Below are 230,686 nucleotides of genomic sequence, written 5' to 3' on the forward strand. Positions count from 1 at the left end.
GGTGAGCGGCCTATTGGATGGCCGTCTAAGCAGTAAGTGTGGTGTGTAGGCAAATCCGCACACCAATAAGCACAAGCTGTGATGGCGAGGGAAATATAAGTACCGAAGTCCCTGATTTCACACTGCCAAGAAAAGCGTCTAGCGAGGAACAAGGTGCCCGTACCGCAAACCGACACAGGTAGGCGAGGAGAGAATCCTAAGGTGCGCGGGATAACTCTTGCTAAGGAACTCGGCAAAATGGCCCCGTAACTTCGGGAGAAGGGGCGCCTCGGTAGGGTTTATAGCCCGAGGAGGCCGCAGTGAAAAGGCCCAAGCGACTGTTTAGCAAAAACACAGGTCTCTGCGAAGCCGCAAGGCGAAGTATAGGGGCTGACGCCTGCCCGGTGCTGGAAGGTTAAGGGGATGAGTTAGCGCAAGCGAAGCTTTGAACCGAAGCCCCAGTAAACGGCGGCCGTAACTATAACGGTCCTAAGGTAGCGAAATTCCTTGTCGGGTAAGTTCCGACCCGCACGAAAGGCGTAACGACTTGGGCGCTGTCTCGGCAAGAGACCCGGTGAAATCATAATACCTGTGAAGATGCAGGTTACCCGCGACAAGACGGAAAGACCCCATGGAGCTTTACTGTAGCCTGGTATTGAAACTTTGTGCATCATGTACAGAATAGGTGGGAAGCTGTGAAGCGAGGGCGCCAGCCTTCGTGGAGCTGTCGTTGGGATACCACCCTTGATGTACGGAGTTTCTAACTTGCCGCCCTTATCGGGTGGAAGGACCATGCCAGGTGGGCAGTTTGACTGGGGCGGTCGCCTCCTAAAGAGTAACGGAGGCGCCCAAAGGTTCCCTCAGAATGGTCGGAAATCATTCGTAGAGTGTAAAGGCACAAGGGAGCTTGACTGCGAGACCTACAAGTCGAGCAGGGACGAAAGTCGGGCTTAGTGATCCGGTGGTTCCGCATGGAAGGGCCATCGCTCAACGGATAAAAGCTACCCTGGGGATAACAGGCTTATCTCCCCCAAGAGTCCACATCGACGGGGAGGTTTGGCACCTCGATGTCGGCTCATCGCATCCTGGGGCTGAAGTAGGTCCCAAGGGTTGGGCTGTTCGCCCATTAAAGCGGTACGCGAGCTGGGTTCAGAACGTCGTGAGACAGTTCGGTCCCTATCTGTCGCGGGCGTAGGAAGTTTGAGGAGAGCTGTCCTTAGTACGAGAGGACCGGGATGGACGCACCTCTGGTGCACCAGTTGTCACGCCAGTGGCACAGCTGGGTAGCTATGTGCGGACGGGATAAGCGCTGAAAGCATCTAAGCGTGAAGCCCCCTTCAAGATGAGACTTCCCATAGCGCAAGCTAGTAAGACCCCTTATAGACGATGAGGTTGATAGGTTCGGTGTGGAAGTGCAGTAATGCATGGAGCTGACGAATACTAATCGGTCGAGGACTTATCCACATTGCCTTTATGCTGACTTCATTATCTAGTTTTGAAAGAACAATATTTTCACATTGTTCCTCAGTAGCTCAATGGTGGAGCAACCGGCTGTTAACCGGTAGGCTGGCGGTTCGAGTCCGTCCTGAGGAGCCATATGGATGGATGTCCGAGAGGCCGAAGGAGCACGATTGGAAATCGTGTAGGCGGGGACAACTCGTCTCGTGGGTTCAAATCCCACTCCATCCGCCATAATTTGGCCCGTTGGTGAAGCGGTTTAACACAGCAGCCTTTCACGCTGTCATACAGGGGTTCGAATCCCCTACGGGTCACCATTTATCTGGAGGATTAGCTCAGCTGGGAGAGCATCTGCCTTACAAGCAGAGGGTCGGCGGTTCGATCCCGTCATCCTCCACCATTTTACTTTTATATTGTCGCGGGGTGGAGCAGCTCGGTAGCTCGTCGGGCTCATAACCCGAAGGTCGCAGGTTCAAATCCTGTCCCCGCAACCAAAATATGGAGCTGTGGTGAAGTTGGAGTTCACGCCGGTCTGTCACACCGGAGGTCGCGGGTTCGAGTCCCGTCAGCTCCGCCATTTCTGATTAAGAGTATGGCAAGTATGTTTGGCTCGGTAGCTCAGTCGGTAGAGCAGAGGACTGAAAATCCTCGTGTCGGCGGTTCGATTCCGTCCCGAGCCACCTTTATTATGTAGGGGCATAGTTTAATGGTAGAACAAAAGTCTCCAAAACTTTTGGCGTGGGTTCGATTCCTACTGCCCCTGCCACTATAATATTAATATGGCGGTCGTGGCGAAGTGGTTAACGCATCGGATTGTGGCTCCGACACTCGTGGGTTCGATTCCCATCGATCGCCCCATTTTTTATGCGGACGTAGCTCAATTGGTAGAGCGTCGCCTTGCCAAGGCGAAGGTCGCGGGTTCGAGACCCGTCGTCCGCTCCATATATGGAGGTATAGCCAAGTGGTAAGGCACGGGTCTGCAAAACCCTCATCCCCGGTTCAAATCCGGGTACCTCCTCCATTTCAAACGATTTGATATTTTTCTACAAGTATTGATAATATATATTGATTTTTATAGAAAAATATGATAGATTTATAGGGCAATAAATTGAAATGGTTATTTGAAATTAAACATGCCGGTATGGCGGAATTGGCAGACGCGCGCGACTCAAAATCGTGAGGGAAACCGTGGGGGTTCAAGTCCCTCTACCGGCACCATACGTAAAGGAAATGCTTTCTTCAATAGAGAAGAAAGCATTTTTGCTTTTATTACTATATTACTGCTTACAGCGCAGGTTATTTTGGTTCGAAAATAAATTCAGAGTCATTTGATAGGAAGATGGTAAGGGGGAAGACGGTGTGAAGTACGGCTTACATAGTACACCACCTTGGAAGGTAACAATACCGGCAGCTGTGCAGTGGTTTATTGTAACTCTTTCGTGTAGCATTGCAGTACCTATTGTCATTGGCGAAGCTTATGGTTTAAGCGAAGCCCAAACAGCTTTATTTATTCAACAGACTTTGTTTTATATTGGATTAGCCTCCCTAATCCAGGGTTGGATTGGTCATAGATATCCTATGATGGAGGCACCTGCAGGGTTATGGTGGAGTATTTTTCTTATGTTAGGCCAAATAGGTGTTACAATGGGATTAGCCCCAATGGAAATAGGACAATCCTTCCAGGTAGGGATGGTCATTTCGGGTTTAATCTTTTTAATTTTAGGCTTCACCAAGTCTATAAGTAAATTGCAGAAGCTTTTTACCCCTGCTGTAACCGGGACCTATATGATTTTACTAGCAATATCACTAGCTAGTAATTTTATTAAAGGGATGCTAGGAGTAGGGTATCATGGTTCAACTACTGTACTTCCCAGTATTGCCTTAGCCTCTATTGTTATTATTATGATTGTGTTACTATGTCAAAAAATAAAAGCTGTTGCTAGCTTTGCAGTATTAATCGGAATGTTAGCAGGTTGGGGAACATATGCTTTAATGGGCTGGACAGATCCTATTAGAGAATCATCGAGTTTGATAGCTTTACCCCGGTTGTTTTTCTGGGGACCGTTTCATTGGGATCTAGGGATTGTAATAACATGTGTACTTACAACTCTAATTCTTTTAACTAATTTAATAACTAGCATTGCAGTAATTGGTGAAACAACGGAAGAAAAGGCGGAAAAGAGACACTTTGATAAAGGTGGAGTATTTACCGGTGTGTCCCATCTAATATCTGGATTGGCAGGGGTTGTAGGAATGATACCACTCACACTTGCTGCGGCGTTTATACAAACGACAAGGATTGCATCTAGATTACCCTTTATTTTAGCTATGTCTTTCATGATGATAATTGGGCTTCTTCCTTCTATTTCTAATATACTAGCAACCTTGCCAACACCAGTTGCCTATGCAGCTATGTTTGTTGCGTATGCCCAAATCCTAGGATTTGGTTTACGAGATTTTAAAAGAATTCCTTTTAATGAACGAACGATTATCGTGGTAGGTTGTTCTTTATTATTGGGATTAGGTATCATGTTTGTTGCCCCTGATGCGTGGCGAACTCTGCATCCTATGCTGAGTTTCTTATGTAGTAATGGACTCCTAGTGGGTGTGCTATTAGTTTTGTTATTAGAACATGTTATTTACCCTAATCGTGCGGTACAAACTGTAGAGACAAAAAAAGACGAATCTGCTTCCTAGGCAATTCGTCTTTTTTGATTTACTTTGTTGAAATAATTGCGGATTCAACAATGTCACCGCCATTGATCTCGATCATCATTCTAGCTGAGGAACCAATTATTTTTTCCTGTTCGTTTGGTGAAATATTTGGTGGAATAAAGATGATCTGTATGAGCTCTGTACTGTCAGTTGTTACACTGGTTCGGAGAGAATCAACAATAGGGCTACCAAATGCTCCATTCTCATCAGCTAAGATTATTTTTCCGTGCATAGTAACGTCACGTCCATTTAGAGCTGCATAAACATCATTTTCTGTACCTAATTGACAACGTATTGGAAGTTGTAGCTTGTGAACATCATATAGACCAAAAGGAAGAAAATGCGTAATTGATAAAAAGTTATTTACATCGACTGCGGAATTTACCCAATGAAAGGGGTTTCCTTGTAGAATTCGGCGCAGTAACGCCTCAGAAGAAGGGCGGTATCGACTAGGATCGATACCTAATGCTTTAAACCCTGCACGCCAGTAGCTTAGATTAGGGATATTCTTCATGCTTTCAAGAGAATGCTCTATACGCAGAGATTCAATAAAATAATTCATGCGACCCATTAGCATTTTGGGAGAGCTAGAGAGGGACATTCCTGAATAATGAATCATTCCCAAAGAAAAACCAGGAAGCTTCTCTAACAGATTAGAATCAATGTTTATGTACATGAAAAATGCTCCTTTCAAATACAAAATTATAAAATAGTATATCACTCTTTAGAAATATATAAAATTCCGTCAGCACTATAAGCTTTTTAGTACATGTTCAAACGACATACAGCATGTTTAATCAGATCATGGAAAAGCCAATAACAAACATGGGAATAAAGGGGAAATCATTTGTTTTTACGTAACAGATCACGTAACATGAGGGAAGAGATTTCAGTGAAATATTTTTGTAGAGGGCTCTGTCCTTTTATACAATAGAAATAGAAACCAAGGAGGGAACGGAACGACGATGAAGGAAGTAACAATTTATACAGACGGAGCATGCTCAGGTAATCCTGGTCCAGGTGGCTGGGGAGCGGTTCTGTTTTATGGTGAACATAAAAAAGAGATGTCCGGATCAGCTGAGCAAACGACAAATAATCGAATGGAATTGCAGGCTGTTATCGAAGCTTTAAAGGTTCTTAAGGAGCCCTGCAAGGTTACGATATATAGCGATAGTGCCTATGTTGTAAACTGTTTTCAACAGCGTTGGCATGTGGGCTGGGTGCAGCGAGGATGGAAAAATAGCAAAAACCAACCTGTGGAGAATCAGGAGCTATGGAAAGAGCTTCTGTCACTCATGGAAATTCATCAGGTTAGCTATGTAAAAGTAAAGGGCCATGCTGACAATGAATGGAATAATCGTTGCGACGAATTGGCCACAGGAGCGATTAAACACCGGTGAAGCCATCTCTAGACACAGCATATTGGCAACAAATAAAAGAAACCATTCAACGTTATGCAGCAGAAATAGGCATTGATAAAATAGGATTTACCTCAGCAGATCCCTTTTTAGAATTAAAAGACAGACTGATCGTGCATCGTGAAAAAGGATATGAGTCAGGTTTTGAAGAGAAGGACATTGATAAGCGGGTGTATCCTGAGCTTACTCTTGAGGGGGCACGTTCGATCATCGCTATTGCTATTGCCTATCCCTCCAAGATGACCAATTTTCCCAAATCAGAACCAGAGGCGTATAGAGGGATTTTAGCCCGCTCTGCATGGGGGGTAGATTATCATCACATTCTACGTGATAAATTGAACCAACTTGCCGATTTTATTCAAACACTGGAATCAGAAGCACGTTTAGAATCTATGGTAGATACAGGTGTCCTGTCTGATCGAGCTGTAGCTGAAAGAGCGGGAATAGGATGGGTAGGGAAAAATTGCTCCATTATTACCCCAGAATTCGGTTCTTATGTCTATCTAGGCGAGATGATCACGAACCTACCGTTACCATCCGATCAGCCAATAGAGGATCAGTGTGGAGACTGTACACTTTGTTTGGATACTTGCCCAACGCAGGCCTTAGTTCAAGGTGGGCAACTAAATTCACAGAGATGTGTAGCGTTTCTTACTCAAGTGAAGGACGAAATACCAGAGGAATTCCGTGAAAAAATAGGCAATAGATTATATGGTTGTGATACCTGTCAGACGGTATGCCCTAAAAATAAAGGGATGAACTTTACACATCACCCAGAAACTTTACCAGATCCAGAACTGGTTAAACCTTTGCTAAAGCCCCTACTTACAATTGGAAATAAAGAATTTAAAGTAAGGTTTGGAAAATCAGCAGCAGCTTGGCGCGGTAAAAAGCCTATACAAAGAAATGCCATTTTGGGTTTAGCACATTTTAGAGATAAGTCAGCAATTCCAGATCTAATCGAGCTTTTGAATAAAGATTTACGCCCCGTTATCCGAGGAACCTCTGCGTGGGCATTAGGACGGATTGGTGGAGAGTTAGCAGTGGAAGCATTGGAACTAGCCAATCTCAAGGAACAAGATGAGTCTGTTTTGCAAGAGATACAAAAAGCATTAAAAAAGCTAGAAGGAAAAAACGTGACAGCGAACAATAATACCTAGAAGGTTGCTTCCGTAATATCTAGCACATAACAATGCTAAATATAAAGGAGAGAGTAAGGATGAATGTATTGTATTACTCTTATATGGATGCACCTATTGGGGGATTGATTTTAGTTACGAATCAAATTGGTGTTTGTTATATCCAATTTGGACAAGATGAGGAAAGCATGCTTGCCATCCAAAGCTGGGCAAAAAAATGGCAATATACCTTAGTAGATCGTCCTACACCGGAAAAACACCATGAGCTCCACCAACAATTGCGGGATTATTTCCAAGGAAAACGTAAAACCTTTACTTTCCCTATAGACTTGCATGGAACAGTGTTTCAGAAAAAGGTTTGGAATGCATTACTTACGATTCCTTACGGTGAGACACGCTCATATAAAGAAATTGCTTGTTTTATTGGTTCAGATAAGGCAGTAAGAGCAGTAGGAGGGGCTAACAACAAAAATCCGGTCTCGTTACTTGTTCCATGCCATCGAGTAATTGGAGCGGATGGATCCTTGGTCGGCTATGGTGGAGGGCTATCCATTAAGGAACAATTACTTTCTTTAGAAGGGGTATTACCGATTGATAAATAACAGAAACAATGTTATAGGTTTACTAGCTGAATGCTGTGAGGATTGCATACTCATGGGTCAAGGCTCTTAACCATATAATTAGCAATAGATGCTAGTTGCCCGATTAAGAATGCTATACGTTGAAAATGCTTGATCGGAAGCGTACATCCCGAAATGGAAGGGAGCATACGTAATATGGTGGGAGAAGCTTGGAGAACTGAGGTAAACCAATATCTTGAAGAAATAGATAAGGCACTTCTAAGCCTGAATTTTTCTATTTTGCCCCAACAAATGAAACTTACGGAAGAAACAAAGAAAGCGATTAGGTATTGGCAGGAAGCTTGGCTTCAATGGAGGAATGGACAATACGATCCCGAAAGCTGGTCATTGCATGCGGTTCATACAAAGCTAACACCTATTTATGAGGCTACGTGCTCTTCAAATGTTATAGTATCAGGACTTCTTCATAGGAGAATTTATTACAGACCGACTCCATCTGCCCCTCTTGAGTTTTATGAAATACAGACCAACGAACAGATAAAATTAATCTCTGATGACGGAAGCCTGTGGAAATTCGAACAGGTGTGGGGGATGCCAATGCCGTTATTTCATGGCAATGATTCTGATTTGGCAAATTCCATGAACAATAATCAAGAGCAGGGTAGTTCCTCACATAATAGTTTGCCTAATGATGTAGTGAATTCAAAAATCCATCCTGTTGTTCTATCCTATCGTTATAATCGGGAAGCCGCTGTTGCTTATGCAAATACGTATTGGGAAACTCCTAACCCGGCATATCCTTATTTTCAGGATGATTGTACCAACTTTATTTCTCAATGCTTGCATGCAGGTGGAATTCCTATGATATTTACTAATAGTAGGGCCAAAGGATGGTGGTATCGTCATCGGAAAGAAGGATGGAGTTTTAGTTGGGCCATTGCAAATAGTCTAGAATCATTGCTGGCAAAAGGAGGGGCTCCTTTTTATGCTCAACAAAGGGAATCTCCGCAGGAATTGGAACTTGGTGATATCATTTGTTATGATTTTACTGGGGATGGGAGATGGGATCATAATACAATTGTCGTAGCAAAGGATGAGCAGGGATTTCCGTTAGTGAATGCGCACACGTTTAATGCGCAGTATCGCTATTGGGAGTACTTAGATTCTACAGCTTATACACCTGCTATCAAGTATCGCTTCTTTCATGTGATGGCCATCGATAATTAAAACATTACTTTGTATGTTGTTACAGCAAAGGTTCAGATAAGAAAAACCTAAAAAAGTGCTTTTTTATCCAAATAATTTGGTACTTACAAAATCACTAAGAATGGTCAAGAACCCTAAAGAGTAGTTTGCTTCTTTTGAATTGGGGGGAAGCTGTTCTTTAGGGTTTTCTTTCTAAAGCTTTTTTCAAGCATATCGGAATTATCTTTTTTACGATAAGATGATAATGAGTTTGTTAGAGGAGAGATAGCGTCTATGTCTTTACACATCGTACTACATGAACCATTAATTCCAGCCAATACAGGGAATATTGCCAGAACTTGCGCAGCTACTGGTGTTCATTTGCATCTTATACGTCCACTTGGATTTTCAACTGACGACAAGGCTCTGAAACGAGCGGGATTGGATTATTGGCATGCAGTAAATATCAGCTACTACGATAATTTTGATCATTTCGCCCAAGTTCATGAGCATAAAACAGATCGTTTTTTCTTTGTAGAGACAAATGGGACAAGGTCTTATAGCGATATCGCTTTTCAACCTGGCGATTTTATTATCTTGGGTAAAGAAACTAGTGGAATCCCACAAGAAATTATGGACAGATACGATCCTAGTCAAATTGTTCGTATTCCTATGGGAGGCGCAACCAGATCTATGAATTTATCTAATTGTGCAGCCATTGTTACTTTTGAAGGGCTACGGCAGATTGGCTTTCCAGGATTGGATTAAACTAGCTTGTTGTTTTTCTGTAGATAAATATAAGGTAGGGTATTCAAAGGGAGGAAGTTATGTCACAGGCAACTACCGTTTTTTTTGACCTAGATGGAACATTATTAGAGATGCATACTGATCAATTCGTGGAGAACTATCTAAAAGAGTTAGCTAAGTTTGTAGGAGATGCCTTTGAATCAAAGCAATTGATTAGTTGGCTATGGGATTCAACAAAAGCAATGATTATTAATAAGGAAGCAGATAAAACAAACGAACAGATATTCATTGAGAATTTCGTTAAAAAGAGTAGCACGAAGAAAGAAGATGTATGGCCTATCTTTGAAAAATTTTATGTGGAGCTATTTCCAAATTTATCACACTACACCAATCCATCACCATGGGGGAAAAAATTAGTGGAAGCAGCGAAAGAGGCAGGTTATCGTATTGCTGTTACTACAAACCCTGTTTTTCCAAAAGAAGCTATATACGGGAGATTGGCGTGGCTTGAATTAACACCCGAAGATTTTGAATGGGTAACGGTGTATGAGACATCTCATTTCACAAAACCTAATCTGGAGTATTATCGTGAAGTATGTGAGCGTCTACAAGTAGCACCAGAAGAGTGCATCATGGTAGGAAATCATATGCAGGAAGACATGGTAGCAAGTCAATTGGGTGTAAAAACATTTTTGGTGACCAATTACATGGAGGATCGTGGGGAGCCTACCTATCAGGTAGACCAACGAGGGACGATTGAGGAATTATATCAAGCAATTATAAATCGTCAGGGTGTTTTTGCTAAAGCTTAGCAATTATTAGTGGAAGTATGAATAAGACTGGGAATGAATAGACAAAGAACAAGCGATTAATAGGAAAATTAAGCTGCCTAAAAAAGGCAGTTTTTTTTATGAAAAATTCTTTCAAAGAGCTAGAACTTCATTTAATCTATTTTCTCTCTAGGAAAAAGAATGCTTATTTGCAAAATTTATTTCATTTTCGCAACCAATAAGTTAATTTAATCCTCAATTTACCAAATTTAGCCACGGGGTTACATCAAGCAATGTAAACAGTGATTATATATCACAAAAAATCCCCTTCTGGTGGATTATCTCTGTTCCCTTAACAATAAGGATATACAGCATAATTAACCACAGGGGATTTTATTAAAAATTTTATTTTTTCTAGTAGGCCTCTATTTCTTTTTTACCAAAAAACTGTTTCAGAGCCTTGTAAACCTCACCTTTTTCCCGAATAATCGAGTACATGAATTTCGGATCTTTAATATGACGATATGCGGACATGAGAGTACTGTGACGATTATACTGATTTACCTCACCATATCCAAACATATTCGATCTTTCCATTAATTCCTTTACCAATTTTACGCAGCGTTCATTATCTGAGGTGAGGTTATCCCCATCTGAAAAGTGAAACGGATAAATGTTATATTGGCTTACAGGATATCGTTCATCAATAATTTCCAAGGCTTTCCGATAGGCCGACGAGCAGATAGTTCCACCGCTTTCTCCTTTAGAAAAGAACGCATCCTCTGTCACTTCTTTCGCTTCCGTATGATGTGCAATAAAAGCAATCTCCACCTTTTCATACTTGGTTCGCAAAAAGCGAAGCATCCAAAAGAAAAAGCTACGAGCTACATATTTTTCGAAAACTCCCATAGACCCGCTCGTATCCATCATCGCTATAATTACAGCATTGGAATGAGGCTTCACAATCTCTTCCCAGGTTTTAAAGCGCAAATCTTCCATCGAAATTCCTAGTTCCAGATCAGTATACCCAGCTAATGCATTCCGACGAATGGCAGACAGTAAGGTACGTTTCTTATCAATATTCCCCATCAAACCTTTTTTCCGAACATCGTTAAATTGAATATCTTCTATGGTAATTTTCTGTTCAGCTTTTGTTTGAAGGTTGGGTAACTCTAACTCAGAAAACAGCATCTCCTGCAATTCTTCAACTGTAATCTCAGCTTCATAATAATCATCACCAGGTTGATCCCCGGCTCCTTGCCCCTGACCAGCACTAGCATCAGCCGAGTCACCGTCTTTAGCTATAACATCTCCTACCTTGGAGTCACCCCTACCTTGGCCTGTATGCTGTCCTTTATTAAAATTGTAACGAAAGCGATACTCATCCAGCGATCTGATTGGTATTTTAATAATGTCTCGACCATTCGACATTATGATATTTTCTTCGCTTACTAAATCAGACAGGTTTCTCTTGATCGCCTCCTTTACCTTTTCCTGATGTCTGCTCTGGTCCTGATGACCTTTTCTATGCAGAGACCAGTCTTCTTTGGAGACGATAAACGAGGAATCGTTCATCAAGCTCCCCCCTATCGATTCAGCAAACTACCTACGTAACGCAGCAGTTCATTTGCTGAAATTGGCGTATATCCGTGTTCTTCTACTAAGCGACGTGTTACCTCATTGATTTTTTTCAATTGGTGCTCATCTGGCGTTTTTGTGGAGGTTGTTATTTTGACCACATCTTTTAAATCTGCAAATAATTTTTTCTCAATTGCTTCACGTAGACGATCATGTGTGTTGTAGTCAAACCGCTTTCCTTTACGCGCAAAAGCTGATATCCGAATAAGAATCTCTTCACGAAATGCACGCTTGGCATTTTCAGAAATACCGATTTGCTCTTCAATAGATCTCATGAGGCGCTCATCCGCTTCCAATTCCTCACCTGTTACTGGATCACGCAATCGGTTAGAATTGCAATACGCCTCAACATTATCCAAGTAATTATCCATCATCGTTTTCGCTGATTCCTCATAGCTGTATACAAATGCCTTCTGGACTTCTTTTTTTGCAATTTCATCATACTCTTTACGCGCAATTGAGATGAAATTTAAATAACGCTCTCGTTGTTCCTTACTGATGGAAGCATGCTGATCGAGTCCTTCTTTTAACGCCCGCAAAATATCCAAAGCATTTATAGACTCCGTATCACGGCGTATGAGTGCACTGGAGATCCTATTAATGACATAACGAGGATCAATCCCAAACATTCCTTCATCTGTATACTCATTCCGTAAATCCTCGATATCTGATCCTTTGAAACCCTCAACGGATTCTCCATTGTACAAACGCAATTTTTTTAAAAGATCGGCACCTTGTTTTTTGGACTCTTTTAAACGAGTTAAAATGGAAAAAATGGCCGCTGTATATAACGCATGTGGAGCAATATGAACATGACCTAAATCAGATTGTTTAATTAATTTATCATAAATTTTCTCTTCTTCTTTCACGCGAAGATTATACGGTACTGGCATAACAATCATTCGAGACTGTAATGCTTCATTCTTTTTATTTCCGATAAAGGATTTGTATTCCGTTTCGTTTGTGTGAGCAATTATCAGCTCATCTGCTGAAATCAGAGCAAATCTACCCGCTTTGAAATTCCCTTCTTGAGTTAGCGATAATAAATGCCACAGGAATTTTTCATCGCATTTCAGCATCTCTTGGAATTCCATGATACCACGGTTCGCTTTGTTTAATTCACCATCAAACCGATAGGCACGAGGATCAGATTCAGAACCATACTTCGTAATCGTAGAAAAATCGATAGTCCCCGTTAGATCGGCAATATCCTGCGATTTTGGATCGGACGGGCTAAAGGTACCAATCCCCACTCTTTTCGACTCCGAAAAGAAAATCCGTGTTACGGGGAAATCTTCTATTCGGCCACCGTACTCTGTTTCCAATCGCATTCTGTTGAAAGGAGTTAGCTCTCCTTCAATCTTCACACCAAATTCTTGCTCAAATTCAGGACGTAGTTCATGCGGAACCATGTGGAGGGGTTCTTCTTGCATAGGGCATCCTTCTAGCGCATAAATTGCACCTTCATCTGTGCGGGAATACTCCTCCAAACCACGCTTCAGCATCGTTACGATTGTTGATTTCCCCCCGCTGACCGGGCCCATTAGCAACAGAATTCTTTTTCTTACGTCCAATCTTCTTGCTGCAGAATGGAAGTATTCCTCCACCAGTCGCTCAACACTACGATCTAAACCATAGATTTCACGTCCGAAAAATTTGTAACTCCTGCTACCATCTTCATTTTCTTCAATCCCATGGCTTTTAATCATGTTGTAGACACGTGAATGAGCCGTCTGAGCAATCTGTGGATGTTTGCGGACAAGCTCAAGATATTCAGCAAACGTGCCTTTCCACGTTAACTTTTCTTCACGGGCCCGGTGCTCTGCAATTCTTTGTAAAATATCCATGCAAGTCACTCCTCCCTAAACCAGCCAATAACTGTAGATTAATTTTTACAAATATATGTCCCGATATTTTTTAGCATTCTTGAGAAACCCCAAATATCAGGCGAAAATTAGGTTCTCTCCTATGAGTATGCAGATATGCCCATCATGTTTCACTCAAGTAGTAAGAAGTTTTCATGAAAGATGAAACAATTCTGTCAAGTTATGCAATAGGCAAAAAAGTCAGTCTACGTTATAATGGATGTACTACAGTAAAGAAAGGAGCTCTACTCTATGGGTACGTTTATTGTTGGTGGAGTATTCGTCGTCTTTCTATTCTTCATCTTGACGGCTGGATATAACGAAGATAAGACCTGGAATATGTAAAGTAGAAGTTCGTACGATTCTGTGGCTGTATTCGTTTTTAGGCATTAATACACTTCTAAATACTTAGACTTTTCAAGATATTTTAACGCATTGATAACCAGACGAGGCACATATCCTGTGAGCTTGGGCTGGTTATTTTTAATAGATAAGCAAAAGAAAGCTGAATCGACATGCTCCTCGCCAGCTCCTTTGTAGTTGGACTTATCGCTATTATAACGGTAGCCACAGCTAAATGAAAAAATACTGATCAAAACAAGGGCAATAATGGTTTGCCCAAAATACTCGGTGGTTTTGTTACACTGCGATGTCCATCTAAAATTATCGGGGGTAATGCTCTCCTAATATTGTTAAGCAAGCTAGAGAGTTCAATAAGTTCCTTCTATATATTTACTTACATCGCGTCCAGATTTCTCCCCGACTTTAGCCACGTCCGAAATCTTACTCATGTCATTCTAAAGAAAACAGCCCTTCATGTGAAAGCCATAAAAATTTATAACGGTCAAATTTATAATCAACGTATTGCTGGTCAAGAAGTAACATCCGCCCTATTACGCCAAGAAAGATTTTATCATTATTTCTTATATCACTATCATTTGGGACAAAAAAAGAGACTGTTTCATCATAGAAGGAAGGTCTCTTTTCTCTCTTTACCTATTCTATAGAAAAGTCAGTCGTGGCTTCTATGAAAATACCATTATGTGTACTACGATTGAGCATCTCTAAAGTATATTTTTTTCCCTTTTTTACATCCCATGTAATTGAGGCAGTTCCATTTTTTTTCACATTAAATACCTTACCAACCTGATTTCCAGTATCATCCCAGAGGGTATATTTAATATGAGTGGTAGAACCGTCGGATGACTGATCTACGGTAAGAGTCAAGGTATTACTGGAGGCTCTAAAAGTAGATGTCTCATATTTCTCCTCTGGCTCTAAAGTTCGGCTGTCACTAATAATAGAAGCTACTGCTACAGCGGTATTTTCAGATTGAATTTCCATTGCGATTGCAGGGGTAGCCGATACTAGTAAAGCAAGTACTGAAGCAATGCCAACTAATTTTTTCATTACCAATTCACTCCTTAATATGTATTTAATTTACAATTTTATATTATAAAAATATTCTGAATTTGTCCACGATATTTTGATTTTTTTCGTCAGTGAGAGAGCAAGTTACCTCAGCGCTATAAATAAACAATGGAACTGTTTTGCTGCTATAGTCTTCCATTGATAAATGATTTAAATCTTGCAAGGGTAAATAGGTTGATGGAGTGCAGTTCCTGCCTTTGCAGCTACAAAGATTAATACTGTTAAAGTAACAAAATCTCAAGAAGGCTTGATTGAACTTAGATTAGATATAAATAAGGATGAAATTAAACGATTATATTCTATATGGTGTAGGCCATTATAGAGTGGATGGACAGGGGCTTTGGGTGTATAAAAAAGATGGAGAATGGTACTTAGGTGCTATAAAGGATTCCGCAAATGGCGTATTACGTGAATATGATACAAATGCTACTCATGTTAGAACATATAAAGTTCTTGTACACTAGTTTAATGTCTTTAGAGTAATTGGAAAAAGTAAATTCTAAAAGCTTGAAAGGTAAAGGTTAGTCACTCTGGGATGTTAGTGGATGCCAAATAGACCTGTCTAAGTAACTGACAGGCCTATTTCTAATAAAATTATGCTTTAAATATTTAAACACTACTAATTTATGATAGAGGTGTTCAGTAAAACGTAATAAATAAGCATATGTAAAGTAAATTTTACAGTGTGGCAGTAAGTAATTTAATCGACTATCCAATAATGAATGTGAGCAACAGACATTTGAGACATGCTTCTTGCATAAACTTATAGAAATACATATGTTGGGGAGGACTCATTGGATGGCGGATGCATTTGTAATTAGATCACTTGAGGAAGTTCGTTTTTGGTCTAGGATAATGAAGGAACATTCGCTTTTTTTGAAGCTAGGTTTTAATTGTGACGATACCCAATTAATCAATGAAGCTGATTATTTTTACCATATATTTGAGGAAATAGAAGCCAAGGCCCTTTCCTTACCAGAAGATACCGACCCTCAATATATCGGTCAGTTCAATGCTCAAATTCTTCCCTGTGTTAATCAAATTTGGGCTTTCAAAAGAAGAGTATTAGGTTTGATCATTTCCTGCCAAATTGGAGGTAATAATTTTCCGTTATTAGTGGATCATGTTAGCCGGGAAGCTGCTTACTTTGCGAAACGTTTGGAACAACTAAACACTGGAACCCTAGATCCTTTGCCAGATGCTATTATTAATGAAAATGTCTTCTTTCTTAGGATTATGGCTGATCATGCTAAATTTATTAATCACTTACTTGATCCTTCTGAAAGGAAATTGGTTGAACAAGCAAATGGTTTTAGTCATGACTTCGATCAACTTCTATACCAAGCCATTGATTTAGATTCCATGAGTCCCCAATCTCAAACTGTTCCGTTACTATCGCAGTTTGTTGATCAGAATAGAGTGTCTGTCCGTCAACTCCGTGATTTTAAAAAAACTGCTCGCGATCTAATCGAAGCTTGTCGTATTAAGAGCATCATCCCTCCTCTTCTTGCCGATCATGTTTTTAGAGAGGCATCACATTTTCTTGAAATTTTAGATGCATTTGAAGTGGTATTAGAAGGGGCAACAAAACGGAGTAAACAAAAAAGAAACAGCCCAGTATCCGATTGTTAGTCAAGATAAAAAGTTGAAATTATGTATTTTAGCTCACAAATCATGTGAGCTTTTTTGCTTGTTCCCAGATGATATTCAATGTGATGTTTCGCCAAACATGTTTTCCTGTTTAAGGGATTTCATTTTCTGTTGCTCCTTTGTAATGATGGGTGTGAGGGTGTTTTCCGTTTACTGTTGTATACCCTTCAAAGTAATGAATATGTCCTCCACGCTGTAGTTCGATTGCAGGGCCGGTTGTGCCTTCAATTATATGAGAATGACCATCATTAAATGAAGTAATCGTATAATAGCGATGAACGTGGGGAACACCTGTCGGGGCTGGTTCAGTTACCCCAACGTATTGATGATCATGACCATCATTAAATGAAGTAGTTCCCGAAAACGGATGTCGGTGTACAGGCATACCATTCCAAGAAGTGATATATAATCCATGCGAATGTTCTGCGGAGGAGTCATTTGATTGAAATAGAAAACCTGCAACAGGTATTTTTGTCATTTTAAACCCCCTTCTCCTAGTTTATTACACTGTATGAATGGGGATGGAAATTGACATGGGCATAAGTACCATTTCAGGATATTTGACCTGATAGTGTTTAATTAAGGGATTAGCAATCATTTTTTACTATTCATGGGCTGATTAAGTAAGTTATAGGTTCTTGATTAATCCATGGGAGTAGATCTGAGTACTGTGTCGATTATACTGGTTTACTTCACCATATCCAGACAGATTAGATATATGCATTAATTGCTTCACCAGATTTGCGCACCACTCACGTTATTAGCCAATGGGAGGTTATTTCCATCTAGAAAGTAGAGCCAATAGATGTTATAGTGGCCTACTGGAATATGCTCATCGATAATTCCCAAAGCTTTGTGACAGGATCGTATGACCTTGCACGCTTTCTTCTTTAGAAAAAAGAAGGCAACTTCTTTCGTTTTCTTTCTAAAATAAAATCGCCTAAGACTGGGTACCTGTAAATTATGTTCATATCAGATCATCATAAGCGACTATTATGCTAGGTATTCACCCTATTTGTAGATGGACAATCAACTAAAATTTCTATAGTCAAATATAATAACAGGAAAAATGATGGATAACAGGAGTAATACACTTTGTATAACGCATGAACGGACAGTCTCCATGCGATAATCCATCTTCATGTTTCTATTCTTTTAAGAAGTTGGGGGCAGGGTGAATTGGTCAATATGGACAACATGGACAGCAAACTTCCCCTTACTCTCCGCGTATGACGTACAGCCTAACAATAACGGGCGAGGAGTGATCGACGATGGGGCTTCATTTCCGCAACAGGACTAACGTAGGCTTGCAGATTGTTTATGCCTACTCGGCTCCCAATTGTGAGGGGAGCAACAAGTGGTCAAAGAAGGGCTGGTATAAGGTGGCTCCTGGGAACACGGTGCAGGTTTGGAGCGGGTGGGCCAACGGTAGAAAATTCTTTTACTACGCTGAGGATACAAGTGGTCTCGGACGTACGTGGTCGGGCGAATTTGTTACTCCAATCCCCTCGAGAGCTTTCGAGTGGTGCTGGGATACAGGCAGTACCGACAGCAGAAACCTGGGGCTTAAGAAATTACAGGTCCCTAATCAATTTCCGCCCATTTTAGACTATACAATCAACCTACAATAAAAAGAGAGGGACAAAGTGCTGGCGGAACACCTTATAATCCTGGCGTGATTAACAATCCATTCCTGCCTTTCTCTCCAACCGTAGCACACCTTTCTATTATACGTATCACAGATTAATAAGAGAAATGTCGGTGACCTAATAAAAATGTAGTAGGCCAGAAAGGAAGTAATTCAATACGGCTCTCTTCTGGACACATCCAGAGAGAGCTTTTTTGCGTGCAACAATTGTATGTAAGCGAAGAATCGCTCTTTATCCAAGTACCTATTCTTGGGTATTTTAATATGCTACACTTCCTAGATAGGGATATTATGTTTTTGTATCCCAAATGTTTTACTATCGAAGCAACACCATTGATTGAGGTGATGTAAATTGTTAGAGCGTTCAATGGAAAATATAAGGGGATTAGAAGCAGGAAAGGGAGTGATTGAAAGGAGAGCTTGAGTTTTAATAGCTCTTCTTAACAAAAAAAGGGAGCTATTCAGATGAACCAATTTAAAAGTATAACCAGTGATGGATTCACATTAAACTATTGTATAAAAGGGTTTGGAAAGCCAGTACTGGTGATAGGGAGCAGCATATATTATCCTCGTTTATTCTCAGAAAATTTATTTGAAACATTTCAATTTATTTTTTTAGACCATAGAGGCTTTGGTAAGCCACCGCGTGCTTTAGAACCAGAAGATTATAAATTAGATAAAATTTTAGATGATACAGAAAGGGTAAGACAGGCACTCGAATTGCAGGATTTTATTATACTGGGACATTCAGGACATGCCTTTATGGCTTTAGCATATGCCCAAAAATATCCAGATGCTGTTCGGAAAGTTGTCTTACTTAATTCAGCACCTACAAATAGTCAAGAAAGACAGCAGCAAAGCACTGCATTTTTTTATCAAACTGCCAGCCTAAAGAGAAAGCGACAGTTTGAAGCAGATATCGCGTTTTTAGAAAGTGACATCCAAAAAGATCCTGAAAGACGATTTGTCCATATGTGCATTCGCATGGGAGCTCAGAGTTTTTATGATTATACATTTGATGCAGCTTATATGTGGGAGAATGTATATACCAATATGCTAATTATGGATCATCTGTGGGGAGAAGAGTTTGGAAAACGTAATTTAATCCAATCGTTGGCGGATTTCAAAAAACCAGTATTCGTTGGTTTAGGGAGATATGATTATCTGGTTTCTCCCGTTTCACTATGGGACTCACTTGATGACACATATAGGAACGTGAAGAAAGTGATTTTTGAGCATAGTGGACATAATCCTATGTTTGAAGAACCAGAGCTATTTGCTAAAACCTTAATGGAGTGGATGAATGAGGACAAGTAGGTTCCTTGGTTCTTTTTCCAAAAGGCCGTTTCTTTGCTTTCAAGGAAACGGCCCTTTTTGATAACCTTACTCCAATCAATACAATCAAACCTTATGTTTATTCCATACTCATATAGAGATTACTTATTTTTTGAAAATATGCCGTGCATAGTTATACAGGAAGGCAGCTGCTTCTTGGCGCAGTAGAGGTTCCTTAGCCTTATAGTCAATCAAGCCTTTGGAGGAAATAACCTCAGGTCCGTATAGACCATGAAATACTACATATTGAACGGCTTGAGTGGCCCAAGGATCAATGGCGCCTTTAAGGTTAACCTTAACAGGCTGAGCATTCAGTAATGATTTGGACACCTCAAATACAATAACGGCCGCTTCCTGCCTTGTAATAGGACGATTGGGTTCAAATTTAGTAGGAGAGGTTCCTTTTAACGCATCTGCTTCTACAAGAGCTTGAATTTCTTTTACGTATGGACTCTTTTTAGAGTCTATAAATGACACGGGATTAGTAGAGGCACGAACCCCAATAAGCCGTACTAAATCACCTGCAAATTCGGCTCTTGTCATGGGTGCTAAAGGATGGAAGGCATGATTCGAATCTCCTTGGAGCACTCCAAAGTCTTGAACGCCATTGATATATGCGGCATATGGGTGTGACTGAGGAACATCGGCAAAATGCCTAGAGGGAGAAATTTTTTGAGCCATACTGACCATATTACGATATTGCAAATAGCCTATGCTGCCATCAGCGGATTCCTTAAAGGCTAAAAAGGTGCCTTTTTCGTCCTTGAACAGCATTGGATCGATCTGGCGAAGAATATTTTTCCCCATTGGATCTTCTGCTAGTAGCTGTCCCTGTGAGGTTACTGTAATTTTAGTGATCCAAGGATTTATCCGCAAATCCCGATAGGTACCCTCAAAGCGTTTCAATTGTTGAGGGGAGGATGTCATATAGGTCTGTTCTTTCTTAGGTATAGGGTAATAGTGATTCATGAAAGCTTTAAATAACTCCTCGCGAAACTCCTTATCTTTATTGAAAACAATAAAACCACCAACCTTATGCTCTGGCAACAGCCACATCCAAGAATGGAACCCGGGTATATCTCCACCTTTGCCTATAACAAATTGATTATTGTGACTGGAATGGTAGTATGTTTCAAAGCCGTATGCCATATTTGGAACCTTGGGATGAACGGAATAGTGAATGGTATGCATATTTTGAGCTGTACCCTGTTTCAGGATTGTTCTACCCTCAAACGACCCCTTATTGAGATGAGCCATCATGAACTGGGCCATGTCATGCCCAGTTGAAACCATTCCTCCTTCAGGCTGTTCAATCGGATTGGATAGAAAAACAGGAAATGGTTGATTGCTAGAAGTATATCCAGTTGCTAAATTAGCTTTTAATTGCGGTGTAAGTAAGAAGCTGCTATTTTCCATTTTCAAAGGGGTAAAAATATTCTCAGTCATGTATTGGTTGAAGGATTTACCGGACAACTTCTCAAGAATGTATCCTTGAAGACTAAAGCCAAAGTTATCGTAGCGGAATGCTTCTCCGGGTTTACGGACAATACTAGGCATATTCTCTTTCACGTATTTATCCAACGAGATCCGCGGGATACTATGGTGATGGATGGATTCCAGCTTATCTGTAAAATCAAAGCCTGCTGTGTTGGTTAATAGATGCTTCATTGTTAGTTTGTCAGTGGTTTTATTGTTTAGCGTTATGTCCTCAAGATAGGTTTGTATATCCTCATCTAAATCGAGCTTTCCTTGTTCGACTAACTGCATAATTCCTGTAGATGTAAAAACTTTAGAAATAGAAGCTAGCGGGAAAATAGTATGGTTTGGATTGACAGCTATTTTTTTCTCTACATCAGAATAACCGTACCCTTTATTCAGCAATATCCTGCCATCTCGGACGATAACAAAAACAGCTCCCGCCAACTGATTTTTAATATGTGATTGATTAAAGAACTGATCTGCAAAATCTTCTACTTCTTTAGAGTCTGTTGGGCCCAAGAGAGGTTCTTTTATAGGTGAACTATAGGCATAAGACGTAGGAAAAAGAATGGCTATGCTCAGGATTACTACAAACATGAATATACTGTATTTCCTGCTTTGCTGTTTAACCATCATACATCTCTCCATTCGATCAGTTTTGTTAGATGCATATAAAATTCAACTCGCCTACAAGTGCGATACTCCCTAGTATTGGAATCATAAGGAAGTCTTGCCTGATGGGATCGCCCTTTTAGATAAAAACAGAAAATAGGAACAGTACCTACATGATTGACCAACAGCATGTGAAAGGACTTTTTCGCTAGGAAGAGAAAAAGTCCTTTCACATAAATAATTATCGTTTTACTAAAATATCAGCTTGTTTCTAGCACATGCATAAATGGCTCGTCAAACATGGATAACAGCAATTCCCGAGTAGCTGTATGGCGTAATCCACACAGAATAATGCGAATTTCTTTACGCATATTTTCTACAGACATGATTTCACTTGTGTGGTTTTTCGATAATTTATCCTTTGTGGAATACGTATTCAAATAATGAGCATTTCGTTTCGCCACGATCAGTAATCGACGTTGAATGTCTGGTATCGCATCTGTGAGGGGGGCTTCCATTTCAATATACCCGCGAATTTCAGCCAAACGAGCATATGCTTCTCGCCAACGCCATAATTGCTTTTTCTGTTCCCGCTGGTCTGAATCTGGCTCTGGTAAGTCTTTGGATATCTGTGAGGCGGTATATGTGCTTGGATGCAGAGCTTCTTGTACTTTTGCAAAATCATTCAAATCTGGTGCCATTAATTCAATGACTTCTCGATAGGCTGGAATATGATTATATGCCCCATTTCGAATTGTCCATCGACAGTGCTGTTTGTTATTTTCTATATGCGGTAGGCAAGGAGGTATCATAGAAAATGTTTTTTCTTCTGTAAGCGGATGACTAGATACTAGTAGTTGGTTAGCAGAGTTTGCGTTATTTGGTGTGTCATTATTTTCTGTTCCTACTTGCATGTAAGCCTTTGTGAACCATTTTAGAGAGCTAGCGGATATCGAAGAAATATCACCACGTATAACACTAAGGTTATATTCTCTGAATTCGGGGGAGCTCGAACCATTAAATCCATCATGAATCACATGTAGGTTATCTCTTACAGCAATTAATTCGGAAAGTACTTTTTTTTCAAGAGTAACAATCCCCTCTTCCACGTAGGAAAGATAGTTATTTCTTTCATTTTCATTAGCTAAGACGTGCGTGTAAAGGTTATAACAAAACAGAATGTGAGCCATTTCATGAAAATAACTTTGATAAGGAAAATTGACGTAGTTCATTTGGAGAAAATATTGATGATTCTGATAAATTAGATCATTCTCAGGTCGGAAAAGAGAGAGATGGGAGTTGGCTTTGTCTGCAATGTACAGAGTAAGTCCTTCGTTGTAACCGGTAATCCACATAGCCTGATAGGTAGGGCTTAGTAGCAAAGCAATCGAATGATTGGTAATACGACCAGAAAGATTAAAAAAATCACTCTGATAATGAGGATAGAAAGAGAGCCAGGTCATCCCCAAAGCGAGTGCTTTGTATAACTCAAATTCACTTTCTTTAGCACAACCAACAGTGAATTGATGTAGGGAAGTTAAACATCGCATAAAAGAATGTGAATCGTATGTATAATTTTCAACAAATTGTTTATAGGCAGACTCAAAATCAGCAGGCTCTATCGTCAAAAAAACTTGCAAGCCATCAATCCATAGGTCTCCACCAGTAGAGGAATTCATCCATGCTTCATAATCTTGAGTAAGAGAACGAATCTCTTGATATTTTTCGAATAGTTGGCGGTATTGCACGAAATGACCTCCTTTTTATTTTTCGATAGATTGGGAATCAATTCCATAATGAAGAGCACTCTAAGTAGGTATCCCTATCTAGCAGTGTACGATTTCTTGCAAACTATTTTAGGTTATAGATCAATAAAAGAAACCAGCTTTTAGTTCTTACATAGCAGGATAAAATGTTACTTTTGACTACTTTTTTGTGAGTAATTCCCCTTTCTTAGATAATATATAACAAACATTACAAATATACAGTAAATTAGTGTTTGTTTATGTAGTATATGGTAATATTTGGGTATAGTCAATAGATCATATACAAAATTTCATTGCTAATTTTTGAACGATTGGTCCTTCCTTCTCGTAGATAGGAAGGGTATTTCGCATGTCATAATTTGAAAACAATATATTATGTTTTTAGATGTTCTGCTAAACTTGTAGTAGTGTATTTTGGTAATTTTTATGAAAAAACTTTGGAAGTGTCTCCCTCGTTTTTAGGCTCGACTGCGCTTTTCTCCATCTATTCATTAGGTAATAGTCGCCGGAAAAACGCTTGTCACAGTATTTTTGCAAGGAAAGGTGATTTTAGATGTCCAATCGAGAAGAAGATTCTATCCAAAGAAATGAAACGAACAAGCAGAATACAGAAGAATTTGCAGTAGTAGGGATTGGTGCATCTGCTGGGGGACTAGAGGCGTTACAGGAATTCTTTGATCATTTACCAGAGGCTTCAAACATGGCATTTGTTATTGTCCAACATTTATCACCACATTATAAAAGCTTTATGGCTGAATTGTTGGAAAAACACACATCCCTTAGGATAAAGCAAGTGACCGATGGTATGAAAATCGAGCCCAACTTCATCTATTTAAATCCGCCTAAGAACTATATTCAACTTATCAATGGTCATTTTTCTTTAACTACGTATCCTGAAGTGTCCGGGATTCATTTACCTATAGATGCCTTTTTGGAATCCTTGGCCACTGAGAAAAAACAACGTGCTATCGCCATCATTCTTTCGGGAACCGGGACAGATGGTTCCAATGGAATAAAGGCTATCCATGAATATGGAGGAATGGTTATGGTACAGGATGGCGAATCGGCCAAGTTTGATGGTATGCCAAGAAATGCGCTCTCTACGGGAATAGTAGATTTTATCTGTGCTCCTTTTCAATTAGGAGAGTATCTAGTACAGTATGTAAAACGTTATGTCCTTGGTGAAAGAGAAGAGGAGAAAAATATTGCAAAGGATCGAGTGAAAGACATACTCACCCTGCTTACAAGGGATAGCGGAGTCGACTTTACTGGCTATAAACGTGATGGTATCATCCGGCGAATTGAACGGCGAATGAAAATAAATAACAAGCAATCCTTAGAAGAGTACCTTCAGTATTTAGAAGAAACACAAGAGGAACAGGGAGCCTTACAAAAAGATATGCTGATTAATGTCACCCATTTCTTTCGAGATCAAGAAGCGTTTAACATCGTAAAAGCAAATGTAATCCCCAAAATAATCGAAAATAAACAAGCAAATGGTGAGCAGCATGTGCGTATTTGGGTAGCGGGATGCTCCACGGGAGAAGAGGCCTATTCACTTGCTATGTTGTTTGATGAATATTTATGTAAAAAAGAAATTACACTTGATGTTCGAATCTTTGCTACCGATTTAGACAAAGAAGCAATAAACTACGCTGCTCAGGGTGTTTACCCCGCCTCCATTGAGAAGGATATTTCGAAAGATTTGTTAGATCGGTATTTTGAGAAACAGGGTGACGCCTATCACATCATTAAAAATATCCGGAGAATGATCGTTTTTGCCCCACATAATATTATAAAAGACCCACCTTTTGTCAATATGGATTTTATCACATGCCGAAACATGATGATTTATTTTCAACCAGATGTGCAAAAAAGGGTACTGAGCTTGTTTCATTTTTCTTTGCATCCTAAGGGATATTTATTTTTAGGACCAAGTGAAAGTATCGGAAAGCTAGCGAATCTATATGTTCCTCTCAATCGTAAATGGAATATTTTCACCATTCGGAAATCGAATCAAAACACTCCCAATCATACGATCCGTATTGATAAAGAAAGCGGACGTCCAGTTCTACAGTCCAGCCCTGTGAAAATAGGGGAAAGAGAAATGATTTCGGGAACGAATAAGCTAGACGATATATATGCTACGATCATAGAGGAATATTTGCCAGCATGTGTGATTGTTGATCGAAACTATGATATCGTTCATACTTCAGGTCCTGTTAATAAGTATCTAACCTTACCACGCGGCAAAATTACACTAAATATTTTTAAGCTAGTTTCGCCATCCTTATCAGTAGCAATTGGCTCAGCAATGCATAAAGTCAGGAAGGAAAATAAAGAGATTACCTTTACCAATGTAAAAGTAAAAGAGGGGGCTGACCTTTCTGAATTCATAACACTTAGCATTAACAATTTTGCTCCCCATAAATATAACGGGCAATATATGATGATTACCTTTAAAGATGAAGCAAAACCTGATAAATATCCGGAAGGTGATCAGCAGAGCTTTCATGCTCAAAGTACGACCACACAACGAATTCGCGAGCTGGAGCTAGAACTACAATATGCGCAGGAAAGTCTACAGGCAACTATCGAAGAACTAGAAACCTCGAATGAAGAGCTACAATCTACCAATGAAGAATTAATTGCTGCAAATGAGGAACTCCAATCCACTAATGAAGAACTCCAATCTATTAACGAAGAATTAATTACCGTTAACGCTGAACATCAAGCCAAAATACAAGAACTGCTTGATTTAAATAATGACATAGATAATTTTCTGCTCAGCACGAAAATCGGGACGATATTTTTGGACAGAAATATGTGCGTACGCCGATTTACACCAGCAGTAACCACCCTTATTAATCTAATGGACATGGATATCAATCGTCCGATTAGTCATATAACACATCAATTGAAGTATAACAATTTGGTAGAAGATGCTGAGCACGTCTTACATAGCGTAATGCCGTTGGAAAAAGAAATTCAAAGCTTACATGGCCAATGGTATAGCATGGAGATTTTGCCCTATCGGACACAGGATAATGTTATTAAAGGTGTAGTCATTACGTTTGTAGATATTACGGAATTAAAAATGGCCAACAAAGAGCTACAGAAGCTCTCCTATGCGATTCATCAAATCCCCAATAGCATTATTATTACAGGCCTTGACGGTGAAATTCAGTATATTAACCCATCTTTTACCGCAAAGACAGGATACACAGGAGAAGAAGTGATCGGTCAAAAGCTTAATCTTATTGAAAATCATGAGGATTATGAGGAGAACATTCAAGAAGAAATAATCCAGACCCTAACCAAGGGGAGAAATTGGTATGGTGAATTACAAAGCAAACGCAAGAATGATGAGGCCTTTTGGGAACGAACAGCATTCTTGCCCATTAAAAATGAAGAAGGGGAAATCATTCATTTCCTTAAAATTAGTGAGGATATTACCCAACAGAAAAAAGCGGAGGAGTTGTTACGTAAATCCGAAATGCTATCTGCCGTTGGCCAACTGGCTGCTGGGATTGCTCATGAGATTCGCAATCCATTGACAGCGCTAAAGGGCTTCATACAGTTAATGATGGCAGATGGGCAGGGGAATGAGAAGTATTTTCAGATTATGATGGGCGAGTTTGATCGCATTGAATTGATTATTACGGAATTGCTGTTATTATCCAAACCACATGCCCTTAGCTTTCAGACAGAGGATATTGGAATTATTCTCAATGATGTATTAATGCTAATCGAAACACATGCCTTGATGAACCAAGTAGATATTATCCCGGTAATTCCAACGCCTTTACCAAAGATTCATTGTGTGGAAAATCAGCTAAAGCAAGTATTAATTAACGTGTTAAAAAACGCCATTGAGTCCATGCCGACTGGTGGCAGTGTTGACGTGCATGTTAGTAGAAAGGCATCAGGAAAAATTGCTATAGAGATTACAGATCAAGGAAAGGGAATTCCTCAGGATAAACTAGCAAGAGTTGGCGAGCCATTCTTTACTACCAAAGAAAAAGGAACTGGACTAGGCTTAATGGTTAGCTACAAAATTATTGAAAATCATAATGGAGAAATACAGATTGAAAGCGAACTAGGTAAGGGAACGACAGTCCGAATTATTTTGCCAACCGTTTCGATATAAAAATAAAGCTCAGTGCAGCCCCTCTTTTTATTCGCCATAATCTCCAAAAAAGGGGGGATGTACATTCATCATTGACTGCATCTGTTTGATAATTTGTGAGTGGAAAGTGACTAACCGAAAAAATGTGGAAAATGTTGGTTGAAAAATCCAGAACTTAAATGTAGGATAATAAATTATGAATGTAAAGTAAAATAATGGTACAAATGAGAAAGAATGATTTTTTAAAAAAATAATAACGAAAGGAGAAAACAGCTTGCAGAAAAGAGGAACATGCACAAGGGTTTTGTTGCTTGCAGGCTACTTACTACTGGCAAGTGTTAGCCTAGGAGGAGTTACCGCAGAAGCAAGCGGATTTCAATCAAGCGTATTTGCAAACAAAGAAACAACACAATCCTCAAGCAAGCAAATATCTGATCAACAGACATCTGATGTAGAGATTCCTACCAGAGTGTCTACGCAAACCTTTCCTTTTTATGTAGCCTTGCAAAATGAACATACGGTCTTGTTGTGGGATGCATCCAAGCAGGATAGCCAACCGATCCCTATAGCGACAAATGGCAAGGTGCAGATTGTCGATTGGTCAGCTAATAAAGAGTGGATTGCATATTTACAAAGTCCCGATCCAAAAAGTTATTCAGGTCCGTGGTATTTATGGATTTCGAAGGCAGATGGCAGCAAGAAATATCAGGTAGATCAAAGAGAAATTATAGGTACTCCTAAATGGTCGCCTACAGAAAATATGCTGGCTTATCAGACAAGAGAAAATTCAAAGGAAGAAGGAATAGTTGCTCGGATTACTCCAAAGGGGGTAGAGAGGGTACAGAGCATTTTTCAGCAGAATGACGTAAATGAGGTATCTGATTACTCCTGGTATCCCGATGGAAAAAGTCTTGCCGTATCCTTTCCACCAACGAAAACTGAAAATCTACATATTAATCAGGTTTTCTTAGATGGTACTTCACGAACCCTATACAGCCAAATGACATCTACTGTTGAAGGAATCTATGCCCGTGATGCTACTGAATTAGTGTGGTCGCCGAACGGTGCCTATCTTGCCTATTTTGAAAAACCTAATTCTGCTTCGTTATCAGCAGATGGAGTCCCCATTAAAGTGTTACAAATTCACTCACAAAAAACCTTTCAAATAGGTGTGGGTTTAGCTTATCCAGAGTGGCTGACCTGGTCTAAAGATAGTACTAAGCTTGTCTTTATAAATGGAGTCGATCGTATGGCTACCTATGAGAAAAAATTAGGAATATGGGAGACGCTAAATAAACAGGTGTATAGCAAAGGTCAAACGGATAAAGTGGATTCCTTGCCCGCGTTTGGCCCAAAAGCAGATGCTCCACTTCTATTTTTACGTGGACAGGAAGCACCGTGGCCAACCCAAATGGAGAATCGTCCCTTAGTACCAGGTCAACGAATTTGGCAACTAGATCAGGCAGATCAGGCTAAAGCTATTACGGCTGGCTCATCAGCAACAGCGGACAGTTCCTATTCTTTGGCACCAACAGGTCGTCAGGTAGCATATGTTCGTTTGCAAACTCATGTTAACGGTTCGTTATTTGTAAAAGATCTCAGTACGGGAAAAGAACATGAGCTTCTTAAAGGCGTAACAGTTTCCAGTGGCTATTACGGAAGCTACCTACCAAGCTGGATACAGATTGCTTGGAAAAGGGAGGCTTAGCAAAGCAAATGATCTTGACAACCTGAGGCATTGCTTCAGGCTTTTTTATGCTTAAACCAGAGGGAACGGTACTAGTCACAAAGAAGGGGAAAAGCCTAGTAACATTTTTAAATCATAGTCACTCCGACCCTTTTATATTAAGAGAAGATGGGGTATTGTGGAAAGCAGGATGGATGGAGAAAAAATGAAGGTTACGACAGAAGGAGAAGTTGCAATGAACGACGTTTCAGAAATGATGAATTCGCTCATCCTCTCTTTTTTTGTCGGGATGGGGGTAACTCTGCTTATTGTAGGGACCGTCGTACTGTTACGCAAACAGGGGAATTTAGACATCGAGAAAAGAAGTATTTGGAAAAAAGCGAATCGTAGCCAAATGTTTTGGGAAACAAATAGTGATGCTTGCCTGCTTCTTAACACGAATAGAGAGATCTTAGAAGTGAATCCTGCCTGGAGAAATTTGATCGGTGAAGATTCTACAGGAGCTGGATGTTCAAGCAGAACATTTATGGACTATGTAGGCCAAAAAGAAATACCCGCTATACGAAAGTATTTACATCGATTGTTCCAAGGCGAAACCCTGAATGCTAATGTTACTTTAGTTGAAAATAGCCATCGTTTTTTACACGTGAATATAACATTCCTGCCGTTGATCAGAAGAAAACGTGTCCTAGGAGGCATTCTGATGATACGTGATTATACTGATCAAAAAAAGGTGGAGGAACAGCTTTACCATATGGCATATTACGATATCCTCACCGACTTACCTAATCGACGTTTGCTAGAAATTAAATTTCAAGAAGCGCTGCAAACGGCGAGAAGTCCAAAACCACTTGAGAAACTAGCTATACTGTTTTTAGATATAAATAGCCTTCAAGGAATCAATCATTCTTTAGGTCATCAATTTGGTGATTTAGCGTTGATTACGGTAGCGAACCGTCTAAAATCCTGTGTACGTGAGTGTGATACAGTATCGCGGTTAGACGGAGATGGATTTATTTTATTATTACCTAGTATTATGCAAGATGAACTTTTCCTTATCTCAGATAAAATTATTCAAGCCATTGAACAGCCTTGCTTGATTAAAGGTCATGAAGTGCATGTAACAGCGAGTATTGGGATTGCCCATTATCCAGACGATGGTCAAGATTTACAAGCTCTTATGAAACAAGCAGATACTGCAATGTTCCACGCAAAAAGCCGAAATGGCAGCCATTATAAACTTTTTTCTCCCATAATGAATGATATAGATTTTGAACGATTACATGTAGCCAGCGAATTACAACGAGCGATGAAAAATCATGAGCTACGGTTATATTATCAGCCAAAGGTTTCTATTGAGACACAACGAATTGTAGCGATGGAAGCTTTGATACGGTGGGAACATCCGATGAAAGGCTTGATTGTGCCTGATGAATTTCTACCGTTAGCAGAACAGACAGGATTGATTATCCCTATTGGTGAATGGGTATTACGTACTGCTTGTAAACAGACAGTAGAATGGCAACAGCAGGGATATCCTCCCGTACGAATTTCGATTAATCTGGCGAATAGTCAAATTTGGAAGCATGACTTTATTGATATGATTGCTGCCATTTTAAAAGAAACAGGATTACAGGCAGAATATTTAGAGCTTGAGCTGACTGAGAGTATGCTGTTAAATAACAAGCGAGGATATGAGCTTGTACATCAGGTAAAGGAGCTGGGTGTACAAGTATGCCTTGAGCAATTTGGCAGTGATTTGCATAGTTTGCAACAGTTGATTCATTTGCCAATTGACCGAATTAATATTGATCGCCGCTTTATCTATGAGCTGCCGTATGAGGATAAAAATCAGGCCGTGGTTTTATCTGTGATTGCACTAGCTCAAAACCTCAATTGGACGGTATTGGCAAAAGGAGTCGAAACTCAGGAAGAACTAGATTATTTAAGCAAGCACCGCTGTGATGAATATCAGGGCTATCTGTTTCAAGAGCCTGTTTCTTCTGACAAAGTGAAAGCCTTACTACGTCAAAATCTGGTGCTATTAAATAGAATGAATGAAAGATAACCCTCCTTGAGTTTTAAAATAGCTGAAAACAGGACAAAGACTGGGCAATAGGCAACTTGCTCGGTCTTTTTCTTTTATGCTAGTAAAGAAAATGTAGCCCTATTCTCTCAACTTTTTCATAAAACTATGAATACTCTACCCCCTTAATTCATATAGTAGTAGAGAGGCAGTACAGCTTTTGATTGGAACGAAACCATTTTGCCTAGCTTAGCAATTAGGCGAATGATGATTTCCGAACAAGGGGGAGTGTAATATGGTATGTAATAATCGACTGCGCAAACGAATAATCGTCTTACCTATCATTGCAATATTATTGGCTGGTTGCGGTAATGGTGTACAAGCTACTCCTGACTCTGAAAAATCAAGCCAAATAGTCAACTCAGGAGCGGCAGCTACTGTCTTGGAAGAAAACAAAGATCATACGAAACAGATACCTCAACCTAACAATCCAGCTAGTAGCAAGGGCCAACCGCCAGCTCAAACCAGAGAATTGACTTACACGATAGATGGTAAAAAAGTGAGTGAGCAGGCGCAGCTTTTTGAAAGTCACTTAGGATATTTCCTTTATTATTTACCTGACTTTACAGCCACTGGCGAAGAGCCGGGGAAGGATATGCTCTTCTATGAGAAGAATGACCGGTATGCTGTCCGGATTGAGCAAATGCCGGATAAGGTAGATCTAGCTGCACAAAAGAAGCTAATGGAAGTTGAATTAAGTGATTTAGGAAATGTACGGAATCTGAAAAAAGAGCAGGAAACAGATCCTTTTTTGCAAAAAACAGCCCTTCATCTCGGGGTGGATACGAAAAACGATCATAAAGAAATTATCGTTACAAAAATAGATAGCAGATGGTTCAGATTTACGGTATTTGCTCCTAACGAAACAGAAAATGCTGTTATTCTCCCAAAAATCTGGGCTATGTTGAAAACGATTATGGTAAAGGAATAATTGCAACAAACCATAGCCGGGACTAAATTTCAATACGCCAACCGATATAAGAGAGAACAAAAGATTGGATATATAACCAGTACAATTGAGACCTGTGGATTTCAATCGTATTGGTTTTTTGTTGCATGAAAATACCTCTATCCTTCATAATATAAGAACATATGATCTCATTTAATAATAGGTGATAATAAATGGAAATTCAAGAACAAATTTTTGCTTATGTTATATGGAAAGAGGCAGGAAAGTATTTAAAACGAGATACAGAGCTGCTAATCAATTCTTCTTTAAAGCTTGGGATGGCGTATGGGCATTTGCTCTCCTTCCTTTGTGAAGTAGCTTATGGGATGGAAAAGGCCGTTGCGAAAGACCTGCGAAAAATAGATGTAAGAATGCTTGCCATAGAGGAGGACCGCGGGGAGACATTTGTACTATGGAAGCATAGGGGAGAAAATCGTTTAATGAGAATTCCCTTCGCACGAATAAAAAGACAGATTCAAGAAAAAATGGAAGATATGATTGAGTCTTTACATAAACGTACGGAAAAACTCTGAATATACCCGCTTACATTACCAATTTTGCGACAAAAAGATAGGGGAAAGCAAAAAAACTTGGTATAATAGCTACGACATTATATTTATTTTTGGGAGGAGACTCAATACATGAAAAAAAGTATTACTGGATATTCCCTCTTAACAGGCTTACTAGCTTCTTCTTTATTCGCAACAAGCGCTTTTGCAGCACCTCTTCAACCAGTTACACATGCAAATTGGATGAAGGAACAGAAGATTATCTCTGATTTGTCTTTGGACAGAAATATTACATTGGCTGAAGTAGCAGTAACCATGACAAAAGTAAAAGGTGTTACCTTGGGAGCGGCGCAAGGTAAAGCACATTGGGCTACTCCTGCTTTGCAATGGTTGGAAAAACAAGGTGCATTAACGGCAGCAGAAGTAAAAACACCAGCAGTAAACGTTTCTTCTGACAAAGCGATCGCAATTGCTAAAAAACTAGGCTATGACTTGAAAGTAGACAAAAAAGCTACGCTTACTCGCGGCGATTTCCTACAAGCAATAGGTGATGCCATTACAACTCATGTAACGATTGCTCATACAAATGACGTACATGGTCACATCGACGAGAATGAAAGCGGAAAAGAGTTTGGGTATGCCAAAATGTCTACCCTAATTAAGGAATGGCGTGAAGAAAACAAAAACTTCTTATTGCTAGATGCTGGTGATACATTCCAAGGGACAATCTTTGTAAACCAGTTTAAAGGTGAGTCTGTTCTTCCGATCCTTAATCACTTAAATTATAATACGATGGCAGCAGGTAACCATGAATTTGACTTTGGCTATGAGCAACTGTTGAAATTGCGTGATCAATTGAAATACCCAGTCATTAATGCCAATGTAGTTAAAGAGGATGGCACTAATCTTTTAGTTCCGGTATACAAAACGGAAATTAATGGCAAAAAATTTGCTTTCCTTGGCTTTGTAGCTGAAGATACGCCAATCCTGACTCATCCTGACAATGTAAAGGGATTAACCTTCAAATCACCAGTAGAAGTTGCCAAGAAAATGGTACCTGAGTTGAAGAAGGAAGTAGATCATGTTGTTGTAGTTTCCCATATAGGTATTGATGTCGACCGTGAAGTAGCAAAAGCAGTTGATGGTATTGACCTTATCGTAGGTGGCCACTCTCATACACCATTACGACAACCTGAAAAAGTAAATGGCACCTACATCGTTCAGGACTGGGAATACGGTAAATCATTAGGTCGTGCTGATCTGTTCTACTACAAGAACAAGCTCGTAGGCTTCAGCGGTGGCTTAGTTGAATATGATAAAAATGTAAAACCTGATCCAGAAGTAGAGAAACTGGTAAAAGACGTAGTAAATAAAGTAGATAACGCTATGAAAGTGGTAATTGCAAAAGCTGAAGTACCTCTTGATGGCGATCGTGAATTGGTTCGTAAACAAGAAACAAACATCGGTAACTTAATTGCAGATGTAATGCGTGAAAAAACACAGTCCATCAAAGGACATGAAGCGGATATCGCCATTACAAACGGTGGAGGAATCCGTACCCAATTACCAGCGGGTGATATCACTAAGAAAGATTTGTACACATTGCTACCGTTCCCGAACACACTCGTCATTATCGAGGCAACGGGGGATGAGATCGTTAAAGCAATGGAAGTAGGTGTAAGTGAAGTAGAGAAAGGTGCAGGTCGTTTCCCACACATCAGCGGCATGTCCTTCTCCTACAATCCGACAAAACCTGCGGGTCAACGCCTTGTGGAAGTTAAGGTAGCAGGTAACCCGATCGATTTGAAGAAAACATATCGTATCGCAACAAATGATTTCATTGCAACTGGCGGCGACGGGTACTCATCACTGAAAAAACCAGCATTTGATACAGGCTTCACTCTTTACAGCATCATGGAGGATGCATTCAAAGAGCGCAAAGTGATTGCACCTAAAGTTGAAGGTCGCGTCGTTGAAGTAAAATAGTAAAGTGAAAAGATAGTAAAAGGGGCAGCTTTCCGGTCATCAGACTGGAGAGTTGCTTTTTTTGATGTTCATGAAATCTAGTAATAGTTATTTTTATCCAATGTGACTAGGTTTGCCTATTTTCGAATTATTCATCACATTTATAGATTATTATTTATACTGTTAATTTATGTCTGTTTATAAAGAACAAAATAAAAAAATGATGGAAAATGTAAAAAAATAAGTTGACAATATTTTCGAAATATTTAAAAATGAGGATGTACTTGAAAATCTTATTGGGAATGGAGGAATTATTTTGAAAAAACATCAGGTCTCATCTAGTATTATTGCTACTATTTTGTTAGGGTCAAGCTTATTGGGAGGCGGACTTCCAGCATTCGCAAAAAGTAATGTTATGTATAATAGCGACTGGGAAACTCCTTCTTACATGAGTGAGACATGGAAAGCACCTAAGAAAGTCAAAAAGCAAGAGATTGTTTGGAAATATTTATCCGACAAGAGTGATGTACTTAAAGTACAAGGCGAGGTAGAGAATCAGTTTGAATTGCTAAACGAAATAGAGGATACAGACACTGACACAACTCATTACCGTCTACGTGAGGTATATAAAGGGGTTCCAGTGTACGGCTCAGATCAGACTGTGCATCTAAATGAAGACGGGGATGTAACCTCCTTCTTTGGACAAGTAGTTCCTACAGAGTCTCTGAAAAAAGTAAAAACAAAGCCTAAATTAAAAGAAAATGATGCGATTAAAGCTATCAAAAAAGATTTGAAGAAGGAGGTAGGGGAAGTATCGGAATTTAGCGTTGACCCAGAGGCAGATTTATATATCTATCCTCAGGAGAATAAGGTTTCTTTGGCCTATATAACAGAGGTTACCTTCCTTGAACCAGAACCAGGCCGTTGGTTCTATGCAATCGATGCTCATAATGGAAAAGTCTTAGACAAATATAACATTATGGAGCATGTGACAAAGGCGCATAAGTCTAATATCAAAGTAGGAGAAGCTGTAGATTCAACTGTTGATGTTCGATCCTTGGATGGACAAGCAGATGATGCTGGTTCAGCCGATCCAAAAGAATTAGGCACAGGTAAAGGGGTTTTAGGTGATACGAAAACATTCCCAACCACATATGCTAACGGGACCTATTCTTTGAAGGACACTACTCGCGGTAAAGGAGTCGAAACGTATACAGCGCGTAATGGCACCACTTATATGTACCCAGTAACAAGTACAAATAACAAATTCGACGATCCAGCAGCAGTTGATGCACATGCTTATGCGGGCAAAGTGTACGACTACTATAAAAACACATTTAATCGTGATAGCTTTGATAATGCTGGTGCCAAGCTTAATTCTATCGTTCATTATTCTACGGACTATAACAATGCCTTCTGGGATGGCGCTGAGATGGTGTATGGCGATGGAGATGGCAAAAAATTCATCAGTTTATCGGGCGGTCTTGACGTAATTGCTCATGAATTAACCCATGCTGTAACAGAAAGAACAGCAGGCTTGATTTATAGAAATGAGTCAGGTGCATTGAATGAATCTATTTCGGACATTTTTGGTGCAATGGTAGATCGTGATGATTGGGAAATCGGTGAAGATATTTACACTCCTGATATTCCTGGGGATGCACTGCGCTCACTCTCTGACCCAGCTAAATATAATCACCCTGACCATATGAGCAAAAAATATACAGGCACTAAAGATAATGGTGGCGTTCATACCAATAGCGGTATCAATAACAAAGCAGCCTACCTGATTTCTGAAGGTGGCACTCATTATGGAGTCACGGTTGAAGGAGTAGGACGCGAAGCAACTGAAAAAATTTACTATCGTGCATTAACGGTTTATCTAACGTCAACCTCTAACTTTGCTCAAATGCGTCAAGCAGCAATCAATGCAGCAACAGATTTATACGGTGCTGATTCCGCTGAAGTACAAGCAGTAAAAGATGCTTACAAAGCGGTTGGTATCAACTAAGCTATTATTTCCATTCTTTAGAAACGACAGATTCAAAAAACCTCGACCGGAGAATATCTGGTCGAGGTTTTTTGAATGTGACGAGCTAATGAAAAGTTTTTGAGGGAACAAAGCTGTCCTTCTTCTTAACGCTTTAAACATGACATACAAATGAATGATACAACAAAAGGGAGGGAACGGTATGGCTTGCATAGAGGTAGAAGAAGGTGTGCATATTTACGCAGAGGATTTGTATCCAGAGGGCGACAAAACAGTGGTATTTATTCATGGATGGCCAGTTAATCATCAGATGTATGAGTATCAAACCACCTGGCTACCAAACTATGGATACCGTTGTGTAGGGATAGATTTGCGTGGGTTTGGCGATTCGGATCGGCCTTGGCAAGGATACTGTTACGATCGACTAGCAGATGATATTCGCGTCATAATGGATGCGCTGTGTTTGGAAAACGTTACATTGGTTGGACATTCGATGGGGGGAGCAATTTCCATTCGCTATATGGCTCGACATAAAGGGTATCAGGTGGGAAAGCTGGCTTTGTTAGCAGCAGCAGCGCCATCTTTTGTACAACGAAAAAATTATCCCTATGGAATGACCAAACGGCAAGTAGACGAATTAATTTATAAAACGTACACGGATCGGCCGGCTATGATGCGAGATTTTGGAAACATATTTTTCTACCAGCCCGTTAGTGACGAGCTTCGTTTATGGTTTTGGGGGCTGGGTATGGCAGCCTCTAACCATGCTACAGCTATGACAGCTATGTCGTTACGAGATGAGGATTTACGTTCTGACTTAGCCAAGATACATGTACCAACGGGAATTTTTCATGGAAAGCATGATCAGGTATGCCCGTATGAATTTGCTTTGATGATGCATCAAGGGATATACGGATCGCAATTGTTTCCATTTGAGCAGAGCGGACACGGGATATTTTATGAGGAATTAGCTCTTTTTCAACAAAGATTTTTGTCTTTTTTAGAGACCTAACATTTTTTATAGGTTGAGTAGCGTGAGCGAATGTATTAAGATGTATATCGTTGAATAATTATTTGTTTGTATGCAATATGACAAACTTTTGAGGAGAGCCATGCAGACAGTTAAAAAAGAGACTTATGTTCATATAACTACATGTAAGCAACTTATGCGCTTTTTACTACCGTCTATCATCGGGGTGTTATTATTTATTACCCCGATTTCTATTGATGGACAGGTTACGATTCCAATAGCATTATTGTCCCAATTATTACAGGAGCAATTTGCGTTTATTTTACCACAGCTAGTAACCATTTTTATTAGTACGACTGCGCTTTTGAGCTTGTGGGCCAAGCTATTTCGTCCAGCGGCTTTGACTACGAAAACCTCTTTTTGGACGACCTTATGCCGAGTTTCTCCATTTTGGCTCGTGATGCGAGTGGTCGGTATGCTTTTGGCTATTTGCACATTATTTCAAATAGGCCCAGAATGGATTTGGTCTGAAAGCACTGGTGGTATGCTTTTATACAAATTGTTGCCGTTACTAGTTACCGTGTTTTTATTCGCTGGCCTATTCATGCCTCTCTTAATGAATTTTGGGCTATTAGAATTTTGTGGTACGTTATGTTTAAAAGTAATGCGACCTTTATTCAAGCTACCCGGACGATCCTCTGTCAATTGCATTACTTCCTGGCTTGGGGATGGGACAATCGGAGTATTGCTGACTAGCAAGCAATATGAGCAAGGATTTTATACAAAACGTGAGGCTGCAGTTATTAGTACAACATTTTCGGCGGTATCGATTACGTTTTGCTTTGTTGTGTTATCTCAAGTAAATCTTGCGCATATGTTTGTACCGTTTTATCTGACCGTTACTTTTGCAGGACTCGTTGCGGCTATTATTATGCCTCGCATACCGCCATTGTCTCGTAAAGCCGATACGTATCATGAAGGTGTAGTACCGCATAAAGAGGATGAGGAGCAAGAACAATCGTTAGTGCGAAAGGGATTGAGACTAGCAGTAAAGCGAGCTGAACAAAATAACAGCTTCTTTGCTTTTTTAAGAGAAGGCTCACAGAATGTATTGGATTTGTGGCTCGGTGTTACACCAATCATTATGGCTGTCGGAACCATTGCGCTGATCATTGCGGATCAAACCCCTATTTTCGCATGGCTAGGCTTACCATTTACTCCTTTGCTAGAGTTATTGCAAATACCTGAAGCGCAAGCAGCTTCGCAGACATTAGTTGCTGGTTTTGCTGATATGTTCCTGCCAACGGTACTTGCCAGTGGTATTTCTAGTGAACTGACTAGATTTGTGATTGCTTGTATTTCAGTTACTCAACTGATCTATATGTCTGAGGTAGGTGGTCTGTTACTAGGTTCCAGATTGCCTGTTACGCTCAAAGATCTTCTCCTGATTTTCCTATTACGGACCTTAATTACATTACCGATTATTGCTGGTATAGCACATATGTTGTTTTAAATTATGATAAGTTCGCGATGGTTCCATAAGAATCATCGCTTTTTTACTGCTCCTTGTTGAGAATTTGATATAATACCCAATAGACTTGCTATTTAGATAGAAAGGATAAAGCATATGAACAATACGGCCAAAGGAGCCAATCATTTTATAAAGGCAGCAGCGATTCTGGCGATTGCAGGGTTAATTTCAAAGGTTTTAGGTGCTGCCTATAAAATTCCTTATCAAAATATTACAGGGGATATCGGTATGCATGTGTACGGTACCGTGTATCCGCTCTACACCACTCTAATTGCCTTGGCTACAGCGGGCTTCCCTCTAGCCATCTCCAAAATGATTGCAGATCGTTATGCAGTAGGAGATAGCAAGAGTGTGCAACAAATTTTTCGGATTTCATCACTTACTTTGGGGATTTTAGGGGTTGTTTTCTTTTTACTAACCTTTATCACCGCGCCAATGATTGCGAATTTGATCGGCGACCCTAATTTGACCAATCCGCTTCGAGCTATTTCAGTTTCATTGGTATTGGTGCCACTAATAGCTAATACACGCGGGTATTTCCAAGGTCATCAAAACATGCTACCAACGGCCGTATCTCAGGTGACAGAGCAATTCTTCCGCGTCATTATTATCATTGTGGGAGCTTATATTGTGATGAAGCTCTATGATGATCCTTATTTGGCCGGTACAATTGCCGTGTTTGCAGCAACCCCAGGCGCCATTATTGCTCTGTTGGTATTAGGCTATTTTTATCGAAAACAAAAACGTGCCATACTAGCTCTCCCAAATCAAGCAGGAGATCAGGCGGAAAGCTTATCAGACGGAGCGGTTTTTAAACGGATTATCATGTATGCGATCCCAATCTGTTTAGCTTCACTGGTATTACCGTTAATACCGCTTGCCGATAGCTTTACAATAATTAATATGCTGGTGTACACCGGAATGGATAACGAGACGGCTATCCTATTAAAAGGTGCCTTTGATCGTTCTCAGCCATTATTGCAGTTTGGAACATTCTTTGCTACGTCTCTATCACTTGCTATTGTTCCATCAATCAGTGAAGCCATTGTTCGAAAACAGGATGATCTTATCCACTATCGCACACAAACAGCAATTCGGCTGACTTTTCTCTTAGGAGCGGCTGCTACAATAGGCTTGGCTATCTTAGCAAAACCAATTAATATTATGCTTTTTGGCGATGAAAATGGAACGCTGGCACTTGCCGTCAATGCTTTTGCTATTCTTTTCTCGACGCTTGGTATCGTGTCTTCAGGTATCCTGCAAGGGATGGGAAAGGTAAATTTGCCACCTAAGTACTTATTAATTGGGGTACTTGTAAAATTTGTAGCTAACTTGATTCTATTGCCTCTTCTGGGCGTTGCAGGGGCAGCGATCGGCACGGTGCTTGCTTATTTAGTCTCAACGGTTTTAAACCTGCGCGCTATTGGAAGATTAACACAAGTGACCCAGCAGGATAAGCAGAAATATGGTCGATCGGTGCTGGCTGTGCTGATGATGGGAATCATTGTGGCTGTTGTTGCCTTTGGACTTATGGCGGTATTACCTACTGTAATTGGGAAGGGACGTTTGTTATATACGATCGTATCTCTTGCTTCTGTAGGATTAGGAGTTCTTGTCTATGGAATTTCACTGATTAAATTTGGCGGAATTACAAAAGATGATATTCAATTTTTGCCTAAGTCGGGTAAGATTTTAGCGTTGTTGCAGAAGATGAGATTGCTAGAGAAATAAGTAGGAATTAGCAAAAAACTAGATGAATAAAAAACCAGCATAGGACCCGTTCCTTGCTGGTTTTTTTGTGGGCACTTGGAGAGGAAGCTTCCCACAGCCTTCAAAAAAAGCGGAGATAGGAATCACATCCTATTTCCGCTTATACGGTTTAGTAGATGTTATAGATAGGACTATCCGCTATTTTGCTAATAGATCAGCAAATGCTTTGGCATATGCAGGTAGGTCTGGCGGACGACGAGACCCTACGATGTGTCCATCTACAACTACCTCTTCGTCAACCCAAATGGCCCCGGCATTTTCAATATCATCCTTAATCCCCGGTGTAGAAGTAGTCGTTACACCCTTGAGAATTTTGGCTGAGATTAATACCCATCCTGCATGGCAAATGTGACCTATTGGCTTTTTGGCCTGATCCATTTGCTGAATGAAGGAAATGATCTCTGGATAACGACGCAATTTATCTGGTGCCCAGCCTCCTGGCACGAGTACAGCATCGTAGTCTGATGCCTTCACCTCGGAGATTGATTTATCAGAGGTGCAAGGAACACCGTATTTACCTATATATTTTTTATTCGCTTCTGGTCCTACTAAGTGAACAGTAGCCCCTTCTTCACGTAATCGATAAACGGGATACCATAGTTCTAAGTCTTCAAATTCATCTTCCACATAACATACTACTTGTTTACCCTGTAAGCGCATGATTGCCCTCCTTGTATTTCCTAAATCATGTTCTTTTTCTATTGTAACCGTTTCTGATGGCTACGACTCGTTTTAATGTGCTCTAGCCATGCTTCTTATCAAGAATAACTCTCGTTCTAATCTGTTTAAACAAGTCGTATAAATCAAGAGAAGGGGAGCGGTAGCTTGTGACAAAAGAAAGGATGACAGGATGCTTTACACAGAATTTATTGTGGATGTGGTTTTACTTGGATGTGTGATTTTTGTAGTTGGAGCTTTTTTTATCATAACAAGTGACCAGAGAAGGGAAGTACAAAAAAAGAAACATCCTGAGCAATAAGTAAATATTTTTCACTTTTCGAATGGATTTTTCTAGGATTAAATAAAATGTGATTCGCTATTCATTTAATGGATTCTTACAATCAAACAGCACATATTCCTAACGTATTGTGAGGAGATGTGCTGTTTATGTTTGTGAATAACTGGGCATAACCTTGGGTTCAATCTAAACTATTTTCATAGAGGGGCAGTGTTTTTTAGCCTTCAAATTATAGTAGATGGTTTTTCTGAAGAAGAGGGCTTTTGGCTTAACAGAAAAACCATGATCAGAACAGATAAGGTCCCTACAGATTGGAAGAATCCAAATGGAACTTGTAAAAATAAAACGGACGTAATAATAGCTGCCAGCGGCTCTGTACACCCTAGTAAGCTGGTTTCTTTTGGAGTAATATATCTGATGCTCTCCAGATAGAGATAAAAAGCAATTAATGTACCAAAAATAACAACAAATCCTATTAATAAAAAAGCTTCTAATGTTAAATTATCAATGCGTGTTAGTACTATCATTTCTTTCGTGGAGATAAAGTGTAATAAGATTAACCCAATTCCACCGATAATCATACCCCAGCCAACTACTATAGAAGAAGCCCATTTTTGCAATAAGCCCTTTGAATAAAGGGTATAGAATGCCAAGGATAAGCCAGATAAAACGCCCCAAATAATTGCCGACATGGGCACTGTTAAATTATCGGTTGATCCATTGGTGAGCAATAAAAAGGTTCCTAATAAGGCTAAAAAAATAGCAACAGCATCAATTTTTGTTGGAATATTTTTACATTTTATAATAAGATAGAGAGTGATAAAGATAGGCGCTAAGTACTGTAATAAGGTTGCTACAGCCGCATTTCCCACGTTAATCGAGGCAAAATAGGTGTACTGAACTCCTAACATGCCTAATATCCCGAACAAAAGTATTTTGATTGATTCGCTTTTATGCTTCCATATACCAAATATTTGATCTCTATTGGGACTGCATGATGAAAGGAGCAGCAGGATAATACCTGAAATCAATAGTCGGACGGTAACGAGCCATTCTGTAGAAATGTTTAGCTGTTGGAAAAGCTGTTGAGCAACGGTACCTGATACCCCCCATAAACCAGCACCTATAATTGCCATTATCATTCCTTTCATACGATTCCCAGCTACTACTTTCAAGATGATACCTCCTTTTTACAAAATATCCATAAACTGCAAATATATAATGAAATATATCATGAGTGATGTTAAAATGAAATGGGTTAAAAAGATTATAAATATTTTAAAATTTTTATAGGTATGTTTCGTATCAATAGGTAACTGATCATTCTCATTGAGCTGTAAAGGAGGAAATAATGTGTTATCTGAGCTACGAGTAGTACCAATTAATCAAGTATTTTTACATGAAGAATACGAAGTAGAGAGGCTAAAAAAACTTTGCAGCAAAATTAAAAATGAACAAAAGGTAAAAAATCCTCCTATTGCTTTGCAACTTGAACATGACAAATATTTGATTCTGGATGGAGCTCATCGCACATTATCTTTACAAAGATTAAATTGCAAACGAATTGTGATACAAGTGGTGGATTTAGAGTTTCTTTCCATAGATGCCTGGGCTCATCATCTTGTAGATGCTGAGAATCTTATCGAGGAATTGCTACAGAACCCCGATTTATTATGGCGGAAGGAAAAATATGCTGTAGAGCCGATCGCGACACTTTTCGTTAGGAATGAGAAACACTATGTATACACTCCCGCAGATTTTTACATGGATGTAAAAAAGAGAATTATGATTTGGAAGGAGATTGTTAATTCCTATTCCAGTAAATATAACTTTGATCGTATAACAGCAGAGCAATTGCCTGTTGACCGAGGCATTGTATTTCAATATCCTGCTTTTCATATTGATCAGATTAAAAAAATAGTTGATGAAGGCCTTCTTTTACCAGCAGGTGTAACAAAATTTACCCTTACTTGCGGGCGAATTTTGAATTTGAACATCCCGCTTAGTTTTTTGATTCGAGAAGATTACGTAGAAGAGGATTGGCTTGAATTACTGGCATTATGGAGAGCTTCTATTAGGCTTTATACTGATCCGGTTTTTTTGTGTGAAATTTAGACTGGGAAAGGTAAAAAAGAGGAGGAGACTTTAGATGGAGCTGAAAAAGGCTAAAGCTCATCTGTTACTGACAGAGGGAAGTTTTCACGCTGTATATTTAATCAGAGATTGGTATGAAAGCTTTAAAGATATGACTTCATTCAAGGGCATTGTTATCAGAGATAATCAGGGTAACAGTGAACAAAAGGTGCAATTCCACCGTACCTTCTCTGGTAAAAAGCAACTTACAGAGAATGAATACAGTGAACTTCTTTCGCTATACGGAACCATCAGTGAAGCAGAAAAAAGTATGATTTCATTATATGGAATCCCCTCCTATCCTGCTGATGTCGTTGGGCATATCCATTACAGCGGACCCAATTTGAATCACCCTGACATGGAAGCATTTATCAGCAGTTTGACCAAGGAATATGATCTTACGGTATATATTTTCTTGGATCAGATTTTAAAACCCTGGTGGATTGAGTATACAGAAGGAAACATTATTAATGCTCATTCAGCAGTTCTTCCGTATGCGAGAGGAATGTATGCCATCGAAAATATGGCTGTGAAGGGTAACCAGAATGACTTTCAAAGAGCCGCTGGAGCATCCATTCATTATGTAGATAACGGAATCGATACAGGGCCAATTATCAGAGCGGTAAGAATAAAGGACCCATTTCGTTATGAATCCATTTGGGAAGTGAAAGCTACCTCCTATCGATTAGCTTTTGAGCTTTTAGTCAATCAGGCGGGGGCAGAATTTGAAAATCCTGATTTGCAATATGTAGGAGTTAAAAGCGATAAAAATAATTTGGGAGAAAATTTTTTAAGTAAAAATTTTGATGAGGATAAAAAGAAGGTAGCCCAAGAGCAATTTCTATCAATGAAAAAGTCTCAAATGTCATTTAAAAAAGCATGGGAGGCCAGAACATGATTTATGAAAATGCTTTAGAATTAATAGGTAATACGCCAGTGGTGAAGCTTAAGCATTTAGTTCAGAATGAAAATAGTGAATTATTTGTAAAATTAGAAGGCTTTAATCCCGGTGGAAGCTCAAAAGATAGGGTTGCCAAGCGCATAATTGAGTTTGCTGAAAAAAACGGGCAACTAAAGCCCAATGGAACAATTGTTGAATCCTCATCAGGCAATCTGGCTATAGGATTAGCTATGGTAGCGAAGATGAAGGGCTATAAAATGATATGTGTAGTAGACCCTAAAATTAGCAAGGTTAATTTAAACCTGATTAAAGCATTTGGGGCACAGGTTCATATGGTAGAAAAGGCAGATGAGCATGGAAACTATTTAAAAACACGGTTGGCCACGGCTCAATTATTAGAAAGAACGATAGAGGGGGCTTATTGGCCCAATCAATACAACAATCCAGAGAATCCTAGAGCGTATATGGAGTCATTAGCCCGTGAAATTCACAGTGATTTTCAGGATACACTGGATTGGATTGTTTGCCCGGTTGGCACAGCAGGATTAATTACAGGAGTGGCAGCAGAAATGAAAAAATTAAGCCCCTCTGTAAAAATTTTAGCTGTAGACGCTGTAGGATCGGTTATCTTTGGCGGGCAACCAGGCCCACGAAGGTTGCTGGGGATTGGCAATGCTATTGTTCCAGGGAATTTAGATAAAAGCTTGTATGATGATGTAAGCTATGTAAATGATGCAGATGCGTTCTATATCACAAGGCAATTGGTACTACAGGAAGGATTACTCGTAGGAGGATCATCAGGGGCAGCCGTTTGTGCAGCCCTGCGTTTACTCGATGATTTAGCTGAAGGACAAAGAGTATTAGCCATTTTGCCAGATAGGGGAGATAGATACTATAGCACCATTTTTTCAGATGAATGGATGAGTCAACATGACATTACACTGCCTACCTCTATTTATAAATCTGTTTCGATTAAATAAAGCGACAGCGATAAAGGAGTGGTTATGATGTTAGTGGAAACTAAGCCGGAATTAATTTATCTGAACAAGCAAGATATTATCGACGTAGGTGGCTATAAGTCGCAAATATACGTACAGGCTATAAAACAAGCTCTTAGCCTACACTCAGAAAAGAATTTCAGTCAGCCTCTAAAACCGTATCTCAAAACTAATAAAAAAGATGAGCATATCGCTGATAGAATCATAGCTATGCCGGCCTACTTGGGGGAGCCTGCCATCTCGGGCATCAAGTGGATCGGAAGTAAATTTTCCAATCCTACGAAAAAGAATTTGGAAAGAGCAAGCGCTTTGATTATTTTAAATGATCCTGAAACAAACTTCCCCATCGCTATTTTAGAAGGCAGTGTTATCAGTGCTATGAGAACGGCGGCAGTAACAGTAGTAGCCACTGAATACTTGGCTAAAAAAGACTTCCAGCATTTATCCGTTATAGGTTGTGGATTGATTGCTAAGATGCAAATAAATTCTTTGTTAGAGCAGTTTGACCAGATTAAGAATGTTCACTTGTTTGATTTAGATTTACAAAAGGCTAAAATGTTTGGCAAGGAGATGCAGCAGCGCTTTAGTCATGTTGTATTTCAGATTCATCACTCAGCTCAAAGTGCAGTAGAGAATGCAGAAGTTCTCGTCACGTGCACCGTCACAGACCAGCCGTATATTAAAGCGGACTGGATCAAGAAAGGAACATTTGTCAGTAACATTTCTATTATGGACGTAGAGAAGGAAGCTTTTTTACGGGCAGATAAAGTGGTGGTCGATGACTGGGATCAATCCAATCGTGAGAAAAAAATTATTAATCAGTTAGTATTAGAAGGCAAATTTTCAAAGGAAATGCTTCATGCAGAACTAGGAGATATTATCACCAATAAAAAAGCCGGCCGAGAAACCGATGATGAGATTATTATTTTAAATCCGATGGGGATGGCTATAGAAGATATCTCGTGCGCTTATGAAATTTATAGAAAAGCACGACAAGAAGGAGTAGGTACAGTATTGAGCTTGTATTAAAGGGAAGTAAATAAGCAAGCAGTAGGCTATACGATAAAAAATGATTTTGTAGCGATATAAAAGCACATGGTTTGGCACTAATAGTCAAACGAAGTGCTTTTTTTATTTACCTTATTTCTTTTCCACGTTTTACATATACATGATGTAGAGGTGAAAAGGAGGGATTGTGGATGAACCAGGAGGAACAACGTCAACTGGAATATGCAATTGATGAAATAACAGAAATTGCCAAAGGGTTTGGCTTAGATTTTTATCCTATGCGGTATGAGATATGTCCTGCGGAGATTATTTATACGTTTGGGGCCTATGGCATGCCAACTAGATATTCGCATTGGTCATTTGGTAAGAGAAAGAACCGGACGTATGAAACTTAATCAAAGACATTCCAATATACTGTTGGCTCTGCCTTTTTATTAAGAACCACTTTCTTGATTATTGATCTGATCATTGTTTTTTGTTCCTCAAAAGTAAGGTAATCCCAAGCTTCCCCAATTTGTTTGATAAGGTCTTGAACTTCTCCAGAATCTTTATAATTTGGAGAGGTGTCCTTTAAATCTTCCAAATGAGCCAAGATGGCTTCTTGTTCTTCCTCAAGCGATCTAATACGTCCTCCAACAGCCGATGCTTTAATCGCCCCTGCTTGTATTGCATCATAAAGATTTTCTAATCCCTCATGTACCTTTATTAATTTATCCTCCAACGATTTGATAGCTTCTTCATTTTCTAAATAATCCTCTTTGCTAGTAGAAAAATCTTCAAGTAACATAGGATTTAGTGCAGTTGCTTTTATTTGTTCTATAACAAATTTCTCAACATTTTTTCTATGTTGATACCCTAACGAGCACTTTTCTGTCAATCTGCGGTCTCTAGCTCTAACGTGTTGATGTTTGCAAGCGTAAAACTCGTAAATGGCCTCTCTATTATCAAGGCTTTTTTTGCGGCGAACGTGCACGATTGGACCACCACATTGAGAGCACTCGAGTAATCCTGTTAAAAGATATTCCCCTACAGGAGGTAGTCCACCTCTTCTTTTTGCATTTTCTCTGCGTGCAGCTTCCCAGGTCTCATAATCTATTATTGGTTCATGTTTTCCATCTACAACTACACCGGCATTCTGTAATTTACCAGTATAAGTAATTCTAAATAATATGTTATTTATTTTTGTATGATCGAAATATCTTGATTTGGTTCTAGTTACAGCCCAATCAGAAATGGCAGATAGGGAATCACCACGTATGTACCTTTTGAAAATTTCTTTTACAACTAATGCTTCTTCAGGAATGATTTCAAGTCGTTTCTCCTCTTTGTTCCAACTATAGCCATATGGAATTCGTCCTCCATACCAAAGCCCCTGATTAAAACGCTGTCTTCTACCAAATGTTGTACGTTCAATGATCATATCTCGCTCTAGTTGGGCGAATACAGCCAATATGCCCAGCATTGCTTTCCCTAGTGGGGTAGAAGTATCGAATGGTTCAGTTGCCGATTTAAAAGATACTCCGTTTTTTTCGAATACATCTTCAAGTAGATGTAAGACATCTAATTGTCTCCTTCCTAGACGGTCTAACTTATATACAAGCACTATATTGATCTTTTTTTCTTCTATATTCCGTATTAATCTTTTTAAAGCAGGTCTTTCAATGTTAGTCCCTGTAAATCCATCATCAATATATAAAGTGTAATCTTCCCAACCTTGGGATTTGCAAAAAGCAATTAAACGCTCTTTTTGACCATCTATGGAAAATCCGTGCTGTGATTGTTCCTCTGTACTAACCCTAATATAAATACCAATTCTCATAGTTAACCTCCATTGAAGTAGGATGTATTTTTTCTTTAACTGTAGAGGTATGAATGAACAGTAGAAATAATTAGACTACAGGAAAAACTTTCATGCCATAATATCTAGGTACAATAGAATCGGCTCCTCAAGGGAGGTTGGCTCACTCTCTTTTACCCCTACAGGGAAGGGGGTGAGAATATGGAGGTATATCAAGCGTTATCGCTGATGTTCATGTTTGGCATGTTCATCCTCGCTTTGTTAACCTACTTAAAAAAGAAATGACCTCCCTTGAGCTTGAAAGGCTGGGAGATCATTCTCACTAGTTCTTGAGCCACCCCTTTGAAGGGACAGTCTATTGTATCGACCGTAGGTGTTAGAGCACCTGCGGTCTTTTTTTATTATATGCGTACTTGTACTCTTATAATACCATATTCTAGGTATTTATAAAAAGCATTCCAACAATATAAATTCTATTATTAAGAAATGTTCAATAAAATTAATTAAGTTTGACTTTTTTTTACATTGTGGTAATATTTAGCGGGGATGAAAATTACAAATATTAGAAGGTGATATGATGTTTGCAAAAAAAGGGATTTATTACTTTTTTTTAGCTTGTTATATACTTGCATTTTCACTGATATTAATCTCATGTGACGATAAAAAAAATTCGGTAGTTCTTGATAGCAATAAATTTAACAACATGTATGAGAATATTAAAAATAATTTTAAACCAGAAGGGTATATTGAAATTACTGATGATTGGAAAATTTCAACTATGGTTCCAACACTAGTGGGAGAATCTGAAAAGCAGCATGATGTATTTCAAGAAAATAATAAAACTTTAGTATATAAAAACGAAAAAGAAGGAATTATTGTTCAAATGGGTTTAACGCCTAGTAACACCGAAGCGTTTGAGTGGAAAAACGCAATTAGATATGCACCGAATTTTTATAACTCTCAAAAAAAAGATTATGGGATCTCAGATCATTATAGTGATGTGTATCCCAATACCGAGGTTAATACCTATGTTTTCACCGGAAAAGGGCTGAATTTAAGCATAGTTTCTATTTCAGACAAAATAAAAGTACCAAATGGAATTGACCTTTCTGGTGATTTCCTCAATTCTTTCATGGAGTTTTTAAGTAAACAACCTTAACTATGGTTTTATAGCAAAATTGGCTATGAAATATATAATTTATTTTTAGGAGGATTATTTTTATGAAGAAGAGTAAGGTATTACCATTATTGGCTTTAGGGGTGGCTTTATTATCAACTAATGTAACCTCTACTGTATTTGCAGAAGACATTACTACCTATGAAAAAGATAGTAATCATCCAGATAAATATCGTGAGGTGGGCTCTTACAGTGAACCAGAGTCTACTAGAGTGAAGAGAGATACTGGTATTACATATTATGCGAACGGGTATGTTGATGGTACAGCTAAAGCAGAATATTATAAAGATGATAAAAGATTTAAATTGATTCACAAAGAATATGTAAGCTTTGTTAAAGGGGTTAAAATTAAGCATGAATATACTTCGAATGTTAAAGAAGTTGTTGAAAGTGAACATAATTTTAAAGGTGGTGTAGAATTTCCAATCAAGGTAGTAAAAGCGGATTTAGGATACGAGTATGTCTCCAAAGTAACTCATGTAATTGAAAAAGGGCAAAAACTGAATGCCGAGTTTGATGAACCAGGAGAATATGTTGTAAATATATATGCAGTAGGAAAAGTATACGATATTACTGCTGATTGGAAGGCAGTTAAATACCCTAATAATAAAACTACTGTTCGTGACAGACATATTGGTAGAATCACAGTTCCAACTGAGTTCCGTCATACTCAAGTTATTTTAGATAATTAAATGTAAAAGGGCTGGATTAACAATGATTTTCTCTAAAAAAAGAAAATGATCTCCTTTAGCTAACGAGCTAGGAGATCATCTTCAAGTAAATTTGACCCATTTTGAAACGTTGACCGTAGGTGTTGGTAGCACTTACGGTCTTTTTTATTATACCACGAACTAATTATTCCTGTTAGACAATAGAATTTGCAATCTCATAGCGCTCATATATAAAGGTCACGATGGTACTAAAGCAGAAGGTAATATTGTAATCATCGCTCGAAAATAAATTAAGGTAAAAGCCGGCTGCTTAAAGTTGCAGTCGGCTTTCTTTATGAGATTCTTTAGATTTAGACAAAATTGCAATAAACGAAAACCAGCCTTTAACAAATACAAATCCAATCACACCACCTATTACATTCAGGATGATATCGTCGATTTCAAAGAAGCCAGCTTGAGTTATTATTTTAACTGAATTCATTAAAAAGCTAAGGATCAGGGTAAACAAAAAGGTTCTAAGCATATTGTTTATAGAACTGAATAACAGAGGTATAAGAATCCCAATAGGAATGTAAAGCAAAATCTTCCCTAGTAATTCATAGCGACTAAAATATTCAAAGTTTGTAAAGAAATCTATGATTTTTTCAAACGGCATCAATCTTATTCCAAAGTAATCGCTATGCAAACGCTCAGTGCTTAGATAAATATACAGTAGATAAAGGGGCAGGAAAAAGAAAAACGTGTTATACAGGAGTGTATTCTTTTTAATCATCGTAATAGAACGCCTCCTTAACGTAATTAATTAAAAAACAAATCTTACATATAAGGAAAAGTATACCAAAAGATTAAGTGCAACTCCAATTAGAGGGAATAGTTAATTTAATATTTTAGTTAGTGTCCCATAAAAAACGTTTTTTTGAAATTCTGGGAATCTACTTGGATTTTTTTGATTAACTGTTATAATTTTCTTATTACAATAGATCGGTACTCCTCGTTGGCGGTCGGCTCATCCCCAAAAGGAAGGGGGTGGGCGAATGGTAATTACTCACGAAACTCTTTCTTTATTGTTCCAGTTTGGAGGCTTTATTGTGGCCTTGCTGGGATTAGTCGTGACAATAGTCGTTGCCTTGACCAAAAAAAAGTAAGACCGCCATCGAGCCCTCAGAAGCTTTAGCGGTCTTACTATCTTAGAATTCCATATGAGCCGCCCCATTGGGGACAGTCTATTGTATAGACTGTAGGTGCGCCAACACCTACGGTCTTTTTAATTATAAGCAAGGTGATTTAAAAATATTCAGTTGATACGTTTTTCGTATCAATACTTTTATTATAAACGTATTAGAAAAAACCGCAACAGTAAAGTTAGGTGTGATTTTCTTCTACCTGTTATTCAAACAGCTTCCAATAAAATCATGATATATTTTTATACATTTAGTTAATTGAGAATACAACATAAAATATATCACAAAAACGGCATAGTCCATTCCCTGATATATTTTAAATTAAATGGAAATTATTTATTTTTACCAAAAAATCTATCGAAACATACAAATAAATGATGAAACTCTTCGTGATATAGACACTTTCAAGAACATATGTTCTATTTTAATTAACAAAAAAAGTCAAATATGTAAGTGTTAATTTCTACTCACTTATTTGAGCTCTTTGTAACGCAAGTCTAATTACAAGTCCAGTCAAACCGACAGTATAAAAGGTAGCAAATAGAAAGATAAATACTTCTAAAAAGAAAGAGCTTAACAATAACAAATCAAATTGGAGGATTATAAAAACATATATAAAAATACAAATGACAATACTTATTGCCCATAGAACTACTGCAAACCAAAAAGGTAATAAAAACATTTGTAAGACTTTTTCTTTTAACATTAAAGGGAGTAATGATTGATGAAATAATGTTAAAGTCAGTGTTAAAGCAGCTATTACAATCCCAAAAATACCAGCTGAAGCTCCTAATAGAACTCCAGCTAAAGTATTTGCTAAATTTAAAATATCTTTGCTCAAGTTATCACTACTACAAAATAGAAGGACAAAAAGAATTAATGTAATAATTAGAGACCAAACCCAAGACCAATTTTTATAAATGTCATCCCCTACTGATTTAATAAGGCCTCGAAAAGTGGTTTCATCAAATTTTATAGAAACATCAATTTTATCCTTTGACACTTTTTCACCTTCTTACATATTCTTTTTTATTACATTAAGAATAAAAGTAACTAATTTGGAACGCAAGCGAACAGGCTCATCTTCCGTTACGTTAATTCTCCGAATTGAATTCTCGGAGGAAAAATTACGAGGTTTTTTATCTATGTAATTCTTAGTTTTACCTTTTCGTATAGTTTCGTCAAATCCTTTAATTTTTATTTCACCATAACCAGATTCGACTAGCTGGATACCATACTCTATATAAGTTGTTAGTTTTTTTCCTAAAGTAGTGTTTGATGACTCATGTTTCTCATGAGTTGAAGTATCTGAATGTTGATCAGTTGTAGATGTATCTTTTTCTGAATCATTTTTGAAATCTAATTGTTCTTCTATGATCTCTACTCCATCTTTATTAGTCATTTTTATATCTAATGATTTTAGTCTGTTTTGATGAATCATTTTTTGATAAAGGTTGAAGGATTTTCTTCTCCCGGGATTCGGATGAATAAGATGGAATTGAATTTGTGTAACTTTCTGGATAGATAGTAACTCTTTTCGAATAAATTGGTCTTCTGTGATTGACTTAATAATAACTTCACCAATTACAGGATTTTGACTTAATAAGTAGGTAAACAGATTAAGAAATTCTTTTACAGAAATAGAAGAGGTACTTTCATGAGCTAAGATTTCACTCTCAAGATCATAAATAAAAAAAGCAGTATAAGCTAATTCATGTTCAGATATTACGTTAGTCGTGACTGTATCAATTCGTACTTTTAATTGCTTGTATTTTGATTTGGTTACATTTCCAAAAATAATTTTTCTTCCTTGATGGATTATTTGATTTATGTCAGTAAAAGTCCAATTCCAAGATTTTAGCTTTATTGTTTTTGATTCCATAATAGTTTTTGGAATTTCATATTCAATAATTTTGTCTAAATCTTGACTAAAAATATTTTCATGTACATTTATTTTAGCAGCGTAAAAAGTACGTTTAGCCATTTCATATGCTCCTTTAAATTTAATTAAATTATACTGTGTCTAAAGCGATTAATAAGGTAAAAACTTTAGAAAATATAAATGACGACATAAAAATACCTACAGATTGATGAATATGTAGGTATAAACTATCAGATTTTTCTTGTTAATTTTATAGAGTAATCTGGGTCAGAAATACCCCCTTCTCCGATTACAAGTAACATTAGGTTGGTTTTGGAGAGGATTTAATGTGTAAAAGATTCAGGTTGAAACAAAACACTTTCCTAATAATACCATATTATAGGAATTTAGTAACATCATATATCATTTAATTGATATAAAATTAATGAATATTTAGGTGGATTGGAAGTATCTGGAAGGGTAAAATGTTAATTGAAGTGAAAAAATCAGCATCGGGGAAATGTTATGGATATTTTGTTATATCTGGTGTTTGGTGTGCTGGACCAAATGGCTGTCATGATTATTGCTTTTAAGATGTTCCGTTTTCCTGTTTTAAGCTATATAAGAGATTTTTTACTAATTGCAAGTGTTTTATCACTAATCTCTTATTTTAATAGGTTTATACTGGATATTCCTCAATACGATACCGGTATACAGTACATAGCACTAGTTATATTCTTTAGACGATTGTTAGAGTTTAGATTATACGAGGCTACATTGGTTACAGCTGCAGGATGCATAGCCTTTACAGGAATACAATTTATAGCACTTTCCTTGCTTTTAAAAACCAGTTTGGTATCTCTTAATGATCTAGGGCAATTTACAGAACTAGGAACGTTTATCATACAGTTTGTTGCAGATGCTTTAGTAGTGCTGGTTGCGTGGTTGCTGAAAGTTTTAAATCTAGGCTATAGTTTCATTTCTCAGCCTCCGCATAGCATGACTTACAAGCAAGAAATGAACAAGTTACCATTCTTATTAATCTTAGCAGTAGGGCTGTCAGTATTTGCTTTAACAACAGTTTTATATGTATTGATCATGAGCCAAGCTAATACATTTATTATATTGGGATATGTATTGATTCCACTTGCTATTTTATTATGGCTACTAAGGAAACGGGATTACTTATGATTGAAAAAATGTCGAAGAAAATTGCTATATTAATTAATAGAACAGATCCTGCTCAAACAAGCAGTGTTGCTGTATTAACCTATTCTATATCTGTGACCATAAATTTTATTGTGGTATTGATGTTTTCAATTTTGTTTGGTTATCTATTGGGAAAATTGGCTGATACAATGATGGCTTTATTTTCTTTTATGATACTGAGATCCTTTTCAGGAGGGTATCATTTCAAATCGTTAGATGGATGTGCAGAAGTTACAGTAGCTATCATGTCTATTATTCCGCACATTCCTATGAGACCTATAGTTACTATTGCATTAACTGCAATTTCAATGATTCTGGTACTGTTACTGGCTCCAAATAATGTGTACGACGAAGTAAGAATACCTAAGGAGAGGCATTTATTTCTAAAGGTAATGTCACTTCTGATTATTTGTTTTAATTTTATTCTTTATTCTCCAATATTATCTTTGTCGTTCTTTGTTCAATCTATTTTATTACTCCCTAAAAAGGAGGTGACATCATGATGAAAAGCAAAACGGCAATTACACTATCTGAAATTTTTTCTGCACTTGCAGGTGTATATGTAGTTAGTTTCAAGTTTACGATTGGTAGCCCTGAGGTACCAACAGAATTAAAAAATAAGTGAGTGTAATCTATGACAATGTTTTCGGGTATTCGTTTTGGAACCAATGACATTGAAGAGTTTAGCATTGAAGAGGTCAATAAGGTCGACCTCTTCAGACCCAAAAATTCGAAAAATGGTATATTGCAATACCACACCAATAATGGAAAATTTCTCGGACTATCAACCCTTGAGGATGTTTGGCAAAATTGGGGAAAGTTCGGTTTTATGCAGTTAGATCCCGTAAATGTGGTAAATCTATACGCAATAAAATATATAGTAGATGATTCATTTTCAATACGAGCATATTTTGAAGATGGGACATATGCTACAGTACCAAGGCCAAAATATAAGCAAATTGAACACTTGGGAATACCAAAAAGGGATCATCCAGATTAAATCGGATGACCCCTTTTTGGTATTTTAGGAATAGTATTATAATTTCTGTAGATTGGGATGTCAAGATAAATCGTCCCGGGTCAATTGTTGTACAAAAATCGCAAAATTCGACAAAAAATTCATTTGTTAAGTGATACCATTTTTTACAGAAATAAAATTTTAGTAAAGAAATATCTAAAACCACTTTATCACTCAAGATAGACTTTTAATACGAAGGGAGATCATTCGATGGTAGATTCTAAACAAATAAAAACCTCTAATTTAACCCAACAGGAAGTGGAGTGGGTTAAGGTGGTTCTTAAGTGTCAGGATGATGATCCCAAAGCTAAGGAATTGATTGAGAAAATAAAAAAAAGCCGTTCGCTATGGTATTATCCCCTTTGAGTAGACAGTGTAAAAAGCCCGCCCACCTGACGGTGGGTGGTACACTCTACTTGGAGGGGATTTCCTATGGCTAAAAAAGGTCAAAAATTCAAACGTTATTCCGAGGAGTTTAAGCTGAAGGCTGTAAATTTGTATCAAGAAAAAGGGATGTCTTATAAAGCGATAACTAAAGCATTAGGAATACCAAGTTCAACTCAGGTTAAGCAGTGGGTTCGAAAGTTCAATAGCGGAGAAGGGGTTATGGATAAACGAGGGAAGAGCCGTTCTGGTGACCACCCTTTTATTGGTCGTCCACGCACCAAATTTGCTACTGTGGAAGAAGAAAGAGATTATCTTAAAGCGCAGGTAGAATACCTAAAAAAGCGCAATCCGAATCTGCATCTGGGGGGAAGGTATGGAAAGTAAATCGGTTTTTAATCATAAATGAGCTACGTAAAAAATATCCCCTTACTTGGTTAGTGGAAATTGCGAGAGTGTCTCGATCCGGTTACTACAAATGGCTCAACGCAAAAGGAAAACCATCATTGAGACAAGAGCAGAATCAAAATCTGAAGGAACATCTAATAGCGATCCACCAAGCTCATCCATACTTCGGATATCCAAGAATGCAAATTGCATTAAGAAAGAAAGGATGGAATGTGAATCACAAACGAGTATACCGGTTGATGAAGGAGCTAAACCTTCGGTCTATTATCCGAAAGAAGAGACGTTATTTTGGTAAAACAGTATCTGTTATTCATCCTAATTTACTTAACCGTAAGTTTAAAACGGACAAGCCAAATCACTTGTTTGTAACAGATATCACCTTTGTATCGTTTCAAAATCGATTTTACTATCTCTCAGTCATCCAGGATCTCTATAACAACGAAGTTGTTAGTTGGAAGATTTCTCATCGAAATGACTTACAGCTCGTATTGGATACTGTGGAACAACTGAGCAAAAAAAGAGACGTGCAGGAAGCGATCCTGCATTCTGATCAGGGTTTCCAGTACACGTCTAAGCAGTACAATAAGCTAATAAAGGAACTTGGCATAAAAGGCAGCCACTCTCGCAAAGGAAACTGCCTCGATAACGCCTGCATTGAATCCTTTTTTTCGCATCTCAAAACCGAGACATTGTACTTTTCTGAGTGTAAAACAGAAGAAGAACTCTTTCAAGCCATAAAAAAATACATATGGTTTTATAACCATGAACGATTCCAGAAAAAATTAAACCAGTGTGCTCCGGTGGAATACCGAAACACACTGGCTGCTTAGGCTTTTTTAATACTGTCTACTTGACAGGGGTAAGACCACTATTTATTAGTTGAACGGTTTTTTGCTTTTAAACCCTCAGTAAAAATTCTTGCTTGGTTAATAATAATAGTTCTTTCCTCAGGTGGAAGCTGCATGAGGTCATCAAGTAATTCTTTGATTTCACCTGTTACGGTAGGGTCTTTAGTATAATCATAATTTTCTTCCTGTCTTCCTAACAAGTAATCAATCTTGACATTAAAAAAGTCAGCTAATTTTTGGAGGGTTTCATTATCTGGTTCTCGCTTATTTTGCTCATACATTGCATATGTAGTACGTGCAATACCAATTTTCAATGCGACATCTTCCTGACGCAAATTCCTTCTAATCCTTTGTTCTTTTAAGCGCTGACCTAACATATAAAGCACCTCCCATATTGTAATTATAGCTACACAAAGAGTGACATTAAATTCATGTCACGAAAAGTGTAATTAATCATTGATATGTCACGTGGTGTGTATTAAATTAGTAATTGAGATACACGATTCGTGACATTGCGGGAGGTGAACTATGAGACATTGGATGATTAAGAAACGTGTTGAACTCAATTTTACACAAGAACAAGTCGCTAACAGAGCTGATATTGCAAGAACAACTTATGCAATGATAGAACAAGAAAATCGTAGGCCAAGTGTTAATGTTGCTAAGAAAATAGCAAGAGTATTAGGAGTAGATTGGACAATTTTTTTTGAAGAGAAATATCACGATTCGCGTCATGGAACACAAAAACTAGCTTGAAAGCAGTTAAGGCTTCAAAGAAATACAAAGAGAACCGACCTATCGTAATCACATCCATTGAGACGCATTTCTCCATAAATAACAACGGATAGGACAAACTTCCCCACTCATACACATAGATACAGGGAGGGATAGAGATGATCGTTAGAAATTTTCCGCCAGAGGTTAACAAACTTGTGCACCAACTCTGCTGGAACGCCATCCAAAGGGCTAAACGAAATGGTACATATAAGCCCCCTGTAAAAGAAGAGAGCAGAGAAATTCAACAAGAAGTGACTGAAAATAATGCAGTTATTGCTTAACGCCCAGTATGGGCGTGATGGACAAGCTTTAAAAAGCCCCAGGTAAGCGCCTGAGGGAGAGCATGATGAAAGATGAACAAAATTCAATCATACATGACAAATATATCCAATAGGAGTGAGAACAAATGCCGAACATAGGATACGCCCGTCAACAGATAGGTCTTTACCTTAAACATTTTCGAATAAATAGCATGCAACCTAGTGTTCGGACTCAGGTTGCTCTGGGAATAGCCCTTGGAATCGATCAAAAAAGGGTAAGCAATATTGAATGTGGGTACGACGAACCTTCTATAAAACTAGCTGCCAAATGGTGCGAGATAACTGGATGGTATGAAGGATGGGATATGTTAACGCACATGTATCGACTTGATCCGTTTTCTCTTGCTCCAGTTGATCCAATTTTAAACCAAGACGTTTCAGATGCGATTTTAAACCTAAAAAAGCGTGATAGAGGCAGGAGAAGCAATTGGAGCTTTAGAGAAAGAGGAACCAAAGTTGAAAAGAATGGAGCTTAAAGGCGTTAGGCCTATGAGCATGTCTATGCAGAATCATCAAAAGCAGCTTATCGACTTAATACCTGCCGTTAAAACATTATTTTATTCCTTACAACGTTCTGGAAGAGCAAACATGGGAGAGGTTGGTTCTATGTGGAATAACGAGGCATTTCGGAATATGTAGCAATGCCTAAGGTAGAGGACCTTAAAACAAATATGGCGCTGTAGAGGAGGTGAGAAGATGAAAGAAATGCTGGATGGTCTGGATGAAGAGGAGTTGTATCACATCATAAATGGGATGCTGGATCTTTCTAAGATTAGTCTCAGAAATGGAGACACAGTTGATGCCAAGAAGAAGGAAATCATAGCTAAGAAGGTATCGGATATCAGGATAGCACGTCAGCATGAGCAAGCTAAACGAATCCTGGATAAGGAGGAAAAAAGGTGAGTATTGAGACTGCTAAACGAAGATTCTTGTTTTATCAGAGACTAATGGTCACAGCTAAAACAGATGGAGACACAGTTGCCTATGAAATCTATAAAGAGATTACTCGTGAGTTAGAAAAAACGATTAGAGAGCATGAAAAAACCGCCTGCGGCAAACAGACGGCATCTTAAAACATTTAACTATTTATTAGGATAGCAAAATAGCTATTTATAAACAAGGAGGAATATTCATGATCAGTTTAGATGATTTTGCAGAAGGAGCAGTGGCAGAAGCTTTTCGTATTGAGTTATCAAAAGTTCTTGCTAATATCGCTGATCCCAATACAGATGCTAATAAGGTCAGAAAGCTTTCTATCACAGTTGCTATCAAGGCTGATGAAAAACGAGATATTGCTGCTGTACAGGTACAAACCAAATCAACCTTGATTCCTGCAAGACCAATAGAAACTAAGTTAATCATGGATTATGACAACAATGGACAAGTCATTGGGCGCTGAATTGAAATCAGGCATGAAAGGTCAGACCTATATAACGCCTGATGGTGAAATTGCTGATGATAAAGGGAATGTAATTACAGATAACGTGGTTAGTTTTAAATAAAAATTGATATAGAGGAGTGTTTTGAATGTTGAAAAGTGCATTGGAATATTTAATCGGGTTAGGCAACGTAGAAATTCAGGATATTGGTGGACAAGCTTTTTCTACTCAGAAACTGCACCATGTTACGGCATCGGTTCCAGATCACATCCCAGTAAATAGCTTATCAGGGTTAATCGAATACATTAAATCAAGTTTTGACGGAGATAAAGAACTGATGGTTCATGTTGTTTCACCAACAGAAGTACAATGCTTCACTACATTTAATCGAGATTATCAAAGAAACTTCATGATTTGTGCAAAGGCAATGATTCCTCAATTTAGATTTGACAATTGGTATGATCCAGAAAATTTTAACATCAAATTACAATCTTGCTTTGTGGCTAATGAGGATAGAGACATTATGTTAAAGGTCGTTGGCAACATCAAGGAGGAAAGTGTAAACACCGTTGGTGACGATGGAGTTTCCCAAGCTGTGGTAGCTAAAACAGGTGTGGCAACTGTAGCAAATGTAAAAGTGCCTAACCCAGTATTACTTAAACCATACCGTACTTTTGTCGAAGTTGATCAACCAGAGAGTGATTTTATCTTCCGTATGAAATCTGGGCCAAGTTGCGCTTTGTTTGAAGCTGATGGAGGAGCGTGGAAGCTAGAAGCTATGAGAAATATTAAAGAATTTTTAGCAGAAAACCTACAAGAACAAGTGGAAACTCAAAAGGTAGTAATCATTGCTTAAAAAATAAAAAAATCCCCTGCTACCAACAGGGGATCCCGAAACAAAAATTTGTACCTCTACAATACCAAATAATCGGAGGTTGGACAAGCATGGAACGAAATATCAGAACCGTTCAAATGGAACTAAATGAACAAAATCGTGCTATCGAGCGCTTGTATACAGAAATTAGATCAACGGATGAAGACATGCGAGCTTTAGAAGAAAAGTTAAACAAGATCGGCAGAGAGCTTGCTGAAATGGAATCAACAAGAAGTGGTTTACAGGAAGAGTTACGGCGCCGTGAAGATTATGTAGCAGCCTTAGTACGGGAGGGAAAACATTATGCCAGCATTGCTTGATTTTCCGCAGTATGTGGAACGTACTGAACCAATAAGACAACGTTATAGAAGACGTGGAAATACGGCTTTCCACGAGCAAGCAGATTATTTGTTCAGACATTTAGACAGTCATATCGAGGAAATGTTGTACCTAAGAGACACGCTTGCAGATCGTTCTATGCATGAAAATAGACAAGCTGTTAAAGAACTTACAGAGCAACTCCTGAGTGGACTAGGGGAATGAGGCACACTTTTCCACTGCTTGAGATATATCGAGCTTTAAATGATAAACAAACATTAAAACGGTTTGCAATTGCATACATGCAACGGAATTTCCCGAATTGGAAGCCAGTCCAAATTATCAGTAATAAAGTACTTGCTGAATATATTGGACTTGGCGAGAAAGGGTGAATGAAATGTTAGCCCAACGCTTAGTAGATACAAAGAATATGGGATATGAGGAATGGCTTGAATATCGGCGTCTAGGCATCGGTGGTTCTGATGTAGCAGCTATTTGCCAGATGAGCCGTTATAGGTCACCAATGGCTGTATACGTCAAGCTCCTCCAGTAGAAGACAATCAAAAAATGAAAGCAGGACGTATGCTAGAGCCACTTATAGCTGAATGGTTTGCAGAAGATACAGGATATAAAGTATGGCGGCAAAATGCAATATTTCAGCATCCAGAATATGATTTTATGCTAGCTAATATTGACCGATGGCTACCAGGTCAAAATGCAGGATTAGAATGCAAGAACACGGCTGAGTATTGTCGGAATGATTGGTCAGGAACACAGGCTCCTACAGAATATATCCTTCAGTGCAATCACTACATGGCTGTTACAGGAGCAGATAGATGGTTTATAGCAGTGCTTATCGGTGGTTGGGATTTTCAGTGGCGAGTCATCGAACGAGATGATGAGTTAATCAAAAATCTAATTACGGTGGAACGTGAGTTCTGGAATAGCCATATAAAAGCAAAAGTACCTCCAGCATACTCTCAACAAGACACTGAGTATCTGAGTGACCAATATCTTGAATCTATCTCACGATCCATCATTGAACTTCCAGAAGACGCCTATGACAGTATACAGATGCTTTATCAAGCAAGGGCCGAAAAAAAAGATGCAATGAAACGCGAAGAAACAGCCGTGAACCAGATCAAAGGATACATGAAAAATCACGAATTAGCTTACTTTCAAAGTGAGTTAAAGTTCTCTTGGAAAACCGGAAAGAGAAGTAGAACATTCAGGGTTATCGGAGGAGACGAATAAGAATGACAACGGATAAAAAAGTAGATCAATCTAATATCTCAAAACAACTTGCTGCTAGAACGCAAACTAAAGGCGAAAATTTCAACATGATAATCAAAAAGGAGCTTGCAGATAACTTCCAAGCTATTAAATCAATCGTTCCAAAGCATATGACACCAGAGAGGCTTGCGAGAATAACACTAACAGCAATCAGTCGCACTCAAAAGTTAGCTGATTGCACGCCAGCATCAATAGTAGGAGCTGTAATGAATTGTGCAACGCTTGGACTTGAACCTAATTTAATGGGACATGCGTACCTTGTTCCATTTAAGGATAACGAAACTGGAAGATGGGAATGCCAATTCCAAATCGGTTACAAAGGGCAGATCGACTTGATACGGCGCACAGGTGATGTATCAAAAATCTATGCAGAAACAGTGTACGAAAACGATTTGTTTATCTACTTAAAAGGCGAAGATAAGAGGTTGGTTCATGTCCCGTTCGACATGTTACATCTACTAGAAAATTTTCAGCCTAATAAGGATGACTTCTTAGAAATCATGATGGATCAAGCAATTACCCGTATCAAAGAACGGAATCCTAAAGATGAAGGAAAAGCAGTCAGATATTATTCAGCTTACAAGTTAAAGGACGGCGCATTTGATTTTTTTACTCTCACAGCAGAGCAATGTCAGCAACACGCTACGAAACATTCGAAGTCAAAGAAAAACGATAAGCTCGTGGGGCCATGGGTAAATCACTTTGATGCTATGGCAAAGAAAACATGCATTAAAGAAATGGCAAAATACATGCCTATCAGTATTGAAGTACAAGAAAAATTAGCTCTTGATGAAGCAGTGTTGAAACCGCGTAGGGATAACGGAAGTGAATCAGACAATATCTTTGATGCAGATTACAAAGTGATAGAAGTAGAGGAAGAAACGAAACCAGATACACAAGAAGAATCAGCATAAGAATGGGGTTGATCACATGGGAATGTTTGATGAAGTAAGAGCCGTACCAAAGCCAGATTACAAGCGTAGAACAAAAAAACGGGTAGATCAGGGGAGAATTACTCCCCAGGTCTACAAAGAAGTAATGGTGCGAGACAAAGGGCGTTGTGTGCTGTGTGGTAAGACGACATGGTTACAAGCACACCACATCATTTTTAGAAGCGAGGGAGGCACTGGAGAGGCCCATAACCTCGCCTTAGCTTGCGGACCATCTACTCAAACAGGCACGTGCCATTGGAAGGCTCACCACACGAAAGAAGGGCGTCAAGCGTTTCGGAATTATCGAGAGAAAGTATTGCTCCCGTACTACACAAATGGAGCGTCGTAGAGGTGAGGACATGATCAAATGGCTGAGACTTTATCCAGAAATATTAGTTGACCCGAAATTACGAAGATTAAACGCAACACAGAAATGGTTATGGATTGCAGCTATGTGTGAGGCATCTAATTCAACAGATCGAGGTCGGTTGTTCATTGCCGATGGCATTGAATACACCGATCAAGATTTAGCCCATGTTGCTGGCCTAACAGCGTCAGAATTAGATCAAGCGAATGGTTTTATTGAAATGTGTGTCACGCTCAAAATGATGGAGCGTCACGTCGATGGTAGCGTGACATTGATCAACTTCATGAATCGACAATATGAAAAGCCATCTGATAAACCAGAGAACACAAGAGAGAGAAAAAGGAAACAACGCGCTAAAGAAGCAGAAGAGAAGAAAAAGCAGAAAGAGTCAGAAGAGAAAAAAGCTAATGATGACGCTGGTTCTACTGATTCTAAGCGTGACGGTCACGAAGTAAAAGAAGGCAAGTCACAAGATGTCACGCCAAGTCACGCTATATATACAGATACAGATTCATATACAGAATCAGAAATATATACAGATAATACACCACCTCCTAAATCCTCCTGCGAGGTGGTGGAGGTAGGTGGTAGAGATTTATACGTATACAACAGTACCTTTGACCAATACAAAAAATATTTCGTTTTCGAGCCAACTTTCATCATGACGGAACTCTTACATAGTTACCTCGATGACGGAATAGAAATGTCAGCTATTGCTTGGGCCATGAGAGAGGCAGCAGAGAAAGGAAAGGATTGGAACTATTGCAAGGGCATTATTAATAAATTCCCATCAAGAGGCATTAAAACAGCCGAACACGCTGAACTAAATAAGCAAGATCATGAGCGTTCCAAAGCAGAGAGGGCTAACCATTTGCAAGTTGTACAAGGCAAAAAAGGATATGGCAATAGACCAGTTCTGCAAGACAAATACCCAGCTGCTGTTCAACGCCAGATAGATCGAGAGCAACAGGAACAACCAACACGCGTTACACAAAAGCAAACGATCATGGATGATCCCGAGCTGAAAGAATTATACGAATCACTAAGACAACCAAGGAGGAATCAAGCATGAATCAACTAGTCTTTATTCAAAACAATCAGGTGTTCACAGATAGTCTAAAAATCGCAGAGGTCTTTAGAAAATCCCACGACAATGTAATGCGTGATATCCGAAATCAAATGGAAAAATTGATTGAAGCTGGTGAGAAAGAATGGGGTACCCTCAACTTTTTGAGGAGACCCATTACATACACCCTCAAAACAAGCAAATGTATCCTAAATACAATCTAACAGAAGATGCTTTTGCTCTAGTAGCCATGAGTTATGTAACACCAGAAGCAATGAAAATGAAAATTCGCTTCTTAAAACAATTCAAACAGATGAAAGAAAAATTAAATCAAAACAAAGTGGTTCCTTTGAATGATCGACAAGCTCTTATTCAATCTCTCAAACTCACAGCAGAAATGGTTGAGGAAATGGAAGAGGTTAAAAGCATTACACAAACACACGGTCAAAAACTCAGTGAACTAGAGTATAAGGTAGAAAGGCAAATTACGTTGGATAGTGGTCAACAGCGTAATTTACAAAAAGCAATTGCTCGAAAAGTGTACGAGCTGGAAATAGATCAAGAACGCAGAAGTGAATTATTTCGACAACTGCATCGAGAGATAAAAGATCGTTGGGGAGTATCGAGTTACAAGGATGTACGTCGTAAGGAGTTAGAGCAAGTTTTACGTTATGTTGATGCTTGGATGCCACGTAAGGTTTCTTAAAACTAACAATGGCGTAGACCTTTGGCAAATAAAAAAATCGGAGAGTGAGGATTGATGGATACACAGGACAATCAAATAGTTAAATAAATATTGAACAAAGAGCAACTAGATTGGCAGAAACAAGTCATTCGTGAGGAGATGGACACTGATGTTAAATGATACTGATTTTAAACCATTTAAAGAGAACAATATTGATCTGGAACCACTTTTCGAAAGGCAGCGCCTACTAAATGATTACATCATCAAGAAAAAAGGATTGGAAGATCAAGACCTATGGGATAACACAATCCTTGCTTTAAGAGTTGAGCTATCTGAGTTTGCTAATGAAGTAAGGTGCTTTAAGCACTGGTCTGATAAACCTATGAATCGAGATAGGGCGCTTGAAGAGGCAGCCGATACTCTTCATTTCTTCCTATCCTTAGGGATACATCTAGGCATACCGGATAAATGGGATTGTAACGTTCAAAGAACTTTAAGGGGATCTGATGCTACTGATTTGTTCAACCGTATCTTTGACAAGCTATCAACAAAAATGGATGAATGGGATTTCTTCGATGCTATTGCAGACTTTATAGCATTAATCTACATGCTTGGATTCACATGGTATGAAATCACCGAAGCCTATATAGATAAATGGCAAATCAATATCTAACGTTCAGGAGAGTGGGGTAGCTTCTGATTCCAATCAAACTTCAACGGTTGCCCAACAAAACGGTAATTGACGACCAAACTACGAGATCAACTCATAGAGAAGAAAAGAAGGCAAAGAGTACGAGCATAAATATGATTGGAGTACTTACGGGATGTAAAGGGCAAGCAACCAAAAGCAGAGTTTGATGTAATAACCGCGGCTCGCTCTTCGCTTATATTAGTCGGAGTCCAAGACTGAATACTTTATTGGTGAAGTTGTATCAACACTACCTACAGTCACATCCAAAAAATCCTGTGCATCCACGGTAGCATGCTTCTTTATTTGGACTTTGTGCACAGAATATCTTGCAGAAAGGCCAAACAGTCCAACAGTACAAATAATCAGACCAACCGCATTCATCAGGCGGGGGTGGAAGTGGTAGGGAGCATGGTCGTTTGAAGCAGTAGTTTCCAGTAGGATAGTGTATACAACAGTACTCTGAATATCCTGTAGGAGAACTGGGATCTGGTTCGCAATATCCACAGGTTATGGGACAGTCTCGATTTAAATACTTGCAATTACATTGCCTTATGCAATCAGACCTTGCTTGTTTATTCTCCAAACGGAAGCATTCCTGAACGCAGGATAGGTGATTTGAGAAAACTTGCGGCATCTGTATAGCTTCTATTGGTTGACTTGGAGTGATAGCCATTTGGTGGTTTTCACAAATTGGCGGTGCTGGATACCCATATTTTAAAGGATAAATTGGTTGTATCGAATTTATCTGTGGTACTTGCTGTGCTTTTGCTCCGGTCTTCCGATTATAAAAATTATAATTTTCTTGGTTCTTAATCATAAATACCTCCAATTGCCCAAGATTTAGAATAACTTATGAGCAATTAACCGAGATGGATTGGATAGGTGCCTATTTATTTAGAAATTATTAATTATTTAGCTATGCTCAGGCGTTGCGAGTTGGGAGTAACGACAACTTCAGATACGACGAAAGAAGATGTAAATATCAAGGACTCACATTTGTCATACATCGGACATTCCCTATAGGTTAGTGGTAAAAGCCTAAACAGGGCGTAGTAGGAGAAAGCGTGAAACAGGAAACGAACTTATGGCCATGCTCCGGTCGGACAATATTAGGCTGTAAATATGACCCTATGATTCTTTCGTCATCTCCCATAAACAATGTTATCAGTTGGATCGAAAATCGAAATGTCTGCAGCGATGTCAAGCGGCTGTGGCCAATCAACTAACACATAAAAATTAACTTCACCGTCGGACGGTGTAATGTTCTGCACGGTAATACTTGCGCTCCCAAAAATTCGATTAAAAGCCGCACCAAATATACCACCTAAAGGTCGTGCTTGGCTAACTGAAATGTGGATAACTGAGTCGCGTGTAATATCAGGATTTGCTAAACGAAGGTGGACACGCCCTCTTCTTTGGGGCACATGCAGGCGAACAGTATACTTATACATTTTCAATCTCTCCTTCTACTTGTGAATAACTGATATGTGTGTACCATCATATGGAAGTCAGAAGGAGTATGATACTTGCCCATCTTATGTTTGGGCGCAGGAGTGACGAGGCTCAGGCGCTGCGAGAGTATCAAATAATAAGCATATGCAAATGTGTTAGCTGAAAATATTGCATTCTCTTATTTCTAGCTCTCTCGACAGTTTAAGCAAGAAATAGCAGAGTTTCATTCGCGGAAAAAAATTTAATATTTTCAATTATATTTATACTCTTTTAACTTTACTAAATTTTATTTACCATTATAATCAATAATTACCATGGTAAAATTTATAAACGGAGGTTAAAATTATGAAAAAGATTTTTGCACTATTCTTTACTGTCGCAATGTTGTTTGGTGCTGTTTTACCTACTTTGACGCCTAATACGGCACAAGCAACTGGTCTCACTCTTTATATGTATCTATTGGAAGGATATGAAGATGCAAAAGAAGAAGGCGAGGAAACTGGCAATCATGAAGTTGTAGATGATAAAAGAGTTTTGCCGACTAAAGGAGATAGATTGTCTTCAAAAGATTTAGTTAAAAAAGGTGAGTTAGTGCAACGTAGATACTATGATCACACCGGTAAAGCCGATATGGATATTGACTATACTAATCATGGAAACGCAAAAGAGCATCCAAAAGTACCTCATAGACATGATTGGAATTGGAAGAATACTCCTCCAAGAGGAGATGGGTACTAGAAGTACCAGAACCACCAAATGGTGGTTCTTCAGCGTGTAGACAAAATACCGAAAGGTATGGAGGTCTGCACGCTTTTTTGTTGAATGTATGAATATAGCAGAAAGGAGTGAGTTACTTGTTAAAAAGACAAGATGCAGAAGGCCGTTACCAACTGTCCTTTGTTTCGTTAGATGAACTTGTCCCTTCTGATCATTTAGTTCGTAAAATTGAGAAAGCAATTGATTTTACTTTTATATATGATCTTGTAAAAGACAAATATTCGGAAGATAATGGGAGACCAAGTATCGACCCTGTTGTGCTAATAAAGATCGTATTTATTCAATATTTATTTGGTATAAAATCTATGCGTCAGACAATTAAAGAACTGGAAACGAATGTAGCTTATCGGTGGTTTATCGGTTATGACTTCACTCAACCAGTACCTCATTTCTCTACCTTCGGTAAAAATTATGCTCGCCGTTTTCAAGATACAGATCTCTTTGAAACCATTTTTGCACATATTCTTGGAGAAGCTCTTAAGCATCGATTTGTTAATTCTTCTGTTATGTTTATTGATTCTACTCACGTAAAGGCTAATGCGAATAAGAAGAAATACAGAAAGACCATAGTTGAACAAGAACCTAAAAAATATCTATCTTATTTAGAAGAAGAATTAAATCAGGATAGGATCGATCACGGAAAGAAACCCTTGCCAAAAAAGTCTGAGTCTATACAAAAGGAAGTGAAGTTGAGCACTACTGATCCTGATAGTGGTTGGTTTATTAAGGATGAAAAAGAAAGATTATTTGCATACTCCTTCCATGCCGCAAGCGATAAGAACGGATTTATATTGAGTGCAAAAGTAACAGCTGCTAACGTTCACGACAGTCAAATGTTTCAGGATGTATTAAATCAAGCTATTCATCAAGTAGGAAAACCCTATGCAGTAGCAGTAGATGCAGGCTATAAAACCCCTTATATTGCTAAAACCCTCATTACTTCTGGTATACGTCCTGCAATGCCATATACACGACCACGTACAAAGGAGGGATTCTTTAAGAAATACGAATATGCTTATGATGAATATTATGATTGCTATGTTTGCCCTGCAAATGAAGTATTGTCTTATGAGACAACAACCCGTGAGGGGTATCGAATATACAGATCGAATCCATCAATTTGCAAAGATTGTGCCTTTCGGAACCAATGTACAAATAGCAAGGATACAGTGAAAAAAATCAGTCGTCATATATGGGCAGAATATATAGAAGAAGCTGATCATCTTAGACATACACTCAAAAATAAGGAAATCTATTCAAAAAGAAAAGAAACGATTGAGCGAGTATTTGCAGATTTGAAGGAAAAGCATGGCTTGAGATGGACCACTTTACGAGGGATTAAAAAAGTGACCATGCAGGTGATGCTTGTTTTTGCTTCTATGAATTTAAAAAAGCTCGCTACGTGGCTTTGGAATCCTGAAAAGGAGAAGCGTAAGCTTCTTCAACTACTAACCTTTTACCAGCAAAAAATAAAACAAACTCCCCTTATAGCAGTAGCTTAAGAAGAGTTTGTCCACAGCCTGCAGAACCACCAAATGGTGGTTCTTTTCTTTAATTTAGTGTATAAAGGGTAATAGGCATTCACTTTATTGAGTTGATTTTAGATTGATTTATATCCCTATTTTGTGAGGAGAAATGTAATGGACTATACATACAAGCAATTTAAATCGGATTTACTAGACGGGAGAGAAGTGGAGTTTAAATATAAGGGAGACGATTATTCAATTACGAATACAAAAAACGGTTTTTGTTTTTGCAAATTTTACGAGGACAGTGTGTGTTTTACCACCCCTCAAGAACTTATTGATAAAGTTAGAATTGATGGGAAATCTTTTGAAGAAATTTTTAATTTAAATGAGTTTGCATTGGAAGTATTGTATTAAGAATCTAATTAGGCACATAAGCACCCAAGTGGTGCTTTTTCTTTTGCAAAACAAACTCAATAGGTGGTGGTGATAATGTAAATGGCTAGAGTAAGAAGTCCAAACCGCGACAAAGCCTTGGAGCTATGGCTCGAAAGTAGCGGAAATATTAGCAATCGAGAGCTTGCTGACCAACTAGGCGAAAAAGAAAAAACAATAAGCAACTGGAAAAGCCGAGACAAATGGAATGTAGTACTACAATCAGGTCAATGTAGTACTACAATGAAAAGTGAGTCAAACGCTGAGCTGTGTACTGAATCATGATGTTTTCCCACAACATATCAAGAGGGGACTTAGTTTCAATCTCTTCTATAATCTCGGCTACATCATCAGGGAAGTATCTACGAAAAAAGCCGTGGCTTACCGCGTTGCTGTTCCTCTTGGGTGCAGCTCCTCCGCGATTGCCTACGGCGTTTTTATTTCCCTCTGGTGCCCCAACCGATCCGGCAATTGCTAAACTGCGAGCTGGTTGGCGTGTGGATATCTTGGAGCGGAATGGCAAACAAACACAGTGGATTGTAACGTCTAGTAGTGCTCAAAGCAAAGGAATGGAATATATGATGGACCTTTCCTTGGAAAGTAGGTAAAGCCTATGCAACAAGCGATTAATCGATTAATTACCCAAGCGAGAAGTGGCATAAGTGATACCCAGATTGAATTTGGTGTTCTACAAAGCTATGTTCCTGTGGTCATTAAATTGGATGAGGACCCTGCGCCTCTAAAAGAGGTGGAGGATGATCTAGTATTTTTTAAGGATGAGCTATTCACAGAACTTCAATTGGGAGCAAAGTACGCTTTAATGCGATGCACCAATGGTCAATATTTGGTGCTAGGGGAGGTGCGGTAATGTTTCCAGTATTTGAAGAAGACAGGGAAGTGAAGGAGGAAAAGGAGACGACTCCATGGAGGTATAAAATGGATTGGTCTACTAGGCAGCTTGTCAAAGGAGCAGCAATTAGATGAATACCGTTTCTTGCAGTGGTTTTTACCTTGGTCTGATGGGGAATTTCTGGATGCTTGGGGAGTATTTTTAGTCTTATCCAGAAAAGAAAATGAACCAGACGATTTGTATTTACAACGATTAATGGAAAAGGCGGCCTCTGAAGAGGGGAGGGGCGCTGAATCTGACTACAAACGATGGATAAAAGAAGTCGTTAATGTAGGCGATCCGTTTATTTGGGGGGAAGCGCCAAACACTGTTCACATTGCTTTGATCAGTCAAGACGGGATGCCAGCAAGTGAGGAGCTTATTAAAAAGCCGTAGAAAAACATTTGGCTTTACCAGACAAGCATCATATGAACGATAAAATCATTGTAAAGCCTGCTCCAATAATTGAAATTACTGTCTCAGGTAAATTGCTCGAATGGGAGCATACAACCGATCTTACCGCCACTATTGCACAGATTGAAAGCAATATACGTGCTTATGTTTCTGCTCAGAAAACAAAGATATTATATTCCGAGATTTACCGTCTGTTTAAAGTACCAGGTGTCATTGATTATAGTGAGGTCCAGTTAAACGAGGGTCAAGCTAATATCCCTATATCCTTTGCTACGATTCCCATTATCAAATCGGTAACGGTGACAGCGATATGAGGATGATTCCAGAGAGATATAGAGAATGTTTGCCGCCATACTGGTATGAAAACATAGCTACTATTCAGCATTTTGATGGAGCTGGCGGGGAGATAGATTACCAGCGAGGTAAGAAAACCGATCTGGAGCAACAAATGAATATCCAAACAGCCACATGGGGCTTGGTGTTTTGGGAATACATGTTTCAGGTTGTGCCAAAGTTTGGAGATTCCTATGAGACAAGACGGGCGAGAGTAATTGCAAAGTACCGACAGGTTAATCCATTTACTCCTGCTATGGCAATAGAAATAACTCAATTATTTATCTCACCAGATGGAATAGACCGAATTGGGATAACAGAAAGCCCAGATACAGGTTATTTCTATATCTCGGTTCCCCTATGGTCAATTTATGACATTGCTTCATGGGTACATGATATTCATAAGCGAAAGCGGGTTCCCCATGTTTTTATGCCGCAGTTAGCAAGCTACGATCGAATTGAGTTCGTTGAGACTATCAAAGTAAATCAGCGGAGATATCACAAGGTTCATGAGTTTCGAGTTCGCATGACCCCTCTTACATATCAAAATGAGGTGATTATTGATGGATAAAGCCTATTTGGAAAGGGTTGTAGAGGATTTGGCAAAGAGAGCGTCTACCCTTATATTAAATAACCAAACTGTCCAATTGAGGTCTATCAAGCAGGAGGGAGGTAATGTCATTGTGATCACAGAACCAGTGATCGGAATAACCAAAGTGTCCTCTTTGAAGCTATTGGACGATTTAGGGAATCCCATAACTGAAAGGACTGCGAACATAGATGTGCTGGACGATCAATCGTTGGAATTTCGGTTCGAATTTGAAGTGAGAGGAGTGAAAGAGTAATGCCGTACCAAGCAAAGCTTGACTGGCAGGGTGATGATCCTGTCATGGAGACAGATATTAATCGATGGGAAAAAGGGATTGACGATGCGCACAAGCTACTGGAACAGCATACGGTAGCGATTGCTGCGCTCCAGATCGAGGTACAGACGATTAAAGACGCATTGTTTAATAATTTTACAGGGAATGTGTTCTTCGAGAATTTTGTGACCTTAAATGACGTGAGCCTAACAGAAGGCTGGTATGACGAGGTTAACAAAAGGTTGGTGGTATAGTGGCAACGATAAAAAAACTTGAAAAACAATTCGATGAATTATCATATAGCGCACAAACACACACTTTAACCATACCAGGCCTAAATAGTATTAAGTCTGTAACGGTTAACACGGGGACGGTATCATATAAAGTGAGCGGCAATACTGTAACGTTCACTTTCTCCGGAGGTTCCCACACTCGTTGGGCACAGTCAGGTGGCTCCTATGTACCTTCTGAAACTAAAGTGGTAACTACTTCGCAAACAAGCTCATCCAATTCCTTTCCAGGTAGTATACCGTATAACGAAGGTGGATTCAGCGGAAATCTAGGTAAGAGTGGAAGCCCAACTGAAACACTAGTAAGTGGGTCTCCTGGAACCAGTAAGTCTGTATCTAAAAGCCATACGGTATCAAGTGGAAAAATGAATTCTTGTCCTGAAGCGGAGAGAAGTGCGGAAAGATCGTTACCTAGTTCTATCCCATACAATGAGGGGGGACTTAGCGGAACTTTATACCGCACTGGTTCCGTTTCTTTTGGGGCTTGCACCCGATCTGGACGTAACCCAGATGAATATTGGAGTATGACAGCAACGGCAACATATTCAGGGATGGCAACGAGACCTTCTACAGCAGTTTATAGATACACACAAGTATATAGTGGTCCTGTAACGAAATCCGGATACGATACAAGAAGCTATACCCATTACTATCAGTATGCGGTAACTATCGAGTATTCCGATAACTCTAATCCGAATATCAAACTCACGTCTCCACCCCAAAACCAAATGCTTGCGGAAAATGCTACGTTGGGTATTAAGGGGCACGTAACCGACACCGACAAGGACAACGTAGTCACAACAAAATACCGTATCGACAACGGTACGATAAGGGCGATTGCTTCCGGAGTGTCAGACGGATCAACGCCTATTTCTTTTGTCAAGAATTTACGATACAGCAACAAACGCATTTGGGATGGCACAACAGATATAACAGGCTCTGACCTAACCGAAAACACCGATTACACTCTATCTGTTTGGGCTGAAGATGACCAAGGTGGTAAATCTACCGTGTTTGGATTTACGTTCCGAGTCGTCCACAACCGACCACCCGTTATTAGCGGTCAAAATGAAGACCTTGGCACACTTAGTTCTGTTCCTTCAAAGAAATACACTGTCACAGAGCCAGAGGGTGACACGTTTACCATCACGGAGAAAATCAATGGTAAGGCAATCCGTACATTCGCTGGAACTGACAAAATGGAAAATACGTTGACTATCCCACTGGACATGTGGCTGCGGCTCTCTTTAACAGAAGCCCACACATTAACGATCGAGGCAACCGACAGTAAAGGCTTGAAGTCGACTAGGACGTTTACTTTCCATCGATCAGCCGACAAGATAGCATTCTCTCTAAAGAAACCTTTTGATACCACTATCGCTGCTAAACGTATTCTTATAACGATTGATGCGACAGTTCCTCCTGGTGCAGATTATAAAGTCGAGGTGTGTAACAATGCGTTTGACGATTCGCCTACGTGGGAAGATGCCACTAACAACGTCAAATTCAACCGTGGCTTTATCTTCACCAACAAGGAAAAAACAGCAGAAAAATGGGGCGTTAGTGTGCGCTTTGTTTTTGTTAAAGGAGTTGCAACTGAGTCTGTGATTGTAAAAGGATTCGGAGGTGCATTCGATTGATTTTAATGAAACCTATGGATTTAGATGAATTGGAGAAAGAGCGGGAGAAGGGTAAAATCTCGCCAGAGTTAATAGAAGCCTATGAAGCTATTGCTCAGTTACAAGAGATGGTAACTAGAATGGAAGCAAAAATAAAAACACTAGAAGGAGAGAAGTAGAAATGGTTAAAGCGTATATGATTCCTGTGTACAGCCTATTGGTAAAAGTCGGTCGCAGAGAAATTGAATCTTTACCAGAAGTTTATAGGGTTCCCGTAGCAGAATATTTAGTTGAACAAACTGAATCATAAAACGCCTTTTCCGATCTGGAGAGGCGTTTTTTCGTGGGGAGCTGCGGCTCCCTATTTTATTTACCCCAAGGGGTATGATAAGGAGAGGAAAAGCATGGAAGAGAGCGTAATGAACACATTGCTTCAACAGGGCCCGTTCGCTGCTCTGTTTGTTTGGCTGTTATTCTCTACAAAAAAGGAAGGAAGAGAGCGCGAGACCCAACTAGTGAAACAGGCTCAGACACGCGAAGCCAAGCTCATGGAGCATAACGAGCGGATGGTAATTCAATTAGAACGTAATACCACTACATTGCAACAGATCGAACGCAGTCTAAACGGCTTAGAAAACGAATTACAAGAGCTAAAAGAAAAGGTGGGCTAATGATGATAGAAATTGGTTTAGTAATTGCAGTCGTAATGGCGTCAGGAGCATGGTTGAAAACACGGAGCTGGTTCCCAAACGATTACATTCCTCTTGCTATTGTTGTGATGGCGATAGCTTATAATGCGATCAATGCTTTACTCTACGGTGGCGACTTACTCGAAGCTGGCAAGATTGCGTTTCTTGAGGCAACAGCTGCTATTGGGATTCATTCGGGTACAAAAAACTCGTTCCAGAAAAGAGATGTGGAGCAATGAGACCACAGGACTTTATAGACAAATTAGCCCCTATTGCTATCCATGAAATGCAACGTACCGGTATCCCTGCATCCCTAACCATTGCACAAGGGATATTAGAATCAGGATGGGGAGCTTCCGAGCTGGCAGTTAATGCAAATAACTGGTTTGGCATTAAGGGAGTCGGACCTGCAGGTAGTTACGAAAGGGATTCTCCAGAAGAAGAACATGGAAAGAAAATAACAAGGAAATCTCCTTTTCGTAAATATCATGACTGGGAAGATTCTGTGTGTGATCATTCGGAGTTTTTGTTGAGACCACGTTACGGCAAGATTATTAACACCGATTGGCGTACTGCTTGCCATGAGATTGAGAAAGCAGGATATGCAACAGATTCACAATACGCTGAAAAGCTTATCAAACGAATCGAAGAGTACCAACTTTATAAATATGACCAGGGAGTTGATAGAGTGGCCACACCTATTTTAATTATCGATCCAGGACATGGAGGTACTGACTCAGGTGCAGTCGGGAATGGAATGAGGGAAAAAGACCTAACTCTCCAAATTAGCTTGTACCAATTTAATAGATTTAAAGAGCCAGGATTGCCAGTTGCTATTACAAGAACAGCAGATACTACCCTGATGCCCCCACAGCGCACAGGAGCGGTTAAGCAGAGTAGGGCTAAGTATTGCATTTCAAACCATATAAACGCTGGTGGTGGCGAAGGTGTGGAGGCTATCCACTCGATTCATGCTACTGACAAGCTGGCAAAAGTGCTCGTTCAATCAGTCGTGGATTGCGGCCAGAAATTCCGTAAGGTGTATAGTCGCCTGGGGAATGTTGGTACTGACTACTATTTCATGCATCGAGAGACAGGCACTGTAGACACAACGATCATGGAATATGGTTTTATCGACAATACGGGTGACGCAGCACTGTTAAAAGCTAACTGGGAGATGTATGCAGAGGCTGTTGTCAAAGCATTTTGTGGATACGTGGGACATCCGTATAAACCAAAAGGAGGAGTTGCATCTATGAGTGATCTAGATAAATCATTAGAGGTTCTTGTAAAAGCTGGCATCATTAAAACGCCTGAATATTGGCAAAATAACGCCACCAAAGGTGGAACCGTACTAGGTGATTATGCTGCCACGTTAATTATCAATATGGCTAAAAAATTAGGTTCTACTTAGTTTGAAGAGATTTTATTAGTAGGTGATACTATTGACCGATGAACTCATGAAAGAACATTGTAAAAGAATACTTAGACGAATTGCTTGGCGCTTACAATACACCTCTAAAAAACGCAGTATTAGTGAAACAACAATGATTGAACCACGATTTGGTGAAGATACGATGGAAACTGTAGCCTCTCAACTCTATGTACAACAGTTATTAAGTGAACTTCCTGAAAAAGCACGTTTTATCATCAGAAGTACCGTAATTGACGGAATGACTGAAGAGGAAGTAGCTAGAAAATTAAACATCACAAGACAAGGAGTTAATAAATGCAAAATAAAATATCTAAGGTTACTAGCAAAGAGAATAACTCGTTCTATATAATGCTAAAACGTGCTCAAACTGGTGATAATCAGGCTTCGATGGAAATCATTGGATATCTTGAACCGGACATGGAATATCTCGCGTGTTTTATTAAAATGTCAAGGGAGGATAGCATTCAGGAAATGAAGGTTGCCATGATAGAAGCTATTCGCAAAGGCGATATTTGGCCAAAGAGTGCTTGATACTCTCCGATATCTAAAGGTAGTGGTTTTACGTCGCAATTAATAAAAATAAATTAGTTGCTATTTCCTTTGATTTTTTACCTAGATAAGTGAAAGGTGATTCTGGCCAGATTATCTTATCTTATACTAGTAGGTGAGTTTAATAAATGAGTAGAATTTTAAAAGGTAGAACAATTATTATTGATCCAGGGCATGGTGGGCGATTCGATGGAAAGACCAATCGTGATAGAAAAGAAAAAGATATTACTTTAGAAATGAGTAAAATTCTTAGAGATAAACTAGAGGAAAAAGGTGCAACGGTTTATTTGACTCGTACTCGGGATACAGATTTTGGTGGCAAAGATATCAACGATGATATCAATAAACGAGTAAAGTACATTAATAAAAAGTTTTCTCGAATGGATGTATTAGTCAGTATTCATGTAAACACTGAATACGGTCGAGTTGGTGCATTTCATCATCCCGACGCAAAAGCCTCCAAAACTTTGGCTAAAGATATTGCCATTAATAATGATATGAACTATTACGAAGAGGACTTTGCAATACTACGAGACACTAAGGCCAGTGCAAAAACGTTACTTGAAATTGGCCAAATTGATGAAAGCTGGTTAGATAGTTCCCGAGAATTATCTTACGTTGCTAAAAATATTGTAAGAGGTATTATTGACTATTTTGATGATTTGCGAACAGCACGTTGGTAACTTAAAAGTCATAAGAGTATATAGAAGCTATAAAAAAAGGTTGAGCGAAATTAGAACTGCTCAACCTTTTTTGTAAAGAGGACGGCTTAACAAGGGATTAATTTTTTTAAGTCAACCCTTTATTAAATTTAGTTATTCTTTCAATAAATGCATCGATTTTGTCAAAATGTTTAATGTGCAATTCGGCTTTACCACCTTCAGTATTGTTTTTTACATAATAAGTTTCAAGAATGATTGTTTTTAGTTCTTGTATTAGACCCTTGATTTCAATTAGCTCCTTTGATTTATTATTACCAACTGAAGCACTAATATTTTCAAAATGTGAAAAAATCTCAGTAAATTTAAAATAGATTGTTTGTAAGTCCCCGCGACCTATAGCAGTATCAATGGTTGATGAGAACTCTTTTATATTTTCAAGTTTCTTTTTTACATTAATAATAATATCAGTGCTTTTCTTATCTGAATTAAGCAAGTCTTGTATTTCATCGTAAGTAGTTAAAAGAAGAAATAAATTATGTCCTGCAAGAATTTCCAGTCTTAATTCAAGTTCCTTTTTTTCGGTTTGAAGATTAATTGCATAAATGCAAATCAATAGAAAGAGTACTACTATACCGATTTTCTTTGCCATGTAATTACAACTCCTCTATTTAATACCTTATTGTCCTAATCTTATGGACGATTATTCATTTCCAAAAGTTTCATAAACCAGTAACTTTTCTTCTTCGTACAAACATTACAATAGTAGAGGGACTGAGAAAATTTTGAATGAAGCATGTTTTTCTATTCAATCCGTTTACTCTTTTACGCAATAAGTACATCTTTGTTCTCATCATCATATTTCGTTTTATATTCTGGGGAGAAGGCAATCCTTCTTGTTGTTTATAAGCATCTCTCTAAGGTTATGAATTACATTATTGGTATAGAAAATAGGACACTTCAAGGTCAATGGACTTTCTATAATCAAATGGGAATGAAGGATAAGGCTGTTAGGATCGGTCAATTGGCAGATGAACTAAGGGTTGCTAGTGGGCAAGCAAGAAAGAATTAATAAGAACAGTTTAAAGAGCATGTCAGCACACACTTGGAATGCCTTTTTTGATTGAACAGGAACATGCGTTCCGTTTCTGGCCATTTTGTGGTAAAATAAGAATAGAAAACAAATTACAAATGCTCTATGAAAATACAAGGAGAAATGGAAAAATTGCATTAAAACATAAAATGATACCATATATTGTATGCGAAATGATCACGAGCACAAAATATGGTATTATAAACTTTTTTGAAATAAAATGCAATACAATTGGTGACTTTTTTAAGGGAATAACTTAGAATTAAATTAATAACTAAAGAGGAGGATGAAGAAACATGTTAAATGTATTTGATGTCGCTGTGTTTTTTTTATCAAAGAGTGTTTCAGACACGCCTCATGCTATTACCCATTTAAAATTACAAAAGCTTGTATACTATGCTCAATCTTGGCATAAAACCATACTAAATAAACCATTATTTAATGAAGAAATCGAAGCCTGGGTTCACGGACCAGTTATACCTTCTTTATACAGTATGTACAAACACTGGGGATATGACGTTATTACTCCACCACAAAAAGAAACTTTAAATCAAATAAACATAAAGCTCGATTCACTTCCGAAGACAAAAGCTATACTTGAATTTGTATGGGGGCTTTATGGTACCTATACTGGAAAAGAGCTTGAAGAATTAACCCATCGAGAAGCACCTTGGAGAATTGCTCGTGGAGATGTTGCTAACCATGACCATTCCAATAATATTATTACATTGGAAAATATGAGTAATTATTACAAACAATTTTTAGTAGGGGAAAGTAATTAATACTTCTTTCCTCTCTTTTTTTGTACAGAGGGTGGTTTGATTAAATGGAGAAAATTAGATGGTCATTATTGTTCTTTTCATTAATAATTATTAGTCTACAGGTAGTTTTTATAGAAATGGAACAGAGAACATTCGAAAAGTTCCGTAAAAACGTTCGGGATTTGCCAAAAAGATTTAAATTTGTCCAAGAGTTTATATTTAAATCTTTAATTGGTGTTATTGTATTTATAATCCAGATAAGAATGGTTTGTGATTCTTGGGTCTCTTCACTTGGAAAAATCCTTATCAGAAATATATGGATTAGTTTAATTTTACTGCCGACTATTTTTATTACATTATTTAACTTTCTTGGCTCGTTATATATTAACAACATAATAGGATTAACAGTTAATCAATTTTTATTAGATATAATAACCATAACAACAAATATTTTGGGGATTGCCTTACCGATCAGTTTAACTCTTTATGTATTTTCTTATCGAGAACAAAAAACGGCATCAGCAAGTGGGATTTATTCTAGAAACAAGTCACTTATAATCTTTGTTATATTATCAATTTTAACAATTTTATTTGGGAAAACGCTAGTGTATGTTATAAAGCTAGATACAATATCAATGAATATTGATACTACTTACCCACATTCAACGAGGGTTATGATTTGGCTAATAGTAGCTTTTTTTTCGGTCATATACGGAATAAGAATGCTAATAGATACTTTAAGGAATGTGAACGTTCGTTGGTTGATAAATGATTTGTTGAAAGAAACTGATGATGTCATTTCTAATTTGCTATTCGCTCCAACAAAAAAGCGAAGAATCACTACGTACCCCATTTTACATATGTATATCGAAAGTATATATCAACTATTGACTGTTTCTGTTGAGAAAAATATGAATGAGGTTTATGAGATAAATTATAAGAAATGGGAGTTCATGTTGAGTAAATTATTTGAATGGCCACGTTTAAGTTACATAGATAATACGGTCAGATTCGAATATTTATTAAAAAAAGATAAGGTAGAATTTCAGGGGTTGTATAAGACCATACTAAGAAATCACATATCATTAATTAAAGAGTTATCAAATTATCATAAAATCGAAGAAGCATACAAAGCAATTAACACTTTCTTTGTTTTAAAGCCACGCTCCAAGGAATTAAATACTGAGTTTTTAACCTGCCTACAAGAATTGGCAATATTAATGTCTGGGGATAAGCATATTGGTCTTGATCCTATTTATAAAGGAATGGAAGAGTTAGCAAAAGATTGGGATGAGAAAAAAGGTTTAGTGTTAGTATATAAAGCTCTTTTAGTCAATGCTGTCCATCAAAATGATACAAAACAAATTTATAATAGTACACATTCTTTGTCGAGATGTACTGAACAAGAAGAATTTTCACTTTTGCAATCTGATTTGCAGGAAGCCACGAAGAGACTACAGATGGTTGAAGGTATAAACTCTATTCCATTTAATTATATTGCACCTACAGGGGAAAATGAGCCAAAGGAATTACAAGAATTCAGGCTTGCAGTTATTTTTGTACTATTACAAGTAACCCTAAAAACAATTGAATTGGGGCAATATTCTTCAACAGGTTTTTTGATTAAATATATAATCACAAATTTTGATTATATATTATTTAATCCCGTGTTTAATGTGTTTTCAGAAAATAAGGCAAAAAATAATTTATATCTTAATAAATCAGAACCATATTCTAAAATTAATGTTTCCTTTAATTTCAATAAAAAGACAATAGAATACTGTTTGAATAAATTGGTTATTTTGACTTATGGACAACAAAAGTACATTAAGGAGAATATCATTGACTTTGGATTCGTGCCTGAGACCTATATTAATACTAAACATATTGATTGTTCATATTTGGAGCATTTATTTAATGCTATTGAAAAAGTGGGAGATAAATATAATTTGAATTTTATTGAGAATAAAGTTTTTTGGAAGGAGATCCAGGATGTTTTTACAGTGAAAGAACTTGTGTAATAGAGGTTAGAAATATAATACTAGACTAGATGGATCTTTAATTATTTATAACCCACGAAATCCCTCTAGGGGCTTCCTAGAGTAAAACAACTTAATAATCACCTTAAATAACATGAGAACCCCCTCCGTAGTGTAGGAGGGGGTGTCTTATTATCTACTGTACTCTTGAACTTCAAAGCTTTCAATATGACTGTAGCTAATGAAGTCTTTTCTAGAATTGAAAGGTCCGATGTTGTATTTCTTATTAACGATGTATGCTTCTCTACCGTTTCCTTTTGCTCTACCTTCATACCATTCGGTAAAGTTTCTGATTTCTTCATTTGTCATTTCAAATTCTTTGACTAAACCACTATCCATGTAGATTACTAAGAGTGCATTTCCAGTTAGATTTGGGTTAGGATTTGGCTTAGGATCGGGATTTGGATTAGGGTCTGGGTCTGGATCTGGAGTCGGGTCCGGATTAATTAGATTAGAAAGATTTAACTCTACTACATCTGAAGTAGCACCAGATGTGTGGTTATCAACAATGTAGGTACCTCCAATAACATATAATTTATCATTTACAATACCATCAGCACCTCCGCCTCTGTTTAGAGGGGGGATTGGGTAAGGTGTTAGTTTTTTTGTACTTACATCATAACTACATACTGTTAGGGGAGTAATAAAGATGATTTTGCCATCAAATTGTAAGGAACTATCAATAAACCCAATTTCATAAGAGAGTTCATCTGTTTGTGTCCATGTATCTTGTAAATGGTCATAAAGATATATAGTGAGTTTTTCTTCAGCGATATTAATATGAATCACGTATATAGAACCGTTATTAACAAACGGGTGTGCATATCCTTTAAAAGGCATAGGATTTTTAGAAATCCAAGAATTCGTTTCAGGATTAAATGAGTATACTAAATCAGTCTGTTCATCTCCCTTATGGATTCCCCCAAAAGTATAGATAGTATTATCTAAAGAAACAGCCTTAATCATACGAAGAGATGTTGGCATAGACTGAGCTGATGTCCATATTTTTGAAACAGGATCGAACACTTCAACAATGTTAGTCGGACCAGAACTACTGTCTCCCCCGATTGCATAGAACTTCCCTTGATTTTCTACAAATGCCATATCTGATCTAGCATGAGAAGAACTAGGTAACGTTTTCCACTTATCTTTTGCTGGATCATATACTTCAAGATTATCAAAGGAACCAATTCCAGGAGTTCCACCATATACATAAATCTTATTATCATATACTATGCCACCAACGCTGTATCTAGGAGTCGGGATTGGTGCTTTTTTAACCCATTCCATTTCTTCTGCTGCAAACGAATACGTTTGAAAACTAAACAAGGTCATAATCATCGCAATAGCGAATAATCCTATTTTCTTTAGGCTCATTTGTTTAACACTTTTACTCTATCTGTAGAGAAAGAGAAAAGTGCTTACCTCCTTTATGAGTGTATGTAAGAATAACGAATAAAAAATGTTGTAAGAATATTAGCTATGTCGGCCGACACATTTGCATTATACGAAATTAGATTTCATAAAACAAAACATAAATTGAAAAATATGTAATTAATTATGGTGCATTTTGTATATTTTTAAAAAAATATTTTCCTTTTTAATTTAGATAGTCAAAAACTGTTCGTTGCATAATCTCCTTAGTATCAAATAAAATAAGAACGCGTATTCGTATTTAAGGAGATGTTTTGATGGCTAGTAAAATCCTTGATCCGCTTGTAACGAAATTCATCTTACCAGAACATGCAGAAAGGTTACGGCAGTATCATGAGGATAAGAAGCTGATCGAGAAGCCGATCATTGAAGAGGATGAGCTGGCCGAGTTTTGCTACAGGATATCTGACTCACGTCAGTATGACTACGCCCTTACGATTAGCTGGTGGAAAGAGACAAAAGAGGGTAGAGGAGTAATTGAATCCGCATGGGGATGGGTAGATAGGTTTGATTCTCAATTTAAACAGATCAAGCTAAAGAACGATGAGGATTTCTGGTGGATTCCTGTTGAGGATGTAGTGAAGATAGGGAAATAAACTACTCTTAATTAGTTTCATACGTCCGGTCGTTTGGTAAAAACTTCTTCAAAATGAAACTTCAATACGACTTAAACCTTAGTAAAATTTATGAGTTAGTGATCAACTCTAATCCATGCTATGCCTTTTTATTAGACGGAAATAGCTTGATCCAAAATAAATTAATTGTGGCACATGTACTGGCTCACTGCGATTTCTTCAAGAATAATGTACGCTTCAGTAATACGAATCGCAATATGGTAGAAAGTATGGCAGCTAGTGCTGATCGTATCCGGGAGTACGAAATTGCCTATGGGAAAGAGAAAGTGGAGGACTTATTGGACGCTTGCATTGGGATTCAAGAGCATATTGATCCAAGACTGATCCAGCCCAAAAAAGAAAGAACAACGTTATATGCGGAAAAGACAGATACTCCTAAGACTTATAAGCCTAGCTCACCTTATGATGATTTGTGGAAGCTTGATCAAGATGCTCCGATAACAGATACTGAATCTAATCAGCATCAACGATTTCCCGAGCAGCCGGAGAAAGATTTACTCTGGTTTATTCAGGAATATAGCCCATATTTGGCACCATGGCAGCGTGATATCATGACCATTATACGTGATGAAATGTTATATTTTTGGCCACAAATGGAAACGAAGATTATGAATGAAGGCTGGGCTTCCTTTTGGCATTGCCGGATTCTTCGTGAAATGGACTTAACGGAAGCGGAAACAATTGAGTTTGCTAAGCTGCATTCCTCGGTCATACAGCCATCTACGACTAGTATTAATCCGTATCATTTAGGCTTAAAAATGTTTGAAGATATTGAAATGCGTTATAATAATCCTACGAAAGAAGAACAGGAGCGTTTCGGTCGCAAACCAAATCAGGGAATGGAAAAAATCTTTGAGGTGCGCGAATTAGAGGGAGATATTTCTTTTATCCGTAACTATCTTACAGAGGATCTTGTAAGGCGATTGGATATGTATACTTTTGGAAAGCAGGGGAGCGACTGGGTGATCACACAGAAGCAATGGGAGCTGGTGCGTGATCAATTGGTACTTTCCCGTGTAAATGGTGGATTCCCCTACTTGATCGTCCAAGATGGTGACTACCTGCGCAGCGGAGAATTGTATATCAAGCATCTATACGAGGGATTAGAGCTAGATGTGAAATATATTGAGAAAACCCTACCGTATGTTTATACATTATGGGGCAAAAACGTACACATTGAGACTACATTGGATGATCGGGCTGTGGCTTTTAGCTATGATGGGAAAAAGGTCCAACGAAAATTTTTATAGAATATAGCTAATCTGTTCGGTTAAAACAGATCAGGGTATGTACATCTCGAATCATCTGCATGGATGATACGGGATGTTTTTTGTTTGCTTGGACTATTCACAAAATCCTCTCTATTACTGACAAATTGCTAACCTTTTTTGAATAACAATATTACATATCTGTGAAGTTTAGTATAATAGCTAAAATGGCGTAAAAAACTAAGGAGTAATCTGTTAGTTGCATAAGAAGCATAGCGACTCAGGGGATATAGCACCTTAGCTTATCTACAGGAAACTAGACATCTCGAGCAGAAGGAGCTTAGCCTGTTCATGAACAAACCTGGCAAAAGGAAGTTACAGCTTAGCTTACACACAAAAATTATCTTGCTTATTGGAATTGTCGTTATTAGTTCTCTATTGGTTACAAATGTGCTGATTAGCAGGGATATTGCTAGCCAGACCAAGGATAGCTTGTCTGAGAAGGTGACCGATATTGGGCGAATTGTAGCTAATTCGGTGATTGTTATTGAGGGGTTAACAGGCAAGCGAGATCAAGCCGAAATTCAGACCTTCTCTAATCGGATTAAAGATTTGACGAATGTGACCTTTGTGGTCGTGCTTGATATGAATTTAATTAGAAAATCCCACCCGATTCCTTCCAGAGTAGGACAATCCTTTTTGGATCGAGAAGATGCGAACGCTTCATTATCTGGTAAGGAATACATTTCTATCGCAGTAGGAGTGCTGGGGGAGGCTTTACGAGTATTTACACCTGTATATGATTACAATGGAAAACAGATTGGCGTTGTGACTGTCGGAATCGCATTAGATGATGTAGGAAAGGCAGTTAAGCAGAGCCGATCGGTGATTTATCTAAGTATGATACTCGGGATTGTAATTGGTATTATTGGAGCGTTGCTGCTAGCCAGACATATTAAAAAAATTCTGTTTGGACTAGAGCCCTTTGCTATTGCGAAAGTGTTAGAAGAACAAAACGCGATGCTTCAATCCGTACGTGAAGGCGTTATAGCCGTGGATCGGGAAGGAATTATTACCTTGGTCAATTCGGAGGCCCGCCGATTATTACAGCTAGCGGACAGCTCTGAAGAAATCGTAGGAAAGTGCGCTAGTGACCACATGTGGATATTGGAGGAAACTCTGCGTACGGGCAAGGCACAGTTAGATGAGCATTACAGCATCAATGGAATCTCTCTTGTGATTAACTGTGTGCCAGTAGTGGTTGATGATCAGGTAGTAGGGGTTGTGGCTACGTTCCGAGATAAAACAGAAATACAACAACTGGTAGAACAAATTACAGGAATCCAGCTCTATGCTGATGCACTTCGGGCCAAATCGCACGAATTTAAAAATAAATTGCATGTCATTCAAGGCATGATACACATGGGCTATTATGACCAGCTCAATGAATATATTAAACAAATTTCCATTCAGCACCAAAAAGAAATTGGATTTATTGTGAGAAGGATTAAGAGCTCAGTGTTCGCTGGATTTTTATTAGGGAAAATTAGCGATGCTAGAGAAGATGATGTAGAGCTGATTTTAAATGAAGAGAGCTATTTAGCGGAGACGGAGGATTCGGAGCTGATTCATTCTCTCATTACCATAGTTGGAAATCTGATTAATAATGCTATGGAAGCCTCTATACAAGCAGAGGTTAAAAAAGTAGAGCTGAAGATTGAACAAACAGAAGAGCAGATTTTAATTGAACTAACCGATAGCGGACAGGGAATTCCACCAACATTTAGACGAGAAATCTTTGTGAAGGGTTTTTCGACTAAAGGAGAAAATAGAGGATTGGGGCTGTATTTTGTTACTCAGCATGTGGATAAGTGGAAAGGTGAGATTGCTATCCATTCTGTTGAGGGCAAAGGAACAAGCTTTGTAATAGCCCTGCCTTACAAAATGAAGGATGAGTATGATGATTAAGGTGCTAATCGTAGAGGATGACCCAATGGTAGCGGAATTTAATAAAAGATATCTAGAGATGGTAGAAGGCTTCACCGTTCAGGCAGTGGCCAATGATGTTAAGAAGGCTTTAGAGATTATTGATGAGATAGAGGTTGATCTCGTTCTCCTTGATGTGTTTTTGCCTGGAAAAAGTGGGTTTGACTTTCTCACACAAATACGTCAAAGAGAAAGAAGTATTGATGTCATTATGATCACGGCAGCATGCGATACGAAAAGCATTAATAAGGCGCTGCAATTCGGTGCTGTTGATTATTTAATTAAGCCGTTCGAATTTGAACGCTTTCAGGAGGCGCTTCAAGATTACAAAGAGAAAGCTAGTGTGATGAAACGCCAAAAAAAATTAAGTCAAACCGATTTGGATAAATTTTTGTTAGCAAAGGATAAAGATCATACCCAAATTTTATTGGACCTTCCCAAAGGATTAACGCGCACGACGTTGCAATTGATTTGGGATCATATTACCGAGAGAAAAGGACAAGCATTCTCCACGGAAGAAATGGCGCACGAGGTAGGGATTTCACGTGTATCCATGCGGAAATACTTAAATTTTTTAAGCGAAATCGGAGTATTGAAGGCTGAAATTATGTATGGTACGGTAGGACGGCCTGTGTGTAAACACCGTACAGTTGAGGATAGCAGCGAGCGCATTAAACAATATATGTAAGAAAAAGGCGACTAGCATTTGACTGGTCGCTTTTTTTATTTATGAAAGCGGACATCCTACCTATTCAGTTACATTAGTTACATAATCGATTTAATAAGTTATATAAGGTAGGCAGAATAGAAAAGTAGGATTATGATAGAACCATAAAGAATGTGAATTGATTCACAAGGGTAAAACAAATAACTCACTTATTTTTTTGAACCATAATGTGAAAGTATTCACATTTTCGATACAAGGGGGAGTGCTCGATGAACATCGGGGAAATTTTTATTAGCACATTAACAGATAGCAAAATTGTTAGTGCCATTAGTTCTTCTGTCTTCATTATTTTCTTAGGATTCTTTTTACGCAAGAAAGAAGTTTTATCAAAGCAAACAGCTAAGATTCTAAGCAACGTTATCTTATCTGTGGCTCTTCCAGCACTAGCATTTACGGCCTTTATGACTGACATTGATACTGAATCCTTGAAACAAGGGATTAACCTTCTGATTTGGGGAATCTTGGTCTACATCGTACTCATTATTGTTTCTAAACCACTGTTTGCTAAATATGCAGGTGATAAACAAGATGTATTACGTGTTCTAACGATCTTTGGTTCTACTACTTTCTTCGGAATTCCAATTGTACAAGTTATGTATGGTGCAGTTGGTGTTATGTACGCTTCTATCTTTAACATTGGATATCGAATTTTCCTTTACTCTTACGGCTATATCAAAATGTCTGGTTTAAAAATGGAAGCGAAAAACATCAAGACAATGTTCTTAAATCCAATCGTATTAGCTACCTTTGCAGGATTGTTTATCTGGATGTTCCAAAATTACATTCCACAGGTTCACATGATGGCAGATGGAAAAGAAGCAAGTTACGCATTCCTGCGCATTGATAAAACAGCTTTGTGGCTATTCAAACCAATGGATTATCTAGCTAAATTAGCTTCTCCACTTGCTTGGTTGTCTATCGGTGCTACTCTAGCTGAGATTTCTTTAAAAGATGCTGTAAGAGTTAAAGATGCTTGGTACTACAGCTTAAACAAAGTAGTTATTGTTCCAATTATTAATATCGTGATCTTGACTGTGCTAACAGTGACTGGTCTATTGCCAGTATCTCACGTAGCTCTAGCAACAGTAGTAATCATGATGGCTACACCAACAGCAACAGTGGCAGCAGCTTATGCCATCAGCTTTGATAAAGAGGCAGTATTAACATCTAACTGCTCCTTGTTATCCACAATACTTGGTGTCCTAGCAATGCCTTTATGGATTGTCGTCCTAGAAATGATTAAATCTATGGGACTGTTTGTATAAAAGAAATAACGAAATACAGAGAAGCTTATAAATAGGTTCACAACAGAGAGGGAGGATTTCAAATGAAAACAGTTAATCTAGTTTGCTATGGTGTACGAGATGTAGAGGTTGAATTCTTTAAAAAACTAAACAAATTTAATTATAATTTAACACTAGTAACAGATTTAATGAATGATACGAATGTTGAGATGGCTAAGGGTGCAGATGCGGTTATGGTTCGCGGTAATTGTAAGGCGACTCGCACGAATATCGAAAAATTAGCTAGCTACGGAGTAAAATATTTACTGACTAGAACAGTAGGGTTTAACCATATTGACCTACAAGCGGTGAAGGATTGCGGTATGAAAGCTGCTCGCGTACCAGCTTATTCTCCAAATGCGATTTCTGAATTAGCACTTACACTTGGCATGATGCTGATGCGCAATGCTTCTTATACAGCTAATAAAACAAAAGACAAAGACTTCACAGTTGATGCTTCTATGTTTAGTAAGGAGATTCGCAATTGCACAGTAGGTATCCTAGGTACCGGTAAAATCGGGTTAACAACTGCTAAATTATTCAAAGGCTTGGGAGCTCATGTAGTAGCATACGATGTGTTTGAAAATGAAGCGGCTAAAATCATTGTAGATTACCTGCCTTTAGATGAAGTATTAGCAAAATCTGACTTGGTATCTGTACATGTTCCGTTCTTCAAGGATCAGAACTACAAAATGATCAACGATGAGTTCCTTGCGAAAATGAAAGATCAAGCTGTGCTAATCAACACTTCTCGCGGTGAGTTGCAAGACAACGAAGCAATTCTACGAGCTTTGGAAACAAATAAACTAGCTGGATTTGGTACAGACGTATTCGAAAATGAATCTACTTTCTTCTTCAAAAACTTGAAGGATCAGGCTTTGCCTAATGAAACAATTGAAAAACTAATCAACATGTTCCCTCGTGTACTGGTAACACCGCATATCGGTTCTTACACAGACGAAGCGCTTACCAACATGGTAGAAATCTCTTATGAAAACCTATATAGCTTCCTTACTCAGGGAAGATGTGATAACGAAGTAGCTTAACAATTTGGCAAAGGAATAGTTCCTTTGGTAAACAGCCACCTTTCATCTAGTTAGAGAAAGGTGGCTGTTTTGATTTGACTGATTTGTTCTATTGAATATGCAGTTGTTTCTGAGCCGGTTCGGGAATGTCCTTAATAGCTACGTTATCAAGTGTTATCACTTCACCTTGCTGATTGATTGTGAATTTAACTAAAGAGCCCTCAGGTATTTTAGAATCTGCGATGTAAGTTAGGATTTTCTTATTGCCATCTTTATCATAGGTAGGGAGAGTATATTCCTTGCCTTTGTCGGTTAAGTCTTTACCTTCACTTAACATGGCAGCGTAAAATTCTGTTTCATGACCTAACACATTGTATTGATCCCGTTCACAGCCCACCAAAGCCATACTTCCTAGTAACAGAATGATAAGGCCTAGATTCTTTTTCAATACAAACACACCCTTTCTATCGTTATCGATATGATGAAATCCCTTTATATACAACATTTCTGCAAAAAAGTCTTCTGCTTCAAGCGCTAGCTAAGTGGTGACTAGCTTACCAAATCAATAGGATATTCAGCGTACAATCACGAAAGTTATACAAAACATACGAAATATTCATTTAATTGTCAACTTTTTTGACAGCTTAAAATGGAACAGCCAGCCTTAGGTTTCCCACAACTTTTCCTTAAGGTGGACATTCACCTGACATACTCCCTTAGTAAATTGATACTTGTAAGAAGTTCTTCTTGCAAATCAATTATGAAGGAGTTTGATTTGAATGAATAAAAAAGCGTCGAAATGGATGATCGGAGCATTAGCTCTTGCAGTGTTTGCACCAACTGCTGCTTTTGCGGCAACTACTTCAAATGTAGAGACAACAAAAGTAGAACAAACCTTTCAAAAACGAGGACATTTTTCTTTAGAGGATAGACAAGCCAATCAGGAGGAATTAATGAAGATCATTAATAAATACAATCCTGATCTAGCTGACGATTTCCAAAAGCTGTTTGATCAGCAGGAAAAAATGAAAGAAAAACTTCCTCAAATGGATGAAGAAACGAAGAAAAAGCTAGATGAAATTCGTGAACAGGTAAAGGATGGCTCATTAACGCAAGAGCAAGCCAAGGAAGAGATGGAAAAGCTTGGACTGAAAGGCTTTGATAAGGTTAAGATGATCAAATTTAATAACTTAGATGAGGAAACAAAAAAGAAACTGGATGAAATTCAGGAACAAGTAAAAGCTGGAACATTAACGGAAGAACAAGCAAAAGAGGAAATGGAAGAGCTAGGCATCAAGCAGCCTGTTCATAAAATCATCAAGTTTGACGAAGAAATGAAAAAGAAACTGGATGAAATTCAGGAACAAGTAAAAGCTGGAACATTAACGGAAGAGCAAGCAAAAGAAGAGATGGAAAAACTGGGTGTCAAGAATGTGATCTATAAAGACATCAAACTTGACGATGAAACCAAGCAAAAACTAGATGAAATTCAAGAGCAAGTAAAAGCTGGAACATTAACGAAAGAACAAGTAAAAGAAGAGATGGAAAAACTGGGTGTCAAGAATGTGATCTATAAAGACATCAAACTTGACGATGAAACCAAGCAAAAATTAGATGAAATCCAAGAGCAAGTAAAAGCTGGAACATTAACGAAAGAACAAGCAAAAGAAGAGATGGAAAAACTAGGTATCAAGCGTTTTAGTCATGAAGGAAAAGAGAATATCATGGAACAGATCAAAGCAGCCGCTGATGCAGATGATGCTGATACCGTAAACAAGCTACTACAAGAGTGGTTAGAAAAAATGCAAAACAAGAAAAATCCAAAAGCAGAGACAGAGTCTGAAGCAAAGGATGAGTAATTGAAATAGATAAGTAGCAAAAAAGCAAAGCTAGTGGCTACTATTACGGCAAATAGTAAGCTGCTAGTGGGTGTAAAAGGCAAGGTTAAAAAACGGCAGTAGTATCCGGCAAAGTAGCAGTAAGAATGCGGCAAAAAGTAGTATCCTCATGTTTATAGTACCCTCCCACTTTCAATATAATGCGTGATGATTGGCATGGCTTTCCTGAATTTACAGGAAGGCCATGCCTGTGTGTAGTTTTTTATGCATGAATTGCCAAAACATACCCTCTTTTCCTTTCGGGATGTTTTTCGTATTCTTTTGATAAAGCCCTAGCCTCATATACTGGAAGGGAGCAACTTATGCAAACAATTGTAATCGTAGAAGATGAAGTACCGATCTCTCGGGTTCTACAGGTATATTTAGAAAAAGCGGGATATCAGGTAGAGCTTGCCTTTGATGGTGAAGAAGCGATACATACATTTGAACGTGTGGCACCTTCCTTGGTTTTATTGGACGTCATGCTACCAGGGCAGAGTGGATGGAAGGTTTTAGAGCATATTCGTACCAAAAGTAGCTGTCCTGTCATCATGCTGACAGCGTTGGGTCAACTGGATCAAAAGATAAATGGGCTAAATCAGGGGGCAGACGATTATATTACCAAGCCTTTTATTGGTGAGGAGGTCGTAGCACGTGTCAATGCCGTTTTACGCCGCTCCTTACTGGTCATGGGTGACTGCCAAACTCGAATTTTTGGAAGTTTAAAAGTAGATTATCGAGCCCATTCTGTCACCTTGCACGGTATTGATCTTACTTTTACGCCACGTGATCTTTCTTTGTTTTTATTTTTAGCGCAGCATCCCAATCAGACCTTTACTAGAGAGCAATTAATCGAGCAGGTTTGGGGGATGGACTATGAGGGCAGTGATCGTGCTGTCGATCTTGCAGTGAAGCGTATCCGTAGAACCCTGCAAAATTGGCCAACCGATGAAGGAGAAATTCGTACACTACGAGGATTGGGGTATCAGTTCTGTGTCAATGAAAAATAAAGAGCGGAAAACGTTATTAACCTATTGGACAACTCGTTATGTATTAACCTTATGCGTTGGTCTTGTTGTCATTGGACTTTTCTCTAGCATGTGGATAAGCTACAATGAAACGCAAAAAAGGCTAGATGTCATGAGATACATGGCTCTGGAGATTTCGGAACAAATTGTATCAGCAGACGGGACGACGATTGTGATACCTGCATTCCTGCCACGATTGGTAGAGAATCGCCAACGTTTCATGGGTGGATTTAAGCCCATGGTTATGATATTAGATGCACACAAGCATATTATCTTTGGAAAATCAAATCGATTTGTTGACGATATCCTCCGCCGAATCTCTCCAGATTGGGAAGAAGATCAGGTCGTGCAAGAAATACAGACGCGCTCAGGAGATACTGCCATTTTTCTTACCCAGAAGATAGAGGAGAATGGTCAAACACTGGGGTGGGTATTTCTCTTCTCGCCGAAAAAAGAGATGGATCGCAGCATAGAGACGTTGCAACAATTATGCATTATGCTAACAAGTCTTGGACTATTAGGCTGGATCGTGATTTATTATCTAACAAAAAAATTATCAGAGCCCGTGAAGGAAGTAGCGGATGCCGCTAAACAGATTGTGACGGGACACTATGATATTGAACTAAAGAAGGATATCAAGGAAAAGGAAATCTATGAACTAATTCATTCGTTTAAAGATATGGCTGATCGACTACGGCAGTTAGAATTGATGCGAACGGAGCTATTGGCTGGAGTTACCCATGAGCTGAAAACACCCGTTACCTCTATCAGTGGGCTGTTACAAGCGGTTAAAGATGATGTGGTGACCGGTGAGGTAGCAAAAGAGTTTCTGGAGATTTGCTCCAAAGAAATTGTGCGCTTACAAAAAATGGTGGAAGATTTATTAGATTTTAACTCATTTGCAGTAGGAGATATTAAAGTTAACAAACAACCACAGAACATGAATCATCTGGTGCAGGAAATTACGCATCAATGGCTCATTGGACAAGATGAGAATACGCTTGTCCTACAGACGAATATTCCTGAACAAGAAGTATGGATTGACACCGACCCGCTACGTATACAGCAAATTTTATATAACCTATTAAATAACGCAAAACAAGCAACAGGATTAAACGCAATGATACAGGTAACTCTATTACAGCAAGATAACGTTCTTCAAATTTGTGTTCAAGATAATGGTGTCGGCATTCCAGCAACAGAAAAGGAATATATTTTTGAGCGATTTTATCGCGGAGAAGAGAAGAAGCACAAGGTTAGAGGGCTTGGATTAGGATTACCCTTTAGTAAAATGATGGCAAAGGCACTGGGTGGCGATCTTGAATTGATAGAGAGTGTTCAGGAAAAGACCATTTTTACGTTGTCGTTAACCAAATGAGGAACATCAAAAAGATTATCCACAGATAAATAAAAACATTCTATAGAAGTTGTCCACAATTACTGATTTCAAAGGTAGCTGTGGACAACTTTTTTTAATAGTCCTTTTGCTATCTTGTAAAGGCTTCCTTTCCTTTGCCCCCATTTTTCACCAAGTTTCCCACAAGACAGACATCTAGCTGACATACAGCGAACTTATAGTTAGTTCATCACGAATGCGGTTTACAAAATAAACGATTTTTTGGGGGAAATCTCAATGCTTGGAAGCACAACGAGGACATCATTTTTAAGTAGAATGGGAAAAAGGAAAAGAAGGGTCATCATGGGAGCAGTAGCTATAGCCTTACTGTGTGGAACGGGTGTTTTTGCCTATAGTAAGCTGCTATCTCCTTCACGTGCAGCTTCGATTATGCAGACAATCCAAGTCCAGCGAGGGGATGTGTCGGAGGTAATTACTGCTTCAGGAACCGTACAAGCTGCACAGCAGGTGACAGTTAACTTTCCGAGTGGTGATCAGTCCGTAACAGCAATCAACGTTAAAATAGGTGATACTGTTAAAGCAGGGCAGGTACTGGCTACAATGGATCAATCCGATGCTTTGATGCAAATAAAGATTGCAGAAGCTAACCTCTTATCAGCTAAGGCAGGTTTAGCGGAAAAAATGCAGGCAAAGGATGAAAATGAAATTGTAGTACTACAGTCAAATGTAACAAAAGCAAAAGCAGCATTAGAATCTGCTAAGAAAAATTATGACAATCAAAAGGCCCTGATCCAACAAGAGAAAGCGAGCGATGGCTTACAAGAGGCTCAAAAGAATCTGGAGACGCAAAAAAAATTATACGAAGCCGGCGCTATTTCCAAAAGTGAATTAGATCAGGCGCAAAATAGTTTGAATCAGGCAGAAGCTGAATACAAAACAGCCAACATGCAGCACAGTCAGACAGTAGACCAAAGTAATAATAATGTTGCCCAAGCACAGGCTGCCTACGATTCTGCGCTAGCTCAATTTAATCAAGCTAAGGCTCCAGTCCAAGAGTCTTCCCTACAAGCCGCAAAAGCATCAGTTACTCAAGCTGAGGTACAACTGCAACAACAACAGCAGAATTTAGAAAAGCTAACCTTAAAAGCACCAATGGATGGTGTTATTTTACAGGTGAACGGGCAGGTAGGAGAAGCGGCAAGCTCTCCCTTTTTGATGATGGACAATTCGAATTCTGAACAGTTGGGAGTAATGGCCCAGATTAGTCAGAACGATATCGGTAAAATCAAGCAGGGGATGGAAGCTACTTTTACGATTGGAACCTACAATAATAAAAAATTTCAAGGAAAAGTAGAAACAGTGTACCCAGAAGGGAGTACAGAATCAGGTGTGACAACCTATAAAGTACTTCTTACTGTCGAAAATAAAGAAGGATTGTTAAAGCCAGGCATGACGCTCCAGACAACAATTCATGCAGGGGAACAAAAGAATGTGCTCTATGTTCCAATTACTGCTTTGCGTGAACAAGGTGGGAAAACTGGAGTTTTGGTAAAAGGAAAAGATAGTGCTAGTACAGATACGGAAACACAAGCCGATTCAAAAGGCAAATCGCGTGACAAGGGGCAAACTGTATCAGGTTTTCAATTTAAGGAAGTAACGACTGGACTAATAGGCTCAGATCGCGTTGAAATTACGTCTGGACTTGAGGAAGGAGATCAAATCCTTTTAACTATGCAGGTAGCTAACAGCTCCTCGAATAGTCGTCAAATGGGTCAGGGGCCAATGTCGTCAGGTATGGGTGGTATGCCTGTAATGGGAGGAGGTATGCCAAGTGGCGGAGCTGGTTTCCAAGGTGGGGCAAGAGCAAGATAATGCTAGAGCTGTAATTCGGATTGCAGATGTGAAAAAGAAGTATGTGATTGGAGATCAAGAAATACATGCCCTGCGAGGAGTAAATCTTAGCATTGAAGAAGGGGATTTTGTAGCCATTATGGGGCCTTCAGGATCAGGTAAATCTACTATGATGAACATGATTGGTTGCTTGGATCTGCCTTCAAGTGGAACCTTTTATCTCGATGGCTATCCTGTTTCGGAGGCAGAGGATGAAGAGCTAGCTAAAATTCGGAACCAAAAAATAGGTTTTGTTTTTCAAAATTTTAATCTGATTCCGCGTACACCCGCAGTGGAAAATGTGGAGCTTCCACTTTTATATGCAGGTGTAGATGCTAAACAAAGACGACAGCGAGCTATTGATTCCCTACATAGAGTCGGACTTGGCAATCGGTTATATAACAAACCAAATGAGTTATCAGGTGGGCAGCAGCAACGTGTTTCTATTGCGCGTGCCTTGGTTAATGAACCTGTGATTATTTTGGCGGATGAGCCTACAGGTGCCCTTGATACGAAAACAAGTCAAGAGATCATGGGAATTTTTCAACAATTAAATAATGAAGGGAAAACGGTTATTCTAGTCACTCACGAACCAGATATTGCTGAATATGCTAAGCGAGTTATCCATTTCCGTGACGGACAGATCGTAGCTAATGAGGTAATTCAAGAGCGAAGAATAGCGAATTCCGAGGAAGTGGTGTTATGAATTATTGGGAAGCTATGCGCGTATCACTGCGGAGTGTCACAGCTAATAAGCTTAGGTCTTTTCTAACCATGCTAGGTATTATGATCGGCGTATCTGCTGTGATCGCAATGGTAGCGATTGGAGAAGGAGCAAAAGCTAGTGTAGCCAATCAAATTAACGGGTTAGGGAGTAATCTGTTGATTATCTCGGCAGGGCAAGCAAGGCAAGGTGGCATTAGCTTGGGGGCAGGCTCGCTTTCACTTAGTCTAGAGGATGCAGCAGCCCTTCAACAAAAGGATTCGATAGCAGATGTTACCCCCGCGGTTAGCACCCGAGCCCAATTGGTGTATCAGAATAGTAACTATTTATCTAGTTTGGAGGGCACGACGGAAGCTTTTCCACAGGTACGAAACGTTAGCTTGCAAGAGGGACGATTTTTTACTAGCTTTGAGGTAAGCGAGCAGGCAAATGTGGCGGTTATCGGTCCAGAGATCGTCACCAATCTCTTTGCCAACTCCAATGAAAGTCCTATTGGCAAAACGATTGAAATTAATCGTATTCCATTTACAGTGGTTGGTATTTTAAAAAGCCAAGGAAGCTCCGGCATGACTAATAACGATGATAAGGTAATGATTCCAATTACTACGGCGATGGAGCGTCTAGGACAAAGCAGCATTCGCACGATTTATGCCTCGGCAACATCAGCAGATGAGATGCTTCAGGCTCAGTTTGATATTCAACAAACCTTGCGATCTCAGCATAAGCTAATGCCTAGCCAAGAAAATGATTTTACTATAAGCTCTCAATCAGATATTTTGGAAACAGCGCAAAGCGTAACCAGCGTAATGACAACATTACTATCGGGAATTGCTGCGATTTCTTTAGTGGTAGGCGGCATCGGTATTATGAACATCATGCTGGTCTCCGTAACAGAGCGTACTCGTGAGATTGGGATTCGCAAGGCCATTGGAGCAACTAAGACGGCGATTATGCAACAATTTTTGATTGAATCAGTTACGCTGAGTATCTTGGGTGGGTTCATTGGGATTGTGCTGGGAGTTGGAGCGGCTTGGGTCGTGAACAAGCTGGGAGGAGTGGAGATTGCCATTACAATAACTCCCATGCTGTATGCCTTTTTATCATCCTTATTGGTAGGTGTGGTATTCGGCGTGTATCCTGCAAAAAAGGCCGCAGAGATGAAGCCAATTGATGCATTGCGATATGAATAGAAATACATGTGTTCTACTATAATTAAAGCGTAAAAAAGAAGATCTGTCATTTATGTTAATGTGAAGATAGGAAAAGCCTTTTATTCCTGGTTTTGCCAACAGGAGTAAAGGGCTTTTTCCTATATAATGATTTAGTTAGATATAAGTGAAACCTTTTCTCATTTATTCTGTATTACTTAGTAAGAAGTTACTATGTACCGCCAAAGATGAGAGAGTATATTTGCATGATTGGTAGAAGCTATTTTTACCATAAGAAAGGAGTCCCTTTTAGGGATAGATGGACATGAGAAAAGAAAGATATCGCCAAATTCAAATTATGAAGCTCCTCGGTGGAGAAAATAGATGGTTTACAGTTCAGGAGTTATCAGAAAAAATAGGTTGCTCATATAAGACTGTTGCCAAGGAAATTTCCATATTGAAGGATTTTTTGCCGCCTGGCTGGGAGATTAGTTCTATAAAAGGGAAGGGAGTCCAATTATTTTTACCGGAAAGCTCCTCTGTAAATGAAGTGATATCTTTATTTGTAAGAGATTCTTTTACTTTTCAAGTATTTCAGCAATTGCTTGAAGGAAATTGTAAAACCATTTCCCAATTAGCCGAACATTTATTTATCCAAGGACCTTCTCTTCAAAACGTTCTAAGAAGGGTAGGAAAACATTTAAAGACCTATAAATTACAGCTTCAAAGAAATCCCCTCCAAATTGTGGGGAATGAACTTCAAATCATCATGATGTTTTTTGAACTATATACTAGCTCTTATACCAATAAAGAATGGCCGTTTACAGAATACGAGGAAGTATGCATGCGGTACTTAGACGAGATTGAAGAGAGATTAGGTATTACTTTTGATGTATACGATAGGCACAAGCTCTCCTATTTTGTAGCGATTGTATTAAAAAGAAACAAACAAGGCTATCAAATCAATTTAGGCAATCCCATTTCTCACTATAATATTGAGACACCTTATTACCATACAATATCCACGATACTCGATCAGTTAACCTCGGAGTATAATATCTCTTTAACAACAGAGGACAAAATCATTATGACGATTGTTATTAAGGCTTCTAAGCATGTGTATAAGGATGTCGGCAAAGTAAAAAGGGAAGCACTTCAATATTTTCATGAAGGAAAAATACAAGTATTCATATATATGAAAGATTTCATTCATATGCTTGAAAATAAAATCAACAAGCCATTGATTCATGATGAGGAATTTGTTTTTACCTTAATCGATTACTTTAAGCGAACCATGTATACCCTAAAGTATTTCTCTACGATAAAAGTAAAGGAAAAATCTATTACCAAATATATTAGAGAAAAGCACCGTAAAACGTTTTTACAGGTGAAAGAAATATATAATGAATGGGCAAAAAAATACGGGATGGCAGATCATATCATTGATGATGAAATTGCTAATGTCACCATGCAAATAGAAGCTATGATTTCATTTAAGCCTAGATCTAAAAAGGCTCTTATTATATCTGGTGATGGGACAAGCTGGAAACGATATATGGAGGCTATTTTAAGAGAAAGGTTTGGCGAGAAATTACAAATATTAGATCAGTATTTGTATGATATAACAGAGGAACAAATCAAAACGCTAGGTATAGATATAGTCATTACGACTATTCCTATTGATATACAATCCATTCCGGTTATTCGTGTTCAATCCATTTTATCTCAACGTAACCTTCATACCCTTCAGCAATTTATTAACGACGATAAATAATATACCTGTGAATGTGAAAAAGACGTTTACTCTTTCAATCATAATGAGAGAGAACGTCTTTTTTTCTGTGAGAGTCCATGAGTAGAGCGTTAAAACGCATAAAAATGGATGGCCTTGCATACAGGAAAGGCATCATCAAAATGAATAGTGAGAGATGACATGATCAAGGAAGAAAAAAATTACCTTTAGTAACGGTAATTAATGCACTTGATAGGAAAATCAATTCATATGTAATATATGTATTACGACTTAGGTATAAAGTCTTATGCAATGTCAGCTTTTAGGGAGGATTTATAAATATACATGCAGTTACTTTCTCAAAATCACAGTGGTTCTGGTATGAGGCTTTCAAGCGATATTTATAGTAGCAATCGCTCGATTTCGGCGGGCAATGGAGGAACTTTCACTCAAAGTTTGTTTGGACACAATTCCATCCATGTTCAACATAAAAATATAGCGGATACTCCTGCTAAGGATGTTATATCTGGACAAGCAAGGAAGGAAGCCATAGATTTTGTGCATACCACATTGGATAATTCCTACTCTAAAGCTATCGCAGGAGAACAAATGGGCTCCAGCGCTCAGGATATGCTGGCAGATTTAATTTATACATGCAAGAATAACTCAATGATCATGGATTTACTAGGAAGGATTTGTGTTTTTGATAAAAGCATATTTGTCCATTCCTTTCATGTAATGATTTATAGTGTATTAGTTGGATTGAGAATGGGCTTGAATAAGCAGCAAATCACAGATTTAGGGTTAGGGGCGCTTTTACATGATGTAGGGAAATTGATGATCCCAACTCAGATCATTCAGAAGCCGGATTCACTAACGAATGAAGAATATGACATAATGAAGACGCATGCAAGCAAAGGATTTGCTTTGTTGAGACGACTGCCAGCAATTCCAGAGATCGTTGCACAATGCGCTTATGAGCATCACGAACGTATGGATGGAAATGGGTATCCACGTAACTTGCAGGAAAAAGATATTCATTTATTTGCGAAAATCATTGGAGTGTGTGACGTCTTCGAAGCTTTAACGAGCCAGCGTGTATATCGAAAGCCGATGCTACCGCATGATGCCATGGAATTTTTATTTGCAGGCTCAGGCACCCAATTTTGCCAGAAGGTATTGCAAGCGTTCCGTAATTCCATCTATTTATATCCTGTGGGCATGTTTGTAACGTTAAGCTCAGGCTATTCAGGTGTCGTTGTCAAAAATAATCCGGGTATGCCTTCACGACCTATTGTTCGTCTTTTAGAAAATAAAGCACATGTTTCATTACCTTCATTTGAAATAGATTTGTCGAGCGAATTGAATTTGGTGATTTCCGATTGCAAAGCGATCGGATAAGAATGGAATAAGAAAACTACATAAATCCATGTAATGAACTGTCTATAGGAAGGAATGTTTCGAAATTTATATCTGAAACATTCCTTCCTCTCTTATAATAGAACTAACATCTGGTGCTACTTGTCAAAAGTAATTTAGGAGGAATTCAAATGAATGACCTAAATGATTTACGGCAGTTATTTCGAGATGATCAGGTTTCTATAAGTGAGAGTGTTTTAGAGCTACATAGCAAAGATGAATCTTATCACACCCCTGTTTTACCTGATGTAGTGGTGTTTCCTGAATCCAGGGAGGATGTATCACGTCTGCTTGCTTTTGCTAACGACCGTGAGCTACCTGTGGTTCCATTTGGTAGCGGAAGCAGTTTAGAAGGACATGTGATTCCTGTGAAGAAAGGAATATCCTTAGATTTTCAACGAATGAATCGAATTCTGGAGATCCGGCCAGATGATTTGTTGATACGTGTCCAACCAGGGATAACTAGGACCCAAGTAAATAAAGAACTGAAAAAATACGGCTTGTTTTTTTCTGTTGATCCAGGGGCAGATGCTACGCTTGGTGGAATGGCCGCGACAAATGCTAGTGGTACTACTGCTGTCCGATATGGTGTTATGCGTGATCAGGTGCGTGACCTAGAAGTCGTATTAGCTGATGGAAGCATTATTCATACCGGTGGTTTAGCAGCCAAATCATCATCTGGATACCATCTAAATGGTCTGTTCGTTGGTTCGGAAGGGACATTGGGTGTATTTACTGAGCTGACCTTACGCGTGTACGGTATTCCTGAGGAAATGATGGCCGTTCGAGCTACATTTCCTGATGTGGAAAGTGCTGTTCAGACAGCGGTGACTATTCTTTCTGTAGGAATTCCTGTTGCTAAAATGGAGCTGGTAGACGAATTATCCATTCAAAAAATGAATCGCCATAAAAATACCTCATACGAAGTGACACCCACCTTATTTCTTGAGTTCCATGGAAATACAGCAGGATTGATGCAGGATGCACAATTTGCTAGAGAATTAGCGTTAGAGAAAGGCTGCCTGCATTTTCAGCAGGAGATAGATTCAAAGGCCCGGGCGCAATTATGGGAGGCTAGGCATCATTTGTACTATGCTTTTGCTCATTCCGTACCGGGAAAGCGTGTTATGACGACGGATGTATGTGTGCCTTTATCCGAACTGGCTGGTGCAGTACGTAATGCACAACAAGTCGTGCAAGAATTAAATTTTGAGGGCGGAGTGGTTGGACATATTGGTGATGGTAATTACCATACGCTACTCTTATTAAATCCACTTGATTCCGAAGAGCTTGCCCGTGCAGAAGCGGCGAATACCCGTATAGTTGAATATGCCTTAGCACGCGGTGGTACATGTACGGGAGAGCACGGTGTAGGGCTGGGGAAACGAAAATACCAGCAAACAGAGCATGGCGAAGCATTTCATTCCATGTTAGCTGTAAAAAAAGCCTTTGATCCTAAAGGAATATTAAACCCAGGAAAAATTTTCAGCTAGCAGCCAACTACGGAGTGATACTGGTAGGAACCTCTGGTGGCATGTGCTGTTTATCGTTCGAATACGTGAAGGACTCATCTCGATTTTCTTTGAGAGGAGTCCTATTTTTTGCTGTGAAGAGCTACCACAGCTATAAGCCCTAGATGGAATCCTCCCTCCAATGAGCAATAACCGCAAGCTGTGAGGGACATATGTCCTTCCCAAAAAATACGGATTATCATTTAATAATAGAGAATCGGATTGGGGGAGAGAGAAAATGAAAGGGAGCTTATTCGCGTTTTTAGGCGGGGCTTGTATTACCTTGCAAGGAGTAGCGAATTCTAGGATAAGTCGAGATATTGGAACTTGGCAAACGGCGACTATCACCCAATTAACTGGATTTGTTCTAGCTTTGCTTATTCTGATGTTCGTCAGAGATGGAAATTGGCAAAGGGTTAGGCAAGTAAAGCCGTTATTTTTGACTGGCGGTGCTTTAGGGGCGTTCATCATTTTCAGTAATATCACCGCTATCCAACAGATCGGTGTTACCCTTGCGATATCTACACTGCTGATTGCTCAGTTGAGCCTGACCTTTATCATTGATAGTAATGGATGGTTCGGCGTGTTGAAACAGAAGATGAGACTGCCACAGTTCATCGGCATAGCAATGATGATTGCTGGTGTGGTGATACTAAGATTTTGATCGTATAAATATTTTAGAATGCGACAGATGATAGACTGGGGGTAAAACGAGTAATGAAGGAAATCTCAGATCGTGAGCAATTGAATCATTATCTACATGCTCATCAAATAGAATCTGTATTTAATGAACAGGTACTACCTCATTTGGCACTGTACAGCTTTAAGCAGGGAGAGATTATCTGCTCCCAAGGAGAATCTGCACAGTATTTGTACCTTCTTGTTAAGGGAAAGGTTAAGATCTATACTACCTCGATGGAGGGGAGAACACTGATCCTCTCTTTTAAGACACCTCTTGAGGCGATTGGGGATATCGAATACGTACGTGGTACTGATATTCTCAATACGGTTGAGGCAGTATCGCCTGTCCATTTGATTGGTGTTCACCATCGTTGGCTGAAAAAATACGGAAGAGATCACGCACCGTTTCTCCAATTTTTACTGGAGATCATTACTCGAAAATTTTATATTAAATCCAATTCTTTAAGCTTCAATCTGATGTATCCCGTGGAAGTGCGGTTGGCAAGTTATCTATTGTCTGTCTCCTATGACGAGTCTAATTCTCTCTTTAAAGGGCAACTAAGCACAGTCAGTCTAAGGGATGTAGCGAACTTAATTGGAACCAGCTATAGGCATCTAAATCGGGTAATTCGACAATTCTGTACAGAGGGGCTAATAGAGCGAAACAAAGGTTTCATTCTTGTGAAGGACAGAGCTGGATTAAGTGCGCTGACCAGTCATAATATTTACGAGTAGTTAAGCAGGGATAACATCAGTAAAGGGAGAAAATGCAATGATTCTAGGGATAGTATTGGCTTTGATCGCAGGCTCGCTAGTTGGCTTACAAAATATTTTCAATGGTAAGGTAAATGAGCATGTTGGCTCTTGGACAACGACTACATTAGTATTAGGAATGGGTTTTGTGGCTTCGCTTACGATGGGTTTCATCTTTGAAGGGAAACACATATTTACATTACAAAATATGAAGACCTGGTATTGGTTTAACGGTTTGATCGGAGTAGGGGTGGTAATCTGTCTGGTGCAGGGGATAAGACTGCTTGGTCCTACGTATGCCATCTCTATCGTTGTAACATCACAGCTTGGGTTTGCTTTATTGTGGGACTCGCTAGGCTGGTTTGGACTGGATAAGGTTCCTTTTACTTTTAGGCAGTTAATAGGCGTACTCGTTATCGTTTGTGGTGTTATTCTATTTAAATTAGGAAATGGATGTGAGAAGCAGGTGGCGGGTGATTCACAGCATTCTGTCAGATAAGTGGTTTTACATGTTAGCTGCTGCCAAACGCTTAAATAATAATAGTAAGAAGGTTGTGGATAGCTGATTATTCGAAGTATGGTGACATATGATAGACTAAGATTATAAATATTTACCATATCGAATACGAATGGAGCATATCATGATCATTAACAAACAAGAATTTGATGTAAAAGGGCTAAGCTATACGATTCGATCTGCAACCGAAACAGATGCGAAAGCTTTGTCTAAGCTTAGATTACAGTTAGATGGGGAGACTGAAAATTTAGACAGGGAAAAAGGGGAGGCGTTCATAGATCCTTTAGGGTTTGAACAATTAATTAAAGCAGATACTGAAAATAAAAGAAACTTATTTTTAGTTGCGGTCGTTCATGATCAGATAGTCGGGTTTTCCAGATGCGAAGGAAATCAACTGAAAAGATTCTCACATAAAATAGAATTTGGTGTGTGCGTTTTAAAGGAGTTTTGGGGATTTGCCATAGGCAAAAATCTGTTAAAAGAATCTATTGCTTGGGCTGACTCGAATGATATTAAAAAAATTACATTGAATGTTTTAGAAACGAATGAGAAAGCCATTACCCTTTATAGAAAGCTTGGCTTTGAAATAGAAGGCATACTAAAAAAAGACAAAATCCTGTCTGACGGTAAATATTATAACACCATTATCATGGGGAGATGCCATGAATAAGAACAAGCTAAAATTGCTAGGTATACTAATTCACTTCAGTTTAGTCGTAATAGAGTGCATAACCAGTCGGAGCTACTGGAGGCACTCTATTATTTATCCCCTCATTTGTATATCTTTGTATCATACTTACGTTAGACGGCCTACCGTTCTATCGAAAAATGCTCAACGACTTGGGACTTAAATAATTTAGCAGGAAAATGCAGCTCCCTATCCTTATGGACAATAAGCCCGTGTGTTGAGTAAATGGGCGGGCATAGTGGTAGCGTTTGGAACTCTTTTTCTTCTAGTTCTTTTTTTACGCATATTTCTGGAAGTAATGCAAAGCCAATGCCACATTTCACAGCTTGCTTAATCATTTCTATGCTTGGAAACTCTAATGCACTATTTCCTTCAATTCCAGCCTTCTGCAAAATCCTACTAGCTTGAGTGTGGTATAGGCAACTGGTTCCAAAGCTTATTACGATTTCATCGTGTAACATATCCAATCCACTAGATTCAACTCTTTGCACCAAGGCATCCGAGGCAATAAAAACAAGTTTTTCCTCTAAAAGTGGGTGGAAAATTAGATCATTGCGATTGGGATTTTGCGGAACAATGCCAAAATCTACAGCGTGATCTAAAACCCTCTTCAGAATATCCGGCTGAAATCCCGCTTCTAGTCTTACTTTTATCCGTGGATATTGATTCATAAATTGTTGGATAAAGGAGGACATACGTGTTAAGAAAAAGGATTCCTGCATACGAATATGTATCGTTCCCTGCGGTTGATCCAATTCGTTCATTGCATGCTCTAAGGACATACCTAAATGTATAAATTGATACGCAAATGTAGCAAGTCTAACACCCGCTTCTGTAGGTTTTACACCTCTGGATAATCGATGAAACAATTTTTGATTGCAGGCTTGCTCCAATAACTGAATATGACTAGTTACAGTAGATTGAACATAGCCTAATTTCTCTGCGGCTCGACTAAAGCTCTTTTCTTCTATTACTGCAATAAATGTCTGAAAGAACTTCCCTTCCAGTAATTCAATCATTGTATATCTACCTCCATGATATCGGGAATCGAAATGGATCGTATCACAAACATTCATAAGTAAAATCGGTAATTCAATGATATAGTAACTCTCGTACAGAAGAAAGTACTATTTCAAAAGCAGACTGATCCAAAAGGAGGAAACAAAACATGAACAAAAAACAAGGATTTAGATTAGGCGTGTACATTTTTAAAGACGCAGAGGTTATTGATTACGCAGCTCCCTACGGCGTATTTTCGGTAGCACGAAGATTTGACCCTGAATTGGATGTTTTTCTTGTAGCAGACGCGATGAAACCAATTCAAACTCAAGCGGGATTAACTGTACACCCTAACTACAGCTTCAATGACATGCCCGATTTGGATGCCTTTTTAATTCCTGGTGGCTTTGGTACCCGACAGGAAACGAATAATAAGCGACTACACCAATACATTCGATCTCTTCCTGAAACAACTCTGCTTACAAGTGTATGTACAGGCTCATGGATTTACGGCAGAATGGGGCTTTTGGATGGTATCCCTGCAACAAATCGTAAAGAGCCAGATCATTTGGAGGCTACGGACATGGGCAAGGTACCAATCGATCGATTAGCTGAAATTGCACCAGCTTGCAAAATCAGTCGTGCTCGTATAGTTGATACTGGTAGAATTATAACCGCAGGCGGGATTGCTTCTGGCATGGAAATGGGCTTTCATTTGTTAAGAAGAGCAGGCTATGATGAAACCTTTATTTCTGAAGTAGCTCGCGTTATGGAGTATAAAGTAGCATATGACAACTACAAGGATGATATTGAATATTTTGAGTGTTAGGGTAATTAGGTTGGAGTAGAGAGGTATATTTTATTGCCAAAGTCTATTCGAATCAATATGAAGCCACCAAGCTAAAAAGCGGGGTGGCTTATATTTTTTGACAATAAGAGGGGTGATTTAATTGAAAATGAAGTGATAATATATATTCTAAGCGCTAGAAAGTACCACTAATAATGGTTGGTGACGTTTAGAAAAACTTCTATGTAAGTTAAATAACTTTTTGAAATGGGAGGTATTCTGTACGAATGAAAATAAAGAATTATTGGATGCTCCTATCGTTAGTGTTAATGTTAAATTTGATGCTTACAGCTTGCTCAAATGAAGAGTATTTACATGTTAAATATAAACAAGATGATATTTTGGTTATTCAGGGTGAAAAATTTTCCAAAAGTGAACATACTTTACTACATAATAGCCCTGTTGAATCCTCTTCTTTTACTGCTGCAACGGGGTTTGTTCCAGATGAAAGATGGAAAAGTCAAATAAAGGTACAGGATGAAAAATATACGTTTCTTGATATACATTCATCTAATGTAATAACAGGTACATTTATTCTTGATAATAATTCAAAAAAAGATATTAGATACAGGCTACTTGCTTATCAGGGGAACATAAACATACCAATTAATATTGATGGTTATGATAAAAAAATTGGAATTGAAGTAACGGTAAAGAGCAATACCACAGTAAAGCTACCTGTATCGATTCCATTTTCAACAACAGGCGATAAGGAATTAACTATTTTTCCAATAACTATTTCTAATCAATTAGAAAGATATAACGGTGGAAATCTTGGCTTAGTGCGATTTTTTGTCTCAAATGGAATGGATTCTCAAATAACGAAAGAGATAATTGCTAAACAAGAATTCTCTTTACCTGAAAATTATGACACGCAAAATATTTCTTTACTCCCTACGTTATCCTGGATGGGGGATAAGTTCGCTGAACCGAAATACATGAATAGGAATAATAAGCTATACACTACAAAGAAAGTGAAAGGGTTACAAGTAAAGCCATTACCATATGATACAAAGCTCGATATAATTTGGGCAGATGAATTTGGGAATACAAGCCTACTTGCAAAAAATGTTCCTGTAACTAAAAATCAAGCTACCTCCATTAATATAGAAGATCAGATATTATCTGACATCTATAAAAACGAACAACGTCAATTTTTATTTGTTTTTGCTAACAGGAATGAAGAAATCTTGGCTGATGCGCTTGCCCTTGATCAATTAAAAAAACCTTATATGACTACCTTTCAGGGGATCATTGAGATATATCCAATTATAGAGAAAAACTAGCCTACTAGGTGGAAAGACTATAATTTTCCTTCTGAGATGAAAAGGAAATTTTGAAACATCCTTTGAAACATCCAATGAAGCTTAATAGAAGTTGTTAGAGGAAATGGAGCCTGAGTACAGTTAAAAGAATCATAAAGCAATGTCCCAACAGCGCAATAAGGCTATGCTGGGACATGCTTGCAGCTCGGTTTTCTCTACCTTTCATAAGGAAAGACTTTATGGCTTGTTAACAAAAATAGCAGTTAGGAATAAAAAAATGCCGGTAATCCATACAGGAATACCGGCTAGTTGGTTTTATGGGAGCCAATTCAGACTAAGCTCAAATCAACTCCTTTATTTCCAAACGTAGTCATATCAACCAAAGCACCCATGTCCTTACTTATCAGTAACCGCATATTTTTTGCCGTCAATTGTAATGGTATAATTTGTAGGACCGCTGATAGGCACGTAATAAACGATGCTCATATCTATGCTTTGTCCAGGCGCTACTGATTTCCAAGTAGGAATAGTGACTGCCACACGGTGAAAATCACCCTTTAATCCACCGACGTTTGGCCCCGTATGACCAGCAGAGATTAGTTTTACACTATCCCCGCTATAGCTACTAAATTGGGCTGAGGTAGAAGTAGGAACATCGAACTCAATGACGGAGCCGCCTGTGATAGTTAGATTACTGTTATTGGTTATTTTTAGCGTAGGATTGATTGGATAATTTTGATCTCCTAGTTGAAATCCAGTGACTTCTATTTTTAGGGCTAGTTTATCGGCTGGTAGCGGGGTTTTACTATTTGAAACATCATATGGAGTTGCTACTAAAAATTTACTATGCATCAATTTGGTTAAAGTAGAACCCATGTGGTATTCTCCTTTACCCTCATTGCGATCCTTGTACCAGTCGTAGTCACCTGCCAATTCCCAAATCATAATGCCGCCAATCCCATTTTTTATAACATAATCTGCTTTGGCGCCGATAGATTGTTCATCCTCGGTAGATAGAAAAACTTTCTTCTCAGCATTCCAAAGCCATGGGGCAACAAGAGTAGAATCGTAGTTACGCTTATAGGTACCAGTCAACACTGGATTTACAATCCCATGATCCTTCAAATAGGAGCCAGCAATGCCCTTTTCGAGATTTTTGGCATGCCACATTGGATTTGAGCCTGCCCCTTCCTCTTTTCCATTCTCATCTTTATCATGCCAGATGTTATCAATTCCTGTGGCGCCATCCCCGCAAGCGGTTAGTCCAGTTGGGCAATTTTTACCTACAGCTTTTCCCCATAGCCCATCTGTTCCTCCCACAACATTTTGAAAGCCACGAGTATAATAGGGAACTCCGATGTTGATTCGTCCTGCTTGCATCATCCCACGCATGTAATGGTAAGCCCAATCTGTATTGAGGTAGCCAATGCCGCCATATTGAGGCGTGTTATAAATGTTGTATTTAATTAACTCTCCATCCTTGCCATCATCAAATAATGCAGCATTAGGACCAACGAATTCATTCCAAGCCCCGTGAAGATCATAGGACATCACATTCACATAGTCGAGATACTTCAAAGCTTGGAAAGACTCCATTCCACGCAACAAATAGGCAGAAGAAGGTGAGGCTATGGTTAGCATGTAATATTTACCGTCCTCAGAAGATGCCTGATCCAGCTTCACTCGCAAGGTTTTTAACAAGGCGTTATAGCCTGTCATTAGTCCTTTTAAGCGAGGAGTGGAAAATTGCCAATCTAATGGATTGCCGGCTTGATTCATTGTAGTTGGGTATTCGTAGTCGATGTCGATTCCTTCAAAATTATATTTGCGTAAAAAATCAACAGCAGAGGTAGCGAATGTGTCAATTGCCGCTTGATTGACGGAGCCATCTGCATTAGTCGTCATCGTGTAAAAGCCTCCAGAAGCAATTCGCTTTCCATTCTCATCAATATATCCTCCTGATTCAGCCCATCCTCCAACGGAAATAAGGGTTTTTACACCAGGATTTTTTTTCTTCCACTGTGTTAGCAGATTGAAGTGTCCTTTATATGGCAGGGATGGGTCCATTAGGGCATCGGGATACTCTGGCCAAGTTAAGCCTAGCGCTGGATTGGTTGGATCAGTGGGGGAACCAACAGATACGCGGTTATTACTGTCAACATGAGCAAAAGCGTAGTTGATATGTGTTAGGCTTTTCCACGGAATATCGGTGACTAAATATTTGGATTGTCCATTTTTCCCCGTTCTCCAGCTTGTAAAGTAGCCAATTATTCGTCGTTTAGAATCATTGGCTAGCTTTTCACGTCCATCCTGATCATATGCTTGGCAATAAGGAATGTTTTTTACGCCAGAATCATATAGACCTGCTGGACGGCAAGGGGTGGCTGGCTCAGGTGGTAAAGTGTCTGTATCTGTAGTGACTTTTAACGGTTGACTAGCCTCAGACTCCAAGCCTTGATTGTCTTTTGCTTTTACTGTAAATGTGTAAGTGGTATTGGGAGTCAGATTGGTGATCGTAGCATTGGTTTTTGTAACCGCTTGCAAATTATCGTTATAATAAACCGTATAGCCTATCACTTGCTTATCATCGGTAGAAGCAGCCCATGTGAGAGAAACACTTGTGGAGGTTTTTGCTGTTACAGCTAGATTGGTAGGTACGGTAGGAGGAGTATTAGAAGGATCAGGTGGATTAGTGGGATTAGTAGAGCAAACGCCAAGATCCTGCCACACATCACTGGTACCTGGCTCTTCACCCTGTGTCCACCATTTTGCTGTCCATTCATGACCCTTGTAGGAAGCTTGTTGTCCACTGGTGTAAATTGTTTTACTATCCCAGACAGCAGAGCAGATCGGCGAAGCAGAGACGCTAGCTGGTAGAATAGCCGGGAAAATACTTGCAAAAAGAACGAAGGCTAACAACAAGAAATTGAATTTTCTGACTGAATGAGCAGTAGGAATGCGTTGATACATCTTTCTCATCTCCTAACTTTCATTTTTTACTTAGGTCAGTTCATATCATTGTTGTTATATTAGATTGGTTCGTTTAAATATACAATAGTCTGAAATAAATGAAAAGTGTAATTTCGTGAAATGAAACAGTTTGCAAAAAGAAGGGAGGAAAGACCTGGGTATAGTTTCGTGCAATGATTTGTACAATTTCAGTCTAATTCTTGCACAAATGTATAACGAACATTTGGACTAAAACTTTCAACAGCTAGGCGATATAATAAAGCCATAAAGCGATTGATATAATTATAAAATATCTATAGAAAGCGCTAACATTAATTTTGTTAGTTAGGTGCAAAAGTGGTTCCAATAAGGATGAAGCACTAAGAAGCACTGGAACATGGGGAAGGAGGTTAAAGGATCACCATGCTACGTGAACTATTAACCAGAGACCGCATTCAAGTTATTGAGGAGGTTCCTACTTGGGAGGATGCGATACGTCTAGCTGCTCAACCGTTACTAGATGATGGGAGCATTCAAGACTCCTATATTCAGGCTATGATCCATAATGTGAAGGAGCTGGGGCCATATGTAGTGATTGCGCCAGACATTGCTATTCCTCATTCACGTCCTGAGAACGGCGTCAACAGAGTAGGCATGAGCTTTCTGAAATGTCATAAACCGGTCTCCTTTTCAGAAAAAGCAGAGCATCGGGTAAGATTGCTCTTTGTGCTCGCAGCTACGGATAATGACTCCCATTTGGGTGCACTATCTCAATTGACAGAAGTATTATCTGATCCAAATTCTTTACAAATCCTGTTAACAACAGATTCTATTGAAGAGATTCTTCAGCTTATTCAGGTTTAAAACAATCAGTAAATATAACAATGACATTTGAGGAGGAATTAAGTATGAAAAAGATTTTAGTTGTATGTGGAAACGGTCTAGGAAGTAGCTTCATTGTGGAAATGAACGTGAAAAAAATCTTAGGAGAGCTAGGCGTTGAAGCGGAGGTATCCCATACCGACTTGGCTTCTAGTAAAACAGAGAGAGCTGATCTGTATCTAGGCTCTAAAGATATCGTGGGTAATCTTGAAGATGGTTCACGTGTTGTTGAAGGCCTAACCAACATTCTGGATCAGAACGAAATTCGTGAAGTCCTGAAAAAACACTTCTAAAGCTAGAAGTGTTTGGATTCCTCTTTATGGCACCATGAAAAAGAAAAGTGGAGGGATTGTCCATGCTAGACTTTCTGATGAATGATATTTTAGGAACACCTGCAATCTTGGTCGGACTCTTCGCTTTATTCGGCTTGTTGCTCCAAAAGAAAAATATAGCTGATATCATCGCAGGCACTTTGAAAACCACTATGGGTTTTATTATTCTAGGTGGTGGAGCTAGTATTTTAATTGGCTCTTTGGATGCCTTTAGCAAAATATTCACAGAAGCCTTTCATATTAACGGGGTTATTCCCAATAACGAGGCGATTGTAGCCATTGCCCAACAAACATTTGGGAAAGAAACAGCGATGATCATGTTCTTTGGTATGGTAGCAAATATTTTGTTTGCCCGCTTCACTCCGTTTAAATATATCTTCTTAACGGGGCATCATACGCTGTTCATGGCTTGTCTGTTATCCGCAGTATTATCCACAGGTGGTTTTACAGGTGTACCGTTAGTTATTATTGGATCAGTTTTATTGGGAGCTTTAATGGTTTTATCTCCAGCAATGACGCAACCATATACGCGTAAAGTAACTGGTTCGGACGATTTCGCCATGGGTCATTTCGGATCATTTGGATATCTAACAGCGGGCTTTATTGGGGCAAAGTTTGGTAATAAAGCAAAATCCACCGAGGATATTAAAGTTCCAAAATCTCTTGGCTTCCTGCGTGATACCTCGATTTCTATCTCTTTGACGATGGCGCTCTTGTATTTGATTATTGCACCATTTGCTGGACAAAGCTTTATCGAGAGCCAACTATCTAATGGTCAAAACTTCATTGTATATTCCTTTATTCAAGCAATCACTTTTGCAGCCGGTGTGTATATCGTGCTTGCTGGTGTACGTATGCTGATTGCAGAAATTATTCCTGCTTTTAAAGGGATTGCAGATAAAATTGTACCAAATGCAAAACCAGCTCTCGATTGCCCAACTATTTTCCCATTTGCACCAAACGCTGTGATTATTGGTTTCCTATCTAGTTTTGTGGCAGGCTTAATCGCCATGTTTATCCTGCCAGTGATTGGGCTCAAGGTTATTGTACCTGGTGTTGTTGGTCACTTCTTCACAGGTGCTGCGGCCGGTGTTTATGGAAATGCTACAGGTGGACGACGAGGTGCGATCATCGGTGCTTTTGTAAATGGACTATTGATCTCTCTCTTGCCAGCCCTATTATTACCTGTACTAGGTGGTCTAGGCTTTGAGGGTTCTACATTCGGCGACGCTGACTTTGGAATTGTAGGGATTATTCTTGGAAAAATGATTACCTTGTTTCAATAGATAAAATAGTAAACAAATAAGGAAGGCTAGTTTCGCTTTAGGTGAAACTAGCCTTTTTCATCGGGGAAAGCCCAAAATCCTACATATAAAATGTATATTGATTAGAGGAAGGTATTTTTTGGATGAAGTTTGCAAAATCTGAGTAAAATACGGGCATAAATTAAAGAGTGCAAAGGAAGAGAAATCGCTTTATTCACGGATGACGAAAGCGATTTTTTTGATCAGAAAAACCGAGTTTCTTCCTATTATAATAGGCAACTGTGCAAAGGCTATAAAATGGACCTGCAAATTGTGCAAAAACATCGTTCTTTTTGCAAATGAAAAATAGAAGTCAGCACGGGTTTGTGCAAGAAAAAAGTAGCTGTCAAGAAATGGACGAGATTTGTAAGAGCTTACCGTTGATTTGTAGAAGAATTATGTATATAATCAAAAACAATCACAAACAATTAAAAACGATCGAGTATTAATCACAAACGATCAATTGTGTGATTTTTACTAAAGGAGCGACAATAGAATGTTAACTCCAGAACGTCATCAGCTCATTTTGGCTTTACTCAAAGAAAAAGAAGTCGTTACTGTTCATGAACTGGTAAATACCACGAATGCATCTGAATCCACAATTCGTCGAGATTTAAGCGAATTAGAGGAAAAGCGTTATTTAAAGCGCGTTCATGGTGGAGCATCCATCTTACATCGCAAACTTGAAGAACCGACTGTGCTAGAAAAGGTAAAGAAAAGTGAACAAGAAAAAGTAGCGATTGCTGCTTATGCTGCTTCTCTCATCAAGGATAAGGATTCCATTTATGTAGATGCAGGTACGACAACAGAACAGATGATTCACCACATCACAGCTAAACAAATCGTAATTGTTACGAACGGTCTTAATATTGCCCTGACTGCCCGCCAATATGATTGCAAGGTTATTCTAATCGGCGGAGAGCTAAAAGCAGGTACGATGGCCGTGATTGGGAGAGGGGCTGCCACTGGAATGGGGCAATATCGCTTTGATAAATGCTTCCTTGGTATGAATGCCTTTGATCTGACACATGGCTTTACTACTCCTGATCCAGAGGAGGCCTATATTAAGCAATTGGCGCTTTCTTATTCAGATGAGAAGTATGTGCTGTGTGATTCACAAAAGTATGGAGAGGTGACGTTTGCTAAAGTAGCGGATATCAGTGAAGCGATGATTATTACAGATGATCGCATAAATCCGACAGAAGCAGAGAAAGTAAGAAAACTAACAAGATGCAAAGTGGTGAAATTATGATTTATACGGTAAGTCTTAATCCTTCGATAGACTATCACATCTGGTTGCCAAGCTTGCAAGTAGGAAGAATTACCGGAGCAACAAAAGAAATCAAGATGGCTGGAGGCAAAGGAATTAATGTCTCCAAGGTATTAAAGAATGTAGGAAAAGAATCGGTGGCCCTCGGATTTATTGGTGGATTTACAGGTGAATTTATTGCTCAAGAGATGGAAGCGCTTGATATATCCACTTCGTTTATCAAAGTAGAGGGAGATTCACGAATTAACGTCAAGATGAAAGCGGAGACAGAAACAGATATCAGTGGTGTTTCCCCAGAGATTCCAGAAGCAGCGTTTGCGCAATTGATGGGCCAAATCCAATGTTTGCACAAAGATGATTATTTAGTGCTAGCAGGAAGCGTGCCTAAAAGCTTAAAAAGTGACACCTACGAAATAATGATGGACGTTCTTGCAAAGAAAGGTTTGCAAATTGCACTAGATGCTAGCGGAGATGCTTTAAAAAGCGGTATAACCAAAAAACCATTTTTTATTAAACCCAACCATCATGAGCTAGGCGAATTGTTTGGAGTAACCATCGCCACACCAATGGAAGCCTATCAGTATGCTAAGCGCATAATTGATCAGGGAGTTGAGAATGTCATTGTTTCATTGGCAGGTAAAGGAGCAGTCTTTGTAAACCAAGAAGGCGCTTACGTTGCCGAATTTCCTGAGAGTAAGCCAGTTAATTCGATTGGAGCAGGGGATTCGGTGGTTGCAGGCTTTTTATACGCTACATGCGAGCAGATGCAAGAGGCAGAAGCTTTTCAGTTTGCGATTGCTTGTGGTACTGCAACAGCTTTGTCCGAAGGTTTTTGTACACCAACGACTATCGCGAAATACTTGCCAACCATCCGAGTGGCAAAAATATAGAACCAGGGGGACAAGAAATGCGTATCTTAGACATGCTGCGAGCAGATACTATTGTTATGCAACTATCTGCAACCTCCAAGGCAGAGGTCATTCAAGAATTGATTGACCAATTGGATCAAGCAGATTGCCTGAACGATAAAGATGGAATGAGAGAAGCAATCTTAGCCCGTGAGGCCCATGCTTCAACAGGAATTGGTGAAGGAATTGCCATTCCGCATGCCAAAACTGAGGCGGTAAAAAAACCAAGTATTGCGTTTGGCTACTCCCGTGAAGGAATAGATTACGATGCATTGGACGGACAAAAATCGCATTTATTTTTTATGATTGCAGCTACTGCCGATGCTAACCAGGCGCACTTAGAAACCTTGGCACATCTGTCTGAAATGCTCATGGACGAGTCCTTCCGAAATGAATTGACTCAGGCTACGAGCAAGGAAGAATTATTAAAAATGATTGCGAGAAAAGAAAAGGAAAGTCATAATGTAGAGGAGCCCTCTGTTTTACCAGGTGAAACAGGACGAGTAAAAGTTGTCGCTGTGACAGCTTGTCCAACAGGAATCGCTCATACTTATATGGCAGCCGATGCCTTGAAAAAGAAGGCAGAAGAAATGGGCATAGCCATCCGGGTAGAGACAAATGGTTCCGGTGGTGCAAAGAATAAATTGACATCTGAAGAGATTGAACAGGCAGATGCGGTAATCGTTGCTGCTGACAAACAGGTCGAAATGGACAGGTTTAAGGGCAAGGTAGTGATTGAGGTGCCGGTAGCTGATGGAATTCGTAAGGCAGAGGACTTGATTACACGAGCAGTAAATCAAGATGGCCCCATCTACCAAGGTAGCACGTCAACGTCTTCCGCAGATTCCTCTGAAGATAAGTCAGGCAGATCAGGTTTTTACAAGCATTTAATGAGCGGTGTATCCAACATGCTGCCATTGGTGGTTGGTGGAGGTATCATCATCGCTATTAGCTTTATGTTTGGGATAAATGCAGCCAAACCGGATGACCCCACTTTTAACCCGATTGCCAAGCTGTTGAGTGACATCGGTGGTGGTTCCGCTTTCAAACTGATGATTCCTGTCTTAGCGGGTTATATTGCCATGAGTATTGCTGATCGACCAGGTTTAGCCCCTGGTTTAGTTGGTGGATGGCTAGCCGCGGAAACAGGCTCTGGATTTTTAGGTGGATTAATTGCAGGTTTCCTTGCCGGCTATTTGGTGGTAGGATTGAAAAAAGCATTCTCTGGTTTACCACAGTCTCTTGAGGGTATTAAACCAACTCTGTTGTACCCGTTGTTTGGTATCTTGCTTACAGGTCTAGTGATGCTTGGTGTTATTTCACAACCGGTCGCAGCGCTTAATAACTGGTTAACTGATTGGTTAAGTAATATGGGACAAGGGAATGCTGTCATTCTTGGTATTGTAGTTGGTGCTATGATGGCTGTTGATATGGGCGGTCCTGTGAATAAAGCGGCGTTTACATTCGGTATCGCTATGATTGCAGCAGGAAACTATGGCCCGCACGCAGCAATTATGGCGGCCGGCATGACACCCCCGCTAGGAATTGCATTGGCAACGACTTTGTTTAAAAAGAAATTTACTGCACAGGAAAGAGAAGCAGGTAAAACCGCATATATTTTAGGAGCTTCCTTCATCACGGAGGGTGCAATTCCGTTTGCAGCAGCAGACCCAACACGCATAATTCCAGCAACAGTTCTGGGCTCCGCTGTAGCAGGTGGCTTGTCGATGTTCTTTGGATGTACACTACCAGCTCCTCATGGGGGAATGTTTGTTCTTCCAGTTGTAGGTAATGTTGGGATGTATATTGTGTCAATTTTGGTAGGGACATTGATTACTGCCTTGATGATCAATATACTAAAAAAAGAAGTTCATGAATAACTAATTTAACGAGAAAAAGGAGAAATATTCCATGTTAACAAAAACTTGCGTAATTCAAAACCCTGCTGGCTTGCATGCTCGCCCGGCTACAATGTTCGTACAAAAAGCAACTTCTTTCTCTTGCGATGTAAATTTAATTAAAGGCACTAAAAAAATTAACGGCAAAAGCATCATGGGTGTTATGACACTTGCAGCGAAAAAAGGCGATGAAATCGTACTTGAAGTAAGTGGCGATAACGAAGCTCAAGCTCTAGAGGAATTGGGCGCGATCCTAGAAAGTGCAAAAGAATAGTTAGGAGATGATCCGTCTTGCTTTGTAAAGGTATTGCAGCAGCCCAAGGGATCGCTCTTGGTCGAGCTTTGGTAAAGGTAGAAGAAACCCTCTCTTATACACGTAAAACGCTTGCAGCGGATCAAGTGCCTGCTGAAGTGGCGCGTTTGAAAGAGGCTTTGAATAAAACCAACTCCCAATTAGAAGCGATTAAGCAAAAAGCGCTTCGCGACATTGGGGAAGCAGAAGCAAAAATCTTCGAGGCTCACCAACTGTTCTTGGAAGATCCAGAATTCGTTGGAGCAATGGAAGGTAACATCGAGAATGATAAAGTGAACGCTGAAGCAGCTTTAGAAGATGTTCGCGACATGTTTGTTGGCATGTTTGAGAGCATGGACAACGAGTATATGCGCGAGCGTGCGGCAGACCTACGTGATGTAAGTCAACGAATTCTAAAGAACTTGCTAGGTGTGGAAGACACTTTGGTTGGTGACTCCAAAGAACCAGTAATTTTGGTTGTTCATGACCTGACACCATCCGATACCGCACAACTTGATAAGAGCAAAGTGAAAGCGTTTGTAACCAATATTGGTGGTCGGACTTCTCACTCTGCGATTATGGCACGCACGATGGAAATCCCTGCGATTACCGGTCTTAACGATATCACTGAGAAAGTTAAAACCGGCGATATGTTGATTGTTGACGGTGAGACAGGTGACGTATACGTAAACCCTGAACAAGAGCTCATTGCTACGTACCAGAAAAAACTAGAAGAGTACGAAGCACAAAAAGCCGCTTGGGCACAATTAATTAATGAGCCATCTGTATCTAAAGACGGTCATCATGTTGAATTAGTTGCGAACATCGGAAATCCTCATGACGCTGAAGTAGCTGATAAAGCGGGCGCTGAAGGTATTGGTTTGTTCCGTACAGAATTCTTGTACATGGGCCGTGATAACTTCCCGACTGAGGAAGAACAATTTGAATCATATAAAGCCGTAGCGCTTACGATGGACAACAACCGTCCTGTAGTCATTCGTACGTTGGATATCGGTGGAGATAAAGAGCTTCCATACTTGCAATTGCCACATGAAATGAATCCGTTCCTAGGCTACCGTGCGATCCGCATTTGCTTAGATCAAGTGGACTTGTTTAAAACGCAATTGCGTGCCCTTTTACGAGCAAGCGCATTTGGTAACATTAAAATTATGTATCCAATGATCGCTACGTTAAAAGAGCTGCGTCAAGCAAACGCAATTTTAGAAGAAGTGAAAGCAGAGCTTCGCGATAAAGGTATTGCCTTTAACGAGGAGATAGAAGTGGGAATGATGATTGAAATTCCTGCAGCGGCTGTCATTGCTGATCAATTGGCAAAAGAAGCTGACTTCTTCAGTATTGGTACAAATGATTTAATTCAATACACCATGGCATGCGACCGTATGAACCAACAAATTTCTTATCTGTATGATCCGTTTAACCCTGCGGTATTACGTTTGATTAAAAACGTGATTGATGCGGCTCATAAAGAAGGCAAGTGGGCTGGTATGTGCGGAGAGATGGCAGGGGAAGAGTATGCATTGCCAATCCTTCTTGGCTTTGGACTTGATGAATTTAGCATGAGCGCACCTACTGTATTGCGTGCACGTCATATGCTAAAACAACTAAGCTATGCAGAACTTCAAGCAGTAGCTGAGCATGTACTTAGCCTAGAAAGCGGCGAAGAAATTCGTAACTATATCAAGGTTAATGTATTGGACAAGTTATAAGGTAAACATGAAGCAGGCTGTTGAGATAACTCTCAATGGTCTGTTTTTTTTTATATCAAATTAGGATATTTTAACTTTTGTAGAGATTTTACAGAAAAAATGCAAAATCTGCCTTTTTTCTCTTGTATTGATAATGATAATCGTTTACATTTATAGGTGAGTACTATCAATTTTTATTAAAAAATCTAAATATCTACTTTTTTGGTAAAAAAAGCGTAGCAAGCAAAAGGAGTTGCAATATGAAGCATGTTAAAGATATTGCCGAACACGCAGCTATGCAAAGCTTTCTGAACTGCTATCTCCGGGAAACAGGAAACGGTAGATGGGTGACGACAAATGGAGAGAAATATCTTCATGTGCCGTTGGTGTCTCAGAAAATGGATTTATACGTCAAGGCCAGCTATCAATCTCCGACAGGAAGGCATCAATTTGACTATCCAGCCTTTTATCAAAGTAGAGAAGAGGCTCCAGCAGTTGAAGCTGATTATGTCACGATGACCGTATTATTGGTTAAGGAATTGTCGTTACAGCATGGAACGAAGGCAGTACCAGACGAACTGGTATTGCGAGTTATTCAGAGCTGCCAAAATATGGAGAGATACTTAGCGGCTCGCTATGACGACAGAGAAGAGCTATATGGCTTTGAAATGGATTTCATTACAGCTGAGCAAGCTTTACTCTTTGGACACCTTTTCCATCCTACACCAAAGAGTCGGCAAGGCATTCCTGATACAAAGCAGGCTGTTTTTTCGCCAGAACAAAAAGGAGCTTTTCCTCTACATTATTTTGCAGCCCATCACTCCTTAGTCTTAGAAGGATCAGGACTTAAGCAGTCTGCTACTGAGATTATCAAAGCAGAGCTGGGGCAGGAAGTGCTAGAGCAAGATGGGATTAGGCAATATGCAAAAAATGAAGATTACTCACTTATCCCTCTGCATCCTCTACAGGCAGAATGGATGCTGGATCAGCACTCTGTTCAAAAGTACATCAAGTGTGGGCTGTTGCATAATCTAGGTCTTCTAGGTGAATGTTATCAAGCTACTTCTTCATTGCGAACGGTTTACCATCCGGATAAGAGCTTTATGATAAAGCTTTCTATCCCTGTTAAGGTGACTAATTCCTTACGTGTTAACAAACGAGCAGAGCTAGAAAGCGGTGTAGAAGCAAAAAAGGTACTGGATATGTTTGAAGAGGAGATGAGCAAACAATTTCCGGGGTTTGCTTTTATACACGATCCAGCTTATATCACACTCAAGCTGGACGAGCAGGACGAATCAGGATTTGAGGTTATCCTTCGTCATAATCCCTTCCAGGGTAGTGCGGCTGAAAATGCTACCGTGCTCGCTGCTCTCATTCAAGACCCATTACCGGGACAAAAGAGTAGACTGGCTGTTATTATTTTACAGCTTGCGAAACAGGAGGGACGGACGCCTTCAGAGGTAAGTCTTGAGTGGTTCCGCCGTTATCTCGAGATTTCACTCAAGCCAATGGTATGGCTTTATCTGAAGTGGGGAATTGGCTTAGAAGCTCATCAGCAGAATAGTATCGTCAAGCTTCAAGACGGGTACCCTAGTCAATTTTACTATAGGGATAATCAAGGATATTATTACTGTCAGTCAATGAAGGAATTGTTATCACGAAATTTTCCCAATCTTGGTGAAATGAGCCAAAATGTAACCGAAGACAGCTTAGTGGACGAGCGATTGCGTTATTATTTAATTTTTAATCATATGTTTGGGCTTATTAACGGCTTTGGGTCTGCGGGATTAATAGATGAACAGCAGTTATTAGACGAGATGCGTAGTGTGTTACAAGAATTTTTGCCATTAAATCGAGAACCATCTCAATTTTTACATAGCCTGCTGACTTCTGAAAAGCTTGCTTGCAAGGCGAATTTACTTACTCGTTTTCATGATGTAGATGAACTAGAAAGTGAAGAGAGCAATTCTGCTATTTTTGTTAAGATCGATAATCCGCTTGCAAAAGCAAGGGAGCGTCAGATAGAGCTTGAAGCTGTAAACCAACTGGCACTACGTTAACAAAATGAAAAATGACTTGTTGATAATGGAGGCTTTGGTCATGCAAGTAACGGACTGCGATGTGAACATTGGACAAGCCATTCGCTCCGAACAACACATAAAGGTGCGAAGAAGAGTGTTTCGTCAATGCATCGAATCTATGATCTATGAGGGAATTTTAACTCCTGAAACACAGCTAGAAGAGACATTTACACCTATCACTATCTCAGGATGGGATGAACACGACCAACCAGTAGCTTACCGATTCTGGGCGCGACGGACTTTTACATTTGGAATGATTCGGCTTTTACCATCTAAACCGCTGATGCGTGTTGTGGGTAAGACAGAGCAGGAGGCAGAGTCGATTACGCGTTTTTTAATGGAAATATTCCGTAAAAGAGACGTGAATGAGCAAAAGCTAGCCTCGTTTGCTCAGGAGTTGGAGCAAACCCTGCTGAAAGACACATTAGCTCAGTACAGTCGATCAGAACGAAAAGTGTGGTTAAGAGGAAAAGGCTACGACGAGCTGGAAGGGGACCTGATGGACGGTCACCCCTATCATCCTAGCTACAAATCCCGCCTAGGATTCGATTACCTTGACCATTATGCATATGGACCAGAGTTTAAACAAGAAGTACAGCTATTATGGCTAGGCATACATAAACAGTATGCCCATGTAAAAATAGATGAGGATATGGAGACTCAGCAGTTTTTTTTAGATGAATTAGGAGCAGAGAAGAGAGAAGCTTTTCGTTCGGTTTTCGTTCAACAAGGATGCGACCCTGAGGAGTATGATATGGTACCAGTGCATCCATGGCAGTGGCGCAAACATATCGTTCCTGCTTTCCAGGCTGATTTGCATGCCAAAAGAATTGTGGAGCTGGGGTTCTCCAACGATCGCTATCGGTCTCAGCAATCAATTCGAACCTTTACCAACAGCAGCAATCCAATTAAACCTTATGTGAAGCTGGCGATAAATGTAGTCAATACGTCCGCAGCTCGTCACTTAACCCCTCATTCACTTGCTAGTGCACCGCTCATTTCTCGTTGGTTAAAGGAAATGCGAGATTCCGATCCATTTTTAAAAGACGAAATGAAGCTAGTTATGCTTGGGGAATTTGCGACTGTTTGCTATGATCCACCCCCTCCAGCCGATTTGGTTGAAATGGTGACGTTTGGTGTGATCGGTTGCATGTGGAGAGAAAGTTTACATCAATACTTGGAACCTGATGAAGAAGCTGTGCCCTTTAATGCTTTATCTGCCAAAGAGTTAGATGGAGTCCCGTTTATTGATCCGTGGATTCAGGAGCATGGTATAGAGAATTGGCTGAAACAATTGGTTGAAAAAAGTGTGCTTCCAGTTGTTCATTTGCTAATCAAGCATGGAATTGCACTGGAATCTCACGCTCAAAACATGATACTGATCCATCGAAACGGGGTTCCAGTTCGAGTTGCATTAAAGGATTTTCATGAGGACTTGATTTACTGCAAGCCATATCTAAACGACCCGGAAGCATGTCCTGATTTTGCCAAGGTACATGAATTTTATGCAACGGTTGAACCTAATGTCATGTTTCACATGGACGATCCCTCGCTTGTACGAGACTTGACGTTAGAAACGCTATTCTTAATTAATTTAGGTCAATTGGCGCTTTTGTTGGCTGAACATTATGATTTTGCTGAAAGTAGATTCTGGATGCTTCTAGCTCAAATGATTGAGCAGTACCAAAATCGTTTTCCTGAGCTCAAGGAACGATTTGAGCTTTTTGAATTATTTGTCCCAAGCATTCTGGCTGAGCAATTAACCAAGCGACGTTTGTATCCTGATAATGTGATGCATGTACATCAGGTGCCTAATGCCCTGTATCAAGCTAGAGAAAGCTTGCGATCTACTCCTGTAGGAGGTGATAAGCCATGTTAATCATCAATGACAATGAAATCGGTTTAAATCAATTTGATTCTCGGTTGCTAAGCTATTCAGGAATGCCTCATTTTCAAAAACCAGAGGGAAAACGATACGCTTTATGCTTGTCCGATGCTTTAGACATTATTAGTCTTGTCCTTTATTTACGTGATCATGGTGGTTCTGTCCTGCTCATTCATGGAGAAACGCCAGAGAAGACAGCTTATCAAATGGCAGTGGATGGCCAATGCTGCGGGCTTATCTACCATGTTCCCGAAAACTTTGTGTTGGTTCCGCAAGAAGGGGCGATAGAGCAGGAACCTTCTGTTTATCAATACAGCTCAGGAACGACTGGTCAACCAAAGCTGGTAAGGCGTAGCTGGCAGGAAATCAGAGTAGAAATGTCGGCATATAATCAGGTGTTTGGTGCATACGAGGAATTAATCCCGATTGTAATGGCGCCAGTTACCCATTCCTATGGATTAATTTGCGGGGTATTGGCTACTTTGGAACGAGGAAGTAAGCCATTGGTGGTTACTCATAAGAATCCCAAATTTGCTTGGGAGGTTATTAAAAGGACGCCAAAGCACATCGTTTACGGAGTGCCGTTGTTATTCCACGTCTTATCTAGCTTTACCAATGAAGCCGTTCGCTTTCATCGAATCATGGTCTCTGGAGCTCCAATGCCGGAGCAATTGTTTACAAGGCTACAGGGGATGACTGATACGATGATGCAACAGTATGGCTGCTCAGAGTCGGGGTGTATAAGTATCAGTGAACAGATGACCTCTCATGTTGATCTGGGGAAGCCCCTTTCACATGTGACGCTTACAGCAGGAATGGAATTGGAGAATCCAGCGGAGATTACGGCTACGCTCCATCATAAGACGATCTATACACAGGATTTGGGGTATTGGCAAGCAGGGCATATTCAATTTGTTGCCCGAATGGATGATGTAATTAATGTATCAGGATTAAAAGTGTTTCCTATGGAAGTAGAGGAAACGATTTTGAAGCTCAGCGGGGTTAAAGAGGCTGTTGTTTATAGAGGCCAGCATCCTGTAATGGGTGAGGTAGTCAAGGCGATGGTTGTGGCTGATGAGAGTATCACTCCTTCTAGCATTCGAGAATGGTGCTTACCGAGGTTGCCAGCTTACAAGGTTCCTTTTGAAATTAGATGTGTACAAAGGATTCCGAAAACACCGAATGGTAAAGTAAGTCGTCGCTTGTTAGAAATGGAGGAAGCTGTTCATGAAGCGTGAGGAAAGAATGGAACAAGTGAAGGAAATCGTTACGAAGAAGCTAAAATTGAAGCATGTCGTCAGCCTAGATGAATCCATGCGATTACAGGAGGATTTATTCATAGATTCAATCATGCTCCTTCAATTGATTGTTTATATTGAGGAAGAGATGAAGTTGATGGTTCCAGCAAAAGAATTGGACCCGCGTACTTTTCTTACTGTAGGATCGTTGCTTGATTTTATTGAGCAGCTACAGCCAGTTGATTCTAATGCGTTATCATCTGCTACTGCGAAATAGATTTTTAACGTTTTTGTACCAATACGTACAGCTCAGGGGGATTTCATGGTTAAGGTTCATTGCTTAATTAGTTGCTTTTGTGAAGTGATCAAACGTTATACCCATGTGGATTACCGCCCTTATTATTTTGGGGTTTGGGATGCTGATTTTGTTAAAAAGGAAGACGGAGTTCTAACCTACTACACAGACAATCATGAACCAATTATAAATGGATTTGAACACCTTTTTCGTGCTAACGTACAGGAATGGTACGATTCTGATAAAGATAAAGAAAGTAATTTGCAAACCTTTTTAGAGCTTCTTGATTCGCGTAACGAGCATCAGTTTTTGCTTGTACAGATAGATATGTCGCTTATTCCTGAACGCGATAATAAATTCGCCTTAAAACCGTTCCCTCATTTTCTGATGATCGCTAAGACAGAGAAGGAAGACGAATGGTTTATGTTTGACCCAGATTTTCGCTGGGAAGGAAATGTTAAAAAGGCAACAGTTATAGAAGCATTCCTGCAAAATCCATTCGGAGGCGGCTATTTATTTGATGCTAGGGATATCGTAGCACCCTCATATGAAAAAACGGAGCAATATTTTCATACCACCTTTCAACGAAATCATAATGAATTTACAAGTAGTTTGAAAGAACTGATTACGGATATGGCAGAGGAGAGAAATGGATATACCCTCGATATGCTATTACCGGCTGTGAAACAGGTGAAAGTGATTGCGATTCGAAAATATAGTTACGAGTATGCATTTATGTTTTTTAAAGATTATCTCCAATATTCCCGTGATGAATTTTTACGATTAGCATACCAGATTGAAGATGTTGTCCAAGCATTCACTACGGCGCAATATCTAGCGGTAAAAATGTCTATGACGAAAAATCTAGCACTTCTACCTCCGATCATTGAGGCGCTAGAGGAAGCCGATGCGATTGAACTGCAAATTAAAGAAGAGCTAGAGAGACAGTTTGTACAATGGACATTGATGGATAGGGCAGCAGTGACTCTTAATGAAGAGGAATGGAGGTAGGGTTGATGAAATTTTCATTATGTACAATTTCTTTTCGCCATCAGCTAATCTCTTTTGCCGATATGGTTGATTTTGCTAGGCGACATGATTTTGATGGTATTGAATTATGGGGGATTCATGCTCAGCACCTGTATGATGGAGATCGAGAAAAAGCCGAAGAACAGCTTCGTATTTTAACAAATCATGACATGCAGGTATCGATGCTAAGCGACTATTTAGATATATCTTCTCATCAACCGTTCTCCAAAACACTGGATAAAGGGAAACGATTAATTTCCCTAGCAAAGTGGTTAGGGGTCAATCGCATTCGGACGTTTGCTGGGCAAAAGGCAAGCGCTGAGGTATCGGCAAGTGAACGGACATTATATGTAAAGTATCTGCGCGAGCTATGCGAGCTATGTGGAGAAAATGGGATGGAACTGCTCTTAGAGACGCATCCCAACACCTTGACGGATAACCTCGCTTCTACGCTGACTCTCTTAGAGGAAATTAACCATCCAGCGGTTGCTATCAACCTTGACTTTTTGCATATCTGGGAATCTGGTGCCAATCCGATAGACAGCTTTGAAAAGCTACAGCCTTGGGTGCGCCATTATCATCTGAAAAATATTGTTTCAACGGAGTATCTGGGAGTCTTTCAGCCAAATAATGTTTACTCGCCGAGTGGAAGTAGGGAAGGGATTGTTCCATTAGCATACGGAGCAGTAGACTATAGCTCTATTCTTGAGGTAATTGCGAAGACAGAATATTTTGCTTCAATCGAATGGTTTGGTCCTAACCCAGCTAAGGTTTTACGTGAAGAGATGAGATGGTTGCGCCAGCAGGTACCGGCTCAGTCATTAAGCCTTTTATAGAAGGTCATATACATTCAAAATAGTTAGTCGCATCATACAAAAAGATAGCTATTCCGGCTATCTTTTTGTATGGATAAAACTTGAAAAAGCATAATCTGTTTCAGTAAACGCATAACATGGTTAAGAACCTTTGAGGTTAAATACTGTTGTATCGCTATCTCTAATGAAATGTGATGAAACAACAAAGTAAAAGGAGGATACCATGTTTAACAGCGTTTTTAAATGGATTTCTGCTGGATCTGCCTTCGTGCTATTTTTATCCACCGTACACACAGACGTATGGGCATCATCTAAGGCACAGGCGATGGTACCGGTCGCCGAAGTCAAAGATATTAGTCACATGAGCACAAAACAAGAACCAGAGCCATTTAACGAACCAAACACAAAGTCAAAGGCAGGGCAACAAAAACCAGATGTCTCATCCCAGAAGGAACCCACTGAATCTGAGGTAAAATTCAAGGAACCACGTAAGGAACCTTCTAAGAAACCATCTTTGCCCTTACCAACACCCCCACCACTCCCCGCAAAGAGTAATGCTTCCACAACTGATGCAATCTCCTTGAAAGAAGCAAAAAAGCTCTTATCACAGTTTTCCCTGACACCTGAAAGGCTTAGCATTCACGTAGATCACTGTGTTGATGTGACTTTGGTAGCTCCTACTACAGAGCTAGATTTTACAGTAAAAAGCGATAATCCAAACGTAGCCATTATCACGAAACAAGCTGATAACCGACTGCGAATCCAAGGAAACTCTCCTGGTAAGGCCCGTTTTTATGTTTTTATAGATAAAGCCTCCCCTGCCTATATTGGCGAAGTGCAAGTATTTGCGAATACCGATGTCAATCAAGATGGGCTGCTAACCTCTGAGGATGTAGCGTATGTCCAAAAACACATGGGTAAAGATAAGAATGATCCTACCTGGGAAAAAATCAAAAGCGCTGATGTCAATGGAGATGGAAGGATTGATAGTCGCGATAAAAAATTGGTGCAACAGCAGCTTGATCAGTATAAACATGTACCCTCGTATGAACATGTTATGTTGATTGGTATCAGCGGTCTTGGTAACGCTAACAAGAAGATTGCTACTCCAAATATTGATAGCTTGATTAAAAACGGGTCTTATACGTACACCGCCAGGCCTGTAGCTGAACAAAAAAGCGCGGAGAACTGGGCAAGCATTTTACTTGGCGTCCCCCCTAAGGAACATGGCATTACTAGTAGCAATGTAGATACGAATTTACGTACAGCATATAGTCCACATGCTTCTGTAATTCGGTGGTTACACGAGGAAAGACCGGGAGCTCATATCGGGGTTTTTACAGCTAACGCAGATATACGCCGAGGGATTTTGGAGGAAGAGTTAGCAAAAGTCAGCCAAATTACCATGAACGCTGGTAGTCAAGATCTAGCTGATGCAGAAGTAGCCAAGCAAGCGGCATCGTACATTTTACATCAAGACAATAAAAATAGATTAACGTTTGTACAATTACAAGGTCCAAAGCTAGCGGCAAATCAAAATGGCTATTATTCGGCACAGTATGTAGACGCTGTGCGAAGGGTTGATCAGGACTTAGGACTTATACTAAAAGCGCTAGAGAAACAGAAGCAAAAAAATAAATCCTTAATTCTATTAGTAACGGATGAAGGCACTGATTTTGATTCCCCCACTTCGTCGAGCAGGTTTAACAGCCTCACATGGGTAGCATCCGGACCGAGCATAAAGCAGGGCAACAATCAAAATCCAATTTCAAACATGGATACGGCGGCAGTTATTATGGAAGCGCTAAAGCTAAATAAGCCAACTGTTTTCGCGGCAAAAGTACCGCGAGATGTATTTAGTAAAGAGGTGAAGATTAAGAGTATTCGAATCAATAAATCAAGAATTAGATTGGATAAAGGTGATACCGTTACGGTTCGAGCCGTTATTTCTCCTAAGGATGCGTCTAATCAAAACATCGAATGGAAAAGTAAAAACAAACGGATTGCGACTGTAAAAGACCGAGGGAAGGGTAAAGCCGAAATAAAAGGAAAGCGAGAAGGAACTACCTATGTCTACGTTGTTACTGATGACAAAGATAAAGAGGATAGAGTTAAAGTAATCGTCGAGGATGATTCTGATTCCAGAGCGGATTCTCGTAAAGACAAAGAGAATCAAAAAGAGTGGCAACGTGAAATGATAAGAGCTGTTGAAAAGGAGGGCGGCAGGGTAATCTCAAGAGTCATGCATTTTGATAAAAAAGATAGCTATACTTTTACCATAGATGGGAGAATAGATACAAGCACGAAGGTCTTGCTCCACTATGATGAAAAAAAGAATCGTTTCACTTATGTACCAGCTGATTTTGAATATGTACGTGGTGATACTAGAGTCAAAGTACGGGATAAGCGTTTGAGTGGGACCTTTGCACTCGCAGCCTTTACAAAGACATTTCGAGATATGTACGGACACTGGGCACGTTATGATGTGGAATGGTTAGCCAACAGACTCATAATCTATGGACAGTCTACTAATCAATTTGTACCAGAACAACCAATTACCCGTGCTGAATTTGTGGCGATGGTAATAAGAGCGCTTGGAGAACAAGAAGGAAGCGGGTCACACTTTAACGATGTTTCTTCTTCCGCATGGTATGCTGGTGCTGTTGAGACAGCAAGGAGCCGAGGTTATGTTGTTGGCTACCAAAATCGCTTGTTTGAACCAAATAAAACAATTACTCGTCAGGAAATGGCAGTTATTATGAAACGCATGATCGAAAAACGGGGACTTCGTGTTAAGATTACTACCGGTCAACAAGCTACATTTAATGCTGCATTTCATGATCTAGGCCGGCTATCATGGGGAAAACGAGATATAGCAGAGGCTTATTATGCTGGACTCATCCAGGGTGTCAGATCTGGATACTTACAACCACAGGCAAATGCAACCAGAGCCCATTGTGCAGTAATGATCAAACGAATGATGGGAAAACTTAACCTATTGTAGAGTAAAAGGATAGAGACAAGCATACGAATCGGAGTGAATCAAATGGCCCGGTTCGTATGCTTTTTTTGTCGTGTATGCCGATATTTTTTCTTGTTAGTTAGCGTGGCATGGACAATAATGTTTTTACTCTATAAGGTTTCGAGGAATGTGGGTAAATATTTTTCAAAGGTTTCTTGATTGATACGCAAAAATTTAGACTGACCTTCATTTCGCATATGGATGAGTCCAGCTTCTCGTAAGGTTCGAAAATGATAAGAGGCATTAGATTTTGACATGTGACAAAGTTCACCTACCTCCCCGCACTTTGCCTCTTGTTCTTTTTGGAAAAGAACCCGAATGATCTGCAGTCGTGTTTCATCCGCCAATGCTTTTAAAATTTTGATTCGCTGTTTATCTTTAACTAAATTATTATACATGGAAAAATAATACAAAAAATAGGTATTATCTGCAAGTTTTTTATTTATCAAAAAACAATCATACTGACCAAATAATCCCATAAATAAATAGGCAAGCCCATCCTGCCAGAAAAGCCAGCCCACCGAGTGGGGTGATAGCACCTAGCTTACGAACGCCTGATAAACTCAATGCGTATAAGCTTCCTGAAAATAGAACGATTCCCACAAGAAACAACCATCCGGCAGCAGTAAGCAGTGTACTTGTCCCTAAAACTTTAAGCAAAATGGCTGTCATCACTAAAGCGAAAGCATGATACATTTGATATTGTGCACCGGTTTGAAAATTGGCTAGCATGTTATCGCTTAGCTTTCCTTTTAAGCCATGAGCTGCAAATGCTCCTAGCGCCACAGATAGAAAACCACCTATGCCGCCTAGTATCATAAAGGTTTGAGCCATATTTCGTCTTCCTTTCTCTAATAACGTTGATTTACAAATATTGTACATCAATAGCAAGGAAAACCACATCAATGCAAACACATCGCAAGAAGTATCTTATTAATCAAGATGAATGTTTTGTTAAAAATGAAAGTATTTCTATTCGTTATGGTTATGGAGTGATACAATAGGGCTTATTATGAAGCAAGTCCGATATGTAAGGAAGGGAGAGAGGTAAGATGAAGCGTTTTTGGAAAATGAAAGAGCCAGTGAATACATGGACGCATTTTATTACGTTCCTGGCTGGCATTGTTGGTCTTGTGTTTTTGATCGTTTTGTCCCGTCACAATGTTTCCAAGCTGATCACATTAACCATTTTTGGTGTTAGCATCATCTTGTTATACGGTGCAAGCTCCTTATATCATTGGGTGAGAACAACGCCAGCAAAAGAAATGATGCTCAAGAAATTTGATCACATTGCTATTTATTTCCTCATTGCAGGCTCGTATACGCCCGTGTTTTACTATGGTTTATCGGGTGGCTGGAAATGGAGTATGCTAGCTGCTGTGTGGGTGTTAGCGTTAATCGGAATGTTCCTGAAAATTTTTTATATTCATGCACCTCGCTATGTGTCCACGGCTTTTTATGTGACGCTAGGCTGGATTGCGGCCGTTCCGTTCGTTCAATTAATCCATCATTTACCGATTGGAGCAATCGCTCTCATTATTATTGGTGGCGTCATGTATACGATAGGGGCCATCATTTATGCAACCAAGATATTTGATTTTTTCCCGAATCGGTTTGGGTTTCATGAGATATTTCATCTGTTCGTGATGGCAGGAACCACGCTCCATTTTATCATGGTAGTAAAGTATATTTTGCCCATCTAATCAAGCATTTCTTAAGGGATTCCGTTGGTTGTAATTAGTTGCTTTTCATCAAAAGACATGATATTGTTATTACGTTGCGATGAAACGCCTATATCCGTGGGAAATTCGCGAGTAACCAATGGCGATGGACTTGATGCTCCATCCTTATGAATGCCATTTTTTTATAAAACACGAGAATGTGCAGGCATTAAGTGTGAATTCTGCTTAATGCTTTTTTTTGTGAAAAACGAGTGCTTACAGACGATCATTCCACTGATAGGTTTATCAGAAGCAAATAAAATATTAGAGGCTTATATACACGATAAAGTGGCAAACTATAAATGTTACGTTTTCCGGCACTTATTGTGTATAAAGCATGAAGGATTTCATCCGTAAATAAAGGAGATTGAAAAATTTTGGCTACATTTAATGAACTAGGATTGAGTCCATCCGTACTTCGATCCATCAGTAACATGGGTTTTGAAGAAGCGACTCCAATCCAAGCTTTAACGATTCCAGTTGCATTAACAGGAAGAGACCTGATTGGTCAGGCTCAAACAGGAACAGGGAAAACCGTAGCATTCGGTATCCCAATGATTGAAAAAATTGATACCTCCTCTAACCACATTCAAGGGATTGTATTGGCTCCAACTCGTGAGCTTGCAGTACAGGTATCTGAGGAATTGATCAAACTAGGTCAATACACAGGTATTAAAACCTTGCCAATCTATGGTGGACAGGATATCATGCGTCAAATACGCGCATTGAAAAAGAACCCTCACGTTATCGTAGCAACTCCTGGACGTCTAATTGACCACATTAACCGTCGTACAATCCGACTACAAAACATTCAAACCTTGGTATTGGATGAAGCTGATGAAATGCTAAACATGGGTTTCATTGAAGAAATCGAAAGCATTCTAGAGCAAATTCCAGACGAGCGTCAAACTTTGTTGTTCTCAGCAACAATGCCACGCCAAATCGAATCTTTGGCACAGCGCTACCTTAAAAACCCAGAAAAAATTACCGTGAAAGCAAAAGAAGTAACGGTTCCAAACATTGAGCAAGTATACATGGAAGTTCAGGAAAAATTGAAGTTTGATGTAATGACTCGCTTATTAGATATTCAGTCCCCAGAATTAGCTATCGTGTTTGGTCGTACAAAGCGTCGCGTTGATGAATTAAGCGAGGCCTTGAACAAGCGTGGCTATTCTGCAGAAGGTATCCATGGTGACTTGACACAAGCGAAGCGTGACAGCGTTCTTCGTCAATTTAAAGAAGGTACTATCGACATTCTAGTAGCAACAGATGTAGCTGCTCGCGGTTTGGATATTAGCGGTGTTACACACGTGTATAACTTTGATATTCCACAAGACCCTGAGAGCTATGTTCACCGTATTGGCCGTACAGGTCGTGCAGGTAAGACAGGGGTTGCGACTACATTTGTAACATCTCGCGAGATAGATCACTTGCGCATGATTGAACACGTTACAAAACGTAAAATGAGTCGTCGTCCTGTACCAACATTAACGGAAGCTATTGAAGGTGCACAGCGCATTACAGTTGAGAAACTGTTGACTGTAATCGGGGAAGAAAACTACCGTGATTACCATGGCTTGGCAGAAACTCTGCTTCAAGAAACTGATTCCGTTACATTGGTGGCAGCCGCTTTAAAAATGCTGACAAAAGAGCCAGATGTAACTCCAGTTCGTTTAACAGAAGAAGCACCTCTTCGTTCTAAAAAGCGCCGTCCATTTGGCGATGATAAGCGCGGTGGTGGTCCACGCCGTGGTGGTTATGGCGATCGTCGTAGCGGCGGTGGCAACTATCGTGGAGGACGTTCAGAAGGTGGTCGTCGTAGCGGTGATGACCGTCGTCGCAGCAGCGGCAGAACATCTAGCAAACCATCATCTGAAGGTAGAAAGCCTCGCGTATAGTTGTTGGTTCAACTGTAAATAGCTAATCTATATCTACAAGACGTGTATGATTGTCCGAATCCGACAGGAGAAAGGGCAATCTACACGTCTTTTTTACATGCCAGTAAAGGTGGATTTTTCAGAATATGCTTTTAACTTATCAAAAGACAGAGGAAAAGAAAAGGAAGTTTAACAAGTAAGCTATTTTTCAATAACAATCATGCTATAAGCTGGGATTTCTGGATTTAGGTTGGCAGGAAATGAAACATTTACTGATTGAAAGGTTACATAATACAGGTGGATAATAAGCAAAGAATATTGGTATTTGCTTATAAGTTTATGAATAGGCAAAAGCACCAAGGATTATAAAGGAGGAACCAATAAGTAATGAGTGTTTCCTATACAAAAAAGACCCGCCTATTAATGGTGATGATAGGTTCATTGCTGTTTATAAGCTATCCGCTAATGGCTCAAGCGACTGAGGAGAAGACTGTACATTCTCAAGCAAGTGAAGAAGAAAACAAGCATGAGCTAACTCCCAAAAAAGCTGGCGAGTTGGCCTTGGATCAAAATATTGATCTGAAGAAATTCCGCCTGGAACTTGATACGGCTGATATTAATGCTAATCAAGCCATATATAATTCCGTAAAGATGAAGGAATCAAATATTTCTTCACTTGGCGAGGCTCAGCAGAAATATGTGCAAACAGCCAAAGCGGAAGCGGCGCGAAATATCCACAAATATATGCTACAGGCCATGGAAGATAAGACCAAGCTAGGTGCAGAGAAAGCCTTTTATGAGCTATGGCATGCCAAGCAAGATTTGCAGCTACAGGAGCAAAGCTTAACTCGTGCCCAAAAGCAGGTAGATATGGCAAACGCCTTATTTAAAGCAGGAATAAAAGCCAAAAATGATGTTTTGCAGGCTGAAACAGGATTAGCCCAAGCAAAAGCTAATCATGAAGTAGCTCGCAATCAGGTCCACCTATCTACCCTTTCATTAAATCAATTTTTAGCAGAAGATTTGACGAAAGAATGGGAGCTCTCTATACCTGAAGGAGATATCCGCGACAAAGAGATCATTTCATTGGAAGAAGCCAAGCGTTTGGCTGTTGTTCAACGTGCTGAAATTCTGAAAAGTGAAGAAGAAGTCAACGCGGCGAAAAAGAGTGTAGATACGATAGAAAAATATTCAATCTTGTCCTCCTTCCAAGGACAGCTTGCCAAAAATGAATTGGAAACAGCAGAAATGAACAAGGAGCAAATCAAAAACGATATTTTGTTAGAGGTGACTCGAAACTATGAAGCTCTAACCTCCTCTAAACAAGGTCTAGAGGCACTTGATAAAGCAAGAGAAGCTTCCAAAGAGAATTATCGTTTAACACAATTACGCTATGAAAATGGTCTTGAAACAACCTTGGATGTTATGACTGCTGAGGAGGAGCTAGCAAAGAGAGAAAACGAATATGAAACAGCTCAGCACAATTATCAGTTAGCTTATCTCAACTACAAAAACTCGATGGGAAGATCTGTTTCTTAATAAAGAAACGTATAAATTTTAAGTTTTTTTTAAGAACTTGTACCCTTTCTTGTTAAGATCCGTCTTATAAAATAGGACAAAGGATCAGACAAGAAAGGAAGAGCATAAATGAAAGCGAATAAAAGCGCTGTAGAAACGACCACTTGTCTAGCTATGCAACGTTACGTTAGAGATAAAGTTCGGTTCTTTACTACATTTGTTAAATCTCCTCGCGAGGTAGGGAGTGTGACCCCAAGCTCAGCACGTTTATCTAGCAGAATGCTGGAAGGAATCGACTGGGCGGAAGTTACGTCAGTGGTTGAACTAGGCGCAGGAACAGGTGTCTTTACACAAAAACTGAAGCAAAAAATTTCACCCAATACAAACGTGTTTGTATATGAACAAGACGTAAAACTTCGAGCTGATTTACAAGAAAGATTTCCTTCATTTCACCATCATTGCGATGCTCAGTGTTTGTCAAAAGACTTGAAGCAAGCCGGTGTAGAACAGGTAGATGTCATCATTAGCGGATTGCCGTTTATGAACTTTCCGCAGGAATTACGGGAACGGATTGTTGCGGAGGTTATGCAATCGTTAAAACCAGGCGGTGCTTTCATCGCATTCCAATATTCCTTACAAATGAGAAAACAACTGAAAGAGACCTTTCGTGAGGTATCTATCTCTTTTGAACCCTTGAACATCCCTCCTGCATTTGTCTATCGGTGTCGTAAGTAACGGACAATCTGATGAGAAAGAAGTAGAATGAACATGCGGTGCTAATTGTTCACGGGAGGAGCTTCGATGATGAAAGAAACAATATTAATCATTGATGATGAGAAAGAAATACGTGATTTGATTGATATATATCTAAGTAACGAGGGCTTTCAGGTTTTGAAAGCGGCTGATGGAGTAGAAGGGTTAAAAATCTTAGAGGAAAAGCAGGTACACGTCATTATTTTAGACATTATGATGCCCAGACTGGATGGATTGGCTGCCTGCATGAGGATCAGGGAAAAGCAAAATGTCCCGATCATCATGCTGTCCGCCAAAGCGGAGGATATGGATAAGATTATTGGGTTAGCTACTGGAGCAGACGATTATATGACAAAGCCGTTTAACCCGATGGAACTTTTGGCACGGGTAAAGTCGCAGTTAAGACGTTACATGCGGTTAAGCGGTTTTTCAGAAGTGAAGACTGATGAACTGGTAGTCGATGACTTAACGATCAATGTCTCCACGCATGAGGTGAAGGTAGATGGGCGAGAAGTCAAACTAACTCCACGGGAATTTGCCATTTTAGAACTATTGGCTCGCCATAAAGGAATTGTATTTAGCGCTGAAAAAATCTACGAACGAATCTGGAACGAGCCTTTTTATCAATCTGATAATACGGTTATGGTACATATACGTAAAATCAGGGAGAAAATTGAGCAAAACCCACGAAAACCTCGCTATATCAAAACCGTTTGGGGAGTAGGTTATAAAGTTGAGATGGAATCCATTTAAGCTAATACCATATACGTTTTATGCGTGTTATAAGCTTGCGAAAAAAATGATTGCTCAGGGAAAATCAAGTTTACGTATTCAATTGATTGCGGCTTTTGGGCTATGTGTACTGGCTGGATTTTTTGTGGCGAATGTCCTTAACCCCTATATGCGAACGCAACAGGCATATATTGATTATACGCAAGGTATGGAAAATATTGATAATCATGCGCGTAATTTGATAAGCACCCTTCGAACAGAAAATGAAAATAAACAACTAAATCCTTCCTATCAATTTGATTTGCAAGAAATAATTGATGACCGTTCGGATAGCGGGAAGTATCGTATTTTATTGGCTGATGAACAAGGAAAGGTTTTATATAAGAGTAAACAAACCTCTGAGGCTACGATCGATATTCATTCTGTTATCCAAAATGCAATGGATGTGCGTATCTATCGCCAGGATTATCAGAATGAGGCGAAAGAATTCGTGTCTTTTTATCCTGTGGATGTGGGGGAAAAAAAGCTATATCTAATAGTACGAGGTATGCCAGAACCATCTATCATCTATCGAACAGGCTATAGTCAGTTACCTGGACTGATTGGTTTTGGTGTATTTATTTTTTCCTTTTACTATCTTACAAAGCGAAAAATGTATCAGATTCAAAGCATTTCTCAAGGCATTCAAGAAATGGCACTGGGGAATCTGGATATCCGTGTACCGGTTAACAGTAACGATGAATTAGGACAGTTGGCCCAGAATATTAATGTTATGGCCATGCAATTGCATCATACTAGAGAGGAAGAACGCAAGGCGGAGCGAACCAAGCATGAGCTAATTACCAACGTTTCACATGATTTACGCACTCCGCTTACTTCTATTATGGGCTATTTACGGTTGATTCAGGATAGGCGTTATCATAGTGAGGGGCAATTGGAGGAGTATGCTGGAATTGCTGTAAATAAGTCGGAACAATTAAAACGCTTAATTGAAGACTTATTTGATTATACGAAGCTCTCTACAAACGGTGTAGGAATGCAAATGCAGCGAGTTGATATATTAGAAATGTTGGAGCAGTTAATGGAGGAGCTTGTACCGCAAGCGGAGGAAGAAGGCTTGTCCTTTCGAAAAAACTATGCTGTAGATCATCTATTCGTACATGTAGATGCAGATAAAATAGTGCGTGTGTTTGATAATTTATTAATAAATGCCATTAAATATAGTGATAAACCAGGGGAAATTTTAATAAATGCAGAGCAACGGGGAAGTTCTATTCGTATCTCGATTGGGAATAAAAGCCCTAAACTGACTCCTCAGGAATTAGAGCGTTTATTTGAACGTTTCTATAAGGTTGATGAATCACGAAGCATGGTAAAGGAAGGTTCAGGATTGGGCTTAGCCATTGCTAAAAGCATCGTTGAATTGCATTGCGGAAAAATTTGGGCTGAATCGCATGACAACATGATCCTTTTTTACGTGGAATTGCCGCAGTAAAAACCCTATCATACTTGCAAAACGCATGTCATTCTCTTTAAAAGAGGAGCATGCGTTTTTTGCTGTACGTGATTTATTTCCTATGATAAGTTTTTCTAATGATAAGCATTGTATATCTGTATTTCACTTGTCAATCAAAAGAACTTATAGTGAAAGCATGGTAGGGGAAGTTCCTTGATAGACAGAATGGAGAGATACAATGGAAAGTAAAACAGAAACCAAAGAGCTTGTCAAACAAGAGAGGCAGACCGTTGGTTTTATCATGGGAGTAGTAATTACTCTCATAATTGCTTTAGCGGCTAGGTATTTGGCTCAATTTCCTTTCTTAAGCATAATGGGACAATTGGTAATTGCAATCCTGATCGGTATTATCTGGCGTGCTGTGGCTGGTATTCCGCAGCAAACGATTGCGGGTACAAATTTTTCTAGCAAAAAATTGCTTCGATTTGGCATTATTTTACTTGGGATGCGATTAAATTTGATGGATATTTTATATGCTGGTCCCAAAGTGTTTGCTATGGCGGCATTAGCCATTATTTTTGGATTGAGTGTTGTTTATCTTTTTACACGTTGGTTCCAGGTAGAGAAAAAGTTAGGCATTCTAACGGCATGTGGAACGGCTATCTGTGGTGCGGCAGCGGTTGTGGCAATTGCACCACAAATCAAAGCTAATGATGAAGAAACAGCAATTGGAGCGGCTACTGTAGCTATTTTGGGCACTATTTTCACACTTTTATATACGCTTCTCTATCCTTTTCTTGGTTTTACACCTAATGGTTATGGTGTTTTTTCGGGTGCGACCCTACATGAGATAGCGCACGTAATTGCCGCAGCGGCACCTGGTGGAAATAATGCTGTAGATATTGCTGTCATCGTCAAATTAACTCGGGTTGCTCTTCTTGTTCCGATCGCCATTGGCATAGGAATATGGAGCAGTCGTTTAGAACAAAAGATGACTGGGGAAATCAATAAACGGTTTTCTTGGAGGTCACTACCTATTCCATGGTTTATCTTTGGATTTTTGGCGATGAGTGCTGTTAACTCACTAGGTATTATTCCTCAGGAAATAGCTACACAAATCGTTAGCATCGCTTATCTATTAATTGCGATGGCGATGGCCGGTTTAGGGTTAAACGTAAATCTAGTTGCCTTTAAGCGGATGGGATTAAAATCGTTTGCAGCCGGCTTAGTTGGATCGGTGTTGCTTTCCCTATTTGGTTTTGCAATGACCTATGCTTTTCATTTAGCTTAATAAAATACTGCCTCCATTCCTATTGGGAGTGGAGGTTTTTTTATCTCGAAAGACATACATATGTTACAAGCTTGTGAACAGGAGTAGTTTGCTGTATGCTTCAAATAGCGGAAGCTTGAAAAGGGGAGTACAAGGTATGCATTACTATGGAAATGAAACGATTATGTCGATAACGCAAGCCATTCATTTAAAGCCAAATGAAATCAGGGTTCTTGAGTGGGTTCGTACCTATGAATATGTTGAAAATACGTATGGTGTAGACGAGAATGTGCCAATATTTTTAGAGATTCAGCTTGTACCGGAAGGGGTCCGTGTTCAAAAGAATCAAATTACGGATTTTCCTACTTTTACCTGTTTGCAAAAGGAAGTATATAACGATATTGAATCAGCTCTTCGTGTATTTAAAGAATGGGCTGACGAGATCATTGATCGCTTGAAAAAACAAGGAACGGCCATCGAATAAGGGGATGAATGTATGCGTGATACAAATAGCCGATACGGAAATCTACCTCCGCGGCCCCCTGCTTTGTTATTTCAGATTGTTCAAAAATTTTATCGCGGGGCTGTTAGTCATTATCCGGTCATTGAGCTAGCCAAAGAAGAGCTGCGTCAAGCTGTATTTGATTGGGAGGCTTGTATAGAAACAAAAAACAATGATGAATTAGAAGCAGAGGAGTTGGTTCGAAAAGCGCTTACTACTTTATTTCTAGAGTTTCACTTTTATGTGACGTGCTGGTTGCAAATTGATTTGGCGCTCCATCGGTTATGTACCCACCCGAATGGCTCTGTGTTCTGTCGATTGAAGCAACGCTTTTCAGATGATATAGAACGGCATCTTGCTGTACGACATTGTGTAGATGACACTGAAGCGTGTGTTAGTGCCCAAATGGAACACACCGAGGGAGATTTGAGTCAGCTTGCAAACGATAGTTACTGGTTTGATGGACGATTGTTTACTGTTGATACGACTAGTCTACATACACTAAATGAGCTTTATCGTGCGATTATGGAGAAAAGAGGTAGCGTATGAAAATAAGTGGGAAAGTCGGCTGTGTCCTGATAGGTTTTTTGGTTGTTTATCTGTGGATTATTCATTTACCCTATCCTCCGTTGCCTATTGCCTCAATGCCGGTTGAACAAGCGATGGCTATGGTAAAGGAACATCCTGAACAGCTAGTTAACATCGGTAAAGAAGAGGGTTACGTGTATTATATGATGGAAGGAACACAAAAGGAGGCGGCAGAAAGGGTAAAACAGCAAATGGCTCAAAAGGGATATCAATTTGTTGAGAAGCAAGGAGCAGGGTATTTCTTTGAACGTAATGGCCAAAAACAGGTGATAACGAGTAACATGTGGACTGGCAATTATGTGATCTTGAAGACGACGAACCCTCTCTAAAAGGAGAGGGAAGCATTGCCCCATCTCTATAGCAATGGAGAAGCTGTAAGCGGACAGCAGTGCTCGTCTTCAGAGTTCTTGCTTTTCGATTTCACTTGTAATAAGCTCTCTACAATGTATAAGTGTAGAGCATTATATGATTTGTTGCGGAAATGCCGGAAAATCAAAAAGACTAATAACGTGACAAAACCAACAATTAGCATAGAGAGCAAAGGGATGCTATTTGCAATGTAATGTGTAAGTTTGCTGGAAAAAATGATGAAAACGATGGGAACGGTAGAAAAACAAAACGGTATGTAGCCAAGCTGAGCTTCTGTTTTTTTAATAGCAGCACAAAGAATGCGCAATTCATGAACGGTGAGTGTCTCATAAAAGTGCCAGATTTCTTCAATTTCTAACAGATCCTCACTGCGTTGAACAGCAATCTGTTGTGAATCATAGCGCCTAAGAGATTTATACAGCTTGCGAAAGTCGCCATACGGCTTCATGTTCAGCCTCCTCTTAAGAATAAAAAAGACCGCCTGTGAAGAGCGGTCTTTTGTTTACGGCTAGGCAATAGGGGAAGGATTACATGCCGCTATAAGAGTGTAATGTACCGTATCCACCAATGTTTTGAGCTTTTACTTCTTGAGGATTGGTTCCTGCGAAGCCACTTTGAAAAATGCTTGAAGCAGGAGAACTATAGTTTTGATAGCTTTGTTGAGCTTGTTGAGAAAAAGCTGGTGTTGCTAATCCTGCATTTAACGATCTAACCTCTTGCACATTAGTTCCAGCAAAACCAGGCTGGAATACACTGTTAGCCCCAGCATAGCTCACTGGATTGCTGTATGAAGGAGCTTGGAATTGATATGATTGAGTTTGCGGGATGTGGGCTTGGTACGGCTGTTGAGCTACAGTAGGCATAGAATAGCCGGCGTTCAAAGCGTGTACCTCATTTGCATTTGTACCTGCAAAGCCTGGGGTATACACACTGTTAATGTTACTGTTCATACCTTGAGATAAAGCAGTTCCTGCTTGGCCAGCGTTTAAATGGCGTACCTCTTGGACATTTGTACCAGCAAAACCAGGTTGGTACACGCTGTTTGCATTAGTAAATCCGCCTTGTACCGCATAGTTTTGGTTTTGTCCGTAAGCTAGGTTTGTTAGGCTTGCAACACCTGGTGTAGGCTGACCTGCGTTTTGAGCTCGTACTTCTTGAACGTTTGTGCCAGCAAAACCAGGCTGGAATATGCTATTTGCACCAGTAAATCCAACTTGTGCTGCATAATGTTGATTACCATAAGAAGGGACTTGTCCGTAAGCTTGATGTGCCAAAGCCGGAGCAGACTGACCTGCATTCAGAGCTCGAACCTCCTGAACATTTGTACCAGCAAAACCGGGGTTGAAAACACTGTTAGCAGTTCCAAAACCACTTTGTGTCCCATAAGATGGGCTTGGTACTTGGCTAAAGGCTTGGGTTGTTGGATAAAAGCTATTGTTCAAAGCTTTTACCTCCTGCACATTTGTACCAGCGAAATTCGGATTGAAGATCGCGCTTGCAGGTCCAGACATTTGGTTGTAAGCAGAAGTATGATAATTTTGATTGTAGGTCATGTTGACCACCTCCTACCCTCAGTTTTTACCAACAAAGGAAACTCAATTCATGCAAAGGAAAAAAATTTCGTTTTTACTTATAAAAAAACAGGGAACGGCATCAGTAGGATTGATGAGACTCCCTGTTTGTAAGCAATAGATGTGATTTGTAAATAAATTCAATTCTATTCTATTTAGCAATGTGCCTTTTCAGTTAGTTTCTATTTCACGTTTCATTCGTTCTAGGAATTCTCATGTGCTCTTCTTCCTTTTGAACATGCTCCTCTTCTCGATTAGAACGCTCTTCCGAAAATAATTGCTTAATCCTCTTCTGCTCTGCTTTCGGCCCAAGCACGTACAAGATATCACCTGCTTGTAAAATGGTATCTCCCTTTGGTATCAGCAATTTTTTCCCTCTGATAATCGCGTTTACTAGTGCCTGGTCAGACAATTGAAGATCAAGCAGATTGATACCCACGACATTGCTGTTTTCCCGAATGTGAACTTCAATCATTTCAGCGTTGGTTTTTGCAAGCGAAACCAGTTCCATGCTATAGGGAGCTACTGTCTTTTCCCCTTTAGAAAAGCCAAACCAGTTGGCAAGCGGCGAAATAGTCGCTCCTTGAATAAGAGCAGAGGTTAAGACAACGAAAAAGACCACATTAAAGATTAGCTGAGCATTCTCTAGTCCAGCAATCAAGGGATAAGTAGCTAATACGATTGGGACAGCACCACGTAAGCCTGACCAAGCGATAAAAGCTCGTTCTTTAGTTGAGAAGCTCATACCAAGTGTACTTACATAAACTCCGATCGGTCGTGCTACAAACATGAGTAGAAAGGAAAGGGCAATACCTTGCCAAATCACTTCCAACAAATCTGATGGAAAAACCAGCAAACCTAACAGGATAAACATTAGGATTTGCATCATCCAGGCAAAAGCTTCGTTAAAGCGCAGAATGGAGTGCCGATAGGGAATGTCAACATTTCCTACAAAGACAGCCATCACATAGACAGCGAGTAAGCCACTTCCGCCCAATATGGATGTGGCACCGTAGGCTAGAACTGCCAGCGCGATAGACAATACCGGATAGAGTCCGGATGAGTCCAGATTAATGCTTTTAATAAGCATAGTGGAGATTTTGCCTAATAAATAACCCATTACTAGGCCTAACCCCATCTCCCATAAGAATTCTAATATCATTGTTAAAACATTCACTTCTGGATGTTGCATGAATTCTATCAGGGCAATGGTCAAAAACATCGCCATCGGATCGTTTGTGCCTGATTCTGCTTCCAGTACGGAAGTCAGCCGCTTTTTTATATTTTTATTGCCTAATACGGCAAAAACAGCAGCGGCATCTGTAGAACCAACAATTGCTCCGAATAATAAGCCTTCATTCCAAGACAAGCCTAAAATAAATTTGGCACATGCACCAATAAGAAAAGTGGTGAGAACAACACCTATAGTTGCTAAGGAGAGAGAGGGTTTAGCCACAGCGCGAATGTCAGTCCATTTCGTCTGCATGCCACCATCGAACAAAATAATGATAAGGGCGAGAATACCGAAGAGTTGTGTTAACGAGGCATTATCATAATAAATGAATTTACTCAGGATCATTCCAACCCCAACGAAAAAAACAAGGGAAGGAAGACCGATGCGTGAAGAAAATTTGGCTGTAACAACGCCAGTAACCAAGAGAACAGCAAGGAGCAAAATGATATTATCCGTTGTGAAAATCAACCATACACCAACTCCTTTAGATAAAATAAAAAGTAAGAAATCAATTCTGTGATATTTGTTACCCGATAGCTCTTTCTTTTAAATGTACACGAAACTGAGGGAGATGCAATATTTCAGGTGCATTTTTATGCTTTTTTTGTAATAAATCTCACAAAAAAGTACGTTTATACGTTTAAATTCGTTGTTGTATTCTATGTAAACGCAACATATGGACCTATTTTTAATGAAAATCGTAAATGTTTATAAAAGAATAATTTCATTATTATAATGGTAGTGGAGTGAGCATAGAAAAATACCCTTCCTATTAGGAAGGGCTGAATAAAAGTAAGGCTCTTCTCACTTGCACATGTGCTGTGAATAAAAAATAATGTTGCGCAGTGAAGCACGGCGGATATCTGGTTCATCGAATTTTTCTGGTTTAGAATTTGCTTCAAAAAACCAGATATCACCATCAGTTGTTATTCCTAAATCCATAGACATCTCAGCAAGATCTCTCATATTCTGCTGAAGAGCTTTAGCTATTACAAGTACAGTTTTCCTGATGTTCTGTAGAATGAAAATGGACCATTCTTCTCCAAAAATTTGGGGAAGGACTTTATCAGGTGAAAGAATAGCACCCCCGCGTGGGACGTGAGTGGTAATGCTTCGGGCCCCTGCTTGTCGAATTCCTATCCCCGTTATATCCCAAAGTCCCTTACCATTTTTTTGAGTAAGGACACGCACATCAAATGGGCGATCATTATAAGTAGCAAGCATAATCCCCTGCTGAACGATGTAGGGTTTCCGCTGAAGAATCGGCCACAGATATGTCCAGAGTTCATCTAGCGTGTCAAATGTTCTACATAAGGATTTTTGTTGATGAACACGGCGTAAAAGCCAGGCCGTATCGTGTTTTTCAAGACGCATGATTCCTCGCCCAGCTTTTCCACGTATAGGCTTTAGATAAAGAACATCATGTTTTCTAGCAAAGGACTTCAGTCGCTCAAAAGAATCTAATTTGTAAGTATCGGGCAAGAAAGGAGCGACTTCCTTTTTGGCTTGTAGGGTGGCAAATAAGCTTTCCTTATCGAAGAATTGACGGTTGAACAATGTCACGTTCTTCAGTTGTGAGATGCGCTTGAGAGTTTCTTGCATATGCTCTTTTTCCTCTACTGTACGTGTTGGAACCCGATTATAGATAACATGAGGAAAGGGAGTTTCAAAGCTTTGCCAGAATCCATTACGTTTATCATATAGATAACCTCGTATTTTATAAGTTTCCCAGTCTATACCATCTGGTGTAAATACGAATACGAGTGCTCCTAGCTTTTGTCCTGTTTTGCTTATCTCCTGAAAGTTTTCCCTATTTCCTTTAAATGCCTCGCCTTTGCCAGAAGTAAGAATGCCAATAAGAGGAGCAATTTGCAGCATATTGTTATACATGCTCCATCTGATGCGGGTACGATAGCGACCTGTTACAGTAGGAGCCAATCCTAGGTTTAATGTTTGCTCAACATGGAGGGGACCCAATGGCACAGTGATATGATTTGTGGAAGTAAGCGGGATGGGAAAGTGGATACCCTCTACATACCATTGTCCTGAGGGGAGTATGGTCAGCCAACCGGCTTGCCAGTGGGACATTAGAAACTCCTCCTTCCTTCAGCCCGTGTTAAAAATTAGCTAAATAGCGACCGTAATCAACGAGTAAACTACGCGACATTTCATCAGCTTGTTTTAGGCGTGAATGTTTAAAAATGGAGCGTCCTGGTTTGGAGTTAGCCTCGAACATCCATATATTCCCTTTTTTGTCGATGCCTATATCTAGACCGAGTTCACCTAGATTCGTACCGTAAGCAAACTCAATTGCATTTGCTAAACGAATAGAAGCTTCACGAACACGCTTTTCTAACGTGTGATGCTGATCTGGGAATAGGGTTTCCAACAGTTCTTTACCTGGGATAACCATTCCTCCAGTTCGAACATGGGTAGTGACACTTCCAACACCGGCTACTTTGGCAGCTAGACAGGATACGACCCAACTATTTTCCACGTTTTTGTGCAAGTGAACACGGAAATCGAGTGGACGACCTGAATAAGTGCATAAATCAATGCCCTGCTGAATCAGGTAGTTACTTGCACGGCGCGTTTGAAACACATGCTGGTATAACTTAGTTAATTTTTGAAAGCGTCGGGTGACATTACCTGCTCCGCTATGGTAAGAGAGCTGATATCCTTTTGGAATCTGCTTTATTTTTAGAATCCCATAGCCCAGACTGCCATCTTTTGGTTTTAAATAAACCATAGAGTATCTTTCAAGCATGCTTTTTAACATGGAGAGTGTAGGAGCTACCTGGGTTTCTGGAATGAATTCATTTATTTCCGGCATGGGATACAAGCGTTGGTGAACACCCCATTTATCAAAAAATCCAATATTAAACATGGGGACATACTGTTCATTGGCTACACGAAATTTAAAGTCCTTGACAGACTCTTGGCGTTCCGCTGCACGAGAGGGAACGCGATCATACAACACGTCTGGCATGGCAGTCCAAAATCTTTTCCATACGTACTGCCTCTTATTTGTAGAGCGCAAGAACCAGCCATATACTCGATTTGATGACCAATCTACATCATTGGGTGAAAAGATAAAGTAATAAACCCCTTTTCCTTTCTGAGCTGACAATAATTTTTGAAAAAAGCTTGATCTAGGGCCAATCGGGGCTCTACCTCCATCGCGTATTCCTGTGGTGACTATACCAATGGAGGGACCAACCCGAATTGTTCCATCTTCGTGTTTTAAATGGATCATACCGGGATGAGGGATGGCTAAAGCTTCTTTTAGTGGTGATGTTACTTTTACTTGATTACCGGTTTTTTGTTTTTTTTCTTCAATAATGATTCCATGTACCGTTATTTGCCCGTGCGAGATAGCAACTCGTTGTCGATTCTTAAATCCCCAGTCCCGGCATAGATGGGAAGGGAGCACGATGCCTTTGATACGGGAGTAGGTAAGAAATCGTAACCGTACTGAGATGGTTTCCATGTACTCCTAACCTCCTATACGCTCATTCAAGAGATATTCAGCGTATTTTACTGGCTGTGCGACCGAATGTAGTCTGGCATTCCCATCTTCAATTTGGCGGAATACCGTCCGGCCTGGTCGTGAATTTACTTCAATAATCCATACATGCCCTTGCGTATCGACCCCTACATCTATTCCCAGCTCTACCAAGCGACCATGATGTTTTTCTAAAAAAGGGGGAAGGAGTTGAGCAAGCCTACCCACTTCTTCTATGATTTGATGACATAAGTCATGTGGATAATGTTTAATTAGGAAATCTTCTAATGGTACGGCGATTCCCCCTCCGTGCAGATTAGAGGTAATGCTTTCTTTCTTCCCTACTCGTACGGCCTTGCCGGTTGTTGTCCATTTACCCCTCCCGTTTTTCTGGACTAAAATACGTATGTCAAAGGGGAATCCATCTGAGGTGTGCAGCTTCAAATAAGGTTGCAAGATGTACTTACGCCCCTTCGTTACCTTTTTAATATAGGAGAGAAGATTTTTTTTAGTTGTTAAGGTACGTGTAAAGGGTTTATTATCCCTCGTTCTACCCATAAGTTCATACCCTTTTTTTACAGAGCAGATACGAATTACTCCGCTTCCATGGGTTCCGGCCATGGGTTTTATAATGACAGCCCCTTGTTCAGCCAGATTTGTTTCAAGAAGAGTAGGGCTAAAGAGCTTTGTTTGCGGTAACCATTTTTGTAAATCCTTTGATTTCATAAGGATGTTATGCACTTGCCATTTTCCCGATAATCCGCGACCTAAGAAGGTAATTTTAGGATCATTTTGCAGTCGTTCAATAATCGGTCTATATTTAGCGATATGGGGTCCCATAAAATACCTATCATAGATTAATTGTGGAAAGGGAATTTCTATGCGCTTCCAAGTATGTTCAATAAGTTCAAAGCCTACTATGGTACGTGAGATAAAATCAACCTGACGAGGAGAAAAGACGACTATGCGTATACCTAGCTTGCTTCCAATACGTGTTAAAGTGGTATAATAAGACTTTTCCCGGAAGGTTGGCTGGTTTGGCGATCCTTTGAAAATGGCCATAATTCCTAATGTTTTTTCTTGTTTTCTCATTTTGATCACCTACGCTGTCTTATCTATTCTTCTTTTTCTGAGGTGTTGTTTGAAAGATTGGTTGGGTAAAGCCATTTAAAAAAGCGGTGTAGCTTACTAAATGTCGAACGGACGGTCTTGCTTGTCGGGGAGAAGTTTCATTGTCGCGTAAACGTAAGCTGGTAATGCTTTTGGAGGGTTTGCTGTTAACCTCTAACAGCCAGACATTTCCGTTAGTATCAATACCTAGATCAATACCAAACTCTGCGAATTCTCCTTGTAAAGCGTATTCTAACCGTTCAGCGATGAGCAGAGCGACCCTTTTGAGCTTGTGAATAGATGGCCTTCTATTACGTTTCCATGGACCGCATACTCGTAGGGCCTGTTTAGCGGACATAATACTACCACCACGGGCTACATTTGATACAATCGAATTTTGACCTGTTCGAGCAACGATGGAGGTGGTTGCCCAAATGCCTCGATTGTTCTTTTGTACCAAAACACGAAAATCGGTTGGATTGGAGTCGATGCCAATAAGGTGCAAGCCTTGTTGGAGAACATAAGATTTTCCTTTAGAACGCTTTCGTAGGAATTTTTGTAAAGAGTACAGACTTTTTTGCCTTAAGGAGATAACCTTTTCTTTTGATACAAATCGAACACCATATTCACCATTTGCTTTTATCAGGCGAAAAATACCCCTTCCCAAACTACCATTAGCAGGTTTGGCGTACACGATACGGTGGGTTTGTAGCATGGTTGATAGTTCACCGTTTGGGCCAAATAACATGGTTTTGGGCAAATAAGTGGAGACGGCTACATCATTGCGAAGAGCTTTATGAACCTGCCATTTGTTTAAGAAACGCTCATTAAAAAAGGGGATCCTCAAAATTTTACAGCGTTCCACAAAATCCACTACCTTTTCACTCTGCTCTCGTTGTCGAGAAGATAGCCGATTATAGATTGAATGGGGGAGTGGGAGTGTGGTTTTTTTCCAGATGTTTTTTTGCCTAACGAATGCGGAAACCGTTTTATTCTCCCAATCAACGTCATCTATGGAAAAGATACAAGCGAAGCCACCTTTCTGTTTGAACGTATCAACCACTTCATTAATAAACGAAGAGAGGGAACCAAAAGGCTCTTGTTTATGATCCTGTTGATAGCTGGTGAGCAAAATCCCCAAATAGGGACCGAAATAAAGCGTTTGCTGTTGTGAATCATAACGCATGAGAAATTTGGTCCCGGTAGGAATATGGAGAGCACGAACAAGGGAAGGACACATCGTGACACAGGTATCCTGATCTACTCCTGAAACCTTTGCTTGTGCCTTTGATACACCAAAGCAAACGGTGATAAAGATGTCTGAGGGAATGTCTAAACTCTTCATGATATGAAGGGGAAGCTGTAGATCAGACCGCTCTTCTATGGGTATAGATGCCTGAATGATAGTGCGAACATATGACATGATGATCCCCTTTCCATAGGCGTTAGGTTAGTCTATCTTATGAGTTCTAAAAATAATTGGTTCCAGATAGGAGTAGAAACATGAATGCTTGGATAACATTACTTCTCAATGTAGGTATTGGCTCAGCTATTGGTGGCATTACGAATGATCTGGCTATCCGTATGCTGTTTCGCCCCCATCGTGAGATAAAAATAGGCGGATTTCGAGTTCCTTTTACCCCAGGTCTTATCCCAAGGCGGCATAAGCAAATCTCAATTGAAATGGGGAAATTGGTAGAAAATCACCTGCTGACTAAGGAAGGGGTTAGACAGGGATTACGAGCAGCAGGAGTCGAACAAAAGCTTATACACATAACTGAGGGACTCCTGCAAAAATGGATAGCTAGCGATGTAACCTTTCGTGAGCTAATCGACAAAGCTATGCCAAATGCATTAGTAGATGGAGATAGGCTGGCTCCGCAAATAAGAAAAAACGTGTATTCGGTCTACGATGAGCGTGTGACAAATTGGCTAAAAGGCGTAGAGGATAAGACGGTAGAGTCATTGCTTTCGCCAGAAATCCTGAATAAAGTGGAGCTACTTGTAGATCAATTTGGGGACATGCTAATTAGCCGATTAAAGGACTATCTGCATGCGCCAGAAGGTCAAGCTCAGGTTCAAGCCTTGATTCGTCAACTTGTAGGGGGAAGCGGAGGCATGTTGGGCGGTTTAGTGGGGATGTTCTTAGGGGACGAGAAGCTGGTTGCCAAGATTATGCCCCACTTGGAATCAATCCTAAGCAATCCACAGCTTATCGATAAATTAAAATCGACACTTCAGGTAGAAATGAATAAGCAATTGGAGCGTCCAATAAGTGATTTTCTGGGGATGATAAGCCAAGAAGAATTGAGTAAGTGGAAAGAGAAGCTGTTCGCTAAAGGTGAAGAAGTGGGAATTGAGTTATTGGACAAGCGTGTGGGAGAAGTCCTTCTTACATTCGAGGAACAAATATCTATATACTGGTTACCAAGAGTTGCCCAGTGGTTTACAGGGAGATTAGAGGAAAACGTAGATAGACTGTTCGATTCTCTTCAGATCAAGGAAATTGTTACGAAACAAGTAGAGGGATTTCCATTAGAGCGACTAGAGGAAATGATCATCGGCATTTCGGGAAGGGAATTCCGTATGATTACAGTACTAGGTTTTGTACTGGGAGCAATTATCGGACTTGTGCAAGGCTTACTTAACTTTTTAACATAAAACAAGTAAAAATAAAAAATTGTAAGAAGGGGACAAGAGATGAAGAGGAGAGCTTTTCCAAATGAAAGGAAGAAAACATTGGCTGGGCCTCTCCATCTGTCCCCTATTTCCAAAACCTATCCTTACCCAGAGTTTTCCCAAGCTTCTTAAGTGCTGAGGAGCTTGCAGTGAAATGGTTGAAAAAGCATTCATTTTTTCTTTCGTTAAAGTAGAGATACCTGCTAATGTTTAAAACAAAAGCGATTTGCCACATGAATGACAAACCGCTATTACTCTGATAGTATATTCCATTATTTACACTTTTGATTGTTCCTGTATCTTGGGGACAGATACTTCATTTGGAACTCCAATTCCCGTAAAGCCTAGAATGACAGTAATAATTGGACATAGTAGACAGAAGAAGGCATAAGGCAGATATTCCAGAGTCCCGACTCCTAGCACTCCCGTTAAGAATACCCCGCATACGCTCCAAGGAACAAGTGGATTAACAACTGTCCCGGCATCCTCTAGCACACGCGACAAATTTTTACGGGCTAGCCCTAGCTTTTCAAAGCTTGGAAGAAAGGCTCTTCCTGGCAAAATAATGGACAGATATTGCTCCCCAACCAGCACATTAATACTAAGGCTTGACATAGCAGTAGACAAAATCAGTCGTCCGCGAGTTTTTACAAACCGCTGAATACAGGAAACCAGATTCGAAATCACACCGATTTCATATAAGATTCCGCCTAAACCTAAGGCTAATAAAATCAGTGCGACGGACGATAGCATACTTTGAAGACCCCCGCGTGATAGAAGAGAATCCACTTCAGCTTGTCCAGTTGTTGAAACAAAGCCATTTTGCATGATGGTTAATAAAGAAACCAATGATTGATTCGGTTGAGTAATTAAAATCAATAGTAAGGAGGAGACAATTCCTACAAATAGAGCAGGAATAGCTGGAATCCGTTTGTAAGCCATAAAAAATAAAAGCAATGGTGGCAGGAATGTACTCCAGTGAATAAATGAACTCATTTCCAAGCCCTTACGGATGGTTTCGAAATTTAGTGGAACCTGACTTGTAACAGAACTCCCCAAGTAAAAGTAGAGCACTAAAGAAATGATAAAAGCAGGAATAGTGGTCCACATCAAATGACGAATGTGTTCGAATAAATCTACTTTTGCGACCCCGGGAGCCAGATTGGTTGTATCTGATAATGGCGACATTTTATCTCCGAAGAATGCTCCAGAAATAATAGCCCCTGAAATCAATGCCAAATCAATTCCCAGCATTTTGCCCATACCAAGAAAGGCAACACCGATAGTAGCTACTGTCGTAAAGGCACTTCCAATACTAGTGCCAACGAGCGCGCACATAACAAAAACGGTGATCAGAAAGTAGTCAGCGGAAATAAGAGAGAATCCGTATAAAATCATGGTTGGAATCGTTCCGCAGGCAATCCAAACCGCAATTAATACCCCGATCAGCAAAAAAATTACTATAGAAGGAATACCAGAAATAATTCCTTCTCGAATTCCTTTATCCATTACCTTCCACGGTATTCTTTTACAAAACCCAAAGGCGACGGAGATCATGATGCACAATAAGATAGCGATTTGCGGAGGGGCCTGCAGATTGAGCACTAGATAACCAATCACCACCAATAAAATGAGAATAAGAGCGAGTGAATCTGGAATTTTCGTCCAATTAGATGATGGTTGATGCTGCATCTGAGTGACCTCCTTTTTCTGTTAATGGTAAAATTTGTTTAGTATTACTTTAACGCTTATACGCTTTCAAGCACTAAAGCTAATTATTTATAATATCAGTGTACATGAAAAACGATAAGTTTACAATGAGGCTAAAAAAATTTTGTTTTCTGTACGTAAAAAGGAGTGTAACCTTTTTTTATTTTCTTACGACTAGTGGGGCAAAACAGCAAAAAGGAATTAGGAGCAATGAATTGGGAAAATGAAAATCGTCCTCTGAACCACGGCCAATAGGAACAAATAGGAACAGGCTCTGGGGCAATTATAGCCAAACAGTTAATCCATTTTTAAACTACCTATATGGATTAGATGAATTACAATTTTGTTATCAGAAACAAAAAACATCGGTTAAAAAGAAGATTCCTTAACACTTCCTTTATGATTGAATGAAGAGTTTTTTTGAATCGTTCTCTTGTTTATAATGAAAGAATGGAGGAAATCGAGAGTTTGATAGTTGTCTCATCCTTTGGTTTTGGTCATAATACTACAATGTATAATGCAGAAGAAAGGTGATGAATATGTGGAAAGAATTTCGTGAATTCGCGATGAAGGGCAACGTCGTAGATTTGGCGATCGGTGTTGTAATAGGAGGAGCTTTTGGGAAAATTGTTACTTCTCTAGTTAATGATTTAATTATGCCATTGGTTGGCTTACTCTTAGGACGTATCGACTTTTCTAATTTGTTTATAAACTTGTCTGGAACTCATTATAATACGATAGCAGAGGCAAAAAAAGCAGGTGGAGCAACACTAAACTACGGTTTGTTCCTGAATTCTGTTTTGGATTTTCTCATTGTAGCCTTTAGTATTTTTATTGTGATTAGACAGTTAAATAAACTACGTAAGAAAAAGGAAGAAATCAAGCAAGAAGAAGCAGTTACGACCAAGGAGTGTCCATATTGCATTTCTAGCATTCCTTTACAGGCTAAGCGTTGCCCAGCATGTACCTCTCAATTAGTGGAAGCTCATCCTTCAGCCTAATAGCTAGAGGAGAAGATAAGTAACCAAAGATTGTCAGTTTAAAAGCAAATCTGTTACACTACTTACAATACATCCTAATATAAAAGTGAGGGAATACTGTGAACTACGATAAAGCACATGAATTGGCACGTGCCATTAAAGATAGCGACGAGTACAAAGCATTTCTAGCAGCTCAACAAAACGTGAGTGCAGACCCAGAGGCTAGTCGCATGCTAGCTGATTTTCGTCAAAAACAATTTGAATTGCAGATGAAGCAAATGAGCGGACAAGAAGTAGGTCAAGCAGATATGGAGCAAATCCAAAAATTGTATGAAACAGTTCAGCTTCATCAAGAAATCCGTAAGGTGCTAGAAGCAGAGCGCGTTCTTGGACAGATTATGGAAGATGTTAATCGCATCATAGCTGAGCCTCTACAGGTTCTGTACGGTATTGAAAATTAATTTTTGTTTGTAAACAAAGAACGAATGAAATGAAATGCATTTGTAATTCGTTTGTAACATTCCTGTAATATTAAGGGGATAAGATAAAAACATGATGAAAACCCCCTTAAATTATATACGTGATTTGGTGTAACGGGCGCCGTTACACCCTTTTTTTTTGTCTAGGCATGGGGTAAAATTGTTGCAAGGAGCCTTTTTAAGTTAATGAAGTACATACATGATTCGTATGATAACGATATAATATCCTTCATTTGTAAAAACGGTAAACAAAGGGTAGGTGGCTAGCTTGGCAACAAAGCACGAACAAATCATACAACATATTGATCGCCTTCCCATCGGAACTAAGATCTCTGTCCGACAGATCGCCAAGGATCTCGAAGTAAGCGAAGGAACGGCTTACCGCGCGATCAAAGAGGCGGAGGTACAAGGGTATGTTAGTACCATTGAACGGGTAGGAACTGTCCGGATTGAGAAAAAGAATAAGGAAAACTTTGATCGTTTAACTTTTGCCGAGGTAGTAAATATTGTGGATGGCAGTGTGTTGGGTGGTAAAGAGGGTTTACACAAGACTTTACATAAATTTTTGATAGGTGCCATGAAGCTAGAAAACATGGTCAAATATATCCAACCGGGTAGCTTGTTAATTGTTGGAAACCGAGAGCAGGCCCATCGTCTTTCTTTACAAAATGGTGCGGCTGTATTAGTTACCGGTGGATTTGATACAAGTGAGGAAGTTAAAGCGCTAGCAGATGAGTTGGAATTACCGATTATTTCTACTACGTACGATACATTCAGTGTGGCTTCTTTATTAAATCGTGCTATTTATGACCGTCTTATCAAAAAAGAGATTGTCATGGTAGAGGATATAGTAAAACCATTAGATGAGGTTCCCGTTTTATTGCCTACAGATCAAGTGAAGAAGTGGCATTTGTACACAGAAAAATATAAAGAGACACGCTTTGCTGTAGTCGATGAGTTTCGTCGGCTAGTTGGTATCCTAACATCTAAGGATATCATCGGTAATGAAGATGATGTTACTGTGGATAAAGTGATGACACGCAGCCCAATTACGACGTCACCAAGGGTCTCTGTCGCTTCCGCCGCTCATTTGATGGCATGGGAAGGAATCGAATTGTTGCCGGTTGTGGATAATTTCAAAAAGCTGCTGGGAGTCATTACACGTCAGGAAGTTCTGAAAGCGTTGCAATACATGCAGAAGCAACCGCAATTAAGCGAAACCTTTCCAAATATGATCATGAGTCAGTTCCGAGAAGAAAAGGATCGGGATGAAGTCACCTACATTGGTGAAGTAACTCCTCAGATGACCAATCATTTGGGAACGATTGCAAGTGGCGTACTGACGACTGTCATGACAGAAGTAGCCTGTAATGAATTGCGCCGACATCGACGTGGTGATATGGTGCCGGAGAATATTACCGTTTATTTCTTAAAGCCAGTTCAGATCGAAAGTCAATTAAAGATAAAACCGCGCTTGCTAGACGTGAGCCGCCGCTTTGGCAAGGTGGAGGTAGAAGTGTTCCACCGCGATCAAATGGTTGGAAAAGCAATGGTTACAGCGCAGGTTTTGGAAAGATAATGCAGATGATAAAATGATAAAACCGGAGCGAGGAATGGATTTCCTGCTCCGGTTTTTGCGCTGTGGAAACGTGAAATTTTTTGAATTGAGAGTAGTAAGAACGATCGGACTTTACAAATCATCTGAGCACTTATCAACAACTTCTTACATACGGAAACCCATATAGGTTACACCAGCGATGAATAACATAAAGATCACGACAAGCAATTGACAAAAACCTGTGCCGGAAAAGAAAAAACTACCTAGTTTCCATTTCCGTTGATGCGTAATATAGTTGGGCGGAGCGGAAGGCTCCGGCTTTGGCAGCTGGTCCATATAAGCTGAGACATCTAGTTTTAAAACGCTAGCGTAACTTTTCACAAATCCTTGGACATACACTTGATGAGGAATTTTAGAAAATTCCTCTTGTTCGATTGCCTCCAAATAAGACAACGGGATATTTGTTTTCTGATGAATATCTGTTAGGCTAATCCCTTTTGAAATCCGTGCTTCTTTCATAACGAACCCAATTCTTTCCATACAAATTGCTCCTAAACAAAATTCTCGCATGCTTGCTTACACACTCATGAACAGACCTGAATTTATTACTCATTATATGACGAGTAAATCAAACCTCCTGTTACATCTGTCCAAAAAATTTTCAAACATTCTTCATTATATTGTGTTATGAGAAAAAGAGATACCTGATCTTTATATTTATGATAAGTATATTATTTGTAAAGATCAATATATGATAACCCATTTATTTTCGTTATCACAATAGTAAAAAACTGCCATCCTTCTTCCGTTTTGAAAGGATGGCAGTTTTTCGTTACTTTATAGATCATTTTATTTTAGTGTTTCCGCTACTCGTAACCATTCTTGTTTGTTGCGGATATAGTGTTTTGTACCAAGCACGAGATTAATAATACCTACTAACAGCATTACAAAAGCAACCCCAATCCGAATTCCATCTAAGTCCTGAAAGGAAAATTGATTGAGACCAAATAAGATGAGCAGGCAACCTAAGGAGATATTCATTTTTCCAAGTGTCATACGGGATTGCAATGGATGAAGACCACGACGACGAGCGTTAATGCTATAGTAGACTCCCATGATGAGGGAGGCAATCATGCCGGTAAAATAAATAGCAAACCACATCATGCAACACCTACCCTTCCTTTTTCAATTAACAAATCATGACATCTGTATTATAGCATACTTATTGACGGAAAAATTCGTATGTTCTTACAAGTCCTATCCTTCTGTTACACGAATAAAGGTTCGCCTCAATTGCTCCTTCGGGTATAATAGGAATATACGAAGATCAGTAGGGAAGGAGCAAGATGATGACAGCATCCTTCGTTCATTTACATGTGCATAGCGAATTTAGTTTATTAGATGGGGCCGCACGGATTGATCAATTGGTGCAAAAGGCTGCTGAGCTTAAGATGCCGGCCTTAGCAATTACAGACCATGCGAATCTATACGGAGTCATTCCTTTTTATAAAGCATGTCTTGAGAAAGGAATTAAACCTATTATTGGCATGGAAATTTATCTAATTGATGGAGATTTGCGTGATCGGGTGACACGACAAACCAAGGCCCCTTATCATTTGACATTACTTGCCGAGAATGAGCAAGGCTATAAAAATTTAATTCAGTTATCTACAATTGCTCATACAGAGGGGTATCAAATACTGCCGCGAATCAATCGAGAAAGGCTGAAGGGATATGCAAACGGCCTGATTGCGCTAAGTGGTTGTACAGAAGGAGAGATTAACCAGCTTTTATTAGAAGGCGATATAGAGGCAGCAAGACAAGCCGCTAGCTGGTATGCTGATGTTTTTGGCCCACAGCGCTTTTATCTGGAGCTTCAGGATCATGGGACTGAAAAAGAGCGTCGCCTAAATCAACGTATATTGAGATTGCATGAGACGACACACATTCCGCTAGTAGTCACAAATAACGTGCATTATGTGGAAAAGCAGGAAGCAGAGCTACATGACGTGCTGCTGGCTATCGGCCAAGGTGCAACCATTACAGATACTAACCGATCTCGCTACGAGACGGAGGAATATTATCTTAAATCGGCAGAAGAGATGGCTGGTCTGTTTGTCTACGCGAAAGAGGGACTACAAAACACCCTTCGTATAGCGGAACGCTGTCAGGTGGAAATTCAGTTAGACCAGCACATTTTGCCACGGTTTCCGTTGCCAGAGGGAGTAGAGGCGGAGCAATATTTACGACAAATATGTGAAGAAGGCTGTGTCAAGCGTTACGGTGCTCTACATGCCGAGGTGCAGGAGCGCCTAGATTATGAACTATCTGTCATAACCGGAACAGGCTTTACCGATTATTTTTTAATCGTTTGGGATTTTATGAAATATGCTCATGAGCAAAAAATAGCAACCGGTCCGGGGCGAGGATCAGCGGCAGGCAGCTTGGTCGCCTACGCGCTCTCCATTACCAATGTAGATCCGCTTGCTCATGATCTGTTGTTTGAACGCTTTCTCAATCCAGAGCGCATTACGATGCCTGATATTGATATTGACTTTGCAGTGGAGCGGCGTGACGAGGTTATTCATTATGTAGCAGACAGATACGGTCATGATCGGGTGGCGCAGATTATTACCTTTGGTACACTTGCTGCACGGGCGGCCGTGCGTGATGTTGGCCGAGCCTTAGGCTTATCACTTGCTTTGGTAGATCGTGTAGCGAAAATGATTCCACAATCTCCATCTATGACCTTTGATAAGGCCTTCAAGCTTAATCCTGACTTAGAGCGTTTAACGGAGGAGAATCGAGACGTAGCCAAGCTGATCCAGCTAGGCCGGGGATTGGAAGGATTACCGCGCCATGCTTCTACGCATGCGGCTGGGGTAGTGATTTCACGTGAACCCTTAACAGAATACGTACCCCTGCAAGAGGGAAGTGAAGGGCTATTACTTACTCAGTTTCCAATGGATATTCTAGAACAGGTCGGTTTGCTAAAGATGGATTTTTTAGGTCTACGCAATCTGACTATTATTCAGGAAACGTTAAAGGAAATGAACCGTCAGGGCATCCCTTTGTCATTAGACTCATTGCCAATGGAGGATGCAAAAAGCTTTGCGATGTTAACACGCGGTGATACAACAGGTGTGTTTCAGCTAGAATCAGCGGGAATCCGTAATGTACTTCGTGACTTAAAGCCGACCTGTCTTGGTGATATCGTAGCTGTTCTTGCTTTATATCGTCCAGGGCCTATGGAGATTATTCCAGACTATATCAAAGCCAAGCATGGGAAAACTCCCGTACACTATGCTCATCCCGATTTAGAAGCCATTTTGCAAGAGACGCACGGCTTTATTATTTATCAGGAGCAAATCATGCAAATTTCTTCTAAAATGGCAGGCTTTACTCTAGGTGAGGCTGATATTTTACGGCGGGCCGTAGGGAAAAAGAAACGTGAGCTATTGATGGAACAACGTGAGAAATTTGTGGCAGGCAGCATTGCCCAAGGATATGAGGAGCAGCTTGCCAATGAGGTTTATGATTTGATTGTTAAATTTGCCGACTACGGTTTTAATAAAGCCCATTCAGTTGCGTATGCGATTATTGCGTATCAAATGGCGTATTTAAAAGCGAATCATTCACTAGCTTTTATGGCCTCATTACTATCCATGTCAATTGGCAGCCAAGGGAGGATCGCGGAGTATGTAGAAGAAGCAAAGCGCTTGCGCCTAACGGTGCTTCCTCCTTGCGTAAATGCAAGTGAAGCATTATTTAGTGTTGAGCCAGATAAGCAGGCGATTCGCTTCGGACTGGCTGCTGTCAAGAATGTAGGGTATGGTGCAATCGAGTCAATTGTTAAAGAACGGATAAAAGCTCCGTTTTCAGATCTGGTTGATTTTTGTTCAAGAGTCGACAGTCGATTGGTTAACCGCCGTGTGATTGAGTCTTTGATTATTTGCGGGGCACTGGATTCATTGCCAGGTCATAGAGCTCAGCTTTTATTGATGCTTGATGAAGCCATGGACAAGGGTGGTACACGTCGAAAAGACAAAGAAGCTGCTCAGTTAAATTTGTTTGCATTTACAAGTGAAGCCGGCTCTGACGATAAAGGGAATCAACCAGAACCAGAGAAGATAGAATATCCAGAGGTTCCGCCCTTCTCGCATATACAGAGCTTAAAAGAGGAAAAAGAGCTATTAGGTGTCTATCTGTCCGGTCATCCACTCGATCCCTATTCTTATTTAACACAGCATAAAGAAGTAACCATGATCCCTGATATGGATGACCTACCGCATCAGCATGTAGTAAAAATTGTAGGGATGATAACAGAGGCTAAGCGAATTCAAACAAAAAAAGGCGACCCGATGGCATTTCTACAGGTAGAGGATAAAACGGCTCAAGTAGAGGTAGTTGTTTTTCCGAAAATATTTCAAACGGCCCAAACCTTTTTATATAAAGAGGCGATCGTTGTGATTGAAGGACGTATAGATCGTCAGGGAGATACGCCTAAATTGATCGCTAACAGAATCTGGGACGGAAAAGCATTGCCTAAGCCACAGATGGAAAGCGTATTATTTATTAAAATCTCTCCAGAGCATGAAAGAGGCGATACCCTGGTTCGGTTAAAAGAGTTGTTTACCAAGCACAGTGGAATGACCCCAGTTCTGCTTTATTATGAGCAGAAAAAACAAATATTACGCCTACCAAACGAATATCGAGTGGAAGCAAATATCGAAATACTGGAGAAAATGAAAGAAATAGTGGGAGATGAGTGTGTAATTCAGAAAGAATTGCCCATAAACGGGGGAGGATGAACGAAGTCCTCCCTTTTTTGCACTTTATAGCAGGTTTACAGTTGGAAATGATTTGATATAATGAACAGTAACGGCGTTTGAGTGGTCTGACCACTTCGACATACAACAATATGGGTAATTTACTCAGGCGGGAATGGAGTGATTTAGGTGTCGAATTTAAGAGAAGAAGCTCTTGAACTTCACAGAGTACATCAAGGAAAGCTAGAAGCAGTTACGAAGGTGCCAGTGCGCGATGCACATGATTTAAGCCTAGCATACTCGCCTGGTGTAGCCGAACCTTGCAAAGAGATTTTTAATGATCCTAGCAAAGTGTACGAATATACCATGAAAGGTAATTTGGTAGCTGTAGTTAGTGACGGAACGGCCGTGCTAGGACTTGGTAATATCGGTCCAGAAGCTGCAATGCCTGTTATGGAAGGAAAAGCCGTATTATTTAAATCGTTTGCTGGAGTAGATGCATTCCCGATCTGCTTAAATACAACGGACAAAGAGAAGATTATTGAAACAGTAAAGCTTCTAGAGCCAACTTTTGGAGGCGTAAACCTAGAAGATATCGCAGCACCTGCATGCTTTGAGATCGAGGAACGTCTGAAAAAAGAAACCAACATTCCAATTTTCCACGATGACCAGCACGGAACAGCCATTGTAACTGCTGCGGGTCTCATCAATGCTTTAAAATTAGTGAATAAAAAAATAGAAGATATCCGTGTAGTTGCCAACGGTGCTGGAGCCGCTGGTATTGCAATTATTAAACTTTTACTTAGCATGGGTGTAAAAGAAGTAATTATGTGTGATACAAAAGGAATTGTATATGAAGGCCGCCAATTTGGTATGAATCCAGTGAAAGAAGAAATCGCTTTACTAACGAACCGTGACAAAATCGAAGGCGAGCTAGCAGATGCAATGGTTGGGGCTGACGTTTTCATTGGTGTTTCCGCAGCAGGAGCTGTTACCCCTGAGATGGTTACATCTATGAATCGTGATGCGATTATTTTTGCAATGGCTAATCCTACACCTGAGATTATGCCGGATGAAGCTAAAAAGGCAGGAGCGGCAGTAGTAGGAACAGGGCGCTCCGATTTCCCGAATCAGGTTAATAATGTACTAGCATTCCCAGGCATTTTCCGCGGTGCGCTGGATACAAGAGCGACTCAAATCAATGAAGAAATGAAAGTAGCGGCGGTACATGCTATCGCTGATCTAATCGAGGGAGATCAGCTGCACGCTGATTTTGTTATCCCAGCTCCGTTTGATCCTCGTGTTGCTGCGAATGTAGCAGCCGCGGTTGCTAAAGCTGCGATGGATAGCGGTGTAGCTCGGATTCATGTCGATTTAGAAGTAATAAAAGCTAAAACCGTAAAACTTTCTGCTTTCTCAGATCAATAATTAGGAAGTAGCCGTATAAGAGAAGGCGATAGCAATCGCCTTCTCCTGATTTTTAGCCGAAGGAGTGGAGTACGATGACAGACTCCTCCACCAATCGGAAAGTGTATGAAGGAATTCTCATGCAATTGAACGAAATCATTGCAGAAGAGAATTTACGTCCTGGGGATAAGCTCCCCTCAGAGCGAGAGCTTTCCGAGCGATTAAGTGTTGGGCGTTCCTCTGTACGTGAGGCGCTACGAGCTTTAGAGCTGTTGGGTCTAATAGAGACAAGACGTGGGGAAGGCACTTTTTTAAAGCATTATCGGCATAACCGGTTGATCGATTTATTAGGCTCTTACATTCTACGTGATGCAAAAACCAAAAAAGATCTCGTAGAAATGCGTAAGATCCTAGAACTGGATGCTGTACGTCTTGCGTGCACCAGAGCAGGGACTAGGCACTTTGAGGAAATGGAGCGCATTTTGGATTCTGCTTGGGATAAGTTGGAGCGAGGAGAGATTCCTTGGGAGGAAGATTACTTATTTCATCGGGTCATATGCAGATCGAGCCGCAATTCTGTCTTACACCGGATATGGGCTCCGCTCGTGGAATATAGTGGTGGGATTCGCAAAGACTCAATAGCACGTGAAGGAAGAGCGCGTATTGCTCATCAGGAACATGTGCAGGTTATGGAGGCAATACGCGAAGGTAACGCAGTAAAGGCGATGGAATATATGAAGGTACATCTTGACAACAGCATGTTATAAATTGCAGGTGCTGTAGGGGCTGTGATATGATGAGGCACAGATTGTCAGATTTACAGCAGTAAGGAGGATTATCATGTGGACTGTCATCTACATCGCTCCTAGCGCCAAGATTGCCGAACGTATTCAACACCGTTTAACAAGTGAAGGATTTCTGGTGAAGGTTCGTGAGGCTAAAGTATCCAAGCAATATGAGATACTGGTGCCAGAGGGCGAACTGTCCGAAGTGCAAGAGGTTCTCGGCACGGTTCTTCACTGAAACAAATGTGAGGTGATAGTGTGCTCAAAGATCTTTTTGGGAAAAAGCGCAAATTTGCGACTGTACCAAGCGTGTCAATGACGCAGGAAGTCCCGACTGTTGAACCCAAAGAGGTTCCAGAAGGTCTTATGCATAAATGTTCCCATTGCGGAACAATTCATTATTCCAAGGATTTGGAGAAGAATTTAAGAGTCTGCAAAGGCTGTCAGCATCATTTTCCTTTATCTTCTCCAGAGCGCGTACAATCGCTACTGGATAATGGTAGCTTTACGGAAGAATTTGATGCTAATTTAATTTCAGATAACCCTCTTAATTTTCCAGGGTATGAAGATAAATTAGAACAAGATCGTTCCAAAACAAATTTGAACGAAGCGGTTATTACGGGTGAGGGTCTGCTTCAGGGGATGCCTGTTGTGTTAGGTGTCATGGACTCGCGCTTTCGGATGGGAAGCATGGGCGCAGTTGTTGGTGAAAAAATTACACGAGCAATTGAACGCGCTATTGAGCGTAAGCTGCCATTTATCCTGTTCTCTGCTTCTGGTGGGGCACGTATGCAGGAAGGAATGATCAGCTTGATGCAGATGGCAAAAACCAGCGCTGCATTGGCTCAAATGGAAAATGAACGCTTGTTGTTTATCTCCGTATTAACTCATCCGACTACCGGTGGTGTATCTGCCAGCTTTGCCTCGCTTGGTGATATTAATATTGCCGAACCAGGTGCTCAGATTGGGTTTGCTGGTCGTCGTATCATTGAACAAACGATTCGTCAGGAGCTTCCTAAGGATTTCCAAACTGCGGAGTTTCTATTAAAGCATGGGCAGCTTGATATGGTAGTGCATCGCAAAGATATGCGAGATACTTTAGGTACATTGGTCGCTTTGCACACACATAGGGAGGGAGAATAATGGCAACAGATCTCTCATTTGAAAAACCATTAGTAGAGCTGCACGATAAAATTAAAGAACTACGTAAGTTTACAGAAGAAAAAGGGATTGATTTTACAGATGAAGTAAAGCGTCTGGAGGAAAAAGCGAAGGATTTGGCCGAGCAAATCTACGGGAATTTAACCCCGTGGCAACGCGTGCAGATTTCTCGTCATCCAGAGCGTCCCACTACGTTTGATTATATCAAGCATATCTTTACTGATTTTATGGAATTACATGGGGATCGTTCCTACGGAGATGATTTGGCGATTGTTGGTGGTATTGCACGCCTAGAAGGCCGGCCTGTCACAGTTATCGGTCATCAAAAGGGGAAAGATACCAAAGAAAATATTAGCCGTAATTTTGGTATGGCTCATCCAGAGGGTTATCGTAAAGCGTTGCGGTTAATGAAGCAGGCCGAGAAATTTGGTCGACCGATCATTACATTTATTAATACGCAAGGGGCTTATCCAGGTAAAGCAGCAGAGGAGCGCGGACAGAGCGAAGCGATTGCTCGAAATTTACTTGAGATGGCTAATTTCACGGTGCCTATTATTTGTGTGGTCATCGGAGAAGGTGGTAGTGGAGGAGCTTTAGGCATTAGTGTCGGTAACCATATCTATATGCTTGAGAACTCCGTTTATTCGGTTATCTCTCCAGAGGGAGCTGCGGCTCTTTTATGGAAAGATTCTAGTCTCGCTATGCGGGCAGCCGAAACCATGAAAATTTCTGCCCCAGATTTATTAGAATTAGGTATCATTGATCAAATCATTCCAGAACCATTTGGTGGGGCACATCGTGATTTAATCCAGCAAGCAGGTTTTATTAAGCAGTCATTGCTTAATGGTTTAGCTGAGCTGGAAAAACTGTCCCCTAAAGAATTAGTACAGCATCGTTATAACAAATTTAAACAAATTGGCACATTTACTTCCCTTTCATAAAAAAGGGGAGTTTTTTGCTTTTTTAGACGCTCAAAATCTGTTAGAATCAGTATTCGGAAGACGATCTTGGCAAAAAAAGAAAAACTAACAAAAAGTATGTCACAAATTCCAAAATGGAGTGGCTAAAACCGGAAGTTTGTTGTATAACAGCCTATCAATATACGCCATTTATACATACTGCGTGACCAATTTACCGGATTGGTATAACACCATCCTGTTTTCCTAATTATTGGATAAATATTTGTGGTTTCGATTGTATGAATTTGGTGTCTATAGACTGTTAGCAGGATTTTGTTAACAAAATTTTCCCCAGGTTTCTCATTTTCGTTACCAATAGAAAATGATGCAGAGAGCCATCCTAAGGAAAGGAGAAAATGAAGAGGTGAGTACGATGAAAAAAATTGCTGTTTTAACTAGTGGTGGCGATGCTCCAGGTATGAACGCGGCTGTCCGTGCTGCGGTACGTCGAGCTATTTACAAGGGCGTTCAAATTTTTGGAGTTTACAATGGATATAATGGTCTTATTAGCGGTAACATCAAGGAATTAACACTTGGTTCTGTAGGTGACATTATTCATCGTGGTGGTACAATGCTTTTCACAGCTCGTAGCGACGAGTTCAGAACGGAAGAAGGACGAGCAAAAGCGGTTGAGCAATTAAAGAAACACGGAATTGAAGGTCTAATTGTTATCGGCGGTGATGGTTCGTTCCGAGGTGCGCAAAAACTAACGCAGCTTGGCTTCCCAACAATTGGTGTTCCGGGTACTATTGATAATGACATTCCATGCACTGACTTTACAATTGGCTTTGACACAGCATTAAACACTGTAGTAGAATGCATTGACAAAATCCGCGATACAGCTACTTCACATGAGCGTACGTACATTGTTGAGGTTATGGGGCGCGATGCAGGTGACTTGGCTCTGTGGGCTGGTTTAGCTGCTGGAGCAGAATCCATCATCATCCCTGAAGCAGATACGGATATGAAGGATATTCTGGAGCGACTACGTTCAGGACATCGCCGCGGTAAAAAGCATTCCATCATTATTGTGGCAGAAGGGGTAGGCCAAGCTTCCCAGTTCGCAGATGTCATCAAGGCAGAAACAGGCTGGGAGACTCGTGTCACTGTTCTAGGACATATTCAACGTGGTGGTTCTCCAACTGCTTTTGACCGTATGCTAGCAAGTCGTTTAGGTGCAGCTGCTGTAGATTTGCTGCTTGAGGGCAAAGCGGATCGCATGGTTGGAATTAAGAACAATACCATCGTAGACGTTGATATTGATGAAGCGCTTGATCAAAAACATCAACTAGACTTGTCAATTTACCAATTAGCGCGTTCTCTATCCATTTAATTTGGTAACTTTTCAAGAAGCATAACAATTTCAGTGGCGTTCTCATGCATCTAGTTCGTTAATGAACGCCCTGTTCTTTTGTAAAACAAGAATTACTAAGCAATTTTTGGAGGGATTATTTTGTTACGCAAGGCAAAAATCGTATGTACTATTGGACCAGCATCCGAATCGGTGGAAACACTAAAAAAACTAATTAGCGCGGGTATGAATGTAGCCCGTTTAAACTTTTCTCACGGTGATTTTGAAGAGCATGGCGCTCGTATTAGAAATATTCGTCAGGCAGCAAAAGAAACAGGTAAATTGGTAGCGATCCTACTAGATACGAAAGGACCTGAAATCCGTACAGGAAACATGTCTGTAGACGCTGTAGAGCTAGTAGAGGGCAACACCTTCACTTTAACAACTCAAGAGATGGCTGGAACAGCTGAGCGTGTATCAATCACATATCCTGACCTTCCTAACGATGTAGAAGTAGGTAGCCAAATTCTAATCGATGATGGTCTAATCGGCTTGGAAGTTACAAAAATTGAAGGTACTGAAATCGTTTGTGTTATCAAAAACGGCGGTACACTAAAAAGTAAAAAAGGTGTAAACGTTCCTGGAGTTTCTATCAACCTGCCAGGCATCACTGAGAAGGACGCTGCAGATATCAAGTTTGGTATCGAGCAAGGCGTTGACTTTATCGCGGCTTCCTTTGTGCGCAAGGGCTCAGACGTATTGGAAATCCGTGAAATCCTAGATAAGCATGGCGCAAAAATTGACATCATCTCCAAGATTGAAAACCAAGAGGGTGTTGACAACATCGATGAAATTTTGGCAGTATCCGATGGTTTAATGGTAGCTCGTGGAGACCTTGGTGTAGAAATTCCTGTTGAGGAAGTTCCTGTTTGCCAAAAAATGATGATCCAAAAATGTAACCTGCTAGGCAAACCAGTTATTACAGCAACACAAATGCTGGATTCTATGCAACGCAACCCACGTCCAACTCGTGCAGAAGCAAGTGACGTAGCGAACGCGATTTATGATGGTACAGACGCTATCATGCTTTCTGGTGAAACAGCAGCAGGTAAATATCCTGTAGAATCGGTTCAAACCATGAACAGCATCGCTCTACGTGCAGAGCAAAGCTTGAACTATCGTGAAGTAATGAAGGCTCATGCAACTTGCAACCGTGTAACAGTAACAGACGCAATTTCTCAAGCAGTAGTAAAATCTGCTCTTGATCTAAATGCAGCAGCAGTTATCTCCTCTACAGAAAGTGGACATACAGCTCGTCTTGTTTCTAAATACCGTCCAAAAGCACCAATTATCGCAGTAACTCCACATCAAGGTGTTGCTCGCCGTCTTTCCTTAATGTATGGAGTGTACCCAGTTGTAACGAAACAAGCAGAAACAACAGATGAAATGTTTGACATCGCTGTACGTGAGGCTTTGACAACAGGTATGGTTAAACACGGTGATTTGGTTGTAATTACAGCAGGTGTTCCGGTTCGTGAAACAGGTACAACCAACCTATTGAAAATCCATGTAATTGGCGATGTACTTGCTAAAGGACAAGGGATCGGGCAAGCAGTAGTGACTGGTAATGTTGTCGTTGCTCGCACAGCAGAAGAGGCAATGAGCAAAGTACAAGAAGGCTCCATCTTGGTATGCCTAGGTACTGATTCTGATATGATTCCTGCATTTGAACGTGCGGCAGCAGTTATCACTGAAGAAGGCGGACTTACTTCTCATGCAGCTATTGTCGGCTTGAACCTAAATACACCTGTTGTAATCGGTGTAAACAAGGCTACTGCTATCTTTAAGGATGGTATGGAAGTAACGGTTGATTCAGAACGTGGTAAAATCTTTACTGGTATGGCTCCTGTACTATAAGAGGCGTTTGTTTCTAGAAAGAAAAGGACTATCGAGATTATTCGATGGTCCTTTTTGTGCTACTATATGAGAGAAGGCTTTACGAAGTTAGGAGGCTATAATGAAATGAATCCAGCTTTTTATCATACCTATCAGCTTCGGGTTCGCTACAGCGAAACAGATCAAATGCAAATTGTATATCATGCAAACTATCTAACATGGTTTGAACTTGGACGAACTGAATATATTAGAGAAGTAGCTGGAATATCATATAAAGGGGTAGAGGAGAAGGGCGTACTATTGCCAGTAACCAACGCAACCTTATCTTTTCATTCACCAGCACGCTATGATGATGAGATTGAAATCCGCACGTTTATTGAGCATATAACGCCCATCCGTATGAACTTTGGTTATGAGATTTATCGGGTCAATGACAATAAATTATTAGTGTCAGGGAAGACAGAGCATGTTTTTACGAATCCACAAATAAAACCAATCCGTCTTCCTAAAGTGATTCCAGAGCTGTATTCCTGTTTACAAGCTGAACATGAAAAATATCTCGGATAAAGAATTGGTTTGATTAACCGGCAGAGGAAGTGATATGCCCATGTGGTTACGAATGTTGTTTGTGCTTTTTTTAATCATACCGATTTTGGAGATTTGGGGAGTTATTGCAGTAGGAAAAGTGATTGGAGGACCTTGGACGATCCTGTTGGTCATTTTAACATCAGTGGTAGGGGCCTATCTTGCTAAAAATCAGGGAACGCAGACCTTAAAATTATTACAGCTACAGCTATCGCGCGGACAAATGCCGACTGACGCATTGTTGGATGGCTTGTTTATCCTATTTGGCGGTTTTTTACTTGTGTTTCCTGGATTTTTCACTGATATCATTGGTATTATCTTTTTAATACCATATACGAGAATGATATTGCGCTATTTCTTAAAAGCATGGATTATGTCGATGATTGCTTCTGGGAAAATGATCAAGTTTATTCATTTTAGAAGATAAGAAAAGAGGGGCAAGCGACCTGATGGGAGCGAGCCTCTTTTTTGTTGAATAGGAGTTAGTGTGTGGGATAACCAAGAGTATCTGAAATGCTAGGAGGCTACTTATTGTGCCGTTAAACATATGAAAAAGGCGCCAAGTCCAAATGCTATGGCGCCTTTAACTCAGGGAAGCTGTAATACAATCGTATTTACGAATTACGCTAGTTACAATTTCCCCTTTACGATATACATCCATAAATCTTCAAAGATTTTCGCCTTAACTAAAGCGTTGATAATCACTAAGCTAACTGGTCCAATAATCAAACCTAGCACACCGAACAATTCTAATCCCGCAAATAGGGCTACCAATGTGAGTAAGGGGTCTAATCCTACACTTTCAGCAACAATCTTTGGCTCGATAATCTGACGGAAGATCACAACGATGCCATACAAGACTGAAAGACCTACTACAAGCCCATATTGCCCCTTAAAGAACAAGAAAATGATCCAAGGTACAAAGACTGTACCTGTGCCCAAATATGGTAGCAAATCGACCAGACCGGTTAATAACCCTATCGTAATTGCATACTCCACACGCAAAAGCAAAAGACCAATAATGACAATGGCTGCGGTAATTGAAATAAGAGTAAGCTGCGCTTTTAAAAACCCTACCAATGCGGAACGCAAGTCTAAGACGATTTGATCCATTCGATGATTAACACCAGTGGGTAAAATCTTGTGCATGCGTGATTTCCACAGGTAAAAATCCTTACTCAAGAAAAATGCACCTAACAAGGAGATGACAAATACCGTACCTAAGCTTGGCAGTGATAAAAGGAAGGCATTGATGCCAGATAAAGCTCCCACGATAATAGTTTGAAAGCTATTGCTAATCGTGTGCAGTGCTTCTTTTACGTTAGAATCAATCGTAGTCTGAGAGTTTAAATCCAATTGTGTATAGAAAAACTGGAACCGATGATATAAATTAGCGATAAAATCATGCGCTAGAAAATTTTGGATATATCCAGTAAACTCTACGGAAAGTCTAGGGAGTAACTTGACCAAATTTCCGATTTCATTTACGGTCGTATTGATCACCAATGTAATGACCCCAGTGACAATAAGTAGCAAAAGCAGCAAAACTACTGTTACGGACAGCCAACGGGGAAATCGAAGCCGTTCCGTTAAATTAGTGACTGGGCGGTTTACAATAATCGCAATGATTAAAGAGATAATAAATGGGTAAATAAGAGGAGTGATCTTGATGACTGCAAAATACAAGGCCACGATGCAAAGAATCACCCATAAAAAACGAATGCCTTGAAAAAGGCGCGTTAGCCAAGTTTCCGGGGTCAGTGTAGTTCCCTCCTGATCTATCAATTCATTAAACTTTCACTTTTTCTGTCACGTATTATTATGCAGGAAGAGGTACATTTTACGCAAGTTTTAAGACATTTTGAGCCTAAAGTATAACTGTTTGAATTTTTATCATTCACAAAATCGTCAATATCTTTTATAATTGGTGTCGAAATCATGTTTTGTTGTTTTACTCTTTCTTTTCTAGTTTACCCGTTATATATCTTATGTCTTACTTTCCTGCCTTTTACTTTATGCAAAAAGAAAATTCTTTTTTTTCGATTTTTTCGCAAAAGAATAGGGGGAGAAGATTTATCAAGAAAAATAGCATTTAAACCTATACAGAAAAGGAGAGACGCATATGACAGCTACTAAAGGTTTAGAAGGTGTTGTTGCTGCTCAATCGGCAGTCTGTTCAATCATTGATGGCGTGTTGTGCTATAGAGGTATTAATGTTGATGAATTAGCTGAAAACGCTACCTTTGAAGAAGTGGTATATCTACTTTGGCATGGAGCCCTACCGAAGCGCGATCAGCTGGAAGCCTTCCAGAAGGAATTAGGAGCAAACGCCCAAATCCCTCAAGAGCTTATTGAAAGCATTCGTAATTTTCCCGAAGGCGTTCACTCTATGGCGGCATTGCGCACAGCTGTCTCTTCGCTAGCGCTCTACGACAAAGAGGCACAGGAAATGTCAAAGGAAGCAAATTATCGCAAGTCGATCCGACTAACCGCTCAGACGCCAACTATCGTTGCGGCATATGACCGTCTTCGTAAGGGATTGGAACCAATTGCACCTAGAGAGGAGTACTCCATTGCCAAAAATTTCCTGTACATGCTAAGCGGAGAAGAACCATCTGATACGGCAGTAAAAGCATTTGATACAGCATTAATTTTACATGCCGACCATGAATTTAATGCTTCTACATTTTCAGCACGCGTGACAGTTGCTACTCTAACAGACATTTATTCTGGTGTGGTATCAGCAATTGGAACCTTGAAAGGCCCATTACATGGAGGAGCTAATGAAGCTGTTGCCACGATGCTAGAAAAAATCGGGTCTGTAGACAAAGTCGTTCCTTATATTCGTCAGGCTTTGGACAATAAGGAAAAAATCATGGGCTTTGGTCATCGTGTTTATAAAGATGGCGATCCGCGTGCAAAGTGGTTGCGTCATATGTCTAAAGAATTAACTGAACAACAAGGCAAAACAGAATTGTACGAAATGTCAGTGAAGATTGAAGAGATGGTTACAGGTGAAAAAGGATTAAAGCCTAACGTAGACTTCTATTCTGCTTCGGTTTACGTATCACTTGGTTTAGCTATTGACTTATTTACTCCTATTTTTGCGATCAGCCGTATGTCTGGCTGGACGGCTCACATCATGGAGCAATATGAAAACAATCGCTTAATTCGCCCGCGTGCAGACTATATTGGGCCAGTAAATCAACATTTTAAACCGATTGATCAAAGATAGTTCACTTGCAATGAAAATTCTGGAACTGCCAATCGTGTGAGATTTGGTGGTTCTAGGCATGTCCTTTGGCAGGATTTTCATGTATTATAAAAAGAGATCAGATTATAAAAACATGGAGGGGTTCCTTTGTTTAAAAATCTTTCTGCACCAACACATGGAGAAAAAATCACCGTAGATAATGGCAAAATGGTTGTACCTAACAATCCAATCATTCCTTTTATTGAAGGGGACGGAACTGGACCTGATATTTGGAATGCATCTGTTCGCGTTTTAGATGCAGTCGTAGAAAAAGCATATAAAGGCGAGAAAAAAATCGCGTGGTTTGAAGTATTTGCTGGTGAAAAAGCATTTAATCAATATGGTGAGTGGCTGCCTGAAGATACATTAACAGCAATTCGTGAATATCTGATCGCAATTAAAGGACCTTTAACAACTCCAGTTGGAGGTGGAATTCGATCTATCAACGTGGCATTGCGTCAAGAGCTTGATCTGTATGCTTGCGTACGCCCTGTTCAATACTTCGATGGAGTACCATCTCCTGTTAAACACCCAGAACTTACTGACATGGTGATCTTCCGTGAAAATACTGAAGACATCTATGCTGGTGTCGAATGGGCTGAGGGGTCCGATGAAGTTAAAAAAGTTATTCAATTCTTACAAAGCGAAATGGGCGTAAAGAAAATTCGCTTCCCAGAATCTTCTGGTATCGGTATTAAGCCTGTTTCCAAAGACGGTACAGAACGTTTAGTTCGCGCTGCAATTGAGTATGCTTTAGAAAACAACCGTAAATCTCTAACCCTTGTTCACAAAGGTAATATTATGAAATTTACCGAAGGCGCATTTAAAAACTGGGGTTATGAAGTTGCTGAAGCGGAATATGGTGATAAAGTATTTACATGGGCACAGTACGACCGTTTAAAAGCGGAAGGAAAAGATGCCGATCAAGCCCAAAAAGAAGCAGAAGCGGCAGGCAAGCTAATCGTAAAAGATGTGATTGCAGACGCTTTCTTGCAACAAATCTTGACTCGTCCAGCAGAATATGATGTAGTAGCTACATTGAATCTAAATGGTGACTACATTTCCGACGCATTGGCTGCACAAGTTGGAGGTATTGGTATCGCCCCTGGTGCCAACATCAACTATTTGACAGGTCATGCTATTTTTGAAGCAACCCATGGTACAGCTCCAAAATATGCTGGTCTTGATAAAGTAAACCCATCTTCTGTAATCCTGTCTGGTGAAATGATGCTTCGTCATTTAGGTTGGAATGAAGCAGCTGATCTGTTGATAGCAGCAATGGAAAAAACAATTTCATCTAAAGAAGTTACGTATGATTTTGCCCGTCTGATGGATGGTGCAAAAGAACTGAAAACATCTGAATTTGCAGATGCCTTAATCAAAAATCTTTAGGAATCGAAAACTTGAGGAGGTCTATTACATGTCTTTTCAACGCAAAAAAATCGCAGTCATCGGTAGTGGTTTCACAGGTGCAACAACAGCTTTTATCCTAGCTCAAAAGGAATTGGGTGATGTTGTTCTTGTTGATATCCCTCAATTAGAGAATCCTACAAAAGGAAAAGCATTAGACATGATGGAATCTTCCCCTGTACTAGGCTTTGATTCAAAAATCACAGGTACTGCTAACTATGCGGATGTCCAAGGTGCTGATATGGTTATCATTACTGCTGGTATCGCTCGTAAACCTGGTATGTCCCGTGATGACTTGGTAAATACCAATGCTGGTATCATGAAATCAGTAGCAGAAAACGTAAAAATCTATGCTCCAAACTCAACTGTTATCATATTGTCTAACCCAGTTGATGCAATGACTTACACATTCTACAAAGCATCTGGTTTCCCTAAAGAGCGTGTTATTGGTCAATCAGGTGTCCTAGATACAGCTCGTTTCCGTACATTCGTTGCTGAAGAATTGAACGTATCTGTAGAAGACGTAACAGGCTTCGTACTAGGTGGACACGGTGATGACATGGTTCCACTTGTTCGTTATTCCTATGCTGGTGGTATTCCACTAGAAACATTAATTCCAAAAGATCGTCTTGATGCAATCGTAGAACGCACCCGTAAAGGTGGCGGTGAAATTGTTAGCTTGTTAGGCAATGGTTCCGCTTACTATGCACCGGCTGCTTCTATCGTTCAAATGGCAGAAGCGATCCTAAAAGACAAAAAACGCATTCTTCCATCAATCGCTTTATTGCAAGGCGAATATGGTTACCAAGATCTATACCTAGGTGTACCAACCCTGCTTGGTAAAGATGGTATCGAAAAAGTCTATGAACTAGAATTGACAGAAGACGAAAAAGCAGCTTTGGAAAAATCCGCTGACGCTGTTCGCAATGTCATGAAAGTTCTTCAATAGAAAAAAGTATGACTAAAAAGGAGAGCCATCGTTGCTCTCCTTTTTGTTTGTAACCGCTATCTATCCCACCACTTCGCCATCCATCAATCCTTACAGGAAGAAAACCAAATCTTTACAAGAAAATTACTTGCACCGCTAAATGTCATCTGTCAGACTGAGATTACAAGCCTAGAATACAATGCATAAAGGCAATACTATAGAAGAGATAAGTTGAGAATTACATGTAGGGGGAAGCATAGTGACGAAGATTTTGGTAGTAGAAGATGAGGTATCTATTTCTAAATTGATTCAATTTAATTTGGAAAAGGCGGGCTATGAGGTAATTACCGCTTTTGACGGCAAACAGGCGTTAACAATGGCGCGTGAAGAGAAGCCAGATTTTATCATCTTAGACCTAATGCTTCCATATATGGATGGTCTAGATGTCTGCAAAACACTTCGTCAGGAACGAATCAATACTCCTATCCTTATCTTGACGGCAAAAGAGGATGAGCTGGACAAAATTTTAGGACTCGAATTGGGAGCAGATGATTATATCACAAAGCCCTTTAGCCCTAGAGAAGTTGTCGCACGAGTCAAAGCTATTTTGCGCCGTTTTAATGCTAAGCCAGAACCAGATCAGGAAAAAGAAGAGGAGCGTCAGTACTCATTTGGAGAAATCGTGATCTATCCAGAAAAATATGAGGTCTTCCTCCGTGATGAGAAGGTGGAGCTGACTCCGAAAGAATTTGAGTTGCTTCAATACCTTGCAAGTAATGTTGGACGTGTTTTAACACGTGACCAATTGCTTAATGCAGTATGGAATTATGATTTTGTAGGTGATTCTCGAATTGTAGATGTGCATGTCAGCCATTTGCGAGAAAAATTGGAGCAGGATACCAAAAACCCACGTTATATTAAAACGGTGCGTGGTCTCGGCTATAAATTAGAAGGCTAGGTCAGGGAGGGTACAGTGAATCGATTTCGCCTGAAGCTTACCTTTACAATACTAAGCTTAATTTCGCTTGTTCTTATTGTGATCGGGATATTTATTGGGAAAGTTATGGAACGCTCCTATCTACAGATGCAATATGATCTTTTAAGAAAAGAAGCCTTATTTATCTCTGAAACAATCATTGATCCAAAAATATTAACTCAGCAGGAGCGTTTGGAAGCCCAAATTCAGCACTTTACTGAATCTATGGAGGTGCGTATTACTGTTGTTGATCCTTTGGGAGTCGTAATGGCTGATACCTCAGGTGTAGACCAAAAGCTGAAAAATCATGCTCATCGGCCAGAGATCGAAGCGGCCCTCAGGGGGCAGGTAGGAATCGCTCATCGGGAAAGTGATACTCTTCATCAGCAGATGATCTATGTGGCTGTGCCACTGAAGGATAATAAAACAGGACAAGTCGTTGGGGCGGTTCGTTCCGCTATGTCCATGCAGACCATTACTCAATCTGTCCATCAGATGTGGTTTAGTTTGGTCATGGGACTTGTAATTACTTTGATTATCGGTAGCATTGTCAGTTCACGCATCTCTCATGGTATTACAAAGCCAATTGAAGAGATTATTCGGGTAGCAAGAAATATTACGCAGCGTCAGTACGAGAGTCGCGTCAAAATTAAGCCTCGCGATGAACTAGGTCAATTAGCAACAGCGATTAATTTTATGGCGTCTAGTTTGGAACAACAGATGTATCAAATATCGGAGAATCAGCAACGCTTAACAGGAGTGCTGGCAACGATGCCTAGTGGCGTGATTTTAATCGCCGAGAATGGGCGAATTGAGCTTATAAATAATGCGGTTGAAAAAATGCTGAACATATCCAGTTCTGAATTAGTAGGGAAATTACATTTTGAAGCAGGTCATAATTATGGCTTTAGTAAGCATATTGATGATGTTATGCGCACGGGGGAACGCAAGCGGGATGAAATTCATATTTTTTATCCAACAGAGCGGATGATCTATGCTGATTTTTCTCCTTATGTGAACTACCGTGGTGAAATTAAAGGTGTTCTGGCAGTGTTAAATGACATTACAGATATCCGCCGATTAGAAAAGATGCGCAGTGATTTCGTTGCGAATGTTTCCCATGAGCTACGCACACCTATTACCTCTATTAAAGGCTTTACGGAAACCTTATTAGACGGGGCACTTAAGGATGAAGAGATTAGCAGGCACTTTTTGCAAATTATTTATGACGAGAGTGAACGTCTTTTTAGATTAATTAGTGATATTTTAGATTTATCTAAAATTGAGCAGAAACGAATAACGCTGACTTACACTGAGGTAGAGATGCACCGGCTCATAGAAGAAACAGCAGTCTTGCTTCGGGAACAACTGCAACGAAAAGAGCTTAAGCTCATTTTGCCTGCCGATCAAGGAATTATGCTACGAGCTGATAAGGATTGCTTGCAGCAGATTTTGCTTAACCTGCTGGCAAATGCGATAGCTTATACACCAGAGGGCGGGAACATCACGATTGAACTAAGACGGGATGAGGATTATCTTTACCTGGATGTGGCAGATACGGGCATAGGGATTCCAGAGGATGATCTTGGACGGATTTTTGAGCGGTTCTATCGTGTTGATAAGGCTCGATCACGAGATTCTGGTGGGACTGGTTTAGGCTTAGCTATTGTGAAGCACATATGTGAGTCTTTACATGGATCAATTACTGTAAGAAGTACGGAGGGTGTCGGCTCTGTGTTTTCGGTTACCTTACCCTTGGACAATCCAATCTCATAGTTGATGGAATGAAATAGAGTGCCAAACCGCCATTAGAGCTGTAGCACTCTATTTTTACTGTAAAGATTTCCTGTGCGAAAAAAGATTTCCTAAGCATTAGTCATCGAGTGAAATAATCACCTCTTGTTCATACTACAAAAGGGAGGTGAAGGATTCTGTGATTAGTCTGATGGCAGGCTTGATGCTGGTTTTACAATTACAAGGAAATGTACCAGTTGTTCAAAAAATGAACCAGGATGTCGTCTCAATAGACCGAAAAGCATTTACTCTTCCATTTACACATATTCCTATTCTGGATGTTTCTAAACTGGAAGCGTATATGTCAAGGCTTGAGAGGCAGGTATATCGTTCCCCAATGAATGCTAAATGGGATGAACGTGAGAAAATCATCCCAGAAAAAAATGGTCAACGTTTAAATCGTCAAGCCTTTATGGAATCATTTATTTCTTATTTTTATACCAATCAACAAACTCACTTGCAAATTCCTACGCTTACCGTTTTACCTAAGGTAGATGCCTCATTATTGAAAGACGTTTCACAAAAACAGATTGGTGCTTATGTTACTTACTATAATCCTCGCAATAAGAATCGAGCTAGTAATATTGCCCTCTCTAGCAAATCCATTGACAATGTGGTGTTGTTTCCCGGAGAAACGTTTTCTTTTAATCAAACAGTAGGAGAAAGAACGACAAAAAGGGGATATTTACCTGCTCCAGTAATTGTTCGCGGGGAATTATCGGAAGGAATTGGCGGGGGAATTTGTCAGGTTTCTTCTACTTTATATAATGCTGTGGACAAGTCGGGTTTAAAAATTATACAGCGTTATGCCCATAGCCGTAATGTCGCTTATGTACCTCCAGGCAGAGACGCGACGGTTAGCTGGTATGGTCCCGATTTTCGGTTTCAAAATCGCTATGCATACCCAATCCTGATTCGAGCAAGAGCTTTTAATGGCATGGTGGCTGTTCGGATATTTTCCTTCTCAGATTTAGATTTCGATCCGCGTGAGGTACCTACCGTTCGTAAGCGATTGCCGGAAGAAACTGACCAGCCATTAGACAATGAAAGTAGTAAATCACAGCCAAAATTGCCAATACACTAAGGAAATTTGTACTCTCTTAAAAGATAGAAATTATAACCAAAGTATAAGAAATAAATGAAAAAAGTTGCAATCAACTATAAATATTTCTATCATTATTACTAGGTTTCTACTAGAGACGATCCACAAGAAAGAGGGAGTGCGATGAAAACATATGGCTAAGCAACACAAAAAAACGACCCTATCTTCGTTTTTACTAAAGTTTATTTTTATTACCATTGGAGCTATTATGATGGCTGTATCACTGGAGCTGTTCCTTGTTCCTAATAAAGTGATTGACGGAGGAATTGCTGGTATCTCCATTATGATGTCCTCCATTACCAATTTACCATTGGGATTATTTCTCTTCTTCTTCAACTTACCGTTTTTGATTGTTGGCTTTAAGCAAATCGGTAAAACCTTTGCTATTTCTACTTTGTACGGAATCGCAATCATGTCGTTAACGACTTCTATGCTCCATCATGTACCCGCATTTACGAATGAAAAAATGCTCGCCGTTTTGTTTGGTGGTGTCATTCTTGGGGTGGGTGTAGGTCTAGTTATCCGTTTTGGGGGTACATTAGATGGAACGGAAATCGTTGCGATCCTGCTATCTAGAAAAACTAGAGTTCCTGTTGGGCAGCTTATCATGTTTATCAATTTCTTTATTTTTATCATGGCTGGCTTTGTCTTTGAATGGGATTCTGCTATGTATTCGATTTTTACTTATTATATAGCCTTTAAATTGATTGATATTGTCGTAGAGGGCTTAAATGAATCTAAATCAGTAACGATTATTTCGAAAGAATACGAAGAGATTTCTGAGGCAATTAACGCGCGTTTGGGACGTAGTACAACTTATGTCTACGCACGCGGTGGATACAGCAAGGAAGAAACACAAATGATCTATTGTGTTGTTACGCGCTTGGAAGTGGCTAAGCTGCGTGCTATTATACACGAGATTGACGACAGTGCGTTCATCGCCATTGAGCATGTTTCTGATGTTTCTGGTGGTAATTTTGCCAAAAAAGATATTCATTAGGCGAAAAAACAAAAATCCCTTGTCAAAAGCAAGGGATTTTTAATATTCCTACCATAAGAAATGAATCACGCGGGCGACCATATAACCAAGCACGATTGTCCAAATTACTTTTCCCCATCTGGGAAGGTTAGCTATATATTCACCCATTCCTTTAAAAAAACTACGTCGTTTCATTTTGATTCAGTTCCTCCTTTGGCCTGTTAAAGCGGATAAAAAGGAAAATGCCGAACAGAATGATGAAGCCGCCCATCCATTGTGGCAACGTAACGATATCCCCAAAAATCAAATAAGCAAGAATGCAGGTGCCAATCGGTTCAAAAAGAATCCCTACGGAAACCGTAGTAGTATTTAGCCATTTAATGACCCAATTCAAAATAGAATGGCCAAGTAAAGTAGGGAAGAAAGCTAAACAGATAAACCATCCCCAGTCCGCGAGCGGATATCCTGTCAGTGCATGACCATAAAATAAACTATGTCCAAGCAAAAAGACAGAACTGATGAGATAGACAACGAAGCTATATGCTGTCGATGATATACCCCGACGAAGATACTGTCCAATTAACCAGTATAACGTCACAACAAAGGCTGCAAGCAAGGCTAGTAAATCTCCGTATAGAGCCATTCCTCCTACACGAAAATCTCCCCAACCAATTACAAAGCTACCCATGATCGCAAAAATACCACCAGCCATGGCTAATTTACTCAGGCGTTCCTTAAAGAGAAAATAGCCACCGACAAAGGCAAATAGAGGCTGAAGCGTTACAAGCACCGTAGAGCTTGCAATGGAAGTATAATGAAGTGATTCAAACCAGAGCAGGAAATGAGCGGCTAGAAAGCCTCCAGATAGAATACTTAATAGCCATTGCTTTCTGCTAAATTGAACGATTTCACGCCAAGTACCTTTGTTGATAAACAAAAAGGGTATGGTCAATATAACGGAAAACAACAGGCGATAGGTGGCTATGACTGGTGCTGGCGCCGATGATAGCTTAACAAAGATAGCAGATGTTGAAATGGCTAAAACAGCTAAAAATAAGGCAAAATAAGGCGGTATGATGGGTCTCTCCATGATTGTAATATCCTCTCAGTCACAACAGTTATCGTTATTGAAAAAATGAAAAAACCAGCTAGAATCACTGGTCGGATCATATGTAGTCCATCCTTATTTTACAAGAGGAAAGTCCAACTCACAACCGTGATGAAACGCTGATATGAAACGGACTCTTCGTGGGTAAGCGATTGCCCAGTTTCCTTTTTTCCTTTTAGGTCTACCTGTGGTAAGATGAAAGGTAATGAATTAACAGAAAGGGGTCGGACGCACATGAGCCATTTTGTGCTGATTGATGGGAATAGTATCGCTAACCGTGCCTTTTATGCGTTGCCGCTACTGTCCACCTCACAAGGACTTCACACGAATGCAGTACTTGGTTTTACGACCATGCTGCTAAAAGTAATAGATGAAATGAAACCGACTCATATTCTAGTTGCTTTTGATGCAGGTAAAGTGGTATTTCGCCACTCTGAATATACAGAGTACAAGGGAGGACGCGCTAAGACGCCCTCAGAGTTATCCGAGCAATTTCCATTAATTCGCGAGCTATTAGACGCGTTTTCGATAAAAAGATTTGAATTAGAAGGCTATGAAGCTGACGATATCATCGGAACGTTAACATTACGAGCTGAAGAGGAACAGATCAAAACGACCGTAATCACCGGGGATAAAGATATGCTGCAATTAGTGTCCCCGAATGTATCTACAGCAATTACGCGAAAAGGGATAAGTGAAATCGAGCTGTATTCGACAGAGGAAATCTTTGAAAAATATGGCTTAAAGCCTGAACAGATCATTGACCTGAAAGGGTTAATGGGGGATAGCTCCGACAATATTCCTGGTGTTCCAGGGGTAGGGGAGAAAACTGCACTTAAATTATTGCACCAATTCAGTTCCGTTGAAGAGGTGCTAGCTAATATCGAGCAGGTGTCTGGCAAAAAGCTACAGGAAAATCTACGCAACAATGTGGAGCAAGCAAAAATGAGTAAATCGCTTGCAACCATTATGCGTGATATACCAGTTGATATCAGTATTGCTGATTCTCAATTTACAGGATACGAGCCTGATAAGCTAATTGAGTTCTTTAAAAAAATGGAATTTAAATCATTACTATCTAAGGTAAAGGGTGGTAATAGCATTGCAGATAGCTATGGTCAGGGTAGTGTAGAAGCGTCTGAAGGCTCTTCAGCGAACACTTCGTTACCAGACAAGCCTTTTACTTATACCGTTGTCGAAGAAGGTAAATTGGCCGATTATGAGCCTCTATTGACATCTCCCATGAGCTTGGTGGTAGAGATGGATGGAGAGAACTATCATTATGCGCCAATTCTTGGATTTGGCTTAGCTACAGAAGAACAAGCTTTATTCATTTCTTATGAAACGGCTAAAAGCTGGACAGCCTTTACGGATTGGCTACAGGATGCTTCTAAACAAAAATGGGTCTTTGATGGCAAACGTGAAACGGTTGGACTTTGCTGGCATGAAATGGACGTAAAGGGAATTGATTTTGACTTATTCCTTGCATCCTATTTGATTAATGCTAGTGAGAGCAACCCTACCCTATCTGATGCGACTGCCAAATTCTCGTCTGTCAAGGTGGCGTCTGATGAGGATATCTATGGCAAAGGGGCAAAGCGAAGCCTACCGTCGATGGAGCTCATTAGTGAACACGTAGCGCGTAAGGCGCAGGCTTTGTGGCAGAGTGTTCTTCAAGCCAAAGAAGAGCTTACGGCTAACCAATTAACAGAGCTTTACACAAAGATTGAACAGCCACTTAGTCTCGTGCTGGCCGATATGGAAGAGATAGGTGTTCTGATTAATCAGGAGCAGCTTCATCAGATGGGCGAGGAGCTGGACAAGCAATTAGAGGCGTTGACTGAGAAAATTTATGAGCAGGCAGGTACTACGTTTAACATCAATTCTCCGAAGCAATTAGGGGAGATTCTGTTTGAACGCATGGGAATTCCGCCTGAGAAGAAAACGAAGACAGGCTATTCTACCAGCGCAGATGTGCTAGAGAAGCTGGCGCAAAAATATCCGATCGTGATAGATATTCTTACGTACCGTCAATTAGGTAAGCTACGTTCTACTTATATTGAAGGCCTTTTAAAAGAGATTCATGGCAAAACAGGTAGGGTGCATACACGCTTTAACCAAGCCACAACTGCTACTGGACGGCTTAGCAGCACGGAGCCGAATCTACAAAACATCCCGATCCGTTTGGAAGAGGGGCGTAAAATCAGGAAAGCATTTGTGCCGACAAATGACAACTGCTATATCCTTGCTGCTGATTACTCGCAGATCGAGCTGAGAATTTTAGCGCATATTTCGAAGGACCCCAACCTAATTGACGCCTTCGTAAATAATATGGACATTCATACACGCACAGCGATGGACGTATTCGGAGTAAGCGAAGACGAGGTAACTTCCAATATGCGCCGTCAAGCGAAGGCTGTTAATTTTGGAATTGTCTACGGAATCAGCGATTTTGGTTTATCTCAGAATTTAAATATACCGCGTAAAGAAGCGGCTGAATTTATAGCACGCTATTTTGATGTATTTTCAGGTGTTCAGAATTACATGGAAGAGATTAAGCATCAGGCAAAGAAGGATGGCTATGTGACGACACTGTTGCACCGCCGTCGTTATCTACCAGATATTGCAAGTAGAAACTTTAATCTACGTTCTTTTGCAGAGCGTACTGCTATGAACACTCCTATTCAAGGAACGGCTGCCGATATTATTAAATTAGCGATGATCCAGATGCAAGAGGCCCTCGTTAGGAATCAGCTAAAAAGCCGCATGCTTCTTCAGGTACACGATGAATTGGTGTTTGAGGTTCCAGAGGATGAATTAGAAACGATGCAAAAGCTGGTAGCTAACGTGATGGAGAACGCACTTAAACTGGACGTTCCACTTAAAGTAGATGTAAATTATGGGGAAACCTGGTATGACGCCAAGTAGGAGGGACATCTAATGCCAGAACTACCAGAGGTAGAAACCGTTGTTCGGACGCTGAGAACACTAGTGCTGAACAAGAAGATTGAACGGGTAAGCGTATTGTTGCCACGGATTATTCGCCGGCCTGCCGATGTGGAACAATTTAAATCCATTTTAGTTGGACAAACCATTCATGCTGTTGAACGGCGAGCAAAATTTATTAAATTTATCCTCGATCAGGATGTATTAATTTCACATTTGCGTATGGAAGGAAGATATGGAGTTTATCAATCCTCTGAAGAGATAGAAAAGCATACGCATGTGATTTTTCATTTCACGGATGGAACGGAGCTTCGCTATCGGGATGTGCGTCAATTTGGAACGATGGACGTGATTCCATTAGGTAAGGAACAAGAGGTGGAGCCACTTAAAAAGCTGGGACCAGAGCCTTTAGACGAAGCCTTTACACCTGCCTTGCTCTCCAGCATGTTACAGCGTAAGACCACTAAAATCAAACCATTGCTATTAAATCAGGAATTTATGGTGGGCTTGGGGAATATCTATGTGGACGAGGCTCTTTTCCGAGCAAATATACATCCAGAACGGGTAGCTAATACATTGACAAATCAGCAAATAGAGATTTTGCATACAAGTATTGTACAGACCCTACAAGAAGCGATTGATGCTGGAGGAAGCTCTATTAAATCCTATGTAAATGGACAAGGTGAAATGGGGATGTTCCAACAAGTATTAAAGGTGTACGGGAAAAAAGGAGAACTGTGTCCAAGCTGCTCCACAGAGATTGTGAAAATTGTTGTAGGAGGACGCGGAACGCACTTTTGCCCATCCTGTCAAAAATAGACCGCTAATCGGGAAGGAGGAGATAGCGTGATTTTGGGTCTAACAGGAGGAATTGCGAGCGGAAAAAGTACTGTTGCAGCCATGCTGCGTGAACGGGGAGTCACCGTTATCGACGCGGATCTTATTGCCCGAGAAGTGGTAGAGGTGGGCAAACCGGCCTACAATGGGATTGTCAAGTACTTTGGTACGAGTGTATTGGATGAGACAGGTGCCTTAAATCGTGCAGTGCTAGGGGAAATGATCTTTAGTGATAGAGAAAAACGAATGGTTTTAAATGAAATCGTTCATCCAGAAGTACGCAAGGAAATGCGTCTGCAAGCTACTCTAGCTCAGGAACGCGGGGAACGGCTTGTCTTTATGGACATCCCGTTATTGTATGAAAGCAAGCTTACCTATATGGTAGACAGAGTTGTGGTTGTTTACGTACCAGAATCCGTACAGTTTATACGGTTAATGGAGCGGGATGAATTTGATGAGGAGCAGGCGAAAAAGCGTTTGCGAGCCCAAATGAATATTGAAGAAAAGCGTAAATTAGCTAATTATGTAATCGATAACCAAGGTAGCCGCTCAGACACTCAGAAGCAGGTGGATGATTTGGTAACTAGCTTGCTTGCGGAGATAATCCCATGAAAACGCTACGCTCTGCTATTCTCTTGTTTTCCGTTTTGATTATCATCTATCTGCTGCTAAACTCCTCCTTTGTTTGGAAACTAATGTACCCGATCAAATATGAGGAACAAATTCGGTTAGTGAGTAAGAAATACGAAGTAAATCCATACCTTGTGCTTGCTGTCATTCGGTCCGAATCTAAATTTAAGCCAGATTTGGTTTCGAAAAAAGGAGCAGTCGGCTTAATGCAATTGATGCCAAACACAGCAGAATGGATACAGTCTCAGGGGAAGCTAGAGATGCTGTATCCTGCTGATTTGGAACATCCTGCAACTAACATTAATTTAGGTACCTGGTATCTAGCTTATTTGTTACAAATGTTTAAAGGGAATGAAGTACTTGCATTGGCTGCTTATAATGCAGGACAAGGAAATGTGAAAAATTGGTTGCATAATAAGCAATGGGAAGGGACTCGTGAAACGATCTCCAATATCCCGTTTGGGGAGACCCGTCATTATGTCCAACGTGTTTTATATTACGAAGATCGTTATAAAGAGGTATACGAAAATAGCTTTCCTAATCTTGCTCCCTGATGGTAATCTGTCAGGGAGCTTTTTACCACATTATCAGCTAGTGAAAAAAAGAATCTAGCGAAACAACTTTTTGCTAAAACGAATCCTCTTATTCCTCAAACAGTAGATTAATAGGCTCCTCAGGCAATTCAGGCGCGGTCTCTAGGTGCGTTACGGGTGTTTTTACATCTACTTCCTCAAAACGAAGACTATCCACCCAAATCTGACCACCGCCCTGTAGGAATGCGCCAAATGCAATCGCTTCACTATGAGCAGGGACATCCAATACGATGCGATACATATTCCATTCCGTGGTCCCTTGAATAGGACGATTACTCATATTATCAAACTGTAATATCTCTTCCTCACTTCCATCCACTCTCATCCAAAAGCCTGCCGAGCCTGTCACTGACTTTGTTTGAATAAATCCTGTTAATTGCATGCGCTTACCTAGGTATTTGTGTGCCTGAAACATCTGCATCATCGTGCCAAATCCCTCTGGATGAGGTTGTTTCGAACGAAGATAGCCAGAACATGTACCGTGGTGAATGCTATTATAGTCCACCCCCATCTCATAGGCTCCAGGATTGGTACCTTGTAGCATCCAGCCTGTGGGTTTTAGATCGGTAGAGATTGAATTCATAGAAAGCTCCTCCTGTTTGAATAAAAGTGTTTGCATATAGCGGCGATAGATGGCAGGTGGCATAAGGTATTCCTTTTTAAAGGCGCGAGTAAATGATTCCTGTGATTCAAAGCCTAGTGTAACTGCAATATCTAAAATGCCTAGAGTAGAGGAACAAAGCAGAGAAACTGCCTTTGCTAAACGGCGTTTTTTTATGTACTCGTAGGGGGGAAATCCTACGTGTTTAAGAAATAAAGCATGAAAATGAGCGATTGAATACCCAGCTTGTCGAGCCAAATCGGAAACAGTGATTTCATCAAATAATTGTTCCTCTATACAGTGAAGAGATTGAATGATTGCCAGTTCTTGTTCATTCATCTGGAATGCTTCTCCCCTCCAAGTTTTCTGTTTGATATGTAAAGCTTACCAAAACATAGCAACGGTCTTTTGATCAAATCTCTGGATATTGCTTTGCCTGATCACGGGCATCATTCTTTTTGGAAAATCTAATTATTACTGCTTGGGCAGATCATGTAGCAAACTGCCCAAATTTGCTGTTTTTAAGTAAAACACATTGTCAAATATGACATACTTAATATATTATTAATAGTGATTAGAGTAACTTATTTCAGGGAGGGTCAACATAAAATGACAATTAAAATCGGGATAAATGGGTTTGGACGTATTGGGCGCATGGTTTTTCGCAAAGCGATCCAAGATCCATCCATCGAGGTTGTGGCTATTAACGCTAGCTATCCTCCTGAAACCCTAGCTCATTTATTAAAATATGATTCCGTTCATGGGACCTTAGCCCATGACGTTACTGTAGATGGCAATTGCATTGTAATTAATGGAAAAAACACACAGGTGTTATCCGATCGCGATCCTTTGAACCTACCATGGGGGAAGCTTGGGGTTGAAGTGGTTGTGGAAGCGACTGGGAAGTTCACAGATCGTAGTGGTGCCGAGAAGCATATAAAAAGCGGTGCTAAAAAAGTAGTTATTACTGCACCTGGTAAAGAAGAGGACGCGACCATTGTTATGGGTGTCAATGATGATCAATACGATCATGAGCATCACCATGTTGTTTCGAATGCTTCTTGCACGACCAATTGTCTTGCACCTGTAGCTAAGGTGCTGCATGAAGCTTTTCAGATTCAATCCGGGCTTATGACTACGATTCATTCCTACACGAACGATCAGGTTAATCTGGATAATCCCCATAAGGATTTACGCCGCGCGCGTGCTTGTGGCCAATCGATTATTCCAACGACAACAGGAGCAGCCAGAGCGGTAGGTAAAGTATTGCCAGAATTAAATGGCAAACTGAATGGTTTTGCTTTACGTGTACCTACTCCAAATGTTTCTGTGGTCGATTTGGTTGTACAAATCTCTAAAAATGTCACTGCACAAGAGGTCAATCGGGTGCTGCGCGAAGCAAGCGAAGGGCCTTTAAAAGGCTATTTAGGCTATACGGATGCACCTCTTGTTTCTACTGACTTTAATGGTAATGAAAATTCCTCAATCGTGGATGGTCTGTCCACTATGGTGATGAGTGATAAGCATGTAAAGGTCATTGCTTGGTACGATAATGAATGGGGATATTCCTGCCGAGTTCTTGATTTGGTAAAGCATGTGTCAGAGCATGTAAATCAATCGAAACGGATTTTAACAGGCAGTACACACGGATAAATTGGCTTCATTTGGCATTTTAATTCTGAAAAATAATTGTTATTTGAATTTATGAAAAAAGCTGATTTCATAAGTGCTGAAATCGGCTTTTTTATTTTTTAACCCAAAAATCTTGCATAATCATTCCAGTAATGGATTTTATATCATTCGTTTATCTAGTTTCATGTAAAATATTGCTATAATTAATATGATTGGAAAGGCAGTGTACAAGAAGAGGAGGAATGAGATGAACAGGTTATCATTGCGTAAGTGGATAGCTGTAGGTAGCGGATGTGTGCTGGCGGCTGGTATGTTAGTAGCTCCATTTGAGATGTCAGGAAGCGCTTCTGTATTGTATGCACAGGAGAAGAAGGGAGCTTATGATAAGCTATTAACACAAAAAGAAGTGGAAGAGCGTGTACGGCAATGGATTACCATTCCTGCGGATTACAAACTAAGAAATTCCCGATTAGAAATAGATGACGAGAGAACAGGCTCTCCATACTGGTCGATAAGCTGGGAGACAAGTGATAAAAAAAGCAACAAATATATTCATGCATCAGTTAATGCTCAAACAGGAGAATTGATTGATTTCTATAAATATACACGCAACAATAAAACGGTGAAAAAGGCGGTTAGTGAGAAAGAAGCGGAAAAAACGGCATGGGCTTTTATTGAAAAGGTAGCTAAATCAAAAAAAGATTCTTTGAGTAAAGCAAATGAATTTGTCCCATTGACGAATAACAATCATTATACATTTGTCCATACCCGTATGTCTGACGAAATTCCATTCCTTGAAAATGGAGTAACGATTAAGGTTGATGCTGATGGTGAAATTACGTCCTATCATCTTACGTGGGATGACAGAAAAATTCCCTCTCCTAAGGCGGCCATTTCCCTAGAACAAGTGGAGAAAACACTAAAGGGACTACTAGATCCACAGGTACGATACATGAGATCAGATAGGTATAAAAACAGGAACAGCGGGGATGTAACGTATACTCCTGTTTATATATATGGCAACAATAGTGCAAAGTTTTTAGATGCAAATAGTGGAGAGGCGATCAGTCCAAATGGCCGCAAAGCGGAAACTAGCAATAAAATCACCCCATTAGGCGATAAAATTACATTTACAAAAAATCAAGCGCCTGAAAAAATCGGCAAAGACCAGGCAGAACAAATTGCAAAGAAATGGGCTGAAAAGCTAGCTAAAGGCTGGGTTTATAATGGTTCAGGTGGGACAGGCTCCAGTGCTGACGCTTCAGGTATCAAAACATTGAATTGGTCATTTCGATTTATTTCAACGAATCAAGGCTCCCCATCCAATGAGGAAGAAATAAGAATTAAGATAAATGACAAGGGCCAATTCCTGGCCTTTTCAAAACAGAACAACGAAGCATCGGAAAATACGAAAGGGAAACAAGCGATTGATAAGAAAGATGCGGAAAAGGTAGCAATAGAAATGATCAAAAGCCTTTACCCTGATCATACGGGGCAGTTGTATCTTAAAACAGGAGACGCCCCTTACATTAGAGGTGATAAGGGGCAATCTTACATTTTTACATTTGGATACTTATATAAAGATACTCCCATTGATGACCTAGACATCGAGGTAGAAGTAAATAAATTTACTAATGAAGTCACTGAAGTTTGGCTCTATCAAAGGGAAAATGGCTCCCCTTTGCGAAGTAATGATGTTTTCGAAAAAATTCAGGTATCAAAGAAAGAAGCGATAGAAAAGGAGATAAAAGAGAAAAAAGTAATACTTACTTATTATAAAGCTCCTTTCTATATGCCAGTCGCAGATGAGTCTGTAAAGGAGTCTTCTCAAGAGATTCCAATACAGCTTGTCTATCGTTATGTAGGAAATGAGAAATCTGTAAACGCAGCTACTGGTGAATTATTAGACCGATGGGGATTTAGTGATGCTGAGTCCGCTACTGATATTGAGGGACACAAAAGTGAAGAAGCCCTAGGCAATATGCTAAATAGAGGGCTGTTCTTCCTAGAGGATGGAAAGCTGGAGCCAGATAAGGAGATATCTAGGGCTCAATTTGTAGGATTGATGATTAGCGTATCAAACGAGCTGAGTCACGATTATCGATCCTATGACGATGAAAATGATGAGAAGCCTTATACGTACTCAGATGTACCTACAAATCATCCGTATTATGCTGCCATTTCTCAGGCCTCTCAATTCAAAATCATACCATCTACAGCCCGCTTTGAGCCTGATCGTGCCATTACACGTTCTGAAGCGATACAAATGTTGATGCAGACATTACAATTTGGAGCGTTACTATCCAAGTCTGATATCTTTCAATCCCCTTATCCAGATGTAACAGCAGAACAAGTACCTGCTTATACGCTAGCGCATGCTTTAGGTTATCTGAGCGCACCGAAGGGGACGAAGGTAGAGCCAAATAAAAATGTAACACGTGCAGAAGCGGCAGAGCTGATTTACCAATTTTATCAGAAATACAGACACGAATAAATCGAGGCAAAGCAAAACTCCCTCTCAGCATTTTGTAAGAGGGAGTTTTGCTGGTTGTAAATGAAATAAACTAGATGATTACAAGTCCGGTGCAATATGCTTAGATTCCATAAAAGTAAATAATGTTTCGTCTTCAAATTGAGTAATAAATAGTTTTAAATTATATTTCAAATTAACTTCGTACGGGGTAAGCAGGTCATTGCCACGTCCGTCTCGCAAAATGCGTATCGTTGGACGATGACAGCATTCTGGATCTACCTTACAGACTACGCCGCTTTCTCCATTATTGAGTACGACTCCGCTCCCAAGTGGAAAGACAGCGATATGCTTACGAAAGGCATCTACTAAATGATGATGGAACAAATAGCCGCCTGATCCAAGCAGGTATTCAAGCGCATCCTGTGGCATATAGCGTTTTCTCCAACGTCTTGGGGTAGTTAGAGAATCATACACGTCACAAATAGCTACGATTTGCGCATACTCATGGAATTTGTCCCCTTGTAGCTGTTGCGGATAACCGCTTCCATCCATTCGTTCATGATGCTGGAAAGCTACGTGAGCAGATAATAATGAAATATCGTGTTGTTTCCGAATGATATCAAAGCCAAGGCGTGTATGCTCTTTGGCCTGCTCCATTTCAGCCTCGTTCCAACGCTCGGTTTTTTCAAGCAATTCTTTTGGTAGCGCTGTTTTTCCAATGTCGTGTAACAGTGCCCCGATTCCCAAATCACGTAATTGCGTCGTGTTGTAGCCAAGCGACATCCCAACTGCTGTAGCCATGACAGCGACGTTAACGGCGTGATGATACATTGCTCCCGAGTGAGAGGAGATGTTAGCTAGATGAATCATGATATCCTTTGCACCAGATAGATCATTTAAAATCTTATGAAAGACCTGCTGGAAATGCATGCCCATGTCTTTAACAGAGACCCTACGAGCAACTTTATTCGTATTCCGTAGTTGTTGCACGGTTTTATGTATGACTTCCAAAGCATCTTGCCTTGTCTCTGGACGTATAACATCCTCTACCTCAATATCTGATGTGTGTGGGTCATCAATGTAGACGGAATCAATTCCCATGCGTTGTAGACCACTTACCAATCTTTCACTTAGCTCCATACCTGCCCCAAGCAGGACTTTCCCATCATCTGTAAAAACGGTCCTTCCCAAATTCATTCCAGGTTGAACATGTCGCAATGAGACTAGGCGCATGCAAGAACCCTCCCTTGCTGTTAGATACTATCTCATTTTAAAAAAATTATGGACAAATGGGAATAGGATATTCGCTTTTTCCTTGACTAACCTTACTGGATATGGGACTCTAAAGAAAAACTTCAATAATTTACACGCAAATTTATTGAATAAAATCAAGTCTTTCTTTTTTGGAATGATGTTGATCTAACTGAGTAATCATTTTGGAGATGATGGCTAATGCGTTGCCCATTTTGTGAATTTAATGGGACAAGGGTATTGGATTCCCGCCCATTTAATAACAACAAATCAATCAGACGCCGTCGAGAGTGCGAGGACTGCGGCAGAAGATTCACTACATTTGAAATGGTGGAAGAAACACCACTATTAATTATTAAAAAGGATGGAACAAGAGAAGAGTACAGCCGCGATAAAATTTTACGTGGGTTGATTCGTGCTTGTGAAAAGCGTCCTGTGACACTGGAGATATTAGAGAATATTGTAAATGAAATTGAACGAGAACTACGTAGTCAAGGGAAGGCTGAGGTCCCTAGCAAAGAGGTAGGGGAAATGGTCATGGAGCGCCTGTACCATGTGGATGAGGTAGCTTATGTTCGTTTTGCCTCGGTTTATCGTCAGTTTAAAGATATTAATGTATTTATGCGAGAATTGGAAGAGCTTTTAGAACAAGCGCGGAATCAGCCGCCTAAAGTGAATAAATCAGAATAAGAAGCATTTTTTTCTCTAAGCTTCCAAACCTCTCCTACGTAACATGACAGAAGAAATGATATAATAGAGAAACTATGAACGTAAGGAAGGATTTTGGTCGATGCGTGTCATGTGGAACGAACTTGCGCCCAACGATCGCTATTTAGTGAGATTCATAAGGCCGCTGAGTATGATGGAGATGGGATTCATAACCCATCTTTATTTGCCCTTGCTGGGGGTGTCATCCTATTCGTTGTATCAATTATTAATGCACGAGGTGGATGAAAAGAGTGGAGCAGCAAGCGAAGGAACGCACCGGAGTCTAATGATGATGACATCCTTGCCGTTGGATCGCTTACTGCAAGCCAGAGAACGTTTAGAAGCGATGGATTTATTAAAGGTCCGTCGTCGTGAGAATCGCGAACATGACTTTTTTTATGAGTATATTGTCTTGCCACCGCTAACTCCGGCTCAATTTTTTCAGGAAGATATTCTTCCCGTTATGCTGTTAAATCAAGTAGGAAAAGTCAAATACGAGCAGCTTCGCCGTACCTATGCTGATCAGCTATGGGGTAATCTGGCGGAGGAGTATCCGTATGAAGAAGATGTAACCAAGCGCTTCTATGAGGTATATCATAATTTGTCAGCTTCTGAGCTGGAAATTCGCCCTGGATCGGAAACGGATCGATTTTTTGCTCACATGCAAGAAAAACATCCTACAGCCTCCCTAGCTAATCATTATGAAGCGGAGCCAGACAAACAATTGGATTTATCCTTTTTGCGGGCTAGCCTCCCTAGTCATGTACAAGCCTCTAAGGTAGTAACGCAGGAAAGCATTCCGTTTTTTTATCAGTTGCTCGCTTTTTATCAAGTGGATAGCTATTTATTAAGCCAAGAGCTGCGGGATTGGAATCTTTATGATTCTCAAGGGACTCTTAGCACAGAACTATTGCGTAAACGAATACGCGAGCGATATGTAAATAACCAGCTAACTCGTGAGCGCCGTTCTTTAGCCGATGCCTATTTGGAGCATCTCGGTCCTGGGAAAATACCAGCTCCTGGAACGGAGGTTTTTCTACGAATCTGTCGAGAGCTTTCACCGCTGATTATTTTAGAGCAAGCGGTGGGAGGTAGAATTTCACGTGCGTTTTTAGAACGGGCAGAGAGCTTGGTTTTCACAGATTCAATGCCGTCAGAGGTAGTAAATGCTTTGCTCTTATATGCCATGCGTGAAACGAAAATGGAATTGCCAAAAGCTTACGTGGAAACGATTCGAGATAGCTGGAAAGCCAAAGCCATTTCTACCGTAGAGGAAGCAGTGAGGGTTATTTTGGAACGGGCAGAAGCTAAGAATCAGGCTATGGAGAATCAGACGGTTCAATCTCTAGCAGCTTCCCAAAAAGGTGGATTATCCTCTAACAGGGGCCGGCGCAGTAATTCACGAGCATTGCTACAGGATAAGCTACCTGCTGCTGTACAGCGACAGCTCGATCGTGAGGAAGCAGAGGCAGTTGATACTGATCGAAAAAAACGCGTAAAGCAAGTGAAAAAAACCATTATGGATGATCCAGAGCTTAAAGAATTATACGAATCACTACGACAGCCGATGAAGGGAGGCGAACATTAGATGGAACCTTTGCGTCAATTCATGGAGGAGTTAGCTAAGCGAACTCCACGGCATATTTTAAGTCCGGATGAACAATTGGATAAAATGATGCGCTCGTCTCTCTATCTAAAAGCCTTTCTGCAAAAGCATCCTGAATTAACTAGGGAGGATTTGTTTCGCTCCCTTTCGGCAGTGTATGAGTCGGTGAAGGAGCACTATTATTGTGAGAATTGCCCCGGACTGTCAGAATGTCCTAATTTAGTAAAGGGACATACGAATAAGCTACAGGTGCAAAACAAGCATATTGTATCCGCACTAAGCCCCTGTGATAAGCAATTATCATATGAAGAAACACAGCGTACTCGTAAAATGATGCGAAGCTACTACGTGTCTGAAGAAACACTTCAAGCTAGCTTTCATCATATGGATATGGATGATTCCAATAAAGAAGCGATTCGTCTGGCGATGCGTTTCTGCCGAGAAATGAGAGACAACAAGAAGCAGGCTGCACGAGGGCTATATGTTCACGGAGGCTTTGGGGTTGGCAAGAGTTATCTGATGGCTGCTGTCGCACGTGAACTATCAGAGAACAACATTTCATCCTTAATGGTATACGTTCCAGATTTCATTCGAGAGTTGAAAGAATCCCTCTCCGATCAATCCTATGTAGGTAAACTGGAGCTATTAAAGGAGATTCCTGTTTTGATCTTAGATGATCTAGGGGCGGAGAATGTCACTCCATGGATTCGGGATGAAGTGATTGGAGTTATTTTAAATCAGCGAATTAACAATCATCTGCCAACTTTATTTGCTTCAAACTATTCTCTTGAGGAATTGGAAGAGCATTTTGCCATGAGTAATGGCTCACGTATCGAAGTAACGAAGGCACGCCGGATTTTAGAAAGAATTCGTCATTATGTAGAAGAAGTAGTGATTGAAGGAATCAATCGTCGAAAAAGATAGCCTGTATAGAGGTATGTGTATATCAGCATTTCGTTTGACCGATCACCCAAGTATTGGACAAGCAAGTGAGTCCTTTTCTTGGGTTTTTTGCCGATCAGAGGTAGTTTTTTTGAAATAGGAGCGTAGTCGGTAGCCTTGCTGTTTATCTGAGAGTGTCCTTTTGAAAAAGACATCCAAAGCTTATAGGGAACCTTGATGGTAATATACAAAAAAAGACAGATGTTCTTCCTAGAAAAACATGGTAAGATGGTTACTTGAATATTCAGATAAAATGTTTTTAAGTTGAAAGCTTGTTATCAAAGGGTTTTAAGTGACTGATTACTATGAATTAACAGATGATATTGAAAAATGTTGTGTTTGTTGTGTGGACATTATGAGGCACATGTGGTACTTTTAAAACTAGAATAGGAAGATGATTTTGCGGCTGATACAACATTGTTATGTACATACGGAGAGGACTTTTGTTTTCTCTGGAGGGAGTGAATCATTCCGTCTTCCTTACCAACATGTAATGATAGTATCTCATTTATGTAAAGATAAAAAACCAAGATACCTATGGAGGGATAAAGGATGTCCAGCAGAGGATTGCAGGAGTTTTTACAAGAAAATTTAGCAGAGCTTAAAAGCAAAGGCCTTTATAACGTTATTGATCCTTTGGAGAGTGCCAATGGGCCTGTGATTACCATTAAGGGCAAAAACCTGGTTAACCTTTCTTCCAACAACTATCTAGGTTTGGCAACAGATCAGCGCTTGAAAGATGCAGCATACCAAGCGATCGAAAAGTATGGTGTTGGGGCAGGGGCCGTTCGTACCATTAACGGGACACTGGATATCCATATTACATTAGAAAAAACACTAGCGGAATTTAAACATACCGAGGCGGCTATTGCTTATCAGTCTGGTTTTAATTGTAATATGGCTGCAATTTCTGCTGTGATGGATAAAAATGATGCAATTCTATCGGATGAATTAAACCATGCATCCATTATTGACGGTTGCCGTCTATCTAAAGCTAAAATCATCCGTGTCAACCACTCTGACATGGATGATCTTCGTCAAAAAGCAAAAGAGGCGAGAGAGTCCGGTCTGTACAATAAAATCATGGTAATTACAGATGGTGTTTTCTCGATGGACGGAGACATTGCCAAGCTACCAGAAATTGTAGAGATTGCTGAGGAATTCGATTTAATCACATATGTAGATGATGCCCATGGCTCAGGTGTTCTCGGTAAGGGAGCAGGGACAGTGAAGCATTTTGGCTTATCTGACAAAGTAGACTTTCAGATCGGAACGCTGTCCAAAGCGATTGGAGTAGTAGGTGGTTATGTAGCTGGTAAACAGGAATTGATTGATTGGCTTAAAGTACGCAGCAGACCATTCTTATTCTCCACTGCACTTACACCAGGAGATGTAGGAGCTATTACCAAAGCCATCAATATTTTGACAGAAAGCACCGAATTACATGATCGCCTTTGGGAGAATGGGAATTACCTGAAGAAGGGCTTGAAGGAGCTTGGCTTTAATATCGGAGACAGTGAAACTCCAATCACACCTTGCATTATTGGTGATGAAATAAAAACACAGGAATTTAGTAAGCGATTGTATGAAGAAGGCGTTTATGCAAAAGCTATTGTATTCCCAACGGTTGCTAAAGGAACCGGACGTGTCCGCAATATGCCAACTGCGGCGCATACAAAAGAGATGCTAGATCAAGCGTTGGCCATCTACAAAAAAGTAGGAAAAGAAATGGGAATTATTTAACCCTACTGATCAAAAGGAACAACAGGAAGAAAGGGGTCAACCCACATGAAAAGAATAATGGTAACAGGAGCGCTTGGACAAATTGGCTCCGAATTGGTCACGAAGCTACGAAGTGTATACGGAACAGAATCCATAATTGCTACTGATATTCGTCAGGGCGAGGGGCAAGAGGGACCATTTGAGATTTTAGATGTAACAGATGCAAAGGCTATGCACGATATTGCTGCAAAGTACAAAGTGGATACCATTATGCATTTGGCAGCTCTGTTGTCTGCGACAGCGGAAGCAAAGCCATTGCTCGCTTGGAATTTAAATATGGGCGGATTGGTAAATGCACTTGAAGTAGCAAGAGAACTTAATTGTCAATTTTTTACGCCAAGTTCAATCGGTGCATTCGGACCAACAACACCAAAAGATAATACACCTCAGGATACAATTCAACGTCCTGTTACCATGTATGGGGTAAATAAGGTTTCTGGGGAATTATTGTGTGATTACTACTATCAAAAATTTGGAGTAGATACGCGCGGTGTACGTTTTCCAGGGCTGATTTCCTACGTAACGCCTCCAGGTGGGGGAACAACCGACTATGCAGTGGAAATTTATTACGAGGCAATTAAAAATGGTCGTTATACCTCATACATCCAAAAAGGTACGTACATGGATATGATGTATATGCCAGATGCGCTTAACGCTATCATCAATTTGATGGAAGCAGATGCATCTAAATTACAACACCGTAACGCCTTTAACGTGACAGCGATGAGCTTTGAGCCAGAGCAAATTGCACGGGAAATCAAGAAGCATATTCCGACATTTGAAATGGACTACCAAGTAGACCCAATCAGACAAGGAATCGCAGACAGTTGGCCAAACTCAATTGATGCCACAGCCGCTAAAGCGGAGTGGGGTTTTCAAGCAGAATATGACTTGGAAAAAATGACAACAGATATGCTTGCCAAGCTTCGGGATAAATTGCAAGTGGGAGCTGGGATCTAAAGCGAAAGCAAAGAATAGTCATGATAGAGCAGCTATACAGTCGTGTAGTGTGCTTACAGTCTATAAATGATGTGAATAAAAACAGCAGGGGAGTAATTTCCTCTGCTGTTTTTATGTAAAAAAGGAAAAATCGCTTGTTAAACCGATAAGGGAAATTCACAAGTGTTTGTATAAAAAATAGTCGAGAACGTGCATTGTAAAAAGCATAGGGAATCCATTACAATTTGTTTGGATAAAAGCAATAACGATAATCGTTATCAAATATAAGTTTTTCGGCAAATCGTAATTGTGTAGGAGAGGGGAAGAATTATGCTAAGATCACGTTGGAACATGATTGCTGGGATGGCTGTATTGCTTGTCGTGATGTGCATTGTTGCTGGGTGCGGAAAACAATCGCAGCAGGTAGACACACAGACTCAAAAGAGCGTGGAGAATGGACAGCAAGGTGAGAATCAGACCAAAGATACGCAAACCGCTAAGCAATCACAAACACGTGTGGTTAAGGATGAATTTGGGGAGGTCGAGATTCCGGTACATCCGAAGCGAATAGCCGCTATTTATTTAGAAGACCCATTAGTTGCATTAGGAGTTACACCAATCGTGCAGTGGTATCATCCAGCATGGGGTAAGCAGGATTATCTGGGCCTAAATGTACCAACATTTGATGTAACGGGCAGCATAGAAGCTTTACTTGCAGCTAATCCTGATTTAATCATTGTTGATGGTGGAGTAGATGCAACGAAATATGAAGCATATTCCAAGATAGCTCCTACTTATCGGGTGCCTGATTCTATTAATAAAAATGCTGTAGAAACGTTAAAAAGAGTAGCAGATATAATAGGGATGCCCGAAAAGGCTGAGCGTGTACTGCAAGCGTACCAGACAAAAGTGGCCGATGCCAAAGAAAAACTGAATTCATCAATAGGTAGACAGACCGTAGCGGTTATTCGTTTAAATGTTGGTGAAAAGCCATCATTAGCTCTTTTTGGCCTCAAAAACTCCTATACAAGAATGATTTATGAAGATTTAGGGCTGGAGCCGTATGAGCCTGTGAAAACGATTGAAACTCACGAGATTATGTCACTAGAAAAAATTCCAGAGTTTCATGCTGATCATATCATTATATTCCCATCTAATGGGACATGGACATCACAAGAGAATAAACAGGCACTTGCATTACTAGAGGACCCATTATGGAAGGCTCTCCCTGCGGTTAAAAAGGGGAATGTTTATCAATTAGAAAGAACACACTGGCAATCAGGCTCAATTAAAGCGAATGCGATGAAGATTGATGATTTATTGAAATTCTTTTCTGCTAAAACGAAATAGCAGGTTATCTGTCTAAAAGAAGAGAGGGCTTCAGCTTATGTTGAAGAACTTTCTTTTTTGTTTTATAATATTTTGAATGAGAATTATTATCAATGGAGTGGTATGATGAACCAGGTAGCAAGCTTGATTAGTAGTCCAAGCACCGTATTTCTCTTAGTAGATATCCAATATGACACGCTCCCTGCTGGACATCACCAGCATGATAATGAGACAAGCGACTATAGCTTAATTGTTGTGACTGATGGAAAGGGAAGGCTCCAAATAGAAGAGGATTGCTTTCATATGGAGCGGGAGAATTGCTTTATGATTGGACCTGGGGAATCTCTATTCATCCAAGCGGTAGATGACTCATTATGCTTGTATCAGTTAACTTTCAATAAGTTGTCCATTCAACCTACAGCTTCTAAAGTGACACTGGTAGATGAGGGTAAAAATGATTCACTTCCTTTTCTGGGTGCTGTAGTTTGCTCTCCTTTTTCTAAATGCCTTGATTTGGTAGAAGCGATATATTGTCATCGCAACGATGCCGATGATATGGAACGGTTTTCTAATCACGTACGATTTGAGGAATTGCTCCGCTTCGTGTTTCAACAAAATGCTTCTCAGAGTCATGTGGACATACGCCGTGCAGTGGAGCGCTCTATTGACTATGTGAGGAAGCATTACTATGAACCAATGACAGTAGATCAATTGGCGGCTGATGCTAACGTCGCTCGTTATAAATATACGCGTATTTTCAAAGAAATGACAGGACAGATTCCCCTTGATTTTGTAAATACATTACGAATAGACAGAGCTAAACAATTGCTCAGTAAAACAGACGATCGAATTCATGAAATAGCAGAGCAGGTTGGATTCAACAATGAATTTTATTTTAATCGTCGGTTTAAACAAATGGTTGGTGTGGCCCCGGGACAATACCGGGATAATCTGCGTAGTGATCTTCGCATCGTCTCCTTATTTTTAGAGGATTATTTACTGGCATTAGGGGTAACTCCGATTGTACAGTGGTCGCATGGAGGATGGGGAAAGCTTGATTATCTTGGGCTACAGCATATTCCGACGCACGATGTTCTGACACAGGACATTCATCAGCTATCCTATTATAAACCAGATTTTATTATGGTGAGAGAAGGGGTTCAAAGCTTAGCAGGTATCTATGATCAATGCAGGCAGATTGCACGTACAAGTGTCATTTCGCACCCTGTTGATGATTGGCGTTCGACCCTGCGTACAGTAGCTGATATGCTAGGGCGAACGAATATGGCTGAGCAGTTAATCAAGCAATACGAGAATAAGGTAGCAAAGGCTAAGGAAGCGTTGGCACGTTCTGTAAAAGGGAAAACCTTTGCTTTCCTGCGGGTATCCGCCCATTATATCAGCGTGGATTATCTTTACACAGGGCCTGTACTATATCGAGATTTAGAGATGAAACCACATCCATTCGTAAGCCAAGTGAAAGGAGAGTCTAAGCGAAGATGCTTGTCATGGGAAGCCCTTTCTGAGTTGGATGTAGATCATCTATTCTATACATTTGATAAATGGCATGACGAAGGTGAAGGCGCAGAAAAAAGGCAGCTATCTCATCCGATTTGGCAATCCATTCCGGCTGTTCAGAAAAACTGTGTGTATGAGGTAGATTTTATGACATGGATGAGTCATGGGGTTATCGCTAATAGCAGGAAGATTGATGATGTGGTGAGGGTGCTTACTCGCTAATTCTAAACAGATTGACCGAATGAGACAATTACAGTTCAGTATAAGGGAGATATTGCTCCTCTGGTTTATCAAGTCGGCTTTGAGTATTATCAGCTAGTCGAGTATACGGAAGAACATATACGATATAGTAAGAATCATGATAATCTGCCGCAAAGTGGCTGGATGACTGAATTCCTTCCGTACCAGGCATATCTATTCATGCAGCAAATCGTGGAGCAATATCAGCCGTTGGAAGCAGCACAGAAGAGCCGGTGTCGCTTCCTATTAGAGGAGCTCTTGCACATTGTCTTTTCTCAAAAGCGAAGGATTCGAAAACACCAGGAAATCCCGGTTACCAGAATAATTAGCCAATTGTAGTTTACTATATAGCAAAAAAAGCATCTGAACTGTAAAAAAACAGTTTAATAAGTTCTAAATAATGGCTCCCATTTTTATAATATTACTAATGTTATAAATGGAGGTGAGTATGGCGGTCTTGTCAGAACTTTGCTTTACCACATCATGGGAGGTCATTAAATGACAGAACAGTGCGTCATGAGCAAGGTGGCAATCAAGGTATGTGTTGCTTTTGGACTGCTAGTAGTAATGATAACAGGGGCTATGTTTATTGCTGAACGTGTATCAGCTCACGGCTATGTGGAATCACCTACAAGTCGGGCTTATATGTGTAAACAAGGCAAAAACATGAATTGTGGTCCCATTCAGTATGAGCCTCAGAGTGTAGAAGGAGAAGGGTCCTTTCCACAATCTGGCCCACCGGATGGACAAATCACAGGGGCAGGGCGCTATCCCGAGCTGTATACACAAACCGCTGATCGTTGGAAAAAAGTAACGATGCATAGTGGGGAAAATACGTTTAAGTGGAGATTGACAGCATCGCATAGCACAAGGGAGTGGAAGTATTACATTACGAAAAATGGCTGGAATCCCAATAAACCACTTGCTCGCTCCGACTTAGACGTAGTTCCGTTTTGCTACTATTACGATGGTGGAAACAGACCAGGTACAACGGTGACTCATACCTGCAATGTACCAACTGATCACAGTGGTTATCATCTTATTCTGGCTGTGTGGGAGATTGCGGATACCACGAATGCTTTTTATCAGGTGATAGACGTTAATCTGGTCAAAAGCACTGCTACTGAGCAAGTCTCGATCGATGTAAGCAAGACTGCTATAGCACCACAAGCTCCTCAAATGGAAAAGGTAAGCCCTATCTTTTCTACGATACAACAAATGAAACAGGGAAGTATTCTGCCGCGTGCCCACTGGTTTGCTGGTGATCAACGGGCGCTATACTGATTCATTATAGACCGAATAATAGGTGTCACTAAAACGCCTATTATTCGGCTTTTTTGAGTCAAAAAACCTATTCAGAAAAAATAATGTAATAATAACATAAATCTAGTTCTTTCATCCTAAAAAAAGTTACATAGAAAATACATACAGGAAAGAATTGCCGTTTCCATCATTTTACTGGATTTTATCATAATCAAATCTTTTACTTTTAAAAATTAGTAGATTTAAAAATATGACTATTGTAATGTGATAATTCAGTCGTAAAGAATCTATCTAATCTGCTACCAATTTTAATAAAATAACAAATGTTACAAAGTATTTCGTATAACCTAGAAAATCACATACTAGGAGGTAGACAGAATGACTTTGCAATGGAAAACAGTTTTTGGGAAAAGCTCTATAGCTTTTGGAATAACGCTGGCCGCTATGGCTGGTACGATGGTATTTGCAGGCAGCGCGTCAGCACATGGTTACATTGAATCACCTACGAGCAGGGCTTTACTTTGTAAGCAAGGACAAAACGTTGGTTGCGGTCAAATTCAATATGAACCGCAAAGTGTAGAGGGAGTAGGTAATTTCCCACAATCTGGACCTAAAGATGGGGAGATTACAGGAGCAGGAAAATATAAGGAACTCTTTGTCCAAACCGATAGTAGATGGAAAAAAGTGGACATGGAAGGTGGGAAAAATACTTTTACGTGGTATTTAACCGCTCCACATTCTACAGGTGACTGGAAATATTATATAACGAAAAAAGATTGGAATCCCAACAAGCCATTAGGGCGCAACGATCTTGAACTCATTGCTACATTTAACGATGGTGGCAAGGTTCCCCCTAAATCAGTGTCTCATGTTGTTAATGTTCCGACCGATCGCAGTGGCTACCATATCATCCTTGGTGTGTGGGAAATCGCTGACACAGGGAATGCTTTTTATCAAGCAATCGACGTTAATTTGAAAAACGATGGTAACCCAACAGAACCAGAGGTACAATTGCCGACAATTCCTAGTAACCTGACCTCTCCAGGACAGACAACAACAAGTATTGAATTGCGCTGGTCAGCATCGACAGCCTCTGAAGGTATCAAAGAATATGAAGTATATCGCAATGGTAGTCTAGCAGGTAAGACTAGCCAGGCATATTTTGAAGATAAGGAATTGACGCTCGATACGGCTTACACATATACGGTTCGATCCATTGATTTCGCTGGAAATAAATCTGAGATGTCCAAGCCATTCACAGTTAGAACTAGTAAAGAAGACGAACAAGTGGATTTGCCAACTGCACCAGGTAATCTAGTATCTTCAGCCAAAACTACATCTACAATTGAGTTGAGTTGGACAGCTTCCACAGCCCCCCATGGGATTCACGCCTATGAAGTGTACCGTGATGGCCGACAAGTAGGGACGACTACAGAAACAAGCTTTACAGACAAAGATTTGAAGGCTGACACAACCTATTCTTATATGGTAGTAGCTGTTGACCATGCAGGTAATAAATCTGATTTCTCACAAAAAGTAACAGTGCGTACCGAAAAAGAGCAGACTGGGAACACCGGTGACACATGGAATAAAGACAACGTTTATAATACTGGTGATCGAGTGATATATGAGGGCGTAGAATATGAGGCTCAATGGTGGACTCGCGGCGACCGTCCCGACAGCACTGATGTATGGAAGCAGGTGGGCGATGCTATACAAAAATGGAACAGCGACAAAGCCTACCAAGGTGGAGCAAAAGTATCCTACGAGGGTAAAACCTACCAAGCAAAATGGTGGACAAAAGGTGAAGAGCCTAGTACATCATCCGTATGGACACTTGTACAGTAAGTAACCGGAGCAGTAACAGATAGGATTAGAAAAAAGGAAAAAGGGACCATTCAGTAGCATTTTTGAATGGTCCCTTTTTATTTACTAAGCTAAGGCTTACTAGGGGAGAATGCTTACACGGGTTCCTTGATCTGCACTTTTCCTAATGATCCCCACTTTTCATTTAGATGTCGACATAGTTAGCCCTCTCCTTTTCTTTCTGGTTTGTACATTATAAAGAAAATACAGATATTTTCCTATTCTTGAAAAATATCTATCGTCCTAGAAACAAAGATCATTTTCAGTAGCCGATTTTTTCATTTACGTCCATTTCTTTTTCATCCCTAACAACTTCTGGTAGTATGGTATAGAGAATATAGACAGATAAAGCATTGATAGGGCTATTGATACACGGAGGAACGGATAATGAACAGAAGATATCTTGCTATTTATGAAGAGATTAGACAGGGAATTATTGAAGGAGTGTATCCACCAGGGGAAAAATTACCTTCTGAAAATGATTTTTGCAAAAAGTTTGAGACTAGTAGGGGCACGATTCGCCGTGCTTTAGATATGCTGGCAGAAGAAGGGCTTGTGAACAGCATGCATGGGAAGGGCGTCTTTGTATTAGATCAAAATACAATTAGCTTTTCCTTTGGTGGATTAGTTAGCTTTAAAGAAGCTAACGAAAATAGCGGATTGGTCTTTTCGACAACTGTGCCATTTTTTACAGAGCTGGTTATTGATAAAAAACTGGAACAAAAAACTCATCTTCCAAATGGTATAGACGTTTATCATTTATATCGGGTAAGAAAGCTGGATGGAGAAAGGGTCATATTGGATATCAACTATTTTAGCAAAGAAAAGTGTGCAGGCTTGACTCCTGAAATCGCTGAAAAATCTATTTATGATTATATAGAGAATGATTTGGAATTAAAAATTGGGTTTGCGCAAAGAGTAATTCAAGTAGAGCAAGCAACAGGAAAAGATCGAGAGTATCTGGATATGAAAGCATTTGGATTTGTTGTGGTCGTTCGCAACTATGTGCATTTATATGACGGTACGATATTTGAGTATACAGAGTCGCGACATCGTCCAGATCGATTTGTGTTTACTGATTTTGCACGTAGGCGATGAAATAATCGTTTACGTGAAGCAGTAGCTAGATAATGTAGGAACAATTCATGCCTCTATTGGGCAGCCCTGTTATATAAAACATAGGCTATGACTTCCTTTGCTTATTGATGTTTAAGGGTTCAAACAACGTAATGAGGTTATTGTCCAGGTCTAGTACGCTGAAATCACGATCACCCCCACGGCTGCTCTTTTACATGACCATTGGAATGTAGGATATCCAGCGGTTGAATACGCTGATAAAGCTCATCAATATTTTCCACTCTGATTCGGCAGCTGGCTGTACCTGCAAAAAACGATTCTGCACCCGAAACAATCAGCGAGAGGCATTTCGATTACGCCAGCTCTCATCACTGGCTATCCAAAGCTGAATCTCAACATGATGACATTTCATAATAATGAATCCTCCTTCGTGATAAATGACGGTAAAACCAAGTTTATCACGATAAAAATCCTCGTTTTTCCTCATATCTGTTATAGGCAATGCTGGAATGCCTTCCCTCATTCACAGGAGTAAACTTCCTATTCATATGCTGCATATGGCTTCTTTTCGAACAATCCCGATTGTAAGATTTATAGATTTCGCGAAGTTACATCGTTAATTCTATTTTTTTAAAAATAAAAAAGAGAACGCTTTAGTATCACTTTCAAAGCAGTATCAGTCAGTAGATATCATGAGATTTTTAGTGCCTAATCAGGTAGCTGGTTTTTTAGCGGGTTAAAGCGGAGCAGGGTGTTTTTGAGTCTGCATGCTAGATGTAGTGTTGTCTTGATAATGCAGGGATGGGCATTTCCGCTCGGTACTTTAGAATAATTTGTCTAGTATAACTTGTATAAACAAGTGTTTACAAACTTGTCTATACAAGTTATACTAAGATCAACAAATAAGGATGAAAGCGATTCCAAGGGGAGGTACATCTATGAGTGTTAGCAAAAAGTCCGTGGAGGAGATCGTTGAAGCACTAGGCGGTAAAGAAAATATTGTAACCGCTTCACATTGTGTAACGCGCTTACGCCTTGCTTTGCTGGATGAGGAGAAGGTCCAGAAGGAAGAGCTAGATAATAATGATCTAGTAAAAGGCTCCTTTTCAGCGAATGGACAGTTTCAGGTTGTAATTGGTCCTGGTCTTGTTGAAAAGGCTTATGCTCATTTATTAGAGCTTACTAGTTTAGAAACGGCTTCCAAGCAGGAGCTTAAGGATGCTACGGAAAAAAAATTAAATCCGCTACAACGAGCAATTAAAACATTAGCTGATATTTTCATCCCAATTCTACCCGCAATTGTGACTGCTGGTTTGCTAATGGGGATAAATAATGTTTTGACAGGGAAAGGGATATTTTTCCCAGACCAATCACTTATTCAGGTATATGGTCAATGGAAAGACCTAGCAGATATCATTAATCTTATTGCCAATACGTCCTTCGTGTTCTTGCCTGCCTTAATCGGTTGGTCTGCTGCTAAACGTTTTGGCGGCAGTGAGCTTCTTGGAATGGTACTTGGGTTAATGCTGATCCACCCTGATTTATTAAATGCTTGGGGATATGGAGATGCAGTTGCAAAAGGTACAGTGCCATACTGGAATTTATTTGGACTAAGTGTTGAAAAAATTGGGTATCAAGGTCAAGTGTTACCTGTTCTGGTTTCAGCGTTTTGTTTAGCGAAGATAGAACAATTCATGAATAAGCGTGTACCAGACGCTTTCAAGCTATTATTAGTAGCTCCAGTAACATTGTTAGTGACAGGTTTCCTATCATTTATCGTGATTGGGCCATTAACCTTCTCAGTCGGAACTGCTATTACGAATGCCTTTGTAAGTATTTTTGATAATTTTGCAGCGGTTGGCGGTTTCATTTATGGTGGTTTCTATGCCTTGCTGGTTGTAACTGGTATGCATCATACCTTCCTAGCAGTAGATTTACAATTGATCGCAAGTGTAGGCGGAACCTTCTTATGGCCGATTTTAGTGCTTTCTAATATTGCTCAGGGCTCTGCTTCATTAGCTACGATGTTTTTGATTCGCGATGAAAAAGGCAAGGGCTTATCACTTACATCAGCGATTTCTGCTTTCTTAGGAATTACAGAACCAGCTATGTTCGGGGTAAATCTACGGATGCGTTATCCATTTATCGCCGCGATGATTGGATCTGCACTCGGTGCTATATTTATTACAATAAATAAGGTGAAAGCGGCTTCGATTGGTGTGGGTGGTTTACCGGGCTTCTTGTCCATCTTCCCACAAAATTGGTTACCGTTCTTTGTCGGAATGGCAATCGCTTTAGTTATACCTTTTGTCCTTACTATTATCTTTGGCAAAATGCGTAGCAAAAAGGCAGAAGGGCAAGAGACAAAGTCTGTAGCGTAACAACTAACATTTATGACGCGTAAGTCATGCACATACAACTAGATTAAGTCTTTACAAAAAATGGTGGTGTAAGCAATGCAGAAAACATGGTGGAAGAAAGCAGTCGTGTATCAGATTTATCCGAAAAGCTTTCTTGATACAACAGGAAACGGTATCGGAGATTTGGCAGGAATCACTCGTCAATTAGATTATTTACAGCAATTAGGTGTGGATGTAATCTGGTTAACTCCTATTTATGCGTCCCCACAAAAAGATAATGGCTACGATATCAGTGATTACTATACGATCAATCCGGAGTACGGAACTATGGAGTCCTTTGAGGATTTGTTGCATGAGGCTCATCAGCGCAATATAAAGCTGATTATGGATATCGTTGTGAACCATACATCAATTGAGCATGAATGGTTTAAACAAGCAAGGTCTTCCAAAGATAATCCGTATCGCGACTATTACATTTGGAAAGATGGTGTGGATGGCAATCCACCTACGAACTGGCAGTCTAAATTTGGTGGAAACGCTTGGGAATGGGATGAGCAAACAGGGCAATATTACTTGCATTTGTACGATGTGACGCAAGCTGATTTGAACTGGGAGAACCCGACGTTACGACGCGAAATTTATGATATGATGCATTTTTGGCTGAAAAAAGGCGTGGATGGTTTCCGCTTAGATGTTATTAATGTAATTTCCAAGGATCAGAGCTTCCAAAACGATACGCTACAAAGCCCAATGGAGGATGGACGACGTTTTTATACGGATGGTCCGCGCATCCATGAATATTTAAAAGAAATGAATGAGCAGGTGTTTTCTCATTATCCTCAGATCTTAACTGTAGGAGAGATGTCGTCTACAACGATTGATAATTGTATTCGCTATACCAATCCAGACGAAAAAGAGCTCAGCATGGTCTTTAATTTCCATCATTTGAAGGTCGACTATCCGAGCGGACAAAAGTGGGCTGCAGGTGAGTTTGATTTTGGAAAATTGAAGAGCATTCTCAATGAATGGCAGGTTGGAATGCAAGCAGGTGAAGGCTGGAATGCTTTGTTCTGGTGCAATCACGATCAACCGCGTGTAGTTACTCGCTTTGGAGATGATCAGAAGTATCATAAGGAATCTGCGAAAATGCTGGGTACGGCTCTTCATTTTATGCAAGGTACTCCCTATATTTATCAGGGGGAAGAGTTTGGTATGACTGATCCTGGTTTTTCTCGTATTGAGGAATATCGTGATGTAGAAACGATTAATGCCTACCATTTGCTTCAGGAGACAGGCATCTCTGAGCAGGAGATTATGAAGGCGATCAAACAAAAATCCAGAGATAATTCACGTACACCAATGCAATGGATGGACGCTCCTAACGGCGGATTCACGGCAGGTACTCCTTGGATTCATGTAGCTAATAATTATCCATCTATCAATGCGCAGCGAGCGCAAGAAGATCAGGATTCCATCTGGTATCACTATCAAAAATTGATCCAGTTACGCAAAAAGCATGATGTTATTGCATACGGCGATTTTACAATGCTGTATCCAGAGCATCCTCAGATTTATGCCTATGTACGCCAATATGGTGCTGAGTCGCTAGTCGTAGTTAATAATTTTTACGCAGAGCCAACAGAATTTGTACTGCCGAAGGAAATAGCTCAAAAAGCACATATGGAGGTTATTCTGACCAACTATCCTGATGTGCCGGCAACATTGGACAAATTTACATTGCGTCCATATGAGTCGCTTGCTATTGTAATAAAATAACAGCTTAGAAAAACAGAATGCCCACCTCCCAGCTTCGGATCGGGAAATGGGCATTTTGTTTTTTTGTTTCTATTTGTACTCACAGCCATACAGCGGTATCATAAGAAGGAGAGTGGTTGACATAATAAGATCGTCATGTTCAACCGATAGAATCCGGTTTTGAGAGGATGACAACATGAGTAAAAAGATTGTTTTAGCAGAGAAACCCTCAGTGGGTAAAGATATCGCCAGAGTCTTGAAATGTACCAAACAGGGAAATGGGTACCTTGAAGGCGACAAATATGTAGTAACCTGGGCATTTGGCCATCTGGTTACGTTGGCTGATCCTGAAGCCTATGGAGAGACATATAAAGCTTGGAAGCTGGAGGATTTACCGCTGTTGCCGTCTCGCCTGCAATTAACTGTCATCAGACAGAGCTCCAAGCAATATCAGATTGTAAAAAAATTATTAGCGCGTCAGGATATTTCAGAAGTGATTATTGCTACTGATGCTGGTCGTGAAGGTGAGCTGGTGGCGCGATGGATTTTAGAAAAGGCACATGTGAAAAAGCCTATTAAACGACTATGGATTTCCTCTGTGACTGATAAAGCAATCAGTGATGGCTTCAGAAAGCTGCGAGATGGCAAGGAATACGAGAATCTCTATGCTTCTGCTGTAGCTCGCGCTGAAGCTGACTGGTTTGTCGGGATCAATGCCACTCGTGCTCTTACAACGAAGCATAATGCCCAGCTCTCCTGCGGGCGTGTACAAACTCCTACAGTGGCAATGATTGCCAAACGTGAGGAGGAGATTCAAAGGTTCGTTCCTCGCCCCTATTATGGTGTTCAAGCGATCACAGGTAATGGATTAAAGCTTACGTGGCAGGATCAGCAAACCAAAGATATGAAGACGTTTACCAAGGAGAAGGCTGAGAAAATTGTCGAAAGCAGTAAAAACAAGCAAGCTGAAATTATTGACATCAAGAAGGCTGACAAGAAAAGCTTCGCCCCAGCTTTATATGATCTAACTGAACTACAACGTGATGCGAATAAGCGTTTTGGTTTTTCGGCAAAGGAAACCCTCTCCATTATGCAAGGGCTGTACGAAACACATAAGGTACTCACATACCCGCGGACAGATTCTCGCTATTTGACATCAGATATTGTCGAAACATTACCTGATCGATTGAGAGCGATATCTGTTAAGCCATACACTCCGTTTGCAGCTAAGCTGTTAAAGCAACCGATTCGAGCTGGTAAACATGTAGTGGATAATAGCAAGGTATCTGATCACCATGCGATTATTCCAACTGAGCAATCTGTAATGATGAATAAGCTTAGCGATAGGGAACGTAAAATTTATGACCTTGTGGTTAAACGCTTTCTGGCTGTGCTATATCCGCCTTTTGAATATGAACAAATTAGTATTCGTGCCCGAATTGGCAACGAGGAATTTCTAGCAAAAGGGAAGACGATAACGCATCAGGGCTGGAAGGAAATTTATGATAACCACTTTGATGAAGAGGATCAAGGAGATGGATTAAAAGAACAGCTTTTACCAAAGCTTGTACAAGGTGAGCAACTATCTGTACAAACCGTTTCTTTTACAAAAGGGGAAACAAAACCTCCAGAGCCATTTACGGAGGCTACACTCCTTTCAGCTATGGAGAATCCTGTCCGTTATATGGGACAGGTTGATAAGCAGCTAGCTAAAACATTAGGTGAGACAGGTGGATTAGGAACTGTTGCTACTCGCGCCGATATTATTGAAAAATTGTTTAATAGCTTCCTCATTGAAAAGCGCGGCAAGCATATTCATATTACTTCTAAAGGAAAGCAATTACTTGAGCTTGTACCAGAAGGACTTCGCTCACCGGCTCTTACTGCTGAATGGGAAGTGAAGCTTGGAGCGATCTCGAAAGGAAGCCTGGCTAAAAACAGCTTCATACAGGAAATGAAGAAGTATGCAGAGCAAATCGTTCAACAGATCAAATTTAGTGAGCAAAAATTTCGTCATGACAATCTGACTCGCTCCAAATGCCCGGATTGTGGAAAGCTGATGCTTGAGGTAAATGGGAAAAAAGGAAAAATGTTAGTTTGTCAGGATCGTGAGTGCGGTCACCGTAAGGCCGTATCCAAGGTTACAAATGCCAGATGCCCACAATGTCGAAAGAAGATGGAGATGCGTGGGGAAGGAGAAGGAAAGATATTCGTATGCAAATGTGGACATCGTGAAAAACTGTCGACGTTTAACGACAGACGTAGCAAGGAGAAACAGACAAATGTTTCGAAACGAGATGTAGCACAGTATATGAAAAATCAGCAACGAGATCAAGAAAGCTTAGGTAATCCAGCCTTGATGGAGGCATTAAAGAATTTTAAGCTAGATCAGTAAGTCATTTTATATAGAAAAGATAGGCTCGAAAATAAGGCGCCCGCTCTCTTTATTAGCTAAGAGAAAGGGCGTCTATTTTAGCTTCTCTTTTCTATATGGAAAAAAGGAATTAACAAAATCTGAAGAAAATTTCAGAATTTATTATTTTTATGTTAAGAGATTTTGAAAGAAGTGCATCTATTTACTTTATCCATAAATGAAAGCAAAAATGAGATTGTTATATTCCATAAAATGTAAATGTTTTTATATCTTGGAAAACATAGAGTCGAGAACGCTGTTCACTATACAAGAAGACTATAGATACGAGCTTTTACGGCTATTTTTACGATTTGATAACGCCTTCTTTTTTTAGTCTAATAAAAAACAGTAACGAATCGAAAAAATAACAATAATTTGATTGGTAAATAACATTGTTACTAATTCACAGAAAACAAAATCATTATTTTTACATAATAAAAACATAATAATAAAATGTGATAGAAAAATATTGAAGAAAATGTCCATTATTGGTAGTATTGAAAAATAAACCTGTAATTTTATGTATTATAATGCAATTATTTGTCGCATATTTACTAGCCTAAATGTTAGCGATGATGTGAGCAAATCGTTACCTGTTAGAAGGAAGATCAGCTACATATGATTCGAAATTTTTCGTTTTTTTATTTTAAAAGACAAAGAGGTGGTCCTGATGGATTTATCTACATTAAATTTTTTGGGTGAAACAGAAAAGCATAAGTTATTGAATCAATTCAATGATACGGACGCTAATTTTCCTCAGGAGATGACCATTCATGGGCTGTTTGAAAAGCAAGTCCAAGAAAGACCGAATCAAACTGCGGTAATTTTTAATGAACAAAGTATGACGTATAAAGAAATGAATGAACGAGCCAATCAAGTAGCACATAGCTTACGGAAGCATGGAGTTGCTCCAGATGAGATCGTTGGAATTCTAGCAGATCGCAACATGGACATGCTTATTTCCATTCTCGGCGTATTAAAGGCTGGAGCTGCTTATATGCCTATTGATCCTACATACCCTACAGAACGTATTCTTTATATGATCAATGATAGCCAGACCAAAATTGTCTTAGCAGAACATAGAGAGATGGTTCCGGAAGGCTGTAATGCAGAGCTGATCCTCTTGTACGATAGCTCCCTTTTAAACGAAGAGACATCTGATCTAGAGCATGTAAATAAGCCTGAAGATTTGGCCTATATTATCTATACATCAGGTTCTACTGGTAAACCAAAAGGGGTTATGATTGAACATCGAAATGTCATTCGCTTGCTATTTAATGACAGAAACCTATTTGATTTTACTAGTGATGATGTCTGGACCGTTTTCCATTCGTTCTGTTTTGACTTCTCTGTTTGGGAGATGTATGGGGCTTTACTGTATGGAGGAAAAATCGTTCTCGTCTCTTTTGAGATAGCTAGAGATCCTCAGGCCTTCCGAAATTTACTTCAGGAGCAAAAGGTTACGATTTTAAATCAAACCCCTACAGCTTTTTATCAGCTCTCGTCTGAAGAGATGCAGCACTCAGACAGCAATTTATCGATTCGTAAAATCATTTTTGGTGGAGAAGCGTTGACGCCATCACAGTTGAAAGCATGGAAACAAAAATATCCAAATACAGCCTTGATTAATATGTACGGTATTACAGAAACAACTGTTCATGTGACTTATAAGGAGTTTCAATTACATGATATGGACAGCACAGTTAGCAATATCGGAAAGCCTATCCCAACGCTTAGAACCTATGTTTTAGATTCCAAGAGAAACCTAGCTCCAATTGGAGTGAAAGGTGAACTGTATGTGAGCGGCAAGGGAGTAGCCCGCGGTTATTTAAACAAACCTGAATTGACGGAAGAACGATTTATGGATAACCCGTTTGTCTCTGAAGAAAGAATGTATCGCACAGGAGACCTAGCTAGATGGCTACCTGAAGGAGAGCTAGAATACTTAGGCAGGATTGACCATCAGGTAAAAATCAGAGGCTATCGCATTGAACTCGGAGAAATAGAAGCCGAGCTATTGAAGCAAAAAGGGATTAAAGAAGCAGTAGTTTTAGTTACAAATGATAAAGATGCACAACCACAATTACATGCCTATTTAACATCTACGGAAGATTTGGCAGCAGCAGATCTTCGTAATCAACTTACTACAACATTACCCTCTTATATGATTCCGGCTCATTTCATTTTTGTGTCGCAAATGCCTGTTACGCCAAATGGAAAAATTGATAAAGAATCACTTCGTAAAATAGAACCATCACTTCAAGAAAGCCCTACAGAAGCTTATGTAGCTCCACAAACACCTACAGAAAAGCAATTAGTCCACATATGGGAAGAAAATATTGGAATGCAACCGATCAGCATAGACGATAATTATTTTGCTCTAGGTGGCGATTCCATCAAAGCGATTAAGCTATTGCATGCTATAAATAAAGAGTTTCAGATTAGTTTCCAAATTGGTGATTTGTACAAGCATGGAACCATTAGAGAAATGGGACAGCAAATCGGTGAACAAGGCAAGCAATCTAGCAATCAAAAACTGTTGAAACTTCAGGAATTGGACCGTTTAAAAGAGAAAATTTTGGGAAGTGAGAAATAGTCATGTCGGATAAGCTAAGCAACGCTAAAGACCTATTTCCAATGAGCGATATACAGCTAGGGATGGTCTACCATTCGTTAAAACATGTACACGAAGCTGTATACCATGATCAATTTGTTTATCAAGTAGATGATGATTCATTTGATGTTCATGTACTAGAGCAAGCGATGAGAATGATGGTTGATAAGCACGACATCTTAAAAACCAGCTTTCATATTGAGGAATTTTCCACTCCAGTTCAAGTAGTGCACCAGGAGGTTTCTGTTCGAATTGATGAGACAGACATTACGCATCTGGGAGAAAAACAAAAAGAGTATATCCATCAGTATTTGGCGCAGGATCGTCAATCCCCTTTTGATGTAACAACCGCTCCTCTATGGAGAATGAGCGTTTTTAAACTGAATGCAAGCCAAGTTGCTTTAGTCTGGATCTTTCATCATGCTATTTTGGATGGATGGAGTGTTGCATCTTTTATTACGGAATTAATTGATGTTTATTTCAAATTAAAGCACAAAACTTGCACTTTGGAGCATTTGAACACGACCTATAAGGATTATGTGATTGATCAGATGCTATTATCTGAGCAAAATGAGCTGCGTGAATATTGGAAAGAGGAATTAAAAGATTACAAACGGCTACAGCTCCCAGTAAAGGTGGATGAAAATGGCGGTGTTCACGTTACCGTTGTTGAGAAGCTAGACCCTGACATCATAAATAAATGCAGAGAAATTGCACAAGCTCATCACATTCCATTAAAGACCGTATGCCTAACAGCCTTTCTTTCTATGATGCATATGATTTCTTATGAGAGAGACCTGACTGTGGGATTGATTGAGAACAACCGACCAATTATAGAAGATGCTGAAAAGGTGTTGGGATGTTTTCTTAACTCAGTTCCATTCCGCGCCATTATACAGAAAGATATGAGCTACAGAGAGCTATTAGAGCAGACACAGCAAAAGCTTGTTGAGATTAAAACATATGGAAGACTTTCCTTTGCTAAGATTATTGAAGTAATTGGCGATACGGGAAGCGAGCGTAATCCAGTTTTTGACTGTCTTTTTAACTTTGTCGACTTCCATGTATTTAAAGGGATAAAGGATCATAAAGTAAAGTTTTGGTTAGATGGATATGAAAAAACAAACACCATGTTTGACTTTTCTGTTTCGACCACAATGGATGACTATTTTGTTCGGGTTGTATCTGCACTGCCAGAAGAAGATACCATAAAACTAATTAACTATTATCAACGAATTTTAGAAAAGATTGCTCTTCACATAGATGAAAAAATAGATAAACAAGCCAATCTTGATGAAAAGGAAAGCCACTTGCTACTAGAGGAATGGAATCAAACGTCAGTTGATTATCCAGACAAGCAAACATTGCATAAACGGTTTGAAGAGCAAGCAGCCAAAAATGAAGATCAGGTAGCGCTGGAATATGAGGATAAGCAGCTTACCTATAGGGAATTGAACGCTAAAGCCAATCAATTGGCACGTGTTTTACAGAAGCATAATACGCTGCCAACTCAGGTAGTTGGTTTAATGGCAGAGCGTTCACTAGAGATGATAATAGGCATTCTTGGGATATTAAAAGCCGGCGGAGCTTATATGCCTATTGACCCTACGTATCCTGCGGAGCGTATCCAATATATGCTCGAAGATAGTCGATCCTATCTCTTACTTGTGCAAAAAGCGGAAATGATTCCAGCCAATTATCAGGGTGAAGTACTTATCCTCACAGAGGAACTTTGGGCAGATGAGAATACAGAGAACCTGGATTTAGTCAATCAGCCGCAGGATGTTGCCAATATCATGTATACATCTGGGACTACAGGAAAGCCAAAAGGTATCCTGATTACTCATCGAAACATTATGACTACCATAATCAACAATGGCTATCTTGATATTTTTTCAACAGATCGAATATTGCAAATGTCTAATTATGCTTTTGATGGTTCTACCTTTGATATATACAGTGCTTTGCTAAACGGAGCTACCCTCGTGCTAGTTCCCAAGCAAACACTCATGAATACGACCGATTTGTTAGCAATCATCAAAGATAGCAATATCACGGTAGCTTTAATGACAACCTCTCTATTCAATACGTTGGTTGATCTTGATGTAACCAGCTTCCAACATACACGTAAGGTTTTATTTGGCGGGGAAAAGGCTTCATGTAAGCATGTAGAAAAAGCATTGGATTATTTGGGTGAAGGGCGCCTAGTAAATGGATATGGTCCGACAGAAACAACGGTGTTCGCTACTACCTATACAGTCGATAACGCGATTAAAAAGCTGGGAAGTGTCCCGATCGGACGTCCTTTGAGCAACACTTCGGTATATGTTTTTGGATTAGATGATCAATTACAACCACTTGGAGTACCAGGGGAGTTATGTGTAGCAGGAGAATGCATTTCGCCTGGATATCTGAATCGTCCCGACTTAACGGCAGACAAATTTATTGATAATCCACTTAAACCAGGTGAGAGAATGTACCGTACAGGTGACCTGGTTCGTTGGCTGCCTGAAGGTGTCATGGAATACATGGGGCGGATTGATGAACAAGTCAAGATTCGTGGACATCGTATCGAGCTAGGGGAGATTGAGGCAAAACTGCTTGAGCATCCTTCGATTCGAGAAACAGTGCTGGTGGCTAAACAGGATGCAAATGGCCATTCTTTTTTAGGTGCGTATCTTGTTACAGACAACTTCTGCCCTGTAACGGAATTACGGAATTATCTGATGGAAACCTTGCCAGAATATATGGTTCCTTCTTATTTTATCGAGCTGGATAGCCTACCGCTTACTTCAAATGGAAAAGTAGATAAGCGAGCATTGCCCGAACCGGAATCTCAGGCTTTACACGCATATACCATGCCGGAGAATGAGATGGAAGAAAAATTGGTTCAGCTATTCCAGGAAGTGATGGATGTAGAGCGTGTTGGTACCCAAGATAGCTTTTATGAATTAGGCGGTCATTCCTTAAAAGCAATGCTTTTGGTTTCACGAATTCATAAGGATTTTGGAATAAAGATACCGTTGAAGGAAGTATTCAGTCGTCCGACCGTGAAGGAATTGGCTGCCTATCTGACTGGGTCAGAAGAAGCAAACTATATTGAAATTGAAGCAGCAGAAGAGAAACCATATTATCCAGTTACTGCCGCTCAAAAACGGATGTATATCGCCCAGCAATGGGAGGATGAAGAAGCTACTAGCAGTTATCACATGCCGTTTATGATGGAAATCACAGGGCCTCTTCAAGTAGAAAAGCTACAACAAACAGTAAAGAGTCTTGTCGCAAGGCACGAGTCGTTGCGGACATCATTTCACATGATCAATGAAGTATTGATGCAAAAGATACATGCAGATGTATTGTGGGATTTAGATATTGATCTAGAGTCAGTTGTCGCTTCAGAGCAAGAAATTGATGAAAAAATGTTCCAATTCCTCCGTAAATTTGATTTGAGTCAAGCTCCTTTATTTAGAGCTAAGCTGATTCGTGTCAATGCTAGTCGGCATGTATTGTTATTAGATATGCATCATATTATTTCGGATGGATTTTCATACCAGATATTTTTTGATGAGCTTACCAAGCTGTATCAGGGCGAGGAATTGCCATCTCTCAAAATACAATATAAGGATTATGCCGTTTGGCAGCATTCGGAAGAACAACAGAAGCGTTTGCAACAACAAGAGGATTATTGGTTAGGTCAATTCCAAGGGGAAATTCCTGTTCTGGAATTGCCTACGGATTACCAGCGCCCGGTTGATAAACAATTTGCTGGAGCATTAATCACACACGAGTTATCTGCTGGTCTAACAGAGAAGCTGAGAAAATTAGCGATTAAGGAAAAAACGACGTTATACACCGTACTGCTGACGGTCTATAACATTCTATTGACGAAATATACAAGTCAAGAGGACCTCATTGTAGGTACACCGATTGCTGGACGTCCACACGCAGATTTAGACAGAGTATTTGGGATGTTTGTAAACACGCTGGCCATCAGAACAGCTCCAAAAGTAGAGCATTCCTTCTTAACGTATCTCTCAGAGGTCAAAGAAACAGTACTAGGTGCTTATCAAAATCCAGACTATCCATTTGAGGAGCTGGTTGAAAAAACGCTAGTTCAGCGCGATGTAAGCCGTAATCCTTTATTCGATGTAATGTTCTCCGTAGAGAAATTACCATCTGCTGTACAGTTCGATGATTTACGTTTCTGCCCACGCTTATTTGATTGGAAGAAGGCAAAATTTGACTTGGATTGGACAGTGGTGGAAGGTGAATCATTGGAGATTTTGGTTGAATATAGCACGAGCTTGTTCGATCGGGCGACCATTGAGCGCATGGCTAAGCATTTTGAGCATATTTTGGAGCAAATCCTTGATCAGCCAGACCTGTCTATTTCTGAGATTGAACTGCTGACCGAGGCAGAAAAACAACAAATTTTGATTGAGTTTAATCAATCGGATAAATCCTTTGACAGCGAAAAAACGATTCAGGAGCAATTTGAAGAATGGGCAGAAAAAGCTCCGCACAGCATTGCCTTAGTCTTTAAAGACAAGCAAATGACCTATCAGGAATTAAATCAACGTGCTAACCAAGTTGCGCATTTATTACGTGGCAATGGGATTTCCGCAAATGATTTTATCGGTTTAATGGTGGATCGATCGTTTGAGATGATCATTAGTATGCTAGGTATTTTGAAGGCGGGTGGAGCCTACCTACCTATTGATCCTGATTATCCTGAGGATCGTATCGATTATATGTTATCTGACAGCAAAGCGAAGATTCTCTTAACGCAAAGTGACCAAACTGCACCAGCTTCCTTTGAAGGTAAAGTCATCGCTATTGATACTCCAGAATTGCTAAAGATGAATATGGAAAATATTCCTAAGGTGAATAACTCATCCGACTTGGCTTATATCATTTATACATCTGGATCAACCGGAAAACCAAAAGGAGTATTGATTAATCATCGATGCGTGATCAATATGCAGCTTACAGCTGAAACCTTTGGTATCTATCCTTCGAGTCGTATTCTACAGTTTGCATCCTTTAGTTTTGATTCATCTGTGGGCGAGATTTTTTATACATTATTAAACGGAGCATGCCTGTATTTGGTAGAAAAGGATTTGCTTTTATCCGGTAATGAATTCGTGGCATGGCTAAAGAAAAATCGGATTAGCTCGATTCCATTTATTTCACCGTCGGCTCTGCGGATGCTTCCTTATGAGGATTTACCTGATCTCGCATATATAAGTACGGGTGGGGAGACATTGCCGGCTGACCTTGTTAAAGCGTGGGGAGAAAATCGTGTCTTCCTAAATGCATATGGCCCGACGGAAACAACTGTAGATGCCACTGTCGGTGTATGTACACCAGAAGGGAAACCGCATATCGGTAGACCCGTTACGAATAAAAAGGTGTATGTAGTAAATAGCAATAATCAATTACAGCCGATTGGTGTTCCTGGCGAGCTTTGCATTGGCGGGGAAGGGGTTGCACTTGGCTATCTAAACAGACCTGATCTAACCCAAGAAAAATTCGTTTCCAATCCGTTTGCCCCGGGTGAAAGAATGTACCGCTCCGGAGACTTAGTCAGATGGCTACCTGATGGAACAATTGAGTACTTCGGAAGATTAGACGATCAAGTAAAAATTAGAGGCCACCGTATTGAACTAGGAGAGATTGAAACAAGGCTACTAGAGCATCCAGCCATTAAAGAAGCCATTGTCATTCCACGTTCTGATGAGTCAGAGGCTACATATTTATGCAGCTATTTGATTACAGAAGGATCATGGAATGCGGCTGACTTACGTAAGTATTTGAAGGCTTCTTTGCCGGAATATATGATACCTTCGTATTTTGTGGAGCTGCACGAGCTACCGCTAACACCTAATGGAAAAGTTAATAAAAAAGCATTACCAAAACCAGAAAAGCAAATGCAGAGAGGGCAGGATTATGTAGCCCCTACTAACCCTATCCAATCCATTTTATCTCAGATTTGGACTGGTGTGCTTGGTGTTGAAAATATAGGAATTCATGACAATTTCTTTGAATTAGGTGGAGATTCAATTAAAGCCATCCAAATTTCAGCCCGACTTAATAAGCATAATCTCAAGGTTAAAATGCGGGAATTGTTTAAGAACCCAACGATTGCTGAGCTAAGTCTGCTTGTACAACAGATCGTTCAGGAGATCGATCAAGGAGTAGTAGAAGGGAATATTCCGCTTACACCGATCCAGCATTGGTTCTTTACCCAATCATTCCCGCAGGTCAACCATTACAATCAATCGGTTCTCCTCTTTAATGCGGAGGGCTGGGATGAGCAGAAAGTAGACAAAGCTTTTGAGATGCTAACTCAGCACCATGATGCACTGCGAATCGTATATAGCCTCGACGAGCAAGGGGTCGTACAGCGTAACCGGGGATTGGAAGGCTCGAACTATCATTTCGAAATCATTGATGCAAGACAAGATGGAGAAGATCAGTCGAACTGGAAAGCAGCGGCGAATCGGATGCAGGCAAGTATGGATATCGTAGAAGGACCTTTAGTGCAGATCGGATTGTTCCGTGCTAATGAAGGAGCTTATTTGTTAATTGCCATTCATCACTTAGTGGTAGATGGGGTGTCTTGGCGTATCCTACTAGAAGACTTCTATCATTTATATAACGGAAACGATTCTCTGCCATTAAAAACGACCTCGTTCCAAGCATGGTCTCAAAAGCTCCAAGAGTACGCCCAAAGCAAGGAGCTAGAACATGAGCTTTCCTATTGGCGCCATTTAGATGAAGCTATCACGGACTATACCTTACACAAAGATATAGAAGCCGCAACCTCAAATAAGACAACCTATGAGGAATTTTTAACTGTATCGATGTCTTTATCAACTGAGGAAACCCAGCAGCTAGTTACAGAGGCTCATAAGGCGTACCAGACGGAAATAAATGATCTGCTACTCACGGCACTGGCTTTAGCTTTGAAGGAATGGACGAATAAAGAGCAGTTGCTAGTTAGTATGGAGGGGCATGGACGTGAAGAAATTCTAGATAACGTAGATATCTCCCGTACAGTTGGGTGGTTTACATCAGAGTATCCGGTTGCTATTCATCTGACGAAAACAGACATTTCGTTTGCCATTAAACAAGTAAAGGAAACGTTGCGTCGTGTACCTAACAAAGGGTTTGGCTATGGGATTCTTAAATATTTGGCCAAAGAGACGTTCAAGCTTAAGCCAGAAATCAGTTTTAACTATCTAGGCCAATTTACAGATAAGGAAGAGGGGAACTCCTCTTTAATGGGTGATCTGATTAGCCCGGCAAATACCAGTGAGCTGTCCCTAGATATCAATGGAAGTATAGAAGCTGACAGACTGCAAATGCACTTTAGTTATAACTCTCGTGCGTACTATCCAGAGACAATCGCAGCCCTTGTTCAAAACTTCAAATCCTACTTGCTTGAGATTATCAATCATTGCCGGGCGAAAGAAGGAGTAGAGCATACACCAAGCGATTTTGATATCAATGATCTCACCATGGAAGAACTAGATGATATTTTTGATGACCTGGAAGAAGAGGTATACAAATAACTAGGCAAAAATATGGAGTGATTTAGATATGTTTAGCAGAAGTAATGTGCAAAATTTGTATCGTTTATCTCCTATGCAAAAAGGGATCTTATTTCATTCCTTAAAAGATAAAGAAAATCATGCCTATTTTGATCAACTGATCTTTACTTTGGAAGGTAAGGTAGAGCTTGAATATTTGGAAGAAACCTTTACCCAATTAATCAAAAAGCATGATATTTTACGAACTGTTTTTCGCTACAAAAAAGTAAAAGAACCTGTACAAATGGTATTAAAGGAAAGAAGCTCCACTATTTATTTTGAAGATATTTCTCATCTGGAGCCAGAAGAAAAAGTGAATTACATTAAGCAGTTTAAAATGAGGGATCGGGAGAAGGGGTTTGACCTCTCCCGGGACCTCCTCATCCGAATGTCATTATTTAAGCTTGATCAGGAGCAGTATCAGTTAATAATGAGTAATCACCATATCATTATGGATGGTTGGTGCCTTGGCATTATCCTTACTGATTTCTTACGTATGTATAAAGGAATCGTGAATCATACCCCTGTTCCATACGAGCATGTGACACCTTACAGTAAGCATATTCAATGGCTAGAAAAACAGGATCATCAGGAAGCAAAGGAATTTTATCAACAGCTATTAGAGGGATACGACAAAGTAACAGGTGTTCCACAGCAATTAGTACGGGCGAATCACGAAGAATATACTCACGGACAATGCATCGTGAAATTAAATCAAGAAACTGCCGACCGATTGATTGCCATAGCCAAAGCCTACCAGGTTACAGTCAATACCGTCTTCCAAACGATTTGGGGGATATTATTACAAAAATATAATAATACGGATGACGTAGTATTTGGATCAGTTGTCTCGGGGAGACCGGCAGAGATTCCTGATGTTGAAAAAATGGTTGGGCTATTTATCAATACAATTCCTGTGCGAATCAAAGCGGATCAACAAGAGCGATTCGACACGCTAGTAGCCAAAGTACAGGAAATGGCCTTGGCTTCAGAATCATATGATTATCTTTCGTTGGCAGATATTCATCCAGAAGCTGGCGATTTTATCAATCATATTATTGCGTTTGAAAATTTTTATATCGATATGGACAGCTTTAATCAGCTAGCAGATAAAAAAGAGCTTGGATTCTCGCTCGCATTCGCCACAGATCATCACGAGCAAACCAATTATGATCTAAGTGTGCAGGCGCAGATTGGTGATGAATCTTCCATTAAAATTTTATATAATTCCAAGCTTTATACATCGGAATACATAGCAAATGTAATTGATCATTTTGTTACTGTGGCTGACATAGTGGCTGCTGATCCTAGCATCCCTGTAAAGGAAATCGATATTTTAACAAAAGATAAAAAAGATCAGATTCTCTATGGTTTTAACAATACCTATGCAGATTATCCAAGAGAGAAGACCATCCATCAGCTATTTGAAGAACAAGTAGATAAAAATCCGAATCAGATCGCACTTGTGTTTAAAGAAGAGAAGCTGACTTACGGTGAGGTAAATGCGAAAGCCAATCAGTTGGCATACGTGTTAAGAAAGCAAGGTGTACAGCCTAATGATGTAATCGGCATCATCACCGAACGCTCCCCAGAAATGATCATAGGCATTTTGGCGATTTTTAAAGCAGGCGGAGCTTATATGCCTATTGATCCTTCTTATCCGGCTGAACGCATTCAATATATGCTACAGGATAATCAAACGAAGCTATTATTGGTGCAAAAACAAGAAATGATACCAGCCAATTATCAAGGAGAGGTATTGTTCTTAACCCAAGAGAGCTGGATGCATGAGGAAACATCTAATCCGGCTCATATTACTCAAGCACAGGCTTTAGCATATGTGATGTATACCTCTGGTTCTACAGGAGAGCCTAAGGGAATTTTGACAACACATCAAAATATTATGAAGACCGTCATTCATAACGGTTATGTTGAGATTACGCCAGGAGATTGCTTGTCGCAGCTCTCCAATTATGCCTTTGACGGCTCTACCTTTGAAATCTATGGGGCATTATTGCATGGAGCTACATTACTTTTAGTAACAAAAGAGGCTGTACTCAATATGAATGAGCTGGCACGTCTTATTAAGAAGGAGCAAGTGACGGTTTCCTTTATGACGACTGCTCTGTTTAATACACTGGTGGATTTGGATATAACGTGCTTTCAATCGATACGAAAGGTGTTGTTCGGAGGAGAGCTTGCTTCGGTTAAGCATGTCCTGAAAGCCCTTGATTATTTAGGCGAGCACCGGGTTATCAATGTGTATGGACCAACGGAAACTACCGTGTATGCTACCTATTACTCTGTAGATCACTCCATGCTGACGAGGGCATCTGTTCCTATCGGAAGACCGATTAATAACACGAAAGCCTACATTGTAAATACAGATGGACAGCCTCAGCCAATAGGAGTAGTCGGTGAGCTATGCATCGGCGGTGAGGGGGTAGCATGTGGTTATCTTAACCGTCCAGAGCTGACAAAGAAACATTTCGTGGATAATCCGTTTGTCTTGGGTGAACGAATGTATTGTACCGGAGATTTAGCCCGCTTTTTACCCGACGGCAACATCGAATACATCGGGCGGATGGATGAACAGGTAAAGATTCGTGGTCACCGGATTGAGCTGGGCGAAATCGAAAAGGTTCTTTTACAGCACCCAGCTATCAGCGAGACAGTGCTTTTAGCAAAACGAGATGAGCAAGGCCATTCCTATCTGTGTGCGTATATAGTAGGTCAGGCATTTTGGACTGTTACAGAGCTGCGTCAACACTTGATGGAATCCTTGCCAGAATACATGGTGCCTTCCTACTTTATCGAGATTGAGAAACTACCGCTTACGGCAAACGGGAAGGTAGATAAGCGAGCGTTGCCTGAACCAGACAGAAAAATGGGCAGTGCTTACGTTGCTCCAGAGAACGAAACAGAGGAGAAACTGGTTCAATTTTTCCAAGAGATTTTGGGTGTTGAACGAGTTGGCACGCAGGATACATTTTTCGAGCTTGGTGGTCACTCCCTTAAGGCAATGATGCTCGTTCTACAGATTCATAAAGATATGGGCATTGAAGTCCCGTTAAAGGAGATATTTACACGTCCTACCATCAAAGAATTAGCGGCGTATATTCATAAGATGGATCGCTCTGCCTACAGCATGATTGAGCCAACTGCCAAACAAGAGTATTATCCAGTCTCCTTTGCCCAAAGACGAATGTTTGTAGTGCAGCAAATTAGAGATACGAATACAACCAGCTACAATATGCCGATTTTGCTAGAAATAGAAGGGGCTCTTGATAGGGAAAATGTGAAACAAACTCTGAAGAAATTGATAGAGCGTCATGAATCAATGAGAACGTCATTCCACATGATTGACGAGACCTTGCTGCAAAAGGTGCATGATGATGTGGCATGGGAAATGGAGGAGATGGAAGCGTCCGAGGAAGAGGTTTATGCTTTGACAAAATCCTTCATTCGTCCTTTTGATCTCGGTCAAGCTCCATTGTTTAGAGCAGGATTAATTCGTGTTAATCCTGGGCGTCATTTGCTGCTGCTAGATACGCATCACATTATCTCAGATGGCGTATCTACTAACATACTCTTTCAAGATTTTACGCAATTCTATCGTGGACGAGAGCTGCCTGCCCTGCGAATTCAATACAAGGATTTCGCCGTCTGGCAACAAGGAGAGGCTCAGCTTGCTCGTCTGCAAGAACAAGAGGAATACTGGCTGAAACAATTTTCAGAGAGTGTGCCTGTACTAGAGCTTCCTACTGATTTTCCACGTCCAGCGATGCAGCAGTTTGATGGTGACGTATTGGACTTTGAATTAAATCAGCAAGTATGGCAGGAATTACAACAGCTCATTGTTAAAGAGGGCTGTACGGCTTACATGATATTGCTGGCGGCTTATCATGTCTTGCTTTCCAAGTATTCCTCGCAAAACGATATTGTGATAGGTTCCCCGATAGCAGGCCGCACAAATGCTGATTTACAATCGATTGTCGGGATGTTTGTTAACACGCTGGCTATCCGCACCAAATCAGAGGAAACTCAGACATTCCGCGAGTTTCTCTCTACGATTAAACAACTGGTTCTTCAAGCTCAATCCAATGCAGAGTATCCATTTGAAGAGCTGGTTGATAAGGTAAATCCAAGTCGCGATCTAAGTCGCCAGCCTTTATTTGACACAATCTTTGTCATGCAAAACATGGATATTACAGAGGTTGCGATACAAGGTCTTTCAATCGTAACGAAAGACATGGAATGGAAGCATTCAAAATTTGATCTTACATGGGCGGCTGTAGAGAAAGAATCCTTACATTTTTCAGTTGAATATAGTACCCGCTTATTTAAGAAAGAAACAATTGAGCGGATGGCGAAGCATTTTGCCCATTTGCTAAATCAAGTGGCGGAAAATCCTGACTTGAGCCTTTCAGATATGGAATTGGCAACGGATGAAGAAGTGTACCAGCTTTTGGAGGAGTTTAATAATACAGAAGCTGATTATCCGAGTGATAAAACGATCCACCAGCAGTTTGAGCAGAAGGTAGAGGAAAACCCTGATCAGATAGCGTTGTTATTTAAAGATAAGGAAATTACTTACGGACAGTTGAATGCAAAAGCAAATCAATTTGCTCGCGTATTAAGAAAGCATGGGGTACAGCCGGATCAAGTGGTGGGATTAATCACTGATCGTTCCATTGAAATGATGATAGGAATTTTGGCAATCTTAAAAGCTGGCGGAGCCTATTTGCCAATTGATCCTTCTTATCCAGTAGAACGGATTACCTACATGCTAGAGGATAGTCAGGCACAGCTTTTGATTGTGCAGGAAGCTGCTATGATTCCAGAGGGGTATCAGGGCAAAGTGTTGCTTCTAGTAGAAGAGTGCTGGATACAGGAGGAAGCGTCCAACTTAGAGTTGAATAATGATGCCCAGGATTTGGCGTATGTGATGTATACCTCAGGGTCTACTGGTAAGCCAAAGGGCAATCTGACGACTCACCAAAACATTTTGAGAACCATCATCAACAATGGATTTATCGAGATTGTACCAGCAGACCGTCTATTACAGCTATCGAACTACGCCTTTGATGGCTCTACCTTCGATATCTACAGCGCGCTATTAAATGGAGCGACTCTTGTACTGGTGCCAAAAGAGGTCATGTTAAATCCAATGGAGCTGGCGAGGATCGTCCGCGAGCAGGATATTACGGTTTCGTTTATGACCACGTCCCTGTTCCATACGCTAGTGGAGCTTGACGTGACTAGTATGAAATCCATACGCAAGGTTGTATTTGGTGGGGAAAAGGCTTCATACAAGCATGTAGAAAAGGCTCTGGATTATCTCGGAGAAGGCCGTTTAGTAAATGGATACGGCCCTACAGAAACAACCGTTTTTGCTACCACATACACGGTGGATTCTAGTATCAAGGAAACGGGAATCGTACCGATTGGCCGTCCGTTAAACAATACGAGTGTCTATATTTTGAATGAGAATAATCAACCACAGCCGATTGGAGTACCAGGGGAATTGTGCGTTGGCGGAGCAGGAATTGCACGTGGATATTTAAACCGACCAGAGCTGACAGCAGAGCGCTTTGTGGATAACCCGTTTCTTGTCGGAGATAGAATGTATCGGACGGGAGACATGGCTAGATTCTTACCAGATGGCAACATTGAGTACATCGGACGAATGGATGAACAAGTGAAGATTCGCGGACATCGAATTGAACTGGGCGAAATTGAAAAAAGTCTCCTGGAGTACCCTGCTATCAGTGAAGCAGTACTTGTCGCAAAACGTGATGAACAAGGTCATTCCTATCTGTGCGCTTATGTTGTAAGCACGGATCAATGGACGGTGGCTCAGGTACGTCAACACCTACTGGAGGCTCTGCCAGAGTACATGGTACCATCCTATTTCGTTGAGCTTGAAAAGCTACCTCTTACTTCCAATGGCAAGGTAGACAAGCGTGTATTGCCTGAACCAGACCGAGTGATTACCAATGAGTATGTGGCGGCAGTCAATGAGACAGAGGAGAAGCTAGTTCAGTTTTTCCAAGAGATCTTAGCTGTAGACCGAGTGGGAACGCAGGATACATTCTTTGAATTGGGGGGTCATTCCCTAAAAGCAATGATGCTGGTTTCAAGAATACACAAGGAATTAGAAATAGAGGTTCCGTTAAAAGAAGTATTCGCCAGACAAACCGTTAGAGAATTAGCAGCCTATATCAGACAGGCTGAACAGTCGGATTACAGCGAAATCCAACCGGCCATGGAGCAAGAATATTACCCGGTATCTAATGCACAGCGACGAATGTATGTAGTTCAACAAATGAGGGATGTAGAAACAACAGGCTACAATATGCCTTTCTATTTAGAAATGGAGGGTGCTCTAGAGGTAGAAAAGCTATCTCTAGCTTTGAAACAACTAATTGAGCGTCATGAGTCATTGCGAACCTCCTTCCATATGATTGAGGCTGAACTGATGCAAAAGGTACATGCAGAAGTCGCATGGGAGATGGAAATGATTCATGCCGTAGAGGAAGAAGTTCAACAGCTGACCGATTCCTTTATGCGTCCTTTCGATCTTGCCAAGGCGCCACTATTCCGTGCGGGACTCATTCAAATCAATCCGAAGCGACATTTATTGATGCTGGATATGCATCATATCATCTCAGATGGGGTATCGATGAATGTATTGTTTCAGGATATAACGCAGTTGTATCAAGGGATAGAGCTGAGTCCTCTCAAGATTCAATACAAGGATTTTGCGGTGTGGCAACAAGGCATGGCTCAGGTTGTCCGTTTTCAGGAGCAGGAAAGGTATTGGTTAAACCAATTCTCTGGTGACCTACCAATTTTGGAAATGGTAACTGATTATCCGCGACCAGCCATACAGCAGTTCGATGGAGATTCCTGGTCATTTGAAATTGATGCCAAAGTATTGGACAGCATAAAGCAATTGTCAGCTAAGCAAGGCACTACGTTGTATATGACTCTGTTGGCGATTTATCAAATCCTGTTAGCCAAGTATACCCGTCAAGATGACATCATTGTCGGAACTCCGATTGCAGGAAGACCTCATGCAGACACAGAGAGCATTGTGGGGATGTTTGTTAATACACTAGCCCTACGCGGTCAACCAAAAGAAGAGCAATCTTTCATCTCTTACTTATCAGAAGTGAAAGAAAACGTACTACAAGCTTATGCCAACGCTGATTATCCATTTGAAGAGTTGGTAGAGAAGCTGCATTTACAAAGAGATATGAGTCGTCATCCATTGTTTGATACGATGTTTGTTTTACAAAACATGGATATGTCCGATATAAATATTTCTGGTCTAAAGCTTCATTCGCGTGATTTAAACTGGAAAAATGCAAAATTTGATATGACCTGGATGATAGCCGAACAAAATAATCTATTGATTTCGGTTGAGTACAGCACCAGCCTGTTTAAACATGAAACCATTCAAAGGCTAGAAAAGCATTTCACTTATTTAGTAGAACAAGTGGCTAAGCATCCGGATTGCTTACTCAGAGATTTAGAACTCACAACAGACGAAGAAAAACAGCAAATACTGACGGTCTTTAACGACACTGCTACTGATGATTTACAGGATTTATCCATCTGCCATCTATTCGAACAACAAGTACAGCGTTTTTCAGATCGGCCGGCACTTGTGTTTAAAGACAAGCAGCTCACATACAGTGAGTTCCATGCAAAAGTAAATCAATTAGCCCGGGTACTCAGAAAGAAAGGTGTGCAGCCGGATCAAGCGGTTGGATTAATCACCGATCGTTCCATTGAGATGATGATAGGGATTTTCGCCATCCTAAAAGCAGGCGGAGCTTATATGCCAATTGATCCTTCCTATCCAATCGATCGTATTGAGCACATGCTAGAGGACAGCCGGACTAAGTTGTTATTCGTGCAAAAAACAGAAATGATCCCTGCTAGCTATCAGGGGGAGGTATTACTCCTAGCGGAAGAGTGCTGGATGCATGAAGATTCATCGAATTTGGAGCTGATCAATAAAACACAGGATTTGGCATATGTCATGTATACCTCAGGTTCTACTGGTAAACCAAAGGGTAACCTGACGACTCACCAAAACATTTTGACCACCATCATCAACAATGGCTATATCGAGATCGCGCCAACAGACCGTCTATTACAGCTATCTAACTACGCTTTTGATGGCTCTACCTTCGATATCTACAGCGCGCTATTAAATGGAGCGACTCTTGTACTGGTGCCAAAAGAGGTCATGTTAAATCCAATGGAGCTGGCGAAGATCGTCCGCGAGCAGGATATTACGGTTTCGTTTATGACCACGTCCCTGTTCCATACGCTAGTGGAGCTTGACGTGACTAGTATGAAATCCATGCGCAAGGTTGTATTTGGCGGGGAAAAGGCTTCATACAAGCATGTAGAAAAGGCACTGGATTATCTCGGAGAAGGCCGTTTAGTAAATGGATACGGCCCTACAGAAACAACCGTTTTCGCTACCACATACACGGTGGATTCTAGTATCAAGGAAATGGGAATCGTACCGATTGGACGTCCGTTAAACAATACGAGTGTCTATGTCTTAAATGAGAATAATCAGCTTCAGCCGGTTGGAGTACCAGGGGAATTGTGCGTTGGCGGAGCAGGAATTGCACGGGGCTATTTAAACCGACCAGAGCTGACAGCAGAGCGCTTTGTGGAAAATCCTTTCGTGTCAGGAGATAGAATGTATCGTACCGGTGATTTAGCACGTTGGTTGCCGGATGGAAGCATGGAGTATTTAGGACGGATGGATGAGCAGGTTAAGGTACGCGGTTACCGAATTGAGCTGGGAGAAATAGAGACAAGATTATTGGAGCATCCTGCTATAAGCGCAGCGGTTTTACTAGCAAAGCAAGATGAGCAAGGGCATTCGTACCTATGTGCTTACATCGTTGCAAATGGGGTATGGACGGTTGCGGAACTACGTAAGCATCTAAGTGAGGCTTTGCCAGAATACATGGTGCCTACTTATTTTGTAGAACTAGAGCAGATAC

At 40.0% G+C, this 230,686-nt stretch carries 199 protein-coding genes, 12 tRNA genes, 1 rRNA gene and 4 pseudogenes (2 of these 216 running past the window's edge); 178 read left to right on the forward strand and 38 right to left on the reverse strand.

What is annotated here, in order from left to right; genetic code table 11:
- From GOP56_RS19685 to GOP56_RS19750, 14 genes are all read left to right on the forward strand, one after another.
- A 23S ribosomal RNA gene (locus tag GOP56_RS19685) occupies window positions 1–1,443 on the forward strand (it extends 1,487 nt beyond the left edge of the window).
- 57 nt (window positions 1,444–1,500) lie between these two features.
- A tRNA-Asn gene (locus tag GOP56_RS19690) sits at window positions 1,501–1,575 on the forward strand.
- A 3-nt stretch (window positions 1,576–1,578) separates the two neighbouring features.
- Window positions 1,579–1,671: transfer RNA gene (locus GOP56_RS19695), tRNA-Ser, on the forward strand.
- 6 nt (window positions 1,672–1,677) lie between these two features.
- Window positions 1,678–1,754: transfer RNA gene (locus GOP56_RS19700), tRNA-Glu, on the forward strand.
- 7 nt (window positions 1,755–1,761) lie between these two features.
- A tRNA-Val gene (locus GOP56_RS19705) sits at window positions 1,762–1,837 on the forward strand.
- A 17-nt stretch (window positions 1,838–1,854) separates the two neighbouring features.
- Window positions 1,855–1,931: transfer RNA gene (locus GOP56_RS19710), tRNA-Met, on the forward strand.
- 6 nt (window positions 1,932–1,937) lie between these two features.
- Window positions 1,938–2,014 (forward strand) — tRNA-Asp (locus tag GOP56_RS19715).
- 30 nt (window positions 2,015–2,044) lie between these two features.
- A tRNA-Phe gene (locus tag GOP56_RS19720) sits at window positions 2,045–2,117 on the forward strand.
- Between the two features lie 12 nt (window positions 2,118–2,129).
- Window positions 2,130–2,203, forward strand: a tRNA-Trp gene (locus tag GOP56_RS19725).
- 16 nt (window positions 2,204–2,219) lie between these two features.
- Window positions 2,220–2,295: transfer RNA gene (locus GOP56_RS19730), tRNA-His, on the forward strand.
- A gap of 8 nt (window positions 2,296–2,303) precedes the next feature.
- Window positions 2,304–2,379 (forward strand) — tRNA-Gly (locus GOP56_RS19735).
- 5 nt (window positions 2,380–2,384) lie between these two features.
- Window positions 2,385–2,458: transfer RNA gene (locus GOP56_RS19740), tRNA-Cys, on the forward strand.
- A gap of 114 nt (window positions 2,459–2,572) precedes the next feature.
- A tRNA-Leu gene (locus GOP56_RS19745) sits at window positions 2,573–2,655 on the forward strand.
- Between the two features lie 141 nt (window positions 2,656–2,796).
- Entirely contained in the window at window positions 2,797–4,134 is a 1,338-nt protein-coding gene (locus tag GOP56_RS19750) for a purine/pyrimidine permease (RefSeq protein ID WP_163246349.1), read from the forward strand.
- Between the two features lie 19 nt (window positions 4,135–4,153).
- On the opposite strand, the gene GOP56_RS19755 is transcribed toward GOP56_RS19750, so the two are convergent.
- The gene (locus tag GOP56_RS19755; RefSeq protein ID WP_163246350.1) at window positions 4,154–4,828 is read right to left on the reverse strand and encodes a B3/B4 domain-containing protein; all 675 of its coding nucleotides are present in this window, start codon (window positions 4,826–4,828) and stop codon (window positions 4,154–4,156) included.
- A gap of 289 nt (window positions 4,829–5,117) precedes the next feature.
- Here GOP56_RS19755 and rnhA point away from each other — a divergent pair, with 289 nt between their 5' ends.
- From rnhA to GOP56_RS19785, 6 genes are all read left to right on the forward strand, one after another.
- The gene (gene rnhA, locus GOP56_RS19760) at window positions 5,118–5,552 is read left to right on the forward strand and encodes a ribonuclease HI (RefSeq protein WP_003335386.1); all 435 of its coding nucleotides are present in this window, start codon (window positions 5,118–5,120) and stop codon (window positions 5,550–5,552) included.
- Window positions 5,549–6,730: a tRNA epoxyqueuosine(34) reductase QueG gene (queG, locus tag GOP56_RS19765; RefSeq protein WP_163246351.1), complete on the forward strand. Its 1,182-nt coding sequence runs from the start codon at window positions 5,549–5,551 to the stop codon at window positions 6,728–6,730. Before rnhA ends, queG begins: the two co-directional genes overlap by 4 nt.
- A 59-nt stretch (window positions 6,731–6,789) precedes the next feature.
- On the forward strand, window positions 6,790–7,311 hold the full coding sequence (locus GOP56_RS19770) for a methylated-DNA--[protein]-cysteine S-methyltransferase (RefSeq protein ID WP_163246352.1): 522 nt from the start codon (window positions 6,790–6,792) through the stop codon (window positions 7,309–7,311).
- A 174-nt stretch (window positions 7,312–7,485) separates the two neighbouring features.
- Complete coding sequence (locus tag GOP56_RS19775; RefSeq protein WP_163246353.1) at window positions 7,486–8,517, forward strand: amidase domain-containing protein; 1,032 nt, start codon at window positions 7,486–7,488, stop codon at window positions 8,515–8,517.
- Window positions 8,518–8,769: 252 nt separating this feature from the next.
- Window positions 8,770–9,243 (forward strand): tRNA (cytidine(34)-2'-O)-methyltransferase, encoded by a 474-nt coding sequence (locus GOP56_RS19780; protein WP_003335381.1) that lies wholly within the window; start codon window positions 8,770–8,772, stop codon window positions 9,241–9,243.
- Window positions 9,244–9,302: 59 nt separating this feature from the next.
- Window positions 9,303–10,034: an HAD family hydrolase gene (locus tag GOP56_RS19785; RefSeq protein ID WP_163246354.1), complete on the forward strand. Its 732-nt coding sequence runs from the start codon at window positions 9,303–9,305 to the stop codon at window positions 10,032–10,034.
- 372 nt (window positions 10,035–10,406) lie between these two features.
- Here GOP56_RS19785 and yhbH read toward each other — a convergent pair whose 3' ends face one another.
- From yhbH to GOP56_RS19800, 3 genes are all read right to left on the reverse strand, one after another.
- On the reverse strand, window positions 10,407–11,567 hold the full coding sequence (gene yhbH, locus GOP56_RS19790; protein WP_003335350.1) for a sporulation protein YhbH: 1,161 nt from the start codon (window positions 11,565–11,567) through the stop codon (window positions 10,407–10,409).
- Window positions 11,568–11,578: 11 nt separating this feature from the next.
- A complete protein-coding gene (locus tag GOP56_RS19795) occupies window positions 11,579–13,477 on the reverse strand; it encodes a PrkA family serine protein kinase (protein ID WP_003339221.1) in 1,899 nt (632 codons plus the stop codon).
- A gap of 1,014 nt (window positions 13,478–14,491) precedes the next feature.
- Complete coding sequence (locus GOP56_RS19800; RefSeq protein ID WP_163246355.1) at window positions 14,492–14,905, reverse strand: hypothetical protein; 414 nt, start codon at window positions 14,903–14,905, stop codon at window positions 14,492–14,494.
- 819 nt (window positions 14,906–15,724) lie between these two features.
- Here GOP56_RS19800 and GOP56_RS19805 point away from each other — a divergent pair.
- A complete protein-coding gene (locus tag GOP56_RS19805; RefSeq protein ID WP_163246356.1) occupies window positions 15,725–16,558 on the forward strand; it encodes a DUF2935 domain-containing protein in 834 nt (277 codons plus the stop codon).
- A gap of 109 nt (window positions 16,559–16,667) precedes the next feature.
- On the opposite strand, the gene GOP56_RS19810 is transcribed toward GOP56_RS19805, so the two are convergent.
- Complete coding sequence (locus tag GOP56_RS19810; protein ID WP_101667476.1) at window positions 16,668–17,054, reverse strand: YmaF family protein; 387 nt, start codon at window positions 17,052–17,054, stop codon at window positions 16,668–16,670.
- A 793-nt stretch (window positions 17,055–17,847) separates the two neighbouring features.
- On the opposite strand from GOP56_RS19810, the gene GOP56_RS24445 reads away from it, so the two are divergent.
- Window positions 17,848–18,207: a DUF1036 domain-containing protein gene (locus tag GOP56_RS24445; protein ID WP_003335346.1), complete on the forward strand. Its 360-nt coding sequence runs from the start codon at window positions 17,848–17,850 to the stop codon at window positions 18,205–18,207.
- 482 nt (window positions 18,208–18,689) lie between these two features.
- The gene (locus GOP56_RS19820; RefSeq protein ID WP_163246357.1) at window positions 18,690–19,541 is read left to right on the forward strand and encodes an alpha/beta fold hydrolase; all 852 of its coding nucleotides are present in this window, start codon (window positions 18,690–18,692) and stop codon (window positions 19,539–19,541) included.
- A 123-nt stretch (window positions 19,542–19,664) separates the two neighbouring features.
- Here the strand turns inward: GOP56_RS19820 and GOP56_RS19825 are convergent, their stop codons facing one another.
- Together GOP56_RS19825 and GOP56_RS19830 are read right to left on the reverse strand one after the other, a co-directional pair.
- The gene (locus tag GOP56_RS19825; protein WP_254068468.1) at window positions 19,665–21,674 is read right to left on the reverse strand and encodes a serine hydrolase domain-containing protein; all 2,010 of its coding nucleotides are present in this window, start codon (window positions 21,672–21,674) and stop codon (window positions 19,665–19,667) included.
- 236 nt (window positions 21,675–21,910) lie between these two features.
- Complete coding sequence (locus tag GOP56_RS19830) at window positions 21,911–23,398, reverse strand: hypothetical protein (protein ID WP_163246359.1); 1,488 nt, start codon at window positions 23,396–23,398, stop codon at window positions 21,911–21,913.
- Window positions 23,399–23,969: 571 nt separating this feature from the next.
- On the opposite strand from GOP56_RS19830, the gene GOP56_RS19835 reads away from it, so the two are divergent.
- From GOP56_RS19835 to GOP56_RS19880, 10 genes are all read left to right on the forward strand, one after another.
- Entirely contained in the window at window positions 23,970–27,566 is a 3,597-nt protein-coding gene (locus GOP56_RS19835; RefSeq protein ID WP_163246360.1) for a CheR family methyltransferase, read from the forward strand.
- Between the two features lie 253 nt (window positions 27,567–27,819).
- Window positions 27,820–29,253, forward strand: coding sequence for a copper amine oxidase (locus GOP56_RS19840; protein ID WP_163246361.1), 1,434 nt, complete (start codon window positions 27,820–27,822; stop codon window positions 29,251–29,253).
- A 214-nt stretch (window positions 29,254–29,467) separates the two neighbouring features.
- A complete protein-coding gene (locus GOP56_RS19845) occupies window positions 29,468–31,300 on the forward strand; it encodes a putative bifunctional diguanylate cyclase/phosphodiesterase (RefSeq protein WP_246328999.1) in 1,833 nt (610 codons plus the stop codon).
- A gap of 253 nt (window positions 31,301–31,553) precedes the next feature.
- A complete protein-coding gene (locus GOP56_RS19850) occupies window positions 31,554–32,249 on the forward strand; it encodes a hypothetical protein (RefSeq protein WP_163246363.1) in 696 nt (231 codons plus the stop codon).
- Between the two features lie 191 nt (window positions 32,250–32,440).
- A complete protein-coding gene (locus GOP56_RS19855) occupies window positions 32,441–32,800 on the forward strand; it encodes a YhjD family protein (protein WP_003335335.1) in 360 nt (119 codons plus the stop codon).
- A 108-nt stretch (window positions 32,801–32,908) separates the two neighbouring features.
- Complete coding sequence (locus tag GOP56_RS19860) at window positions 32,909–34,762, forward strand: bifunctional metallophosphatase/5'-nucleotidase (protein ID WP_101667483.1); 1,854 nt, start codon at window positions 32,909–32,911, stop codon at window positions 34,760–34,762.
- A gap of 295 nt (window positions 34,763–35,057) precedes the next feature.
- On the forward strand, window positions 35,058–36,752 hold the full coding sequence (locus tag GOP56_RS19865; protein ID WP_003335333.1) for a M4 family metallopeptidase: 1,695 nt from the start codon (window positions 35,058–35,060) through the stop codon (window positions 36,750–36,752).
- 181 nt (window positions 36,753–36,933) lie between these two features.
- Window positions 36,934–37,743, forward strand: a complete 810-nt coding sequence (locus GOP56_RS19870) for an alpha/beta fold hydrolase (RefSeq protein WP_163246364.1) — start codon at window positions 36,934–36,936, stop codon at window positions 37,741–37,743.
- A 100-nt stretch (window positions 37,744–37,843) separates the two neighbouring features.
- Window positions 37,844–39,214 carry a YjiH family protein gene (locus tag GOP56_RS19875; protein ID WP_163246365.1) on the forward strand — a complete coding sequence of 457 codons (1,371 nt, stop codon included), beginning with the start codon at window positions 37,844–37,846 and terminating at the stop codon, window positions 39,212–39,214.
- A 114-nt stretch (window positions 39,215–39,328) separates the two neighbouring features.
- Complete coding sequence (locus GOP56_RS19880) at window positions 39,329–40,963, forward strand: putative polysaccharide biosynthesis protein (protein ID WP_101667486.1); 1,635 nt, start codon at window positions 39,329–39,331, stop codon at window positions 40,961–40,963.
- 177 nt (window positions 40,964–41,140) lie between these two features.
- Here GOP56_RS19880 and GOP56_RS19885 read toward each other — a convergent pair whose 3' ends face one another.
- Together GOP56_RS19885 and GOP56_RS19890 are read right to left on the reverse strand one after the other, a co-directional pair.
- Entirely contained in the window at window positions 41,141–41,662 is a 522-nt protein-coding gene (locus tag GOP56_RS19885) for a type 1 glutamine amidotransferase domain-containing protein (RefSeq protein ID WP_003335329.1), read from the reverse strand.
- A 522-nt stretch (window positions 41,663–42,184) separates the two neighbouring features.
- Window positions 42,185–43,111: a DMT family transporter gene (locus GOP56_RS19890; protein ID WP_163246889.1), complete on the reverse strand. Its 927-nt coding sequence runs from the start codon at window positions 43,109–43,111 to the stop codon at window positions 42,185–42,187.
- A 202-nt stretch (window positions 43,112–43,313) separates the two neighbouring features.
- On the opposite strand from GOP56_RS19890, the gene GOP56_RS19895 reads away from it, so the two are divergent.
- From GOP56_RS19895 to GOP56_RS24450, 5 genes and pseudogenes are all read left to right on the forward strand, one after another.
- Window positions 43,314–44,075: a ParB N-terminal domain-containing protein gene (locus tag GOP56_RS19895; protein ID WP_163246366.1), complete on the forward strand. Its 762-nt coding sequence runs from the start codon at window positions 43,314–43,316 to the stop codon at window positions 44,073–44,075.
- 34 nt (window positions 44,076–44,109) lie between these two features.
- On the forward strand, window positions 44,110–44,991 hold the full coding sequence (locus GOP56_RS19900; RefSeq protein ID WP_163246367.1) for a formyltransferase family protein: 882 nt from the start codon (window positions 44,110–44,112) through the stop codon (window positions 44,989–44,991).
- Window positions 44,988–45,974, forward strand: a complete 987-nt coding sequence (gene sbnA / locus GOP56_RS19905; RefSeq protein ID WP_163246368.1) for a 2,3-diaminopropionate biosynthesis protein SbnA — start codon at window positions 44,988–44,990, stop codon at window positions 45,972–45,974. The genes GOP56_RS19900 and sbnA overlap by 4 nt, the downstream gene beginning before the upstream one ends.
- 27 nt (window positions 45,975–46,001) lie before the next feature.
- Entirely contained in the window at window positions 46,002–47,021 is a 1,020-nt protein-coding gene (gene sbnB, locus GOP56_RS19910) for a 2,3-diaminopropionate biosynthesis protein SbnB (protein ID WP_163246890.1), read from the forward strand.
- Window positions 47,022–47,191: 170 nt separating this feature from the next.
- Window positions 47,192–47,371, forward strand: a pseudogene (locus tag GOP56_RS24450) (SpoVR family protein); the annotation flags it as partial.
- Window positions 47,372–47,391: 20 nt separating this feature from the next.
- Here GOP56_RS24450 and GOP56_RS19920 read toward each other — a convergent pair.
- Window positions 47,392–48,819, reverse strand: coding sequence for a recombinase family protein (locus GOP56_RS19920; protein WP_163246370.1), 1,428 nt, complete (start codon window positions 48,817–48,819; stop codon window positions 47,392–47,394).
- A gap of 213 nt (window positions 48,820–49,032) precedes the next feature.
- Between GOP56_RS19920 and GOP56_RS24050 the strand changes: the two genes are divergently transcribed.
- The 3 genes from GOP56_RS24050 to GOP56_RS19930 all read left to right on the forward strand — a co-directional run bounded on the left by GOP56_RS24050 (window position 49,033) and on the right by GOP56_RS19930 (window position 50,667).
- Window positions 49,033–49,083 (forward strand): putative holin-like toxin, encoded by a 51-nt coding sequence (locus tag GOP56_RS24050; protein ID WP_231504337.1) that lies wholly within the window; start codon window positions 49,033–49,035, stop codon window positions 49,081–49,083.
- A 289-nt stretch (window positions 49,084–49,372) separates the two neighbouring features.
- Entirely contained in the window at window positions 49,373–49,957 is a 585-nt protein-coding gene (locus GOP56_RS19925) for a hypothetical protein (RefSeq protein WP_163246371.1), read from the forward strand.
- 62 nt (window positions 49,958–50,019) lie between these two features.
- Window positions 50,020–50,667 (forward strand): hypothetical protein, encoded by a 648-nt coding sequence (locus GOP56_RS19930; protein ID WP_163246372.1) that lies wholly within the window; start codon window positions 50,020–50,022, stop codon window positions 50,665–50,667.
- 289 nt (window positions 50,668–50,956) lie between these two features.
- On the opposite strand, the gene GOP56_RS19935 is transcribed toward GOP56_RS19930, so the two are convergent.
- The gene (locus GOP56_RS19935; protein ID WP_163246373.1) at window positions 50,957–51,418 is read right to left on the reverse strand and encodes a VanZ family protein; all 462 of its coding nucleotides are present in this window, start codon (window positions 51,416–51,418) and stop codon (window positions 50,957–50,959) included.
- 262 nt (window positions 51,419–51,680) lie between these two features.
- Between GOP56_RS19935 and GOP56_RS19940 the strand changes: the two genes are divergently transcribed.
- Window positions 51,681–51,791, forward strand: a complete 111-nt coding sequence (locus GOP56_RS19940; RefSeq protein WP_157452803.1) for a putative holin-like toxin — start codon at window positions 51,681–51,683, stop codon at window positions 51,789–51,791.
- A gap of 499 nt (window positions 51,792–52,290) precedes the next feature.
- Here the strand turns inward: GOP56_RS19940 and GOP56_RS19945 are convergent, their stop codons facing one another.
- Together GOP56_RS19945 and GOP56_RS19950 are read right to left on the reverse strand one after the other, a co-directional pair.
- Window positions 52,291–52,830 carry a hypothetical protein gene (locus tag GOP56_RS19945; protein ID WP_163246374.1) on the reverse strand — a complete coding sequence of 180 codons (540 nt, stop codon included), beginning with the start codon at window positions 52,828–52,830 and terminating at the stop codon, window positions 52,291–52,293.
- 12 nt (window positions 52,831–52,842) lie between these two features.
- Window positions 52,843–53,811 (reverse strand): DUF4747 family protein, encoded by a 969-nt coding sequence (locus GOP56_RS19950; protein WP_163246375.1) that lies wholly within the window; start codon window positions 53,809–53,811, stop codon window positions 52,843–52,845.
- Window positions 53,812–54,213: 402 nt separating this feature from the next.
- On the opposite strand from GOP56_RS19950, the gene GOP56_RS19955 reads away from it, so the two are divergent.
- The 6 genes from GOP56_RS19955 (at window position 54,214) to GOP56_RS19975 (ending at window position 57,537) form a co-directional block, all read left to right on the forward strand.
- The gene (locus GOP56_RS19955) at window positions 54,214–54,879 is read left to right on the forward strand and encodes a hypothetical protein (protein WP_163246376.1); all 666 of its coding nucleotides are present in this window, start codon (window positions 54,214–54,216) and stop codon (window positions 54,877–54,879) included.
- Complete coding sequence (locus tag GOP56_RS19960) at window positions 54,876–55,400, forward strand: accessory gene regulator ArgB-like protein (RefSeq protein WP_163246378.1); 525 nt, start codon at window positions 54,876–54,878, stop codon at window positions 55,398–55,400. The genes GOP56_RS19955 and GOP56_RS19960 overlap by 4 nt, the downstream gene beginning before the upstream one ends.
- Complete coding sequence (locus GOP56_RS24215) at window positions 55,397–55,522, forward strand: hypothetical protein (protein WP_256379988.1); 126 nt, start codon at window positions 55,397–55,399, stop codon at window positions 55,520–55,522. Before GOP56_RS19960 ends, GOP56_RS24215 begins: the two co-directional genes overlap by 4 nt.
- 9 nt (window positions 55,523–55,531) lie before the next feature.
- Window positions 55,532–55,897, forward strand: a complete 366-nt coding sequence (locus GOP56_RS19965; protein ID WP_163246380.1) for a LytTR family transcriptional regulator DNA-binding domain-containing protein — start codon at window positions 55,532–55,534, stop codon at window positions 55,895–55,897.
- A gap of 228 nt (window positions 55,898–56,125) precedes the next feature.
- Window positions 56,126–56,281, forward strand: coding sequence for a hypothetical protein (locus tag GOP56_RS19970; protein ID WP_163246382.1), 156 nt, complete (start codon window positions 56,126–56,128; stop codon window positions 56,279–56,281).
- Between the two features lie 66 nt (window positions 56,282–56,347).
- Window positions 56,348–57,537, forward strand: a protein-coding gene (locus GOP56_RS19975; protein ID WP_163244441.1) for an IS3 family transposase whose coding sequence is annotated in 2 segments (ribosomal slippage) — window positions 56,348–56,636 and window positions 56,636–57,537 — 1,191 coding nt in all. Because the reading frame shifts where the segments join, the coding sequence is not laid out codon by codon here.
- Window positions 57,538–57,575: 38 nt separating this feature from the next.
- Here the strand turns inward: GOP56_RS19975 and GOP56_RS19980 are convergent.
- Entirely contained in the window at window positions 57,576–57,932 is a 357-nt protein-coding gene (locus GOP56_RS19980) for a helix-turn-helix domain-containing protein (RefSeq protein ID WP_163246384.1), read from the reverse strand.
- A 151-nt stretch (window positions 57,933–58,083) separates the two neighbouring features.
- On the opposite strand from GOP56_RS19980, the gene GOP56_RS19985 reads away from it, so the two are divergent.
- The 19 genes and pseudogenes from GOP56_RS19985 to GOP56_RS20055 all read left to right on the forward strand — a co-directional run bounded on the left by GOP56_RS19985 (window position 58,084) and on the right by GOP56_RS20055 (window position 66,239).
- Window positions 58,084–58,311 (forward strand): helix-turn-helix transcriptional regulator, encoded by a 228-nt coding sequence (locus GOP56_RS19985; protein ID WP_163246386.1) that lies wholly within the window; start codon window positions 58,084–58,086, stop codon window positions 58,309–58,311.
- Window positions 58,312–58,448: 137 nt separating this feature from the next.
- Window positions 58,449–58,613 (forward strand): hypothetical protein, encoded by a 165-nt coding sequence (locus GOP56_RS23495; protein WP_174250692.1) that lies wholly within the window; start codon window positions 58,449–58,451, stop codon window positions 58,611–58,613.
- A 125-nt stretch (window positions 58,614–58,738) separates the two neighbouring features.
- Entirely contained in the window at window positions 58,739–59,128 is a 390-nt protein-coding gene (locus GOP56_RS19990; protein ID WP_163246387.1) for a helix-turn-helix domain-containing protein, read from the forward strand.
- A gap of 13 nt (window positions 59,129–59,141) precedes the next feature.
- Window positions 59,142–59,291, forward strand: a complete 150-nt coding sequence (locus tag GOP56_RS19995; protein ID WP_163246389.1) for a hypothetical protein — start codon at window positions 59,142–59,144, stop codon at window positions 59,289–59,291.
- A 57-nt stretch (window positions 59,292–59,348) separates the two neighbouring features.
- Complete coding sequence (locus GOP56_RS20000; RefSeq protein ID WP_031411286.1) at window positions 59,349–59,555, forward strand: hypothetical protein; 207 nt, start codon at window positions 59,349–59,351, stop codon at window positions 59,553–59,555.
- Window positions 59,552–59,725, forward strand: coding sequence for a hypothetical protein (locus GOP56_RS20005; RefSeq protein WP_163246390.1), 174 nt, complete (start codon window positions 59,552–59,554; stop codon window positions 59,723–59,725). Before GOP56_RS20000 ends, GOP56_RS20005 begins: the two co-directional genes overlap by 4 nt.
- A gap of 59 nt (window positions 59,726–59,784) precedes the next feature.
- Window positions 59,785–60,051: a replication terminator protein gene (locus tag GOP56_RS20010; protein ID WP_254068470.1), complete on the forward strand. Its 267-nt coding sequence runs from the start codon at window positions 59,785–59,787 to the stop codon at window positions 60,049–60,051.
- A complete protein-coding gene (locus GOP56_RS24220) occupies window positions 60,029–60,154 on the forward strand; it encodes a hypothetical protein (RefSeq protein ID WP_256379989.1) in 126 nt (41 codons plus the stop codon). The genes GOP56_RS20010 and GOP56_RS24220 overlap by 23 nt, the downstream gene beginning before the upstream one ends.
- Window positions 60,155–60,179: 25 nt before the next feature.
- Entirely contained in the window at window positions 60,180–60,887 is a 708-nt protein-coding gene (locus GOP56_RS20015) for a hypothetical protein (RefSeq protein WP_163246392.1), read from the forward strand.
- A gap of 89 nt (window positions 60,888–60,976) precedes the next feature.
- The gene (locus tag GOP56_RS20020; protein WP_163246394.1) at window positions 60,977–61,225 is read left to right on the forward strand and encodes a hypothetical protein; all 249 of its coding nucleotides are present in this window, start codon (window positions 60,977–60,979) and stop codon (window positions 61,223–61,225) included.
- A complete protein-coding gene (locus GOP56_RS20025) occupies window positions 61,209–61,448 on the forward strand; it encodes a hypothetical protein (protein ID WP_163246396.1) in 240 nt (79 codons plus the stop codon). The genes GOP56_RS20020 and GOP56_RS20025 overlap by 17 nt, the downstream gene beginning before the upstream one ends.
- The gene (locus tag GOP56_RS23500; RefSeq protein ID WP_174250693.1) at window positions 61,445–61,615 is read left to right on the forward strand and encodes a hypothetical protein; all 171 of its coding nucleotides are present in this window, start codon (window positions 61,445–61,447) and stop codon (window positions 61,613–61,615) included. The genes GOP56_RS20025 and GOP56_RS23500 overlap by 4 nt, the downstream gene beginning before the upstream one ends.
- A gap of 5 nt (window positions 61,616–61,620) precedes the next feature.
- The gene (locus GOP56_RS24055) at window positions 61,621–61,776 is read left to right on the forward strand and encodes a YqaJ viral recombinase family protein (protein ID WP_254068471.1); all 156 of its coding nucleotides are present in this window, start codon (window positions 61,621–61,623) and stop codon (window positions 61,774–61,776) included.
- Window positions 61,777–61,790: 14 nt separating this feature from the next.
- The gene (locus GOP56_RS20030; protein WP_254068473.1) at window positions 61,791–62,477 is read left to right on the forward strand and encodes a YqaJ viral recombinase family nuclease; all 687 of its coding nucleotides are present in this window, start codon (window positions 61,791–61,793) and stop codon (window positions 62,475–62,477) included.
- Between the two features lie 2 nt (window positions 62,478–62,479).
- A complete protein-coding gene (locus tag GOP56_RS20035; protein ID WP_163246398.1) occupies window positions 62,480–63,430 on the forward strand; it encodes a recombinase RecT in 951 nt (316 codons plus the stop codon).
- Window positions 63,431–63,446: 16 nt separating this feature from the next.
- The gene (locus GOP56_RS20040) at window positions 63,447–63,797 is read left to right on the forward strand and encodes an HNH endonuclease (RefSeq protein WP_163246399.1); all 351 of its coding nucleotides are present in this window, start codon (window positions 63,447–63,449) and stop codon (window positions 63,795–63,797) included.
- Window positions 63,798–63,807: 10 nt separating this feature from the next.
- Window positions 63,808–64,887, forward strand: a complete 1,080-nt coding sequence (locus GOP56_RS20045) for a DnaD domain protein (protein WP_163246401.1) — start codon at window positions 63,808–63,810, stop codon at window positions 64,885–64,887.
- A pseudogene (locus GOP56_RS20050) lies at window positions 64,884–65,587 on the forward strand (Rha family transcriptional regulator). Before GOP56_RS20045 ends, GOP56_RS20050 begins: the two are co-directional and overlap by 4 nt.
- A gap of 148 nt (window positions 65,588–65,735) precedes the next feature.
- The gene (locus tag GOP56_RS20055; RefSeq protein ID WP_163246403.1) at window positions 65,736–66,239 is read left to right on the forward strand and encodes a dUTP diphosphatase; all 504 of its coding nucleotides are present in this window, start codon (window positions 65,736–65,738) and stop codon (window positions 66,237–66,239) included.
- A 1,160-nt stretch (window positions 66,240–67,399) separates the two neighbouring features.
- Here GOP56_RS20055 and GOP56_RS20060 read toward each other — a convergent pair.
- Window positions 67,400–67,708, reverse strand: a complete 309-nt coding sequence (locus GOP56_RS20060) for a hypothetical protein (RefSeq protein WP_163246404.1) — start codon at window positions 67,706–67,708, stop codon at window positions 67,400–67,402.
- Between the two features lie 346 nt (window positions 67,709–68,054).
- On the opposite strand from GOP56_RS20060, the gene GOP56_RS20065 reads away from it, so the two are divergent.
- The 20 genes from GOP56_RS20065 to GOP56_RS20150 all read left to right on the forward strand — a co-directional run bounded on the left by GOP56_RS20065 (window position 68,055) and on the right by GOP56_RS20150 (window position 78,151).
- Window positions 68,055–68,447: a hypothetical protein gene (locus GOP56_RS20065; RefSeq protein ID WP_163246406.1), complete on the forward strand. Its 393-nt coding sequence runs from the start codon at window positions 68,055–68,057 to the stop codon at window positions 68,445–68,447.
- Between the two features lie 116 nt (window positions 68,448–68,563).
- Window positions 68,564–69,988, forward strand: coding sequence for an IS1182 family transposase (locus GOP56_RS20070; RefSeq protein WP_163245454.1), 1,425 nt, complete (start codon window positions 68,564–68,566; stop codon window positions 69,986–69,988).
- 138 nt (window positions 69,989–70,126) lie between these two features.
- Window positions 70,127–70,369 carry a hypothetical protein gene (locus tag GOP56_RS20075; RefSeq protein WP_022583972.1) on the forward strand — a complete coding sequence of 81 codons (243 nt, stop codon included), beginning with the start codon at window positions 70,127–70,129 and terminating at the stop codon, window positions 70,367–70,369.
- A gap of 81 nt (window positions 70,370–70,450) precedes the next feature.
- Complete coding sequence (locus GOP56_RS20080; protein ID WP_254068478.1) at window positions 70,451–70,672, forward strand: phage terminase small subunit-related protein; 222 nt, start codon at window positions 70,451–70,453, stop codon at window positions 70,670–70,672.
- Between the two features lie 137 nt (window positions 70,673–70,809).
- The gene (locus tag GOP56_RS20085) at window positions 70,810–70,995 is read left to right on the forward strand and encodes a hypothetical protein (RefSeq protein WP_163246408.1); all 186 of its coding nucleotides are present in this window, start codon (window positions 70,810–70,812) and stop codon (window positions 70,993–70,995) included.
- 5 nt (window positions 70,996–71,000) lie between these two features.
- Window positions 71,001–71,255, forward strand: a complete 255-nt coding sequence (locus GOP56_RS20090; RefSeq protein ID WP_163246410.1) for a hypothetical protein — start codon at window positions 71,001–71,003, stop codon at window positions 71,253–71,255.
- Between the two features lie 90 nt (window positions 71,256–71,345).
- Window positions 71,346–71,672, forward strand: coding sequence for a baseplate J/gp47 family protein (locus tag GOP56_RS24070; protein ID WP_254068479.1), 327 nt, complete (start codon window positions 71,346–71,348; stop codon window positions 71,670–71,672).
- Window positions 71,673–71,680: 8 nt separating this feature from the next.
- Window positions 71,681–72,004 (forward strand): hypothetical protein, encoded by a 324-nt coding sequence (locus GOP56_RS24075; protein ID WP_254068480.1) that lies wholly within the window; start codon window positions 71,681–71,683, stop codon window positions 72,002–72,004.
- Window positions 72,001–72,594 carry a putative phage tail protein gene (locus tag GOP56_RS20100; protein ID WP_163246412.1) on the forward strand — a complete coding sequence of 198 codons (594 nt, stop codon included), beginning with the start codon at window positions 72,001–72,003 and terminating at the stop codon, window positions 72,592–72,594. The genes GOP56_RS24075 and GOP56_RS20100 overlap by 4 nt, the downstream gene beginning before the upstream one ends.
- The gene (locus GOP56_RS20105; protein WP_163246414.1) at window positions 72,587–72,868 is read left to right on the forward strand and encodes a hypothetical protein; all 282 of its coding nucleotides are present in this window, start codon (window positions 72,587–72,589) and stop codon (window positions 72,866–72,868) included. The genes GOP56_RS20100 and GOP56_RS20105 overlap by 8 nt, the downstream gene beginning before the upstream one ends.
- Window positions 72,868–73,140 carry a hypothetical protein gene (locus GOP56_RS20110; RefSeq protein WP_096886914.1) on the forward strand — a complete coding sequence of 91 codons (273 nt, stop codon included), beginning with the start codon at window positions 72,868–72,870 and terminating at the stop codon, window positions 73,138–73,140. The genes GOP56_RS20105 and GOP56_RS20110 overlap by 1 nt, the downstream gene beginning before the upstream one ends.
- The gene (locus GOP56_RS24080; RefSeq protein WP_254068481.1) at window positions 73,140–74,816 is read left to right on the forward strand and encodes a hypothetical protein; all 1,677 of its coding nucleotides are present in this window, start codon (window positions 73,140–73,142) and stop codon (window positions 74,814–74,816) included. The genes GOP56_RS20110 and GOP56_RS24080 overlap by 1 nt, the downstream gene beginning before the upstream one ends.
- Window positions 74,813–74,974, forward strand: coding sequence for a hypothetical protein (locus GOP56_RS20120; protein WP_163244158.1), 162 nt, complete (start codon window positions 74,813–74,815; stop codon window positions 74,972–74,974). The genes GOP56_RS24080 and GOP56_RS20120 overlap by 4 nt, the downstream gene beginning before the upstream one ends.
- A gap of 2 nt (window positions 74,975–74,976) precedes the next feature.
- Complete coding sequence (locus tag GOP56_RS24085; RefSeq protein ID WP_254068482.1) at window positions 74,977–75,105, forward strand: CD1375 family protein; 129 nt, start codon at window positions 74,977–74,979, stop codon at window positions 75,103–75,105.
- 94 nt (window positions 75,106–75,199) lie between these two features.
- Entirely contained in the window at window positions 75,200–75,466 is a 267-nt protein-coding gene (locus tag GOP56_RS20125) for a BhlA/UviB family holin-like peptide (RefSeq protein ID WP_022584466.1), read from the forward strand.
- The gene (locus tag GOP56_RS20130) at window positions 75,466–75,723 is read left to right on the forward strand and encodes a hypothetical protein (RefSeq protein WP_163246416.1); all 258 of its coding nucleotides are present in this window, start codon (window positions 75,466–75,468) and stop codon (window positions 75,721–75,723) included. The genes GOP56_RS20125 and GOP56_RS20130 overlap by 1 nt, the downstream gene beginning before the upstream one ends.
- Window positions 75,720–76,898, forward strand: a complete 1,179-nt coding sequence (locus GOP56_RS20135) for a glucosaminidase domain-containing protein (RefSeq protein ID WP_163246418.1) — start codon at window positions 75,720–75,722, stop codon at window positions 76,896–76,898. Before GOP56_RS20130 ends, GOP56_RS20135 begins: the two co-directional genes overlap by 4 nt.
- Window positions 76,899–77,061: 163 nt before the next feature.
- Window positions 77,062–77,268, forward strand: coding sequence for a sigma factor-like helix-turn-helix DNA-binding protein (locus tag GOP56_RS24090; RefSeq protein WP_254068745.1), 207 nt, complete (start codon window positions 77,062–77,064; stop codon window positions 77,266–77,268).
- Window positions 77,214–77,450, forward strand: coding sequence for a hypothetical protein (locus tag GOP56_RS20145; RefSeq protein WP_254068483.1), 237 nt, complete (start codon window positions 77,214–77,216; stop codon window positions 77,448–77,450). The genes GOP56_RS24090 and GOP56_RS20145 overlap by 55 nt, the downstream gene beginning before the upstream one ends.
- A 146-nt stretch (window positions 77,451–77,596) precedes the next feature.
- Entirely contained in the window at window positions 77,597–78,151 is a 555-nt protein-coding gene (locus GOP56_RS20150) for an N-acetylmuramoyl-L-alanine amidase family protein (RefSeq protein ID WP_163246421.1), read from the forward strand.
- A 106-nt stretch (window positions 78,152–78,257) separates the two neighbouring features.
- Here GOP56_RS20150 and GOP56_RS20155 read toward each other — a convergent pair whose 3' ends face one another.
- The gene (locus GOP56_RS20155; protein ID WP_163246423.1) at window positions 78,258–78,779 is read right to left on the reverse strand and encodes a hypothetical protein; all 522 of its coding nucleotides are present in this window, start codon (window positions 78,777–78,779) and stop codon (window positions 78,258–78,260) included.
- Window positions 78,780–79,516: 737 nt separating this feature from the next.
- Between GOP56_RS20155 and GOP56_RS20160 the strand changes: the two genes are divergently transcribed.
- A complete protein-coding gene (locus tag GOP56_RS20160) occupies window positions 79,517–80,002 on the forward strand; it encodes a Panacea domain-containing protein (RefSeq protein ID WP_119734014.1) in 486 nt (161 codons plus the stop codon).
- A gap of 44 nt (window positions 80,003–80,046) precedes the next feature.
- Window positions 80,047–82,002 carry a hypothetical protein gene (locus tag GOP56_RS20165; RefSeq protein ID WP_163246424.1) on the forward strand — a complete coding sequence of 652 codons (1,956 nt, stop codon included), beginning with the start codon at window positions 80,047–80,049 and terminating at the stop codon, window positions 82,000–82,002.
- A gap of 150 nt (window positions 82,003–82,152) precedes the next feature.
- On the opposite strand, the gene GOP56_RS24270 is transcribed toward GOP56_RS20165, so the two are convergent.
- Window positions 82,153–83,397 (reverse strand): Kelch repeat-containing protein, encoded by a 1,245-nt coding sequence (locus GOP56_RS24270; RefSeq protein WP_163246426.1) that lies wholly within the window; start codon window positions 83,395–83,397, stop codon window positions 82,153–82,155.
- Between the two features lie 314 nt (window positions 83,398–83,711).
- On the opposite strand from GOP56_RS24270, the gene GOP56_RS20175 reads away from it, so the two are divergent.
- The 6 genes and pseudogenes from GOP56_RS20175 to GOP56_RS20200 all read left to right on the forward strand — a co-directional run bounded on the left by GOP56_RS20175 (window position 83,712) and on the right by GOP56_RS20200 (window position 90,339).
- Window positions 83,712–84,050, forward strand: coding sequence for a YolD-like family protein (locus GOP56_RS20175; RefSeq protein ID WP_163246428.1), 339 nt, complete (start codon window positions 83,712–83,714; stop codon window positions 84,048–84,050).
- A gap of 29 nt (window positions 84,051–84,079) precedes the next feature.
- Window positions 84,080–85,339 (forward strand): annotated as a pseudogene (locus tag GOP56_RS20180) (SpoVR family protein); the annotation flags it as partial.
- A 309-nt stretch (window positions 85,340–85,648) separates the two neighbouring features.
- On the forward strand, window positions 85,649–87,265 hold the full coding sequence (dcuS, locus tag GOP56_RS20185) for a DcuS/MalK family sensor histidine kinase (protein ID WP_163246430.1): 1,617 nt from the start codon (window positions 85,649–85,651) through the stop codon (window positions 87,263–87,265).
- Window positions 87,258–87,971 (forward strand): response regulator, encoded by a 714-nt coding sequence (locus GOP56_RS20190; protein ID WP_003339199.1) that lies wholly within the window; start codon window positions 87,258–87,260, stop codon window positions 87,969–87,971. The genes dcuS and GOP56_RS20190 overlap by 8 nt, the downstream gene beginning before the upstream one ends.
- A gap of 248 nt (window positions 87,972–88,219) precedes the next feature.
- Entirely contained in the window at window positions 88,220–89,275 is a 1,056-nt protein-coding gene (locus tag GOP56_RS20195) for an AEC family transporter (RefSeq protein ID WP_163246431.1), read from the forward strand.
- Between the two features lie 62 nt (window positions 89,276–89,337).
- Entirely contained in the window at window positions 89,338–90,339 is a 1,002-nt protein-coding gene (locus GOP56_RS20200; protein WP_003335318.1) for a 2-hydroxyacid dehydrogenase, read from the forward strand.
- An 88-nt stretch (window positions 90,340–90,427) separates the two neighbouring features.
- Here GOP56_RS20200 and GOP56_RS20205 read toward each other — a convergent pair whose 3' ends face one another.
- Window positions 90,428–90,775 carry a YxeA family protein gene (locus GOP56_RS20205; protein WP_231929151.1) on the reverse strand — a complete coding sequence of 116 codons (348 nt, stop codon included), beginning with the start codon at window positions 90,773–90,775 and terminating at the stop codon, window positions 90,428–90,430.
- Window positions 90,776–91,097: 322 nt separating this feature from the next.
- Between GOP56_RS20205 and GOP56_RS20210 the strand changes: the two genes are divergently transcribed.
- The 13 genes from GOP56_RS20210 to GOP56_RS20270 all read left to right on the forward strand — a co-directional run bounded on the left by GOP56_RS20210 (window position 91,098) and on the right by GOP56_RS20270 (window position 105,625).
- Complete coding sequence (locus GOP56_RS20210; protein ID WP_163246433.1) at window positions 91,098–92,177, forward strand: hypothetical protein; 1,080 nt, start codon at window positions 91,098–91,100, stop codon at window positions 92,175–92,177.
- A 341-nt stretch (window positions 92,178–92,518) separates the two neighbouring features.
- Entirely contained in the window at window positions 92,519–93,205 is a 687-nt protein-coding gene (locus GOP56_RS20215; RefSeq protein WP_003335315.1) for a response regulator transcription factor, read from the forward strand.
- Window positions 93,195–94,601: a HAMP domain-containing sensor histidine kinase gene (locus GOP56_RS20220; RefSeq protein ID WP_163246893.1), complete on the forward strand. Its 1,407-nt coding sequence runs from the start codon at window positions 93,195–93,197 to the stop codon at window positions 94,599–94,601. Before GOP56_RS20215 ends, GOP56_RS20220 begins: the two co-directional genes overlap by 11 nt.
- 321 nt (window positions 94,602–94,922) lie before the next feature.
- On the forward strand, window positions 94,923–96,452 hold the full coding sequence (locus GOP56_RS20225) for an efflux RND transporter periplasmic adaptor subunit (RefSeq protein WP_254068484.1): 1,530 nt from the start codon (window positions 94,923–94,925) through the stop codon (window positions 96,450–96,452).
- Window positions 96,412–97,176 (forward strand): ABC transporter ATP-binding protein, encoded by a 765-nt coding sequence (locus GOP56_RS20230; RefSeq protein ID WP_003335312.1) that lies wholly within the window; start codon window positions 96,412–96,414, stop codon window positions 97,174–97,176. The genes GOP56_RS20225 and GOP56_RS20230 overlap by 41 nt, the downstream gene beginning before the upstream one ends.
- The gene (locus GOP56_RS20235) at window positions 97,173–98,384 is read left to right on the forward strand and encodes an ABC transporter permease (protein ID WP_068792719.1); all 1,212 of its coding nucleotides are present in this window, start codon (window positions 97,173–97,175) and stop codon (window positions 98,382–98,384) included. The genes GOP56_RS20230 and GOP56_RS20235 overlap by 4 nt, the downstream gene beginning before the upstream one ends.
- 283 nt (window positions 98,385–98,667) lie before the next feature.
- Window positions 98,668–100,116, forward strand: coding sequence for a BglG family transcription antiterminator (locus GOP56_RS20240; RefSeq protein WP_254068486.1), 1,449 nt, complete (start codon window positions 98,668–98,670; stop codon window positions 100,114–100,116).
- A 303-nt stretch (window positions 100,117–100,419) separates the two neighbouring features.
- Entirely contained in the window at window positions 100,420–101,475 is a 1,056-nt protein-coding gene (locus tag GOP56_RS20245) for an HD-GYP domain-containing protein (protein ID WP_174250694.1), read from the forward strand.
- A 149-nt stretch (window positions 101,476–101,624) separates the two neighbouring features.
- Window positions 101,625–102,986: an FAD-binding oxidoreductase gene (locus tag GOP56_RS20250; RefSeq protein WP_163246438.1), complete on the forward strand. Its 1,362-nt coding sequence runs from the start codon at window positions 101,625–101,627 to the stop codon at window positions 102,984–102,986.
- 256 nt (window positions 102,987–103,242) lie between these two features.
- A complete protein-coding gene (locus GOP56_RS20255; protein ID WP_163246440.1) occupies window positions 103,243–103,668 on the forward strand; it encodes a DMT family transporter in 426 nt (141 codons plus the stop codon).
- A gap of 53 nt (window positions 103,669–103,721) precedes the next feature.
- The gene (locus GOP56_RS20260) at window positions 103,722–104,420 is read left to right on the forward strand and encodes a Crp/Fnr family transcriptional regulator (protein WP_163246442.1); all 699 of its coding nucleotides are present in this window, start codon (window positions 103,722–103,724) and stop codon (window positions 104,418–104,420) included.
- 37 nt (window positions 104,421–104,457) lie between these two features.
- Window positions 104,458–104,937: a DMT family transporter gene (locus tag GOP56_RS20265; protein WP_163246444.1), complete on the forward strand. Its 480-nt coding sequence runs from the start codon at window positions 104,458–104,460 to the stop codon at window positions 104,935–104,937.
- 142 nt (window positions 104,938–105,079) lie between these two features.
- Window positions 105,080–105,625 carry a GNAT family N-acetyltransferase gene (locus GOP56_RS20270; RefSeq protein ID WP_163246445.1) on the forward strand — a complete coding sequence of 182 codons (546 nt, stop codon included), beginning with the start codon at window positions 105,080–105,082 and terminating at the stop codon, window positions 105,623–105,625.
- A gap of 140 nt (window positions 105,626–105,765) precedes the next feature.
- On the opposite strand, the gene GOP56_RS20275 is transcribed toward GOP56_RS20270, so the two are convergent.
- On the reverse strand, window positions 105,766–106,662 hold the full coding sequence (locus tag GOP56_RS20275) for a LysR family transcriptional regulator (protein WP_163246447.1): 897 nt from the start codon (window positions 106,660–106,662) through the stop codon (window positions 105,766–105,768).
- 149 nt (window positions 106,663–106,811) lie between these two features.
- Between GOP56_RS20275 and GOP56_RS20280 the strand changes: the two genes are divergently transcribed.
- Both GOP56_RS20280 and GOP56_RS20285 read left to right on the forward strand, forming a co-directional pair.
- The gene (locus GOP56_RS20280) at window positions 106,812–107,471 is read left to right on the forward strand and encodes a DJ-1/PfpI family protein (RefSeq protein ID WP_163246449.1); all 660 of its coding nucleotides are present in this window, start codon (window positions 106,812–106,814) and stop codon (window positions 107,469–107,471) included.
- A 245-nt stretch (window positions 107,472–107,716) separates the two neighbouring features.
- On the forward strand, window positions 107,717–108,775 hold the full coding sequence (locus GOP56_RS20285) for a hypothetical protein (RefSeq protein ID WP_163246450.1): 1,059 nt from the start codon (window positions 107,717–107,719) through the stop codon (window positions 108,773–108,775).
- Window positions 108,776–109,150: 375 nt separating this feature from the next.
- Here the strand turns inward: GOP56_RS20285 and GOP56_RS20290 are convergent, their stop codons facing one another.
- Window positions 109,151–111,724 (reverse strand): glycosyl hydrolase family 18 protein, encoded by a 2,574-nt coding sequence (locus GOP56_RS20290; RefSeq protein ID WP_163246452.1) that lies wholly within the window; start codon window positions 111,722–111,724, stop codon window positions 109,151–109,153.
- Between the two features lie 402 nt (window positions 111,725–112,126).
- Here GOP56_RS20290 and GOP56_RS20295 point away from each other — a divergent pair, with 402 nt between their 5' ends.
- The 15 genes from GOP56_RS20295 to GOP56_RS20365 all read left to right on the forward strand — a co-directional run bounded on the left by GOP56_RS20295 (window position 112,127) and on the right by GOP56_RS20365 (window position 130,642).
- A complete protein-coding gene (locus GOP56_RS20295; protein WP_003335298.1) occupies window positions 112,127–112,567 on the forward strand; it encodes a PTS sugar transporter subunit IIA in 441 nt (146 codons plus the stop codon).
- A 44-nt stretch (window positions 112,568–112,611) separates the two neighbouring features.
- Window positions 112,612–112,878, forward strand: coding sequence for a PTS sugar transporter subunit IIB (locus GOP56_RS20300; RefSeq protein WP_003339177.1), 267 nt, complete (start codon window positions 112,612–112,614; stop codon window positions 112,876–112,878).
- 62 nt (window positions 112,879–112,940) lie between these two features.
- Entirely contained in the window at window positions 112,941–114,203 is a 1,263-nt protein-coding gene (locus tag GOP56_RS20305) for a PTS ascorbate transporter subunit IIC (protein ID WP_003335296.1), read from the forward strand.
- Window positions 114,204–114,717: 514 nt separating this feature from the next.
- Window positions 114,718–115,473, forward strand: a complete 756-nt coding sequence (locus GOP56_RS20310) for a DeoR/GlpR family DNA-binding transcription regulator (protein ID WP_003339174.1) — start codon at window positions 114,718–114,720, stop codon at window positions 115,471–115,473.
- Complete coding sequence (pfkB, locus tag GOP56_RS20315; RefSeq protein ID WP_163246454.1) at window positions 115,470–116,381, forward strand: 1-phosphofructokinase; 912 nt, start codon at window positions 115,470–115,472, stop codon at window positions 116,379–116,381. Before GOP56_RS20310 ends, pfkB begins: the two co-directional genes overlap by 4 nt.
- A 17-nt stretch (window positions 116,382–116,398) precedes the next feature.
- The gene (locus GOP56_RS20320) at window positions 116,399–118,279 is read left to right on the forward strand and encodes a PTS fructose transporter subunit IIABC (protein ID WP_163246455.1); all 1,881 of its coding nucleotides are present in this window, start codon (window positions 116,399–116,401) and stop codon (window positions 118,277–118,279) included.
- Window positions 118,280–118,310: 31 nt separating this feature from the next.
- On the forward strand, window positions 118,311–118,571 hold the full coding sequence (locus GOP56_RS20325) for an HPr family phosphocarrier protein (RefSeq protein WP_003335290.1): 261 nt from the start codon (window positions 118,311–118,313) through the stop codon (window positions 118,569–118,571).
- 17 nt (window positions 118,572–118,588) lie between these two features.
- On the forward strand, window positions 118,589–120,316 hold the full coding sequence (gene ptsP, locus GOP56_RS20330; protein WP_068792732.1) for a phosphoenolpyruvate--protein phosphotransferase: 1,728 nt from the start codon (window positions 118,589–118,591) through the stop codon (window positions 120,314–120,316).
- 239 nt (window positions 120,317–120,555) lie between these two features.
- The gene (locus tag GOP56_RS20335) at window positions 120,556–122,355 is read left to right on the forward strand and encodes an IucA/IucC family protein (protein WP_163246457.1); all 1,800 of its coding nucleotides are present in this window, start codon (window positions 120,556–120,558) and stop codon (window positions 122,353–122,355) included.
- A 40-nt stretch (window positions 122,356–122,395) separates the two neighbouring features.
- A complete protein-coding gene (locus GOP56_RS20340) occupies window positions 122,396–124,255 on the forward strand; it encodes an IucA/IucC family protein (RefSeq protein ID WP_163246459.1) in 1,860 nt (619 codons plus the stop codon).
- Entirely contained in the window at window positions 124,249–125,499 is a 1,251-nt protein-coding gene (locus GOP56_RS20345) for an AMP-binding protein (RefSeq protein ID WP_003335286.1), read from the forward strand. The genes GOP56_RS20340 and GOP56_RS20345 overlap by 7 nt, the downstream gene beginning before the upstream one ends.
- The gene (gene asbD, locus GOP56_RS20350) at window positions 125,489–125,776 is read left to right on the forward strand and encodes a petrobactin biosynthesis protein AsbD (protein ID WP_163246461.1); all 288 of its coding nucleotides are present in this window, start codon (window positions 125,489–125,491) and stop codon (window positions 125,774–125,776) included. Before GOP56_RS20345 ends, asbD begins: the two co-directional genes overlap by 11 nt.
- A 45-nt stretch (window positions 125,777–125,821) precedes the next feature.
- On the forward strand, window positions 125,822–126,805 hold the full coding sequence (locus GOP56_RS20355; RefSeq protein WP_163246462.1) for a DUF6005 family protein: 984 nt from the start codon (window positions 125,822–125,824) through the stop codon (window positions 126,803–126,805).
- Window positions 126,806–126,810: 5 nt separating this feature from the next.
- Complete coding sequence (locus GOP56_RS20360) at window positions 126,811–127,659, forward strand: sugar phosphate isomerase/epimerase family protein (RefSeq protein ID WP_163246464.1); 849 nt, start codon at window positions 126,811–126,813, stop codon at window positions 127,657–127,659.
- Window positions 127,660–127,861: 202 nt separating this feature from the next.
- Window positions 127,862–130,642, forward strand: a complete 2,781-nt coding sequence (locus tag GOP56_RS20365) for an S-layer homology domain-containing protein (RefSeq protein WP_163246466.1) — start codon at window positions 127,862–127,864, stop codon at window positions 130,640–130,642.
- 128 nt (window positions 130,643–130,770) lie between these two features.
- On the opposite strand, the gene GOP56_RS20370 is transcribed toward GOP56_RS20365, so the two are convergent.
- The gene (locus tag GOP56_RS20370; RefSeq protein WP_003339164.1) at window positions 130,771–131,058 is read right to left on the reverse strand and encodes an ArsR/SmtB family transcription factor; all 288 of its coding nucleotides are present in this window, start codon (window positions 131,056–131,058) and stop codon (window positions 130,771–130,773) included.
- A gap of 58 nt (window positions 131,059–131,116) precedes the next feature.
- A complete protein-coding gene (locus GOP56_RS20375; RefSeq protein ID WP_163246468.1) occupies window positions 131,117–131,494 on the reverse strand; it encodes a DUF423 domain-containing protein in 378 nt (125 codons plus the stop codon).
- 218 nt (window positions 131,495–131,712) lie between these two features.
- On the opposite strand from GOP56_RS20375, the gene GOP56_RS20380 reads away from it, so the two are divergent.
- From GOP56_RS20380 to GOP56_RS20425, 10 genes are all read left to right on the forward strand, one after another.
- Window positions 131,713–132,363, forward strand: coding sequence for a PAQR family membrane homeostasis protein TrhA (locus tag GOP56_RS20380; protein WP_003335279.1), 651 nt, complete (start codon window positions 131,713–131,715; stop codon window positions 132,361–132,363).
- 395 nt (window positions 132,364–132,758) lie between these two features.
- On the forward strand, window positions 132,759–134,279 hold the full coding sequence (locus GOP56_RS20385) for a degradosome RNA helicase CshA (RefSeq protein WP_003339161.1): 1,521 nt from the start codon (window positions 132,759–132,761) through the stop codon (window positions 134,277–134,279).
- A gap of 366 nt (window positions 134,280–134,645) precedes the next feature.
- On the forward strand, window positions 134,646–135,797 hold the full coding sequence (locus GOP56_RS20390; RefSeq protein WP_163246469.1) for a TolC family protein: 1,152 nt from the start codon (window positions 134,646–134,648) through the stop codon (window positions 135,795–135,797).
- A gap of 108 nt (window positions 135,798–135,905) precedes the next feature.
- The gene (locus GOP56_RS20395; protein ID WP_003339157.1) at window positions 135,906–136,511 is read left to right on the forward strand and encodes a class I SAM-dependent methyltransferase; all 606 of its coding nucleotides are present in this window, start codon (window positions 135,906–135,908) and stop codon (window positions 136,509–136,511) included.
- A 66-nt stretch (window positions 136,512–136,577) separates the two neighbouring features.
- On the forward strand, window positions 136,578–137,282 hold the full coding sequence (locus GOP56_RS20400; protein WP_163246471.1) for a response regulator transcription factor: 705 nt from the start codon (window positions 136,578–136,580) through the stop codon (window positions 137,280–137,282).
- Window positions 137,263–138,756, forward strand: a complete 1,494-nt coding sequence (locus tag GOP56_RS20405) for a sensor histidine kinase (protein WP_163246473.1) — start codon at window positions 137,263–137,265, stop codon at window positions 138,754–138,756. The genes GOP56_RS20400 and GOP56_RS20405 overlap by 20 nt, the downstream gene beginning before the upstream one ends.
- A gap of 199 nt (window positions 138,757–138,955) precedes the next feature.
- Window positions 138,956–140,008 carry a YeiH family protein gene (locus tag GOP56_RS20410; RefSeq protein ID WP_003339155.1) on the forward strand — a complete coding sequence of 351 codons (1,053 nt, stop codon included), beginning with the start codon at window positions 138,956–138,958 and terminating at the stop codon, window positions 140,006–140,008.
- Window positions 140,009–140,144: 136 nt separating this feature from the next.
- Window positions 140,145–140,471 (forward strand): hypothetical protein, encoded by a 327-nt coding sequence (locus GOP56_RS20415; protein ID WP_022583788.1) that lies wholly within the window; start codon window positions 140,145–140,147, stop codon window positions 140,469–140,471.
- Window positions 140,472–140,483: 12 nt separating this feature from the next.
- The gene (locus GOP56_RS20420; RefSeq protein WP_003335269.1) at window positions 140,484–141,038 is read left to right on the forward strand and encodes a hypothetical protein; all 555 of its coding nucleotides are present in this window, start codon (window positions 140,484–140,486) and stop codon (window positions 141,036–141,038) included.
- Window positions 141,035–141,406 carry a hypothetical protein gene (locus GOP56_RS20425; RefSeq protein ID WP_068792742.1) on the forward strand — a complete coding sequence of 124 codons (372 nt, stop codon included), beginning with the start codon at window positions 141,035–141,037 and terminating at the stop codon, window positions 141,404–141,406. Before GOP56_RS20420 ends, GOP56_RS20425 begins: the two co-directional genes overlap by 4 nt.
- Window positions 141,407–141,432: 26 nt before the next feature.
- Here GOP56_RS20425 and GOP56_RS20430 read toward each other — a convergent pair whose 3' ends face one another.
- The 7 genes from GOP56_RS20430 to GOP56_RS20460 all read right to left on the reverse strand — a co-directional run bounded on the left by GOP56_RS20430 (window position 141,433) and on the right by GOP56_RS20460 (window position 150,289).
- On the reverse strand, window positions 141,433–141,894 hold the full coding sequence (locus tag GOP56_RS20430; protein ID WP_003335267.1) for a hypothetical protein: 462 nt from the start codon (window positions 141,892–141,894) through the stop codon (window positions 141,433–141,435).
- A gap of 79 nt (window positions 141,895–141,973) precedes the next feature.
- On the reverse strand, window positions 141,974–142,999 hold the full coding sequence (locus tag GOP56_RS20435) for a hypothetical protein (protein ID WP_163246475.1): 1,026 nt from the start codon (window positions 142,997–142,999) through the stop codon (window positions 141,974–141,976).
- A 205-nt stretch (window positions 143,000–143,204) separates the two neighbouring features.
- The gene (locus GOP56_RS20440) at window positions 143,205–144,719 is read right to left on the reverse strand and encodes a potassium/proton antiporter (RefSeq protein WP_163246477.1); all 1,515 of its coding nucleotides are present in this window, start codon (window positions 144,717–144,719) and stop codon (window positions 143,205–143,207) included.
- Window positions 144,720–145,055: 336 nt separating this feature from the next.
- The gene (locus GOP56_RS20445; RefSeq protein ID WP_003335263.1) at window positions 145,056–146,339 is read right to left on the reverse strand and encodes a YheC/YheD family endospore coat-associated protein; all 1,284 of its coding nucleotides are present in this window, start codon (window positions 146,337–146,339) and stop codon (window positions 145,056–145,058) included.
- A 28-nt stretch (window positions 146,340–146,367) separates the two neighbouring features.
- Window positions 146,368–147,741, reverse strand: coding sequence for a YheC/YheD family endospore coat-associated protein (locus tag GOP56_RS20450; protein ID WP_121473501.1), 1,374 nt, complete (start codon window positions 147,739–147,741; stop codon window positions 146,368–146,370).
- A 6-nt stretch (window positions 147,742–147,747) separates the two neighbouring features.
- Window positions 147,748–148,848, reverse strand: a complete 1,101-nt coding sequence (locus GOP56_RS20455; RefSeq protein WP_003339146.1) for a YheC/YheD family endospore coat-associated protein — start codon at window positions 148,846–148,848, stop codon at window positions 147,748–147,750.
- A gap of 19 nt (window positions 148,849–148,867) precedes the next feature.
- Complete coding sequence (locus tag GOP56_RS20460) at window positions 148,868–150,289, reverse strand: YheC/YheD family endospore coat-associated protein (RefSeq protein WP_121473502.1); 1,422 nt, start codon at window positions 150,287–150,289, stop codon at window positions 148,868–148,870.
- Between the two features lie 80 nt (window positions 150,290–150,369).
- On the opposite strand from GOP56_RS20460, the gene GOP56_RS20465 reads away from it, so the two are divergent.
- Entirely contained in the window at window positions 150,370–151,527 is a 1,158-nt protein-coding gene (locus GOP56_RS20465; protein WP_163246479.1) for a DUF445 domain-containing protein, read from the forward strand.
- Window positions 151,528–151,821: 294 nt separating this feature from the next.
- Here the strand turns inward: GOP56_RS20465 and nhaC are convergent, their stop codons facing one another.
- On the reverse strand, window positions 151,822–153,237 hold the full coding sequence (gene nhaC, locus GOP56_RS20470) for a Na+/H+ antiporter NhaC (RefSeq protein WP_163246480.1): 1,416 nt from the start codon (window positions 153,235–153,237) through the stop codon (window positions 151,822–151,824).
- Window positions 153,238–153,794: 557 nt separating this feature from the next.
- Here nhaC and mscL point away from each other — a divergent pair.
- From mscL to GOP56_RS20485, 3 genes are all read left to right on the forward strand, one after another.
- Window positions 153,795–154,256 carry a large conductance mechanosensitive channel protein MscL gene (gene mscL, locus GOP56_RS20475; RefSeq protein ID WP_163246482.1) on the forward strand — a complete coding sequence of 154 codons (462 nt, stop codon included), beginning with the start codon at window positions 153,795–153,797 and terminating at the stop codon, window positions 154,254–154,256.
- A gap of 98 nt (window positions 154,257–154,354) precedes the next feature.
- A complete protein-coding gene (locus GOP56_RS20480) occupies window positions 154,355–154,696 on the forward strand; it encodes a YlbF/YmcA family competence regulator (protein ID WP_003335254.1) in 342 nt (113 codons plus the stop codon).
- A 286-nt stretch (window positions 154,697–154,982) separates the two neighbouring features.
- Entirely contained in the window at window positions 154,983–156,293 is a 1,311-nt protein-coding gene (locus GOP56_RS20485) for a DRTGG domain-containing protein (RefSeq protein WP_003335253.1), read from the forward strand.
- Between the two features lie 144 nt (window positions 156,294–156,437).
- On the opposite strand, the gene GOP56_RS20490 is transcribed toward GOP56_RS20485, so the two are convergent.
- Both GOP56_RS20490 and GOP56_RS20495 read right to left on the reverse strand, forming a co-directional pair.
- Window positions 156,438–156,812 (reverse strand): helix-turn-helix domain-containing protein, encoded by a 375-nt coding sequence (locus tag GOP56_RS20490; RefSeq protein WP_003339140.1) that lies wholly within the window; start codon window positions 156,810–156,812, stop codon window positions 156,438–156,440.
- A 309-nt stretch (window positions 156,813–157,121) separates the two neighbouring features.
- The gene (locus tag GOP56_RS20495) at window positions 157,122–157,433 is read right to left on the reverse strand and encodes a YtpI family protein (protein WP_035317946.1); all 312 of its coding nucleotides are present in this window, start codon (window positions 157,431–157,433) and stop codon (window positions 157,122–157,124) included.
- A 185-nt stretch (window positions 157,434–157,618) separates the two neighbouring features.
- On the opposite strand from GOP56_RS20495, the gene GOP56_RS20500 reads away from it, so the two are divergent.
- The 10 genes from GOP56_RS20500 to GOP56_RS20545 all read left to right on the forward strand — a co-directional run bounded on the left by GOP56_RS20500 (window position 157,619) and on the right by GOP56_RS20545 (window position 169,552).
- Window positions 157,619–161,083 carry a DNA polymerase III subunit alpha gene (locus tag GOP56_RS20500; RefSeq protein ID WP_163246484.1) on the forward strand — a complete coding sequence of 1,155 codons (3,465 nt, stop codon included), beginning with the start codon at window positions 157,619–157,621 and terminating at the stop codon, window positions 161,081–161,083.
- 147 nt (window positions 161,084–161,230) lie between these two features.
- Window positions 161,231–162,469 (forward strand): NADP-dependent malic enzyme, encoded by a 1,239-nt coding sequence (locus tag GOP56_RS20505; RefSeq protein ID WP_163246486.1) that lies wholly within the window; start codon window positions 161,231–161,233, stop codon window positions 162,467–162,469.
- Window positions 162,470–162,543: 74 nt separating this feature from the next.
- Window positions 162,544–163,215, forward strand: coding sequence for a FadR/GntR family transcriptional regulator (locus GOP56_RS20510; RefSeq protein WP_003335247.1), 672 nt, complete (start codon window positions 162,544–162,546; stop codon window positions 163,213–163,215).
- 73 nt (window positions 163,216–163,288) lie between these two features.
- Window positions 163,289–163,471, forward strand: a complete 183-nt coding sequence (locus GOP56_RS20515; RefSeq protein WP_003335246.1) for a hypothetical protein — start codon at window positions 163,289–163,291, stop codon at window positions 163,469–163,471.
- A 20-nt stretch (window positions 163,472–163,491) separates the two neighbouring features.
- Window positions 163,492–164,376, forward strand: a complete 885-nt coding sequence (gene accD, locus GOP56_RS20520; RefSeq protein ID WP_003335245.1) for an acetyl-CoA carboxylase, carboxyltransferase subunit beta — start codon at window positions 163,492–163,494, stop codon at window positions 164,374–164,376.
- Window positions 164,376–165,335: an acetyl-CoA carboxylase carboxyl transferase subunit alpha gene (gene accA, locus GOP56_RS20525; RefSeq protein ID WP_003339135.1), complete on the forward strand. Its 960-nt coding sequence runs from the start codon at window positions 164,376–164,378 to the stop codon at window positions 165,333–165,335. The genes accD and accA overlap by 1 nt, the downstream gene beginning before the upstream one ends.
- 391 nt (window positions 165,336–165,726) lie before the next feature.
- Entirely contained in the window at window positions 165,727–166,686 is a 960-nt protein-coding gene (pfkA, locus tag GOP56_RS20530; protein WP_003335243.1) for a 6-phosphofructokinase, read from the forward strand.
- A gap of 120 nt (window positions 166,687–166,806) precedes the next feature.
- Complete coding sequence (gene pyk, locus GOP56_RS20535) at window positions 166,807–168,561, forward strand: pyruvate kinase (protein ID WP_163246488.1); 1,755 nt, start codon at window positions 166,807–166,809, stop codon at window positions 168,559–168,561.
- Between the two features lie 105 nt (window positions 168,562–168,666).
- A complete protein-coding gene (locus GOP56_RS20540; protein ID WP_035317867.1) occupies window positions 168,667–169,107 on the forward strand; it encodes an acyl-CoA thioesterase in 441 nt (146 codons plus the stop codon).
- 40 nt (window positions 169,108–169,147) lie between these two features.
- The gene (locus tag GOP56_RS20545) at window positions 169,148–169,552 is read left to right on the forward strand and encodes an FxsA family protein (RefSeq protein ID WP_003339133.1); all 405 of its coding nucleotides are present in this window, start codon (window positions 169,148–169,150) and stop codon (window positions 169,550–169,552) included.
- Between the two features lie 203 nt (window positions 169,553–169,755).
- Here the strand turns inward: GOP56_RS20545 and ytvI are convergent, their stop codons facing one another.
- Entirely contained in the window at window positions 169,756–170,910 is a 1,155-nt protein-coding gene (ytvI, locus tag GOP56_RS20550) for a sporulation integral membrane protein YtvI (RefSeq protein ID WP_003335239.1), read from the reverse strand.
- 337 nt (window positions 170,911–171,247) lie between these two features.
- Between ytvI and citZ the strand changes: the two genes are divergently transcribed.
- The 7 genes from citZ to GOP56_RS20585 all read left to right on the forward strand — a co-directional run bounded on the left by citZ (window position 171,248) and on the right by GOP56_RS20585 (window position 179,588).
- A complete protein-coding gene (gene citZ, locus GOP56_RS20555; protein ID WP_121473508.1) occupies window positions 171,248–172,360 on the forward strand; it encodes a citrate synthase in 1,113 nt (370 codons plus the stop codon).
- Window positions 172,361–172,486: 126 nt separating this feature from the next.
- The gene (gene icd, locus GOP56_RS20560) at window positions 172,487–173,770 is read left to right on the forward strand and encodes an NADP-dependent isocitrate dehydrogenase (RefSeq protein ID WP_003335237.1); all 1,284 of its coding nucleotides are present in this window, start codon (window positions 172,487–172,489) and stop codon (window positions 173,768–173,770) included.
- Between the two features lie 28 nt (window positions 173,771–173,798).
- A complete protein-coding gene (gene mdh / locus GOP56_RS20565) occupies window positions 173,799–174,737 on the forward strand; it encodes a malate dehydrogenase (protein WP_003335236.1) in 939 nt (312 codons plus the stop codon).
- Window positions 174,738–174,975: 238 nt separating this feature from the next.
- Window positions 174,976–175,674 (forward strand): response regulator transcription factor, encoded by a 699-nt coding sequence (locus GOP56_RS20570; RefSeq protein WP_003339131.1) that lies wholly within the window; start codon window positions 174,976–174,978, stop codon window positions 175,672–175,674.
- A gap of 15 nt (window positions 175,675–175,689) precedes the next feature.
- Window positions 175,690–177,468 (forward strand): two-component system histidine kinase PnpS, encoded by a 1,779-nt coding sequence (gene pnpS / locus GOP56_RS20575; protein WP_003339130.1) that lies wholly within the window; start codon window positions 175,690–175,692, stop codon window positions 177,466–177,468.
- 157 nt (window positions 177,469–177,625) lie between these two features.
- Window positions 177,626–178,570 (forward strand): VanW family protein, encoded by a 945-nt coding sequence (locus GOP56_RS20580; protein ID WP_101667517.1) that lies wholly within the window; start codon window positions 177,626–177,628, stop codon window positions 178,568–178,570.
- A gap of 151 nt (window positions 178,571–178,721) precedes the next feature.
- Window positions 178,722–179,588 carry a YitT family protein gene (locus GOP56_RS20585; protein WP_003339127.1) on the forward strand — a complete coding sequence of 289 codons (867 nt, stop codon included), beginning with the start codon at window positions 178,722–178,724 and terminating at the stop codon, window positions 179,586–179,588.
- A 48-nt stretch (window positions 179,589–179,636) separates the two neighbouring features.
- Here the strand turns inward: GOP56_RS20585 and GOP56_RS24225 are convergent, their stop codons facing one another.
- Both GOP56_RS24225 and GOP56_RS20590 read right to left on the reverse strand, forming a co-directional pair.
- On the reverse strand, window positions 179,637–179,762 hold the full coding sequence (locus GOP56_RS24225) for a hypothetical protein (RefSeq protein WP_003339126.1): 126 nt from the start codon (window positions 179,760–179,762) through the stop codon (window positions 179,637–179,639).
- A complete protein-coding gene (locus tag GOP56_RS20590) occupies window positions 179,749–180,657 on the reverse strand; it encodes a DMT family transporter (RefSeq protein WP_003339125.1) in 909 nt (302 codons plus the stop codon). The genes GOP56_RS24225 and GOP56_RS20590 overlap by 14 nt, the downstream gene beginning before the upstream one ends.
- A 252-nt stretch (window positions 180,658–180,909) precedes the next feature.
- On the opposite strand from GOP56_RS20590, the gene polA reads away from it, so the two are divergent.
- The 4 genes from polA to GOP56_RS20610 all read left to right on the forward strand — a co-directional run bounded on the left by polA (window position 180,910) and on the right by GOP56_RS20610 (window position 185,642).
- Window positions 180,910–183,603, forward strand: a complete 2,694-nt coding sequence (gene polA / locus GOP56_RS20595; protein WP_163246490.1) for a DNA polymerase I — start codon at window positions 180,910–180,912, stop codon at window positions 183,601–183,603.
- A 12-nt stretch (window positions 183,604–183,615) separates the two neighbouring features.
- Window positions 183,616–184,440, forward strand: coding sequence for a DNA-formamidopyrimidine glycosylase (gene mutM / locus GOP56_RS20600; protein WP_096886629.1), 825 nt, complete (start codon window positions 183,616–183,618; stop codon window positions 184,438–184,440).
- Between the two features lie 81 nt (window positions 184,441–184,521).
- A complete protein-coding gene (coaE, locus tag GOP56_RS20605) occupies window positions 184,522–185,070 on the forward strand; it encodes a dephospho-CoA kinase (RefSeq protein ID WP_233882803.1) in 549 nt (182 codons plus the stop codon).
- Window positions 185,067–185,642: a lytic transglycosylase domain-containing protein gene (locus GOP56_RS20610; protein WP_121473511.1), complete on the forward strand. Its 576-nt coding sequence runs from the start codon at window positions 185,067–185,069 to the stop codon at window positions 185,640–185,642. Before coaE ends, GOP56_RS20610 begins: the two co-directional genes overlap by 4 nt.
- Window positions 185,643–185,730: 88 nt before the next feature.
- On the opposite strand, the gene GOP56_RS20615 is transcribed toward GOP56_RS20610, so the two are convergent.
- On the reverse strand, window positions 185,731–186,621 hold the full coding sequence (locus GOP56_RS20615; protein WP_163246492.1) for a helix-turn-helix domain-containing protein: 891 nt from the start codon (window positions 186,619–186,621) through the stop codon (window positions 185,731–185,733).
- A 270-nt stretch (window positions 186,622–186,891) separates the two neighbouring features.
- Between GOP56_RS20615 and GOP56_RS20620 the strand changes: the two genes are divergently transcribed.
- The gene (locus GOP56_RS20620; RefSeq protein WP_101667520.1) at window positions 186,892–187,935 is read left to right on the forward strand and encodes a glyceraldehyde-3-phosphate dehydrogenase; all 1,044 of its coding nucleotides are present in this window, start codon (window positions 186,892–186,894) and stop codon (window positions 187,933–187,935) included.
- Between the two features lie 226 nt (window positions 187,936–188,161).
- Window positions 188,162–190,408, forward strand: coding sequence for a YcdB/YcdC domain-containing protein (locus GOP56_RS20625; protein ID WP_163246494.1), 2,247 nt, complete (start codon window positions 188,162–188,164; stop codon window positions 190,406–190,408).
- Between the two features lie 78 nt (window positions 190,409–190,486).
- Here GOP56_RS20625 and GOP56_RS20630 read toward each other — a convergent pair whose 3' ends face one another.
- On the reverse strand, window positions 190,487–191,620 hold the full coding sequence (locus GOP56_RS20630) for an HD-GYP domain-containing protein (RefSeq protein WP_003335223.1): 1,134 nt from the start codon (window positions 191,618–191,620) through the stop codon (window positions 190,487–190,489).
- A 219-nt stretch (window positions 191,621–191,839) separates the two neighbouring features.
- On the opposite strand from GOP56_RS20630, the gene nrdR reads away from it, so the two are divergent.
- From nrdR to treR, 10 genes are all read left to right on the forward strand, one after another.
- Entirely contained in the window at window positions 191,840–192,328 is a 489-nt protein-coding gene (gene nrdR, locus GOP56_RS20635) for a transcriptional regulator NrdR (RefSeq protein ID WP_003335222.1), read from the forward strand.
- 100 nt (window positions 192,329–192,428) lie between these two features.
- Window positions 192,429–193,934: a DnaD domain protein gene (locus GOP56_RS20640; RefSeq protein WP_163246495.1), complete on the forward strand. Its 1,506-nt coding sequence runs from the start codon at window positions 192,429–192,431 to the stop codon at window positions 193,932–193,934.
- Complete coding sequence (gene dnaI / locus GOP56_RS20645) at window positions 193,935–194,876, forward strand: primosomal protein DnaI (protein ID WP_003339117.1); 942 nt, start codon at window positions 193,935–193,937, stop codon at window positions 194,874–194,876.
- A gap of 570 nt (window positions 194,877–195,446) precedes the next feature.
- Window positions 195,447–196,637 (forward strand): glycine C-acetyltransferase, encoded by a 1,191-nt coding sequence (locus tag GOP56_RS20650; protein WP_121473516.1) that lies wholly within the window; start codon window positions 195,447–195,449, stop codon window positions 196,635–196,637.
- 45 nt (window positions 196,638–196,682) lie between these two features.
- Window positions 196,683–197,636, forward strand: a complete 954-nt coding sequence (locus GOP56_RS20655; protein ID WP_022584562.1) for an L-threonine 3-dehydrogenase — start codon at window positions 196,683–196,685, stop codon at window positions 197,634–197,636.
- A gap of 309 nt (window positions 197,637–197,945) precedes the next feature.
- Complete coding sequence (locus GOP56_RS20660) at window positions 197,946–198,965, forward strand: ABC transporter substrate-binding protein (protein WP_163246496.1); 1,020 nt, start codon at window positions 197,946–197,948, stop codon at window positions 198,963–198,965.
- Window positions 198,966–199,067: 102 nt separating this feature from the next.
- On the forward strand, window positions 199,068–200,684 hold the full coding sequence (locus GOP56_RS20665) for a helix-turn-helix domain-containing protein (RefSeq protein ID WP_163246497.1): 1,617 nt from the start codon (window positions 199,068–199,070) through the stop codon (window positions 200,682–200,684).
- A 585-nt stretch (window positions 200,685–201,269) separates the two neighbouring features.
- Window positions 201,270–201,986, forward strand: coding sequence for a lytic polysaccharide monooxygenase (locus tag GOP56_RS20670; RefSeq protein WP_371808002.1), 717 nt, complete (start codon window positions 201,270–201,272; stop codon window positions 201,984–201,986).
- Between the two features lie 357 nt (window positions 201,987–202,343).
- Entirely contained in the window at window positions 202,344–203,813 is a 1,470-nt protein-coding gene (locus tag GOP56_RS20675) for a lytic polysaccharide monooxygenase (protein ID WP_163246499.1), read from the forward strand.
- A gap of 405 nt (window positions 203,814–204,218) precedes the next feature.
- Window positions 204,219–204,929 (forward strand): trehalose operon repressor, encoded by a 711-nt coding sequence (gene treR, locus GOP56_RS20680; protein ID WP_163246500.1) that lies wholly within the window; start codon window positions 204,219–204,221, stop codon window positions 204,927–204,929.
- An 85-nt stretch (window positions 204,930–205,014) separates the two neighbouring features.
- Here treR and GOP56_RS20685 read toward each other — a convergent pair.
- Window positions 205,015–205,431: pseudogene (locus GOP56_RS20685) on the reverse strand (VOC family protein).
- A 415-nt stretch (window positions 205,432–205,846) separates the two neighbouring features.
- Here GOP56_RS20685 and treP point away from each other — a divergent pair.
- The 6 genes from treP to GOP56_RS20715 all read left to right on the forward strand — a co-directional run.
- A complete protein-coding gene (gene treP, locus GOP56_RS20690; protein WP_163246501.1) occupies window positions 205,847–207,289 on the forward strand; it encodes a PTS system trehalose-specific EIIBC component in 1,443 nt (480 codons plus the stop codon).
- 75 nt (window positions 207,290–207,364) lie between these two features.
- Window positions 207,365–209,044, forward strand: a complete 1,680-nt coding sequence (gene treC / locus GOP56_RS20695; RefSeq protein ID WP_163246502.1) for an alpha,alpha-phosphotrehalase — start codon at window positions 207,365–207,367, stop codon at window positions 209,042–209,044.
- 175 nt (window positions 209,045–209,219) lie between these two features.
- Window positions 209,220–211,418 carry a DNA topoisomerase III gene (locus GOP56_RS20700; RefSeq protein WP_003339104.1) on the forward strand — a complete coding sequence of 733 codons (2,199 nt, stop codon included), beginning with the start codon at window positions 209,220–209,222 and terminating at the stop codon, window positions 211,416–211,418.
- A gap of 688 nt (window positions 211,419–212,106) precedes the next feature.
- On the forward strand, window positions 212,107–214,032 hold the full coding sequence (locus GOP56_RS20705) for a non-ribosomal peptide synthetase (protein ID WP_163246504.1): 1,926 nt from the start codon (window positions 212,107–212,109) through the stop codon (window positions 214,030–214,032).
- A gap of 2 nt (window positions 214,033–214,034) precedes the next feature.
- Entirely contained in the window at window positions 214,035–221,627 is a 7,593-nt protein-coding gene (locus GOP56_RS20710) for a non-ribosomal peptide synthetase (protein WP_163246506.1), read from the forward strand.
- 28 nt (window positions 221,628–221,655) lie between these two features.
- Window positions 221,656–230,686 carry the 5' portion of a non-ribosomal peptide synthetase gene (locus GOP56_RS20715; protein ID WP_163246507.1) on the forward strand. Its footprint extends 4,823 nt past the window's final position, so the window shows 9,031 of its 13,854 coding nt (coding positions 1–9,031); its start codon is at window positions 221,656–221,658; its stop codon lies off the right edge, out of view.

This window comes from Brevibacillus sp. 7WMA2, from assembly GCF_010748895.1.
Classification (GTDB): Bacteria; Bacillota; Bacilli; order Brevibacillales; family Brevibacillaceae; genus Brevibacillus_B; species Brevibacillus_B halotolerans.

What these genes read in the sequence shown, in the direction of transcription:
- GOP56_RS20245 (WP_174250694.1), top strand. Translation starts at nt 100,420, where the DNA reads ATGCAGTTACTTTCTCAAAATCACAGTGGTTCTGGTATGAGGCTTTCA.
- GOP56_RS20620 (WP_101667520.1), top strand. Translation starts at nt 186,892, where the DNA reads ATGACAATTAAAATCGGGATAAATGGGTTTGGACGTATTGGGCGCATG.
- GOP56_RS19845 (WP_246328999.1), top strand. Translation starts at nt 29,468, where the DNA reads ATGAACGACGTTTCAGAAATGATGAATTCGCTCATCCTCTCTTTTTTT.
- GOP56_RS20360 (WP_163246464.1), top strand. Translation starts at nt 126,811, where the DNA reads ATGAAATTTTCATTATGTACAATTTCTTTTCGCCATCAGCTAATCTCT.
- GOP56_RS20540 (WP_035317867.1), top strand. Translation starts at nt 168,667, where the DNA reads ATGAATCCAGCTTTTTATCATACCTATCAGCTTCGGGTTCGCTACAGC.
- GOP56_RS20410 (WP_003339155.1), top strand. Translation starts at nt 138,956, where the DNA reads ATGGAAAGTAAAACAGAAACCAAAGAGCTTGTCAAACAAGAGAGGCAG.
- GOP56_RS20705 (WP_163246504.1), top strand. Translation starts at nt 212,107, where the DNA reads ATGGATTTATCTACATTAAATTTTTTGGGTGAAACAGAAAAGCATAAG.
- yhbH (WP_003335350.1), bottom strand. Translation starts at nt 11,567, where the DNA reads ATGAACGATTCCTCGTTTATCGTCTCCAAAGAAGACTGGTCTCTGCAT.
- GOP56_RS23500 (WP_174250693.1), top strand. Translation starts at nt 61,445, where the DNA reads ATGAGGCACACTTTTCCACTGCTTGAGATATATCGAGCTTTAAATGAT.
- GOP56_RS20260 (WP_163246442.1), top strand. Translation starts at nt 103,722, where the DNA reads ATGAAGGAAATCTCAGATCGTGAGCAATTGAATCATTATCTACATGCT.
- GOP56_RS20455 (WP_003339146.1), bottom strand. Translation starts at nt 148,848, where the DNA reads ATGAGAAAACAAGAAAAAACATTAGGAATTATGGCCATTTTCAAAGGA.
- GOP56_RS20465 (WP_163246479.1), top strand. Translation starts at nt 150,370, where the DNA reads ATGAATGCTTGGATAACATTACTTCTCAATGTAGGTATTGGCTCAGCT.
- GOP56_RS20615 (WP_163246492.1), bottom strand. Translation starts at nt 186,621, where the DNA reads ATGAATGAACAAGAACTGGCAATCATTCAATCTCTTCACTGTATAGAG.
- GOP56_RS19985 (WP_163246386.1), top strand. Translation starts at nt 58,084, where the DNA reads ATGAGACATTGGATGATTAAGAAACGTGTTGAACTCAATTTTACACAA.
- GOP56_RS19885 (WP_003335329.1), bottom strand. Translation starts at nt 41,662, where the DNA reads ATGCGCTTACAGGGTAAACAAGTAGTATGTTATGTGGAAGATGAATTT.
- GOP56_RS20445 (WP_003335263.1), bottom strand. Translation starts at nt 146,339, where the DNA reads ATGTCCCACTGGCAAGCCGGTTGGCTGACCATACTCCCCTCAGGACAA.
- GOP56_RS20630 (WP_003335223.1), bottom strand. Translation starts at nt 191,620, where the DNA reads ATGCGCCTAGTCTCATTGCGACATGTTCAACCTGGAATGAATTTGGGA.
- GOP56_RS20045 (WP_163246401.1), top strand. Translation starts at nt 63,808, where the DNA reads ATGATCAAATGGCTGAGACTTTATCCAGAAATATTAGTTGACCCGAAA.
- GOP56_RS24220 (WP_256379989.1), top strand. Translation starts at nt 60,029, where the DNA reads ATGGACAAGTCATTGGGCGCTGAATTGAAATCAGGCATGAAAGGTCAG.
- GOP56_RS20055 (WP_163246403.1), top strand. Translation starts at nt 65,736, where the DNA reads ATGTTAAATGATACTGATTTTAAACCATTTAAAGAGAACAATATTGAT.
- GOP56_RS20590 (WP_003339125.1), bottom strand. Translation starts at nt 180,657, where the DNA reads ATGGAGAGACCCATCATACCGCCTTATTTTGCCTTATTTTTAGCTGTT.
- GOP56_RS20355 (WP_163246462.1), top strand. Translation starts at nt 125,822, where the DNA reads ATGGTTAAGGTTCATTGCTTAATTAGTTGCTTTTGTGAAGTGATCAAA.
- GOP56_RS20710 (WP_163246506.1), top strand. Translation starts at nt 214,035, where the DNA reads ATGTCGGATAAGCTAAGCAACGCTAAAGACCTATTTCCAATGAGCGAT.
- GOP56_RS19795 (WP_003339221.1), bottom strand. Translation starts at nt 13,477, where the DNA reads ATGGATATTTTACAAAGAATTGCAGAGCACCGGGCCCGTGAAGAAAAG.
- GOP56_RS20255 (WP_163246440.1), top strand. Translation starts at nt 103,243, where the DNA reads ATGAAAGGGAGCTTATTCGCGTTTTTAGGCGGGGCTTGTATTACCTTG.
- citZ (WP_121473508.1), top strand. Translation starts at nt 171,248, where the DNA reads ATGACAGCTACTAAAGGTTTAGAAGGTGTTGTTGCTGCTCAATCGGCA.
- GOP56_RS20250 (WP_163246438.1), top strand. Translation starts at nt 101,625, where the DNA reads ATGAATGACCTAAATGATTTACGGCAGTTATTTCGAGATGATCAGGTT.
- GOP56_RS19770 (WP_163246352.1), top strand. Translation starts at nt 6,790, where the DNA reads ATGAATGTATTGTATTACTCTTATATGGATGCACCTATTGGGGGATTG.
- GOP56_RS20345 (WP_003335286.1), top strand. Translation starts at nt 124,249, where the DNA reads ATGTTAATCATCAATGACAATGAAATCGGTTTAAATCAATTTGATTCT.
- GOP56_RS19980 (WP_163246384.1), bottom strand. Translation starts at nt 57,932, where the DNA reads ATGTTAGGTCAGCGCTTAAAAGAACAAAGGATTAGAAGGAATTTGCGT.
- GOP56_RS20325 (WP_003335290.1), top strand. Translation starts at nt 118,311, where the DNA reads ATGTTAACAAAAACTTGCGTAATTCAAAACCCTGCTGGCTTGCATGCT.
- GOP56_RS20060 (WP_163246404.1), bottom strand. Translation starts at nt 67,708, where the DNA reads ATGTATAAGTATACTGTTCGCCTGCATGTGCCCCAAAGAAGAGGGCGT.
- GOP56_RS20700 (WP_003339104.1), top strand. Translation starts at nt 209,220, where the DNA reads ATGAGTAAAAAGATTGTTTTAGCAGAGAAACCCTCAGTGGGTAAAGAT.
- GOP56_RS20110 (WP_096886914.1), top strand. Translation starts at nt 72,868, where the DNA reads ATGCCGTACCAAGCAAAGCTTGACTGGCAGGGTGATGATCCTGTCATG.
- GOP56_RS20065 (WP_163246406.1), top strand. Translation starts at nt 68,055, where the DNA reads ATGAAAAAGATTTTTGCACTATTCTTTACTGTCGCAATGTTGTTTGGT.
- GOP56_RS19940 (WP_157452803.1), top strand. Translation starts at nt 51,681, where the DNA reads ATGGTAATTACTCACGAAACTCTTTCTTTATTGTTCCAGTTTGGAGGC.
- GOP56_RS20150 (WP_163246421.1), top strand. Translation starts at nt 77,597, where the DNA reads ATGAGTAGAATTTTAAAAGGTAGAACAATTATTATTGATCCAGGGCAT.
- GOP56_RS20160 (WP_119734014.1), top strand. Translation starts at nt 79,517, where the DNA reads ATGTTAAATGTATTTGATGTCGCTGTGTTTTTTTTATCAAAGAGTGTT.
- GOP56_RS20375 (WP_163246468.1), bottom strand. Translation starts at nt 131,494, where the DNA reads ATGGCTCAAACCTTTATGATACTAGGCGGCATAGGTGGTTTTCTATCT.
- accA (WP_003339135.1), top strand. Translation starts at nt 164,376, where the DNA reads ATGGCAACAGATCTCTCATTTGAAAAACCATTAGTAGAGCTGCACGAT.
- GOP56_RS19870 (WP_163246364.1), top strand. Translation starts at nt 36,934, where the DNA reads ATGGCTTGCATAGAGGTAGAAGAAGGTGTGCATATTTACGCAGAGGAT.
- GOP56_RS20365 (WP_163246466.1), top strand. Translation starts at nt 127,862, where the DNA reads ATGTTTAACAGCGTTTTTAAATGGATTTCTGCTGGATCTGCCTTCGTG.
- GOP56_RS20290 (WP_163246452.1), bottom strand. Translation starts at nt 111,724, where the DNA reads ATGTATCAACGCATTCCTACTGCTCATTCAGTCAGAAAATTCAATTTC.
- GOP56_RS20040 (WP_163246399.1), top strand. Translation starts at nt 63,447, where the DNA reads ATGGGAATGTTTGATGAAGTAAGAGCCGTACCAAAGCCAGATTACAAG.
- GOP56_RS20155 (WP_163246423.1), bottom strand. Translation starts at nt 78,779, where the DNA reads ATGGCAAAGAAAATCGGTATAGTAGTACTCTTTCTATTGATTTGCATT.
- GOP56_RS20370 (WP_003339164.1), bottom strand. Translation starts at nt 131,058, where the DNA reads ATGTATAATAATTTAGTTAAAGATAAACAGCGAATCAAAATTTTAAAA.
- rnhA (WP_003335386.1), top strand. Translation starts at nt 5,118, where the DNA reads ATGAAGGAAGTAACAATTTATACAGACGGAGCATGCTCAGGTAATCCT.
- GOP56_RS20135 (WP_163246418.1), top strand. Translation starts at nt 75,720, where the DNA reads ATGAGACCACAGGACTTTATAGACAAATTAGCCCCTATTGCTATCCAT.
- GOP56_RS19935 (WP_163246373.1), bottom strand. Translation starts at nt 51,418, where the DNA reads ATGATTAAAAAGAATACACTCCTGTATAACACGTTTTTCTTTTTCCTG.
- GOP56_RS19810 (WP_101667476.1), bottom strand. Translation starts at nt 17,054, where the DNA reads ATGACAAAAATACCTGTTGCAGGTTTTCTATTTCAATCAAATGACTCC.
- GOP56_RS20460 (WP_121473502.1), bottom strand. Translation starts at nt 150,289, where the DNA reads ATGTCATATGTTCGCACTATCATTCAGGCATCTATACCCATAGAAGAG.
- GOP56_RS20500 (WP_163246484.1), top strand. Translation starts at nt 157,619, where the DNA reads ATGATGACAGCATCCTTCGTTCATTTACATGTGCATAGCGAATTTAGT.
- treP (WP_163246501.1), top strand. Translation starts at nt 205,847, where the DNA reads ATGAGTGTTAGCAAAAAGTCCGTGGAGGAGATCGTTGAAGCACTAGGC.
- GOP56_RS20270 (WP_163246445.1), top strand. Translation starts at nt 105,080, where the DNA reads ATGATCATTAACAAACAAGAATTTGATGTAAAAGGGCTAAGCTATACG.
- GOP56_RS20650 (WP_121473516.1), top strand. Translation starts at nt 195,447, where the DNA reads ATGTCCAGCAGAGGATTGCAGGAGTTTTTACAAGAAAATTTAGCAGAG.
- GOP56_RS24215 (WP_256379988.1), top strand. Translation starts at nt 55,397, where the DNA reads ATGATGAAAAGCAAAACGGCAATTACACTATCTGAAATTTTTTCTGCA.
- dcuS (WP_163246430.1), top strand. Translation starts at nt 85,649, where the DNA reads ATGAACAAACCTGGCAAAAGGAAGTTACAGCTTAGCTTACACACAAAA.
- GOP56_RS20035 (WP_163246398.1), top strand. Translation starts at nt 62,480, where the DNA reads ATGACAACGGATAAAAAAGTAGATCAATCTAATATCTCAAAACAACTT.
- GOP56_RS19890 (WP_163246889.1), bottom strand. Translation starts at nt 43,111, where the DNA reads ATGAAAGGAATGATAATGGCAATTATAGGTGCTGGTTTATGGGGGGTA.
- GOP56_RS24055 (WP_254068471.1), top strand. Translation starts at nt 61,621, where the DNA reads ATGTTAGCCCAACGCTTAGTAGATACAAAGAATATGGGATATGAGGAA.
- nhaC (WP_163246480.1), bottom strand. Translation starts at nt 153,237, where the DNA reads ATGCAGCATCAACCATCATCTAATTGGACGAAAATTCCAGATTCACTC.
- GOP56_RS20610 (WP_121473511.1), top strand. Translation starts at nt 185,067, where the DNA reads ATGAAAACGCTACGCTCTGCTATTCTCTTGTTTTCCGTTTTGATTATC.
- GOP56_RS20660 (WP_163246496.1), top strand. Translation starts at nt 197,946, where the DNA reads ATGCTAAGATCACGTTGGAACATGATTGCTGGGATGGCTGTATTGCTT.
- GOP56_RS20010 (WP_254068470.1), top strand. Translation starts at nt 59,785, where the DNA reads ATGATCAGTTTAGATGATTTTGCAGAAGGAGCAGTGGCAGAAGCTTTT.
- GOP56_RS20125 (WP_022584466.1), top strand. Translation starts at nt 75,200, where the DNA reads ATGGAAGAGAGCGTAATGAACACATTGCTTCAACAGGGCCCGTTCGCT.
- GOP56_RS19775 (WP_163246353.1), top strand. Translation starts at nt 7,486, where the DNA reads ATGGTGGGAGAAGCTTGGAGAACTGAGGTAAACCAATATCTTGAAGAA.
- GOP56_RS20310 (WP_003339174.1), top strand. Translation starts at nt 114,718, where the DNA reads ATGTTAACTCCAGAACGTCATCAGCTCATTTTGGCTTTACTCAAAGAA.
- GOP56_RS20295 (WP_003335298.1), top strand. Translation starts at nt 112,127, where the DNA reads ATGCTACGTGAACTATTAACCAGAGACCGCATTCAAGTTATTGAGGAG.
- asbD (WP_163246461.1), top strand. Translation starts at nt 125,489, where the DNA reads ATGAAGCGTGAGGAAAGAATGGAACAAGTGAAGGAAATCGTTACGAAG.
- GOP56_RS20430 (WP_003335267.1), bottom strand. Translation starts at nt 141,894, where the DNA reads ATGAAGCCGTATGGCGACTTTCGCAAGCTGTATAAATCTCTTAGGCGC.
- GOP56_RS19800 (WP_163246355.1), bottom strand. Translation starts at nt 14,905, where the DNA reads ATGAAAAAATTAGTTGGCATTGCTTCAGTACTTGCTTTACTAGTATCG.
- GOP56_RS20280 (WP_163246449.1), top strand. Translation starts at nt 106,812, where the DNA reads ATGAACAAAAAACAAGGATTTAGATTAGGCGTGTACATTTTTAAAGAC.
- GOP56_RS20190 (WP_003339199.1), top strand. Translation starts at nt 87,258, where the DNA reads ATGATTAAGGTGCTAATCGTAGAGGATGACCCAATGGTAGCGGAATTT.
- GOP56_RS19755 (WP_163246350.1), bottom strand. Translation starts at nt 4,828, where the DNA reads ATGTACATAAACATTGATTCTAATCTGTTAGAGAAGCTTCCTGGTTTT.
- mscL (WP_163246482.1), top strand. Translation starts at nt 153,795, where the DNA reads ATGTGGAAAGAATTTCGTGAATTCGCGATGAAGGGCAACGTCGTAGAT.
- GOP56_RS20670 (WP_371808002.1), top strand. Translation starts at nt 201,270, where the DNA reads ATGATAACAGGGGCTATGTTTATTGCTGAACGTGTATCAGCTCACGGC.
- GOP56_RS24090 (WP_254068745.1), top strand. Translation starts at nt 77,062, where the DNA reads ATGGAAACTGTAGCCTCTCAACTCTATGTACAACAGTTATTAAGTGAA.
- GOP56_RS19875 (WP_163246365.1), top strand. Translation starts at nt 37,844, where the DNA reads ATGCAGACAGTTAAAAAAGAGACTTATGTTCATATAACTACATGTAAG.
- GOP56_RS19990 (WP_163246387.1), top strand. Translation starts at nt 58,739, where the DNA reads ATGCCGAACATAGGATACGCCCGTCAACAGATAGGTCTTTACCTTAAA.
- GOP56_RS19925 (WP_163246371.1), top strand. Translation starts at nt 49,373, where the DNA reads ATGATGTTTGCAAAAAAAGGGATTTATTACTTTTTTTTAGCTTGTTAT.
- GOP56_RS20090 (WP_163246410.1), top strand. Translation starts at nt 71,001, where the DNA reads ATGCAACAAGCGATTAATCGATTAATTACCCAAGCGAGAAGTGGCATA.
- treR (WP_163246500.1), top strand. Translation starts at nt 204,219, where the DNA reads ATGAACAGAAGATATCTTGCTATTTATGAAGAGATTAGACAGGGAATT.
- GOP56_RS20020 (WP_163246394.1), top strand. Translation starts at nt 60,977, where the DNA reads ATGGAACGAAATATCAGAACCGTTCAAATGGAACTAAATGAACAAAAT.
- GOP56_RS20675 (WP_163246499.1), top strand. Translation starts at nt 202,344, where the DNA reads ATGACTTTGCAATGGAAAACAGTTTTTGGGAAAAGCTCTATAGCTTTT.
- GOP56_RS19880 (WP_101667486.1), top strand. Translation starts at nt 39,329, where the DNA reads ATGAACAATACGGCCAAAGGAGCCAATCATTTTATAAAGGCAGCAGCG.
- GOP56_RS19785 (WP_163246354.1), top strand. Translation starts at nt 9,303, where the DNA reads ATGTCACAGGCAACTACCGTTTTTTTTGACCTAGATGGAACATTATTA.
- GOP56_RS19855 (WP_003335335.1), top strand. Translation starts at nt 32,441, where the DNA reads ATGGAAATTCAAGAACAAATTTTTGCTTATGTTATATGGAAAGAGGCA.
- GOP56_RS20390 (WP_163246469.1), top strand. Translation starts at nt 134,646, where the DNA reads ATGAGTGTTTCCTATACAAAAAAGACCCGCCTATTAATGGTGATGATA.
- GOP56_RS19825 (WP_254068468.1), bottom strand. Translation starts at nt 21,674, where the DNA reads ATGATGGTTAAACAGCAAAGCAGGAAATACAGTATATTCATGTTTGTA.
- GOP56_RS20400 (WP_163246471.1), top strand. Translation starts at nt 136,578, where the DNA reads ATGATGAAAGAAACAATATTAATCATTGATGATGAGAAAGAAATACGT.
- GOP56_RS20080 (WP_254068478.1), top strand. Translation starts at nt 70,451, where the DNA reads ATGGCTAGAGTAAGAAGTCCAAACCGCGACAAAGCCTTGGAGCTATGG.
- GOP56_RS20300 (WP_003339177.1), top strand. Translation starts at nt 112,612, where the DNA reads ATGAAAAAGATTTTAGTTGTATGTGGAAACGGTCTAGGAAGTAGCTTC.
- GOP56_RS20000 (WP_031411286.1), top strand. Translation starts at nt 59,349, where the DNA reads ATGAAAGAAATGCTGGATGGTCTGGATGAAGAGGAGTTGTATCACATC.
- GOP56_RS24270 (WP_163246426.1), bottom strand. Translation starts at nt 83,397, where the DNA reads ATGAGCCTAAAGAAAATAGGATTATTCGCTATTGCGATGATTATGACC.
- GOP56_RS19995 (WP_163246389.1), top strand. Translation starts at nt 59,142, where the DNA reads ATGAGCATGTCTATGCAGAATCATCAAAAGCAGCTTATCGACTTAATA.
- nrdR (WP_003335222.1), top strand. Translation starts at nt 191,840, where the DNA reads ATGCGTTGCCCATTTTGTGAATTTAATGGGACAAGGGTATTGGATTCC.
- GOP56_RS20585 (WP_003339127.1), top strand. Translation starts at nt 178,722, where the DNA reads ATGGCTAAGCAACACAAAAAAACGACCCTATCTTCGTTTTTACTAAAG.
- mutM (WP_096886629.1), top strand. Translation starts at nt 183,616, where the DNA reads ATGCCAGAACTACCAGAGGTAGAAACCGTTGTTCGGACGCTGAGAACA.
- GOP56_RS19900 (WP_163246367.1), top strand. Translation starts at nt 44,110, where the DNA reads ATGGAGCTGAAAAAGGCTAAAGCTCATCTGTTACTGACAGAGGGAAGT.
- GOP56_RS20235 (WP_068792719.1), top strand. Translation starts at nt 97,173, where the DNA reads ATGAATTATTGGGAAGCTATGCGCGTATCACTGCGGAGTGTCACAGCT.
- GOP56_RS20515 (WP_003335246.1), top strand. Translation starts at nt 163,289, where the DNA reads ATGTGGACTGTCATCTACATCGCTCCTAGCGCCAAGATTGCCGAACGT.
- GOP56_RS20285 (WP_163246450.1), top strand. Translation starts at nt 107,717, where the DNA reads ATGAAAATAAAGAATTATTGGATGCTCCTATCGTTAGTGTTAATGTTA.
- dnaI (WP_003339117.1), top strand. Translation starts at nt 193,935, where the DNA reads ATGGAACCTTTGCGTCAATTCATGGAGGAGTTAGCTAAGCGAACTCCA.
- GOP56_RS20545 (WP_003339133.1), top strand. Translation starts at nt 169,148, where the DNA reads ATGTGGTTACGAATGTTGTTTGTGCTTTTTTTAATCATACCGATTTTG.
- pfkB (WP_163246454.1), top strand. Translation starts at nt 115,470, where the DNA reads ATGATTTATACGGTAAGTCTTAATCCTTCGATAGACTATCACATCTGG.
- GOP56_RS20030 (WP_254068473.1), top strand. Translation starts at nt 61,791, where the DNA reads ATGAAAGCAGGACGTATGCTAGAGCCACTTATAGCTGAATGGTTTGCA.
- GOP56_RS20215 (WP_003335315.1), top strand. Translation starts at nt 92,519, where the DNA reads ATGCAAACAATTGTAATCGTAGAAGATGAAGTACCGATCTCTCGGGTT.
- GOP56_RS20640 (WP_163246495.1), top strand. Translation starts at nt 192,429, where the DNA reads ATGCGTGTCATGTGGAACGAACTTGCGCCCAACGATCGCTATTTAGTG.
- GOP56_RS19805 (WP_163246356.1), top strand. Translation starts at nt 15,725, where the DNA reads ATGGCGGATGCATTTGTAATTAGATCACTTGAGGAAGTTCGTTTTTGG.
- GOP56_RS20665 (WP_163246497.1), top strand. Translation starts at nt 199,068, where the DNA reads ATGATGAACCAGGTAGCAAGCTTGATTAGTAGTCCAAGCACCGTATTT.
- GOP56_RS20240 (WP_254068486.1), top strand. Translation starts at nt 98,668, where the DNA reads ATGAGAAAAGAAAGATATCGCCAAATTCAAATTATGAAGCTCCTCGGT.
- treC (WP_163246502.1), top strand. Translation starts at nt 207,365, where the DNA reads ATGCAGAAAACATGGTGGAAGAAAGCAGTCGTGTATCAGATTTATCCG.
- GOP56_RS19970 (WP_163246382.1), top strand. Translation starts at nt 56,126, where the DNA reads ATGGTAGATTCTAAACAAATAAAAACCTCTAATTTAACCCAACAGGAA.
- GOP56_RS20510 (WP_003335247.1), top strand. Translation starts at nt 162,544, where the DNA reads ATGACAGACTCCTCCACCAATCGGAAAGTGTATGAAGGAATTCTCATG.
- pfkA (WP_003335243.1), top strand. Translation starts at nt 165,727, where the DNA reads ATGAAAAAAATTGCTGTTTTAACTAGTGGTGGCGATGCTCCAGGTATG.
- GOP56_RS19930 (WP_163246372.1), top strand. Translation starts at nt 50,020, where the DNA reads ATGAAGAAGAGTAAGGTATTACCATTATTGGCTTTAGGGGTGGCTTTA.
- GOP56_RS20130 (WP_163246416.1), top strand. Translation starts at nt 75,466, where the DNA reads ATGATGATAGAAATTGGTTTAGTAATTGCAGTCGTAATGGCGTCAGGA.
- GOP56_RS20335 (WP_163246457.1), top strand. Translation starts at nt 120,556, where the DNA reads ATGAAGCATGTTAAAGATATTGCCGAACACGCAGCTATGCAAAGCTTT.
- GOP56_RS24085 (WP_254068482.1), top strand. Translation starts at nt 74,977, where the DNA reads ATGGTTAAAGCGTATATGATTCCTGTGTACAGCCTATTGGTAAAAGTC.
- GOP56_RS19955 (WP_163246376.1), top strand. Translation starts at nt 54,214, where the DNA reads ATGGATATTTTGTTATATCTGGTGTTTGGTGTGCTGGACCAAATGGCT.
- GOP56_RS20075 (WP_022583972.1), top strand. Translation starts at nt 70,127, where the DNA reads ATGGACTATACATACAAGCAATTTAAATCGGATTTACTAGACGGGAGA.
- GOP56_RS19965 (WP_163246380.1), top strand. Translation starts at nt 55,532, where the DNA reads ATGACAATGTTTTCGGGTATTCGTTTTGGAACCAATGACATTGAAGAG.
- GOP56_RS20145 (WP_254068483.1), top strand. Translation starts at nt 77,214, where the DNA reads ATGCAAAATAAAATATCTAAGGTTACTAGCAAAGAGAATAACTCGTTC.
- GOP56_RS20340 (WP_163246459.1), top strand. Translation starts at nt 122,396, where the DNA reads ATGCAAGTAACGGACTGCGATGTGAACATTGGACAAGCCATTCGCTCC.
- sbnA (WP_163246368.1), top strand. Translation starts at nt 44,988, where the DNA reads ATGATTTATGAAAATGCTTTAGAATTAATAGGTAATACGCCAGTGGTG.
- GOP56_RS19850 (WP_163246363.1), top strand. Translation starts at nt 31,554, where the DNA reads ATGGTATGTAATAATCGACTGCGCAAACGAATAATCGTCTTACCTATC.
- GOP56_RS19820 (WP_163246357.1), top strand. Translation starts at nt 18,690, where the DNA reads ATGAACCAATTTAAAAGTATAACCAGTGATGGATTCACATTAAACTAT.
- polA (WP_163246490.1), top strand. Translation starts at nt 180,910, where the DNA reads ATGAGCCATTTTGTGCTGATTGATGGGAATAGTATCGCTAACCGTGCC.
- GOP56_RS20420 (WP_003335269.1), top strand. Translation starts at nt 140,484, where the DNA reads ATGCGTGATACAAATAGCCGATACGGAAATCTACCTCCGCGGCCCCCT.
- GOP56_RS24225 (WP_003339126.1), bottom strand. Translation starts at nt 179,762, where the DNA reads ATGAAACGACGTAGTTTTTTTAAAGGAATGGGTGAATATATAGCTAAC.
- GOP56_RS20320 (WP_163246455.1), top strand. Translation starts at nt 116,399, where the DNA reads ATGCGTATCTTAGACATGCTGCGAGCAGATACTATTGTTATGCAACTA.
- GOP56_RS20105 (WP_163246414.1), top strand. Translation starts at nt 72,587, where the DNA reads ATGGATAAAGCCTATTTGGAAAGGGTTGTAGAGGATTTGGCAAAGAGA.
- GOP56_RS20435 (WP_163246475.1), bottom strand. Translation starts at nt 142,999, where the DNA reads ATGACCTACAATCAAAATTATCATACTTCTGCTTACAACCAAATGTCT.
- GOP56_RS20220 (WP_163246893.1), top strand. Translation starts at nt 93,195, where the DNA reads ATGAAAAATAAAGAGCGGAAAACGTTATTAACCTATTGGACAACTCGT.
- GOP56_RS20625 (WP_163246494.1), top strand. Translation starts at nt 188,162, where the DNA reads ATGAACAGGTTATCATTGCGTAAGTGGATAGCTGTAGGTAGCGGATGT.
- GOP56_RS20490 (WP_003339140.1), bottom strand. Translation starts at nt 156,812, where the DNA reads ATGGAAAGAATTGGGTTCGTTATGAAAGAAGCACGGATTTCAAAAGGG.
- GOP56_RS19920 (WP_163246370.1), bottom strand. Translation starts at nt 48,819, where the DNA reads ATGAGAATTGGTATTTATATTAGGGTTAGTACAGAGGAACAATCACAG.
- GOP56_RS19835 (WP_163246360.1), top strand. Translation starts at nt 23,970, where the DNA reads ATGTCCAATCGAGAAGAAGATTCTATCCAAAGAAATGAAACGAACAAG.
- GOP56_RS20305 (WP_003335296.1), top strand. Translation starts at nt 112,941, where the DNA reads ATGCTAGACTTTCTGATGAATGATATTTTAGGAACACCTGCAATCTTG.
- sbnB (WP_163246890.1), top strand. Translation starts at nt 46,002, where the DNA reads ATGTTAGTGGAAACTAAGCCGGAATTAATTTATCTGAACAAGCAAGAT.
- GOP56_RS20225 (WP_254068484.1), top strand. Translation starts at nt 94,923, where the DNA reads ATGGGAGCAGTAGCTATAGCCTTACTGTGTGGAACGGGTGTTTTTGCC.
- coaE (WP_233882803.1), top strand. Translation starts at nt 184,522, where the DNA reads ATGCTGCGTGAACGGGGAGTCACCGTTATCGACGCGGATCTTATTGCC.
- GOP56_RS20175 (WP_163246428.1), top strand. Translation starts at nt 83,712, where the DNA reads ATGGCTAGTAAAATCCTTGATCCGCTTGTAACGAAATTCATCTTACCA.
- GOP56_RS20100 (WP_163246412.1), top strand. Translation starts at nt 72,001, where the DNA reads ATGAGGATGATTCCAGAGAGATATAGAGAATGTTTGCCGCCATACTGG.
- GOP56_RS19960 (WP_163246378.1), top strand. Translation starts at nt 54,876, where the DNA reads ATGATTGAAAAAATGTCGAAGAAAATTGCTATATTAATTAATAGAACA.
- GOP56_RS20275 (WP_163246447.1), bottom strand. Translation starts at nt 106,662, where the DNA reads ATGATTGAATTACTGGAAGGGAAGTTCTTTCAGACATTTATTGCAGTA.
- GOP56_RS20655 (WP_022584562.1), top strand. Translation starts at nt 196,683, where the DNA reads ATGAAAAGAATAATGGTAACAGGAGCGCTTGGACAAATTGGCTCCGAA.
- GOP56_RS20265 (WP_163246444.1), top strand. Translation starts at nt 104,458, where the DNA reads ATGATTCTAGGGATAGTATTGGCTTTGATCGCAGGCTCGCTAGTTGGC.
- GOP56_RS19780 (WP_003335381.1), top strand. Translation starts at nt 8,770, where the DNA reads ATGTCTTTACACATCGTACTACATGAACCATTAATTCCAGCCAATACA.
- GOP56_RS20165 (WP_163246424.1), top strand. Translation starts at nt 80,047, where the DNA reads ATGGAGAAAATTAGATGGTCATTATTGTTCTTTTCATTAATAATTATT.
- GOP56_RS20425 (WP_068792742.1), top strand. Translation starts at nt 141,035, where the DNA reads ATGAAAATAAGTGGGAAAGTCGGCTGTGTCCTGATAGGTTTTTTGGTT.
- GOP56_RS20380 (WP_003335279.1), top strand. Translation starts at nt 131,713, where the DNA reads ATGAAGCGTTTTTGGAAAATGAAAGAGCCAGTGAATACATGGACGCAT.
- GOP56_RS20495 (WP_035317946.1), bottom strand. Translation starts at nt 157,433, where the DNA reads ATGTGGTTTGCTATTTATTTTACCGGCATGATTGCCTCCCTCATCATG.
- GOP56_RS24445 (WP_003335346.1), top strand. Translation starts at nt 17,848, where the DNA reads ATGGGGCTTCATTTCCGCAACAGGACTAACGTAGGCTTGCAGATTGTT.
- GOP56_RS19860 (WP_101667483.1), top strand. Translation starts at nt 32,909, where the DNA reads ATGAAAAAAAGTATTACTGGATATTCCCTCTTAACAGGCTTACTAGCT.
- GOP56_RS20395 (WP_003339157.1), top strand. Translation starts at nt 135,906, where the DNA reads ATGAAAGCGAATAAAAGCGCTGTAGAAACGACCACTTGTCTAGCTATG.
- GOP56_RS20415 (WP_022583788.1), top strand. Translation starts at nt 140,145, where the DNA reads ATGCATTACTATGGAAATGAAACGATTATGTCGATAACGCAAGCCATT.
- mdh (WP_003335236.1), top strand. Translation starts at nt 173,799, where the DNA reads ATGTCTTTTCAACGCAAAAAAATCGCAGTCATCGGTAGTGGTTTCACA.
- GOP56_RS20195 (WP_163246431.1), top strand. Translation starts at nt 88,220, where the DNA reads ATGAACATCGGGGAAATTTTTATTAGCACATTAACAGATAGCAAAATT.
- GOP56_RS23495 (WP_174250692.1), top strand. Translation starts at nt 58,449, where the DNA reads ATGATCGTTAGAAATTTTCCGCCAGAGGTTAACAAACTTGTGCACCAA.
- GOP56_RS19950 (WP_163246375.1), bottom strand. Translation starts at nt 53,811, where the DNA reads ATGGCTAAACGTACTTTTTACGCTGCTAAAATAAATGTACATGAAAAT.
- GOP56_RS20015 (WP_163246392.1), top strand. Translation starts at nt 60,180, where the DNA reads ATGTTGAAAAGTGCATTGGAATATTTAATCGGGTTAGGCAACGTAGAA.
- GOP56_RS20025 (WP_163246396.1), top strand. Translation starts at nt 61,209, where the DNA reads ATGCCAGCATTGCTTGATTTTCCGCAGTATGTGGAACGTACTGAACCA.
- GOP56_RS20450 (WP_121473501.1), bottom strand. Translation starts at nt 147,741, where the DNA reads ATGGAAACCATCTCAGTACGGTTACGATTTCTTACCTACTCCCGTATC.
- GOP56_RS20210 (WP_163246433.1), top strand. Translation starts at nt 91,098, where the DNA reads ATGAATAAAAAAGCGTCGAAATGGATGATCGGAGCATTAGCTCTTGCA.
- GOP56_RS20200 (WP_003335318.1), top strand. Translation starts at nt 89,338, where the DNA reads ATGAAAACAGTTAATCTAGTTTGCTATGGTGTACGAGATGTAGAGGTT.